This window comes from Cupriavidus ulmosensis, from assembly GCF_977008105.1.
The window spans coordinates 2,371,305-2,594,063 of record NZ_CDRMWP010000002.1; the positions used below are offsets into that span (position 1 = coordinate 2,371,305).

Sequence of the window (222,759 nt, forward strand, 5' to 3'; positions counted from 1 at the left end):
GACCAACGCCGACCGCTTCACCAGCCCGCTGCAGGGCGTGCCCAACGCCATCCTGACGCCGCACATCGGCGGCAGCACGGAAGAGGCGCAGGAAAACATCGGCACCGAGGTCGCCACCAAGCTGATCGCCTTCCTGCGCACCGGCGACACCGTCGGCGCGGTCAACTTCCCCGAGGTGAGCCCGGGCCCGCTGACCTCGCCGGCGCGGCTGCTCAACGTGCACGGCAACGCGCCGGGCGCGCTGGCCGCGCTCAACACGCTGCTCGCGCGCGACGGCGTCAACATCGTGGCGCAGCACCTGCAGACGCGCGGGGAAATGGGCTATGTGGTGACCGATCTCGACAAGGCGCCGTCGGCCGAACTGGTGGCCGCGCTGGACCAGGAAAGCGCGTTCATCCGCTGCCGCGTGCTGCGCAACGAGCAGGGCTGACGCGAACGCCGCGGCGGCAGGCTACCGGCCTGCCGCCGACGCGCGGATCAGCTCACGCGGAAATGCTCGACCGACTGGCCGGCATTGACCGCGCGCACCAGCCATGAGGGCATCGCGCCCTCGCCGTCCCACACCTGGCCTTCGGCGTTGCGGTAGCGGCGCGCGGGGGTGGCGGAAGGTGCGGCTGAGGGCGCGGCGGCCGGCGCCGGTTCGGCCTGCGCCTCGCGCGGCGGCCGGCTGGCCGGCGCGTCTGCCCGCGCACTCATCCGCTCATCCTTCCGCTCGATCTTCCCTCCGGCTTCCGGCTGCGCCGAAACCTCGGCCGGCGCCGCGGCCGGCATAGCCAGCGCCGCCTGGGCGTTGGCCGCGTTCTGCTGGCCCAGCCGTTTCTTGCGCTGCTGCCGCGGCGTCGCCGGCGGCGCGGTGACGGGCGCCGCCGGCAGCAGGCCGGCGGTCGGGCCGAGCGGCTCCACGACCAGCGTTGCGGCCGGCCTGGCCGCCGCAGGCGCCTGCTCCGCTGCCGGCGCATCCACCGCCTCATCCTCCACACCCTCCACACCCGCCGCCGGCGCCGCTGCCGCGAGCGCGGCCTCGATGTCCTCGGCGGTGATGCCCAGCCGCTCCATCTGGACCCGGATCCAGACAATGGCGGCGACTCTCTTCACGTCGGGGGAAACGTCGGCCGAGGCATCGGCGGGAACGGCCGGAGGAAGGTCCGAAGGAAGGTCCGAAGGAAGGTCCGATGAAGGGTCCGGTGAAGCAGCGGGGGCGATAGCGGTAGACACGATTAAAAACCAATAGAAGATGCGGGTAGACGGTTCATCATGCGGCGCTCTGCGCACACCCCTGACCCTGAAGCTCGCACATGATAGCCGAGCGCGGAAGCCGCCTCCCCGGACGGCACGAATGCCCGCCGGGCGGCGGCCGCGAGCGGCCTCTCCCCCTGCGCGAAAGCCACCGCGAAGCTGCTGGAAATCACACAATTCAAATGAGAACGATTATCATATGCGGCTTGCGCGCGGCGGCCGGCCACCGCGCAACGCTGCCGCCTCCATAGGACATATAGCCAATGCCTCGCCTCATTTCCACCGCCTCGCGAACAACTGTCGTGCCCGGCACGGCCGCCCCGGAGGCGCGCGCATGCGCCTGAGCCGCAACGGCCGCTATCGCCTCGGCGTGGCCTCGCGCGTGGTGGCCGCCATCGGCGGCGGCTACGTGCTGGCGGCGCTGGCCACCGGCCTGCTGGCGGTGGTGCTGCCGATGCCGCCGGCCGAGGCGGTGATGACCGCCACGCTGCTGTCGTTCTCGCTGTACGCATGCGCCGTGCTGTGGGTGTTCGCCGTGGGCAGCGCATGGCGCGCGTGGACCGGGCTGGCGGTGGCCGCCGCCGTCCTCGGCACCATCCTCGCGGCCGCGCTGGCCGCCGTGCGGAGCGGCGCATGAGGGCCGGCCTGCGCCAGTCGATGGCGTGGCTGCATGGCTGGTCCGGCCTGCTGGTGTGCTGGGTGCTGCTGCTGGTGTTCTGCGGCGGCACGGCCAGCTACTTCAAGGACGAGATCTCGCTGTGGATGAAACCGGAGCTGCACCGCGCGGCGGCCGCGCCGGTGCCGCCCGCCGAGGCCGCCGCCCGCGCGGTGGCGTTCCTGCAGCGCAACGCGCCGCGCTCGCCGCGCTGGTTCATCAGCCTGCCCGACGAGCGCAGCCCGGTGACGCAGGTGCTGTGGATCCGCGCGCCCGGCGAGCCCGGCTCCGGCATCGGCGGCAGCCGCGGCCGCTTCGAAAGCCGCACGCTGGACCCCGCCACCGGCGCCTTCCTCGGCACCGTGCGCGACACGCGCGGCGGCGAGTTCCTCTACCGGCTGCACTTCGACTTGTACTACATGCAGCCGCTGTGGGCGCGCTGGATCATCGGCGCGTGCGCGATGTGCATGCTGGTGGCCATCCTCAGCGGCGTCATCACGCACCGGCGCATCTTCCAGGACATCTTCACGTTCCGCCCGCGCAAGGGCCAGCGCTCGTGGCTCGACGCGCACAACGCCACCGCCGTGCTGGCCCTGCCGTTCCACCTGATGATCACGTACACCGGGCTGGTGACGCTGATGTTCATGTACATGCCGTGGGGCGTGCAGACGGCCTACCGCGGCGACCTGCAGGCCTTCAACAACGAAGCCTTCGGCCGCGCGCCGCTGGGCAAGCCCAGCGGCCAGGCCGCGCCGCTGGTGCCGGTGGCGCCGCTGGTCGCGCAGGCCATGCGGCACTGGAACGGCGCCGGACCGAGCCGCGTGGCGATCACGCTGGCCGGCGACGCCAACGCCACCGTCACCATCTCGCGCGGCAGCGCCGGCGCGCTGTCCGTCGACGAGCCGTCGATGCGCTTCGACGGCGCCACCGGCAAGCTGGTCGCCACCAACGGCGACGCGCCGGCACCCGCCAGCCAGACGCGCGGCGTGATGGTCGGCCTGCACGAGGCGCATTTCGCTGGGCCGCTGCTGCGCGCGCTGTTCTTCGTCAGCGGGCTGTCGGGCTGCGTGATGGTCGCCACCGGCGCGCTGCTGTGGGGCGTGAAGACGCGCCAGCGGCAGGCCAAGGCGCTGGCCGCCGGCGCCCGCCCCTCGTTCGGACTGCGGCTGGTGGACGCGCTCAACATCGGCGCCATCGCCGGCCTGCCGATCGCGTTCGCGGCCTACTTCTGGGCCAACCGGCTGCTGCCGGTGGCGATGGCCCACCGCCCCGACGCCGAGATCCGCACGTTCTTCGCCGCCTGGGCGGTGGCCGCGGTGCTGGCGCAGCTGCACCCCGCGCGCGCCATGTGGCGCGCGCAACTGTGGACCGGCGCGCTGATGCTCGCCGGCATTCCCGTGCTCAACGCGCTCACCACGGACACGCACCTCGGCGCGACGCTGCTGCGGGGACAGGGGCCGGCCGCGGTGGCCGGCTTCGACCTCACGGTGCTGGCGCTGGGCATCGCGCTGGGCGCGGCGGCGTGGGTGCTCGGCCGCCGCACGGCGGCGCGCAAGGCGGTGCCCGCAGCGCGCCAGCCGCATGGCGCGCGCGACGCCAAGGGGGCGACATGAACGGCCTCGCCTTCCTGGCCGCGCTGGCGCTGGTGTTCAGCGGCTTCAGCACGCTGAGCCAGACACTCGACCGGCACTATGCCGACCGCAACGGCCGCGGCAGCGTGCCCGGCACCGCCGAGCGCGTGCGCCTGCACGGCCTGGGCTGGGCCGCGCTGGCCCTGGCGCTGGCGGCGTGCGTGCTGGAACAGGGCTGGCCGATGGGCACCGTGGCCTGGGTCGGCATGCTGACGCTGGGCGCGCTGCCGGTGGTGGTGCTGCTGTCCTGCGCGCCCGCCCTGGCGCTGCGCGCGGCGGGCTGGAGCGGCGCGCTCGGCGGCTGCGGGCTGCTGGCGCTGCGCGCGCTGCCCTGAGCGCGCGCGGTGCCGAACATTGCCAGGCGGCGGCGCGGACAAACGCGCCACGCTCTCCGGCGGCGAAGCCTGCCTCTCGAGGATATGAAGGCCCGCCCGCCGCCGCCGGCTATCATGACGGCCATGCCAACCGAACGCCCCCCGCTTCAAGCCATGTCCGACCAGACCCCCGCCCAGCCTACCCAAGACACGCCCGCGAGCCCTGCCTGGGCACTGGAGAATCCCTTCCTCGAATCGCTCGACGTGACCATCGTGGCATGGGAGCCCGACCTCGTGCGCATGTCGCTGACGCCGCAGCCGGCGCATCTCAACAATACCGGCGTGGTCCAGGGCGGCATCCTGGCCACGCTGCTCGATGCCGCGGGCGGTTATGCCGGCCTGTTCCCCGAAGGCGGCGTGCGGCGCGCGGCCACCACCATCTCGCTCAACGTCAACTACGTCGCCTCCGGGAAGCTGGAGCTGCTTACCGTAGTGGGCCGCCGCGTGGGCGGCGGGCGCCGCGTGTTCTTCTCCCACGCCGAAGTCACCGACAGCCAGGGCCGCGTGATCGCCACCGCGCAGGCGGCATTCCGCCGCAAGGACCCGGCGGCGCCGGCCTGAAGCGGCGGCGCTATTCCCGTTCGTGCCCGCCATGCGCGGACAGCGGCGGCGCGATGTCCTCCAGCGCCCGCCGCTCGGCGTTGACCGCATAGCGCAGCGCGAACAGGCCCGCGACGATCACCAGCGCCGCGCCGATGCCGTAGCCGGCGGCCACGGCGGCGCGGCTGCCGCTGGCGATCAGCGTGCCGAACAGCAGCGGCCCGACGAAGCCGCCGCTGCCCGTGCCCACGGCGTAGAACACCGAGATCGCCAGCGCGCGCGTCTCCAGCGGAAAGACTTCGCTGACCGTGAGATAGGCCGAGCTGGCCGCGGCCGACGCCAGGAAGAACACGGCGGACCAGCACAGCGCCTGGCTGCGCGCATCGAGCCAGCCCTGCATGAAGGCCCAGCCCGTCAGCGCCAGCCCCACGCCGGAGAGCACGTAGGTCAGCGCGATCATGCGGCGGCGCCCCACGCGGTCGAACAGCGGCCCGAGCAGCAGCGGCCCCAGCACGTTGCCGAGCGCGAACGGGAACATGTACAGCCCCACGCGGTTGTCCGGCACGGCGTAGAAGCGCGTGAGCACCAGCGCGTAGGTGAAGAAGATGGCGTTGTAGAAGAACGCCTGCGAGACCATCAGCGCCAGCGCCACGGCGCTGCGCAGCCGGTAGCGGCGCAGCAGCACGCCGGCCACTTCGCGCAGCGTGGCCGCGCCGCGCCGCGCGAGGGCGATGCTGCCGGCCGCCGCCGGCAGCGCGCCGCACCGGGCCCGCACCTGCGCCTCGATGGCGGCGACGATGCGCTCGGCTTCGTCCGCGCGCCCGTGCAGGAGCAGCCAGCGCGGGCTCTCGGGCACGTCGCGCCGCACCAGCAGGATCGCCACCGCGAGCAGCGCGCCCAGCGCGAAGGCGGCGCGCCAGCCCAGCGCCGGGCCCAGCACGCGCGGGTCCAGCAGCAGCAGGCTCAGGCCCGCGCCGAGCGCCGCGCCCAGCCAGAAGCTGCCGTTGATGGCGAGGTTGACGCGCCCGCGCACGCGCGCCGGAATCAGTTCGTCGATGGCCGAGTTGATGGCCGCGTACTCCCCGCCGATGCCCAGCCCGGTCAGGAAGCGGCACACCGCGAAGAACCCGAAGCCCGGCGCAAACGCCGTGGCGAAGGTGGCCGCCGCGTACACCGCCAGCGTCACCAGGAACAGCGTCTTGCGGCCGAAGCGGTCGGCCAGGCGGCCGAACACGAGCGCGCCGGCCACCGCGCCCGCCACGTACAGCGAGCCGAGCCAACCCACCTGCGCGGCATCCAGCCCGAGCCCCTCGGGCTGCTCGAGCACGCCGCCGAGCGAGCCCACCAGCGTGACCTCCAGCCCGTCCAGCACCCACGCCACGCCCAGCGCGGCCACCACGCGCCAGTGCCAGCGCGACCACGGCAGCCGGTCCAGCCGCGCGGGGATGTCGCTGCGCACCGCGCGCGCGGCCGGTACGTCCGGCATGGTCTGCACAAGCGGCATGGACAGGCTCCGGTGGACGCCACGGCGCCGCGCGCGTCGGCGCGGCGACCCGGCCTTTGCGTGCGGCGCGGCCATCGGCGGCAAGCCTTCATCATAGGCAGAATTCGGGCGGCGTCCGCGTCCCATCGTCCTCGTGGCCGGCGACGGACCCGGCGTGGCCGCCTCGACGCCACTGGCGCCTGCTTCACTTTTTGATCCAAGTCAAGCAAATGGCAGAGCACAAACCCTACGGTGTTGGGGGCGTCAAGCGGGGCCGGGAATGAGACACTGCGTTCGGGCGGGAAAGCCTCTCGCCCATGTCACTTCTTCAATGCCCCCGGAGTCATTTCCCTGCGGGCATTTTTTTTGCCCGCGCCCCGCCGGCCGCTCGTGGCGCGAAGCGCTTTTTTACATCGATCGGAAAATCAGGGATGCCCGGTGCCGGCACCGCCACGCGGGCGAATGCGCGCCGCAGGCGTGCCTCCGCGGCCGGAAATCCCGCCGGGCCGCGGGCGTGTAAGTCGACCGCAAGCGGGCTGTGCCCCGCGCGGCGCGTGGCACGATTCCTGCGCGCCACCGGCATCGCGACATCGCGCGCGGCCCGGCCGGGCGGCGGGCATCGCGCAACAGGGAGGTAGCCTCATGGCTGGGGCTTCGCAGGCCGCGGGCGACGCGCGCGGCCCCGTTTTTCCCGGCCGGCGCGGCGTACCCGGAATGGCCCGGCCGCGTCAATAGTCCTTCGCGCTTACTCCCACGAGAGGGAGCCGCGCCATGCCGCCCGGGCGCACAATGCGCCCGTGGCCGTACCTGTCGGCATGCAACCTTGCCGGTAACGGCAGATCCTGGACCGAGCCCTATGATCCGGAAACCGAAATCCCTGACCGACGCGGCGCCAGCGGGCAACCGCCCGCAGCCCGGCGGCGAACCCACGCGGCAGCAGCTCGCCGAGCGCCGCACGCGCGCGCTGGCCGATGCGCTCGAAGAAGCCATCCGCCGCCCGGCGCCGGCCGCCGGCACGGCAAGCGCGCGGCGCCGCGCGGCAGGCCAGTCGTCCTGAAGGCCGGATATCCGGCCCGCTAATCGGCCAGCGGAAAACCGAACACGTCCCGCGCGAGGTCGCGCTCGAAAGCCTCCGTCCACCTGACCGGGCCGTCCCGGTACTCGCGCGCCTCGCCGCCCGTCACGCGGACCACCGCGATCCGGCGCGGCGGCCGGCCGGCATCGCCGTCCCCCGCCGCCGCCGCGCTGACCTCGAAATCTTCCTGGGCAAATCCGTGCAGCGCGCAGGCCGACGCGAACGCGTCGCGCTCCTGCGCCGGCAGTTCGTGGAACCGCAATTGCGCCATCGCCGTCTCCCGGAAAACCGCCGCGCAGGCCGGCGGGTCATGAGACAGGCAGTATCGCAGCAAGGGGATTGGGCGGGCAACATGGCGCGGCGGCGCCTTGCCCCGGAGCGCCCCGGAAGCGCCTTGGGGACAGGCGGCGGCAGGCAGCTACCGCGGCCGTTCGAACGCCGGCAGCGACGCCTGGTAGGCCTCCAGCAAGGTCCGCGTCAGCGCCTGGCCGTGATGGCTGTCGGCGCGGAAGGCATCGGGAATCTCCCACTCGAAGAAACCGTCCTCGGCAAAGGTGGCGCGCCCTTCCTGCTCGATCAGGATCGCGTGAAACGGCACCAGCCGCTCCTTCAGGTCGTCGCCGAGCAGGAAGCGGGAGAACCGGTACCTGCCCACCAGATGGCCGTCCCACTGCGCGAAGCCGAACTGCGCGTAGAGGCGGCCGACGGCGGTATGCAGCGTGAAGCTTTCTTCCTCGTCGCCGGGCAGTCCCGCGCAGGCCACGATCACGTCGGGCAGGAAACCGTCATGCGCGAGGCACGCGCTGACGAATTTCCGGAAGCGCGCCGCGTGGCCGCGCAGGCGCGCGACACGCCTTGCTCCGTTCGCGGCTGCATTGCCCTGTCCCCTGATTGCCATCATTCCCGTCCCCGGCCGTGAAGTGCCGACAGTCTCCATGCCGCCGCCGGCGGCGGCAATAACACTTCCTGGGGGAAATTTCGCGCCGCGCCCGGCAGCCGCCGGCGCTTCTGCTGCCCGGGCGACGTCTTCAACGATCCCTGCCCGCAGGCGGCGATGATGGTCGCGACCAAGGCCTGGCGCGGCCCCGCCGCTTCATGCTCCGGGTACAGTAGCGGATGCGTCGAATACAAGACCAGCCCGCACGACACGGAGACAAGATGAAGACAATCGGCATGATCGGCATCGGCATGATGGGCCACGGCATCGCCACCAACCTCGCCAGGCACGGCCACCCGCTGGTGCTGCTGGACCACCCCGGCAACCAGCCGCTGGACCGGCTGTTGGCCGCGGGCGCCGTCACCGCCGCCACGCCGGCCGAGGTGGCGCGCGCCGCCGATACCGTGATCCTGTGCGTGACCGGCACCCCGGAAGTGGAGGACGCCCTGTTCCGCGCCGACGGCGTGCTGGCCGGCCTGCGCCCGGGCACGGTGGTGATCGACTGCTCCACCGCGATTCCGTCCTCCACCGTGCGCATCGCCGAGGCCGTGGCGCGCGCCGGCGGCCGCTTTCTCGACACGCCGATGACGCGCACGCCCAGGGAAGCCGCCGAGGGCCGCCTCAACCTGATCGTCGGCGGCGAGCGCGCGCTGTTCGAGCAATGCCGCCCGCTGCTGGCCTGCTTCGCCGAGAACATCGTCTACGCCGGCCCCACCGGCTCCGGCCACCGGCTCAAGCTGCTGCACAACTACGTCTCGCTGGGCTTCTCCGCCGTGCTCGCCGAAGCCGCCGCCTGCGCCGGGCGTGCCGAGGTCGACCCGGCCGTGCTGCTGGAAGTGCTGTCCACGGGCGGCGGCGACAGCGTGGTGCTCGATCGCCTGCGTCCCTACATCGAATCGGGGGACGACTCGGGCTTCCGCTTCACGCTGGCCAACGCGCGCAAGGACATGGGCTACTACACCACGATGGCGCGCGAACTCGGCGCCGCGCGCGCCACCGCCGAGGCCGTGCTGGGCACCTACGAGCAGGCCGCCGGCGGCGAGCGGCCGCAGGCCACGGTGCCCGAGCTGATCGGCATCCTCGGCGGAAAGCTCGCGGGCTGAAAAAAAACGGCCCGGCATGCGCAAGGCATCCGGGCCGCGGTCCAGGCGACAGGCGGGAATCCGGCTTAGATGTCGTCGACCTTCTTCGGTTTTTCCGATGCCGATGCCGGCAGCGCGGCGATCTTGCCGGACTTGGCCAGCTTGAGCAGGCCTTCGCCGATCTTCGCCGTGCTGACCGCCTGCGCGCCGACCGACGTGACCACATCCTTGAGCGCGCCGAGGCGCGGCAGCAGGGTCGGGTTGGAGGTCACGCCCGACACCAGCGCGGTGCTGCCTTCGGCCAGCTGCTTGTCCTTGAGCACGCCCAGCATGAAGGTGAAGGCGGCATTGCCGAACGAGGCCAGTTGCGCCTGGTTCATGGTCTTGAGCTTGTCCTGCACTTCCTGGCTCGCCAGCGACTTCTGCAGCGCGGTGGCTTCGTCGTCGCGGATCTTGTTGATCGCCGCGGCCTTCTCGGCGGGGTCGGCGATGGCGTTGGCGGTGGCCAGCCGGGCTTCCTGCTCGGCGATGTCCTGCTTGCTCGCCACCGCCTTGAAGATGTGGCGGCTGGAGGTGCCGATCATCTGGTCGGCTTCCTGCGCGGTCTGGATGAAGGCATCGATGTCGCCCGCGGACACGGCGGCGCCCGAGGTGCCGCCGCCCACGCCCGGGATGGCCGCGGCGAGGTTGCCCAGGCCGAACGCCATGACCGGCGCGGTGGAGGTCAGCAGGATGCCTGCCATCAGGGCGCCCAGGAGTGCGGATGTTTTTTTCACAGCGTGTTTTCCTTAGTTGGGATTCAGCAATTGCTTCATGACAGCATCGAGACCGGCGCGGGTGTCCTTGTCCAGGTCGATGCGTTGCAGCACGCCGACGTTGTCGGCGTCCGCCGCGGCCGGGTAGCCGTTCGACGTAAAGGCGTGCTCCAGGATGGCCTGGCCGGCGGCGCTGCCGCCCGCCTTCTGCCGGTAGGCCAGGCGGATGCCATAGCCCTGCGCGCACATGCCGTCGTCGCAGGTCCGTTCCTTCGGGTCGATGCGGTACAGCGCTTCCAGGCACTTGTCGTAGGCGCCCGGGCGCAATTCGAGATTGCCGGCAAAGCCGGACTGCCCGCCGACCTTGCCCTTCACCAGCGCGGCCAGCCCCGGGTTCATCATGACCACGGGCGCCTGCGCGGCGCTGGCGTAGGCCAGCCAGTCGAAGCGCTCCAGCGCCACCGAGCCCACCTGGCTCTTCTGCGCCGGGCAATACGCCACGCGCTGGCCGGACGCGCCGGCACTGGCCACGCTGTCGAACAGCACGAGGTCGCCGGCCGCGGGCCGGGGCGGCTTGCCGGCCACCGGCAGGACCGGCGAGGCCGTGACGCGCGCGCCGTCGCGGCCGACCACGCTCGCTTCCCAGGTGGGCACCAGCGCGTCCTCGGCAATGCCGCCGGGCCGGCCCGCGTTGCGATAGGTGCGGATGGTGTCGCCGATCTGCAGGTTCATGCCGGGATCGTCGACCTCGAAGTTGTCGCCGGCCGCCCCGCTCACCTGCAGCGACAGCGGCTTGAAGCGGACCTCCTTGCCGAAGCGCTCGGCCAGCTCGTTGAGCGCGTTCTTCAGCACCACCTCGCGGCGGTCGGCGGCGTTGAAGCCCGACTTGTCCGTCACCGTGTCGTCGATGCGCTGGCTCACGTCGGCCGCGTACAGCACGCGCCCGTCGCGCGAGAGCAGCTCCGCGAAGACCCAGGCCTGGTAGCTCTGCCGGGCCTTGTAGCTGAGGTTGGTCGGCAGCTCGTAGTGGCGCGCCGGCGGCACCACCATGCGGATGAAATAGTCGGGCAGCGCGCGCCTGCCGCTGACCTCGTGCCCGATCCTGGTGTGGCTGTCGATGGACGCCTGGACCTGGCTGAAGTTGGCGTTGAGCGGCAGCGTGGCGAACGGCGCGCCGCTGCCGAGCTTGTCGGTAAACAGCTGGGTGCTGACCGCATCCGACAAGTCCGGGTTGCCGTCGCTGACCAGCGCCAGCACGCGCGGCTTGCGCACGTCCGACAGCGCCATCGTGTTGGCGCGGCTGAACACCGCGCCATCCCTGGGCGCGCCCAGCACCGGCACGGCCACCGCATAGCGCTGGCCGGCGTACTCCACGCGGATCTCGGACTCGCCGTCGTTCAGGACGTCGCCCTTGCCGATGCCGGCCTGGTAGCCCTGGTCCAGGATGACGAAGCCGCGCCAGGTGTCGGCCACCCGGGTCTCGACCACGTACGGGTTGAACTGCGCGGCCGCGGCGGCCAGCGTGCTGTCCAGCAGCGCGGCAAAGCCCGCGCGGTAGGCGGCGGCCACCTTGGCATCGATGCCGGCGGCGCCCTGCGCCTGCGCGACGGTCAGCACGTCGTAGCGGGTCTGGCTGAACGACTGCAGCACCTCGCCGGTCATCGGGTTGCTGAAATACACGCTCAGCGTGATCGGCAGGTAGATGTCGGTGGTGCCGTCGCTCTTGTCGATCCGGTAGCGCGACACGCGCGTGACCTGCACCGACAGCGCCAGCGTGCGCAGGCGGTTCTTGCTGTCCAGGTCCGGCGCCAGCGCCTTGAAGTGGGCCTGCGCGCGCTCCTGCAGCAGCGCGCTCGCCTGCTTCACGTCCAGCGCGGGGCGGAAGGCCGGGTCGACCTTGCTGCTGCCCGCGCCCGCGGCGCCGTCGTCGAAGAAGATGCCCGGGACCACGTACAGGCCCGCCGCCGGCGCGGCCGCGGCGTGGCCGGCCCAGCCGGCGGCCGCGGCGATGGCGGCGCCGAGCGCCGCGATATGCCGGCGCATCTCAGCGTCCCGCCTTGGGCTTGCCGCAGCCATTCATGCACAGGGTGACGATGTTGCCGTCGACCATCGAGTCGAGCCCGGCGAACAGCGGATTGCCGCCGAGGGCCATCGCCACGGCCTGGTCCAGCGGGTCGCTGCCCTTGTAGGTCGCCACCACCTCCAGCTGGCTCGCGCCGGCCTGGCGCTGCACGGCCTTGTCCAGCCCCGGCACGTTCTTGAGCGCCTGGTTGAAGGCGGTGCGGCTCATCAGCGAAAGATTGCCGCCGGTCAGGCGGATGACGTACTCCGCGCCGTACATGGTGCGCTTCTTGGCGAACTCCTGGATGCGCTTGCCCACCTGGTTGCCGAGGCTGCCGGCCAGCTTGACGGCCAGCCGGGCGCGGCAATCGTCGGACGACACGCCGGTCGCGGTTTCCGATTGCGTGGCCGAGCCGATGTCCTCGCCGGTCTTGGTGGAGAAGGTCTTGGTGCTGGCCACGCCCGTGCACGCGGGCTGGCCCGAGTTCCGGTCCACGCCCAGGTCATAGATCACCGACGAGCCGATCATCAGGTAGTCCGCGGTGGCTTCCTGGCGCGCGAAGTCCACGTACCTGGCCAGCTCGGCGCCGTTCTCGAGCTGGTCCAGCGTGATGGCGCGGTTGCCGAAGTACTTGCTCTTGAAGATGGCGTTGTCGAGCACCTTGATGTCGAGGTCGCCCAGCTGGCCCTTGAGCTCGTTGTAGGTGTAGTTCTTCTTGTCCGGGCCGGTGTTCTGCGGCTGGTACTTGACCAGCTTGCGGAAGTAGGTGTTGTTGTGGTCCTCGGCGCTGACGTTGCGCGCGTATGCCGATTGCGACGACGAGGCCGCGGCCACGTTGCTGCTGCTGGCCGCCGCCACCTGGCGCGAGGCCGCGCCCGCGGCCTGGTGGCTGCTGGCGCTGGCGGCGTCGTAGCGCGCGCTGTCGCGGCCCGCTACCGCGGCCTGGCCGCCGTAGCCGTCCTGCGCGGCGCCCGCCACCTGCGTGTCGCGCGCGGCGCTGACGCGGCCGGCGGAGGCATCCTTCACGGCATAGGCGGCCTGCTCCTTGGAGGCATAGGCGGCCTTGCTGCTGGCGGCATAAGCCGATTTGCTCGCGCTGGAAGCGGCTTCCTTCTCGTTGTAGCTGGCGCCCTCCTCGTGGCGGAACTCGGTCAGTTCTTCCAGCGGCGCGCGCAGGTTGGTCGGCGTGGTGAAGAACTCGTCCATCATCACCAGGATCGGCTGGCTGCGCGTGGTGGTGGTGTTCAGGGCCAGGCCCAGGTCGCTGATCTCCGTGCGCAGGGCCTTGTCGTCCATGCGCAGCGTGATGCTGACGCGGTACTCGCCGTCGGCCGAGCTGGGCGTGGCGCCGTAGAACGACTCCTCGCCCACCTGCACCACGAGGTCGTCCAGCCTGGCCTGTACCTCGGGGTTCTTGCTGGTGCCGGCGCCCACCACCTTGTCCAGCGCCGCCAGCACGGCATTGCGCCTGGCCTGGCGCAGCGCCGAGGTGCGCACCGAGTTCAGGTCTTCGGAGATCTTCGCCGTGCCGACGCCGCGCGCCTCGATGTCCATCGCGTACGCGGCCGGCGCGGCCACCACGGCCGCGATTGCCGCGCACAGCAGCGTCTTGTTGAAAGCGTTCATGTTTCTGGGTGCTGGAATCAGTTGGAAATCTTGACCGACACATCGCCGGCGCGCGCCTCGATGCCGGCCGCGGTCTGCTCGATGGCGGTGTCGCCCGCCGCTGCCGCCTGCCTGGTCACGCTGAAGCGCTGCAGCAGCGGCTGGTATTCGCTGGACGAGCGCAGCGGCGCGAGATAGGGGCTGGCGTCGATGCGCGCGCCGTCGCGCATGCCGTTGGCCAGCGCGGTCTCCAGCGCGGCGAGCGCGCCCAGCCGGCTGCCGACGGCCGCCTTGGCTTCGGCCGCCGCCATCCAGGCATCCGCGTTCTTGGGGTCCGCCGCCGTCAGCTGGTCCGCCAGCGCCGCGGCCTGGCCGAAGTTCTTGTCGGCGAGCGTGGCCTGCACCTGCGCCACCGTCGGCGCGGCGCCGCCGCCGTCGATCCCCGGGAAATTGCAGGCGGCAGCGAGCAGCGCCGCCGCCAGCATGGTGGGAGGCAGCAGCCTGTTGATTCGGTTCATGGTCGTCAGTCTCGTATCAAGGATCCGCTCTGCGCGCCGGTGCGCGGAGCACCGTCTGCCCGGATGGGCCGGCGGCGGTTTTTCAACCGGCGCCTTCTCTTGCAGGGCGCCTTGCAAGTCCCCGTTATCGGCCTGACGCCGCGGTTCTTTAATGTCGAAGCGATATCGTGAAGAAAACCCGCAGGCGGCACGAATCAGGCCGCTGCACAATGCGTCTGACGAGGGGTATGGCGGGCAATGCGGGGGACGGTCGATCCCGACCGGCACCACGCGCGGGAGGCGCGCCGGTGCCGGTGCTATGATCGGGCGCTCCCTTCCCCGCACGCGAGCCGATGACGCCAGACTCCGGGCAAGACCAGCCCACGCCACCCGACGCCACGCCCGGTGCCACGCCACGGTCCCGGACCGCCAGGCTCGCCAAGCCCGACATCCGCCGCCTGGGCGCCCGCTTCGTCGCCATCTCGTGGCGCGACCTGGCGGTCTCGTTCGGGCCCGCCGTGGTGTTCTGCATCGCCGCCGCGTGGCTGGCGGTGTGGCTGATCCAGCCGGCGCCGCCGAACACCATGACCATCAGCGCCGGCCCGAAGGACAGCTCGTTCTGGAACGCGGCCGAGCAGTACCGCGCGATCCTCGCGCGCAACGGCATCCGCCTCGACGTGCTGGCCTCCGAGGGCTCGCAGCAGAACGTGAAGCGGCTGGCCGACCGCGGGCAGTCCGTCGACGTGGCGCTGGTCCAGGGCGGCGTCTCCGGCGACGTGGACAAGGACGGGCTGGTCTCGCTCGGCAGCATGTTCTACGCGCCGATCAGCGTGCTGTACCGCGGCCGGGAGAGGCACAAGCTGTCCGACTTCCGCACGGCGCGCATCGCCATCGGCCGCGAGGGCAGCGGCGCCCGCGCGCTGGCGCTGACCCTGCTCAAGGCCAACGGCATCGAGCCCGGCGGCAGCGCCACGCTGATCTCCTATGACGGCGACGAGGCCGCGCAGGCGCTGCTCGACGGCAGGATCGACGTGGCCATGCTCACCGGCGACTCCGCCACCGGGCCGACCATGCGCAAGCTGTTCCGCGAGCCCGGCGTGCGCCTGCTGGACTTCGCCCAGGCCGACGCCTACACGCGGCGTTTTCTCTACCTGCAGCAACTGGTACTGCCCGCCGGCGTGCTGGACCTGGGCAAGAACCTGCCGCCGCGCCCGATCCACCTGATCAGCCCCACGGTGGAGCTGGTGGCGCGCGACACGCTGCACCCGGCCCTGTCCGACCTGCTGATCGAGGCCGCGCGCGAGGTCCACGGCAAGGCCGGGCTGCTGCAGGGCGCGGGGCAGTTCCCCTCGGCCACCGTGCACGAGTTCCCGCTCAGCGACGACGCCACGCGCTACTACGCCTCCGGCAAGGGCTTCCTCTACCGCCACCTGCCGTTCTGGCTGGCCAGCCTGGCCGACCGCGCGCTGCTGGTGGTGCTGCCGATCATCGTGCTGCTGATCCCGGCGTTCAAGGTGGTGCCGTCGCTCTACACCTGGCGCGTCAAGTCGCGCATCTACCGCTGGTACGGCGCCCTGATCGAGATCGAGCGCGTGGCGATAGTCGATCCCACCGAGGAAGAAAAAACCTCGCTGATCGCGCGCCTGGATCACATCGAGGCGGCCGTCAACCGGCTCAAGATGCCGCTGGCCTACGCCGACCAGTTCTACGTGCTGCGCGAGCACATCGCCTTTGTCCGCCGGCGCCTGACCGGAACCTAGTCCACCGCGCCGGTCGGCGGGCACCCCCGCCCGGCCGGCGCAGTGGATTGCCCGGCCCGGATGCTATGATGGCCGACGCCCACCGCAGAGCGGGCGCGGGGTCGGACAAAGCGAGTCATGAGCAAGAGAATCTGGGTATCGAAGCGGGCGGCAGCCAGGGCCGCCGCCGCGAGGGGCGCCGGGGACGGCGCGCCTGCCGGCGGGCTGCTGGCGCTGTCGGCTACCGGCATCCTGGTGATCTGCATCGCGCTCGTGGTCCTGCACTATGGCTTCGGCTGGTTCGCCACCGCCTGCGAGCCGGCCGACGCCGCCTGCCCGGCGGCCAGCACGGCGACCATCAAGGAGCGCGTGGAGGCCCTCTACCGGACCGCCAACGATCCCCGCGCCACGCCGCGCGAGCGCGCGGACGCCGCCGCGGCGCTGCAGCGCCTGCGCGCCGCGGGCCACGTCCCGATGGCCGAGCGCGCCGCCTACGCGCACGAAAAACAGGAAGAGCAGGAAGAGACCGAGCGCCGGCAGCAAAGGGAGCAGCAAAAGGCATTCGAGGAAGAAGCCAGCCACCTGGCCGCGATCCGCGACCGGCTGATGCAGTATCCGTACCTCAGCGAATCCGACCGCCGCTTCCTCGAAGCGTCCGACGCGCTCGACCGCCAGGACCCCAGCCGCGTGCAGCGCCGCGAAAAGCTGGACCTGGCCCGGCAGCGCGGCGGCATCGGCAACGCGCGGGAAAGCCTGCGCCTCTACCAGCAACGGCAGGCCGACGACGCGCCGCGCCGCCAGCGCTATGCCGCCGGCGCGCCGCGCCCGCAAGACCCGCTGGAGCCGGACTTGCCGCCGTCCACATCCGCCACGCCGTCGACGCCGCCCGCGCCGGCCGCCGCGCAGGCGCCGGTGCCCGCGCCGGGAGCGGACCGGAGCATGTACCTGGGCGGATAGCCCGGCGCGCCATAAAGCAGCGCTTCAAGACCTATCCAGCCGCAGCGCCCTTATCGCGCCCGGCGCGGCGGGCTACCCTTGGCGGCAATACGGGCGGACCGGCCACGGGCCGCGGAGCGCCGCCCTTCCCATCACACTGCCGCGCGAGGATTCCCGAATGAGCTACACCATCAAGATCAATGGGTCGCCCCATACCGTCGATGCCGAAGCCGACACCCCGGTGCTGTGGGTGCTGCGCGACCTCGTCGGCATGGCCGGCACCAAGTTCGGCTGCGGCATGGGCCTGTGCGGGGCCTGCACCATCCACGTCGACGGCGCGCCGGCGCGCGCGTGCCTGACGCCGCTGGAGAGCATCGGCACGCGCGAGATCACCACCATCGAGGCGGTGGGCGAGAGCGACGCCGGCAAGCGCGTCCAGGCGGCGTGGCTGGCGCAGCAGGTGGTGCAGTGCGGCTATTGCCAGTCGGGGCAGATCATGTCCGCCACGGCGCTGCTGCAGAGCAACCCGAACCCGAGCGACGAGGAAATCGACTCCGCGATGTCCGGCAACATCTGCCGCTGCGGCACGTACGCGCGCATCCGCACGGCGATCCGCGAAGCCGCCGCCGCCGGCAATGCGCCGAAGGCGGCCTGAAGCCTGAGACGTGAATGACGGGGGACCGGCACGGCCCCCCGCATGCGCTAGGCCAGCCTGGCCGGGTCCACCGGCAGGCTGCGCAGGCGCCGCCCGGTCGCGGCGAAGATCGCGTTCATCAGCGACGGCGCGATCATCACGGTGGACACTTCGCCCACGCCGCCGGGCTCCTCGGTGCTGTCCACGAGGTGCGTCTCCAGCACCGGCGTCTCGTTGATGCGCAGGATGCGGTAGCTGTCGAAGTTGCCCTGCTCCACGCGCCCGTCCTTGATCGAAATCCGGCCGAACAGCGCCGCCGTCAGGCCGAACACCGCGCCGCCCTGCATCTGCGCGATCACGGTATCGGGCGAGATCGCGCGGCCGCAGTCCATCACGGTCACGATGCGCTTGACCTGCACCTGCCCGCTGGCATCCACGGCCACCTCCGTGACCTGGGCCGCGTAGGAGCCGAAGCAGAACGTCACCGCCACGCCCAGCCCGCTGCGCGCCGGCATGCGCCTGCCCCAGCCCGCCTTCTCGGCCGCCATCTGCAGCACGTGGCGCGCGCGCGGATGCTTGTCGAGCAGCGCGAGGCGGTAGGCCACCGGGTCCTGGCCCGCCGTGTGCGCCAGCTCGTCGAGGAAGCTCTCCACCACGAAGGCGTTCTGCGTATGGCCGACACCGCGCCAGAATCCGGTGGTGATGCCCGCGGCCGGCTCGCGCCGCACGTACTGGACCAGGATGTTGGGGAAATCGTAGGGGCCCGCCGCGTCGCGGATCGCATCGCCGTCGACGTTGTTGGTGAAGCGCGCCGGCAGCCAGCGCGCCAGCACCGACGAGGCGGTGACGCGATGCTGCCACGCCACCGGCCGCCCGTCGCGGTCGAGCGCGGCGCTGATGCGGTTGTAGTGATAGGGACGGAAGGTGCTGTGGCGCGTGTCTTCCTCGCGCGACCACACCACCTTGACGGGGCTCTTGACCTGCCGCGCCACGCGCACCGCCTGCGTCACGTAGTCCACGTCCAGCCGCCGCCCGAAGCCGCCGCCGAGAAACTGGTTGTGCACCAGCACCTTCTCCGCGGGCAAGCCCGTGACCTGCGCGGCGGCTTCCTGCGCGCGGCCCGGCACCTGCGTGCCGAGCCACAGCTCGCAGCCGTCGTCGCGCACGTGCACGGTGCAGTTGACCGGCTCCATGCAGGCGTGGGCGAGGAAGGGCTGCTCGTAGACCGCGCGCACCACCCGCGCGGCACCAGCGAGGGCCGCCGGCGCGTCGCCCACCTTGCGGGCGACCGCGCCTTCGCTTTCGGAGGCGCGGGCCAGGTCGGCCACCATTTCCTGCGTGGAATAGGCGGCATTGGCGCCGCCGTCCCAGCGCGGCGCGAGCGCGGCCAGGCCCTTGCGCGCCGCGCCGGTGTGGTCGGCCACCACGGCGACGGCATCGTCCAGGCGCACTACCTGCCGCACGCCGGGCACCGCCAGCGCGGGCGCGTCGTCCACGGCGGACAGCTTGCCGCCCAGCACCGGGCACGGCAGGATCGCCGCCACCTTCATGCCCGGCAGCCGCGTGTCGATGCCGTACACGGCGCGGCCCGTCACCTTGTCGGGCGAGTCCAGCCGGCGCTGCGCGGTGCCGATCAGCTTGAACGCGCCGGCCGGCTTGAGCGGCACCTCCTGCGGCACCGGCTCGCGCGCGGCGCGCGTGGCCAGCTCGCCGTAGCCGAGCCGGCGGCCGGACGCCGCGTGCGTCACCGCGCCGCCGCCGGCCTCGCAGGTGGCCGGATCGACCTGCCAGGCGCGCGCCGCGGCCGCCACCAGCATGATGCGCGCGGCGGCGCCGGCGCGCCGCATCGGCTCCCACGCGCTGCGGATCGAGGTGGAGCCGCCCGTCACCTGGAAGCCCAGCGCCGGATTGTCGTAGTGCTTGTCGGCGGGCGCGTGCTCCAGCACCACGCTGTCCAGCGCGGTGCCGAGCTCCTCGGCCAGCAGCACCGGCAAGGCGGTGTAGGTGCCCTGCCCCATTTCCACGCGCGGCACGACGAAAGTCACCTTGCCGTCGGTGCCGATGCGGATGAACGCATTGGGCTCGAACGGCGGCCCGGCCTCGGGCGCGCCGGCGCCGTCCGCCAGTTCCCGCTGCGCCAGCGGCCACAGGCTGAAGGCCAGCACCAGGGCGCCGCCCGCCGCCACGCCCGCCTTGAGGAAGGTGCGCCGCGACACGGCCGCCGCGCCGGCCTGCTCTCGTTCCAGTACTTCGGGTTCCTTGTCCATTGCCATCGCACACCCCTTCGATCGTGTCAGTTCGCGTTGGCGGTCAGTCTACGGTCCGGCCCGCCGCCGCGGAACGGCGCGCGCCCGCAAGGCCTTTGAAGGGGATTTGCATAGTCGTGCCGCTGCCGTCATGCGTCCGCGCGGCGCGAACGGCTTCATTCCTGCCGGCGCCTTGCCCTCTCCCCCGGCCCCGCTCCCATTGCATGGGAGCGGGGAGACAACGGCCGGCGCGGTTCCATGCCTCGCCGGCCGCCAGATACCGGCGCGCGCCGGCAATGGCGCTAGAATCGCGTCGTCGGCCAGTACGGCACCTGGCACCGCGAGGTGCCGCCCACTTCAAGGAAACCGAGCCGGATGCCTCAAGACCAACTGGATGGCCTTGCCACCTTCGTCTGCGTTGCGGAGTTCAGCAGCTTCTCCGCGGCGGCGGTGCGGCTCGGCGTGTCGCCGTCCGCCGTGAGCCAGTCGGTACGGATGCTGGAAAAGCGCGTGGGCTTCGCGCTGTTCAACCGCACCACGCGCAGCGTGAGCCTGACCGAGGCCGGCGCGCAGTACCTGGCGCGCATCGGCCCGGCCGTGCGCGAGCTGATCGACGCCACCGAGGAACTCGGCGACCAGGGCCGCGAGCCCGGCGGGCTGCTGCGCCTGAACGTGCCGCGCTCGGCCTACATGATCGTGCTGCAGCCCATTCTCGAGCGCTTCCTGGCCGCCTATCCGCAGATCGACATGGAGATCTGCATCGAGAACAGCCTGGTCGACATCGTGGGACGCGGCTTCGACGCGGGCATCCGCTTCGGCAACTTGGTGGAGCGCGACATGGTGGCGGTGCCCGTGGGGCCGAAGATGTCCGCGCACGTGGTGGCCTCGCCGGAGTACCTGCGCCGGCGCGGCACGCCGGCGCAGCCGGACGACCTCACCGCGCACTGCTGCATCGGCTTTCGCCACGTGAGCAGCGGCCAGGTCGAGCGCTGGGACTTCCGCAAGGGCGATGCCGCGGTGCAGCTGGTGGTCAAGGGGCGGCTGGTCGTCAACGACTCGGCCGCGCTGGTGCAGGCGGCGCTCGACGGGCTCGGCATCGCCTACATGATCAACGGCTACATCGATCCGCTGCTCGCGGACGGCCGCCTGGTGCGCGTGCTGGCCGACTGGAGCCCGATCCTGCCGGGACTGACGCTCTATTACCCGGACCGTCGCCGGGTGCCGAACAAGCTGCGCGCGTTCATCGATTTCCTGGCCGCGCAGAAGCTCGGCGGCCAGCAGCCGCCCACGCCGCGCATCGACGGCACCCTGGCACTGCACGAGCGCTAGCGACCGCCAGGCGGCGGCGCGGCGGCGGCGATCCTGCAGTTTTCCTTAAAACCGCCGGAAGGCGTGCTTCAAAGAATAGGCTTGCGCGCCGCGCGGCGCGGCACCGACCATGACGGAACACCGTCACCGCCGTCACCATGCGCAGCAGCCTGCCTCCGCTCAATCCGCTCCGTGCCTTCGAGGCAGCCGCCCGCCTGCGCAGCTTCACGCTGGCCGCGCGCGAAATGCGCGTGAGCCAGGTCGCGGTGAGCAAGCAGGTGCGCGCGCTGGAGGAATATTTCGGCATGACGCTGTTCGAGCGCGGGCACCGCAGCATCCGGCTCACGCAGGACGGCGCGCGCCTGCTGCCGCCGCTCACGCGCGCGCTGGACGACATCGCCGCGGCCACCAGCGGGCTGAAGCATCGCGGCCGGCGCGACATGCTGTCGATCCAGGCCTACACCACCTTCGCGCAGCGCTGGCTGATCCCGCGCCTGGCGCTGTTCTCGCGCGCGCATCCGGAGATCGAGGTGCGCCTCACGGCGTCGCTGCTGCCGGCGAGCTTCGAGCTGGGCGGCGTGGATGCGGCCATCCGCTCGGGCAGCGGCCATTGGCCCGGCCTGATGGCGGACCCGCTCGCGCCGCTGGAGCTGGTGCCGGTGTGCCGGCCGGGCCTGCTGGCCGGCGCGGCAACGCCGGCCGAAGCGCTGCGCGGCGTGACGCTGCTGCACTCCTTGTCGCGGCCCGACGACTGGAGCACGTGGCTGCGCTCGGCGGGCGCGGCGGCGGCCGGCATCAGCGCCCGCAACGGCATGAAGTTCGAGAATTCCGCGATGGCCTACGAGGCGGCCTTGCAGGGCGCCGGCATCGCCATCGGCATCCGCGTGCTGGTGGAGTCCTATCTCGCCTCCGGGGAACTGGTGGCGCCGTTCGGCCACGTCCACCGGCTGCAGGACGGCTACTACCTGCTGTACCCGGCGGGCGCGGCGCAATCGCAGGCGTTCCAGGCGTTCCGCGAATGGCTGCTATGCGCGACCGCCGCCGCGCAGCAGGCCGACGGCGCTCCGCCATGCGCGCCGCTCAGTCCAGGTCGGTCGCCCCGGCCAGCTTTGCCGTCCGGCCCCAGCGCTCGCTCTCCTGCCGGATGAACGCGGCGAACTCGGCCGGCGTCTTGGCCAGCGGCGTGGCGCCCAGCGCGGCCAGCGCGGGCTTCAGGTCCGGCCCCTGCATGACGCCGCGCATGGCCTCGGCCAGCTTGTCCACGCTGGCCCTGGGCGTGCCCTGCGGCGCCACCAGCCCGAACCAGATCGAGACGTCGTAGCCGGGCACGCCGGCCGCGGCGACCGACGGCACGCCCGGGAACGCCGGCGAGCCCGCCGCGCTGGTCACGGCCAGCGCCCGCACCTTGCCGGCCTGCACGTTGGGCGCGTGCGTGGAAGCGGTGTCGAACATCATGTCCACGCGCCCGGCCAGGAAGTCCACCAGCGCCGGCGCGGAGCCGCGGTACGGCACGTGCAGCAGTTGCGTGCCGGTCATCGAGGCGAACAGCGCGCCCGACAGATGGCTGGAACTGCCGATCCCGGCCGAGCCGTAGGTCAGCTTGCCGGGGCTGGCCTTGGCCTGCGCGATCAGCTCGGCCACCGTGCGCGCCTTCACCTGCGGGCTGACCACCAGCACGTTGGAGGCGCTCGCCAGCGTGCCCACCGGGGCGAAGTCCTTCTGCGGGTCGTACTTGAGCTTGCGGTAGATGTGCGGGTTGATCGCCATCGTGCCGGTGGTGGCGAAGAACAGCGTGTAGCCGTCGCGCGGCGCGGCCAGCGCATACTCCGCCGCCACCGAGCCGCCGGCGCCGCCGCGGTTGTCCACGATCACCGGCTGGCCGAGCTGCCGGCCCAGGCGCTCGGCCAGCAGCCGCGCCATCGCGTCGGTGGCGCCGCCGGCGGGGAACGGCACCACCAGGCTCAGCGGCTTGTCGGGGTAAGCGGCGTGCGCGGATGCGGCGCCAAAGGTGGTGCAAAGGGCGAGCGCGCTCGCCAGCAAGGTCTTGTGCATTGCCAGTCTCCAGTCTTTTGCTTGTGTGTTTTGCTGCGGCCCCGCCGGCGCCGCGGCGGGGTCCGCGCGGCAGGTCAGCCTGCCGTGTCGATCTGCGTGTCGATCTGCTTGTAGAGCACCGGGTAGTAGCGGTCGGCGTCGCCCGCGCCGCAACTGCGCGCGAGGACGTCCGCCGTATGCCGGCCCACGGTGGCCGCCACGCCGGCCGCCTCGGCCAGCTCCAGCGCCAGCGAGACGTCCTTGAGCGCATAGCGCGCCGGGAAGCGCCCGCCCGGGAAATCGCCGGGCAGCAGCGCCTGGCGCCCCTGCACGCGCGCCGCGCGGCAGTCGGCGGAGCCGAGCTCGATGGCGTGGAACAGCACGTCGCCGTCCACGCCGTGGCGCCGGGCGATCGCCAGCACTTCCGCCAGCGCGTGCACGGTCTCGAACAGGAAGGTGTTGTGCAGGATCTTCACCACCTGCCCGGCGCCCGCCGGACCGCAGTGCGTGATGTCCGTGCCCATGCAGCGCAGGTAGGGCATCAGCGCGTCCAGCGTGCCGGCGCTGCCGCCCGCCATGATGCTGAGCGTGCCGGCGATGGCCGCCTCCGGCATGCGCGCCACCGGCGCATCGGCGAACGCATGGCCGCCGGCGGCGGCCAGCGCGGCGAGCGACTGCGTGACGCGGACCGAGGTGGTGCCGGTGTCGGCCAGCGTGCCGCGCCGGCCCGCCGCCGTCCAGGTGCGCAGGACCTCGGCGCCGACCGACTCGGTGGCGCGGCCGTCGGCCAGGCACAGGAACACGATGTCGGCGGCCCGCGCCAGCGCCGCCACCGACGGCGCCACCGCCGCGCCGGCCTCGCGCGGGCCGGCCGCGCGGGCCGGGTCGAGGTCGAAGCAAGTCACCGCGGCGCCCGCCTTGCGGGCCAGGTTGGCGCACATCGGCGCGCCCATCACGCCCAGGCCGATGAAGCCCAGGCGCGGCGCGGCGCCGCTCATGCCAGCCCCCACATCACGGTCTTCGGCTCCTGGTAGGTGCGGATGCCGTAGAAGCCCTTCTCGCGCCCGCTGCCGCTTTCCTTGAAGCCGCCGAACGGCACCGAGACCGACAGTTCCTTGTAGGTGTTGATCCACACCGTGCCCGCTTCCAGCGCGCGCGCCACGCGCCACGCGCGGGGCATGCTCGCGGTCCAGATGCCGGCGGCCAGCCCGAACGCGGTGCCGTTGGCCTGGCGCAGCAGGTCGGCCTCGTCGTCGAACGGCAGCACGCACAGCACCGGGCCGAACACTTCCTGCTGGCACAGCCGCGCGTCGTTGGCCAGGCCGGCGACGATGGTCGGCAGGAAGAACGCGCCGCCGGCCAGCGCCGGGTCCGCCGGCCGCGTGCCGCCGGCCAGGATGTGGCCGCCGTCCTGCGTGGCCATCGCCACCATCGACTCGACCTTGTCGCGATGGATGAACGACGACAGCGGCGAGACCTGCGTGGCCGGGTCGTCGGGCAGGCCCACCTTCAGCTCGCGCGCGCGCGCCACCAGCCGCGCCACGAACGCATCGTGGATGCCGCGCTCGACGAACAGGCGCGTGCCGGCGATGCACGATTGCCCGGTGGACGAGAACACGCCGTACAGCACGCCGTCGAGCGCCTTGTCGAGGTCGGCGTCGGCAAACACGATGTGGGGCGACTTGCCGCCCAGCTCCAGCGCCACCGCGGCCATGCGCTGCGCGGCGGCGCGCGCGATGGCCTTGCCGGTGGCGGTGCCGCCGGTAAACGAGATCAGCCGCACGTCCGGATGCGCGACCAGTGCGCCGCCGGTCTCCTGGCCGAGCCCCGTCACCACGTTGAGGATGCCAGGCGGCAAACCCGCCTGCAGCGCCAGCGCGGCCACGCGCAGCGCCGGGCCGGGCGTGAACTCGGACGGCTTGAGCACCACCGCGTTGCCGGCCGCCAGCGCCGCCGCCACCTTCTGCGACTCCAGCGTCAGCGGCGAATTCCACGGCGTGATGGCGGCCACCACGCCGAACGGCTCGTACACCACCAGCGACAGGTGGTTGCCGCGCGCGGGCGCCACCTCGGACGGCATCACCTCGCAGATGCCGGCGAAGTAGCGGTAGGCGTTGGCGCCGGCCAGGGCCTGGTCGCGGCATTCCTGCAGGCGCTTGCCGTTTTCCTGCATCTGGCGCTGCGCCAGCCACTCGGCGTCGGCCTCGATCAGGTCGGCCAGCCGGCGCAGGATGGCCGCGCGCTTGTGCGGCAGCATGTCGCGCCACGCGGGGTCCGCCTGCGCGGCCTTCGCGGTGGCCACGGCGCGCTCCACGTCGGCGGCGCTGGCCGCGCCGATCAGGCCGTTGAGCGCGCCGGTGGCGGGATTGCGGGATGCGAACGGCGTGCCTTCGCCGCGGGTCCATTCGGCGCCGATCAGGAACGGCTGGACGTCTTGGTCTTGCATGGAGTCTCCTTTATTTGGCGGTGCGTGCCGCACCTTTGCGTGAAGCCGACTCTCTCATGCCGGCAGGCGCGGCACAAATGAGAAAAACTGCGCCGTTGCCCAACCTGTGGTTAGGCAACGGCGCGCGTGGCCTGCGCTCGGCCCACATCTGGACCATGTCTGGACCACCCCGCCGGCATGTCGCATTCCGGTTCAGGCGCTGTCGCGTCCTGGTTTGGCCGCGCGCGCGCCGGCCCATAGAGTGGACGCATTCATTCAACGGGGAACGTCATGGCCTCACACATGCAGCTACGCTTGCGGGCTTCGGCCTGCCTCTTCGCCGTCCTGGCCTGCGGGACGGCTTTCGCCGAGAGCTGGCCGGCGCGGCCCATCACGCTGGTGGTGCCGTTTCCGGCCGGCGGCGGCACCGACCTGGTGGTGCGCTCCGTGCAGCAGAAGCTGCAGGGCGAGCTCGGCCAGCCGGTGGTCATCGACAACCGCAGCGGGGCCGGCGGCACCATCGGCTCCACCTTCGTCGCGCGCGCCGCGCCGGACGGCTACGTCATCGGCGTCGCCACCACCAGCACCCACGCGGTGAGCGTGAGCGTCTATCCCAGGCTGCCGTACCGGCCCGCCACGGATTTCGCCTATGCGGGTTTCATCGGCACCTCGCCCTACGTGCTGGCCGTCAACAGCGCGGTGCAGGCCACCAGCGCCCGCGACCTGATCGACAAGCTGCGCAGCGGCAAGGCCCAGCACAGCTTCGGCTCGGTCGGCGTGGGCACGGTCTCGCACCTGATCGGCGAGCAGTTCCGCAAGCTCGCCAACGTGCCGATGACGCACGTGCCCTACCGCGGCGCGGCGCCCGCCTATACCGACCTGATGGGCGGGCAGATCGAGATCATGTTCGACAACCCGGTCGGGCTGGCGCCGTACATCAAGGCGCACAAGCTCACGGCGGTGGCCACCACCGCGCCGACGCCGCTGCTCGCCGGCGTGCCCACCTTCGCCAGCCAGGGCATCGGCGATTTCTCGCAGGAGCTGTGGTACGGCCTGGCGTTTCCCAAGGGCACGCCGGCGGCGATCGTCGCGCGCATGAACGGCGCGCTCAACAAGGTGCTCAACGACAAGGACGTGGTCCGGGACCTGGCCGAGAAAGGCGTCACCGCCCGGCCCGGCACGCCGGCGGAAATGCAGGCCGCCGTGGCGCGCGACATCCCGTACTGGGGCGCCATCGCCAGGTCCGTGGGAGCGACGATTGAATAAGCCGGCCTCGATGCGGGTGCCCGGCCCGGGCGAAGTCGTGGTGATCGACGTGTTCGTCGGCACGCATGACGGCAATGGCAGCAGCGGCGGCAACCCGGTGCCGCTGGTGGCCGACGCGCGGGGCATGAGCGCCGCCGCCATGCAGCAGGTGGCGGCCGCGCACGGCCACGAGTCCGCCTTCGTGCTGCCGGCGAGCGACGCCGGCTGCGACCTGCGCCTGCGCTTCTTCGTGCCGCAGCACGAGATGGAGATGTGCGGCCACGCCACCGTGGGCACGCTGTGGGCGCTGCGCCAATGGGGGCGGTGGAGCACGGACACGGCGCGCGTGGAAACGCTCAGCGGCATCGTGGACGCGCGCTGGGACGCCGCGGCGCGGCGCGTGTGGATCTCGCAACCGGCCGTGCGGGCGCGCCCGCTCGCCGCGCCCGAGCGCCGCCGGGTTGCCGAGGTGCTGGGACTCGGGCCGGATGGCGCAGGCTTTGCCATGACCAATGCCGCGACCAGCCGCGTCAAGACGCTGGTGGCGTTGCCGGATGTCGCCATGCTGCATGCGCTGCGCCCCGACTTCGCGGCGATGGAAGCGGCGTGCGCGGCCATCGGCTCCACCGGGCTCTATCCCTACGCGATCGCGCCCGGCGCCGCCAGCGGCCATGCCGTGGCGCACGCGCGCCAGTTCCCGAAGTCCTCCGGCTACCCGGAGGATGCCGCGACCGGCATCGCCGCCGCGGCGCTGTGGGGGCATCTGGCCGGGTCGGGCGCGCTGGCCGGCGCGCACGGCGAGCCATCGGCCCTCGCGGTGCGCCAGGGAGAAAGCATGGGACGGCCGTCGGAAATCCTGGTCGCGCCGCGCTGGTCGGAAACGGGCGCGCCGCGGGGCTGCTGGCTCAGCGGCAAGGTGGCGTGGGCATGACCGCGCCGCCGGAGACGCCAGAGACGCCAGAGACGCCAGTGACACCGTTGACGCCAATGACGCCCGAGCAGCGGCTGGCCGCCGCCGGCCACGCCCTGCCGCCCGCGCCGACGCCGCGCGGCGCCTATGCGCCGTTCTGCGTGGCGGATGAATGGATCGCCGTCAGCGGGCAAACCTGCCGGCGCGACGGCGCGCCCATCGCCGGCATCTGCCGCGCGGAGGCCGACGTGGCGCCGGCCCGGCAGGCCGCGCAGGTCGCCATGCTGAACGCGCTGGCCGCGCTCAAGGCGGCCTGCGGCGGCGAGTTGCGGGACGTGGCCCAGGTCACGCGCGTGCGCGGCTTCATCCGCTGCGGCCCGGACTTCACGCGCCACACCGCCGTGCTGGACGCCGCATCGGAACTGCTGGCGCTGGCCTTTCCGGGCCATGCGCTGCCCGCGCGCACGGCCGTGGGCGCGGCGAGCCTGCCCGACCGGACCTGGATCGAGATCGAACTGGATGCGCGGCTCGCGCCCGCCGGCGCTCAGCCGCCGCCCGACGCGCGCAACAGCCGGGTCAGATGACCGCTGCTGGCAAAGCCGAGCTGCTCGCTCACGCGCGCCAGCGGGCGGCCTTCCGCCAGCAGCGCGCGCGCATGCGCGGCCAGCACGCGCCGCCGGATGGCGACCGGGCTGGCGCCGAACTCGGCCTGGCACGCGCGCTGGAGCTGCCGCACCGACACGCCCAGCGCCGCCGCGGCCGCGTCGATCGACGGCAGCGCGCCGTCGCGCTCCAGCGCCGCGGTGAAGCACCTCGCCATGCGCAGCGCCAGCGAGGCCGGCGCCACCGGCGCCGCCAGCGGCCGACCCGATATCAGTTGCGCCACGATGGCGCGCACCAGCCAGGCCGAACTGGCCGGCGCGAGCACGGGAGACAGCAGCGCCTCCAGCATGGCGACGGTCGCCCCATCGAGGTGGACCGCGCCGAACACGCTGAACGCGCGCAGGTGCTCGGGCGCGAGGTAGAGCTCGCCATGCTGCTGCCGGCCGGCCTCGGCCACGGTCAGGTGCGTGGTGTGCGCGGGCAGCAGCACCGCGTCGCCGCGCACCAGCCGGGCGGTGACGGCAAGCGTGTCGCCGCCGCCGTGCACGCCGGTACGGCCCGCGTGCGGTTCCCACACGCTCTTGAGCCGCCCCATGCGCGGCCACAGCAGCATGCCGCAGTCGTGCGTGTGCCACTCGCGCCGGAAATCCGCCTGGCGGCTGTCGTGCAGCGCGAAGCCGTGCGTGGCGGTCAGGTGGAGCTTGGGGGAAAGATGCGCGGGAGCGGGCATGGCGTGCGGGGCTCGGACGGGAAAACGGCCTGGATGGATCATACCCCGAGGCCGGCCCGGCGGACTTGCCGCGCCGGTGCCGGCGCAAACCCGGCATGCCGGGGAGTCCGCTTCCCGCCGCCGATGCCGCCGCCGATGCCGGCGGCCACGCGCGTAAACAGAAAAAAGCGCCGCGGCCCACGGGCAACGGCGCATGGCGGCCATGCGGTAATCAGCCGCGCGCGTCGTCGTGGTCGGTGGACATGGCCACGTCTTCCCAGCGCGCCAGCTCGTCCTCGACGAAGCGGTTGGTCTCGCGGATCTTGCTCACGGTGTCGGAGCCCAGCGGCAGCCGCAGCGGCGGCTCGGCGCTGTCGGCCAGTCGCAGGATCGCCGCCGACAGCTTGCGCGGGTCGCCCGGCTGCTTGTGGTTGGCGGCGGCCATCATCGTGCGCATGGCGCCCACCGTGTCGGCATAGGCGTCGATCTGGCGCGCCGTCGGCACCATCGAGGTCGACTCCAGGAAGTCGGTGCGGAAGAAGCCCGGCTCGACCACGGTCGCGTGGATGCCCAGCGGGGCCAGCTCCTGGCGCAGCGCCTCGGTGATGCCTTCCAGCGCGAACTTGGTGGCGCCGTACACGCCCCAGCCGGCATACGAGGCATAACCGCCGATCGACGAGATATTGATGACGTGGCCGCTGCCCTGCGCGCGCATGGCGGGCAGCACCGCGCGCGTGACGCTCAGCAGGCCGAACACGTTGGTGTCGAACTGGCGGCGCGTTTCCACGTCGCTGGCTTCCTCGACCGCGCCGAGCAGGCCATAACCGGCGTTGTTGACCAGCACGTCGATGCGGCCGAAGCGCGCCACGGCCTCCTGCGCGACGGCAATCGCGTCGGCCTCGCTGGTGACGTCGAGCCGTGCCGCCAGCAGGTCGGGATGCTCGCCGAGCACCGCGATGACGGCTTCGGGATTGCGCGCGGTGGCGACCACGCGGTCGCCACGGTCCAGCGCGTCCCGCGCGATCAGCGCGCCGAAGCCGCGCGAGGCGCCGGTGATGAACCAGACCTTGGCGGGCTGGCGGGTGGACTGGGTGTGCGTATGCGTGTGCGTGCGGGACTGCGACATGATCGCTCTCCTTCGGGTTGGGTTCCGGTTGCGGCTGTCTTCGTGACGTACCGCGGCTTTGGAGTCTTCATGGTAGGAGCCAGTCCATTGGCAAACTAGATAGCGCTTGTTTGTCTTTTTAACAACTTCCTGTTGTGAATTGCGCGCGCGGCCCGACAGCCGGAAAAACAGGAAAGGCGGCGTGCGGAGCCGGCCCGCTTCATGCAAAGGATTCTTGATCTTTCACGTTTCCTGGCGCTTCCAGCTCAGTCCGGCGGCCAGTGCCAGCGCCGCGCCCACGGCCAATGAGGCCACGGCAAAGCCGAGCCGCACGTCCCGGGCGCTTGCCCCATCGGGCGCGATCGAGATGAATAGTCCGCCGATCATGGCGACGCTTACCGCGGCGCTGATCTGCAAGGTGGCGGTCACCAGGCCCGAAGCCAGCCCCGCCCAGCGGGTTTCGACATGGTCCACGTTCAATCGCACCAGCGCAGGCAGGGCGATGCCTTGTCCGGCGCCGATCAGAAACAAGGGCAACGCGAGCCAGGATGGCGCGCCGGCGCAAGCCAGCGCCGCGACCATGGCCAGACCGAGCACCTCCAGGATCATGCCGGCCGCGGCGGTGCGGGACCCCATCCGCCGGGCGATGCGCGGGCCGCACAGTGGCCCGAGGAAGAAGCCGATGCCGAGCGGCAGGATGGCCAGGCCGGCTGCCAGTGCATCGTGGCCCAGACCGGCCTGTTCGTACACGGCGAACACCAGGAAGAACGCGGCGAGCGAATAGAAGAAGAATGTCGATGCCAGGCTGCGCCGCAACCCGCTCACGGCCAAGAGCGAGGGCAGCACAAGAGGCGTCCCGCCGGCGAGCTCCTGTGCCTTTTCGTACCGCCAGAAGGCCCACAACAACGGCGTGCTCAGGATCAGCAGCGCCAGGCACCACCACGGCCAGTGGTGCTCCCGCCCTTCGATGAGCGGTACCACAAGGGCCAGCAGGCCAGCCGCCAGCAGCAATGCCCCCGGCACGTCCAGGCGGGCCGAGCGCCCGGCTCTGCTTTCACGCAGAAGCACCAATGCCGCCGGAACGGCAAACACGATGATGGGAAGGTTGATCAGAAAGACGCTGCGCCACCCCAGGCCCCACGGACTGGCCGAAACCAGCACGCCGCCCAGCAGTTGACCGCCCACGGAAGCCAGGCCGAATGTCGCGCCATATAGGCTGAGCGCGCGATTCTTCTCGCTTGCCGGAAAGATGGCGTGTATTGATGCCAACGATTGTGGTGCCATGATCGCCGCGGAGATCCCTTGCAGCAGCCGGCCGACGACGAGCATGCCCGGTGACGGCGCCAGGCCACACCATGCCGAAGCGATGCCAAAGCCGACCATGCCGCCTGCGAATACGCGCTTTCGGCCATACAGATCACCTAAGCGACCGCCCAGGATCAGCGTGACGGCATAGGCCGCGGCATACACCGAGATCACCAGTTGCGAGACATCCGACGATGCTTGCAGGCCCGTCCGCATGGCGGGGAGCGCCACGTTGACGATGAAGAAGTCCAGGGGCGGCAAGAGCGTGCCGGTCAGCAGGACAACCAGGGCGAGCCAGCGGCGGGTGTCAGGGGCCGCTGCCTCAGTGGCCCGGGTCAACGTAGTCATGACGTGCGCGCCTTAAAGTGCAACCGCTCGAACACGCAGCGGGGCGATGGCGGTGAAGCGCGGCACATCGGCCATCACGGCGGAGACTTCGGGTGACGCAAATGCGGCTTCAAGCGCCGCTTCATCCCGGAAGACGCATTCACAGAGGGCAAGCGTTCCTGCCTGCGCGGCCGCGGGAAAGAATGCGTTCAGGCTGAGCAAGCCGTACTGTTTCCACGCCGTCATGACCAGCGGCAGGTGAACCGCAACGTAATGGTCACGATCAAAACGATCTTGCGGTGTGCCCTGATAGGTCACATAGACAACAACATGGGAAGCTTCGGTGTTCATGGCTTGAGGTTCCAGATACGACCGCCCCGGAATAGGCGCGCAGTCGGTCCGTGGGGGGACATTGATGACGGGGCCATGATGGCACCCACAGTATTGTCCGTGGACTGCCATTTCTGTATATTTCACGTACATTTTTGAACGGATGTGCATCACATGGAATGGAACGACGTCCGCATCTTCCTGGCGGTAGCGCGCGGGGGATCCTTTGGCGAGGCCGCCCGGAGGCTGGACGTAAGCCATCCGACGGTGGGCCGCCGCATCAAGGTGCTCGAGGATGAAGCCCAGCAACCGCTCTTCCGCCGGACCAAGGACGGGCTGGTGCTGACGGATGCCGGTGACACCGTGCTGGCGCTGGCGGAATCCATGGAGGATTCCGCGCTGTCCATGGAAAGGCGCCTGGCCGGCAACCACGAGCGCCTCGAAGGCATCCTGCGGATTTCGTCGGCGGACTGGTTTGCCGGCCATGTCCTGGCTCCCGTCCTGGTCGAGTTGACGCGCCGTCATCCCGCTGTCGTGCCGGAGGTCATCGCGAGCTATCGATTGCTCGACCTTTCACGCCGCGAGACCGACGTGGCCTTCCGAATCGTGCCGTTCAGCGAACCGGATATTGTCCAGCGCCGTCTGATGCGAATGTCATACGGTCTCTATGCCTCGGCCGAAACCGCGCGGGCATTGCAGAACGACCCGGCATCCGTCGGGGTCATTCTCATGAATACCGCACAATCGCACTTTCCCGACGTGGCCTGGGTACTGGACCGGTTCCCGCTTTGCCGGCGCGTCTTCACAAGCACGAGCCGGACGGTCCAGGCACAGATGTGCCTGAGAGGCATGGGCATTGCGGTGCTGCCAAGGCCGGTTGGCGATGCCGTCTCCGGATTGCGGCGCATCGAGACACCGGAGCCGCCACCGGCGCGGGATATATGGGTGGGCTATCACCACGACCTGCGGCACATGGAACGCTTGCGGGCGATGCTGGATATCGCCGGCAGGATGCTGTCGGATTCCGCGACCGCAGCGCACTGAGTCGCATCCCTTCAAGGCGATGTCCGCGCCTTCTCCCGCGACAGTTCCGCCACCGCCGCCACGCCCGCCAGATGCAGCAGCGCCTGCTCGGCGCCCCGGCTCGCCGCCGCCACGAAATCGATGAAGCGCCGCACCCGCACCGGCATGTGGCTGCGATGCGGGTAGTACATGTAGAGCCCCACGCGGTTGCTCGTGAGCGCCGGCAGGATCGGCACGAGGCGGCCGGACTTGATGTCGGCGTGCACCGTGTAGGCCGCCAGCTGGCCGATGCCGATGCCCGCGCGCACCGCCTCGACCTCGGCCTCCACGTCGTTGAACGTCACCACCGCCGGCAGCTCCTCGTAGACCAGGTCGCCCTTGAGCGCGATCTCCCACGGCACCAGGCGGCCCGTGACCGGGCGGCGGAATCCGGTGCACTGGTGGCGGCGCAGTTCCTCCAGGCTCTTCGGCTCGCCGTGCCGCGCCAGGTAGTCCGGCGCGGCGCAGATCAGCAGCGGCAGGTCGCACAGGCGGCGCGCCACCAGGTTGGGCCCGGGGCTGGTGCCGGCGCGGAAACCCACGTCGATGCGCGCCTCGACCAGATCGGTGAACAGGTCGCTGAGCACCACGTCGAAGGTCACTTCGGGGTATTCCTCGCGGAAGGCCTTCACCAGCGGCACCAGCACGCGGCTGCCCACCGAGGGCGGCGCGGCCAGGCGGATCAGCCCGTCGCTCTCGCGCTTGCTGGCGCGCACCTGCTCGAGCGCCTCGTCCAGCTGCCGCATGCCCGGGTCGGCCAGCGCGAACAGGCGCGCGCCCTCCGTGGTCAGGCTCAGCTTGCGCGTGGTGCGGTGCAGGAGCCGCACGCCCAGCTCCTGCTCGAGCGTGCGCACCGCCTTGCTCACCGCCTGCGGCGTCACGCCCGCGTCGACGGCGGCCTGGTGAAAGCTCCTGGCTCTTACCACGCCGAGAAACAGGGTCAGTACGCGCGCTTTGTCCATGATCGGCAACGTCGGGTTGGGAAAGCGGCAAGGATAGTACGTCCCGCGCACGTGCGGCGCGCCGGTTGCGCGGCCGACACAGCCCGCGTGCGGGCGGCGCGCGCGCGCCGCGGGCGCTTTGTGCGGCACCCCACAAACACGGGTCCGGCCTGCTTGTAGGCTCACTTCTCGCCGCCAGCGCGCCGGCGCGGCAGGGAGGCCGCGCGCGCGGCCAATCCCCGGAAAACACAAAACCGGACGGGAGCGGGACATGCTGCAGGAAGCGTTGCGGGAGGCGTTGCGAGAGGCGTTGCGGGAGGCGATGGAGCGGGCCAGGCAGATCCGGCGCAGCGAACGGTTCAAGTATGCGCTGGCCACCTTCAGCCGGCTGGCGCTGCACGCCCGGCAGCGCCTGAACCCGGGCGTGTTCGCCATCGACATCCACGAGAACTCCGGTTTCTTCTCCGTGCTGCAGATGGTCCTGTTCATCCTGATGTACTGCGAGGAAAAAGGCCTGGTCCCGCGCATCTCCGCGCACGGCCCGATCTACGGCGACCCGGACGGCAGGATCGACTGGTTCTCGACCTTCTTCGAAACCGTGCGGCCGCCGCCGGACGCCGCGCCGGCGCGCAAGGTCAGGACGTCGCGCGTCCACGACCTCGTGCAACTGGGCCTGCGCGGGCGCTACGAAGCCCGGCTCGAACTCAAGAGCGCCAGCGCCCTGTTCCAGGCGCACTACCGGCCCGCGGCCTTCATCCGCGATGAAGTCGACGCGCTGTGCGCCACGCTCGGCATCGGCGAGACCACGCTCGGCGTGCATTTCCGCGGCACCGACAAGCGCCACGAAGCGGAATCCATGAGCTGGGAGGCGTTCTGCCAGGTGGTGGCGTCGACGCTGACGGAGAACCCGCGCCTGACCAGTCTTTTCGTGTCCAGCGACGAGGCGGCGTTTCTCGATTTCTTCGCCGCGTGGCCGTTCGGCAAGCCCGTGCGCGTGGCGCCGTCGAAACTGCTCGCCGACGGCAGCATGCCGATCCATTTCCGGGGTTACGCCGGCCTGGAAATCGGCCGCGAGGCGCTGGTCTCCAGCCTGCTGCTGTCGCGCTGCGGGTTTCTCGTGAAGACGCCGTCCTACCTGTCGGCGTGGTCCAAGATATTCAACCCGGCGCTGCCGGTCAGGCTGGCATCGCCGCCGCGCCCCGATGCGTTCTGGTTTCCGGACAGTCAGTTGTGGGCCGAGAACGGCATGGCGCCGGCGGCGTGAGCGGCGCGGCGGCGCCCGCCTTCGTCATGGCGGCATCGTGCCGCGCACGGCGCAAAGCAAAACGCCCCGAATGGCATCCGGAGCCATCGGGACGTTTCCGGCCGGCGCCGCCGGGGCAGGCGCCGCGCGCTTACTTGTCGGTGCCGACCGCCGGCGCCTTCTTGTGGCTGCGTGTCTTCCCGTGCGCTTTCGTCGTCTTCGAGTCGGTCAGCGCGGAAGCGGTGCTCTGCCTGGCCCCTTGGGTATAGGGATCGAACTTGTCGTTGGCCCGCGCCGTGTCCGGCACGTAGCCATCCTTGTTCGTCACACGCTGCGGGTCCGGCACGTAGCCGTCCTTGTTGGTGCTGCGCATGTTGTAGTCATAGCGGTCGGCCGGATTCGCCGGGCCGGCGGCATGGACGATACCTGGAACGAGAACGGCAATTGCCAGCGCGATAGCGATTTTCATAGGTCACTCCTTCCAATCGAGGTCCGCGGCCCCTCGCGCTAACCCGGCGCAGTGGCCTCCGTCTGACAGCGTAGCTGCCGGCACGGCAAAGTTCCAGTACGGTTTTTGCTTTCGGCCCGGGCGCCGCGCCCGCGCTACGGATTGGCATGCAGGTAGGCCAGCAGGTCCGCGATCTGCCGCTCGCTGCCGAGCCCCCAGAAACGCATCCTGGTGCCGGGCACGACCTTGCCCGGCGACGAAACGAACGCCGCCAATGTCTTCTCGGACCAGACAATGCCCGACTGCTTCATGGCGGCAGAGTATTGATAATCGCTCGTGCTGCCGGCAACGCGGCCAAAGATGCCGTTGAGCTGCGGACCGAAGCCGCCGCGCGCCGACGGCCCGACGCTGTGGCACGACGCGCATTTCGAGGCGAAGACATTGCTGCCGGCCTGCGCGTCCCCGGCGGCATGTGCCGCGGCGTGAAACGCGAAGGCCAGGATCAATACTGTGGATTTTTTCATTGTGGCCGGGCAGCCGCGCCGGACGGCGCAGAGGCAGCCGGGCGGGGAGAGAAATTGTCGAACAGCACGGATTGTGCAGGATTATTGGACAGCCTATGCCAATCTTCCAGATTGAACCCGCGCGAGCCGCGCACTATTGTGTGGGTTCCCTGAACTACCCGCCCATATCGCCATGTTCGAAGTCCGCGGCTACGCCGTCCATAACGCCGAGTCTCCCCTCGTCCCGTTCCGCTTCCATCGCCGCGACGTGGGCAGCCACGACGTGCGGATCGAGATCCTCTACAGCGGCATCTGCCACTCCGACCTGCACCAGGCCCGCAACCACTGGAGCAACTCGCTCTACCCGATGGTCCCCGGCCACGAGATCGTGGGCCGCGTGGCCGAGGTCGGCAGCGCCGTGACCGGCCTGCGGGTCGGCGACTACGCCGGCGTGGGCTGCATGGTCGATTCCTGCCGCGCCTGCGCGGCCTGCCGTGCCGACCTCGAGCAATACTGCGAGCAAGGCGCCACGCTGACCTACAACGACAAGGAACGCGGCAGCGACCAACTGACCTTCGGCGGCTACGCCGAGCAGATCGTGGTCGAGCAGCGCTTCGTGGTGAAGGTCTCTCCCAAGCTCGACCTCAAGGCCGTGGCGCCGCTGCTGTGCGCCGGCATCACCACCTACTCCCCGCTGCGCCACTGGAAGGTCGGCCCCGGCCAGAAGGTCGGCGTGATCGGCCTCGGCGGCCTCGGCCACATGGGCATCAAGTTCGCCAAGGCGCTCGGCGCGCACGTGACGATGATCACCACGTCCCCCGGGAAAGGCAAGGACGCCACCCGCCTCGGCGCCGACGCGGTGCTGCTCTCGCGCAACGCCGACGACATGGCCCGCCACGCCCGCAGCTTCGACTTCCTGCTCAACACCATCCCGACCGGCCACGACCTCAACCCCTACGCCGCGCTGCTCAAGCTCGACGGCACGATGGTGCTGGTGGGCGTGCTGACCGACATCGAGCCGCTGGCCGGCATCAGCCTGATCGGCGGGCGCAAGTCCATCGCCGGCTCCGCCATCGGCGGCATGGCCGAGACGCAGGAGATGCTGGATTTCTGCGCCGAGCACAACATCGTCAGCGACATCGAGATGGTGCCGATCCAGGCCGTCAACGAGGCTTACGAGCGGCTGGAAAAGAACGACGTGAAATACCGCTTCGTGATCGACATGGCGTCGCTGAAGGAAGAAGCCGCCGCCTGACCCGCGGCGCGGGCGGCGGCATGCGGACAACGCAAGCGTTGCCCCGCATGCCGCCCTCCCCGCCGCGCGGCCTAGCGCACGATCTGCGGATAGATCCGGGTGCTGACCGCCACCATGCCCAGCAGCGTGACCCCGAGCACGGCCCCGTCCACCGCGAGGCCGATGCCGCCGCCGGCAGCGCGCCCGGACAGCAGCAGCGTGCGCAACGCATCCACCTGGTAGGTCAGCGGATTCAGGTGCGAAATGACCTGCAGCGCGCGCGGCATCAGGGAAGTGGGATAGATCGCGTTGCTGGCGAAGAACAGCGGCATGGTCAGCAATTGCCCCACGCCCATGAAACGCTCGCGCGTCTTCACCAGGCAGGCGATGATCAGCGAGAACGTGGAGAATACCGCCGCGCCGAGCAGCACGAACACCACCAGCCCCGCCAGCGACAACGGGTCCCACTGCATCTTGACGCCGAGCAGCGCGGCCAGCGCCATGACCACCACGGCCTGCACCAGCGCGCGCACGCCGCCGCCCAGCGCCTTGCCCAGCACCAGCGCGGCGCGCGGCGTCGGGCTGGCGAGAAACTTGTGCACGATGCCCAGGTCGCGTTCCCAGATGATGGAAATGCCGTTGAAGATGGCGATGAACAGCACGCTCTGCGCCAGGATGCCCGGCACCAGGAAATCCAGGTAAGGCACGCCGCCGGTATCGATCACGCGGCCGTGGCTCATGACCTGCCCGAATATCAGCAGCCACAGCGCGGGCTGCACCGCGCGCGTCACCAGTTCCGTGGGATCGTGCCAGAGCTTGCGCACCTCCATGTCGGCAATGGCGAAGGTCTTGGCAACGAAGGCCACCACCGGCCAGGGCCTGCCCGCGTCGCGTTGCGGCAGCACGTCAGGCAAGGCGGTTGGCGGAGCGGCGGGTCTGAGAGGTTTCATCGTAGGCACCTTGCTGGGCAGCGTCCGCGCTGGTGTAGTGTTCGAAAACGTCTTCAAAGCTGGCATGCGCGCCGACGACAGCCTTGAGTTCCGCGGGCGAGCCGATCGCGGCGATCGCGCCGTGATTCATGATCCCGACCCGGTCGCACAGCCGCTCCGCCTCTTCCAGGTAGTGCGTGGTCAGCAGGATGGCGCTGCCGAACTCCGCCTGCAGCTTCTCCAGCTGCTCCCACACGGAGATGCGCGCCACCGGATCCAGCCCGACGGTGGGCTCGTCGAGGAAAAGCACCCGCGGCCGGTGCAGCGTGGATTGCGCGATCTCCAGGCGCCGGATCATGCCGCCGGAATAGGTCTTGACCAGCTTGTGCCCCACGTCGGCAAGATCCATGAACGCGAGCGCATCCTGGATGCGCTTCTCGCGCTGCGCGCGCGGGATGTCGTAGAGCTTGGCGAACACCAGCAGGTTCTCGAAACCCGACAGGTCGCCATCCGCCGACAAGGCCTGCGGCACATAGCCGATGATGCGCCGCACGGACGCCGCCTCCCGCACGATGTCGAAACCGCCCACCGACGCCGTGCCTCCGCTGGGCGGCAGCAAGGTCGTCAGCATCTTGATCAAGGTCGTCTTGCCCGCCCCGTTGCGGCCCAGCAGGCCGAAGACCTCGCCCGCCTCGATGGACAGCGTCAGGCCGCCGACCGCCGTCATGCTGCCGAAACGGCGGACCAACGCATGGGTTTCGATGATGGGCTGGGACATCGGTCTCCCTCGGGCAGGACTGGCGGGCACGGATGAACGGGCGCGGCCCGCCGTGCTCGCTGGCGTTGGCCGGCCGGCCACTGATCTGCTCAATCTATACGCCGTCCGCCGGGAGCCCTTGATGTGGGTCAAGGTCGCTTCGCGGCCTGCGGTGAACCGTGTCATCCCGCGGCGGCGGGGACATACAGGATGGGCCGGACACTAGCGCGCTTCGCCGCCCGCGGCGGCCATGCCGCTGTCCGTGGGCATGGGCAGGCCGGTGAATTCAACCTTGTGGGTTTCCATGCTGCAACAGGCATGGGGGCAGGCAGCGACGATACTGACATTCACTGCGCGGGCGACTTCCGGCCTGGCAGGGTCGTCCAGAAGGGATTTCCGCGCGCTCGACTCAATCCTTTCCGGATTGAATCCCCGGTCGAGAAAGAAGCGACGAACCGTCTCGGCCCGCGCACTGATAAGTGACACACCTCCTGCTTCACCCCCGACCCGATAAGCATCGACAAGGAAATAGTCGTAGTTCGGGTAGTTGACCCGCTGCTCCGCAAGCCATGTTCCCAGTTTAAGCGCCGCGCCGGCGGTCAGCATGTGTGAATGCTTGGGAAACCGCAGGTATATATCAGGAAAACCCGGACTGCATGCATACGTTGTGCCGGTCGACAAGCACATTGCCAGAATGGCTCGCCTGAGCCATTGCCTATGCCGACACATCGGTCCACTGCTATTTTTCTTGGACATCAGTTCTCCAGTTGATTGATTTCATTTCGATGGTTGCGGCCCGGGACAGCACGGATGCGGACAACGCGGATCGACGGAGATATAGGCGGTGTTCGCCAGCCGCCGCGCTTCGGCGTTCGGGGGGGCGTCGTAGCCGTAGTTCTTGATCTCCGCATCCAAAATGTCCGACTCCTTGACACCAAGATTCAACAGCAACCGCTTCAAGTCCTGCGCCCTGATCTTTGCCAGATGGGCCGATATGCCAACTCGTGGATTTTTCTGAACCGAAATGGAATACGTACCGTCATTGGGGAAGGACCGTCTCGCCATCCCCCTCCAGTCAGCCATGCGGCGAATTTCGCTGGCCGAAAGAGTGATCCGCTGGCCCTCATAGAGAGGCTCGTACTCAACATATGGCGGATGGCAAGCGAAAGCAGACCAAGTTGATATCAACGGGATTAAACCCAGTAAATATTTCATCAAGGCCTCCATACCGGAACGTTGCCGGTCCAGTTAGGAATATTTGCCACATAGTACGAAATATTATCTGCATTGTTTATGCAAAATTCATCTCGTGCGACTGCCTTCTCCATCGATATTCGGATACTTGACCAAGTGTCCCTGCTATCCATCGCCAATGGAAAATGTGATATCTCATGTATCAGAATGGTAAGTTTTGACTCTTTATTGAACGGGACACCATGAATACTGTTTGCTTCGGCATCGGTTCGGCAAAATATATCCCCGATAAAAATCATATATGTTCCATCGGGCTTACAGACGGAGGCCGTTGGTGGCAACTCATCCTCCCTCGCACGCGGCACACACCCCACCCGCGCCAGCCCCGCCACCGTATAGCGCTCATAGTTCCTGTCGGTCAGCCCGCGCATGATCTGCCGCATGCGCGCCATCCCGCCACGCAGCCGCTCCCGCGTATCCTCCCGCGCATTGCCGAACCAGAGCCTGACCTTGTCCTGGTCCGCGGTGTTCCACCGCTCCAGTTCGGCCAGCCGGTCGCCCAGCAGCCGCACGGCCTTGTCGCGCAGCCGGTTCATGGTGGCGTAGAACTCCGCGTTGCTCATGTTCTGGCAGATCAGCGCGGGGTCGTCCGCGGCCGTTTCCCGCGGCGCGCCTTCGGTCAGCTTGTTCGAAGCCGCCACGGGCGCGGCGGCGCTGCCCGCCGGCGGACGGATGCCGCCGCGGTTCACCTCGATGGTGAAATCGTCCTGCGAGGCAATGACGACCGGCTTGTCCGCGCACTTGCAGTTCACGCGCGCGCCTTCGACCAGGACCTGCGTGCCCATCACGCTGAACGACGGCTGGCAGTCGTTGGTGACGACGCCACTGCCCTGGCATGCAGGGCAGGTGGCGATGTCGCCATCGACGCCGAGCCGCACGCCGTGGTGCGTCATCGCGCCGGTGCCGATCAGCGTGCCGTTGCTGCTGGTGCGGTCGCCGTTGCGGAGCGCTCGTCGCATGTCCATCATCAGAAGACCTCTCGCGGTTGGATGGGTTGGCGCAGTGACGGCCGTCGCCGCGCGATGCGGCGCTCAGGCGGTCGCCTTGACACCGGGGCCGCCACGGAACACCGCGATGGGCACGAAATGCCATTGCGCGGCTTCAGGGTCGTAGAGGGCGACCTGGTCGACTTCCGCGCCGACCGGCACGACGCCCGGCATGCGCTGTATGGCCAGCCCCACGGCCTGGTGCCGCTGCTGTTCCGTCCAGGTTTCCAGCAGGCCGTGCGAGTCCGCGTGCGCGAACAGCCCGGCGTGTTCGCGCAGGCGCTCGTACCTGGCCATGCCTTCGGGGCCGATCTCCAGATCGATGGCGTCGAGCCGCGTCTGCGGGATGTCCTCGGTCTGCATCATGCAGACGCTGGCGAGAGCGCCCTTGCGCCGGACCACGATGCGGCCGTCGCTCGCGGCCCAGCCGCAATGCAGGTTGAGATGGAGCTTGCCGCCGCCGTGCCGGATCAGCGGGCGCGGATCGAAGGTGGCCGCGCGCACCACGTGATACGGCTTGCCGGGGCCGGACATGAATGCGGCGTCGAGCAGGGCGTCGAAGGGCGAGATGTGGACGGACAGCGCGTCGCCGGAGTCGGCGTCGCCCTCCTCCACGAATTCGCACAATGCGTTGCACCAGTTCGGCTCGCCCTCCCTGGGCGCGTAGTTGACCAGCAGGAACAGCTCCGGCTTGGTGTGCAGGACATGCCCGCAGGGGCGGGATGGCGGGTTCGGTTGCGCCATTTGAGTACACCTCCTTTGAGTGACATTGGAGTGACTCAACATATACCCAGTATCGGGCGCGAAATAAATGGGAAATTTCTGTTTTTGCGCTCTCCGCCGCGCAAGATTGACCGCGCCGGGGTCCGGCGGGCCGTGTGCCGCCTTCGGGACGGCGCCTTTCCGGGCCGGCTGTGCCGCGCCGGCAGCCAGCGGACGCGGTGCCGCGGCCCCTCGGAAGAGGCAGGCCGAAACGCTCAAGCTTTGCCGGATTTCTCCGATAGCATCTCATCGCGCGCAAGGCCGCCCGCGCCGGGCCATCGACGCAAGGCGAGGCGGTCCACCAACCACCGGGCATCAGGACACCGGCCAAGACACCGAGGACACAAGTGCAAGTGGAACCAACCGATCTGTATGCATTCCTGCGAGACACCAACCTCGTGGAACTGATCGAGCAGAACAAGACGACCGACGACCTCTTCGACGTCATCAAGCTCACCGAGAACCAGCACTCCGACACGCTGGCGTGGTGCATGAACCCGAACGAGGGCCACTCCCAGGGCGATGCCGTCATCAAGGATTTTCTCGAGGCCGGTTATGCCGCCAGCGTGGATCCCATCTGGGACAACAAGCGGTTCTTCGAGAAATGGACACCGGGCAGGATCCGCACGAGCAGTTTCGGCGCCGCGTTCGTTACCCGCGAATTCAGCGTCGAGGTGGACAACGGCACGAAGAAAGGCCGGCTCGACCTGTTCCTGATCGACCCGCAGAACAAGATGCTCATCACGATCGAGAACAAGGCCGGCGCGAACCTGACCGCCGAGCAGTTGGAGAGGTACGTCAAGGCGGTCAAGGCCGAAGTCTCGTCGCGCCCGGTCTTCTCCGACTACGACCAGGCCTTTATCGTGCTCGACCGCGACCTGAAGGACTATCCGGAAGACGCCATCGAATCGCTCGGGAAACGATGGGCGCTGCTCGACTACAGCTGGCTCGAAGCCTCGGCGAAACGCGCGCGGTTCCAACTGGCGCGCGACAAGAACGCCGCGCAGCTGCTGGTTGCGTACTGCCAGAAGCAGACGGAATGGGAGAGCCCGGCGGAGCAGCGCATCTCCGAACTCGCCGCCGACCTCGCGCTCGCCCATCCGCAGGTGGTCGAAGCCATGCGCGAAGTGCGCAAGGAGTCCGTCCTCGACTGGAAACCGAAGTCACTCGAAGGCGCCATCGGCGAACTGCGGCTCTTCCAGGCGCAGTATCCCCAGGTCTGCGAGCAGCTCACCGGCATCCAGGGCGTGGCCACCATCGTCCAGCAACTGGTGAGGAGCATGCCCTCGCTGAACCAGGACCTGATCGAAACCGGCAGGACCTGGTTCAACGCCACGCCCGCGCAGACCGTGGATCTGCTGCGCGACGGCGACGATGCCTTCTGGCCGGTCTACATCAACGTGTATCGCGACGCCAGGGCCTCCCGCCCGGACGCGCCGAAGTTCAACCTTCGCCTGGTCTGGGCACGGGGCGAATTCAATGCCGCGATCTGCGACGAGCCGGAACTGCGCGCCCACTTCCAGACGCTCTTTCCCGGCCTGAAGAAATTCGCCGCCTCCGACATTCGCCGCCTGGTCATCAAGAAACACCTGTCCCAGGCCGATGCGGTCAAGGAGTCGAGGAAGCTGCTGGAATCCATCAGCGACCAGATCAGGAGCCGGCCCGTTCTTGCTGCCGACTGAACGAGGGTTCCCCGCCTGCGCTGCGGCGCCCTTCGACACCCCCTGGCGACGCCCCCTAGCGATGCTCCTGCCGGTGCGACGAAGCGCGGCGCGTCCAGACGGCCCCGCCGGACGCGCTCCTGACCTGATCCGCCCACACGCCGTCGATCAGATCGAGCGCCGGCTCCGGCAGCGGAACGTAGTCGAGGTCGATCGCGAAGCGCTGGCCATCGTGCAGCGCCCAGTCGAAGAATTTCAGGACTTCGAGGCTTCGCGCGGGCTGATCGGCCGCGGTGCGCAGCAGGATGAACGTGCCGCCGGCAATGGGCCAGCTCGCCGCGCCGGCCTGGTCGATCAAAAGCTGATACAAATCCGCGGAGCGCCGCCATTGCGCCGCCCGTGCCGCCGCCTCGAACGAAGCCTCGCCCGGCTGCACGAATGCGCCGTCGCGATTGCGCACCGAGGCGGTGGTGAGGTTGTGCTCCCGGGCGTAGGCGTATTCGACATAGCCGATCGATGACTTCGTGCGCTGCACCGACGACGCCACGCCCTCGTTGCCCGCGCCCGTCACCCCGATCGGCCATGCGAGCACCTTGTCCGCGCCGACCTTTGCGCGCCATTCCGCGCTCGACCGCGACAGGAACTCGGACCAGAGGAAGGTGGTGCCGGACGCATCGGACCGGTGCACGACCGTAATGAAGGTGCTGGGCAGATGCAGCCCGGGATTCAGCGCCGAAATGGCGGGGTCGTTCCATTTCGTGATCTTGCCGAGGTAGATCTCCGCCAGGACCTGCCCGCTCAGCCGCAGCTCCCCGGACTTGATGCCGCCGACGTTCATGACCGGCACCACGCCGCCGATCACGGCGGGAAACTGCATGGCACCCGCCCGCTGCAGTTCCTCCGCGGCAAGCGGCACGTCCGACGCGCCGAAGTCCACCATCCCGTGCCCGACAAGATCGATGCCCGCGCCGGAGCCGACCGCTTCATAGCGGATGTCGACGCCCGTGGCGCGCTTGTACTCCGCGGCCCACTTCGCATAGATGGGATAGGGAAACGTCGCGCCGGCCCCGCGCAGGACCACGTCGGCGGCGAATGACGAGCGGTGCGCCGTCAGTGCCAGGGCGGCCACCAGCAGCAGGATCAGGTGAGCAACACGATTCATGACTTCCCCCGGCGTCGCGCAAGCGTCACAAGCGATGGCTACAGTGATTGCGTGGAATGGGATCATAGATCGAATGCCGCAACGAGCAGATGACAGTCCGCGCCCGACGCAGCGGAGGCAACCGGCCGCCTGGATAGCGGCTGCGGCGCTGGCGGCCGCGCCCCCGGCATTCGGCGCGCACCCACTGGAGGCCGAGGACACGAGCACCCAGGGCAAAGGCAATATCGAACTCGAGAACGGCATGTCGTGGCTGCGCGCCGAGGGCGCGACGGTGTTCACGTATCAGCCGCAGATCTCGTATGGCCTGACCCCGACCCTGGATCTGATCGTCCAGCCGTCCTGGATACGCGGGTTCGATCCGGATGGCGCGCGAACCCGGGGGCTGGGCGACACGAACATCGACGCGAAATGGCGCTTCCATGGCAGCGCCCCCTGGGCGTTCGGGACGAGGCTGGGCGTGGCGGCGCCAACCAGCCAGCATGGCCTCGGGCTGCCTCACGACAAGGTGTCCGCGCACGCGCTGATGCTCGCCACCTACGATGCCGCGCCCTTCACGTTTCACGGCAATGTCGGGCTCGCGCGCAACCCGGAGGAAAGCGGGGCGAGAACGTGGGAAAAGCGAGTGGCCGCGGCAGTCATGTGGGCAGCCAACGAGCACCTGATCCTGACGGCGGAGGCCGTGGCCGTCACCGACCCGAACCCCGCGAGCGGAGCCTGGCCGGTGACACTGCTGGCCGGCGTCATCTATACGGTGTTTCCGGGCCTGGATCTGGACATCGGCTATCAGGCCACCGTGCGGGCGAAGGTGCCATCGCGGGAATGGCTGCTCGGGATTACCTATCGGTTTGCGCCTTAGCGCCTGCCTGCAGATTCCCCGCAGCGAAGATTCCCCGCGAATGGGGTTCAACGCTCCGATATGGAAAAAAGCACCTCGAGAGCGGCAGGCAAACATGGCGGCCAAGACCAGGCGGCATCCGCGCGATCCGGCGGACGCCGGGCAGACCGCTATTGCCCGATCTCGCCATTCGCCCCGGGCCAGCGCCCGCTGCGCGCCAGTTCGCGCGCAACCTCCACAAGCACCACGCGCGCGCCAAGCGCGGCCGTCGACAATTCGTCGTCGGGCAGGCTGGCCAGCAGGCTGGTGCGATGCATCGCGTCGTCGCGCAGGCGAATGGCGCGCAAGCCATCGGCGCCCGACGTGCCGCCATGCGGAATGCCCACGCGGGCCAGCAGCGAGCCGGGTTGAATCGTGGCGCCCACGCCTGCCCGCACCACATCCATCAGCGTGCCGGCGCCATCGACTTCGAGCACGACATTCGGCATGCCGCCAACTTCGCGAAACGCATCGAGCACGAGATTGCGCAGCGTGTGGGTGCCGCTCGGGAGAATCAGCGGCAGATCGCCCAGTTCCGCCACCGAGGCTTCGTCGGCGTCGGGCATGCCCGGAAGACCGGCGCTGCCAAGCAGGAACAGGTGCTCGTCCAGCAGCGGCACCACGGTCCAGCGGCGCGCGGCATCGGCCTGGAATACGATGGCCAGATCGAGCTGGCGCGAATTGAGCAGCGCTTCGAGATTACCGGCCAGGCCCTCCACGATCCGCAGGCGCACGGCGGGATAGCGCGCTCGCATGGCGGTGACGAAGGGCAGCGCCAGCATCGCCGCGGTGGTGCCGGCCAGGCCGATGCTGACCAGCCCCGACAGCCGCCCCTGCTGTGCCGCGCTGGCTGCCGCCTCGACCTGGCGCAGGATCAGTTGCGCATGCCGGAAAAAATCGAGGCCGGCATCGGTGGGAAACACGCCGGTCGAGCGCCGCTGCAGCAGGCGCGTGGACAGCTCACCCTCCAGCCGGCTGATCTGCTGGCTCAGCGTCGAGGTCGCCAGATCGAGTTCGATCGCGGCGCGTCCCATGCTGTTCAACTCGACGACACGCACGAAATAGCGAAGCTGGCGCAGTTCCATCTGGATATAGGGGGCGGCGGGGGGTGTTCAAGTATACCGAACACCCGTTCAGCCAAGGCTCATGCCGGTTCCCGGTGCGCCATATAGACTCGCGCCAATGTCCTGTCCCCAGAAAGATTTCCCGATGAGCCACGGAGTTTCCGCATGACCGCGAGCGCCCAGCCGCGCGCCGCGCAGCCGGCGTCCAGTTCCGCCGATACGCAACGGCGCCGCGTCGATACCCGCTTTCGCGGCATTCTTTCCCTCGACGATTTCGAGCGGGCCGCGCAGCGGCGCCTGCCGCGCCCGATCTTCGGCTATGTCAGCGGCGGCGTGGAAGACGGCCTGTCGCTCGACGACAACCGGCGGGCATTCGCCGAATATGGCCTGCTGCCGCGCTTTCTGGCGGGCGTGGCCGGACGTTCGGCACAGGCCACGCTGTTCGGCCGCACCTATGCGTCGCCGTTCGGCATCGCGCCGATGGGCATCGTGGCGCTGTCCGGGTATCGCGGCGATATCGCATTGGCCAGCGCCGCCGCCGGCGCCGGCATTCCGATGATCATCAGCGGATCGTCGCTGATTCCGCTGGAAACCATTGCCGCCGCGGGCGACCGGCCGTGGTTCCAGATCTACCTGCCGCCCGATCTCGCGCGTACCGATGCGCTGCTCGATCGCGTGGCCCGCGCGAAGATCGAGACGCTGGTCGTCACCGTGGACGTCGCGGTGCCCGGCAACCGCGAGAACAACCTGCGTACCGGCTTCTCCACGCCGCTGCGCCCCACGCCGCGGCTCGCCTGGGACGGGCTGACCCGGCCACGATGGCTGCTTGGCACCTTCGCGCGCACGCTGGTCCGTCACGGCATGCCGCATTTCGAGAACTCGTTCGCCACGCGCGGCGCGCCCATCATGTCCCGCAATGTAGAGCGGGAATTCAGCGGCCGCGCGCATCTGGACTGGAGCGTGATCCGCCATATCCGCGCCCGCTGGCAAGGGCCGCTGGTGATCAAGGGATTGCTCGATCCGGCCGACGTGCGATGCGCGATCGAAGCCGGCGCCGACGGCATCATCGCCTCCAATCACGGCGGACGCCAGCTCGACAGCGCGGTCTCGCCGCTGCGCACGCTGCCGGCGATGGTCGATGCGGCGGGCGGCCGGCCGGTGATGCTCGATGGCGGCATCCGGCGCGGCACCGACGTGATGAAGGCGCTGGCGCTGGGCGCGCGCTTCGTGTTCGTGGGCCGGCCGTTCAACTACGCCACCGCGTTCGGCGGACACGACGGCGTGGCCTACGCGATCCGCATTCTGCACGACGAGGTGGTGCGCACGATGGGCGCGCTCGGCATCAACGCGCTCGCGCAGATGACACCGGACCGGCTGGTACCGGTACCCCCGCGCTGAATTCCGCGACGACATAAAACATAAACACATACGGAGACAAAGATGGATCGACGACGTTTTCTCGCCACGGCCGGCACGCTGCCCTGGGCCGTGCCGCTGCTGCGCCCCGGATTGAGCGAGGCCGCCACCGGCTATCCGAACCGCGCGATTACCTACGTGGCGCCCTACCCGGCCGGCACCACCACCGACTTCGTGGCCCGCGCGGTCGCCCAGGCGCTCGCGGCCGAAGTTGGCCAGCCCGTGGTGGTAGACAACCGCGGCGGAGCCGGCGGCACGATCGGCAGCGGCCTCGTCGCGCATGCCCGGCCCGATGGCTACACGCTGCTGCAGGGCTCGACCAGCACCCACGGCATCAATCCCACGCTGTATTCGAAGCTGCCCTACGATGCCGAGAAAAGCTTCGAGCCGATCGGCCTGATCGCCTCGTCGCCGCTGATCCTGATCGTCAATCCGCAGTTGCCGGCACGCACGGCGCAGGAGTTGATCGCGCTGGCGCGCGCCAGGCCCGGCACGCTGCGCTACGGGTCGGCCGGCAACGGCTCCTCGCAGCACCTGGGCGGCCAGCTGTTCGAATCGAAGGCCAATGTCGACCTGATGCACGTGCCTTACAAGGGCGGCTCGGCGGCCATGACCGACCTGCTCGGCGGACAGATCGACATGATGTTCGAGATCTTCCCCACCGCCCTGCCCCATATGCAAAGCGGCCGCCTGCGCGCGCTCGGCGTGACCTCGCTGAAGCGCATGCCGCAGCTGCCCGAGCTGGCCACGCTGGCGGAGTCCGGCGTGCCGGGGTATGAGATGGCGACCTGGCACGGCATGCTGGCGCCGGCGGGCACGCCGCGCGACATCGTCGTCGCGCTGAACCAGTCGCTGGCCAGGGCGCTGGCCACGCCGGCACTGCAGGCGCGCTTTGCGGCGGCCGGCCTGCAGGCCGCGCCCGCCTCGCCCGAGGACTTCGGGCGCTTCATCCACGCCGAGGTCCGGCGCTGGTCCGGCATCGTGAAGGCATCGGGCGCACGCATCGAGTAAGCGGGCGCGCGCCGCGCACGCGCGCGAACTGGCCGACCGGCGGGCGCCGCGGTGCTCGGCTCGCAAGCGGGCCGGTCAGCCCGCCACGAGCGCTCTCAGCCGCGCCAGCGATTCATTCACGATCTCGCCATAGCCGCGCCGCTCCGACTCGCCGACCCACTGCGCGAACGCGATCCGAAAGACGGCGATGCCCGCCTCGGCCGCGAGGGTCGCGTCCGGCTCGCCGACACCGCGCTCGCGCAGCGCCTGCGCGAGCGCCGCGGACAGCCTCGCCAGCTTGCTCAGCTCGCGCTCGCGCAGGTCCGCGTTGGCCGCGATCACCGTGCTGCGCAGGCGGGCAAACGGGCGGCGCTCCTCATCGAAGAAATCGCCGGCCTTGGTCAAGGCGGCGGCGACCGCATCCAGCGCCGAAGCCTCGGCCGGCGCCTGGGCCAGCGCCTCGGCCATCGACTGCTGAAGACGCTCGGAGCCATTGAAAAGCACTTCGCGCTTGTCGGCGAAGTAGCGAAAAAACGTGCGCGCGGTCAGCCCCGCGCGCTCCGCGATGGCTGCCACGGTCGTCTGCTCGTAGCCGATCTCACCGAACAGTTCGATGGCCGCGGCACGGAAGCGGCTCTCGGCATCGGGCTCCCAGCGACCCATGTCCCCTCTCTTGTGTTGACACAAAGTGACATCATAAGTCTATACTGATGTCACTCAATGACATCAAGGAGCCCTATCATGCGAATTCTCGTCACCGGCGCCTCGGGCTGGATCGGTTCGGCCAGCGTCAAGGAACTCATCTCCGCGGGGCATCACGTCCTCGGCCTCGCCCGCAACGACGAGTCCGCCGCCAGGATCGCCGGGCTGGGTGCCGAGGTGGTGCGCGGCAGCCTGGACGACCTCGCCAGCCTGCGCGGCGCGGCGGCGCTGGCCGAAGGCGTCGTGCACCTCGGCTACAACCACGACTTCTCGCAGATGGCGGCCGCGGCGCAGACCGACCGCGCGGCCATCGACGCGTTCGCCGACGTGCTGCAAGGCACGGGCGGTCCGCTGCTGGTTGCCTCGGGCTCGCTGGGGCTGGCCCCGGGCCGCGTCGGCACCGAGGCAGACATGCCGGACGCCGGAGTCCACCCGCGCATCGCCAACGCGGCCCACGCGCTCGGCCTGGCCGGGCGCGGCATCCGCTCGATGGTCGTGCGCTTCGCGCCAACGGTGCACGGCGCGGGCGGCGACCACGGATTCGTCGCGGTGCTGGCGCGCACCGCCCGCGAAAAGCGCATCTCGGGCTACATCGGCGAAGGGCAAAACCGCTGGCCGGCGGTGAACCGGCTCGATGCCGGCAAGCTCGTGCAACTCGCGATCGACAAGGCAGCGCCGGGCAGCGTGCTGCACGCCGTCGCCGAAGAAGGCGTCGCCACGCGCGACATCGCCACGGCGCTGGGCCAGTTCCTGGACGTGCCGGTGGCATCGATTCCCGCCGAACACGCGCAGCAGCACTTCGGCTGGCTGGGCATGTTCTTCGGCGCCGACGCCCCGGCCTCCAGCGCACGCACGCGGTCGCTGCTGGGCTGGGAGCCGACGCACGCGACGCTGCTGGAAGACATCGCGGCCGGGCACTACCCCGGAAAGTGAGTGAGTGAGTGAGTGAGCGGGCGCGCGCGGCGCCGTCGTCGCCAGCCGGGGCCGGCACCGCTCGCTCCGTTGCCGCCCCTCGATCTCGCCAGCACCGGCCATGCACCGCCTGACGAAGGGGCGCGGCCGTTTGCTCAGTCCTTCTACGGCTTCTGCAAGGGCGCCGCGGCGGCCTGCTCGCGCATGCGACGGGCTTCGTCGCGCAGGAACTGCTGGTAATCGTCCAGATCGCCGTCGAAGGGCTCGACGCCGCCCTTGGTGACCAGCCAGAACTCGTCGCATACGGCGCGCAGCAGGGCACGGTCGTGACTGACCAGCATCACCGTGCCTTCGAATTCGTTGAGCGCCATGCCCAGCGCTTCGCGCGTGGCCAGGTCGAGGTGGTTGGTCGGCTCGTCGAGCAGCAGCAAGTTGGGGCGCTGCCACACGATCATGCACAGCACGAGCCGCGCCTTTTCGCCGCCGCTCATCGTGCTGACCGCCTGGTGGACCATGTCGCCGGTGAAGTTGAAGGTGCCCAGGAAGGTGCGAAGCGATTGCTCGGTGCCGCTCTGGCCGGGCGCGCGCATGTGCGCCGGCGTGTCCCTGGCAAGGCGGATCATGTGTTCCATCGGCGTGTCGAGCGGGCGCAGCACGTCAAGTTCCTGCTGCGCGAAGTAGCCGATGTTCAGGCCCTTGCCTTCGCTGATTTCGCCGGCAATCGGCGCCAGCGCGTGCGCCACCGTCTTCACCAGCGTGGACTTGCCCTGGCCGTTGGCACCGAGAACGCCGATGCGCTGCCCGGCCAGCACGGAACGGTTGATGCCCCGCACGATGACCGTGGGCGGCGTGCCCGGCGGCGCGCCGGCCGGCGCCGGGTAGCCGAAGCTCGCGTCCAGCATCGACAACAGCGGGTTCGGGACGCTGAGCGGCTCCTTGAACTCGAAGCTGAACTCCGCGTCGGCAAGCACCGGCGCGATCTTCTCCATGCGTTCGAGCGCCTTGACCCGGCTCTGCGCCTGCTTCGCCTTCGAGGCCTTGGCCTTGAAGCGGTCGATGAACTTCTGCAGGTGGGCGATCTTGTCCTCCTGCCTGGCTATCGCCGCCTGCTGCAACACGAGCTGCTCGGCGCGCATGTCTTCGAACTTGCTGTAGTTGCCGCCGTAGCGCACAAGCTTGGCGTTGTCGACGTGCACCGTCACCTGCGTCACCGCGTCGAGGAATTCGCGGTCGTGGCTGATCACCACCAGGGTTCCCTGATAGCGCTTGAGCCACGCTTCCAGCCAGACCAGCGCGTCGAGGTCGAGGTGATTGGTCGGTTCGTCGAGCAGCAGCAGGTCGGACGGGCACATCAGCGCGCGCGCCAGCTGCAGCCGCATGCGCCAGCCGCCGGAGAAACTGTTGACCGGCTGGCCAAGCTGCTCGGCGCTGAAGCCCAGGCCCTGGATCAGCGCCTGGGCGCGTGCGGGGGCATCGTGCGCACCGGCATCGTGCAGGGCCATGTAGGCGTGCGCCATGCGCATGCCGTCGTCGCTGGCCTCGGCGGCGGCGACTTCGGCCTGCGCTGCCAGCAGCACGGTGTCACCCTCGACCACGAAGTCGGTCGCGCTCTGCTCGGTCTCCGGCATCTCCTGCGCGACCTGGCCCATCTTCCATGCAGCGGGAATCGAGAACTCGCCGCCGTCTTCGTGCAGCGTGCCGTTGAGAAGAGCGAAAAAAGACGACTTGCCGGCGCCATTGCGGCCGACAAGCCCGATCTTCTCTCCGGGATTGAAGGTGGCGGACGCGCGGTCGAGTACGACATTGACGCCGCGGCGCAGCGTGACATTACGGACGGAGATCATAGGGGGCCACTTCGGAGAAGATCGGCATGATAGCCGACCGGACGCGCGGGGCCGTCTCTTTTCGGGCCGCGCGCGAGCAGACGGCCGATTGCGAACCGCTCGCGGAATCACGAACCGCTCGCGGAGGCAGACAGCGGGCAGACAGCGCTACAGGCTGCCGAGAAAGCCGAGCAACGCGGCATTCACCGCGTCCGGAGCCTCCTGCTGCAGCCAGTGGCCAGCGCCCGCGACGACTTCGCAGCCCCGCAGGTGGGGCGCCAGGGTCGGCATGGCCGCAACAATGCTGTCCATCCCCGGTATCGCGCGGCCTGTGTCGCGCTCGCCCACCAGATAGTACGCGGGCACCTCGACCTTGATCCCCTCGAAGGCACCTTGCAGCGCCCAGTTCCTGTCGAGATTGCGGTAGTAGTTCAGGCCGCCGCGAAAGCCGCTGGTCTTGAAACCATCGACGACCGCGGCCAGGCAGGCGGAATCGAGCCAGGCAGGCACGCTTGCCGGATCGGGGAGCGCGTCCAGCAGGCCGCCGGTGCGCGCCACCATGCCGAACGGGTTGGGTGTAGCGGGATCGTCGCGTGGTCCGGCATCGCCGGAGGCCGCAAAGTAGATCTTGCGCAGGGCTGTCTCCACGTCAAACTCCAGTTCCCGCTCGGCGACGCCCGGCTCCGCGAAGTAGTGGGTGTAGAACATCGCCGCTTCGGTCCGCGGGAACAGCCTGCTGGGCGGCATCGGCGCCCGCCCCATGAGAGGCACGCCCAGCGCCGCCACCGCGCGAAACCGGTCCGGTCGCAACTGGGCAGCCTGCCAGGCAATGGTCGCCCCCCAGTCGCCGCCGACGATGACCGCCTGGCGCTCGCCCAATACATCAAGAAGGGCGACGAGATCGCCGATCACGTCAAACGTGGTGTACGCCGCAATGTCCGCGGGACATTCGCTGCGGCCATAACCCCGCAGATCCGGTGCCACCGCCCGGAAGCCCGCGACGGCGAGCGCGGCGCGCTGGTGACGCCAGGCAAGCGAAGTCTCAGGGAAACCATGCACCAGCAGCACCAAAGGCCCGGCCCCCTGTTCCGTGACGTTCAGGCGAATGCCGTTGACTTCCAGGATGCGTTCGTGGACTGGGTTCATGGATCGAATGAGCGATAGCGTACCGGATCGTATAATACCGTAACTATCAACGTTACGGAAATGCACTCATGGCACAGGACACCCGTCTCGCCCGCTTGTTGCACGTGCTGATCCACATGCATCTTCGCGACGGCACCACCACATCGGAAACCATCGCGCAGATGCTGCACACCAATGCCGTCGTCGTGCGCCGGACCATGGCATCGCTGCGCGATGCCGGGCTGGTCACATCAACCGGCGGCCGAGGCGGTGGATGGGAGTTGGCCTGCGACCTGAACCGCGTGACTGCGCGGCATGTGTATGACGCCATCGCTCATACCACCGCCTTCGCAATCGGGTCGGCAGATGACAATCCGAGCTGTCCTGTCGAAAAGGCGGTGAATCGACTCATCGAAAGCGCACTGCAGGATGCGGAGGCCGCGCTCCTGCGCACGTTAGGCGCCAGGCCATTGACGGCGCTCGTGCATGGGGTGGCGTCGGTGCGGGGGCGGCGGGGGTAGGTTTTCGGCGGGGGGCGGCGGGGGAACTGACATGGAGGGCGGTTGACGACCCGAAGCAGCCTCTCGTCGCGGCGCAAAACGGTCGCTCACTCCTTGCCAGGAGAATAGCCTTTCTGGCGAGTCGTCCAGTGGTAACGCTCCACTAGCTTTGCGGCAGCAGCAAGCGCTCTTTCATTCCACACCTTTTCAGCCACCTGAATACGAACGTCTTCACGTTCGAGTGCGTCGGGCGCCCAATATGCTCGAACTTCACCAACAGGGAGATCGTCGGTCTCTGACGCGATTGCACGAAATAGCAGGAAGTCCGGATCGTTTTTGACCCTAGTCCAGTGGGCTAACGGAAGTATGGCCCTAGCTGTTTCAATGACGCCAAGACGCCCCTCAAGCAAATCCAGAGCTCTGGCGCGAATCTTTCGACAATGCTTGCGCCAAAGGTCCTCGTTCGTGATTCCCAGAGGAATCTCTATCTCTTCATTCATGGCTCACAGGCAAGTGCACGGGAACTGCTTGGGAATTGTCAACGAATAACCGGCTAGTGTCGAATGTCGCAATCTGGCCGGTCTCAGCCCTCGGTCTACCAGCGGGGCGGCTTCATCTTTCCTTACAGCTTCGCGCGCGTGCCTAAGAATGTGAGGTACTTTCTGTCCTCGTTCTCAAAGATCTCGTCGCCGGCGCCCATATACGCGCGCATAAGTTCATCGGCTGCGGCATCAAGTTCGCCAGTGTCGAAGGCCAGTTGCCCGAGTCGCATGTGAATGAACGGATTGCCTAATCCACCTGGGCAGGTCAGTGCAAAGGACAGCGCTTCCCTGCTGAATGTTGCGTAGCCTCCCAAGAAGCAAGCATCGCCGATGGCAGCAAGAATCCAGGTGGATGCGTTCCAATCGGTCTTCGGCTCTGGGACCAACTCCCACGCTTGGTTGTAGGCTGCAACTGCAGCCTCATATTGAGCACCGTCCACCAACGCATCACCCTTGGAGCAATGCATTTTGATCAAGCGGTGAATAGACTCGTCGAGTTCCATTGGCCTTGGCGCTATGAGCGGGCGTTGGTCGGGAGACGCCATTTTAGCCATGTTGTGCTGAGGATCGACTCGCGCGTGGGCGCATCAAGAATGAATCTGGCTGGCCCGACTTACTAATTCGAGATCACGAACGCCTCGACGGTCGGAAATCAAACCGGTGCGATTGTATGAGGATTGTGTGCAATTTAGGCAGGCATGTCGAGCGGCCGCTCCTGGCCGCAAGACGCCCGCTCGAATCGCGCTTAAAACGCAAAATATCCAGTGAAGCTCAGCACACGCCCATCCTCTTCATTACCCCCCAAAAAGCGTCTGTCAGGCAGACCAATAGCCTTTCCATAGATCGGCAGATCTGGAAGCTTAGGTATCCAGGAACGACAAGTGAACGAAGGCCGAATTGAGCTCGCACGTGGTCTATGCAGCAAGAGCAGGCTCCGCACGTGAGAATTCTCGTCCCAGGATGCTGTTTTTGCCCTTTTTGCGCCCTTCAGGCAGCCATCCGGCGAAGACTCTGCGGTGGGTGGCCCGTGACCCGTATGAACGCCCTACGCATCCGCTCGGGATCGGCAAATCCGACCGAGTAGGCGATCCGCTCGATCGGCTCGGCGCCCCGCTCCACTCTCTGGCGTGCTACCTCGACGCGCAGCCGCTCGACGGCCTTTGCGGGCGTCTCGCCAGTTTCGGCCAGGAATGTTCGCCCGAACTGCCGGGGACTGAGGCATGCGACGGAAGCCAGTGTCTCGGTGGAGAGCGGCTCGTTCAGATGCTCGCGCATATACGTCAGTACCTCCCGAATCCTGTCGGACTCCGGCTCCATGTCGGCCAGGGCGGAGAACTGGGACTGGCCGCCCGGCCGGCGGTGGTACACGACCAGCGCCTGGGCTACGGCATGCGAGGCCGCATGGCCAAGGTCTTCTTCGATCAGCGCCAGCGCCAGGTCAATCCCCGCGGTCACGCCGGCCGACGTCCAGATATGCCCGTCTTTCGCGAAGATGCGGTCTGACTGCACCCTGGCTTTCGGAAACATGCGCTGCAACTGGCGCGAGTGCTTCCAGTGCGTGGTTGCGCAACGACCGTCGAGCAAGCCAGCCTTGGCAAGTATGAACGCGCCGGTGCAGACGCTTCCGATGCGCCGTGTGCCGTTTTTCTCGGCGGCGGCAAGGTGCCCGGTGATTGCCGGCAGCCCCGCGGGGTCGTCCGATATCTCGCCACCGACGACCAGCAAGGTATCGAGTGTCGAAGGGATCGAATCGGTAATGACCTTCAGACCGCCGGAGCTTGCGATCTCGCCGCCGGCCTGGGAGACGACGTGACATCGGTATGCTTTGATGCCGGCGTCCAGCTCGGCCAGCTCGAAGGCCGCGAGCGGGCCGCTCAGGTCTTGAATCTGGAAGCCTGGGTACACGAAGAACCCGATGTGCCGAATTGCCAGCGCGGGATCGATGCTCATGCACATGTCGAACGTCGGGAGAGGCGGGAGAGGACAGCCGTGGCGCGGTGCCCGTCGGGCCGGATGCCGTCCTCTCGCACGGGTCAAAATGGCTTCAGCACGGCGAGCATTGCGATGCCGGCGAACCCCGCCAGGAGCAACGGGCTCGCCCGCCAAGGTCTTGCGGCGGCCCCGCCGGCGAGGCGGCGAAGTCTTGCGGACTGCATGCCGTGCGCGGCCGCGAGCAGGAGAGCAAGGGCGAGCTTGACATGCAACCACGGGGCGCCAAACCAGCCCCCGGACCTGGCAAGCAGAAAGCCGAGCACCAAGACCAGGAGCATCGCCGGCGTCGTGACCGCCCTGTCCCATGCGCGCAGGGCCGCCGAGATCCTCGCGACGTCCTGGCCGGATCTGGCCGCTGCCCACAGGAATGCCGCCACGGTCATCACGCCAGCGGCGAAGATCAGCGCGGACGCCACGTGCAGTGCCTTGAGCCAGGGGTATAGCGCAACGAGACTCATCGGGACGGCTCCTTCCCGAGGCCGGCGATCTTGCGCGAGATGAAAGCCGCATTGAAGAATCCGCCGAACGGCAGGACGGCAACCAGAAACACGCGGATCACGTCGCTGCGCGACCAGCCGGCCTCGGCGACGGCTTGCATGGCGATCCACAGATAGATCAGCAACGCGAGGCCATGTAGCGGCCCCAGGACCTGCACACCGACGGGCCAGCCGCCGAGGTGCTTCAATGGAACAGCGACGCCGGCAAGAAGAATGAGCGTGGTGCCCTCGATCACCGATGCGAACTCGAGCCGGCGAAGTTGTGCCCGCCGTTGCGTCACTGCCTCGGCATGATTCGGCTCGCCGGGAAAATCCGGTTCCTGGCCACGTCGAGAGGCGCGGCCTGCCAGGCCGGTGCGCGGGGACTGCGGTTCCATGAGGAATGGCTCCTGGTATCTGGAAGATCGAAACCCTCGTTTTATATCCCGGGCGCGGGTATCGGCGTGAGTGACAGAAACGACGAATTGTGATTGTTTTCTGCCAAACATCGGCTGACAACCTGGCGCGGCCAGAAACGAGGGAAGTTCGTCCTTTCGCCATCAGGAGGCGTTGGCGAAAATGCCGCTCGACTTGACAACCAGCGACCGGTGATCGGATGAACACTCAGACCAAACTCAACGAACGCGCCGCGTCGCGTTCCAGGCCGCGTCCGGCCGTGTTGCGCCCGGCGGCGATCGCGGGCATCGCCGTGGCAATCGTCGGCGTCGGACTCTTTGTCTTCGCTCAAAAAACGCCCGTCGCCAACGCGGCGATGACGCCGCCGACGGTGTCGATATCGGCGCCGCTTTCACGGCAGGTGAACGAATGGGATACCTACGTCGGCCGCTTCGAGCCCAGCCGCACGGTAGAAATCCGGCCGCGCGTATCGGGCCAGATCACCGCCGTCCACTTCGCCGATGGTGCGACCGTTCGCCGGGGCGAGTTGCTGTTTACCATTGACCGCAGGCCATTCGCGGCGGCCCTCGCCGAAGCCGGCGCGAGCCTGGCAAGCGCGCGCAGCGAACTTGCGCTGGCCCGCGCCGACGCGCAGCGGGCAGACAATCTGGTCGGCGAAGACGCTGTCTCGAAAAGCGAGCTGGACCGCCTCCACGCAAGGGTGCAGGCCGGCATTGCCGCCGTGGCGGGTGCGCAGGCCCGGGCCGACGCCAGATCACTGGATCTCGAATTCACCGAAGTCCGCGCTCCGATTGCCGGAAGGGTTTCATACCGGCGCGTCGACCCGGGCAATCTGGTCGCGACCGGAGAGGGCGGAAGCGGGACGCTCCTGACCACCGTCAACGCGCTGGATCCCATCTATTTCGTATTCGATGCGTCGGAGGCGCTCTATCTCAAGGCACTGCGCGCGAAGCAAGGCGGCGCGAAAATGTCCGCGATCGAGGTCCGCCTTCAGGACGAAGCCGACTATCGCTGGCGCGGCGCGCTCGACTTTACCGACAACGGCCTGGATCCGCGGTCGGGCACCATCAGGCTGCGCGCGGTTGTGGACAATCCCGGACTGTTCCTCGCGCCCGGCATGTTCGGCAACATGCGCCTGGCCAGCGGCGGCGCCACGACGGCGCTGCTGGTCCCCGACGCCGCCATACAGACCGATCAGGCGCGCAAGGTTGTGCTGACCGTGTCGAAGGACGGCACCGTCGAAGCGAAGCCGGTCGTGCTGGGCCCGGTGGTCGACGGCCTTCGCATCGTGCGCTCGGGCCTGGCGCCGAACGACAACGTCGTCGTCGGTGGCGTGCAGATGGCGGTCCCCGGCAGCAAGGTGCTGACCAGGCCGGGAAGCATCAAGCCCGCGGCGCCCCTGAATCGCTCGCTCACGCCGGCGACCGCCGGCGAGGCCACCTTTGCCTCCTAGGGCAAGGCCCCGGCGGCATCTCCTCCTTAAGGAAAGCACTCCATGCGCCTGTCGCGCTTCTTCATCACACGGCCGATTTTCGCCGCAGTCCTGGCGGTCGTGATTACCATCGTGGGCGCCATTGCCTACTTCCGACTGCCGGTATCGCAGTACCCCGACATCATTCCGCCGACCGTCGTGGTGTCCGCCACCTATCCCGGCGCGTCGGCCGAGACGGTTGCCGAGACGGTCGCCGCGCCGATCGAACAGGAGATCAACGGCGTCGACAACATGCTGTACATCTCCAGCCAGTCCACCGGCGACGGCAAGGTTGCGATCTCGGTGACGTTCAAGGTCGGGACCAACCTCGATGCGGCGCAGATGCTGGTGCAGAACCGGGTCGCCACCGCGACGCCGCGCTTGCCCGAAGAGGTGCAGCGCCTCGGCGTGACCACCCGCAAGACCGCGCCGAGTGCGCTGATGGCGGTGAACCTGGTCTCTCCGGACGGCACCTTCGATCAGGACTACATTTCGAACTACGCACTCACCCAGGTGCGCGACCGGCTGAGCCGGATCGACGGCGTTGGCGACGCCATCATTTTTGGCAGCCGGGAATTTGCCATGCGGGTATGGATCGACCCGGACCGGGCGGCATCGCTGAACCTGACCGCCGGCGAAGTGGTCGCGGCGCTTCGTGCCCAGAACGTGCAGGTCGCCGCCGGGGCGCTGGGCCAGCCGCCCAACGCATCCACCGATGCCTTCCAGCTGAATGTCCGGACGCAGGGCCGATTCTCCGATCCGGAACAGTTCGCCGACGTGATCGTCCGTACCGACAAGGACGGCCGACAGGTCCGGGTGCGCGATGTGGCGCGCGTCGAACTGGGGGCGGCCGACTACGGCACCAACGCGTACCTGTCCGGCAAGCCGTCGATCATGATCGGCATCTTCCAGCGACCGGGCACCAACGCGCTCGAGACGGGCGAAACCGTCGAGCGCGTCATGCGGGAGACCGCAAAGTCGTTTCCGCACGGGCTGGAGTACCGCATCATGTGGAACTCCACGAAGTTCATCGCCCAGTCCACCGCCGCGGTCCGCCAGACGCTGCTGGAGGCCGCGGTGCTCGTGGTGCTGGTCATCTTCCTGTTCCTGCAGCGCTGGCGGGCGGCGATCATTCCGGTCGTCGCCATTCCGGTTTCGCTGGTCGGCACCTTCGCGCTTCTTGCCGTTGCCGGCTACAGTCTCAACAGCCTGTCGCTATTCGGCCTGGTCCTGGCGATCGGGATCGTGGTGGACGACGCCATCGTGGTCGTCGAGAACGTCGAGCGCAACCTCGGGTTGGGGCTGGGTCCGCTCGACGCGGCACGCAAATCGATGGATGAGGTATCGGCGGCCTTGGTGGCCATCGTGCTGGTCCTGTGCGCGGTGTTCATTCCGACGCTGTTCCTCACCGGACTGTCCGGGGCGTTCTACAAGCAGTTCGCGCTGACGATATCCGGCGCCACCATCATTTCGCTGATTCTCTCGCTCACGCTGTCGCCCGCCCTCGCGGCGCAGCTTCTGCGCGCGCACGACGCGAAGGACGCCGGGCATCCGGTCCTGCGCGCGGCGCACCGGGCGGGCGACGCGTTCAATCGGCGCTTCGATGCGTTCAGCGCCGCCTACGGGAGACTGACGGCGTGGCTGGTAGCCCGGCCCAGGAGGGTGATGCTGTCGTATTGCGGCCTTATTCTGGCGACGGTCGCGCTGTTCTGGGTGACGCCGACAGGCTTCATTCCCGCGCAGGACCAGAGCTATCTGATTACCGTGGTGCAATTGCCGCCGGGCGCGTCTCTTGCACGGACCGACGCCGTGCTTCAGGACGTTTCCAGGCGCCTGCTCGCGATCGAGGGCGTCAGGGGCACGATCATGCTTCCCGGTTATGACGCCGCATCCAATACCAATTCGCCCAACTCGGCCACCGCATTCATCCCCCTCAAGCCGTTCGAGGAGCGCGACCGTTCCGCGAACTCCATTCTGGACGAGGCGCGCAAGGCCACCGCGGATATCGACGGCGCGCGCGTCATGGTCATCCCCCCTCCCCTGATCGATGGCATCGGTTCCGCGGGCGGCTACAGGATGATGGTGCAGGACCGCAGCGGCCACGGGTACCAGGAACTGGGCGGCGAGGCGGGAAAGCTGATTGCCAAGGCCAACGCGGCACCGGGCCTGTCCCAGGTGTACACGTTCTTCAATACGCTGACGCCGCGGATCTTCGCGGACATCGACCGCCGCAAGGCCGAGATACTTGGTGTCCCGGCGGAGCGCGTCTTCGAGGCGCTCCAGGTCTATCTCGGGTCGGCCTACGTCAATGACTTCAACCTGCTGGGCAGGACCTTCCGGGTGACCGCGCAGGCTGACCAGTCTCATCGCGGCAACACGGCCGACATTGCCAACCTGAAGACGCGCTCGTCGAGCGGAGCGATGGTGCCGGTAGGGTCGGTTGCCACCTTCCATGACGAAACGGGGCCGTATCGCGTGGTTCGATACAACCTCTTTCCGGCGGTCGAGGTGGACGGCGATACCGCGCCCGGTTCCTCCACCGGGCACTCGCTGGCGACCATGGAACGCCTTGCCGCCGACACGCTCCCGGCCGGCTATGGCAGTGAATGGACGGGTATCGCGTATCAGCAGAAGATCGCCGGCAACACCGCCGTGCTGGTGTTCGCGCTGGCCGTGGTACTGGTGTTCCTCGTCCTGGCTGCCCAGTACGAGAGCGTCACGCTCCCGCTGGCGATCATCCTCATCGTGCCGATGTGCCTGCTCGCGGCGATGATCGGCATCAATCTCCGGGGCATGGACAACAACGTCCTGACCCAAATCGGACTTGTGGTGCTGATTGCGCTTGCCGCCAAGAATGCGATCCTGGTGGTGGAGTTCGCCAAGCAGGCGGAGGAGCAGGACGGCCTGACGCCCGTCGCGGCGGCAGTGCGCGCCGCGCAGACCCGTTTGCGGCCAATCCTGATGACGAGCTTTGCCTTCATTCTGGGGGCGGTGCCCTTGCTGATCGCCAAGGGCGCGGGCGCCGAACTCCGGCAGGCGCTCGGAACCGCCGTGTTCTTCGGCATGCTGGGGGTGACGGGCTTTGGGCTGCTCTACACGCCTACCTTTTACGTGGTCTGCCGCGCCCTTGGCGCGCGGCTGTCGCGGCGCCGCCGGCCGGCGGCGCCGGCCCGGTTGCAGCATGCTGATTGAGGTGCACCGATGAGAATACTTACGCTGCCGCTTTCCATTCTTGCGCTGGCCTTGAGCGCCTGCGCCGTGGGTCCCGATTATGTGGCGCCCACCCTGACGGATTCCGCCACCGGCACCTTCGCCGCCAGCGCGGAGCCGGCCCTTTACGATGACAGGCCCGCGCATGACGACTGGTGGCGCCTATATCGGGACCCGATACTCGATCGGTTGATTCAGGACGCGCTGGGCGCGAACACCGACGTGCGGGTGGCCGTCGCGCGTCTGGAGCGGGCGCGCGCGATGTTGCGCGACGCCGGCGCGGATCTTTATCCGGGCACCGGACTCGATGCCACGGCGAATCGCCAGAGACAGGCCGCCGTCCAGACGCTTCCCGGACTGGACCGGGAGAACACGCTCGTCGACGCGGGCTTCGGCGTGGCCTATGAAGTCGACCTTTTCGGCAGGGTGAGACGAAGCCTGGAATCGGCCCGCGGCGACTTCGAAGCCGCGCAGGCGGACCGGGATGCCGTCAGGGTGGCGATCGTCGCGGACACCACGCGGGCCTACCTCAATGCCGCCAGCGCAGCCCGGCGGCTCGCCGTCGCCCGTCGCATCGTCGAGTTGCTGGATCGCTCGCTGCGGGTGACGGGCGGCCGCGAACGGGCCGGGCTGGCCACGCCGCTGGATACGGCCAGAATGGCCGCCTTGCGGGAGCAGCGGCGCTCGAGCATCCCGGCGATTGCCGCCGAGCGGCAGGCCGCCCTTTTCCGGCTCGCTGTCCTGACCGGCCGCGCCCCCAGGGATCTGCCCGCCGCCGCGGCCACGGCCGATACGCCGCCGGCCATCGAGGTGCCGATCCTCGTCGGTGACGGGAAGGCGATGCTTGCCCGGCGGCCGGATGTCCGCGCCGCGGAGAGACGGCTCGCTGCCGCTACCGCGCGAATTGGCGTCGCCACGGCCGATCTGTATCCGCGGATCTCGCTCGGCGCGTCGATCGGATCGACCGGATTCGGCTTTGGCGATGTCTTCGGCGCCGGTCCCCTGCGATGGCTGGCGGGGCCGTCGATCTCCTGGTCCTTCCCGAACCAGGAGCGGATCCGCGCGCGCATCGCCGCCGCCAGGGCGGATAGCGATGGCGCGCTTGCCACCTTCGACGGCAGCGTGCTGCAAGCGCTGGCCGAGACGGAAACAGCGCTGTCGAACTACGCCCGCGCGCTTGACCAGCGCGCCGCGCTCGACGCGGCCCGGGAGCAAGCGGACCGGGCCGCGCGCATCGTCCGGGCCCAGCAGCGGGAGGGACGCAGCGACAGCCTTGCCCTGCTCGATGCCGAACGGACCTTTGCCGATGCGCAAGCGCAGCTCGCCGATGCCGAAGGCCGCATTGCCAACGCGCAGGTGGATCTGTTCAGGGCGTTGGGCGGTGGCTGGGCATCTCCCGGTTGAACGCATGACGGCGATGCCGTGCCTGGCAGGAATGACCAGGACCGATTGATTTCCGACACGCGCGCTAGAATGCGGTCTGCGTTGCCCGATTGCCACCATGGATCGCCGCCATGACCAAGGAGATGTGATTGAAAACCGTCGCCGTGCTTGCCCTCCAGGGCGTGGTGCCGTTCGACCTCGGTATTGCCTGCGATGTGTTTTCGCGGGTCGTGCTTGCGAACGGCAAGCCTGGCTATCGTGTGCTGGTGTGCGGCGAGTCGGCGCGCGTGGACGCCGGCGGGCATTTTGATATCCGGGCGCCCGGGCGGCTGGAAGATGCGCTGGACGCGGATCTCGTGATCGTTCCGGGCGTCGACGATATCGAGCGGCGGGTTTCCGCCGGCGCCTGCCGAACGCTGAAGGCCGCGCGCGAAAGCGGCGCGCAACTGGCTTCGATCTGCACCGGCGCCTTTGTGCTTGCCGAAGCGGGACTGCTGGACGGCCATCGCGTGACGACCCATTGGGCGGCCGCGGACGAGCTCTCGCGCCGCTACCCCGCGCTGGAGGTGGACACCGGCGTTCTGTTTGTCGACGAGGGGGACATCGTCACGTCCGCGGGCAGCTCGGCCGGTCTCGACATGTGCCTGCACCTGGTCGGGCGCGACTATGGCCAGGCCGCCGCCGTGCAGGCGGCACGGCTCGCGGTGGCGCCGCTTCACAGGGACGGCGGACAGGCGCCGTTTATCCGGCAGCCCGTTGCCGATACGGCGACAAGCCTTTCCCCCCTCTTCGATTGGATGCTGAAAAATCTCCACAAGCCGATCGACGTGACGGCGCTTGCGGCAAAGGCCAGGATGACACCGAGGACCCTTGCGCGCCGGTTTCGCGACCAGACGGGGACCACGCCCATTCAGTGGCTGATCACACAACGGGTTCGCCGCGCGCAGGAGCTTCTGGAGACCAGCGAAGCCTCGGTCGATCAGGTGGCTTCGGCATCGGGTTTCGATTCCCCGGTCACGTTCCGCGCACGGTTCCAGCGGGTGGTGGGGCTCACGCCGTCCGCCTATCGACGGCGGTTCAGGCAATCGTAGGGTGGCCTGCAAGCGGCGCGCATGGCCATGCCTGCGTCAGTCGCAGATCCCGCAACACATCGAGTACGTATTGCGTGGAACGCGCAACGTACCCCGCGCGATTGCAATACCGAGGAGAACTCCACCCCGGCGTCCGCTCAGTTCAGCGGCCTGACGCGCCGGAACGCGGCCAGGATGGCCAGGTCATAGCCGATCTTCAATACGCCGCAGGCCAGCAACGGGGCGCCGGCCCAGCCCATTGCCATGAGCCCGCCGGCAAGCACCGGGCTGATCGCGGCGGCGAGGCTGCGCGGCACCGCGGTCAGGCTTGCCGCCGCTGCCCGCTCGGCGGGGGTGACCACCGCCATCACAAAGGCGGTGCGCGTTGGCACATCCATTTGAGACAGCGCGCTGCGCGCCAGCAGCAACAGCAACGCCAGCGGCAGCGATGGCGCAAACGCGGCGGCGATCAGGAACGCGCTGGATGGGATGTGCGTAAACACCATCGTGTTCAGCAACCCGATCTTTCGGGCCAGCGGAACGGCGGCGAGCTGTGACGCCGTGGTCAGCAATCCGGCCCAGAAGAAGAACTGGCCCGCCGCGCCGGGCGACATCCCGAAACGCTGCATCAGCCAGAGCGACAGCAAGGCATTGACGACCAGGCCGCTCGCAAACGCATCCACGCTGAACAGCATCGCGAGCCGGATGACGATCCGACGCGATGGTCCCAGCGGCGCGGCCGTCGACGTCGAGTGCGGATGGGGTGCGGGCAGCCTCGCGTAGAGCGCCCAGAGCGCAATGCCGGTCAGGGCGTAGACGACGAACATCAGGCGCATGCCGTCCAGGAACGACAGGCCGGCATGCCTGGCGAGCCAGCCCGGCACGGCCGCGGCCAGCGCCCCGAATGCGGCGGACAGCGAGCCCGCGAGGCCGTAGCGCGCAAACAATGCCGTGCGCGCCTCGGGTTTCGCGGATTCCGCCAGCCGTGCCTGCTCCAGCGGCAGGAACACGCTGACGTCGCCCGAGCTCGGGTTCAGCGTGCCGACGAAGGCAACGATCAACAGCGGCCAGAGCGACGACAGGCCCGCAAAGGCCGCCCCGGTTGCGGCCATCATGACTGCCGCCCCGATCAGCAGGCGACGTTGCGCAAAGCGGTTCCCGATGAGTCCGACCAGAATGGTGGCAGTCGCGGAGCCGATCAGCGTGACGCTGCTGATCAGCCCGACGGCGAGCTGGTCGAAGCCGAGGGCCAGCAGGTACGCCGGCAACAGCACCGCCACGAAGCCGTCGCAGAAACCACGCAGCGCCCGCCCGGCAAGAAGCGGCATGACGCTTGCGTCGGCACCGGACGGCAGCACGAGGCCGGAGAGCATGGTGCGATTCACTGGTCGGCGGCCTCGGTTGTCATGGCGTTCTCATGGATCATGATGATCTCCTGTGGCTCGATGATGCGGCAGCGGACAGGCTGCCAGGCCGGTCCGGTCCTGAGTGGAAAGAAGCCCGGCAATCCGGGAACGGGGAACGGGGAACAAGCAACGGGCTAGCGCTTGCGAGCGCTGGAAAAGTGCGTGTAGAGCGAGTCGAGGACATGACCGGCCTCCGTCAGCAGCGCGTCGTCGTCGGGCAGGCGCTCGCGCGCGCCCGCCACCATCGCTTCGAAACCGCTCGCTTCCGCAACCGGCGTGCCGCCGATGTCCAGCACGTGAACCATCTGGCCGAGGCGTGCCAGTCCCTTGTCCTCGTCCAGCCCGAAGCTGGCGAGCAACACCTCGAAGGAAACCCGGTCGCCGACATGCGCGAATGTCGCGCCATCGAAATCGAACGCCAGCGCCGCCTCCGGGCACTGGCGAACGTCTTCCAGCCAGAGGAAGCTGGCGTGGGGATCGATGAAGCGCCGGATCAGCCAGGCACAGGCAACGCGGTCCACCCAGAGGTGCCGTCGGGTTGCCCAGCATCGCCCCTGGTATCGGGCGGGGTCGCGTCTCGGGATGCTGCCCGCCCTGCCCTGTGGCTCGCCCGGCGACAGCATGATGTCGATGGCCGCGTTGAAATCGCGCCACCGCGCTTCGGCGCGGACCGAGGCCTCATTCGGGAAGAAGTCGATCCTGCGGATCGCGTCGAATCCGCGGCCGTAGCGGCGAGCCATGCGCAGCAGTGCCGCTTCGTCCGTGTTGGCCAGCGTCACGCGCGCGCCGGAGAGCTCGGCCATCCAGTCCGCGTATTCGGGGGTGCGGTCGAACAGCGCGCGATATTCAGCGTCCTGCCGCGTGTCGGTGGCCTGAACGGAGAGCGTCCAGACCTTGCCATCCTCGCCGGCCGCGTCCGACGCAAGCGCCTGCAACGGCTCACGCACGCCGGCCAGATCGGGCAGCAGATAGGCCCCGTCGCGCAGCGCGGCCGCGCCAAGCGCCTTGATGCCGCGCCAGAGGCGCATGCGGGCCGTGGCGGCCGAAGTGGGCAGGCTGGCAACCAGCAGCACCCATTGGGAGGGAAATTGAAGCGCAGTCATGCACCCAGCTTAGCGGGCCATCGCTTGCGCTTCAATGTTGTAGAGATCTCTACGTAGGTAACTGGCCGGCGCCGGACAGGTGACTATCGCGGCGCATGGGGCGCCGCGAGGCTCGCCATCAGGGACGCCATCGGGGACGCGCGGCGGCCCTAGCCGCGCAGCGAGTCCAGCACGGCCTGCAGCGGCAGCCTTTCCAGGTGGAAGCAGGCCTGACCGAGCCGCCCGGCATCGCCAGGCGCCTTGCGGCCGTAGGCGAAGCAATCCGTCGCCTTCTCGATCAGTTCGTCATCGGTGAGCGGCAGCTGCGCACTGCCGCGAAGGGCCTCCACGCGAATCGCCAGCCGGCGGCCGTCGCGCAGGTGAACGACGACTTCGGCCCAGCGCGGAAAGGTCGGCGGTTCGCCCTGGCTCAGGTGCACCCGGTCGAAGAAGGCCTGGATCTCGGGCCGCAGAACCGGCTCGTCGCGAAAGCTCGCCAGATTTACCGCGCCATCGCAAATGGCCGCCGCCATGGCGTACTGCATGCTGAACTTGGCTTCGAGACCCGTGCGCGGGCGGTCGTGGATGAGAGGCACCGTGGCGCGGTAGTTCGTCTTCACGTCCACGCGCTCCACGTCGTCGAGCGTGAACGGCGTTTCGCGCCGGATGTCGAGCATGCCCTGAATCGCCCGGTGGGTGGCATAGCACAGCGGATACTTCTTGATGTCGAGCCCCGAACGTTCGATCTCCAACGGCAGCTCGCCCAGGCGGTCGAGCTCCGCGTGCAGATCCTGGCCGTCGGCATAGAGCACCGCGTAGCCCTGCTTGCCGTCCAGCGCCGCGGGCGATGCATCCAGACCCGCGTCGGCCAGCAGCACGGACCGGAGCGCGATCGCATTCGCCTGTCCCGCCTGGAAGGCCTTGCCCATCGTGCCGAAGTTCTCCCGGGTTCCCGCGATCTGCGACACGAGGATGCCCAGCGCATGAATCGTGCGCTGCTGGTCGAGCCCCAACAGGCGCGCGCAGGCGGCGGTCGTGCCGAAGGCGGCGATCGAGACGGTGGAGTGCCAACCCTTGGCGTACTGGTCGTCCACGATGGCGCGCGCGATGCGGACGGTCACCTCCAGGCCCACCACGCAAGCGTCGAGCACCGCGCGGCCGGCGCTGCCGAGCCCCTCGCCCAGGGCCACCACCGCGGGGAACATCGCAACGCTCGGATGACCGCGCAGCGGGGAGCTGACGTCGTCGAAATCGAGCACGTGGCCCATCGTGCCATTGACCAGCGCGGCCATCTCGACGGGCAGGCGCTCGCCGGTGGCCCAGACCGTGGCCATGCACGCGGCGTTGGTGCCCTGGCCGCGCGCATAGTCCAGCACCCGCTCGGATGCGGGCTCATGCGCGCCGCCCACTGCGACGGCGATGGTGTCGTAGAGCGCGCGTGCGGCGGCGGCGCGGGCCTCGGCGGAAATCGCCGAGGCGTCGAAGCCGACCGCGAAGGCGGCGATCTTCTCGCTGGCTGAAAGGTGCATGAATTCGTACTCCTGGTTTCGTTCGAAAAAAGCCTGCTCGCCGGCAGGTGGATGGATGACGCGCCGCGCGCGTCGATGCCTGAATGCTTATGGGCCCGGGTTGCCCGAGATGCCTTCAATGCCTGAAGCCCGGGACGGAATGCGAGGCGCGCGAATGGAACGCGGCGCTTCGCCTCGCCCGGCATTCAGGTCGAGCGCTCATTCCGGTTCGATGCCGGCGCGCTGGATGACTTCCCGCCACTTGACCGTCTCCTTGCGCATGAAGGCCGACAGCTCCTGCGGCGAGGAGCCGATCGGCTGCACGCCGTCGACCATGAACAGCTTCTGCACCTCGGGATCCTTCAGCGCCGCGACGGCGGCGCGCTGCAACTTGTCGAGAATGGGCTGGGGCGTGCCCTTGGGCGCCAGCAAGGCGTACCAGACATAGGACTGGTACCCCGGCACGCCGGCCTCGGCGATCGTCGGAACTTCGGGATGCGCGGGAGAGCGCTGGGCGGTGGTGACGCCCAGCGCCACCATCTTGCCTGCCTGCAGGAAACTGCCGCCGCTGCCGAAGCCGGCGAACACGGCTTGCAGGCGCCCACCCATCAGGTCGGTATAGGCCGGCGAGGCGCCCTGGTAGGGGATGTGCTCCATGTCCAGCCCGGCCATCGACTTGAGCAGTTCCATCGACAGGTGCAGGCCGCTGCCGGTGCCGGAGGAACCGTAGGAGAACTTGCCGGGATTCTTGCGCACCAGCGCAATGAACTCGGGCAGCGTCTTGACGCCGAGGCTCGGCGAGACGGCCAGAAAGTACGGCGCCTGCGCCAGCAGCGAGATCGGCTCGAAGTCCTTGACCGGATCATAGGAGAGCCGCTTGACGAGTCCCGGGTTGATGGCCGCCTGGGCTGTCAGGGCCAACGCCAGCGTATAGCCGTCCGGCTTGGCGTGGGCCACCAGGGACATGGCGATGCCGCCGCTCGCTCCGCCCCGGTTGTCGACGATGACCGTGGCGCCGAGCTGCTTGGACAGGGCAACGGCCATCGGCCGGCCGACGGTGTCGGCGCCGCCGCCCGAGGCGTACGGGAGGACGAGGCGAATGGGGTGGTCGGGGTACTCCGCGTGCGCGGCGGCGCTGAGCACAAGCGCCGCCACGGCGACCGCGGCGCGGCGCAGGGGACGAAGGTTGAGGACTGGCATGGTCTCCTTTCGTTTTATTTGGTTGGATTGTTCCGATTCCGGATAAGCGGCGCCGCTCAGCCGGCCCGCGCGCGCGTGAGCGCAAGAAGCGCGTCGCCGGCCCGGGCGAGAGCCTGCCGGGCCTGCGCGTTCCAGACGCCGGCGGCTTCGGCTGCCGCGCGCTCCTCGTCCAGCATGCGCATCGCCTCGTCTGGCTGGGGTCCGCCCGCGCCACGGCGCCGCAGGATCATCTGCTCGGCATCCACGCACTGGTTGTACTGCACGGCGTCGATCGGGAGTTCCGCGCCGGCCTGTTCGCGGTAAAGCGCGCAGGCCTGTTCGTAGGAGATCTCCGCCAGGCGCAGCCGCCGTTCGCGGCCGAAATCGGTCAGGAGCGAGGCGAAATGGTGGCCGAGGCGGAAAGGCACGCGGGCCTGCTGCATGAGCACGTCGGCAATCTCCGTGACCGTGGAATAGTCCGCATCCACCTCGCGGCGGGCCTGCTGCGCGTCGACCACGAGGCTGTCGACGATCCGCGTGAAAAGCGCGAACAGATCCACGAAGCGCTTGGAGGACAGCGGGTCGTAGGCGCGGTAGTCGAACATGCCGGTCCGCACGTTGTGGGCGACGAGGAACGGCCCCTGCATCTCGCAGAGCAGCAGGCTGCTCTGCGCCCGCAACTGCTCCAGGGCGGCCGGATTGCGCTTCTGCGGCATCAGGCTGCTGATGCCCATGAGTTCGCCCCCGCGCATCGTGAGCCAGGGATGAGGCGTGAGGTACTGCGAATGCAGGTCCTGCGCAAACTGGCTGATCTGCACGGCGCAGCTGGCAAGCACGGATGCCAGTTCCAGGCTGCTGTCCACCGAGGCAAGATGGTTCGCGTCGTAGGTGTTGCGCACGATGCCGCCAAAGCCCAGCAGGCTGGCCAGGCGTTCGCGGTCGACAGGGAAGCTCGATGCCGCCAGGGCGGCCGCGCCCAGCGGACTGAGGTTGATGCGCGCATAGGCCTGCTCCAGCCGCTGTTGCTGCCGCCCCAGCGCGGCGGCGACGGCCAGCAGGTAGTGCGCCAGCGTCGTGGGCTGGGCCTGCACGCCGTGCGTGTAGGCAGGAATGACCGTACGCACGTGATCCCCCGCCAACTTCAGCAGCCCGCGCCGCATGTCGCCCAGGCCCGCGTGCGCATCGAGCAGGTCGGCTCGCAGGTTCATGCGCGAGAGCGTGGAGGCAATGTCCTGCCGGCTGCGGCCGGCATGCACCAGCGACGCCGACGGGCCGGCCAGCTCGGCCAGCCGGCGCTCGTAGTCGAGATAGTCGCCCGAGGGGCGTGCGGCTGGCGCTTCGTTCTCAAGGGCCAGGATGGCCTGCGCAATCGCGCGGGCATCCTGCGCGCCGATGACGTCGCGCTCGGTGAGCATGACGAGGGAGGCCTGGTTGATCTGGCCGAGGAATGCCGGAACCCGCGCACCACCGCGGAAGGCTTCGTTGACGTCCTTGACGGCGTAGGCGGCGCTGGCGTGGCCGGAAGGTGCGGACGGTGCGGACGGTGCTGACATGGAGGCACATGGAACGGAGTTATGTTGCCGCTAATGTGCGTCCCGCCAGTTCATGCCGTCAAATGAATTAATTGGCATCAATCATTGCCTGCATTGCATAATATGGCCATTGTGCCGAGACTCCCCGTGCCGCCATGTCGATGACCTTCCAGCAACTTCACTGCATCCGCCAGATCGTGGCCAACGGCTTCAGCGTTTCACGCACGGCCGAGGCGCTCTTCACCACCCAGCCAGGCGTGAGCAAGATGGTGCGCGCGCTCGAAGACGAACTGGGCATCGTGGTCTTCGCAAGGCGCGGCAATCGGCTGGTGGGGCTGACCGATGCCGGACGCGAGGCCTATTCGCTTGCGGGCCGCATCCTGCAGGACTCGCAGGCGTTGCGCGGCCTGCGCGACAACGGGCAAGGCGGGCAGGCGCGCGGCACGATCCGCCTGGGCACCACGCATGTTCATGCGCGCTACCGGCTGCTGCCCGTCACCGGGCGCTTCCTGCGCACCTACCCTCACGTCCAGCTGGAGTACTCGGTCGGCACGCCGCCCGAAATCCACGCAGGCGTGCGCGACGGCAGCATCGACATCGGCCTGAGCACCATGCCGTCGAACGCCGCACCCGATATCCTTTCGCTTCGCGCCTACGAGATGGAGCGCTGCCTCGTCGTGCCGCAGGGGCACCCGCTGCTGGCACTGGGTCAGATCAAAATCAGGGATCTGGCCGACTGGCCGTGGATTGTGCACGACGAGAAATTCACGTCCGGCGCCGTGGTGCAGCGGGCGTTCCAGATGCACGGGCTACAGCCCCGCATCGTGATGCGCGCCATGGACGTGGACGTGATGAAAGCCTATGTGGCGCAAGGCGTCGGCATCGCCGCGCTGAACAAGATGGCGATGGAAGACGACCCGGATCCGAGGCTGCGCTGCATCGAAGCCGGGCATATTTTCCCCGCCTCGACGGCTATGGTCATGGTTCGACGGGATCATTTGCTCAAGCCGTTCGCCTTCGACTTTATCCGGATGCTGCTGCCGCGCGTGCGGCGGACGACGCTGGTCGCGGCACTCGGTATTCCGACGTAGCGCGGACTTCGTTCCCACCATCCGCGTGCCGTGCGCGACCTTCGGCGGGACTTCTCTCGTCCGGCCAGCCCTGAAACGGACCGGACCGCGGCACGCCGGCGTGACGACGCCCGCGGTGGCGACTGCCGCTCGATGACGGTTGCGCGAATCCCTTCGTCGCAGAACAGCCTCGCGGCCGGCTGCCGCCTGCTCCGCCCCACGCGATTTCATGGATGGAACGAACCGAAGCGGCAAACAGTAAACAGCCAATGGCAAACGGCAACGCCTACGTCAATCGCAGATCCCACAACACATCGAGTACGTGCTGCGTGGAACGCTCAACGTACCCGGCACGATGCGCGATACCGAGCCGGCGCCACAACGCCGGGCGCAGCGGACGCATGACAATGCGCCCGTCGAGCAATGGCGTGGTGGCCTCATGGGGCAACAGCGCCGCGCCGTAGCCTGCCGCCACCAGGCTCTTGATCGCGTCGTTGTAGTTGAGCTGAATGCGCGGCGCGGGATGCTGCCCTCCGGCCGCGAACCACTCCGCGGTCAGACGCGAGAGGCGCGTGGTCGCGTCATTGAGAATGAGAGGCTGGGCGGCGAGCCATTCCGGCGTGACGCGGGCCGGGCACCGCCAGTGCGCCGGCACAAAGGCCATCACGGGGTCGCGGCGCCAGGGCTTTATCACGAGTCCGGCCACCGGGGGCTGAGGCAGTGCGACCAGCCCGACATCCAGCGTTCCATCCGCCAGTCGGGACAGCGTTTCATGCGAAGTGAGCACCGCAATCTGAATGTCGATGGCGGGATGGTGCTGGCGCAGCGCTTCGAGCGCCTGCGGCAAGAGGTGCGCGATCACGCCGGTCGACGCGCCGAGCCGCACGCGCCCTTCGAGCCCCTGCACCTGGCGTTGAATATCGTCCAACGCCTGCTCCGCATCGGCCAGCAGCCGGCGCGCGCGCGCCACCAGCACCTCGCCAATCGCCGACGGCCTGACATGCCCGCGCTTCCGTGACAGGAGCGGCGCCCCAATGCGATCTTCGAGTTCGGCGATGTGGAGGCTGACCGTGGGCGGCGCCAGGTGCAGTGCACGCGCCGCATCGGCAAATGAGCCACGGTCGGCAATGGCGACCAGCGTGCGCAGACGGTCCAGGCTGATCTCTCGCATGTCGGCATCCAGATTCAGGAAAACTGAATATTAACGTTATCAAATTCAACTTTCCCTATTCTAGCGGTCCGGGGAACATAGGGGCTCGTTTTCCTTGTCACAACCCACAGTCACCGGAGTATTCCCCGTATGCGCTCTCCTGTTGTTTTCATCGACGGCGACCAAGGCACCACCGGGCTGCAAATCCACGAACGGCTGCGCAACCGGACCGACCTCCGGCTGTCCACGCTTGCCGCCGCGGAGCGCAAAGATCCGCGGCGCCGCGCGGAAGCCATCAACGCCTGCGACATCGCCATCCTCTGCTTGCCCGATGCCGCCGCGCGCGAGGCGGTGGACGCCATTGTCAATCCCGCCGTCAGAGTCATCGACGCCAGTTCCGCCCACCGCACGCGGCCGGACTGGACTTACGGATTTCCGGAAATGGCGCCGGGACAGGCCGAGCGCATTGCGAACGCGCGTCGGGTCACCAATCCCGGTTGTTATCCGACCGGCGCCATCGGCTTGCTGCGCCCCCTGTTGCAGGCCGGGCTCATACCGGGCAACTACCCTGTCAGCATTCATGCGGTGTCCGGCTACTCCGGAGGCGGGCGTGCCGGCGTGGAGGAATATGAGGGACCGGGAGCCGTCAACGCGCCTTCATACCAGGTATATGGCCTGGAACTCGCGCACAAGCACACCCCGGAGATCCAGCAGCACGCCGGGCTCGCGCAGCGTCCCATCTTCGTCCCCGCGATTGGGGCGTTCCGCCAGGGCATCGTGCTGACGGTCCCCCTGGCGCTGCGGCTGCTGGCACCCGACGTGGATGGCGCCGCGTTGCACGCATGCCTCGCACGCCACTATGCCGAGGCGGCCCACGTAAGTGTCACGCCGCTGCACGAATCGCGCGCCCTGAAGCACCTGGATCCGCAGGCGCTGAACGGCACCAACGACATGCGCCTGAGCGTATTTCCCAACATGGAACACGGGCACGTCCTGCTGTCCGCGGTTTTCGACAATCTTGGCAAAGGCGCATCCGGCGCAGCGGTGCAGAACCTGAACCTGATGCTCACGCGGCAATAGCGGCCGATGGCTTCAGCTGACGTTCGGCCGCAACCATATGCCGACGATTGTGCCAATGACCGCGCGCCGGCTCCGCCCGAAACGGGGGGAGGGGGCGAGGCCGCGCCGGTCAGGCTGACCGCCAGCCACCCTGCCCGAAGCTGAGACGAGCGATGTCGAGGCACCTCCGGTGTCGGCACCAAGGGTCCAGGAATTCGAAAGCGCCGCTGACGGCATCAAGATGGGTCGCCGAAAGTGCGCCAGCGGTTTCTTGGCTAATTTCAATGTCAGGCGGCCCTTCACCGAAGGCTGAAGGCGGCGTGATGCGTGAAATCCGAGTAAGCCTTCAGGAAATATGGTACTTTCAGCGGATGCTGAAAAAGGCCAATTCAATGAAAAAGGCGGAAGCTCGTGCTGGTGACGCGTTGCGGCGGCTGCTGGAGCACGTCCCGATCCTGCGGATCGAAGACATCGAGGCGGAAGCCGTCTCGGCCGATTGGAGGCCGGACCTGATCGCCCGGCTGCTCGTGGCCGGACGGCGGCACCTGCTCGTCTGCGAGTACAAGCCGAACGGCCAGCCACGCTACGCCCGTTCTGCGCTGCTGGAGCTGCGCAACTACGTATCGCAAAGCGCTCCGGAGGCAACACCGGTCTTCATGGCACCCTATATCTCTCCCGCGGTGCGGCAGATGTGCAAGGAGAAGGAAGTCGGGTATCTCGATCTGGAGGGAAACGCTCGCATTGCCTTCGGCGGTGTGTTCATCGAGCGCATGGTGACCGACAGACCAGTTGCCGAACAGCGCGAACTCAAGTCGCTGTTCCGGCCAAAGTCGGCGCAGGTGCTGCGCGTCATGCTGCGCGAACCGGGCCGCGCGTGGCGCGTCACGGAGCTGTCGGAGATCTCCGGGGTCAGCCTGGGACATGTCAGCAATGTGCGCGCCGCCCTGATCGACCGGGAATGGGCACGCGCCTCGAACGATGGCCTTGTCCTTGCCGAGCCCGGCGCACTGCTTGACGCGTGGCGAGACAGCTACGCCGCGCCGGCAGGCGAGCGGCTGCGGTTCTACACGCCATTGCATGGCAGCTCGCTCGAAGACGCAGCCCGCGACGCACTGCGCACCGAAGGCGGCGCGGGACATGCAGCATTCGCGTCCTTCTCGGCGGCGCAATGGCTCGCCCCTTACGGCCGGACCGGCATGCATTACTTTTTCGCCGACGAGGAAGGTCTGGGGAAGCTGCGGGCAGCGCTGAAGCTCGCGCCAGCCCTGAAGGGCGAGAACGTGGTCGTCACCGTGCCGAAGGACGCGGGACTGCTAGCGGACACGGTTGAGCCTGCTCCGGGCGCGGTCTGCACCAGTCCGGTCCAAACCTACCTCGACCTCTTCATTGCCGGGGAACGCGGTGCCGAGGCTGCGGAACACCTGCGCCAGGAAAGGCTCTCATGGCACGGATGACACCCCAGGAACCACAGTCGGCCGCTGAATATGACGACCGGACGACGGCGGCCGTGAAGTCGGTGCTCATCGAGATCGGCCAGATCCTTGGCAGTTTCAAGGGCAGGTTCGCCATCATCGGCGGCGCGGTTCCCTGGCTGCTGCTCGCCAACGAGGATATGCCCCATGTCGGCACGCTCGACGTGGACGTTGGACTGGATGCGGAAGCGCTCGGCGACGGCGAGTACGTCACCTTGATCGGCGCCCTTCAACGCCACGGCTATGCCCAGCGCGAGGGGCTTCGACGCTTCCAGCTGGTGCGCCGGGTTCCCGCGCGAGATGGCGGACAAGCGATCGACGTCGTGGTCGATTTCCTGATGCCGCGCGACGCCGAGATCGTCAGGAACGATCCCCCGTTGATCAGCGACTTTGCCGTGCAGCGGGCCGACGGCGCCGACCTGGCGATGCGGTTCTACCAGCTGGTGGCCGTGGCAGGTCCGATGCCAGACGGCGGGACCAACCGCGTGGAAATCGCGGTGTGCTCGATCCCCGCTTTGCTGGCGATGAAGGGCCACGCGCTGGCGGGCCGCTACAAGCAGAAGGATGCCTACGACATCTACTACTGCGTGCGGAACTATCCCGGCGGCATCGCGGTGCTGGCGCAGGAATGTCGTCCATTGCTGGGTCATGCCAGCGGCGAGCGCGGCTTCATGCACATCGCGGAAAAGTTCGACACCGTCGAAGGGCATGGCCCCACTTGTGTCAGGCGCTTTGTCGAAGACACGCACGCGCTGGGTGATCGCACTCCCGAACAATGGCAGCAGGACGCATTCGGGCAGATCGACGCGCTGCTGCGCGCCATGGCGCTGCGGGCTTGATTCGAGCGGCCATGTACGACGCCAACTTCGCGATCTGTCGGCGCCCCTGGCCGCAGGGCTGAAGGATGCCGGCACTGCGGGTGCCGGCATCCAACTCAAGCTCGCCGGCTATGAAGTCTTTCGCTTCGGTACCGCGGAGCTGCCGGTGCCCACGGCAAAGGCCGACGTGAACCGCCCCCTACGACATGGAGGCGTGCACCGCGGCACCACCTCACTCATCGCCCGGCACGCCGTAACTGGGCGCGGCGAGCGGATTGAGCGCCCGCGTCACGTAGTCCTGCATCTGCGGCTGATACCTCCGCCACAGCGCGTCCAGCACGGTGACTGGATCGTCATCGGTCCAGTCCACGCGCAGGTCCACCAGCGCCCAGGTTTGCGTACCGGCGATCTTGAGCGCGGCCGAATGAACCGGCCCGGCTTCGCCGCCGGCCTTCACGGCGGCGTGCATGGCGTGCAGCAGGCGGTCGCCCAAGGCGCCCTCGGATTGCTCAAAGGCCGCCACCATGACGTCGGCCACCCGCCGGTCCGCCAGCATGTTGCCGGCGGCGAGGCATTGCTGGCCGGCAACGGCATGGCTCAGCCCCAGTGCTTCCTTGCCGGTGAAGAACGCCGTCCTTCCCTGCTGGTCGATGACGGCGACCTGGCGGTACTCGCTCCACTCACGGGCGGCCAGCGCCTGGTCCAGCGCCTGCGCCGGCGGCAACTTGCCGGTTTCCAGCAGGTCCAGGATCTCCGGGCCCAGCGCGGGCAGCGTGACGTTCTGTGTGGCCACCGCGCCGACGCCCGCGCGTACCCAGGGGCAGCGCGCGCCGACGGAGATGCTCGAGGAGCTGATGGCGATACCGAGTTGCCCGGTCTGCGGGCAGCGGCCGACGATGGAAAATGTCATGTCAGGCTCCTTGCGCCGGCTTCGCCGTCCAGTTCTCGGGAATGACGGCAATCACGTCGATCTCCATCAGCCACTGCGGCTGGCCAAGGGCGCTGATGCACAGGCCCGTCGAAATCGGGAACACGCCCTTGAGCCACTTCCCCACTTCCTGGTAGACCGGCTCGCGATAGCGCGGGTCGGTGATGTAGGTGGTGGTCTTGACGATGTGGCTCAGGTCGCTGCCGGCTTCCTCGAGCAGCTGCTTCACATTCTTCATCGCCTGCTCGGCCTGCGCGCGCGGATCGCCCAGCCCGACCAGATTGCCGTCGAAATCGGTGCCGATCTGCCCGCGGACGTAGACGGTATTGCCGGCCCGCACCGCCTGGCACAGGTCATTGTCAAGCGCCTGATTGGGATAGGTGTCCTTGGTGTTGAACATGCGTATGCGATGGTGCGTCGGCATCATTTCGCTCCTGCGAAGGTGGTTTGCAATGGCGCCTCTGGGGCGATGGTGGTGCTGGCGACCTCGCGCGGGCGCGGCGCCGCCCTGGCGCGCAGGGCGACGTCGTAGGCGAGGTACTTGCGCTGGTTGGCGATGTGATCGCCGACGTGCTTGGCGTCGTGCCACACGCCCCAGATGAAGGATGAGCCGCGCCGGGACAGCCACGGCAGGCCCAGGAAATAGACGCCGGGCTCGCTGGATACGCCGCGCTGGTGTTGCGGCTTGCCTTGCTCGTTGAAGGCATCCACCTTCAGCCAGTCGTAGTCGACCGCATAGCCGGTGGCCCAGATGATGGTCTTCACGCCGGCCTGGGCCAGGTCCAGGCTGGCGATGGGGTTGCGCACGCAATCCGGGTCGGGCGGGATGTAGCGTGCCTGCGGATCCTCCGGCAGGTCCAGGCCGTTGCGCGCCGCATAGGCGTCGGCGGCGTCCAGCATGGCCATCAGGCTCTGGTCGCCACGCGCAAGGTTGGCGGCGAGGTCGCCTTCGAAGCTGGCCACGCCGTTGTCGAAGGCCTTGGTCAGCCCGACCAGTTTCATGCCGCCGTGCGCGAGCCGGCGAAAATCGATGGCCTGGCCGCCATAGGCGCCGCTGACGGCAATGGTCACGTGTTCGCGGCCGGGCACCGCGATTTCCTTGTCCCACTCGCCGAGCACGCCCAGCCACCAGCAAAAGTCGCGGCCGCGATAGGTGCGCGGCGGACGGTCATGCGCGCCGACCGAGAGATAGACCTCGCGTCCCGAGCGATGCAGTTCGTCGGCGATCTGTACCCCCGACGAACCGGCGCCGACCACCAATACCGCCCCGGCGGGCAGCTGCGCGGGATTCTTGTAGTACGCCGAATGCAATTGCGTCAGGCCCGCATCCACGGGCGCGATGGCGGGGATCACCGGGCGCTGGAACGCGCCCGTGGCCACCACGACGCGGAGCGCATGAAAACGCCCGGCGCTCGTATCGACCACGAAACCCGGTTGTCCGTCGCGGCGCTCGACGCCCAGGACCTCGACGCCGGTGCGCACGGGCGCGCCGAACTGCCGCGCGTATCGCTCGAAGTAGTCGGCCACCTGTTCCTTGGCGGCAAAGCCGTCCGGGTCCACGTTGTCGAATTCGAGGTTGGGGAAGCGGTCGTGCCAGGCCGGGCCATTGGCGACCAGCGAATCCCAGCGCCTGCTGCGCCACCGCTCGGCGATACGATCCCGCTCGAGTATCACGTGCGGGACCTTGAGCCGCGTGAGATGCTCGCTCATGGCGATACCTGCCTGGCCGGCGCCGATGATCAGCGTATCGATTGACTCTGTTTGCGCAGACATCGCTGCCTCCTTTGATAAATGACGCATTTCATGAGCATCAGATGTCCCGGTACGGGACGTGGAACCGCCTGTGCCCCCCGCTCGGGGGCAAATTCGTGGGTAGATCAAAAATCTATGTAATATTCGATCTGAATCCGAAAAAGCTATTCAAGACCGGTCAACCGTCTGTTCCGTTCCAGTTCTCCAACCAGATCCGTCATCGAGATGAATCCACTTCGCTATTCGCTGCGCCAGCTACGCTACTTCGTGGTGGCCGCCGAGGAACTCTCCTTCACGGGCGCGGCCAGGCGCCTGCACATCTCCCAACCCTCCATCTCGACCGCGCTGGCCGAGCTCGAGGCGGCGATCGGCGTCCAGCTCTTCATTCGCCATCACGCCAGCGGCCTGTCGCTGACGCAGTCGGGGCGGGATCTGCTGGGCAACGCGCGCAACCTGCTCAAGAACGCCGAAGAACTGCAACTGGCGGCCGCCGAACTGGACGAAGGCATGACCGGCTCGATCGCGCTGGGCTGCATGGTGTCGCTGGCGCCGCCGCTCATGCCCGGCATCATCAGCCGCTTCGTGGCGGAGAACCCGTCGATCTCCATCCAGACCACCGAGGCCCATCAGGACACGCTGTTGAGCGGCCTTCGCGATGGTTCCATCGACATTGCCCTGACCTACAGCCTCGATATCGACGACGACATCCATTTCACGCCGCTGGTCTCGCTGCCGCCCTACGCCATCCTGCCCAGGACCCATCGCTTCGCCAACGCGCGCAAGGTGTCGCTGGCGTCCTTGCTCGATGAACCCTATGTGATGCTCGACTTGCCGCATAGCCGCGAGTATTTCTCTTCCCTCTTCGACACCCTGGGCCGGCGTCCGGTCACTGCCTTTCGCTCGTCCCAGCCTGAAGTCGTGCGCGGCATGGTGGCCTGCGGACTCGGCTTCAGCATTCTCAACTTCCCGCTCAAGTCGACACGCACCGTGGGCGGTGATGAATTCGTCGTCAAGCGCTTCAAGGAAGAGGTCAAGGCGACCACGCTCGGCATTGCCCAGTCGCAGGCGATGAAGCCGCGCAAGATCGTCACCAGGCTGGCGGCATTCTGCGAAAGCCACATCCGCAAGATGCGCATCGACTGACCGCCGCGCGGGATGGCCGCGGCCGCGTGCGCGCGATCAATATCCCAGCGCATGCTGCACCTGGTGTTGCAAGGGCTGGCCATCGGACAGGCGTCGTACGTTGTCCACTATCTGCGTGGCCACCACGCCGGCATCCGATATCGCGGCGACATGCGGCGTGACGATGATCTTTTCATGCCGCCACAAGCCGTCATCGGCCGGCAACGGCTCGACCGGGAACACATCCAGCAAGGCGCCGCCGAGCCGGCCGCCGTCCACCGCCGCCAGCAGGTCGCCCACATGCAGCTGGTCGCCGCGGCCGACGTGGATCACGTAGGCGTCCTCGGCCAGCCGGGCGAACAGATCGCGCGACAGTATCTGCCGCGTGGCCGGCGTCAGTGGCAGCAGACAGACCAGGATCTGGGTGCCTGCCAGGAATTCGTCCAGCTGCCCCTCCGCGTAGCCTTGCACGCCTGCCATCTCGGTGCCCCGGCGCGACCAGCCGCGCACCGTGAAGCCGAGCTGCAGCAGCAGTGTCGCCACGGTCTTTCCCATCAGGCCCATGCCCATGATCCCCACCACCGTGCCGGGGGCGCTCTGCCCGGGCACGCGCTGCCACTGGATGGCGCGCTGATTGGCGCGGATGCCGTCGAACCCGCGATGGCGGTTCAGCACCCCCCAGACCACGTACTGCGCCATGCTCCGCGCCTGGCTTGCATCGACGATGCGGCAGATCGGGACCTGCAGGTTCGACGCCGACGAGATGATGCGATCGGCGCCGGCACCGATGCTGTGGATCAGTCGCAGGCCCGGCAGCCGCGCATAGCTCTCGGCCGGCGGCGCCCAGCTGATGGCCACTTCCGCGCGTGCCGACGCGGGGTCGTCCAGGGTGCAGATGTCCAGCTCCGGGGCAATCCGGCTGATGGCCGGTGCATAGTGCAGCGCGGCCTTGTCGGTGAAAACGAGTGCGGTCATGCGTTGGTTGCTTGCGGTGGATGGGCAGGATGCATGGCGGTCTCGGGCCGCCGCGCCGGTATGGCCAGTCCTCAGCTCGAGAGCGCGTGATATCGGCGCTGGTAGTACAGCAGACAGGTCTCGATATCGCGGTCGTCGATGTGCAGCACCTCGCATAGCAGGACATCGTGCGTACCCACGGTGGAGCTGCCGATGATCTTGCAGTGCAGGGACATTGCCGCGCCGTCCAGCGCCGGCGCATACCCTTCGCAGCGGGTCCAGCTTCCATGCGAGAAGCGCTCGGGCATGGGCGTCTTTCCGGCGAAGGCGGCCGACATCTCCTGCTGGTCGGCGGCCAGGGTGTTGATGCAGACGATGCCGTTGCCCACCGTGGTCGCATAGGCCGACGAGCCGCGGTTGAGGCACACCAGCACCGTCGGCGGGGTATCGGTGATGCTGCATACCGCGGAGGCGGAGAAGCCCGCGTAGCCGTGTTCCCCGTCGGTGGTGACGATGTGCACGGTGGCGGCGATCCGCGCCATCGCGTTGCGGAACTCCTGCTGCGTGGCGGCGGCCCTGTGCGCGGGCGCGTGGCTTGTCGTTTCAGTGAGCATAGGATGGGTCCTCGCGATCCAGGATGCGTTTCATCTCTTCGAAGTGGGCCACCGAGAAATCACGGATGCCCTCCCAGTCTTGCGCGGTCTTTTCAGCCACCTCGTCCGACAGCACCTTCAGGGGCTGGCAGGTGGCGTAGGCGATGGCCAGGATCTGGCAGGCGCGCTCCAGCGTGTACATGTCGTCGAAGGCTTCGCCGATGCTGGCCGCCGTCACCAGCACGCCGTGGTTGCCCATCATCAGGCGCGACTTTCCCTGCAGCTGCGCGATCAGCCGTGCCCCTTCGTCTTCGGTATCGGCCATGCCGCCGAAGTTGCCGTCGACGGCCACCCGGTTGAAGTAGCGCGCCGTGTTCTGCTCGATGGGCTTGATGGCGGGGTCTTCCAGGGTCGAGATGGCGGTGGCGTAGACCGGGTGCAGATGCAGGGCCACCCGGATATGCGGGGCGCGGCGGTGCAGCTGGCCGTGGATTGCCCACGCGGTCGGGTCGACGGCGCCGGCAGTCTGCGGCGGGCTGTCGGCATCCAGCAGCAGCAGGTCGCTGGCGCGGATGGTCGAGAAATGCTGCCACTTGCGGTTCATCAGGAAGCGCTTGCCGTCCGGCGAGACGGCCGCGCTGAAATGGTTGGCTACGGCCTCATGCATGCCCAGGCGGGCAAAGAGCCGAAAGCACGCGGCCAGGTCGATGCGGAGTTGATGTTCGTTCATTGTTGTTGCTTGCCGGTTGCAGTGCGTCTCATGTCGGGGGAGCACCAGATCAAGCAGCCCGCGCCCGCGGCCGCACCAGTTGCAGCACCGCGAACAGCATCACGACCACGAACAGCACGATCGACGATGCCGCCGCGAGCGTGGGATTGGCTTGCAGGAGGATGTCGTCCCACAGCTGCTTGGGCAGGGTCGACTTGACGCCGCCACCCATGAAGAGGGCAATCGTCAGTTCTTCGAAGGAGGTCAGGAAGCCGATCACGAAGGCCGCCGCCAGGCCGTTCTTCACCGAAGGCAGCGTGATGCGCATGAATACCTGGAAGCGGTTGGCGCCCAGCGTGGCCGCCGCCTGATCGATGGACCAGTCGTGCCCCTTGAAGGTCGTCAGCAGGATCACGAACACCATCGGCATGGCGATGACGATATGGCCGATGGCGATGCCGGTATTGGTCGCCACCAGCGAGATCTGGGCGCACAGGTAGAACAGCGCCATCGCGATCACGATCGACGGCACGATCATCGGCAGCAGGAACAGGAAGAAGATGCCGCCGGCCACCCGGCCGCTGGAGCGCGCCATGCCCAGCGCCGCCAGCGAACCCAGAATGCAGGTCGCGATCGCCACCAGGAAGCCGATGCCGAAGGATCGCAGCGTGGCATTGATCCAGAGCGGCGACTCAAGATAGACCTCGTACCACTTCAGACTCAGGCCCTGCGGCGGGAAGGTCAGGAACTGGCCATCCGTGAACGACATCGGCACGATGGCCAGGATGGGAAGCAGCAGGATGGCAATCACCACGCAGGAAAACACCGGGAGCAGCGGAATCTTCACCATGCGGGCGATGTGGCGGTCGTAGGCGGACACGATCCAGCCCGACGCGCGGCCCAGCGCATAGACCAGGCCCAGCCCGAACCTGCGCAGGTGGCGATGCCGCGAGCTGGATTGCTTGCTGTCGCTGCCGGCCAGCGACGACAGGCCAAACACCAGGTCGTAGACCACGCAACTCACCAGCGCGGTGATGACGAGCACCACCGCCAGCGCGCTGCCCATCTGCCAGTTCTGCAGCTCGTTGATCTGCACGATGATCAACTGGCCCAGCATCATTTCCTTGGGGCTGCCCAGGAAGGACGGAGTGACGAAGAAGCCGAGCGCGCTGATGAACACCAGCAGCCCGGCCGCGGCCACGCCACGGATCGACTGCGTGAAGAAGATGCGCCAGAACACATTGGCGCGATCGGCGCCGAGGGTCGACGCGGCCATGGTCAGGCGGCGGTCGATCTGGTTCATCACCGGCAGCATGGTCACCACGGCCAGCGGCAGCAAGGTGTGCGACATCGCGAACACCACCACGTTGCGGTTGAACAGGAACTGCGACCAGTCCAGGCCCGCGGCCTGCGCCATGCGCTCGACGAAGCCGCCCCGCCCCAGCAGGATCAGCCAGGAAAAGTTCTTCACCAGCGTGCTGCTCCAGAACGACAGCAGCACGAACAGCGACAGGATCTGCTGCGAGCGCCTGGACAGGTTGGACAGCCAGTACGCCACCGGGTAGCCGATCAGCAGGCAGATGGCGGTGGTCTCGACGGCCGTGGCAAAGGTGTTGAGCAGGACCTGCCGGTAGACACTGGGGCCGAAGAAACGGGCAAAGGCGGCAAACGACAGTGCCCCCTGGCTGTCGAACAGGCTCAGCGGAAAGATCCGGAACGACGGCAACAGCAGGAAGATCGCCAGGAACAAGCCGCCCGGCAGGGCCAGCCACAACGGCCCCGGACGCCAGGGTCTGGCGCGGGCGGCAGTCCGCTCGAGGACTACGTCGGTCGGCACTTTCATGCGTTGCCCCGGATGCTCGGCAATGGACAAGGCTGCACCTTATGCGGTAACGGCATCGACATGCCGGTTGACGGGACGCGCCAGCCCCAGGTGCTCGCGCAGCGTGGCGCCGCTGTAGGCCTTGCGATAGACGCCGCGGCGCTGCATCTCGGGCACCACCATGCCCACGAAGTTGTGCAGGTCGTCGGGCAGTACGTGGAAGCTCAGCATGAAGCCGTCCGCCGCCCCGCTTTCCATCCACTCCATCATGTGGTCGGTCACTTGCGCGGCGGTGCCGCACAGAGTCACCTTGCCACGTTCATAGCTGGAATAGAGCTGGCGCAGCGTCAGCTTCTGCTCGCGGATCATGCCGGCGATCTGATTGAAATAAGCCTGGTGGAAGTTGGACTTCTGCGGAATCATCTCCACCGGCACCGGCTCATCCAGCGGCAGGCTGGTCAGGTCGGCTTCGAGATCCGCGCCCAGGCGCATGCGGCCCACGTCCGGATGGATCATGCGCTGCAGTTCCTGGTACTTGTCTTCGGCTTCCGCCTGGCTCTCGCCCACCACCACCGAGAGTCCGGCCAGGATCTTCAGGGAATCGGCGCTGCGCCCGAACTGCGGCAGGCGCCCCTTCAGGTCGGCATAGAATTTCCTGGCCTGGGGCAGGGTCGGGTCCGAGGCGAACACGACTTCGGCGGTCTCGGCGGCGAACTGCTTGCCCACCTCCGACGAACCGGCCTGGATGATCACCGGACGCCCCTGCGGCGTGCGGCGGATGTTGAGGCCGCCGTAGACCTTGAAATATTTCCCGGAATGGTCGGTGATGTGGAACTTGTCGGGATCGAAGTTGATGCATTGTTCCTTGTCCTGGACGAAGGCATCGTCTTCCCAGGTATCCCACAGGCTTTCGACCACCTTGTAGAACTCGCGCGCCCGCACGTAGCGGTCGTCGTGCGGCGGCAGCTTGTCCAGCCCGTAGTTGCGCGCCGCATAGTCGTTGGCCGACGTCACCACGTTCCAGCCCGCGCGGCCGTGCGAGATGTGGTCCAGCGAAGCAAACAGGCGGGCGATGTTGTAGGGCTCGTAGAAGCTGGTCGAGGCGGTGGCGCCCAGGCCGATATGCTGCGTCGAGCCGGCCAGGGCCGACAGCAGCGTGATCGGCTCGAAGCGGTTCATGAACTCCGGGTTGCGGCAATGGATATGCAGCTTCTCGGTGCGGGCAGCGGGCGTGTCCGCGATGAAGAAGAGGTCGAACAGCCCCTGCTCGGCCGTGGCGGCGATCCGCCGGTAGTAATCGATGTCGGTGGCCGCGTCGCGCGGCGCGCTGGATTTGAGCCAGGAGGCCGGATGCGCACCGGTAGGATGCGTCAACAGGCCCAGATGTATTTGTCGATCGTTCACGTTACCACTCCTTCAAATCTGCCTTGCTTGTTCGCCGGACCGCCAGGGTCGGGCCCGGATCAACCCTGGATCAGCCACTCCTGGAACCGCTCGTTGGCGATGTCGTAGTTCTTGCCCCACCAGGCGGTGTCGCGACGGCGCAGTCCCTCGAGGTTCTTGGGATAGGTGGTGAGCAGCTCGGCGCGCTTCTGGTCGATCAGCTTGATCGATTCGGTATTGGTGGGGCCGTTGCCGGACAGGGTGCCGTATTCGGCGAGGCGGTCCGCGCGCATGCAGAAACGCACGAACTGCTGTGCCTGCTTGAGCTTCTTGGTGCCGGCCACGATCGACCAGCCGTCGACGTTGTAGGTGCCCTGCCAGACGATCTTCACCGGGGCGCCCGAGGCGATGGCGGCCAGCGCGCGCGAGTTCCAGGTGTCCGAGAGATCGACCTCGCCGCTTTGCAGCAGCTGGGTGTTCTGCGCGCCGTTGGACCACCACACCGAAACCGACTTGCGGATCTTGCTGAGCGACTTCATCGCGCGATCGATGTCGAGCGGGTAGAGGTCCTGGGGCGCCACGCCATCGGCCAGCAGGGCCAGCTCGAGGGTGCCGCTGGGCGAGCGGAAGAGGCCGCGGCGTCCGGGAAAGTGCGCGGTGTCCCAGAAATCGCGCCAGCTCTGCGGACCGCCCTTGGGGAACCTGTCACTGCGGTAGCCCATGACGACGCCGTAGACCGAGAAGCCGAACCAGTTCGCGGTGAGCATGCCGGGCAGGATGTTCTTGCCGTCGCCGGGCGCGTTGTCGAGCGGCGCGACGTAGTTCTTGGCGCTGGTCAGGCGCAGCACGTTGTCGGGGGTGACCATCGCCACGTCCCAGATGCCGGAGCCGGAGTCGACCACCAGCTTGAACTGCGTCACGGGATCGGATTCGTGGGCGACGTTGATGACACGGATGCCGGTTTCCTTCTCGAACGGGTCGTAGAAGGCCTTGCGCATGGCCGGGCCAAGCGCGCCGCCGTTGTCGGCGACGGTCAGGGCTTCGGCCGCGGAGGCTCGCGGCAGCCACAGCATGGGGGCGGCGGCGACGGCGCCCGTGACGGCGGCGGTCTTGATGAATTCGCGGCGACTATTCAATTTCTTGTTCATTTCAGGCCCCAGATAGTTGACGAGCAGGATGGATCAAGGCACTCCCCTTTGAGACGACTTTCATTTTTCGAGCAGGCGCGAATGGCTCTCGCGCCATTGCAGCGAGACGGTCGCGCCGACGTGGCGCGCGCGGCTGCCGGCGGCCTGGCGCACGGTCATCACGGTGCCGCTGCCAAGCTTCACCAGCAGGCGGGTCTCGGAGCCGGCGTAGATCTGCTCGATGACTTCCCCATCGACGTAGCCGCCCTGCTCCACCAGCTCGATGTACTCGGGGCGGATGCTGATGGTCGCCTCGGCCGACAGCGCGCGCGCGCTGTCGGCCGCCGGCACCGGGATCCTGCCGTCGACGCTCGAGAGCCAGCCGTCGCCGGCGACGCGGCCCCGGATCTTGTTGGAGATGCCGATGAAGTCGGCGGCGAAGGTGCTTTGCGGCTGCTCGTAGATTTCGGCGGGCGTGCCGATCTGCTCGATTCGCCCGGCATTCATCAGGCAGACCCGGTCCGACAGCGCCAGCGCCTCTTCCTGGTCGTGCGTCACGAAAATGATGGTGGTGCCGGTCTCGCGGTGGATGCGCTTGATCTCCACCTGCATGCTTTCACGCAGCTTGCGGTCCAGCGCCGACAGCGATTCGTCCATCAGCACCAGCGACGGCTGGTACACCAGACAGCGTGCCAGCGCCACGCGCTGCTGCTGGCCGCCGGAGAGTTCGCGCGGGAAACGCGCCGAGAAACTGCCCAGCCCCACCATCTCGAGCACGCGCATCACCTTGGCACGGATGGCGTCGCGGTCCACCCGGCGCATTTGCAGCGGGAAGGCAATGTTCTCGTACACGGAGAGATGCGGGAACAAGGCATAGTTCTGGAACACCACGCCCACATCGCGCTGGTGCGAAGGCGCATGGGTGCGGTCGACGCCATCGATGAACAACTCGCCCGAGCTGGGTTCGACCAGCCCGCAGATGATCTGCAGCAAGGTGGTCTTCCCCGACCCGGAGGGGCCCAGCAGCGTCAGCAGCTCGCCGGTACGCACATCGAGATCGACGGGGTGCAGGGCCGTGGTGCCGCCGTAACGCTTCGACAGCCGGAGCGCGCGCATCTTGATGTCGCGCGGCATGGCAGAAGTCCTTGCGACGTCATTGATCTTGGTGGCGGTATCTGCCATGAAAAACACTCCTTGAATCGACGGGTGTCCGGATGCGAATTCGGTGATGGACTCGCCTCGGCTTGCAGGCGCCGGTGAAATCTAACACCGCCCAATTAAAGGAAAATAAATATTTTCGAATGCACTACATAGCAAACTCCTATGCATACCGACAGGCGTGTTTCCGCGTCTCCCCGGCATGGAGAAATAAGCGCAAAGAAGGGGCACGGGGCCGCGCCACAGTCGGGAAAAGCGATCGTTTTGGGTGCGCGGGGCGGTACCGTGCACGCATGCCGGGCGCGCCGGCACTGCAGCGGTGCTACAGGAATCGCGTCAACTTTTCCCGATCTTTTTGGCCTGTCCGCCACAGAAGCGCAGCCGGCGCCCGGGAAGACCACGAGCCGCCGTCGATGTGGGGGCCATTGCGCGCCCGGGCGCCCGCGGTCCGCATCCACCGCGATCCCGGTATTCCGGCCGCCTTTCACCTGCCCGGGGGTCGTCGATGCATGGCCTGCGCGGCCTCGCGCCGGGCGTGCTCCGGCCATTTCCGGCATTTCCGGCATTTCCGGCATTTCCGGCGTTTCCGGCCCCGCGTCCGGCATACCCCTTTAGAGGGGGCCACCGGGGAGAAACCCGGAAGCAGGAGGTTCGCGCTTGCCCAACCCCAGTACAATGCCCCCCGGCCCGAACCGGGCCCAGAGCCAGAAAAACAAAAGCATCGAGGGGAATCACAAAATGGCAGTCGCGCTGACCAAGAAACTGTTACTTACCCTGGCACTTGCCGCCGCCGCGCAGGCGGCGCTGGCCGCCAACTGCGCGCCGGATTTCCGGGGCGCGGTCAATTGCCCCGGCAACAGCGCCTGCATGATGACGCGCTCGGGCGAGGTCCGCTGCGCCAGGGATGGCGGCGGGATCGCGCTGGACCGGGAAGGTGACGCGCGCTGCGGCGTGGGCCGCTGCGCGGTGGACATGAAGGGGAACGTGATGTGTTCCAGCACGGCGGGCGGCGGCGCGAGCCTGGACAGTTCGGGCGCGGTGGTGTGCGATGCCGGCTGCCGCCCGGGCTCCGGGACGGCCTGTTCGGCGCCGCGCTGAGGCAGCGCCTTCCGGCGCCGTTGGCGCGGACAAGCCCGTCATCGACAGCGCGCCGCGCCGGCCGCTGGCTCGTGCCGCAGCGCGTCTACGGGGATTGATGCGTCGGGAACGAAGCGCGCCCTGGCACGCAATCAGCCGTCCACCTGCTCTCTTGCGGGCGCCGCCGCCTGGCGGTGCCGCTGGCTGAAGCGGCGCACGAACGCTTCGAAGCCTTCCACCTGCACGGGGTGGCAGAAGAAGTAGCCCTGGTAGGCGTGGCATCCGGCGTCGGCGAGGAAATCGCGCTGGGCGGCGGTCTCGACGCCTTCGGCGATCACCTCCAGGGCCAGGCTCTTGCCGAGCGCGACGATGGTCTTGGCGATGGCGGCATCGTTGGGGTCGACGAGGATGTCGCGCACGAAGGAGCGGTCGATCTTGAGCTGGTCGAGCGGCAGGCGCTTGAGGTAGGAAAGCGAGGAGTAGCCGATGCCGAAATCGTCGAGCGAGAACACCACGCCGGAGTCCTTGAGCGCGTGCATTTTCTCGGCGATGTCTTCCACGTTGTCCACCAGCACGCTTTCGGTGAGTTCGAGCTTGAGCCGGCGCGGGTCGGCGCCGGTCTCGCCGATCACGGCCAGCACGCGCGCGACGAAGTCCGGCTCGCGGAACTGGTGGACGCTGACGTTGACGGCGATGGTGAGATGAGCCAGGTCGGGCTGGACCGACCAGCGCGCCAGCTGCAGGCAGGCGGCGCGCAGCACGCGGTCCCCGAGCGCGTGGATCAGCCCGGCCTCCTCGGCCAGCGGGACGAATTCGGCGGGGAAGATGATGCCGCGCTCGGGATGCTGCCAGCGCACCAGCGCTTCCGCGCCGGTGATGCGGTTGTCGACCGTGACCTGCGCCTGGTAGTGCAGCAGCAGCAGGTCTTCGTCGACGGCCTTGCGCAGGCCGGCTTCGAGCGCGGCGCGCGCCACCACCACGGTCTGCATGGCCGGATCGAAGAAGCGCATGGCGTTGCGCCCGCGCTCCTTCGACTTGTACATGGCGAGGTCGGCCTGCTTGAGCAGCTCGTCGATGGAGGCATGGTGGCCGTTGAACACCGTCACGCCGATGCTGGCGGTGCTGCGGTATTCCACGCCGTCGAGATGGTAGATCTTGCCGAGGATGGTGCGTATCTTCTCGCCGACGGCCTCGGTCTCGCTGGCCGCGAGTTGCCGGTTGCCGCTGAGGTTGCCGAGCACCACGACGAATTCGTCGCCGCCCACGCGCGCCACCGTGTCGCCTTCGCGCACGCTGGCGGACAGGCGCTGCGCGACCTGCTGCAGCAGCAGGTCGCCCTTGTCGTGGCCGAGCGTGTCGTTGAGGGTCTTGAAGTTGTCGACGTCGATGAACAGCAGCGCGCCGGAGGCGCCGCTCTGCGCGCTGACCGCGATGGCCTGCTTGAGGCGGTCGGCCAGCAAGGTGCGGTTGGGCAGGCGCGTGAGCGCGTCGAAGAAGGCCAGCTCGCGGATCTTGTCCTCGGCGATCTTGCGCTCGGCGTCGAGCAGCTTGCGCTCGGTGATGTCGCGCCCGCTGATGCGAAAGCCGGTGAACACGCCGCGCGCGTCGTGGATCGGGCCCCAGGAGACGGACAGCCACAGCACCGAGCCGTCCTTGCGCAGGCAGCGGAATTCCAGGTTGTTGCCGCGCAGGCCGTGCTGGCCCTTGAGCAGCTCGGGCGCCACGCGCGGCATGTCCTCGGGGTGGATCAGCGTGCCGGCGAGGTCGCGCATCGCCATGCATTCTTCCACGGTGTAGCCGGTGTATTCCTTGACGGAGGGATTGATCCAGCGCGGCCGGCCGCCCAGCCCCCACCAGACTTCCAGGTTGACGGTGCAGTCGGCCAGCGCGCGGAACTTCTCTTCGCTTTCGCGCAGTTCGCGGGTCATCAGCGAAGCCAGCCGCATGGCGCGGCTGCGGCCGCTGGCCATTGCCCAGGCCAGCAGCGCGAGCAGCAGGCTCAGGCCCGTGCCGGTCCAGGCGATCACCGCCTGCGAGTTGCGCCCGAAGCGCTCTTCGAAGGCCTTGTGGGCGGTCATGGAGAGCATCCAGTCGTGCCCGCCCACCACCAGGTATTCGTTGGCGGAGAGCACGGCGTCCGTGCTGCTGCCGCCGGCCTCGGGCGAGCGGTAGAGCAGCGCCGTCGCCGACGGCTCCACGCCGTCGTAGAGCGCCAGCGAGATCCCGGGCGGCTGCTCGCCGTAGAGGCTGGCGATGACCTCGCGCATGCGGAACGAGGCGTAGACCCAGCCGACCAGGCTGTCGCGCCGCTGCGCCGCGGTTTCCTGCGGCAGGCCGCGGCGGTACACCGGCAGGTACATGACGAAGCCGGGTTCCTCGTCGCCGCGGGTGTCCACGGCCAGCTGGACCTTGCCGGAGACGATCGCCGAGCCCGAGTCGCGCGAGCGCTGCAGGGCGAGCCGGCGCTCCGGGTTGAACCACGTGTCGAAGCCGAGCACGGGGGGATCGCCGTCGGCGGGCGGCTCGCGCTGGACGATGGGGGCGTAGGCCTCGCGCCGGCCGCCGGGATGGATGCCGTAGCCGGCCACGCCGGTGCCGCCGAGCGCGGCGACGTGGGCGTCCTTGTCTGCGGCCGGCACCCACTTGACCACGCCGACCGCCTGCACGCCGGACAGGTTGGCGTCGAGGTTGATGGCCTTGAGGTAGTCGTGGAACTGGTCGCGGTCCAGCGTGCCGCTCACGGCGAACATGCCGTGCACGCCGCGCAGCATCTGCTCGTAGGTGGCCATGCGCTGCTCGATGCGGCCGACGGCGTCGCCCAGCGCGAAGTTGAACTGGCTGCGCACTTCATGGCGGGAGGCCTGCTGGTCGTGGTCCCACACCGCCCAGGTCACGCCGAGCCCGGCGGCCAGGATCAGCAAGGGCAGCAGGATAAGGCGGACTGCGCTCACAGCGGCGACTTGAATTCGGTCATGGCGTCGACCATGTCGGATTTGAAATACTTGGCGAAGATCCGGCGCACGGTGCCGTCGGCGCGCATGTCGTCGACCAGCGCGCGCCATTTCTCCTGCTCGGCCGGCGGCAGCGCCTTCTTCGACATGATCAGGCCATGCAGCACGGGCGGGTCGTTGAACTCGACCACCGAGGTGACGTCGCGGATGTGCTTGGCGTCGAGCGCCGGATAGTCGAACGGTTCGATGATCATGCCCTGGATGCGCCGGCGCGCCAGCGCCTCGTAGAGCGGCTCGAGGCCGCCGGCCTGGCTGACGCGGTTGGCGGCGGCGAGCCGGTCCACCAGCTGGTTGGCGGACCTGCTGTAGCGGAAGCTGCGGATGACGCCGAGCTGGAAGCGGTCGTTGTAGGCGAAGTCGGACAGCTTCTGGATGCCGGCGTCCTTGCGCACCAGCAGATAGTATTTGTTGCTGAAGTACCAGGCGAAGGCGGCGTACTGGTTGCGCTCGGCGTTGGCGATGCCGGACAGGCTGAAATCGAGCGCGCCGGACTCGATCAGTTTCCAGATGCGCGCGCGCGACATCAGGCTGACCCGGATCTGGCATCCGCTGCGCCGGATCATCTCGTCGGCGAAGTCCTTGTCGATGCCGGTATCGGTGTCGAGCGAATAGAGCAGGCCATGATCGTGCAGCGCGAGCGTAAACGGCCGCGCGCAGTCCGGACCGCTTGCCTGGGCATTGCCCAGGCAGCACAGCGCAAGAAGTAGCCCGCCTAGTCCGTGTCTTGTCACTGTCTGACCCCGCAAAAAAAATCTGGCACCGATCGTTCTTTCTTATGACCGCGGCGGAACCCGGGCGAATCCCCCGGCCCTGCGAACCTCGGTGGTCCTTCAAATGTGCTTCCCGGCATGGCGCCGGGCCGGCCCCGGCGAAACCCCGCCGGGGCCGCATGGACAGCAAAGCCTGCATGCTCTCATGCAGGTGTCCGCGTGGGAAGGGCCGGGCGCGTTCCGGCGCCGCTCTTTGTTGCTGGCTTTCACATGCCGCGCCACTGGATATGCATACAGCACCGCCGCCGCGGGCCGCGCGGGCGCGATGGCGGCGGCGGGCCGCCGCAGCCGCGCCTAGGGCTGGCCCAGGGTGCCGCCGGCGCGCCGCAGCGCCGCCCCGACCTCGCCGTAGAACTCCCGCAGCGCCGCCGCGTCCAGGTCCGGCGGCAGCAGCGCCGGCCACAGCAGCGCGACGAGGTCGCGCGCGGTGCGCTCGATGTCAACTTCCCGCTGGCGGGCGATGGCGTCCCACAGGATATGCTCCATCGGCCCGAGGATGGCCGAGCGCAGCAGGCTCAGGGGCAGGTCGGCGCGGATCTCGCCGCTCTCGCGGGCGCGGGCCAGCAGGTCCATCAGCGGCGCGGTGTAGCGGCGCTGCAGCGGCACGAACACCTCGCCCAGCCCCGGCCCCTTGGCGCGGCCTTCGGAGAGCACCAGCGCGCACAGGCCGGTGCCCTGGATCAGGAACAGCCGCAGATGGGTGCGCACGTAGAACTCGAGCTGGGCCTTGGTGCTCTGGCCGCGCGGCAGGCCCGCCTCCACCACGCCGATGATTTCGTCGTACCAGTCTTCGATCACGCGCGCGCAGAGCTCGCGCTTGCCGTGGAAATAGGTGAAGACCGTGGCTTCGGAGATGCCCAGGCGCTGGGCGATCTCGGTGGTGGTGGCGCGCTCGTAGCCGAGCTCGGCGAAGACTTCGCGGCTCACGCGCAGAATGTCGCGGATACGCTGTTCCGCCTTGGCGCCCGCGGGAAGGCGGCGCCGCACCGTGATGTCGTCCATCGACCTGTTACCTCGCATGCCGGAAGGCGCTGATTATAGTGCGGCGCGCATGTTGCGACGCAACAAGAAACGGCGCCGCCGGGCCGCCCGCGCGGGCCTTGGCGCGTGTCACGGCATTGTAATTGATCTTTACTCAACTCAAGGTTGCATTTTTTGGGCGCAGCGTGTACTTTTCCTGTCAGCGCGGCCGGACCAACATGAAAACAACAGGCCTGGCAGCCCAAAAATATGCGCAGCCCGGAACTTGAGCCGTACTCAACTAAGTTGAGCCCGACTCAGGAAACCGGGATCCGGACAAGATAGCGACAGCGCTTTGGAGACGAGTATGACCATGCAGGGTGCGGCTGGCCCATCGACATTGCCCGTGGCGGGCCTGTCCCACGTACGGGGCGAGACCGACACGCCCTTGTCCGAACTGACGGTGCCGGCGCTGCTGGCCGGGACGGTGGCGCGCTTCCCCGACCGCGAGGCGGTGGTGTTCCGCGAGCAGGGGGTGCGCTGGACCTGGCTGGAGTTCTCGCAGGTGGTCGACGCGATGGCCGGCGGCCTACGCCTGCTGGGACTGGCGCGCGGCGACCGCATCGGCATCTGGGCGCCGAACCGGGTGGAGTGGCTGGTGACGCAGTTCGCCACCGCGCGCCTGGGGCTGGTGCTGGTCAACATCAACCCGGCGTACCGGCTGTCGGAGCTGGAATACGCGCTCAACAAGGTCGGCTGCAAGGCCATCGTCGCGGCGGAGTCGTTCAAGACCTCGCGCTACCTGGAGATGCTGCAGACGCTGGCGCCGGAGCTGGCCACGAGCGAGCCCGGCCACCTGCAGGCCGCGCGCCTGCCGGCGCTGCGCTGGGTGATCCGCATGGGCGCGGAGCGCACGCCGGGCATGCTCAACTACGATGCGCTGCTCGCGCACGGCACGCATGCCATCAAGGGCGAGCTGGACGCCATCAGCGCCTCGCTGGACCGCTACGACCCCATCAACATCCAGTTCACCAGCGGCACCACCGGCGCGCCCAAGGGCGCCACGCTGACGCACCGGAACATCGTCAACAACGCGCGCTTCATCGCGATGGCGATGCGCTTCTCCGAGCAGGACAAGCTGTGCATCCCGGTGCCGTTCTATCACTGCTTCGGCATGGTGCTGGCGGTGCTGGCCTGCGTCTCCACGGGCGCCTGCATGGTGTTCCCGGGCGAGGCGTTCGACCCGGCGGCGACGATGGCCGCGGTGAGCGAGGAACGCTGCACCGCGCTGCACGGCGTGCCGACCATGTTCATCGCGCAGCTCGACCACCCCGACTTTGCCAGGTACGATTTCTCCACGCTGCGCACCGGCATCATGGCGGGCTCGCCCTGCCCCATCGAGACCATGAAGCGCGTGATCGCGCAGATGCACATGGCGGAGGTGACGATCGCCTACGGCATGACGGAGACCAGCCCGGTGTCGTTCCAGAGCGCCACCACGGACCCGCTGGAAAAGCGCGTGACCACGGTGGGCCGCGTGCAGCCGCACCTCGAAGTGAAGATCGTGGACGGCGCCGGCGGCATCGTGCCGGTAGGCGAGACGGGCGAGCTGTGCACGCGCGGCTATTCCGTGATGCAGGGCTACTGGGACGACGAGCCGCGCACGCGCGAGGCGATCCGCGACGGCTGGATGCATACCGGCGACCTCGCCACCATCGACGAGGAAGGCTACTGCAACATCGTCGGCCGCGTGAAGGACATGCTGATCCGCGGCGGCGAGAACATCTACCCGCGCGAGATCGAGGAATTCCTGTTCCGCCACCCCAAGGTGCAGGCCGTGCAGGTGTTCGGCGTGCCGGACCCGAAGTACGGCGAGGAAGTGTGCGCGTGGATCGTGCTCAAGCCGGGCGAGAGCGCCACGGAAGACGACATCCGCGCGTTCTGCCGCGACCAGATCGCGCACTACAAGATCCCGCGCTATATCCGCTTCGTCGCCGAGATGCCGATGACGATCACCGGCAAGGTGCAGAAGTTCGTGATGCGCGAGCGCATGACGCAGGAACTCGGGCTGGCCGTGGTCAGGACCGCCTGATTCCGTCGCCTGATTCCCAGCCCGCATTACCGCTTTCCCCCATTTCCATTCGACGCAAGGCCGCCCGCTGCCGGCGGCCCCTTCCCACAAGACGACGAGCACCGACATGACAGAACTCCCCGGCCTGAACTTCCACCTCGGCGAAGACATCGACATGCTGCGCGCGAGCGTGCGCGACTGGGCGCAGGCCGAGCTGGCCCCGCGCGCCGCCGAGATCGACCGCACCGACCAGTTCCCGATGGACGCCTGGAAGAAGATGGGCGACCTCGGCGTGCTCGGCATCACCGTGGCCGAGGAATACGGCGGCGCCAGCATGGGCTACCTCGCCCACATGGTGGCGATGGAGGAAATCAGCCGCGCCTCGGCCTCGGTCGGCCTGTCCTACGGCGCGCACTCCAACCTGTGCGTGAACCAGATCCACCGCAACGGCAGCGCCGCGCAGAAAGCCAAGTACCTGCCCAAGCTGGTCTCGGGCGACTGGATCGGCGCGCTGGCCATGAGCGAGCCCAATGCCGGCTCCGACGTGGTCAGCATGAAGCTGCGCGCCGAGTTCAAGGGCGACCGCTACGTGCTCAACGGCACCAAGATGTGGATCACCAACGGCCCGGACTGCGACGTGCTGGTGGTCTACGCCAAGACCGAGCCGGACCTGGGCGCGCGCGGCATGACCGCGTTCATCGTCGAGAAGGGCATGAAGGGCTTCTCGGTGGCGCAGAAGCTCGACAAGCTCGGCATGCGCGGCTCGCACACCGGCGAGCTGGTGTTCGAGGACGTGGAGGTGCCGGTGGAGAACATCCTCGGCGCCGAGAACGGCGGCGCGCGCGTGCTGATGAGCGGGCTGGACTACGAACGCGCGGTGCTCTCGGGCGGGCCGGTCGGCATCATGCAGGCGTGCATGGACGTGGTCACGCCCTACATCCACGACCGCAGGCAGTTCGGCCAGAGCATCGGCGAGTTCCAGCTGATCCAGGGCAAGGTGGCGGACATGTACACCACCCTGCAGGCCGCGCGCAGCTACCTGTACACGGTGGGCAAGAACCTCGACGCGCTGGGCCGCGAGCACGTGCGGCAGGTGCGCAAGGACTGCGCGGCGGTGATCCTGTACACGGCGGAGAAGGCCACGTGGATGGCGGGCGAGTCGGTGCAGATCCTGGGCGGCAACGGCTACATCAACGAATACCCGGTGGGCCGGCTGTGGCGCGACGCCAAGCTGTACGAGATCGGCGCGGGCACCTCGGAGATCCGCCGCATGCTGATCGGGCGCGAACTGTACGCCGAGACGATGTAAGGCCGCTCGCCAGCGCGACCCCTGATACGAGATACCCAGACCCATGCCCACGCTCGAAACCAAACTCAATGCGCGCTCGGAATCGTTCCGCGCCAATGCCGACGCCATGCAGGCGCTGGTCGACGACCTCAAGGCCAGGATCGCCAAACTGGCCGAAGGCGGCGGCGAGGACGCGCGCGCCAAGCATCTGTCGCGCGGCAAGATGCTGCCGCGCGAGCGCGTGCAGCAGCTGCTGGACCCGGGCACGCCGTTCCTGGAGCTGTCGCAGCTGGCGGCCTACGACATGTACGACAATGCCGCGCCGGGCGCGGGCATCATCACCGGCATCGGCAGCATCGCCGGGCAGGAATGCGTGATCGTCTGCAACGACGCCACCGTCAAGGGCGGCACCTATTACCCGCTGACCGTGCGCAAGCACCTGCGCGCGCAGGAGATCGCCGAGCAGAACAACCTGCCCTGCATCTACCTGGTGGACTCGGGCGGCGCCAACCTGCCCAACCAGGACGACGTGTTCCCCGACCGCGACCACTTCGGCCGCATCTTCTACAACCAGGCCAACCTGTCCAAGCAGGGCATCCCGCAGATCGCGGTGGTGATGGGCTCGTGCACGGCGGGCGGCGCCTACGTGCCGGCCATGAGCGACGAGTCCATCATCGTCAAGAACCAGGGCACCATCTTCCTGGGCGGCCCGCCGCTGGTGAAGGCGGCCACCGGCGAGGAAGTGAGCGCCGAGGACCTGGGCGGCGCCGACGTGCACACGCGCCTGTCCGGCGTGGCGGACTACTTCGCGCAGAACGACGCGCACGCGCTGTCGCTGGCGCGCAATATCGTGCAGCACCTGAACCGCCGCAAGCCGGACCAGATCCGCCTGCACGAGCCGCTGCCGCCGCGCTACCCGGTGGAGGAGCTGTACGGCGTGATCCCCACCGACACGCGCAAGCCCTACGACGTGCGCGAGGTCATCGCGCGCATCGTGGACGATTCCGACTTCGACGAGTTCAAGGCGCGCTACGGCACCACGCTGGTGTGCGGCTTCGCGCGGATCTGGGGCTACCCGGTCGGCATCATCGCCAACAACGGCATCCTGTTCTCGGAGTCGGCGCTCAAGGGCGCGCACTTCATCGAGCTGTGCTGCCAGCGCAAGATCCCGCTGGTGTTCCTGCAGAACATCACCGGCTTCATGGTGGGCCGCAAGTACGAGAACGAAGGCATCGCGCGCAACGGCGCCAAGATGGTGACGGCGGTGGCCACGGCGCAGGTGCCCAAGTTCACGGTCATCATCGGCGGCTCGTTCGGCGCGGGCAACTACGGCATGTGCGGGCGCGCGTATTCGCCGCGCTTCTTGTGGATGTGGCCGAACGCGCGCATCTCGGTGATGGGCGGCGAGCAGGCCGCCAGCGTGCTGGCCACGGTGCGCCGCGACGGCATCGAGGCGCGCGGCGGTGCCTGGAGCGCCGAGGAAGAAGACAAGTTCAAGCAGCCGATCCGCGACCAGTACGAGCACCAGGGCCATCCCTACTACGCCAGCGCGCGCCTGTGGGACGACGGCGTGATCGACCCCGCGCAGACGCGCACGGTGCTGGGCCTGGGCCTGTCGGCCAGCCTCAACGCGCCGATCGGCGAGATGAAGTTCGGCGTGTTCCGCATGTAACGCCCCCACCCCGCGCCCACGCACCGCCACAGGACACCGAAATGGAATTCACCACCCTCACCGTCACCACCGCGCAGCATGTGGCCACCGTCACGCTGAACCGGCCCGACGTGCGCAACGCCTTCAACGAAACCGTGATCGCCGAGCTGACCGGCGCCTTCCGCGCGCTGGGCAGCGAGCCCTCGGTGCGCGCCATCGTGCTGGCCGGCAACGGCCCGGCCTTCTGCGCCGGCGCCGACCTGAACTGGATGAAGAAGATGGCCGGCTACTCGCACGACGAGAACCGCTCCGACGCGCTGACGCTGGCGCAGATGCTGCACACCATCTGGTCCTGCCCCAAGCCGGTGATCGCGCGCATCCACGGCGACGCCTACGCCGGCGGCGTGGGGCTGGTGGCGGCGTGCGACATCGCGGTGGCGGCCGAGGGCGTGACCTTCTGCCTGTCGGAGGCGCGCCTGGGCCTGCTGCCGGCCACCATCAGCCCCTACGTGATCCGCGCGCTGGGCGAGCAGGCCTCGCGCCGCTACTTCATCACCGCCGAGCGCTTCGGCGCGGCCGAGGCGCTGCGGCTGGGCTTCGTGCACGAGATGGTGGCCGCCGCCGCGCTGGACGCCAAGGTGGCCGAGCTGGCCGCCACGCTGGCGGCCAACAGCCCGAACGCGGTGCGCGAGAGCAAGCGGCTGGTGCAGGAGGTGGCCGGGCGGCCGGTCGACGACGACCTGCTGGCGCAGACGGCGGAGCGCATAGCCGCGATCCGCGCTTCGGACGAAGGGCGGGAAGGCGTGAAGTCCTTCCTGGAGAAGCGCGCGCCCGCCTGGAAGGTCTGAGGCACGCCGCACGCAAGGAAAAGACAAGAGGACCACCAGCATGTTCAACAAAATCCTGATCGCCAACCGCGGCGAAATCGCCTGCCGCGTGGCCGCCACCTGCCGCCGCCTGGGCATCCGCACGGTGGCGGTCTACTCGGACGCCGATGCCGGCGCGCGCCACGTGGCGCTGTGCGACGAAGCCGTGCACATCGGCGGCGCGGCCGCGCGCGACAGCTACCTGCGCGGCGAGCACATCATCGCGGTGGCCCTGGCCACCGGCGCGCAGGCGATCCACCCGGGCTACGGCTTCCTGTCCGAGAACGACGGTTTTGCCGAGGCTTGCGCGGCCGCGGGGCTGGTCTTCATCGGGCCGCCGGCATCGAGCATCCGCGCGATGGGCAGCAAGAGCGCGGCCAAGCAACTGATGGAAAAGGCCGCGGTGCCGCTGGTGCCGGGCTACCACGGCGAGGACCAGGACGCCGCGCTGCTGCGCCGCGAGGCCGACCGCATCGGCTACCCGGTGCTGCTCAAGGCCAGCGCCGGCGGCGGCGGCAAGGGCATGCGCGTGGTCGAGGCCGGCGCTGGCTTCGAGACCGCGCTGGCCTCGGTCAAGCGCGAGGCATCGGCCAGCTTCGGCGACGACAAGGTGCTGGTGGAGAAGTACCTGACGCGCCCGCGCCATATCGAGATCCAGGTGTTCGCCGATACGCACGGCAACTGCGTCTACCTGTTCGAGCGCGACTGCTCGGTGCAGCGGCGCCACCAGAAGGTGCTGGAAGAAGCCCCGGCGCCGGGCATGAGCGAGGAGCGCCGGCGCGCAATGGGCGACGCCGCCGTGGCCGCGGCGCAGGCGGTGGGCTACGTGGGCGCCGGCACCGTGGAGTTCATCGCCAACCAGGACGGCTCGTTCTACTTCATGGAGATGAACACGCGCCTGCAGGTGGAACATCCCGTGACCGAGATGATCACCGGGCAGGACCTGGTGGAGTGGCAGTTGCGCGTGGCCGCCGGCGAGCCGCTGCCGCTGAGGCAGGACCAGTTGCGCATCCACGGCCACGCGCTGGAGGCGCGCGTGTACGCCGAGAACCCGGACAAGGGCTTCCTGCCGTCCACCGGCACGCTGCGCTACCTGCGCACGCCGGCGGCGGTGCAGTTCGAGCTGGGCCAGGACCGCGGCGGCCCGGCCGGCGCGCGCATTGATTCCGGCGTGCGCGAGGGCGACACCATCAGCCCCTTCTACGACCCCATGATCGCCAAGCTGATCGTGTGGGGCCGCGACCGCGAGGAAGCGCTGGCGCGCATGGCGCAGGCGCTGGCGCAGTACCACGTGGTGGGCCTGTCCACCAATATCGCCTTCCTGCAGCGGCTGGTGGCCTCGCCGGCGTTCGCCACGGCGGACCTCGACACCGGCCTGATCGAGCGCAACCACGCGGCGCTGTTCCCGCCCGCCGGGCCGGAGGGCATCGACGCCATCGCGCTGGCGGTGGCGGCGCTGCTCGACGCGCAGGCGCGCGCGCGCCGCGTGGACCCGGCCGACGCGCATTCGCCGTGGCGGCACGGCGGCGCGTGGCGCCTGAACGGCGAGGCCACGCGCCGCTTCCGCCTGCGCACGGCCGAGGGCGAAACCGAGGCCAGCCTGCGCGACGACGGCGCGCGGCAGTGGCTGAGCGTGAACGGGCAGACCGTGCCCTTCCGCGCAGCCAGCGCCAGCGACGGCCATGCGCTCGACCTTGGCGAGCGCACGGTCAAGGGCAGCACCCATCTCGACGGCGATGCCATCCATGTGTTCAGCGGCAGCCGGCAAACCCGGCTGGAGGTGATCGACCCGCTCGCGCACGCGGCCGGCGCCGATGCCGAGGGCGGCAAGCTGGTGGCGCCGATGCCGGGCCGCATCATCGCGGTGATGGTCAAGGCCGGCGCCGTGATCGGCAAGGGCGACCCGCTCATCGTGATGGAAGCCATGAAGATGGAGCACACGCTGACCGCGCCCGCCGACGGCGTGGTGCAGGAAGTGCTGTACGCGGTGGGCGACCAGGTGCAGGACGGCGCGCAGCTGGTCACGCTGGAAGACGCGCCGGCCTGACGCCTTGCCCGGCATGGCCTGTGCCTTGCCGCGCCGCGGGCATCCACGGAGTGCCTGCGGCGCGGCTTTTGCGCGCATTTGACGGCAAATTCCGGCCCGCGGCGGGGTATTTCGGGCATACTGCCCGCTCCCTCCCTCTAGCGGGGCCGGTTCCCGGCCTCCCCCCTCTCCCCATGCCCGGGTATCAAACCAAGCAAGAGCGCGTTGCCATCGCGGGCGCGCCCGATTTGGTCATTCGCTGCCTGCTGGACCAGCAGCAGTTCCACGATCCCCACGGCGACGCCGAACGCATGGGCATTTCCTCCGCCGCGTGGCCGCTGTTCGGCATGCTGTGGCCGTCCGGCGCGCTGCTGGCCGAACGCATCGCCGCGCGGCCGGTGGACCCGGCCGAGCGCATCCTCGAGATCGGCTGCGGCACGGCGCTGGCCAGCCTGGTCGCGCACCGCCGCGGCGCCGACGTGACTGCCAGCGACTGCCACCCGATGGCCGGCCCCTTCCTGGCGGAGAACGCGCGCATCAACGGCCTCGCGCCGATGAAATACCGGCACGGCCACTGGGGCGCGGCCGACGGCAGCGACCCGAGCCTGGCCGGCGTGCAGAACGTGGCGGGCGACTTCGACCTGATCATCGGCAGCGACCTGCTCTACGAGCGCGACACCGACGGCAGGCTCGCGCGCTACATCGACAGCCACGCCAGCGCGGCCGCGGAAGTCTGGATCGTCGACCCCGACCGCGGCAACCGCCCGGCCTTCAACCGGTGGATGGCGGCGCTCGGTTTCTCGCTGGCGGAGCAGCGGCTGGACCGTCCCGCCGGCACCGACCAGAATGCCTACAAGGGACGCCTGCTGGTGTACACGCGGATGGCGCGGCCGGGCATCGTGGCGCAGTAGGCGGTGCGATGGTCTGGCGGGGGCTTGTGGTGGTGGCAGGCACCTGCCCTCACCCCCGCGCCGCACGCGCCCGCGCCAGCAGCAGTTCGCGCTCGCGCGCGTTGCGGGTCATGCCGGCGGCGCGTTCGAACTCGGCGCGCGCTTGCGCGAAGCGGCCCAGCTTCGACAGCAGGTCGCCGCGCACGCTGGGCAGCAGGTGATAGTTCTCCAGCGCGGCCCCCGCGGCCAGCGCATCGACAATCTCCAGCCCGGCCGCCGGGCCGAAGGCCATGCCCACCGCCACCGCGCGGTTCAGCTCCACCACCGGCGACGGCATGACCCGCGCGAGCGCGTCATACAGCGCGGCGATCTGCGCCCAGTCGGTCTCGGCCGCGCTCGGCGCGCGCGCGTGGCAGGCGGCCAGCGCGGCCTGCAGCGCGTAGGGGCCGAGCGCGCCGCCAAGCGCCTGCGCGCGCGCCAGCGCGTGCAGGCCGCGCCGGATCAGCAGCGGGTCCCAGCGGCCGCGGTCCTGGTCGGGCAGCAGCACCGGCTGGCCCTGCGCGTCGACGCGCGCGTGCGTGCGCGAGGCCTGTATCTCCATCAGCGCCACCAGTCCGTGCACCTCGCTTTCGTCCGGCATCAGGCCGGCCAGCGTGCGGCCCAGGCGCAGCGCTTCCTCGCACAGCGCGGGGCGCATCCAGTCGCTGCCGGCGGTGGCGGCATACCCTTCGTTGAAGATCAGGTAGATCACCTCCAGCACCGACGCCAGGCGCGCCGCGCGCGCCTGCGGCCCCGGCACCTCGAACGGCACGCGCGCCGCGCCCAGCGCGCGCTTGGCGCGCACGATGCGCTGGGCGATGGTGGGCTCCGGCGTGAGGAACGCGCGCGCGATCTCGGCGGTGGTCAGGCCACCGAGCAGGCGCAGGGTCATGGCCACGCGCGCCTCGCGCGACAGCACCGGATGGCAGGCGGTGAAGACCAGGCGCAGCAGGTCGTCGCCGATGTCGTCCTCGCGGGCCGCGTCGAGCCCATCGACGAAGTCGGGCACTATGCGGGCCTCCAGCGCGTCGAGCTCGTGGCCGATCTGCTCGTGCTTGCGCGCGTGCAGCGCCTGCCGGCGCAGGTGGTCCAGCGCGCGGCGCCGGGCCGTGGTCATCAGCCACGCACCGGGGTTGTCCGGCACGCCGTTTTCCGGCCAGCGCTCCAGCGCGGCCAGCAAGGCGTCCTGCGCCAGTTCCTCGGCCAGGCCCACGTCGCGCACCACGCGCGCCACGTGGGCGATGACCCTGGCGGATTCGATGCGCCATACGGCCTCGATCGCGCGGTGCGCCGGGGGAATCGCCGTCATCCTGCCGCCCCGGGACATTCAGGCCGGGTCCGCGGCCTGCGGCTCCATGTACACCAGCTCCCAGATATGGCCGTCCAGGTCCTCGAAGCCGTGGCCGTACATGAAACCGTGGTCCTGCGGCGCGCGCGGCGCGCGGGCGCCGGCGGCCAGCGCCTTGGCGACCAGCGCATCGACCTCGGCGCGGCTCTCGCACGACAGGCAGATCAGCACCTCGGTGCTGTGCGCGGTGTCGCACAGCGCGCGCGTGGTGAAGCTCTTGAAGAAGGCCTCGGTCAGCAGCATGGCGTGGATGTTCTCGCCGATGACCATGCAGGCCGCGTTGCCGTCGGTGAAGCGCGGGTTGAAGGCAAAGCCCAGGCCCTTGAAAAAATCCATCGCGCGCGGCAGGTCGGCCACGGCGAGGTTGACGTAGACTTGCTTGTGCATGATGTCCTCGTGGTGCTCGTGATGTGCGTTGCGCTCGTTGCGCTCGCGTCCGCTTCGGCGCCTTCAGCGCTGGCCCATGCCGAGCGCGCGGAAGCGGTCCACGGCGGGGCCGGGCGCGAAGTCCTCCAGTTCATAGAGCGGACGCACCTCGATCTCGCCGTCGGCCGTCTCGCCGTGCGGCGCGGGAAAGCGGCGCGCCCATTCCATCGCTTCCTCGCGGCTGCGCACCTGGATCAGGGTGTAGCCGGCCACGAGTTCGTTGGTCTGCGCGAACGGGCCGTCCGTCACCGTGCGCCGGCCGCCGGCATGGCGGATGCGCCAGCCGGCCGCGCTGGGCTTGAGCCCGGCGCCGTCGAGCAGCACGCCGGCCCTGGCCAGTTGCTCGTGATAGGCCGCCATCGCGGCAATGAGGCTTTCCTCGGGCATCTGGCCGGCTTCGCTGGCCTGGGTGGCTTTCACCAGGATCATGAATCGCATTGCATCGCTCCTCGGGTTGACGGTCGGTCGGGAGCCGGCGGCACTGGCATTGCGGTCGGTCCTGCGACCGGCCCGGTGCCGCGGCGCATGCCGGCACGACGCGCCGCGCGCGGCAGGATCGACATCGCGCGCGCGAAAATCCCGCGAACCCAGGGTAATTACCTAGAAGCATCCACCTCCGCCCATGCCGCCCATGCAGCCGCGCGGAGCTTCACGTAAAGCACGGCCCCACTTCGCGCACTTCCACCGTGCACCAGCTTGCGGCCGGACATTCGGCGGCGATGGCGATGGCCTCGTCCTGGCTCGCGCAGTCGAGCAGGAAATAGCCGCCGACCATCTCCTTGGCCTCCGCGAACGGACCGTCGAGCAGGTCGCGGCGGCCTTCGCGCACCTGCACGCGCACGCCCCGGGCGTCCGAGGTGAGCGAATTGCAGCCCAGCAGCACGCCGCGCTCGGTCAGGCGGCCGGCGAACTGCGTCATGCTCGCGTAGGCCTGCCGGCCCGCCTCCTCGGTGCGCGCGGCGCGCTGGCCGACAGGTTCCACGATCAGCAGCATGTACGGCATACGGGTCTCCAGCGCATGTCGGGATTGGACAGGCCCCCATCCTGCGCGCCCCCGGTGCCGGCCGCAAGCGGCCGGCCACCTGCGCGGCCACCCTCGCTTCCTGGCCGTTAATTGCAGTGAGGATGCCGGCGGCAGGACGCGACACGACGCGGCGGGCCGGCGTGCCGGTTTTCCCTTGCGGTCCGGCGCAGGCCGCCAATAATCCTATTCGCACGTCCGGCGCAGGCTGCCCCGGGCGACTGCATCGAATCTCGAACGGGAGCACGACGATGGGCGAAATGGTGAAGATAAGCACGGCGGACGGGACCTTTGCCGCCTACCTGGCGCGGCCGGCGGCGGCGAAGGCGCCGGCGATCGTGGTGATCCAGGAGATCTTTGGCATCAACGCGGACATGCGCAAGACCTGCGACGACTTCGCCGCGCAGGGCTACGTGGCCATCTGCCCCGATCTCTACTGGCGCCAGGAGCCCGGCGTGGAACTGACCGACGCCACCCAGGCCGAGTGGGACAAGGCATTCAAGCTCTACAACGGCTTCGACGTGCCGGCGGGCGTGCGCGACATCGACGCCACCATCCGCTACACGCGCGCGCTGGACGGCGCCGGCGGCAAGGTCGGCGCGGTGGGCTTCTGCCTGGGCGGGCTGCTCGCCTTCCTCACCGCGGCGCGCACGGACGCCGATGCCGTGACGGTGTACTACGGCGTCGGCATCGACCAGTACCTCGGCGAGGCCGGCAACATCCGCCAGCCGCTGCTGATGCATATCGCGGAAGCCGACGAATTCGTGCCGCGCGAAACCTGGACGCGGATCATCGCCGCGCTGTCGCCGCGGTCCCATATCGAGATACACACCTACCCCGGCTGCTCGCATGCGTTCGCGCGCAACAACGGCGTGCATTTCGACGCAGCCTCCGCGCAGGCCGCCAACGACCGCACCGCGGCCTTCTTCCGCGCCAACCTGTCCTGAGGGCATCCGGCCGGCGGCGGCGCTGTTGGCCGGCCACCGTCACCGCGGCGGCGCCTGTCGGGCGCGGCCCGCCTGTTCCGCGGCACAAACGCGCGGCCCCCGCGCGCCAGGGCGGGCATGCGCCACAAATGCCGGCGCCGCGCCACCGGCACGGACCATGCGTTGTCATGGACAGGCGGACCACGCCGTTGGCCCGCCGCCAACATGACCCGTCACGGAGAACCATCATGGACACCCTCGAAATCAAGGACCTTCCCGCCGCGGAAGCGCTCGACCGCGAAGCAATGCAAGCCGTGAAAGGCGGCATCGGCAGGACCCCGGTGCAGATCGCGGCCTGGGAATTGTCGGGCAAGCCCGCCACGTGGCAGGGGCTGGTGCTCGGCGACGATGGCCAGCTGCACATGCCCACGCCGAAGTGATGCGCGCTGCGCGGCACGGGCGCGGGCGGGAAGAACGCCCGCCGCGTCCGGCTGCGTGGCCGGATACGTGGCCGGCTGCGTGGCCGGCTGCGGCGCGCCGGCAGGCAGGACCGACATCCCGCCGCGGTTCATCAGCGTGACCGGCCACGAACGATTGGAAGACCGCAACGCGCGCACGCATCGGCGATGCCCTGCACCGCTGCGTCTGCCAGCGCATCGACACCCGCGACGATGCCTGCGACCACTTCGACCGCTTCGACCTCGACAACCCGCCGCACGGCAAGCTGCGCGCGGCGCCGGCAAAACACCTGTTGGAAATTCGCGCGCGACTGCTAGCATGAGAGGAAGCCGATTGCCCCGCGGCGCATCGCCGCCGCGCAGCGGATAGCACGGCGGCCCGCGCAGACATCTGCTCCGCCCGCATACGAAGGAGGCCGCCGACATGACCTGCTCCCGATCTTGGCAAAAGGCATGGCAACGGGCCACCCTGGCATGCGTGCTCGCCGGCGGCGCGCTGCTGGCGCAGGCGGGCGACATCACCGGCGCCGGCTCGACCTTCGTCTACCCGCTGCTGCTGAAATGGGCCTCGACCTACTACGCCAGGACCGGGCAGGAGGTGAACTACCAGGCCATCGGCTCGGGCAACGGCATCCGCCAGATCAAGGCCGCCAACGTTGCCTTCGGCGCCTCGGACATGCCGCTCAAGCCGGACGAGCTGCGCGCCTCGGGGCTGGTCCAGTTCCCGCTGGTGGCCGGCGGCGTGGTGCCCATCGTCAATCTCGACGGCGTGGTCCCGGGCCAGGTCCGGCTGACCGGGCAGGTGCTGGCCGACATCTACCTCGGCAAGATCGCCAGGTGGAACGATCCCGCCATCGGCGCGCTCAATCCCGGCCTCGCGCTGCCGGACCAGAAGATCCTGGTGGTACATCGCAGCGACAGTTCCGGCACCACCTTCAACTGGGCCAACTACCTGTCCGAGGTCAGCGGCGAATGGAAGCGCGGCGTGGGCGCCGGCACCACCATCAAGTGGCCGACCGGCGTGGGCGCGGTCGGCAACGAGGGCGTGGCCGCCTACATCAAGAGCGTCAAGGGCGCGATCGGCTATGCCGAGCTGACCTACGCGCTCCAGCGCAAGCTGCCCTACACGGCGCTGCGCAACAAGGACGGCGCCTACGTCGTGCCCTCGCGCGAGACGTTCAGCGCCGCGGTGGCGTCGGCGGACTGGAGCCAGCAGCCGGACTTCTACCAGGTCATCACCGATCCGCCCGGCGGGCAGGCGTGGCCCATCACCGGCGTGGTGTTCGTCATCATGCCGAAGGCGCCCAGGGATGCCACCGGCGCGAAGAACGCGCTGTCGTTCTTCCGCTGGGCGCTCAACGACGGCCAGGCCGACGCCACCGCCGAGCACTACGTGGCCCTGCCGCCGGTGCTGGTCAAGCAGATCGAGGCCTACTGGAGCGAGAACATGAAATGAGCCGGCGGGCTGCCGGCAAGACCGCGCGAAGGCGTCCGGCCCGCGCGGCTCAAGAAGGCACGGAAACGGCCGATACCGGTAAAATCAGACGCCGCCGATTCACGACGGCGCGCAGACCTGATCCCGGAGTTGGCATGGAATCCCTCTCGTTCGAGTTCGTCTCAATCGAGGAAGCAAAACAGATACTGGACGGCGCGGTCCCCACGCAGGCCGAACCCGACTGGCCGACCATGCGGCGCCCCGAAAGCACCGGGACGCAGGTCCTCACCGACACCGCGCTCAAATGGCTGGCCTCGCTGCCGCCCGACGCGCGGCCGCTGGAACTGTGCCGCGGCTACGCCCGCATCGGCAACCAGATGGCCGCGCTCGCGGCCAGCCCCGCCGTGCTGTCGGCCTACCTCACCGACCTGCTGATCGACCGGCGCGGCGGCCGCCAGGGCTTTCCCGGCGGCATCGCGCTCGAACTGAGCCGCCTGCAGGAACACCTGCTGCGCACCATACAGCCCTGAACCAGCGCCGCCCGCGGTACCGCCAGCGCGGCGGCACCGGCACGGCAGCGCTAGCGCGTCTTCGCCGGCGCGCAGTCCTCGACCATGCCGCGCACGCGGCCGCCACTGAGCAGCGGATGCCATTCGTCCGCGCTGCGGATCTCCACTTCCGTGCCTTCCCCGCCCCGGCGCAGGCTGACCAGGTGGTAATACCTGTACTCGGAATTGTCGGTACTGCCGATGCGGATATCCACCCTGCCCGGCTCGGGATACGACACCACGTTGGCGTCATCGCCCAGCCGGCCCTTCAGGCACGCCACCAGCGCGGCCGGGCTGGCCGCCGAGTGCACGCGCACCGGCTCCCTCGCCTGGATGGACTCCGGACTGACGCCGCTGGCGCATCCCGCGAGCCATGAAACCGCCAGCGCCAGCGCGGCGGACAGCAATACGCGTCGGTGGGACATTTTCTCTCCTTTGGCAAAAAACGGTGGCCGCATGTTACCGCAATCGGCTTGGGAGGCTGTCGGTGCAGCACATTGTCCGAGCCACACCATACGCATGAACAAGCAGGAAGGCGCGCGCCATCCGCCGGCTTCATTTGGAATTCGTCAGATTTACGCTGCGCGCCGATTCCGGTCAAATAGCCAGCCGTGCCAATCCGGCACGCCATGCAACCCTGGCATTGCGCCTATGTCTTCTAAGTGGAATTGGAAGTTCGCTCTCAGGATAGCGGCGGCGATCACGCCCGGCCTGATCGCCGCGCTGATGCCAATCGACTTCTGGCATGCCTGGACCGCACCGGAAGCGTATCCGTTTGACGCCGCCGGACCCGCCGCCGCCATGTGGGCATACCAATCGCAGGCGCATTATCTGGTCTCGGTCGCCGCGCTGTGGGCGAGCAGCGTGCTGGCACTCTGCGCGTTGTTTGCCACAAGACATGGGTGGCGTCTTCGCTGGCTGTGCGCCATGCCCTTTCTTGCCGTCTGGGCGTTCTGGGTGCTGGACGGGTCTCGGCTGGCCTGACGCCAACGAAGCGGGTCGCGCAAAAAAAAACGGCCCGGAGAGCGACAACTCTCCGGGCCATTGCTTGCATCGTCACTGTAATGGATGGTGCGGCTGGCAGGATTCGAACCCACGACCCCTTGGTTCGTAGCCAAGTACTCTATCCAACTGAGCTACAGCCGCACGCGAGGCCGCGACTATATCGCAGCCGTGGAAAAATGCAAGCTTTTTCCGCGGATGGGGCGCCCGGCGGGGCGTTGCGCCCCACGCCGGGCCGGACGGCTTACGCGGCCAGCCTGAACGATGCCACCGCTTCCTTCAGGCGCTGGGCCTGCTCTTCCATCGAGCCGGCGGCTGCCGCGGCCTGTTCCACCAGTGCCGCGTTCTGCTGCGTCACGGTGTCCATCTGCGTGACGGCCTGGTTGACCTGCTCGATGCCGGCGCTCTGCTCGGCCGAGGCCGCGCTGATCTCGCCCATGATGTCGGTCACGCGCTTGACCGCGCCGACGATGCGCTCCATCGTCTGGCCGGCGTGCGCCACCAGTTGGGAGCCCTTTTCCACGCGGTCCACGGAGTCGCCGATCAGGGCCTTGATTTCCTTGGCGGCGGTGGCGCTGCGCTGGGCCAGGCTGCGCACTTCGCCGGCCACCACGGCGAAGCCGCGGCCTTGCTCGCCGGCGCGCGCGGCTTCCACCGCGGCGTTGAGCGCGAGGATGTTGGTCTGGAAGGCAATGCCTTCGATCACGGCGATGATGTCCACCACCTTGCGCGAGGCGCCGTTGATGTCTTCCATCGTGGTGACGACCTGGCCCACCACTTCGCCGCCTTCGACGGCGATCTCCGACGCGTTGACGGCCAGCGTGCTGGCCTGCTTGGCGTTGTCGGCGTTCTGGCGCACGATGCTGGTCAGCTCTTCCATGCTGGAGGCGGTTTCCTGCAGCGACGATGCCTGTTCCTCGGTGCGCTGGGAGAGGTCGGTGTTGCCCGCGGCGATCTGGCTGGTGCCGGTGGCGATGGCGTCGGTGCCGTTGCGCACCTGGCTGATGATGCGCAGCAGGTTGGCGTTCATGTCGGACAGGGCCTGCATCAGCTGGCCGGTCTCGTCCTTGCTGTCCACCTCGATGCGGCTGCCCAGGTTGCCGGCCGCGACCGTGCGCGCGATGGCGACGGCGCGGTGCAGGGGCCCGGTGATGCCGCGCGTCAGCCACACCGAGAACGCCACGCCGATGGCAAGCACCAGCGCGCCGATCACGATCATGCCGTTGCGCGCGTTCAGGTAGATGCCGTGGATCTCCAGCGCGGTGGCGTCGATGCTGGCGCGCTGGATGTCGAGCAACTTCTGGATCTCGGCGAGGTAGGCGTCGCCGGCCGGCACGAATTCCTTCTCGAGCACCTGGTTGGCTTCGTCCGCGTTGCCGGCCTCCTTGAGCTTGGAGATTTTCTCGCGCGAATCGTTGTAGGGATTGCGCACGGTCAGGATTTTCTTGAACGCGGCCTTTTCCTCGTCGCTGGTCAGCATCGGCTCGATCTTGTCGCGCAGCGCGCCGATGGCGGCGAACGACCCCTTGGTCTCCGCCGCGAAGAACGCGCCCAGCGACGGGTCGGAGCTCTTGGCCACCGCGGTGGTGCGGCGCACGCTGGTATGCATCAGGCGGTACCAGTCGCTGACCATGCGTTCCTTGGCCAGCGGCTGCCGCATCATGTCGTTCGTGCGGTCGGCGACCTGTTGCAGGCGCACGATACCCAACACGGTCATGAAGGTGGACAACAATATCACTACGCCGAAGCCAATGCCGAGGCGCACGCCAATTCCCAAGCTTTTCATTTCTTCTACCTGATTTGCGATTGAATGGTGGCGAAGTGCCGGTGCGTCGGGAGGAAAATGGACACCGGTCCGCCCTTTTTGCCTGCCGCCTGCCGGATGGAGGCCCATCTGGGACGATGATCCCTTATCGGCAAATCAGGGAAAACCTTTAGTTGGCCGCCGTCCGTCGCTTGCGCGGAGCACCAGCGGGAAGACGGCGGGAAGGCAGCGGCACCGTGCTCGCCGGGAACGCGCGCATGCCATGCGCGCCCATTGGAGCCGATCTCGATAATCGATACGACGCGCCGCCCCGGAAAAACGAAATAACGGCATCGGGCGGCATCGGCACGTGACATTCGGATAAACAATAAAGAAAAAACCGAATAATCCCGGATCGTTTTTTTCATGACATGAAAACCATGAACTCCATACACTAGCAAGCAAGAACAAAAACGGCGCGACCCATGCGCGATTCCGTCCAGGAGGATCGCCAGCGCCGGACGACGAACGTCAGACGCCCCCATGCATCCAGCACGCCTCGAATGACGACGACCGGGTGGAATCCGTGCCCGGTCGAGCCATAGCCCCTCGGAAAACCACCCGCCGGAGCGCCGCGGATAACCGTCCCGCGCTTTCGCGCAGCATATTTCGTTTAGCCGCCGGCTAAATGTTCTTTGTTGTTTTCCACATAAAGGGAGAGGATTTTGAAACCCGGCATTATTCCGCTTGCAGGTTTATCTTTAATTTCCTGCAGCGCAGTTGCCCAATCGAGCGTCACCCTGTACGGCGTCATCGATACGAGCATTCGCTACACCACCCACCAGGCCACCGGCAACGGGCCCCGCAGCCAGATCGCCCTGACCGAGGGCGCCTTCAACAACTCCAGGTGGGGGATCCGCGGCGCCGAGGATCTGGGCATGGGCAGCAAGGCACTGTTTACGCTGGAAAGCGGCTTCGGCCCGGACACCGGACGAGCGGGACAGCAGGGCCAGCTGTTCGGGCGCCAGGCGTGGGTCGGCCTGGGCAACGACGCCTTCGGGACGATCAAGCTGGGCCGGCAGATGGGTGCGGCCTATCTCTTCGTCATCGGCGTGGACCCCATCACCATCGGCAACTACACGGAACTGAGCTGGCAGACGGCGCTGACGGGACTGCGCTACGACAACACCGTCGACTACAGCAAGCAATGGGGCGGCCTGGGCGTGGAGGCACAGTACTCGTTCGGCGAGCGCGCGGGGCAGATGGCCAGCGGCAGCACCGTGCAGCTGGCCATCACCTATGACGTCGACGCGCTTCACGCGGGGGCCGTCGGCCAGCAATCGAAGGACGCCAACGGGAATGCGATGCGCCTGTGGACGGCCGGCGCCCGCTACGCGCTCGGCAGTTTCACGCTGCATGGCTATTACCTCGACTCCTGGCGCGAGCCCGGCTTCGTGATCGGCGCCAGCGGCAGCGGCACGCCGCTCGCCAACACCAGCATCGGCGGCAATGCCAATACCGTCCTCGGCACCGGCACGCAGACGTCCGAGCGGCGCGACAAGTACGCGGCAGTGGGCGTTTCCTATCAATCGCCGGGGGCGGTCAAGGTGACTTTGGCCTATATGCGCGACAACGTGACGGGGGTCCGCCCCGGCGTATCGGGCCTGGTGCAGTCCGTGTACGCGATCGCCGTGTACAGCTTGTCCAAGCGCACCGATGCCTACCTGGAGGCCGACTACAGCAAGCTGTCGGGCGGCTCCATCACGGATCCGAACAACCCGGCCGGCTCGTTCGGTGGCGCGCGCTCCCGGACCGGCGCCGGCGTGGGCCTGCGCACGCGTTTCTGACCTCGGGGGGCTATGCCCCCCCGACCCGCCCAGGATGGGCGGCCGGCATGAAAAAGCCCGCACGACGAGAAGAATCGTGCGGGCGTGAAGGCGCCGGCAGGCGCACTATGAAGAAGCGGGCTGGCCGAGCCGAGGTTCAGCCAGCGTGCTCGCAGACGGGCCGCCGCTCAGGCAAGGGCGCCGTCGGTGAACGGGTCGCGCTTGTCGATACGCGCGCCATCGGTGAACGGGTCACGCCTGTCGATGCGCGCGCCGTCGGTGTAGGGGTCGCGGGTACCGGCACGCGCCGGCGTGGCCGATACGCCGGTGAGGTCCATGCCGGCGACCAGGTCGCCACGCGGCACCACCTTGCCGGCCCTGGCGCCGTCGGTGAAGGGGCTGCGTTGCTCGATGCGCGCGCCGTCGGTAAAAGCATCCCGCCTGGCACTGGAAGCCTGGGCGCTACCTGCGGCGAAGGCCGCCGCAAGTGCGGCGGCAATGGCAACGGAGACAAAACGCTGGGTGTTCATGATGATTCCTTTCCTCGGAGGGGTACGGCTCCATCCGATCCGTCGTGGGTCGCGATGCCGTATCCGATGCACACAGCTTATGCCTCCGCGGACGATTCTAAAAAGGAATAAAAATCATCATAACCAGTCTGCATTTTCATATGCAAGTCCCGGCGCGCCCGGTCGGCCGTGCTCAGTCCACGGTGATATGGCGCTTGTGGATGACCTCGGCCCAGCGCGCGCTTTCCTTCTGGATGGCCGTGGCCAGTTCGGCGGGCGTGCCGCCGGCGGCGTCCATGCCGACCACGGCGAGCTTGTCCTTGAGCGCGGGACTGGCCAGCACCTGGCCGGCCTGGTGGCTGAGCTGCTGGATCACGTCGCGGGGCGTGCCGGCGGGCGCCATCAGCGCGTACCACGAGACCGCCTCGAACTTGGGAAAGCCCTGCTCGGCGATGGTGGGCACGTCGGGCAGCACGGCGGAGCGCCGCGCGCTGGCCACGCCGAGCGCGCGCAGCTTGCCGGCCTTGATGTAGGGCAGCGCCGAGGAAAGCTGCGCGAACATCATCGTGACCTGGCCGCCCACCAGGTCGGTGATGGCGGGGCTGACGCCCTTGTACGGCACGTGGATCAGCTTGATGCCGGCGTCGAGCTGCAGCAGCTCGCCCGCCAGGTGCGCCTGGCTGCCGGCGCCGGGCGAGGCGAAGGTGAGTTCGCCGGGCTTCTGGCCGGCGAGCCTGAGCAGTTCGGGCAGCGTCCTGGCCGGCACGCCCGCGCTGACCACCAGCACGTTCTCGGCGGTGGCGAGCATGGCCACGGGCGCGAGGTCCGCCTGCTTGTAGGGCAGGTTCGGCATCAGCGTGGGATTCACCGCGATGTTGCCGACCGGCACCACGGCCAGCGTGTAGCCGTCCGGCGGCGCCTTGGCGACCTGGTCCACGCCGATGTTGCCGGCCGCGCCGGCGCGGTTGTCGACCAGCACGTTCTGGCCCCAGGCCTTCGACAGCCCTTCGCCGACGACGCGGCCGAGCACGTCGGCGGGACCGCCCGCGGGGAACGGCACCACCAGCCGCACGGGCTTGGCGGGATAACCTTGCGCGCCTGCCAGCAGCGGCAGGCAGGCCGCCATGAGGGTGAAAAGGAAACGCTTCATCGCAGATACTCGGTTGGTCGGGAAAACGGGGCGGCGCGCGCCGGCAGGCCGCCGGCGCGCGCGCGATGGTCAGGGAACGCCAGTGCCGGTCAGCGCGAAGTCGGCGGCGTCGGCCTCGCGCGCGTAGCCGGCGAGCACGGCGTAGTCGGCCTCCTCCACCAGCGCGAAGCGCGCCAGGCACAGGCTGGCCAGCAGCGCCGCGTTGCCGGCGTCGCGGTGCAGGTCGAGCAGCGCCATGCGGATGCGCGCGGCGGCGGTGTCGCCCAGCGCGGGCGAGGCCACCAGCGCCGGCACCGGCGACGCCGGCGTCACCGCCAGCGTCCTGAGCCGCGCCATGCGCGCGGGCGCGTGCAGGCGCAGCAGGTCCAGCACGTAGCTGTCCACCACGCCCACGTCCGCGCGGCCGGCGAGCACGGCGTCGATCACTTCGTTGGGCGTCGGCGTGGGCGTGTCGGCCGGGCGGTACGGCGCGCGCGTGCCGGGCGCGGCCTGGCGCAGCAGAAAATGGCGCGGCGCGTTGTAGCCCGAGTTGGACTCCGGCAGCATGTGCGCGAGCCGCATGCCGAAGGTGTCCGCCAGCGCCGCGGCCGGCGCGTCGGCCCGCACGATGAACTCGGTGAAATACACCGGGCACTGCCCGTAGCGTTCGGGCGAGGGCACCGGCGCGGCCAGCAGGCGCGGCCGCACCGCGGCATTCACGTAGGGGAAGCCGCACATGAACACGCAGCCGCAGTCGGGCCGCGCCCACAGGGCGCTGACCGGCGCCGGCGCGGCATGCTCCAGGTACGGCAGGTCCACGCCGGCGCGTTGCGCCACGCGCGCGAACAGCTCCCGCCACGCCTGCGCCACCGGCGCGGCCACCGAGTACATGCGTGCGTTGGCGATCATGCGTAGACCAGCCTCTGGCCCAGCCCCATGCGCTCGGCCTTCTTCAGGATGGCGTGGCCCAGCGCGATGTCGCTCAGCGACAGGCCGCGGTGCCAGAACAGGTTGGTCTCGGCGTCGCTCTGCCGGCCCGGCTTGCGGCCGGCGACGATCTCGCCGAGCTCGCCGTACAGGGTCTGCTCGGACAGCTTGCCGGCTTCCACGTGCGCGCGCAGCGAGCCGAGCACGCCGCCCTTGCACTGGCCCCAGTCGTCCACCACCAGCTTGTCCATGATGTCGGTCAGCGACAGCTCGACCGCGCTCATGGTGCCGTAGGGCACCACGAACGCGCCGGGCTTGATCCATTCGGTCTTGAGCATCGGCGTGGGGCGCTCCAGGCGCGAGGCTTCCACCACGATGTCGGCGCCGCGCACGCACGACTCCCAGTCCTGCGTGACCACGATCTTCTTGCCCAGGTCGCGCGCCAGGCGCTCGGCGAAGGCGTTACGGCTTTCCGGGCGGCGCGAGTGCACGCGGATCTCGTCGAAGTCATAGAGGCTGTCGAGCAGGCGCACGTTCCAGTACGCGGTGCCGCGCGCGCCGATGTGGCCCAGCACCTTGCTGTCGCGGCGGGCCAGGTGGCGCGCGCCGAGCGCGGTGACGGCGCCGGTGCGCGCGTCGGTGATGAAGGTGGCGTCGATCATCGCCACCGGCATGCCGGTGCGCGGGTCGAACAGGTTGAGCATGGCCATCTCGGACGGCAGCCCCAGCTTGTAGTTGTCGACGTAGTCGCCGACGATCTTCACGCCGGCCAGCCCCAGCGGCGCCACGTAGCCGCGCAGCACGTTGAAGTGCCCGTTGAACGCCGGGTCCGGCGTCAGGTGCACGCGCGGCTCGATCACGGTCTGCCCGTTGCCCTGCGCCAGCAGGCCCTGCTCGACCGCATCGAGGATCTCCGCGTCGGTCATCGCCAGTCTGGCGATGTCGGGACCGTTGATGTAGGTCAGATGAATGTCGCTCATGCCGTCTCCTGTCTTCAGGTTTCAAGTAAGTGAATGCACGCGCCCGGTGCGTCGCGCGCGGCGCCCGGTGCATCGGCGCCCCATCGGCGTGCCCGGCGGAACCACTGTGGTGCGCGTTTGCCGCCGCGGCGGAAATGCCCGGCGTGGGGCGCCTTCGAGAGCAAGTTTAGGTATCGCGGCCATGAATGTCGTATGCTTATTTGTCCATCTGACTTAACACCATGTTATGGACTGGCGGGGCCCGCCGCGGGCCTTCGCCGGCCGCCCCGCGACCACGATGAAACTCAATCTCCGGCAGATCGAAGTCTTCCGCGCCGTCATGCTCACCGGCTCGATCAGCGCCGCCTCCAAGCTGCTCTACGTGTCGCAGCCGGCCATCAGCCGCCTCATGTCGCACACCGAGCAGCGCCTGGGGCTGGCGCTGTTCGAGCGCATCAAGGGCCGCCTCTACCCGACGCCCGAGGCGCGCCGCCTGCTCGGCGAGGTCAATGCCGTGTACGAGGGCATCGAGCGCGTCAACGAGATCGCCGAGGACCTCGCCGCCAAGCGCACCGGCAGCCTGCGCGTGTCGTGCAACCCCAACCTCGGCCAGACCGTGCTGCCGCGCGCGATCGCCGCGTTCCGCGCGGCGCACCCCGACATCCGCATCGTGGTGCGCACGCAGATCCCCGCCAACATGCTGCGCGCGCTGCTGTCCGGCCAGGTCGAGCTGGCGATCTCCAACATGCCGCTGGCGCACCCCAACCTGGCCGCGCGGCTGCTGGTGCGCAACCCCATCGTGGCGCTGGTGCCGGCCGGCCACCGGCTCGCCGCGCGCGCCTCGGTGCGGCCCGCCGAGCTGGCCGGCGAGCCGCTGATCGGCTACGGCGCCGACGTGCCGTTCGGGCTGCTGGTGCGCGAGATGTTCGGCGGCGAGGACGACCAGCCCGACATGCGCGTGCAGGTGGAACAGGCCCACGTGGCGCGCGCGCTGGCGCAGGCGGGCGCCGGCATCGCGCTGGTGGACGCCATGACCGTGTTCGGCCAGGACTGGCCGGGCATCGTGGCGGTGCCGGTCCGGACCAAGGTCAGCGGCTCGGTGCAGATCTTCCATGTGCAGACCGAGCCGCTGTCGCGGCTGGCGCAGGATTTCGTGGAGACGCTCAGGCGGCTGATGAAGAAGTGAGTGAAGACAAATGAGTGAGGACGCGAGGCCGGCCGCGCGCCGGCTGCATCCACCTGATATTCATAGTTGAAAGCCTTCGTTGGTGGCGCGCCCGCGCTGGCCGATACTCCGGGCTGATCCCCGTCCGCCATCGACGCGCAGGATGCATGCGCTCCCGCGCCGGCAGGACATTCCGACAGGACAACTTCGAATGCCAGCGCCCTCCTCCGCCCCCGGCTCCCGCCGCCTCGTTCTCAAGCAACTGGCCTCGCTGGCCGCCGCCGGCGGCTTCGGCTCCCTGCTGGCGGCCTGCTCGCGCGAAGGCGCGCCGCAGGCGGCCGGCGGCGCGGCAAATGGCGCGGCCGGCGGCGCGCCGGCGGTGGTGGCCAAGGTGGGCGACAAGGTGCGCTTCCGCTACCCGGACAACCCGACCTTCGACTTGGTCTACCTGGCCGAGCAGCTCGGCTATTTCGAGGGCACCAACACGCGCCCGCAGTACATCGGCAAGGTCGCCGCGCCGCAGATCATTCCGCTGACCGGCACCGGCGAGATCGACTTCGGCTCGCGCATGGTGCCGCTGGTGATTTCCGCGGTGGCCAGCGGCGCCGACATCAAGGTGGTGGCGGCCGGCAACAAGACGCTGCAGGACGCGCCGCACATGAAGTACTTCGTGCGCAAGGCCTCCGGCATCCGCCAGCCCAAGGACCTCGAAGGCAAGACCATCGGCATCAACAGCTTCGGCGCGTGCGCGGAGTTCGTCACCAAGACCTACCTGCGCCAGAAGGGCGTGGACGTCACCAAGATCAACTTCGTGGTGATCCCCGACGACCAGGCCGAGCAGACGCTGGCCACCGGCAATACCGACCTGGCCATCATCCACGCGCCGTTCTCGGGCCGCGCCGACCATGCCGACAAGCTGGTGCGCCTGTGGAGCGACTTCGACCTCGACGGCGGCCTGGGCGGCATGCAGCCGTACAGCGCGCACGGCAAGTTCATCCGCGAGCATCCCGAGTCGGTGCGCGACGTGGTGACGGCGCTGGCCAAGGCGGCCAACTGGGTCAACGCCAACCCGGAGGACGCGCGCAAGCTGGTGTCCGAGCGCATCAAGCTGCAACTGGACTACGTGGACCGCTATGCCTACGTGGACAACCTGGTGGTGACCGAGCCGCCGATCCAGTACTACATCGACGTGCTGGAAGCCGAGGGCAAGCTGGCCAAGGGCAAGGTGACGGCCGCCAGCATCTACACCAACGAGTTCAACCCGTTCGCGGCCAAGGCCCAGGCGAAAGCCTGAGAGGCAGCGCATCATGACCGACAAGATTCTCGCGCGCGGCGTGCAGATGGACTACGCCGTGCGCGGCGAGAACGGGCGGCCCGAGAACGTGGCCGTGCTGCAGGACTTCAACCTCGCCATCCGCAACGGCGAGTTCCTTTCCGTGCTGGGCCCGTCGGGCTGCGGCAAGTCCACCTTCCTGAGCATCCTGGCCGGGCTGACCGAGCGCACCGGCGGCCACATCGCCATCGACGGCAAGCCGCTGGCCGGCATCAGCCGCGACCAGGGCGTGGTGTTCCAGGGCTATGCGCTGTTCCCGTGGCGCACGGTGCTGCAGAACATCGAGGTCGGGCTGGAGATCCGCGGCGTCAAGCGCGCCGAGCGGCGCCGCATCGCGCAGGCGCATCTGGAGCTGGTCGGGCTGGAAGGCTTCGGCGAGCGCTACCCGCACGAGATCTCGGGCGGCATGAAGCAGCGCGTGGCGATCGCGCGCTCGCTGGCCTACAAGCCCGAGGTGCTGCTGATGGACGAGCCGTTCGCCGCGCTCGACGCGCAGACGCGCGAGATCCTGCAGGGCGAGCTGCTGCGGATCTGGGAGCAGTACCGCAAGACCATCGTCTTCATCACGCACAGCCTGGACGAGGCCATCTTCCTGTCCGACCGCATCGCCGTGATGACGCGCCGGCCCGGCGCGGTCAAGGCCATCATCGACGTGCCGCTGCCGCGCCCGCGCCAGCCCGAGCTGCGCAACTCCGAGGCATTCGTGCGGCTGCGCCAGCAGGCCTGGGACATCCTGAAGGACGAGGTCCAGTTCAGCGCCGCGGTGCCGCGCCCGCTCGGCGCCACCGCGAACCCGGGCGAGCGCGTGGCGGGCGAGCCTGCCGCAGCCCTTGCGCCCGCTACGTCCGCCGCGTCCACCACATCCGCCGCGCGCGCCGCCACCCCGGCGCCGCTGGCGGCCACCACCGAAGCCAAGGCCGTCCTGTGAGCGATCCCGCCGTCAGCACTTCCGCAGCGCGCCATCCGGCCGCCGCCATCCGCCGGCTTGCCGGCCCTTCGCTGGCCGCCCGCCTGGGCGACCGCGCGCTGGGCCTGGTCGGCATCGTCGGCTTCCTGCTGCTGTGGGAGCTGGTGCCGCGCGCCGGCATCGTCAGCGAGGCCTACCTGAGCCCGCCGTCGCAGATCCTGCCGGCCATCTGGCAGATGGCGCAGAGCGGCGAGCTGCTCAAGCACGTGGGCGCGAGCCTGCAGCGCTCGCTGTGGGGGCTGCTGCTGGCGATCGGCCTGGGCGTGGCGCTGGGCCTGCTGATGGGCTGGTTCAGCCGGCTCGAAGCCATCGCCGACCCCATCCTGCAGCTGTTCCGGCAGACCTCGGCGTTCGCGCTGTTCCCGGTCTTCATCCTGTTCCTCGGCATCGGCGAGCTGTCCAAGGTAGCGATCATCTTCTGGGCCTCGTTCTGGCCGGTGCTGCTGAGCACCATCAGCGGCGTCAAGCAGGTGGACCAGCTGCTGATCAACTCGGCGCGCTCGATGGGCGCGTCGCGCCTGTTCGTGTTCGGCAAGGTGGTGCTGCCGGCGGCGTCGCCGTCCATCTTCACCGGCATCCGCCTGGCCGGCACCTACTGCATCACGGCGCTGGTCGCCGCCGAGATGATCGGCGCGCATTCCGGGCTGGGTTTCCTCACGCTGAATTCGCAGGAGGTGTTCCAGATCCCGGCCATGTATGCCGGCATCCTGCTGCTGGCGCTGCTGGGGCTGGCGCTGAACTTCATCCTGGCCCGCATCGAGCGCCGCCTCACGCGCTGGCGCCGGGGGCTGACCCTCAATGCCTGACGTGTCTTCCACCATGCCGCCGCTCCCGCGCGCGGCGTCACGCGGCGGTCATCCGCGGCTGCCTATACTGGCTGCCGCGCTGGCCGCTGCCGTGACGGTGCTGGCGCTGGCCTGGCTCGGCCTTCCCGCCGTGCTCGGCCGCCTGCCGCTGCGGCTGCCGGTGGAGAGCCTGCCCGCGCCGGCCCTCGACCTGCTGCAGCGGCTGCAGCCCGAGCCGCGCTGGGACGCGCTGCCGCAGGGCCCGGTGCTGGCCGGCGCGCGCCGCCGCGGCGTGCTGGTCGTCGGCGTGCGCGAGTACGCCCGGCCGGCGCCGCCCGGCGCGCCCAACCCGCCCGGGCCGGACGATTTCGACGCCGGCCTGGCCCGTTTCCTGGGCGAGCGCCTGCGGGTGCCGGTGAAGCTGGTCGGGCTGGACGCGGACGGCCGCGCGCATGGCGCCGGCGCGGCGGCGCCGGACCTGGTCATCGCCGGCGCCCGCCCCGGCACCGCCGGCGAGCCGCGCGTGGCAAGCGCCTACGCGGGCGGCAGCGGCCGGCTGATCGCGCTGCGCGGCAGCCCCTACCGGCGCGCCGGGGACCTGGCGCGGCGGCCGGTGTGCGTGGCGCAGGGCAGCCCGTATGCGCGGGAACTGGCCAGCCGCTATCATGCGGCCCCGGTGGTCTATGCGTCGGCGATCCGCGCGGTCGCCGCCTTCATGGCCGGCGAATGCCAGGCGCTGGCCGAGGACAAGCTGGCGCTGGCGCGGCTGGCGGGCCTGCCGGAATGGCGCTTCTACCGGGTGCTGGACCAGGACCTGGACGGCGACGGCGGCGCGCAGATCGGCCTGCGCCAGCCCGACCCGGACTCCGCGGCCTACCTGGACCGCGCGGTGCGCTACTGGGTCGGCGGCGGCGGCCTGGCGCGGGCGCGCGAGCAGCGCGCCGGCGACCTCGCCTACCAGGCCGGCGAGCTGCAAAGCGGCCTGGTCTGCCACGCCTGAACGGCCGCGCTGCCGGCGGCGGCCGGCGCGCGCTCGCGCCATTCGCGAAAGATACCCCCCTTAATCCCCTCTTTTCTTGAAACTGTCACATAGAAGACATACGCCACTTCTAGAATCAGCGACTTCGAAATAATCCGGATACCTTGGCGATGTCTGACGCTCCGGCCGATACCAGCAGGGTCGAATCCCGCGCGGCGCGTTCCCGCTTCCGCCAGCCTTGCGCGGAAGACTTGTGCGTTGCCACGCCGTCGGTGACAACGGAACAGACCAACCAGGACGTGCTGGACGTCTTCGGCAGGCACCGCGACCTCGACAGCCTGCCGGTGACCGAGGACGACCGGCCGATCGGGCTCATCAACCGCGCGATCTTCATGTCGCAGATGAGCAAGCCCTACCACCGCGAGCTGTACAACCGCAAGAGCTGCATCGCCTTCATGGACAAGGAGCCGCTGGTGGTGGACGCGGCCATGAGCATCGAGGCGCTGACCTTCAAGGCGGTGGAATACGGCGAGAAGGCGCTGGCGGACGGCTTCATCGTCGCGCGCGAGGGCCGTTTCCTCGGCCTGGGGCGCGGCCTGCAGCTGATGCGGGTGGTGGCCGACATGCAGGCCGAGAAGAACCGCCAGATCATGCACAGCATCGACTACGCCAGCATCATCCAGCGCTCGATGCTGCGGCCCTCGCGCGAGGCGATGGCCCGCACGCTCGGCGACGCCGGGCTGGTGTGGGAGCCGCGCGACGTGGTCGGCGGCGATTTCTATCACTTCGCGGCGTTCGAGGACGGCTGGTTCGCCGCGCTGGCCGACTGCACCGGGCACGGCGTGCCGGGCGCCTTCATGACGCTGATCGCCTCCTCCATCCTGACCCAGGCCATCGAGCAGCGCGGCCCGCGCGACCCCGGCGCGCTGCTCATGGCGCTCAACCGCGGCATCAAGCAGATGCTCGGCCAGGAAGAGCGCTACGGCGACACCGCGGAATCCAACGACGGCCTGGACGCGGCCTTCTTCTGGTTCGACAACGCCAGCCGGCACCTGTCCTTCGCCGGGGCGAAGAGCGCGCTGTTCGTGCTGCACCCCGGCGACGAGGACGGCGAGATGGTGGAAGGCGAGCGCATGGGCGCCGGCTATCTCGACACGGGCATGGATTTCGCTTGGCGGAACCGCGTGGTGCCGACCGTGCCCGGCAGCGTGGTGTTCGTCACCACCGACGGGCTGGTCGACCAGATCGGCGGCCCCAAGGAGATCGCCTTCGGCAAGCGGCGCATCCGCGAAGCGGTGCGCGCCAGCCGGCATGAGCCGGCCGCGCGCATCAATCAGGCCGTGCTGGAGCAATACAGCGCCTGGCAAGGGCAGCAGAACCGCCGGGACGACCTGACCTTCTTCTGCTTTCGCGTTCAGTAAGCGGGCAGCAAGTCCTGACAACAACGCCAACGACACCACGCCGATGAACGGTACTTCGATTGACAACGAATATGGGGCCTTCTTCAAAATGGCCCGGGAACGCAACGTGATCTTCTACTACGTCGGCTATTTTTCCCAGAACATCATCGCCGCCATGTCGGACGCGGTGCGGCTGCAGCTCGCCGTCAGCGGCGTGGACAACTCGACGCGGCGCAAGCTGTTTTCCTCGTTCGTGGAAATGGCGCAGAATATCGTCCATTACTCCTCGGACGCGCTGACGCCGCCCACCCAGGACACCGACCAGCTCCGCCACGGCTCCGTATGCATCAGCATGATCGACGACCGCTACCGCCTGATGTGCTCCAACCCCGTGGCGATCTCGCGCGTGGCGCAGCTGCGCGCCGCGCTCGAGCCGCTGCGCACGATGACGCTGGACCAGATCAAGCAGGCCTACCGGGAGACCATGCGGTCGGAGTCGCCCGAGGGCAGCAAGGGTGCCGGCCTGGGCTTCCTGACCGTGGCGCGCGACGCCAGCGCTCCCCTGGAGTTCAACTTCCAGCCGATCGATGCGGACCCGGCGTCGACCATGTTCCACCTGGTCGCCACGATCTGAGCAGGACGAGAAAAACAACGTCATGGAAAACCTGTTCATCGCCGCAACCCCGTCCTCGCCCGAGGTGAATTTCGACTTCGCGCAGCATACGCTGTCGCTCAGGGGCGAGTCCTACCCCGAGAACGCCGCCGTGTTCTACGGCGACGTGATCGTGCGCATGCGCAAGTACCTGGCCGCGTGCGAAGACACCGAGGTCACCGTCCACGTGGCGCTGACCTACTTCAACAGCTCCAGCACCAAGGTGCTGTTCAGCATGTTCGATGCCATGAACGACGCCGCCGAGAAAGGCAACCGCGTGATCGTGAACTGGTACCACGACGTCGACGACGACACCATCCTGGAATTCGGGCAGGAGCTGCACGCCGACTTCCCGGCCATCGAGTTCATCGACCACGCCACCACCGCCACCTGAACCGCGCCGATCCGCCGAATGTCCGAGCCCGATCTTTTCGAGTTGGAGAACAGCGCCGTGGCCGGGGCCCGCGCGGTCTTCTGCAATCCGGATGCCGGCGCGCAGGCGTATCGCCGCACGCTCGGCGAGCTGATCGGCCACTACGAGCGGCTGATGCGCGAGACGCGGCGCCTGATCCGGCGCAGCGACCGCGAAGAGCTGGAAATGAACCGGCTCAACCAGCGCCTGCAGGAACTGGCGCGCGAGCTCGAGTTCCGCGCCACGCGCGACACCCTGACCGGCGCGCTCAACCGCGGCGCGGTGATCGAGCAGGCCGGTCTGATCCTGGCCGGCGGCAGCCTGGCGCTGATCGTGCTGGACATCGACCACTTCAAGCGCGTCAACGACACGCTGGGCCACCCGGTGGGCGACGCGGTGATCCGCGGCGTCACCGAATGCCTGACGCAGACCGTGCTGGACGCCGGCATGGTCGGCCGCGTGGGCGGCGAGGAATTCGCCGCGCTGCTGCCGGCGCGCCCGCTCGGCGCCGCGATGGAACTGGCCAACCGCATCCGCGTGCGCATCGCCGACCACACCTTCTCCGAGGCGCCCGACCTGCAGGTGACGGCGAGCTTCGGCGTGAGCTGGAACCCGCGCGGCACCAGCTTCGAATATGCCTACGGGCGCGCCGACGAGGCCCTCTACGAGGCCAAGCGCAGCGGCCGCAACCGGGTGGTCAGCGCCCAGGCGTCCGAGGCGGCGCTGCCTTAAGCGCAGCCGCGGGGGCTGCCTCAGGCACCACCTTCAAGCGCCACCCTCAAGCGCCACTCGGGCGCTGCCCGATGGCCGGGCACGCGCCCCGCCGCGTCAGCCGAGCGCCGCCGTGACGATGAATTCCACCAGCACCCTGGGGTCCGCCATCTCCGCCTGGCAGGTGGCCCGCGCCGGCGCGTGGCCGGCCGGCACCCACGCTTCCCACACCGCGTTCATCGCGGCGAAATCGCGCGGCAGGTCCTTCAGCCAGATCTGCGCCGTCAGCAGGCTGGACTTGTCGCTGCCGGCCAGCGCCAGCACGCGCTCGATCTCCGCCAGCGCCTCGGCGGACTGGGCGGCGATGTCGCCGTCGAGGTCGGCGGCGATCGCGCCGGCCAGGTAGACGGTATCGCCGTGCACCACCGCGTGGGACATCCGGGCGCTGGTTTCGAACCGTTGAATGCGAGTCATGCGTTTTTGCTCCGTGGTTGGTATCAGTGACATTATCCGCGCGGCGCCGCGCTCAGCTGCTGGTAGGCCAGCCGCGCGGCGGCCAGGTCCTCCAGCGCCGTCCCGACGGCCTTGAACACCGTGCGCTCGCGCGCCGCGCCGCGTCCGGCGGCGGTGCCGCGGGCCAGGCCCGCGAGGTCGCCGCGGATCGCTTCCGGCGCGAGGCAGCCCGCCGCGAAAGCGTTGATCAGGTCGCCGGACTTCGCCGTTGCCTCCGCCGTGTCGACCCATACGCCCGCGCCGGCGAAGCAGGCCGGCTCGGCCTCGGTCATGCGCGGCGTGAAGCTGCCGATCAGGTCCAGGTGGCTGCCCGGCGCCAGCCAGTCCGCGCGGATCAGCGGCGCGGTGGCCAGCGTGGCGCAGCTGACGATGTCCGCGGCGCGCGCGGCCGGCTCCAGGTCAGCGGCCGCCACGGCCGGATAGCCCTGTTCGCGCAGGCCGTGCGCGCAGCGCTGCGCGGCCTCGGCATCGACGTCCCACACCGCGATGCGCTCCAGCGGGCGCACGCAGGCCATCGCGGGCGCCACCAGGCTGCCCACGCGGCCGGCGCCGACCACCAGCAGCGCCTGCGCGTCGGGCCGCGCGAGGAAGTCGGCGCCGAGCGCCGCCGCCGCCGCGGTGCGCCGCGAGGTGATCTCGTTGCCGTCGAACATGGCCAGCGGCACGCCGGTGCGCGCGTCGTAGAGCATGTACGTCGAGTGCAGGCCCGGCAGGCCGCGCGCGGCGTTGCCCTCGTAGATGTTGACGATCTTGACGCCGTAGAAGCCTTCGGCGTCCCACGCCGGCATCAGCAGCGAGATGCCGGCGTCGGGCGCGCCGGCCTCGCCGATGGCGTGCGTGTGCCGCAGCGGCACCGTGGCGCCGGCGACGAATGCCTCGCGCAGGGCCCGGATCAGCAGCGGAAACGGTAGCAGGGATTTGAGCAGGGCGGCATCGGGTTGCAGCAACGGGGACTCCTGGCGGCGAGGGGTGAAAGCAGGGGGTGAAAACCGGGGATGAAAGCCGGGGCGAGGCGCTGCGCGCGCCCCACGCCGGACCGGGACTCATCGTAATCACCGCCGCGCCGGCCTGCCATCGTCATTCGCGTTGGCAGCCTCGCGAATCGGCAATATACGAAGCCGGAGCCGCTATGCATGATGCTGGCCATACACATGTCCCACGAGCCCTCCGATTCGCCCCATGCCGCTCCCCTCCCCTGCCGCGCAGCCGCTGTCGCTGTTCGAGAAGATCTGGCAAGCCCATGTGGTCCTCGAGCAGGCGTCCGGCCAGACCCTGCTCTATGTCGACCGCCACTATCTCAGCGACGACCTGCCCGCCGAGTCGTACCACACGCTGAGCCGGCGCGGCATCCCGATCCGCCGGCCGGCGGCCACCGTCGCCATCCCGGACCACTACGCGCCGTCGCACAGCACCCGGCTCGCCGACGTGATCGATGACGACCGCCGCGACATGGTGGCGGGGCTGGCGGCGCAGGCCGCGCGCAACGGCATCGTCCACTTCGGCCTCGGCGACCGGCGCCAGGGCATCATCCACGTGGTGGGCCCCGAGCAGGGCATGACGCTGCCGGGCATGACCGTGGTCTGCGGCGACAGCCATACCTCCACCCACGGCGCGTTCGGCGCGTTCGGCTTCGGCATCGGCGCCAGCGAGGTCAGCCACGTGCTGGCCACGCAGACGCTGTGGCAGGCCAGGCCGAAGACGCTGCTGGCGCGCTTCACCGGCATGCCCGCGCCGGGCGTGACCGCCAAGGACCTGGCGCTCGCGTTCATCCGCCAGGTCGGCGTGGGCGGCGCGGCCGGGCACGTCGTCGAGTATGGCGGCGCGGCGGTCGAGGCGCTGTCGGTCGAGGGCCGCATGACGCTGTGCAACCTCTCGATCGAGGCCGGCGCGCGCGCCGGCATGGTCGCGCCCGACGCCACCACCCTCGCCTATCTGCGCGGCCGGCCCTTCGCCCCCGCGGGCGCCGAGTGGGCGGCCCGCAGCGCGGCCTGGCTGGCGCTGCGCGGCGACCCCGGCGCGGTCTTCGACCGCACCGTGACGATCGCCGCCGACGCCATCGTGCCCCTGGTGTCCTGGGGCACCGACCCGTCGCAGTGCTGCGGCATCGACGAGCGCATTCCCGAGCTCGCGCAGATCGCCGACGCGGACCGCCGCGCCGCGGTGGACCGCGCGCTGGCCTACATGGGGCTGGAAGCCGGCAGCGCCCTGCTCGGGCTGCCGGTCGACCGGGTCTTCATCGGCTCGTGCACCAACGGCCGCATCGAGGACATCCGGCTCGCGGCCAGCGTCGTCCGCGGGCGCCGCGCGAAGGTGCCGGCGCTGGTGGTGCCCGGCTCCGGCCTCGTCAAGGCGCAGGCGGAGGCCGAGGGCCTGGACCGCGTGTTCACCGCGGCCGGCATGCAGTGGGGCACGCCGGGCTGCTCGATGTGCCTCGGCGTGAACGGCGACATCGGCCGCCCGGGCGAGCGCTGCGTCTCCACCACCAACCGCAACTTCGTCGGCAGGCAGGGGCCGGGCGTGCGCACCCATCTGGTCAATCCCGGCATGGCCGCCGCCGCGGCCGTGCACGGCTGCCTGGCCGACTATCGCGAGGAGCTGATCCATGCAGCCGTTTGAGCACGTCCACGGCATCGCCGCGCCGATGCGCGAGGCCGACATCAACACCGACCAGATCGTGCCGGGCCGCTTCATGCACAAGGTGCGCGAAGACTACGGCCGCTACTGCTTCCACGACCTGCGCTTCGATCCGCAGGGCCGGCCGCGCGCCGGCTTCGTGCTCAACCAGCCCGCGTTCGCCGGCGCCTCGGTGCTGGTGGCCGGCGCCAACTTCGGCTGCGGCTCGTCGCGCGAGCATGCGGTGTTCACGCTGGCCGACTATGGCTTCCGCGCCATCCTGGCGCCGGGCTTCGGCGACATCTTCTTCAACAACTGCTTCCAGAACGGCGTGCTGCCGGTGGTGTTGCCGGCGGACTTCGTCGAGCACCTGTTCGCGTGCATCGAGGCCATCCCGCGCGCGCGCATCGCCGTGGACCTGCCGCGCCAGCAGGTGACGGCGCCCGACGGCCGCGCGTGCGGCTTCGACATCGACGCCTTCCGCAAGCACTGCCTGCTCGAAGGCCTCGACGACATCGACGTGACGCTGTCGATGGCCGGCGCGATCGACCGCTTCGAGCAGACCCGGCAGACCCGCTTTCCCTGACCTCTCAAATCCACAGCGAGCCTTTTGACATGAAAATTGCAGTACTTGGCGGCGACGGCATCGGACCCGAAGTGACCGCGCAGGCGGTGAAGGTCCTGCGCGCGCTGGCATCCCGCGGCCTTTCCTTCGAACTGACCGAATGCCTGGTCGGCGGCGCGGCGTACGACCAGAGCGGGCATCCGCTGCCCGCGCAGACGCTGGCGGCGGTGCAGCGCGCCGACGCGGTGCTGTTCGGCGCCGAAGGCGGCTTCCAGTACGAGACGCTGCCGCGCGGCCTGCGCCCCGGCGACGCGCTGCTGACGCTGCGCAAGGCGCTGGACCTGTTCGCCAACTACCGGCCCGTGGTGGCCTTCCGCGAGCTGGCGGGCGCGTCGTCGTTCAAGCGCGAGGTCGTCGAGGGCCTCGACCTGCTGATCGTGCGCGAGCTGACCTCCGACCTGTATTTCGGCGAGCCGCGCGGCATCGTGACGGAAAACGGCCGCCGCGTGGGCATCAACACCATGCGCTACACCGAGGACGAGATCGCGCGCGTGGTGCGCGCGGGCTTCGAGGCGGCGCGCCGGCGGCGGCGCAAGCTGTGCTCGGTGGACAAGGCCAACGTGCTGGAAAGCATGGAGCTGTGGCGCGCGGTGACGGAAGAGGTGGCGCGCGACTACCCGGACGTCGCGCTGACGCATCTCTACGTGGACGCGGCGGCGATGGCGCTGGCGCGCAACCCGGGCCAGTTCGACGTGATCGTCACCGGCAACCTGTTCGGCGACATCCTGTCCGACGAGGCCTCGATGCTGACGGGCTCGATCGGCATGCTGCCGTCGGCCTCGGTCAACGCGCAGGGCAAGGGCCTGTACGAGCCCGTGCACGGCTGCGCGCCCGACATCGCGGGCAAGGACATCGCCAACCCGCTCGGCTCGATCCTGTCGGCCGCCATGATGCTGCGCGACAGCGCCGGCCAGCCCGAAGCCGCCGCGCGCGTGGAAGACGCGGTGCGGCGGGTGCTGGCCGACGGCCTGCGCACCGCCGACATCCACGAGCCCGGCTGCACGCTGGCCGGCACCGCGGCGATGGGAGACGCCGTGGTGGCCGCGCTGCTCGACCACTGACACGGCCAACGACGCCGGCGGCCCGCCCGGCCGCGACCACGATCCCTTCCTGCCAACGCCGTACAAAACCAGAGGATCCACTGCCATGCACATGCTGAACCCGACCCCCGAACGGCGCCCCGCGCGCCCGGCCTTGCGCTTGACTTCGCGCTTGGCTTCGCACCTCACGCCGCGCTTCACGTCGCGACTGGCCTCGCGCCTGCTGCTGGCCGCCTCGGTCCTCGCCGCCGCCGCGGGCGCCGCCCACGCGCCGGCCGCGCTGGCCCAGGCCAGGACCACGCTGACCGTGTACACGACGCTGGAAAAAGAGCAGCTCGCGCCCTACAAGGCCGCCTTCGAGAAGGCGCACCCCGAGATCCAGATCGCGTGGCTGCGCGACAGCCCCGGCATCATCCTCGCGCGCCTGATCGCGGAGAAGGACGCGCCCAAGGCGGACCTGCTGTGGGGCGTGCCGTCGATGCACATCCTGGCGCTGAACAAGCTCGGCCTGATCCAGCCCTACGAGCCCAAGGGCTACGCGCAGCTCAAGCCGCGCTTTCGCGACACCGCCAACAAGCCGCCCGTCTACACCGGCAACGAAGCGTGGATGACCATGATCTGCTTCAACACCGTGGAGGCCAAGAAGCGCAACCTGCCGGCCCCGGTCACGTGGTCGGACCTGGCCAAGCCGATCTACCGCGGCCAGATCACCATGCCCAACCCGGTCTCGAGCCAGACCGGCTATCTCGGCGTCAACCACTGGGTGCAGAGCATGGGCGAGGACGCGGCGTGGAAGTACATGGACGGCCTGCACGCCAACATCGCGCTCTACACGCACAGCGGCTCCAAGCCGTGCAAGCTGGCGGCCACGGGCGAATACGTGATCGGCATCTCGACCGACATCACCGCGCCGCAGCTCAAGAGCAAGGGCGCGCCGATCGACATCATCGTGCCGGCGGACAAGCTCGGCTGGGACATCGAGTCGACCGCCATCATGAAGGGCACGCCCAGGCTGGCGGCGGCCAAGGTGGTGGCGGACTGGATGACCACCCGGGAGGCCAACGAGCAGTTCAACAAGTTCATGGCCGTGGTCTCGCACCCGGACGTGCGCCAGGTGCCGCCCAACTATCCGCCGAACGCCGAGGCGATGATGGCCGACGACAACGTCGCCAGGGCCGTGGAGAACCAGACCCGGCTGACCAACGAATGGACCCGGCGCTACGACGGCAAGTCCGAGCCGAAGCCCAACTGAAGCGGGAGCGCATCATGAACCCAGCCTCCGCCGGACCGATGCTCTCGCTGGAGCGCATCGCCAAGCGCTTCGGCAGGACCGACGTCCTGCACGACATCAACCTGGCCGTCGCCGAAGGCGAGTTTCTCTGCTTCCTCGGGCCGTCCGGCTGCGGCAAGTCCACCCTGCTGCGCATCATCGCCGGGCTGGAGGCGCACAGCGGCGGGCGGCTGTTCAAGCGCGGCGTGGACATCTCGCGCCTGCCAGCCGCCGCGCGCGACGTCGGCATCCTGTTCCAGTCCTACGCGCTGTTCCCGAACCTGACGGTGGCCGAGAACGTCGCCTACGGCCTGGTCAACCGGCGCATGGCGCGCGCCGACATCGCGCGGCGCGTGGAGGAGCTGCTGGCGCTGGTCGGCCTGCCCGGCATCGGCGGCAAGCACCCGGGCCAGCTGTCGGGCGGGCAGCAGCAGCGCATCGCGCTGGCGCGGGCGCTGGCGCCTTCGCCGGGCATCCTGCTGCTCGACGAGCCGCTGTCCGCGCTCGACGCCAAGGTGCGGGTGCACCTGCGCCAGCAGATCAAGCAGCTGCAGGCCGCGCTGCGCCTGACCACCATCATGGTCACGCACGACTAGGAAGAGGCGCTGACGATGGCCGACCGCATCGTGGTCATGAACCACGGCGCGATCGAGCAGATCGGCACCCCGGCGGAAATCTACCGCCACCCGGCCTCGCGCTTCGTCGCGGATTTCGTCGGCAAGATGAACTTCCTGCCGGCGCGGCGCACCGGCGACGCGCAGGCGCTGGCCGGGCAGACCGTGCTGCGCCTGCCGCCGCAGCCGGGCGCGCGCGAGGGCGAGCCGGTCACGCTCGGCTTCCGCCCCGAGGAGGTGTGTTTCCGCGGCCTGGGCGAGGACGCGCCCAACAGCTGCGGCGCGCGCGTCGCGCAGGTGGAGTTCCTCGGCGCGACGTGGCGCGCCACGCTGGCATGCCCGCAGCTCGGCGACGTGCCGGTGATGGCCGATTTCTCCAGCGACGACGCCCGCACGCTGGGCCTGCACGCCGGCCAGCACCTGCGCGTGGCGATCCGGCCCGAGCACCTGCACCTGTTTCCCGCGGGAGAGCCGGCATGACGTTCGCCTCACGACTCGACGGCGCGGCGCCGGCCGCGCGCGCCCGGCCGCGCCCGCGCGGCCTCCCGGAGCGGGCCGTCGCCGGGCTGCTGCTGGCGCTGCTGTGCGCGGTCGCGCTGGTGCTGATCGGCATGCCGCTCTACGCGGTGTTGTCGAAGAGCCTGCAGGATGCCGCCGGACGCTTCGCCGGGCTGGCGAACTTTGCCGCCTACGTCTCCAACCCGGGGCTGGTGGCCTCGCTCGGCAACACGCTGATCGTGTGCGCGCTGACCACCGCCATCACGCTGCCGCTCGCGTTCCTGTACGCGCTGGCGCTGGTGCGCAGCCGGCTGCCGTGCAAGGCGCTGTTCAAGGGCATCTCGCTGCTGCCGCTGCTGGCGCCGTCGCTGCTGCCGGCGATCGCGCTGACCTACATGTTCGGCAACCAGGGCTATCTCAAGTCCTGGCTGGGCGGCCATCCGGTGTACGGGCTCATCGGCATCGTCGCCGCGCAGGTGTTCTACTGCTTCCCGCACGCGGTGCTGATCCTCGCCACCGCGCTGGGCCTGTCCGACGCGCGCATGTACGAGGTCGCGCGCTCGCTGAACACCCGGCCGCTGCGCGCGTTCCTCACCATCACGCTGCCGTCGGCGCGCTACGGCCTGATCAGCGCGGCGTTCGTGATCGTGACGCTCTCGGTCACGGACTTCGGCATCGCCAAGGTCATCGGCGGGCAGTTCAACGTGCTGGCAATCGACATCTACAAGCAGATCATCGGGCAGCAGAACTTCCAGATGGGCGCGGTGGTGGGCGTGGTGCTGCTGGTGCCGGCCGTGCTCTCGTTCGTGATCGACGCCGTCGTGCGCCGCCGCCAGCGCGCGCTGCTGAACGCGCGCTCGGTGCTGTACCGGCCCGAGGCGCGCCCGCTGTTCGACGGCGTCATGGGCGCGTTCGCGGTGGTGGTGGCGCTGGCGATCCTGTCCATCGTCGGCACCGCGGTGTTCGCCTCGCTGGTCAAGCTCTGGCCCTACGACCTGAGCCTGGCGCTGGGCAGCTACGATTTCGCCGCCTACGACAGCCTGGGCTGGGGCGCCTACTACAACAGCCTGGCGGTCGCGGCCTGGACCGCGGTGGCGGGCACGGTGCTGGCCTTCGGCGGCGCGTACCTGGTCGGCAAGATCAAGGCCTTCCGCGCGCTGCGCCAGCTGCTGCATTTCCTGGCGATGCTGCCGCTGGCGGTGCCCGGGCTGGTGCTGGGGCTGGGCTTCGTGTTCTTCTTCAACGACCCCGCCAATCCGCTGTCGGCCATCAAGAGCAGCCTGTGGCTCATGACGATGTGCTGCGTGGCCCATTACTACACGGTGCCGCATCTCACCGCGCTGACCGCGCTGCAGCAGATCGACGGCGAGTTCGAGGCGGCCTCGGCCTCGCTCGGCGTGCCGTTCTGGACCACCTTCCGCCGCGTCACGGTGCCGATCTGCCTGCCGGCCATCCTCGACATCGCCACCTATTTCTTCGTCAATGCCATGACGACGGTGGCGGCGGTGATCTTCCTCTACGAGCCGCTCAGCATGGTCGCCTCGGTGGCGGCGGTGGCGATGGACGATACCGGCGACACCGCAGCGGCGTGCGCGATGGCGGTGATGGTGCTGCTGACCTCGGCGCTGGTCAAGTTCGCGCAGTCGATGCTGGCGATGCTGCTGGGGCGCCGCGCCCAGGCCTGGCGCCACGCGGGCCGGGACTGACGCGCGGCGCGCCGGCCTTGCGGCGGGTCAGGTGCCGCCGGTCAGGTGCTGGAACATCAGCCGCGTCGCCACCGGCTGCTGTTCCAGGTCGCGCACGCACACCTTGTAGTGCCGGTCCACCCAGTTCTCCAGCAGGCCGAGCGCGACCACGCCGGCCTGCGGCGACAGCCGCACCGCGTAGCTGTGCGGCACGATGCCGACGCCGAGCCCCGCCTGCACCATGCGGCACACCGCGTCGTAGCCCTCCACGCGCACGTGCGTGCGCGGGGTGATGCCGAGCTCGGCCGCCTGGCGCAGCAGCAGCGCCTGCAGCGCGCTGGTGGCCTCCTGCTCGACCATCTCGTGGTCGAGCACGTCGACGTAGCGCACCGCCTCGTGCGCGGCCAGCGGATGGCCGGCCGGGACCACGGCGACGAGCCGGTCCGAATAGCACGGCACCACCTTGAGATGCGGTGCCGGCACGTCGCCCCAGAAGATCCCGATGTCCGTCGCGCCGTCCGTGACGGCCTGCACCGACGCCGCGCTGGTGGCCGCGGCCAGGTCGATGCGGATCTCCGGATACAGCCCGGTGAAGGTCTTCAGCGCGTCGGGGAAATAACCGAACAGCGCCGACTCGCTCGCCAGCATGCGCACGTTGCCGCGCACGCCGTCGGCGTAGTCGAACATCTCGCTCTCGAGCTCGGCGAGATTGCGCAGCATGGTGCGCGCGTGGTTGAGCATGGCCAGCCCCGCCACGGTCGGCTCCACGCCCTTGCGATGGCGGATGAGCAGCTGCGTCTGCGTGGCATGCTCCAGGTCGGCGATGCGCTTGCTGACGGCCGAGGGCGCGATGAATTCCCGCTCGGCGGCGCGGTTGATGCTCTGCTCCTCGACGATCGCCACGAACAGCTTCAGCGTGACGAGGTCGAGGCGCGACACCAGACCGCCGTGATGCCGGCCGCGCGCGGCCGGCCGGCATTGGCCCGGCGGCCTGGCGGCATCGGTCTGGGTATAGGTGGGCTTGACTGGCAGGTTCATGTTGGGCAAACACGGAGCAAGGTCCGTGCCCGGGCTCCGTGGGAGGTGACGCCGTGCGAATGGCTGCACGATCCGACGATGTGCGGGCCGCCGTCAATCCGGGTTCCTACCAAGCGCCACAGGACACGCCACTGCGCGCGTCATCGAGTGCGCCACCGCGCGCGTCACCATTGCGGTGCACTCGCGGTTGACGATGCCACGCTCGCGAAACACGTATTTGCGCCGGCCACCGATGCGACGATCATTGATCACCGACCGCGCGCCACGGAGCGCGCGGCGCGCATCGTCCCGTCATGTCCTCTGCCATAGGAGCCAAGCCAATGCACCACGCCGTGTCCGAATCCTGCCCCACCCGCCTCGCCCGCAGGCGGCGAGCGCTGCGCCGCATCGGCGCGGGCGCGCTGCTGGCCGCGGGGCTGGGCGCGGCGCCCGCCGGCACGGCATGGGCACAGAGCGACAACACCGGGCCGCTGCGCCTGATCGTGGCCTATCCGCCCGGCGGCTCGGCCGACATCCTCGCGCGCATGCTGGGGCAGAAGCTCGGCCAGATCCTGAACCGCACCATCGTCGTCGACAACCGCGCCGGCGCGGGCGGCATGATCGGCCTCAACGCGGCGGCGCAGGCCGCGCCCGACGGCAACACGATCTACCTGTGCGCGCTGACCACGCAGATCATCGGCACGCTGCTCAACAAGAACGCGCGCTACGACGTGGTGCGCGACCTCGAGCCGGTCGCGCTGATGGCGAGCGCCCCGCACGTGCTGGTGGTGCACCCGTCGGTGCCGGCCAGGGACTTCAAGGAATTCGCCGCGTGGCTGAACAGCCGCAGCGGCAAGGTGGACTATGCCTCGGGCTTCGGCACGCTGTCGCACCTCGAAGGCATCCTGCTCGGGCAGAAGCTCAACGTGAAGCTCAACAACATCCCCTACAAGGGTTCGTCGCAGGCGGTCACGGACCTGCTCTCGGGCACGGTGTCGTTCATGTTCGACAGCATTCCGTCGTCGCTGCCGCTCATCAACAGCGGCAAGGTGCGCGCGATGGCGGTGGCGTCGACGCAGCGCATGCCCGCGCTGGAACAGCTGCCGACGCTGGTCGAGGCCGGCATTCCGGGCTACGACGTCAACAACTGGTTCGGCCTGTTCGCGCCGAAGGGCACCGCGAAGCCGATGATCGACGCGGTCGACCGCGCCGTCGCCGAGGTGCTGAAGGACAAGGACTTCACCGCGAAGATGGCGCAGAACGGCTACACGCCGAAGTACGGCTCGAGCGCGGAGCTGGCGCGCGTGGGCGCCAGCGACGTGAAGCGCTGGGGCGGCGTCATCCGCGCGGCCAACCTGTCCTTGTGACCAGGCCCCGGCCCGCGCCGCCTACGCCGCCTACGCCGCCAGCGGGAAGCCGGTGTCGAACGTGGTGCGCACGTCCAGCCGCTGCTTGAGCAGGCCGGCCTTGAGATAGAAGTCGGCGGTGCGCTGCTGCTCGGCGATCAGCGCGGCGTCGATGTTGCGCCACTGCGTGCGGCGCCGCTCGAACTGCAGCCGCGCGGCCTCGGGCGGGATGCCGATGATGCGCGCCAGCGCCGCGGAATAGCTGTCCACGTGCTGGTACGACCATACCTGCGCGCGCGCCGCGCGCTGCAGGAAGTCGCGCAGCACCTCGCGCTTGGTGGCCAGCGCGCTGTCGGTGGCGGCCAGGTAGCTCAGGCCCGACCACAGGCCGCGGCCGCTGACCAGCACGCGCGCGTGGCCGCTGGTCTCGGCCAGCGCGGTGTAGGGTTCCCAGGTCGCCCAGGCGTCGATCGAGCCGTTGACCAGCGCGAGCTTGGCGTCGGCCGGCGGCAGGAAGCGGATGTTGGCGTCCTCCGGCTTCAGCCCGGCCGACTCCAGCGCCTTGAGCGTGACGAAGTGGCCGATGGAGCCGCGGTTGGTGCCGATGTTCTTGCCGCGCAGGTCGGCCGCGCTTTTCCACGGCGAATCCGCGCGCACCAGCACCGCGGTGCCGAACGGGTCCGAGCGGTTGGCGCCGATGATCTTGATGGGCGTGCCGGCGGCCAGCGCGAAGATGGCCGGCGCGTCGCCGATCGGGCCGGAGTCCACCGCGCCCGCGTTGAGCGCCTCGGCCAGCGGCGCGGCGGCCGGGAACTCGGTCCACTGGATGTCGTAGGACAGGTTCTTGAGCTCGCCGGCGTTCTCCAGCAGGGCGCGCAGCCCGCCCTTCTGGTCGCCGGCCTTGAGCACCGGGCGCGCCTGCGCGCGCGCCGCGAACGGCAGCGCGCCGCTGGCCGCCGCCGCGCCCGCGGCCACGCCGTAGCGCAGGAATCGCCGCCTGGATGCCGTCATGTCCTGCTTCGCCGTCTCCGTCTGCCGTGCCATCTGCTGTGCCATCCTCCGCGTCATCATGCTCATGCCGCCTTGCGGCCGGCTTCGCGCTGCGCCACCAGTGCGCGCACGCGCGGGATCAGTTCGCGGCCGTAGTCCACCGCGTCTTCCAGCGGATCGAAGCCGCGGATCAGGAAGGTGGTGACGCCGAGGTCGTAGTAGTCCAGCAGCGCGTCGGCCACCTGCTCCGGCGTGCCGACCAGCGCGGTGGAGTTGGAGCGCGCGCCGGTCAGCTTCGCGATCTCGGTCCACAGGCGCTTGTCCACGCGCGCGCCCTGGTCGGCCGCGGCCAGCAGGCGGCGCGCGCCTTCGCTCTGCTGCGGGCCGCCCGGCGCCAGGCCGGCCACCTCGCGCAGGTGGCGCGTCCGCGCCAGGATGCGCTCGGCGCGCGCCCAGGCCTGCGCCTCGGTGGCCGCCAGGATCGGGCGGAACGACACCGAGAAGCGCACCTGCCGCCCGTTCTTCGCCGCCTCGGCGCGCACGCGCGCGGTGAGCTCGCGCACCTGGTCGAGCGATTCGCCCCACAGCGCGTACACGTCGGCATGGCGCCCGGCGACCTCGATGGCGACCTGCGACGCGCCGCCGAAGAAGACCGGCACGTGCGGGCGCTGGGCCGGCTTGACCTCGGAGAAGCCCTGCGTGAAGCGGTAGTACTTGCCCTCGTGGTCGAACGGCTTGTCCTCGGTCCAGATGCGCCGCAGGATGCCGAGGTACTCGTCGGTGCGCGCGTAGCGCTCGTCGTGGTTGAGGAAATCGCCGTCGCGCTGCTGCTCCGCATCCGAGCCGCCCGAGATGAAGTGCACGCCGAGCCGGCCGCCGCTGAACTGGTCGAGCGTGGCGATCTGCCGCGCGGCCAGCGTCGGCGCGGTGAAGCCGGGGCGGTGCGCCAGCATGAAATGCACGCGCTCGGTCACGGCCGCCGCGTAGGAGATGGCGAGCGTGGCCGAGGGGCCGGTGGAATGGTGCGGCACCAGCACGCGGTCGAAGCCGCCCTGCTCGTGCGCCTGCGCGAACGCGCGCACGTAATCGCGATCCACCGCCGGCCCGCTGGCCGGATGGATCTCCGACTGCTTCTGGGTCTGGATCATGCCAATGATTTCCACGCTCATCGAAGACTCCCCTGTTGCTGGTTTGCGGATGCGGCGGCGGCGCGCAACGCGCCCGCGCCGCGCGGACAAGCCATGAACATACGCCGCGCGGGCGCGGTTCTTAACGAATAAGAACGACGGTGAATATGCGGTTCACGCCGTGGCGGCCGATGGCGCCGGCCGCATGCCGACCGCATCCCTGGCCGCATCCCTGGCCGCATATCCACAAGCGGTTTTCTTCTTTGCGCGCCCGCGCGCCCGCGCGTTAGCCTGCGCGGGCGCGGGGCATGGCGGCCCCGCCGGCACGGCGGGAGTCACGATGGAACGAGTCAGGGAGCCGGCGCGCGCGCGGGCGGACCGGCAGGCCGGGACGCGGCGCGGCGAATGGCATGAAGGATGGCGCGGACGCGCGGGCGCCGCCGCCACGGTGGCGGGGCTGGGCCTGGCGCTGGGAACGGAGGCGGGCTGGCTGCAACTGGCGGGTGTCTTCCTGACCACCCTGGGCGTGCATTTCTGGGTGATGTCCCGCCAGCAGGGCGGCTAGGGCCGCCGGCAGGAACGCGCCGCGAACGGGCGAGTCAGGCTGGCAAGCGGTGGCGGCATCGCGCCGCCGCCGGCGCAAGCCTCAGTCGACGAAGGCCTTTTCCAGCACAAAGTGGCCGGGATGGCTCATGTTGCCTTCGGTGAACTGGCGCTCGATCAGGATGTTGCGCACGTCCTTGAGCATGTCGGGGCTGCCGCACAGCATGATGCGGTCGTTCTCGAGCGAGAACGGGGGCACGTCCAGGCGCTCGAACAGCTCGCCGGAGGCGATCAGGTCGGTGATGCGGCCCTTGTTGTCGAACTCTTCGCGCGTCACGGTGGGGAAATACACCAGTTTCTCGCGCACCAGCTCGCCCAGGTACTCGTGCTGGGGCAGGTGTTCCTGGATCAGCTCGCGGTAGGCCAGCTCCTCGACGAAGCGGCAGGTATGGGTCAGCACGATCTTGTCGTAGCGGTCATACACTTCCGGGTCGCGGATGATCGACAGGAACGGCGCCAGGCCGGTGCCGGTGGCCAGCAGCCACAGGGTCTTGCCGGGCAGCAGGTTGTCGACCAGCAGCGTGCCGGTGGGCTTCTTGCCGACGAAGATCTGGTCGCCTTCGCGCAGGTGCTGCAGGCGGGAGGTCAGCGGGCCGTCGGGCACCTTGATGCTGAAGAACTCCAGCGTTTCCTCGTAGTTGGCGCTGGCGATGCTGTAGGCGCGCAGCAGCGGGCGGCCGTTGACTTCCAGGCCGACCATCGCGAACTGGCCGTTCTCGAAGCGGAAACCGGGGTCGCGGGTGCAGGTGAAGCTAAAGAGCGTGTCGGTCCAGTGATGGACGGAAAGGATGCTTTGCTGGTTCAGATTGCTCATGAAAAAAGCGCTGGAAAGCGCTGTATTGCGCCGGCGTCGGGGGGCCTGGTGCCAGTGGCGGGCGGGAAGCGTGCCGGTTGCGTTCAACAAGGCGGCTCCGGTCCGAAGGCAGGAAGGCGCGCCGATTCAAGGTGAGAAGATAGCGGATTTTAGGAGAAAACGCAGGCCGCGTGCCAATTCATGCCCGATGTCATGGTTTTATGCGGGTTTCGCGGCCGTTGTGCCTGCGTTTTCAGCGGCTGGTCTCCACTTGCGCCGGCTTCAGCGCCGCCCGGACAGGCGCCTGACCACCGAAATCAGCCGGTCGACCTCCTCCGTGGTGTTGTAGAAGGCCAGCGAAGGCCGCACCGTGGCCTCCAGCCCGAAGCGCCGCAGGATCGGCTGCGCGCAGTGATGCCCGGAGCGCACCGCGATGCCTTCCTCGTTGAGTGCCTGCCCCACCTCTTCGGTCTCGTAGCCCTTGAGCACGAACGACAGCACGCTGGCCTTGTCGCGCGCCGTGCCCACCAGCCGCACGCCCGGAATGGGCTGCAGCAGATGGGTGGCGTACTCCAGCAGGTCGTGCTCGTAGCGGGCGATGTTCTCGATGCCGACCCGCTCCACGTAGTCCAGCGCGGCGCCCAGCCCCACCGCGTCGGCGATGTTGCCGGTGCCGGCCTCGAAGCGGTTGGGCGGCGGCTGGAACACCGTGCGCTCGAAGGTCACGTCGGCAATCATGTTGCCGCCGCCCTGCCAGGGCGGCATGTCCTCGAGCAGCGCGCGCTTGCCGTAGACCACGCCGATGCCGGTCGGGCCGAACACCTTGTGGCCCGAGAACACGAAGAAATCGGCGTCGATGGCCTGCACGTCCACGCGCATGTGCGAGACCGACTGCGCGCCGTCGACCAGCGCGCAGGCGCCGGCGCGGTGCGCCATCTCGACGATCTCCGCGACCGGCACCACGGTGCCGAGCGCGTTCGAGACCTGCGTCACCGAGACGATGCGGGTGCGGTCGTTGAGCAGCTTGCGGTATTCGTCCAGCAGCACCTGGCCCGAATCGTCCACCGGGATCACCCGCAGCCGCGCGCCGGTCTGCGCGGCAAGCTGCTGCCACGGCACGATGTTGGCGTGGTGCTCCAGGTGCGAGACGACGATCTCGTCGCCCTCGCCCACGTGCTTCGCGCCCCAGGTCTTGGCGATCAGGTTGATGGCCTCGGTGGTGCCGCGCACGAAGACGATCTCCTCCGGCGAGGCCGCGCCGATGAAGCGCTGCACCTTGCTGCGCGCGGCCTCGTAGGCGTCGGTGGCGCGCCCGGCCAGCGCATGCGCGGCGCGGTGGATGTTGGAGTTCTCGTGCGCGTAGAAGTACGCGAGGCGGTCGATCACCGACTGCGGCTTGTGAGTGGTGGCGGCGTTGTCGAACCACACCAGCTGGCGGCCGTTGACGCGCTCCTGCAGGATCGGGAAGTCGCGGCGGATGGCGTTGACGTCGAACGGCACGCGCGCCGACGGCGCGGCCCACGGCAGCGCTTCCTTGCCGGCGCGGTCCTGTCCGTAGCCCTGCGCGCCCGGCCCCTGCTGCGGTAGGTGCAGCGAGAGCGGATCGCCGAACGTGGCGATCTCGCGCAGCTCCGCCGCGCCGCCGTGCGGGGCGCGGCCCGCGCCTTCCAGGAAGTAGTAGGCGGGCGCGGCCGAAGCATGGGGCGACGGCGCGGCCGCGTGCGGCACGCCCAGCGCCTGGCCGCCGAAGCGGCTTTCCAGCGCGGGCGCCACCGTCACCACCGTGTCCGGCAGGCCGTTCTGCGCCGCCGCGGTGGGCGTCAGGGACGGCGCGCGGTTGGGCAGCGACAGCACGTGCGTGGGCGCGGCCGGCAGCAGGTTGGCGCCCGGCACGTGGCCTTGCGGGATGGCCGCGCCGGGCACGCCGGTGCCGGTGCCGCCGGGGCCGGCCACGGGCGAGCCCGGCGGCGCGGGGTTGTTCACCAGCGGCGGCGACTGCACGGCGGCCGGCGAGGTGCCCGGCAGCGCCGAGAAGAACGCGCCCGCCAGCCGCGCCAGCGCGGCGGGATCGGGCAGGCCCGGCGGCACCGACGGCGCGCCCGGCAGGCCCGCGGGAGAACCCGCCGCCGGATTACTTGTAGGTGTCAGGGTAGTCATGGTACTTGCCGATCTCCACGTCATCGAGAACCGCCAGCGCGTCCGGCGAATGCACCGCCAGCGAGCAGTACAGCGAGATCAGGTACGAGGCGATCGCCTGGTCGTTGATGCCCATGAAGCGCACCGACAGGCCCGGCCCCTGCTCGCCGGCCACGCCGGGCTGATACAGGCCGACCACGCCCTGGCGCTTGTCGCCCACGCGCAGCAGCAGGATCTTGCTCTTGCCGTCGGCCACCGGCACCTTGTCCGACGGGATCAGCGGGATGCCGCGCCAGGTGATGAACTGCGAGCCGAACAGGCTCACGGTCGGCGGCGGCACGCCGCGGCGCGTGCACTCGCGCCCGAACGCGGCGATCGCCAGCGGGTGGGTCAGGAAGAAGGCCGGTTCCTTCCACACCTTGGCGAGCAGCTCGTCGAGGTCGTCCGGCGTGGGCGCGCCGGTCAGCGGGAACACGCGCTGCTCCTCGGCCACGTTGGCCAGCAGGCCGTAGTCGGGGTTGTTGATCAGTTCGCCTTCCTGGTGCTCCTTGATGGTCTCGATGGTCAGGCGCAACTGTTCCTTGATCTGGTCGTGCGGGCTGCTGTAGAGATCCGACACCCGGGTATGCACGTCCAGCACGGTGCTCACCGCGTTGAGGAAATACTCGCGCGGATGCTCGTCGTAGTTGACGAAGGTGCGCGGCAGCTTGCCCTCGTCGTCGCGCTGGGTGCAGGCCACCTTGACCGACTCGGGGTCCAGCACCTGGTTCAGGCGGTAGATGCCGGCTTCCACCGGCACCCACTGCAGGAAGTGCGTCAGCCAGCGCGGCGTGATGGTCGCAAGCTGGGGGATGGTCTTGGTGGCATTGGCTAGTTGCCGTGCTGCGTTATCGCCGAGCGCCGTGTGGCTGCTCCCGTGTACCGACATGTGCTGCTCCGTGGCTGATGGACAAAAGTGGGTGGGGGCTTATGACAAAAACGAGAATGCTTATTACCGCAGCGATTATCTGGAGCCGGCACGGGCCGTTCAACATGCTATAGACGGCAATCCGCCAACGGCCATCGCGGGCCGCGCCGCGGCGGCTTTCGCGGCGGCGCGCGCTCAGCGCTCGGCCGCCGCCGTGCCGGACTGCGCGGCGGCGCCGGGCGGGCGCAGCAGCCAGGAGATCGGCACGCCCAGCGCCGCGGCCAGCTTCTCCACGGTGACGATGGAGGCGACGGCGCTGCCGCGCTCGATCTCGCCGATGTAGGAGCGGTTCAGGCCCGCATGCTCGGCCAGTTCCTCCTGCGACCACGCATGCGCCTCGCGCAACTGGCGCACCGCCGTGCCCAGGCTCCGCACCAGGTCCGTCATGGCAGGCTGCCCTCGGCGGCAAGCGGCGCGCCGCCGCGCGCGCTCTCGCCGGGCGCGCCGCCGCTGCGGGCCGTCTCGTTGCGGGACACGGCCTGCGTCACGTGCGCGCCCGCCGGCACGTCCTGCGTGACCCAGACGTTGCCGCCGATCACCGCGCCGCGCCCCAGCGTGACGCGCCCGAGGATGGTGGCGCCGGCATAGATGACCACGTCGTCCTCGACGATGGGATGGCGCAGCAGGCCCTTCTCGAGCTTGCCGGTGGCGTCGCGCGGAAAGCGCTTGGCGCCGAGCGTGACCGCCTGGTACAGGCGCACGCGCTCGCCGATGATGGTGGTCTCGCCCACCACCACGCCGGTGCCGTGGTCGATGAAGAAACCGCCGCCGATCCGCGCGCCGGGATGGATGTCGATGCCGGTCTCGGCATGCGCCAGCTCGGCCACGATGCGGGCCAGCAGCGGCAGCCCCAGCCCGTACAGCGCATGGGCGATGCGGTGGTGGATCATGGCGAGGATGCCGGGATAGCACAGCAGCACCTCGTCCACGCTGCCGGCGGCGGGGTCGCCGTGGAAGGCGGCCAGCACGTCGCTGTCGAGCAGCTCGCGGATGCGCGGCAGGCGGTCCGCGAACTCGCGCACCGCGGCCAGCGCCCGCGCCCGCTCGCCGGCCTCGTCGCGCTCGCCGTGGCGCGCGGCGTAGTGCAGCTCGAGCCGGGCCTGGGCCAGCAGGCCGTGCAGCGCGGCGTCGAGCGAGTGCGCCACGTACAGGTTCTCGCTTTCCTGGCGCAGGTCCGGCGGCCCCAGCCGCATCGGGAACAGCACGCCCTTGAGCGCGGCCACCACCTGCGCCAGCGCATCGCGCGAAGGCAGGTCGCGCCCGCCCGGCTCCAGCAGCCGCTGCTGGCCCTCGCGCCAATGCTGGCGCACCTGCTGCAAGGCGAGCACGATCCCGCCGATCTCGAAGTCAGCCACTGTGATGCTCCCCGTTCTGCGTTGTGTTGTTCTGTCGCTCTGTCGCTCTGTCGCTCTAACGTTCTGGCGCTCTGTCGCTGCGCCGCCGTCCCGCGCGGCGTGGCCGGGCATGCCCGGCCCCTGCCCGCCCCGGCTAGTCCTGCACCCAGGGCAGGTCGTGGAAGCGCCAGCCGCCGCTGCGGCCGCGCCGCTGCCGCTCGTCGAGGTCGCCCTCGAAGCCTTCCAGCACGTTGAACACATTGGCCAGCCCCGCCTTGGCGGCGGCCTCGGCGGCCAGCGCGGAGCGGTTGCCGCTGCGGCACAGCAGCAGCACCACGGCGTCCTTGCCGGTCTTGGCTTCCAGCTCGCGCACGAAGCGCGGATTGCGGGTCAGGCTGGTGCCGGTGGCCCAGGGCACGTGCACGCTGTCCGGCACGTAGCCGACGAACTTGCGCTCCTCGGCCGTGCGCACGTCCACCAGCACGGCGTCGCCCGCGCTGAACAGCGCCCAGGCCTGCTGCGGCGTCACGCGGCCCGCGTAGGGCAGGCCGGACGAACGTGCCACGCCGCGCGCGGCTTCCAGCACGGCATGGCTGGTCTGGTTTTCCAATGCAGTCGTCATGTGTCGTGTTCTCCTTGTGGCGCGCGGGCCGTGCGTTGCGCCGGCACGCTGCTCGCCTGTCATCCGCGCCCGTGGCACGGTTTCCGGTGGCCGGCAACCGCCTATAGCCATCACGTCTGCACTATGAAAGCGGGCGCGGAGATTGAAAACGAATAAAAACGCATTTCCAAAGACGGCGGCGGCACGCCGGCGCGCCGGCTTGACAGGCGGCGGCGCCGAGTCCAGATTCGAGTCCGGCCCGCGGCGGCGCGCGATGTGCCGCCACCGCCCCCTCACACCGGCAAAGGACGCCATGACCCCGAAGTCTTCACCGCACCGCCTCGCGCGGCGCGCCCTGCTGCTGGCCTGCGCCGGCACGCTCGCCCTGGCCGCCACCGCGGCGGGCGCCCAGGCCGGCAACGACGAGGCCGCGCTGGCCGCGGCCATCGCCGGCCCGCAGCGCAGCGCCGCCAACAAGGCGCGCGACGCCTACCGCCACCCGCTGCAGACGCTGCGCTTCTTCGGCCTCGCGCCGGGCCAGACCGTGGTGGAGATCGCGCCCGGCGGCGGCTGGTACACGGAGATCCTGGCGCCGCTGCTGCGCGAGCGCGGCAAGCTCTACGCCGCGCACTACGACGCGGGCGCGGCCGGCGAGGAAAGCGCGAAGGCGCGCGCCAACTACGCGCAGAAGCTGGCACGCGACCCGGCCAGCTACGGCAAGGTGGTGGTCGGCACGCTGCCACTGCGCCAGCCCGCCGATTTCGCCCCGCCCGGCAGCGCCGACCTCGTGCTGACCTTCCGCAACATCCACAACTGGATCCAGGACGGCCACCTGGACGACAGCCTGCGCGCCTTCTACGCGGTGCTCAAGCCGGGCGGCGTGCTCGGCGTGGAAGAACACCGCGCCACGCCGGGCACCTCGCTGGACCAGATGATCGCCACCGGCTACGTCACCGAGGACTACGTGATCGACCACGCGCGCGCGGCCGGCTTCGCGCTGGCCGGCCGCAGCGAGATCAACGCCAACCCGCGCGACGGCCACGACCACCCGGACGGCGTGTGGTCGCTGCCGCCCACGCTGCGCGGCGGCGAGCGCGACCGCGCCGCCTTCCTCGCCATCGGCGAGTCCGACCGCATGACGCTGAAGTTCGTCAAGCCGCCGGCGAGCCAGCCGTAGCCGCAGGCGCCGCGCGAACATGCCGGGACGCGGGCATCTGGACCGCGCCACCGGCTGCCCGTATATTCGGCAGGTTCCGCCGCGCCACGCGGCGCCCGCGCACGACAGACCACAACGGCAAACCCGGAGACCCCCATGCCCGCAAACAATCCCTTCAAGGCCGCGCTGTCGGCCGGCAAGCCGCAGATCGGCCTCTGGGTCTCGATGGCCTCGCCCTACCTGGCGGAAGTCTCGGCCACCGCCGGCTTCGACTGGCTGCTGATCGACGGCGAGCACGCGCCCAACGAGCTCGGCGGCATCCTGCACGCGCTCCAGGCCGTCGCGCCCTACCCGTCGCAGCCGGTGGTGCGCGCGGTGGCCGGCGAAGCGCCGCTGATCAAGCAGTTGCTGGACATCGGCGCCAGGAGCCTGCTGGTGCCGATGGTGGACACCGCCGCACAGGCCGCCGCGCTGGTGGCCGCCACGCGCTATCCGCCGCACGGCATCCGCGGCGTGGGCAGCGCGATTGCGCGCGCCTCGCGCTGGAACGCGCGCGCCGACTACCTGGCGGTGGCCGACGACGAAATCTGCCTGCTGGTGCAGGCCGAGACGGCGACGGCGCTGCAGAACCTGGAAGCGATCTGCGCGGTGGACGGCGTGGACGGCGTGTTCATCGGCCCGGCGGACCTGGCCGCGTCGATGGGCCACCGCGGCAACCCCGGCCACCCCGAGGTGCAGGCCGCCATCGAGGGCGCCATGCGCACCATCGTCGCCAGCGGCAAGGCGGCCGGCACGCTGACCTCCGACAACGGCCTCGCGCGCCGCTACCTGGAACTGGGCTGCACCTTCGTCGCCACCGGGGTGGACGTGCTGGTCTATGCCAACGCCGCGCGCAGGCTGGCCGCGGAATTCACCGGCGCCGCCGCGCCGGCCGGCGGGCCCTCGGCGGCGTACTGAAGCACTGCCACCGCCCTCGCGCCCGCGCCTAGGCCGGCTCGGGCAGCCGCAGCATGTTCCACGTCAGCCCGAGCTGCGCATCGGTCCTGAGCGACAGCAGCTGGCGCGACAGCCGCGCCAGATGGGCCTGCTCGGCCAGGTTCTTGCCGATCACGCCCTTCTCCCCGGCCGCGTTGGCGAGCACGCCTTCGAGGTCGCCGTACTGCCCCAGCAGCCGCGCGGCGGTCTTGGCGCCGATCTTCTCGACGCCGGGAATGTCGTCCGAGCTGTCCCCCAGCAGGGCCAGGTAGTCCGCCAGCTGGTGGCTGGCCACGCCGAACTTGTCCATCACGTAGGACTCGTCGAACCACGCGCGCTCGCCGTTCTTCGCGGTGGCGAAGTGGTTGCGCACCACGGCGCCGTCGGCGATCAGCTGGAGCACGTCCTTGTCGGTGCTCACCGGGATCGCCGCGCCGTCCTTGGCGGCGGTCCAGCGGTAATAGGCGGTGCCGATGATGTCGTCGGCCTCGAAGCCATCGATGGCGACGGTCTGCAGACCCAGCACCTCGGTCAGCGTCAGGCGGAAATCCGGGATCACCTCGGCCAGCTCCGGGTCCATCGGCTTGCGGTGCTGGCGGTACGGCGGATAAAGCTCGTGGCGCCAGGTCTTGCCGCCGGTGTCGAACGCCGCCAGCGCATGCGTGGTGCGGCACTCGGCGAGCGCGCGCCGGAACGAGGCCAGCGCCGAGATCACCGCGCCCTCGACCTTGGCCGGGATGTCTTGCGCCGGGTTGGCCTCGTAGACGCGGCGCAGGATGTTCAGGCCGTCGATCAGCAGGAGTGTTTGCGTCATGGTGCGTGCGGTGCGACTTCTCGTCAGACCCTCTATTCTGACGTGCCGGGCCGCCGGCGCAACCGTGGCGCAACCGCGGCGCGGCGCCGGCGGCCGGCCGCGCGCGGCAAAGTGGGCAAGACGGCGGGCGCGAAAGGCAACGGCGGCGATGGCCGCGGCGCTTCAAGCGGCGCGATTGGCGAGAACCCGGGGTTGCGCGCGCGCCCCACTCCGTCTAGTCTGACCACATCCAACCCGCGCCCGGAAATGAACAACAATCACGACACCCGCCAGGCAGTACTCGACGCCCTGCAGAAAGCGGGCACCCCGATGGATGCATACCAGGTCGCCAAAGCCGCGGGCGTCAGCCCGATCCAGGCCGCGCGCACCCTGACCAAGCTCAGCGCCAAGGGCATCGTGCAGCCCCAGGACCCGCTGAGCGACGAAGCCGACCTGTCCGCGCGCTTCACGCTGGCACCGGCGCAGAAGGCGGACGGCAGCACCGGCTGACGACTTCCCGGGCCGTTCCGCGCGCCCATGCCTCCCGGCACGCCGCCGGGCCGCCGGCATTATTGCGCCGGCAGGAACGATGCGAAGCCCCGCCGGCGCCGCTCCGATCACGTCGGATGATGGCCGTGAATACGGTTTTTCCCACTTCATAGCACGAAGATGCGCAAACTTGCGCGATCTTTCCACCACCCAGCCCCGTATCGAGCACCCGGCTCCCACCGACAATGGAAAAAGAAAATCCAATCAGGACTTTCCATTACGCATCAATCCGGGTATATTTCGTTTCGCGGGGTGGAGCAGTTGGCAGCTCGTCGGGCTCATAACCCGAAGGTCGCAGGTTCAAGTCCTGCCCCCGCAACCAGGATTCCAGCAAAGCCCGCACGGTTCACGCCGCGCGGGCTTTGTGCTTTCCGGCGGCCGCCGCGCGCCCGCGCATGCCCGGCCCGCCGGCCAGGCATGCGCGGGCGTGGCCGTTCAGACCGGCAGGCCCTTGGCCCGCAGCACGGCGTCGAAGCGCTCGCGGTCGGCGGTGCCGGTGCGGTTGGATTCGCGGATCTGCGCTTCCTTCTCCAGGTGGGCGCGGGTCCTGCGCAGTACGTCGGCCGCCTCGGCCGCCGGCACCGCGATCACGCCGTCGGCGTCGCCGATCACGAGGTCGCCCGGCATCACCACCAGCCCGGCGCACGACACCGGCACGTTGATCTCGCCCGGGCCGTCCTTGCTCGGGCCGCGGTGGGTGTGGCCCCTGGCGAAGATCGGCATGCCCTCCTCGGCCCACTCGCACAGGTCGCGCACGGCGCCGTCGATCACCAGGCCGCCGAGCTTGCGGGCCACGCAGGTGGTGCGCATCAGGCCGCCGACCAGCGCCTGCGTCACGTCGCCGCCGCCGTCGATGACCAGCACGTCGCCGGCCTCCACCATCATCAGCGCCTTGTGGATCATCAGGTTGTCGCCGGGCCGCACGCGCACCGTGACGGCCGGGCCGCACAGCACGGTATCGAGCCGCGCGTGGTACTGGCGCAGGCCGATGGCGCCCACGTTGCGGCTCATGGCGTCGCCCACAGCGGCCACCGGCATGTCGCGGAAGGCCGCCACGAGGTCGGCCGCGGGGCCGGCCGCGCGCGGGTTGATGCGGTAGCCGGCGGGCCACTGGACGGGTTGGGATTCGGTGCTCATGGGCGTCTCCAGGTTCGGTTTTCGGTTGGGCCGGGGCGGATCAGCGCAGCGCCTCGCAGGCCGCGCGCAGGCGGCGCATGCCTTCGCGCAGCTGCGCCTCGGAGGTGGCGAACGAGATGCGGAAGAACGGCGACATGCCATACGCGGCGCCCTGCAGCACGGCCAGGTTCTGCGACTCCAGCAGGTAGAGCACGAAATCGTTGTCGGTCTCGATGACCTTGCCCTCCGGCGTGCGCTTGCCGATCACGCCCGCGCACGACGGATAGACGTAGAACGCGCCTTCGGGCGAGTGGCAGGTGATGCCCGGCATGCTGGACAGCTCGGCCACCACCATGTCGCGCCGCGACTGGAAGATGCGCGTGCGCTCGGCGATGAAGTCCTGCGGGCCGTTCAGCGCCTCGAGCGCGGCGGCCTGGCTGATCGAAGACGGGTTCGACGTGCTCTGCGACTGCAGCTTGACCATCGCCTTGACCAGCTCGGCCGGCGCGCCGCCGTAGCCGATGCGCCAGCCGGTCATCGCATACGCCTTGGAGACGCCGTTGATGGTCAGCGTGCGCGCCTTCAGGGCCGGCTCGACCTCGGCGATGGTGCAGAACTTGCGGCCGTCGTAGAGGATGTGCTCGTAGATGTCGTCGGTCATCACCCACACGTGCGGATGGCGCATCAGCACCTCGGCCAGCGCCTTGAGCTCGGCATGGGTGTAGGCCGCGCCGCTGGGGTTGTTGGGCGCGTTGAGCACCAGCCAGCGCGTGCGCGGCGTGATGGCGCGCTCCAGGTCCTCCGGGCGCAGCTTGAAACCGTTCTCGGGCGGGCACGGCACGAACACCGGCGTGCCGTCGGCCAGCAGCACAATGTCCGGGTACGACACCCAGTACGGCGCCGGAACGATGACCTCCACGCCCGTGTCCACCGTGCACATCAGCGCGTTGAAGATGATCTGCTTGCCGCCGGTGCCGACGATGATCTCGCTGGCGGCGTAGTCGAGGTTGTTGTCGCGGCGGAACTTGGCGGCGATGGCCGCCTTCAGCTCGGGCGTGCCGCCCACGTCGGTGTACTTGGTGCGCGAGGCGGCCATCGCGCGCGTGGCGGCTTCGCAGACATGCTGGGGCGTGTCGAAGTCAGGCTCGCCGGAGGTCAGGCCGACGATGTCGCGGCCGGCGGCGCGCAGTTCGCGCGCGCGTTGTCCGGCCATCGAGCTCGGCGACGGTTTGATGCGGTTGAGGCGGGCGGCAATGAAAGTCATGATGCGGGCGGTTCCAGGTTGAGAGGGCGATCGAGGTTCGGGATTCGGGGTTCGGGGTTCGGGGCGGGCTCAGGCCAGCTTGCGGTGGTGGCGCAGGTACGGCACCAGCCCGCCGGCCGCGCGGATGGTCAGCACGATGTCAGGCACGGGCTCGCACGCGATGCGCCGCGCCGGCGCTGCGTGCGCTGCATGCGCCGGAGAGCCGACCAGCAGCTCGGCGCTGGCGCCGTCCAGGCGCAGCGCCAGGGCATCGCCTTCGGCAATGCCCGCGGTATCGGCGGTGATCAGCAGCAGGCCGTTGTTGATGGCGTTGCGCCAATAGGTGCGCGCGAAGCTGCGCGCCACCACCACGCGGATGCCCGCGGCCAGCACCACCGTGACCGCGACTTCCATCGCGGAGCCGCAGCCGAAGTTGTGGCCGGCCACCAGGATGTCGCCATCGGCGACGCTGGCGGCGAAGGCGGGATCGAGGTCTTCCAGCAGGTAGCGGCGCAGCACCCGCGGATCGAGGCTGTCCTTCTTGCGGCTGGAGGCGATCAGGTAGTCGGTGTTGATGTCGTCGCCGAGCAGGCGCGCGCGGCCGTGGATGCGCTCGGCGCCGTCCGGCGACCGCCGCGATTGCTGCTGTTCTTGCTGCTGCTGTTGTTGCGCTATCTGCTGCATCGTCTGCTGCTCGGTTTGCTGCTCGGTTTGCTGCTGCGTTCACTGCATGGCTGGCATCGGCCGCACCTAGGCCTCACGGCGCGAGGTCGCGCGGGTCCACCAGGTGGCCGGTGACGGCCGCGCCCGCGCACGCGCGCGGCGACGCCAGGAAGATCTCCGACTGCCGGTTGCCCATGCGCCCCTTGAAATTGCGGTTGGCGGTGGAGATCACGCGCATGCCGTCGGCGGGAATGCTGCCGCAGGTGCCGCAGCACGCGCCGCAGCCGGGCGGCTGGATCTCCGCGCCGAGCGCCTCGAACTCGGCCAGCATGCCGCTGCCCGCCAGCTCGGCGCGCACCGTCTCGGAGGCCGGCGTCACCACCAGCCGCACGCCGGGCGCCACGCCGCCGCCGGCGCGCAGCACGTCCAGCGCCTCGCGGTAGTCCTTGCTGCGCCCGCCCGTGCAGGTGCCGAGGTAGACCATGTCGACGCGGGTCGCCGGCGCCTGGGCGAGGTCGATCACGCCGTCCACGCGGTGCGGCAGCGCCACCTGCGGGACGACGGCGCCGAGGTCGAAGTCGAGCGTGCCGGCATAGGCCGCGTCCGGGTCCGCCGCGGCCGGCTCGTAGGGCTCGCGCGCGCGGCCCGACAGCCAGGCCGCGGTGCGCGCGTCGAACGGGAACAGGCCCGCCTTGGCGCCCATCTCCACCGACATGTTGGCCAGCACGATGCGGTCGTCCATGTCGAGCGCGGCCACGCCGGGCCCGGCGAATTCCAGCGCCAGGTAGTTGGCGCCGCCCGCGCCGATGCGCCGCGCCATCGCCAGCGCGAGGTCCTTGGCCGAGGCATGGGCCGGCAGCGCGCCATGCAGGCGGATGCGCAGCGAGCCCGGCACCTTCAGCCACAGCTGGTTGCATTGCAGGATGCCGGCCAGGTCGGAAGAGCCGATGCCGGAGCCGAAGGCATTGAGCGCGCCGTAGCTCACGGCGTGCGAGTCGGCGCCCACCGCCAGCGTGCCCGGCCGCACCCGACCGCGCTCCAGCATCAACTGGTGGCCGATGCCCTCGCCCGCTTCGAACAGGCCCACGCCGTGCGCCAGCGCATAGGCCCGCGCCACTTCCTGCAAGGCCAGCGCGCGCGCGCCGGAGGTGGCGCCGTAGTGGTCCAGCGCGAACACCAGCCGCTCGGGCGCCGCCGGCGGCGGCAGCGGCTCGCCCTCGGGCTGCATCTGGCGGAAGTAGTCCAGCGCCATCGGGATCGAGCCGTCGGTGCCCATGACGGCATGCGGCGCGCAGATGGCGAGGTCGCCGGCACGCACGTCGCGGCCGGAGGCGCGCGACAGCAGCTTCTCGGCCAGCGTGCGGCCCGGGGATTGGTCGGTGTTCGCCATCGTGTCGGTCGGGAGGAAGGGGCGGCGGCGCGGGGTCAGTTGAGCTTGATGTTGGCGGTCTTGACCACCTTGCCCCACTTCTCGTGCTCGGACTGGATCAGCCGCGCGAACGCCTCGGGCGGGCCGCCGACCGGCTCCACGCCCAGCTGCACCAGCTTCTCCCTGACCTCGTCGGTGGCCAGGATGCGGTCGATGGCGCGGTTGAGCTTGAGCACGATCGCGCGCGGGGTGCCGGCCGGCGCCACGATGCCGCACCACGACAGCGACTCGTAGCCCTTGAAGCCGGCCTCGTCCACGGTCGGCACGTTGGGCAGGCCGGGCAGGCGCTTGCGGCTGGTCACGGCCAGCGCGCGCAGCTTGCCCTGCTGCACGAAGCCGATGGAGGACGGCGCGTTGTCGAACAGCATCGTCACCTGTCCGCCCAGCAGGTCGGTCAGCGCGGCGGAACTGCCCTTGTAGGGCACGTGCAGGATGTCCACGCCCGACATCGCCTTGAACAGCTCGCCCGACAGGTGGGTGGAGCTGCCCGGGCCCGACGAGGCGAAGCTCAGCGTGCCCGGCTTGCTCTTGGCCAGCGCCACCAGCTCCGACACGGTGGTGGCCGGCAGGCTCGGCGAGACCACCAGGATGTTGGCGTTCTGCGTGACGTAGCTCACCGGCACGAAATCCCGGGCCACGTCGTAGTTCATGCGGCTGTAGAGATGGTCGTTGATCGAGAGCACGCCGGTGGCGCCCATCAGCAGCGTGTAGCCGTCCGCGGGCGCCTTGGCCACCAGCTCGGCGCCGATGTTGCCGCTGGCGCCGGCGCGATTGTCCACCAGGAACGGCTGCTTGAACTGCTGCGCCAGCTTCTCGGCGACGATGCGCGCCACCACGTCGGTCGAGCCGCCCGGGGCGAACGGCACCACGATGCGCACCGCCTTGTTGGGATAAGCGTCGTCGGCGGCGCCGTCGGCCGCGGCGGCCAGGCATGGCAAACAGGCAAGCAGTACTGCGCTAAGGCGGATCAGGCGCTTCATCGGGGGTCCTTGGTGGGGGAAAGAAGGTGTCGCTGTGCTGGCTTCGGGCTTTCTTGTCTTTTTGTCGTTCGCCACGCAGTACCGCCGCCGTGGATGAAGAACGATTCTAGGGACGCCGATTAATCCAGACAAACGAATTTATCTTGCCGATTTTTCTGAAAAGCTGAAAAATAGGCTGGCGCGCCGTCCCCGCGCCGCCACCTACGCTCCGGACCCGCCCCATGCGCCACAACGTCACCCTCAAGCAACTGCGCTGCTTCCTCGCCGTGGCCGATACCGGCTCGTTCACCGCGGCGGCGCTGCGCCTGTGCATGACCCAGTCCGCGCTCACCGCCACCATCCAGCAGCTCGAAGAAGCGGTGGACCTGAAGATGTTCGACCGCACCACGCGGCGCGTGGCGCTGACCCAGCACGCCGAGCGCTTCCGCCCCGAGGCGGAGAGGGTCGTCAACGGCTTCGACAGCTCGGTCTACGACCTGATGGCGCTGGCGCAGGGCAACCGCGGCCACCTGCGCATCGGCGCGGCCACCTCGGTCATCAACCTGTTCCTGGTCAGCGCCATCCCGCGCTTTCGCGAGACCTACCCCGAGATCACCATCTCGCTGCGCAACCCCGCCGCGCGCCAGGCCGAGCGGCTGGTGCTCGAAGGCGAGGTGGACTTCGCCATCGACAGCAAGTACCAGGGCCACGAAGGCCTGCACTACACCCCGCTGCTGTCCGACTGCTACGGCGTGGCCTGCCACCGCGACCTGCCGCTCGCGCACCTGGGCCGGCCGCTGCGCTGGGCCGACCTGCCGCCCGCCCAGTACATCGGCTTCAACGCGGACACCGGCATCGGCCACTTCCTGCGCAGCCACGCCACGCACTGGCCCGTGCTCGGCGGCGCGCACGACGAGGTGGAAAGCACGGGCGCGCTGTTCGCCATGCTCGGCACCGGCAAGCAATACTCGGTGCTGCCCGCGCTGGCCTACCAGGGCCACGCCTATCCGGGACTGGTCTTCCTCGAACTGCACGAGCCGCGCCTGTCGCGCGAGATCTGCGTGATCACCCGGCCGCTGCGCTCGCTGTCGCCGAGCGCGCAGCGCCTGCTCGGCGTGCTGCTCGACGACATCCGCCGCCAGCCGCTGCCGCCCGGCGTGACGCTGGCGGCGCCGGCGGCGCAGGAGTGAGGTGATTGCAGTTGTTGCCAACCTTTCGGGGTGCTGGGAGCGACGTCGCGTGCTGTGGAGTTGCAGCATCGCTGCCCAGCGCAGTCAGTACGCATCAATCGCCTTTGTAGTCATAGCCTCCAGCGAACGGATCGATCCATTTGTTGTTTCCGTGGAAAACCGTCAACATGTCGCCCCGGTTGAACTCGAGGTCCGCAACCCCGCCCGAGAATAATCTCCACTTTCCGAAATGACCATCGGAAAAGAAAACCATGCCAGTCGCATAACATGACGAATATCTGGAGTGCATGAGAACATAGCGCTCCACCGGGTATGCCTTGGCAAAAAAATGCCTTACCTGATTTTCCGTCGGCTGGAATTTCCGGCATTCTTGCGGTATCGTCGGATCATTGCTGCTTTCGTGAAGTCCGGTCGCCTGGATAACGACCCGGTCGACACCGCGCGACGAAGCCGGCATCGCAACCGAGCCCAGCAACAGCGCTGCGAGCCATACGCTGATCTTGTGCCCTACCATTGCGCCGTACTCGCTTCTGTCTGGTTTTTGTGTGACAGATCAGGATGACGATAAATCTCGGACATTGACACACCGAGCGTTTCGATGAGCTCCCCTATCAGCCATTTCAGGGACTCCCCTTGCTTCTGATTTACCGGCTCATAAATCTTGTTCTTGTCGTACATCCCCACGATCTCGATCCCGATCGAGTCGGTATTCCACGGGTAGCGATTCGGCCATGTCTTCCGGATTTCGTAACTCGAGCGCGGAATGATTTTCATCTTTGTCACTTTCTTTATCTCGGTCGGCGAGCACTTCCTTTCCACCAGACATCGGGACTTCAAAATACCTACATGGGCAGTAACCTTGAACAATGAGGCAGTCTGGTAGACTTTGCCATCGCGATCTATCAGAAAGTGAGCCCCATTTGCCCCTGGAGTCCTATAGCTTTCAAACGCACTATTCGCTGTAGACCCTCCGGTTTGATGGACGACAATGCCATTGACCTTCTCCATTGGCCCGTTCTCGATTGCCGGAAAGATCTTCACGATGACGCGCTCCGCGTCCACATGGCCCTGCTTCGATATGAACAGCATGAAGTCTCCTATTCCATGATTCCTTCTATGTTGATCCGATCTGCGTCGTGAACGCATGCCCCATGCGCGATCCCGACGGCCAAACCTATCAAACATCAGAAATTGGATATATTGGACCCGTCTGATTTTCAATCGCGGCTTGCTTTTGCCATTTCCACGCGGTGAAACCGCTGCGACAAAATCGAAGATGCCGGTCCGCTGTTCGCGATAGCGCGCGGAAGAGGCCAGTCTCCGCCGCGCGCGCCGCCTGCAGCCGCGCGGGGATTGGCCTACCATGCAACGCTCACCAACCACCGATCACCAAGGAGCGGCAAGATGGATTACGTGCGGTTTGGCTCGACAGGACTGAAGGTTTCGCGGCTGTGCCTGGGTTGCATGACCTACGGCGTGCCCGAGCGCGGCAACCACCCGTGGACGCTGGGCGAGGAAGCCAGCCGTCCGCTGCTCCGCCAGGCGCTGGACGCCGGCATCAACTTCTTCGACACCGCCAACGTCTACTCGGACGGCACCTCGGAGGAAATCGTCGGGCGCGCGCTCAAGGATTTCGCGCACCGCGACGACGTGGTGATCGCTACCAAGGTGCACGGACGCATGCGGCCTGGCCCCAACGGCGCGGGGCTGTCGCGCCGGGCCATCCTGGCGGAGATCGACCACAGCCTGCGCCGGCTCGGCACCGACTACGTGGACCTGTACCAGATCCACCGCTGGGACCCGGCCACGCCGATCGAGGAAACGCTGGAAGCGCTGCACGACGTGGTCAAGGCCGGCAAGGCGCGCTATATCGGCGCCTCGTCGATGTTCGCGTGGCAGTTCTCGCGCGCCATCCACACCTCGCGCCAGCGCGGCTGGACGCAGTTCGCCAGCATGCAGGACCACGTGAACCTGCTCAACCGGGAAGAGGAGCGCGAGATGCTGCCGCTGTGCGCGGCCGAGGGCATCGCGGTGATGCCGTGGAGCCCGCTGGCGCGCGGCCGGCTGACGCGGCCGTGGCATGCCGGCAGCGCGCGCGAGGCCAGCGACGAGTTCGGCAAGACGCTGTACCGCGGCGCCGAGGATGCGGACCGCGCCGTGGTGGAGCAGGTGCACGCCATCGCGCAGGCGCGCGGCGTGCCGGCGGCGCAGGTCGCGCTGGCGTGGCTGCTGCAGAAGCCGGGCATCACCTCGCCCATCGTGGGCGCGTCCAAGCCGCATCATCTCGAGGATGCGGTGGCCGCGCTGTCGCTCGGGCTAAGCGCCGAGGAAATCCAGGCGCTGGAAGCGCCCTACGTGCCGCACGAGCCGGTCGGGTTCTAGCCCCGGAGCAGCCCGCGGCGGCAGATCAAGGCATCAGGGCTTGCCGGCCGCCGCCGGCTCGCGCGCGACCAGCCGCAGCCCGCTGGCGATGCTGGCCACGCCGGCGAAGCCCGCGCCCAGCGCCAGCGCCAGCGTCGGCCCGTGGTGCCCGGCGATGCTGAAGCACAGCGCCACCAGCGCGGCGCCGGTGGCCTGGCCCAGCAGGCGCACGGTGGCGATGGTGCCGCTGGCACCGCCGGCGCGCTCGCGCGGCGCGCTGGACATCAGCGCCTTGAGGTTGGGCGACTGGAAGAAGCCGAAGCCGGCGCCGCAGATCGCCATGCGGATGCCGATGTCGAGCGCGCTCGGTTGCGCCGGCATCAGCGCCAGCGAGGCCATGCCCGCGCTCAGCACCGCCAGCCCCACGCCGCCCAGCAGGCCCGGCGGATAGCGGTCCGACAGCCGCCCGGCGATGGGCGCCATCAGCGCCACCACCGCCGACCACGGCGTCATCAGGAAGCCGGTCTCGATCGGGCTGCGGCCCAGCACGCTCTCGAAGAAGAACGGCAGCGACACGAAGGCCAGCCCCTGCGCGGCGAACGAGCACACCGCGGTCATCGCCGACAGCGCGAACATCGGCCGCTTCATCAGGTCCACCGGCAGCATCGGCGCGGGATGGCCGCGCTCGCGGCGCAGCAGCAGCACGAAGGCCACCGCGAACACCGCCAGCGCCGTGAGCGACTGCGCCGCCGGCGCGCGCTGCGCGCCCTCGCCCAGCGCGAAGATCAGCGAGGCGAAGGTAAGCACGTTGAGCCCGGCCGCCACGCGGTCGAAGCGGTGCGTGCTGCGCGCGGTCTGCGGCAGCGTGGGCCACGCCGCGGCCAGCGCGAGCAGGCCGATCGGCAGGTTGACGGCGAACAGCCAGGGCCACGGCCCCAGCGAGAGGATCAGTGACGCCACCGTGGGCCCGACCGCGAACGACACGCCCACCACCAGCGCGTTCAGCCCCACGCCGCGCCCGAGCCGGTGCGGCGGGAAGATCGCGCTGACCAGCGCCGCGTTCACGCTCATGATGGCGCTCGCGCCCACGCCCTGCAGCAGGCGCGCGGCCGCCAGCGAGGGCAGCGACCACGACAGCGCGCACACCACCGAGGACACGATGAACAGCATCAGCCCGCCCAGGTAGACGCGCCGGTGCCCGATGATGCCGCCCAGCGCCGCGAACGGCAGCACCGTGGCGACCATCGCCAGCTGGTAGGCATTGATGATCCAGACGGAGGCCGCCGGCGTGGCGTGCAGGTCGGCCGCGATGGCCGGCAGCGCGGTATTGGCGATGGCCGTGTCCAGCGTGGCGAGCGATACCGCCAGCAGCATGGCGGCCATGCCGCGGCGTTCGATGGATGTCATGGGCGCGTCTGCGGCGCGCGCTGCCAGGTTGGAGTCCGCTGTGTTCGACACTGTCTTTACCGGTAACCGCTTCGGGCGTGCCGCGCGTGCGTCGCGTGCCATGCGCCCGCCATGTCTGATACATGGACCGCGGCTCGGCGCTGGGGGCCGGCCGAAAGCCGCGGCAAGCCGACACGATAAGGGAAAACGCGAATATCTGCTGGCCTGCCGGCCGCGCCGGCGCCGCGAGGCGGTCCGCGCGGCCGCGGCGCGCGCGCCGGCCGGCCCGGGAACCCGCGCTCCGCCCGCAGCCCCGCGCCGCGGAGCCAGTCCGTCGCCACGCCCGGCGGGAGCAGCGCGAGCCGCACCGGCCATCCGGCGCCGCCTGGGATTTTCCCTTGGTTTGCGGCCGCAAGCGCAGTCCCCTGCCTTTTCCGGCCCGCGCCGCGCCGCGCGCGCTTCGCCGGTGCCACCTTTGTCTGCTAATGTCTGACCCGCAGGAAAACCGGGGGAGGAGAGACCGCCGGCCCCGCGCCGCCCGGGCCGGCCAAGCACCGGCCCCTGGCCTGCGGCAATGCCCAAAGACAGGAGACAAGACAATGCGGCCCAAGGCTCTAGAACCGACCGAATCCGTGCTGCTCGCCCTCATGGCAAGCGTGCGCGAATGGCAGCGCGCGCTCGACCAGACCCTTTCGGAGGTCGGCCTCGACTATCCCGGCTGGCTGCTGCTGCGCGCCATCCGCCAGGAGGAGTTCGTGCGCCACGCACCCTATGCCGGCCTGATGCCGATCCCGGTGGCGCAGTCCGAGTCCATGCTCGGCCCGCTGCAGGCGGAAGGCTGGATCGCGCTCGACGCGGCCGGCACGCCCTTCATCCCCGACACGGCGCTGCCGCGCATCGACCGCGTGTACAGCGCGCTGAAGGCGCTGCACTCGGTTTCGCTGGCGCCGTTCAGCAGCGAGGAGCGCGCCGTGCTCACCGCGTCGCTGCTGCGCATGAAGGCCACCCTGCACGACCACTGCGTGCGCCGCGGCCGCCAGGCCGTGCGCCAGGTCGAGATGCAGTTCTGACCGCGGCGGGAAATACGATAACGGCTGGAGGATCGGCGCGACAGGATCCGCGCCGCAACGTGACCGGCGTGACCGGCGTGCGGAACGATGTCCGCGTGGCGCGAAATGGCGGCCCGGGTGATCCGGCAACCGCGCCGGCAACCGCGCCGGCAGCGAACGGCACCGTCGGCGGCACCGTCGGCGAGGTGGCGGCACCAGCCGCCACGCCCGCGAAAACCGTGAAAGCGGCCGGCCCGAAGACCCGGAAACCGGATCGGGCAGGCCGTCGCGGCGGCGGCGGGAATGCCCCGCCGGCGGCGCCGCGCCCAGGCACACTCAGGCGCACTCAGGCGCGCCGCATCCGGCCTTCCTCAGGCCTTCTTCACCCATGCGCTGCACCAGCCCTTGCTGGCGACCTGCTTGCCGGCGAACAGCGGGCAGGCGCCGCTGGCGTCGGTCGCCTTGCCCTGGAACAACTGGCAGTTGCCGCAGTGCTGGGTGGCGTCGTGCTTGGGGTACTTGGCCTTGTCGACCTTGCTGGAGTCGGCCTTGTAGCCGAGTCCGACCGCTTGCGGGTCCTTCTCGTCCACCAGCGGCCCGCTGCCCTGCGCGCGCGCGGGGAGGGACAGCACCAGCGCACCGGCGGCGACGATCGGGATGCCTTTCAAGAAATGACGGCGTGATGACATCTTTTAATCCTTTTTTCTGTGGGGGAACAACCTGGGCAGGCCACGCGCGCAAGACGCGGCAAGGCCGGCAGCCATCGGCGCGCCATGCGGCACGCCCGATACCGGCTCGGCCGCGCGGCAGGCCGCCGCGGGCGCCAGACACACCCGCCACGGACCCACGCCGGCGCCTGAAGCCGGTACCCGATAGATTCTAGGCCAACGCGGCCGCGCGGCGCCGCGCGCGTGATGCGCGCGGCGGCCGCGCTTGACGCAGGGCAACATAACGCCGGGAAACCGCACGCCGGCGGCAAAAAACGGGTAGAGGAAAGAAAACGGCCGGCGCGCGGCAACACCGCGCGCCGGCCGCGCGCCCATCCGCGCGTGGCGCGTGGGCAGCAGAGAAAGACGGCGGGATGACCGGGTCGCCGCCTAGCGGCCCGGCCCCATGTCCACGATCGCGCCGTTGGGCGCCACCAGGTAGAAGTCCGCGCCCACGCCGACCCAGTGGCGTCCCTTGGGCGGCGCCGGCAGGTTGTACCCGCGCCAGTCGTCCACCACGTACTGGCGGTCGCGGTATTCGGCCGGAAGCCGGTCGCCCTTGTGCCAGCGCGGCGGCGTCATGCGGTCGTTGTTGCGGTCGTCGCCCGGCCCCGGGCCACCCGCCTGGGGCTGGTACTGATAGCCGCGCCCGCGGTCGGGCCCGGGCTGCGCGCTGCCCTGCGCCGAGGCCAGCAACCCGGCGGCGAGCAACAGGCCCGCCAGCAATCTGCTTTTCACGGTTTTTGTCATCGAGCACTCCTTTGGTCGGCCACGATAGCCGCGGTGGCCGCGCGGTGGCGGCACGTCGACACGTCGATCCGGGCACGCGCCATGCCACGAGCCGGCCACGCGCGCGGCAATCCGTCGCAATGGCGTGGTTCGCAACTTCGATGCCCGCTTCAAGGATAGTGGCTGCGGCGCATGGCGCCGGCGCCATGCGCCCGGACCGCCGCGCGCGGGCCACGGAAAGGCCACGGCAAGGATGGGCGGGGAGGTCGGTAAGAATTGCAACGGGCGCACAAACTGCACGGGCGGCCGGGGAGGCGCCGTGAAATCCGGGACGCTTGTGTTCTCCCCTCTCCCGCGCGTGGGAGAGCAACCGGAGGAGGGCCGGCGCATCGGCGAAGTGGCGGCCTGCGCCGTTCGCGGGCGCTTGTCCTCTCCCCCGCCCGGCCGCCTCAGTCCAGCTTGAACTCGCCGACCGCGCCCTGCAGTTGCTGCGCCTGCTCGGCCAGCGCGGTGGACGCGGAGGCGGCCTGCTCCACCAGCGCCGCGTTCTGCTGCGTGACGGTGTCCATCTGCATCACCGCCTGGCTGACCTGATCGATGCCGCTGCTCTGCTGCGCCGAGGCCACCGAGATTTCCTTGAGGATGACCGTCACCTGGCGCGAGGCCTCGACGATCTCGCGCATGGTCTCGCCGGCGTGCTCCACCCGCACGGAGCCGGTGCGCACCTGCTCGGCCGAATCGCCGATCAGGCCGCGGATTTCCTTGGCCGCCGCCGCGCTGCGCTGCGCCAGCGTGCGCACCTCGCCCGCCACCACGGCAAAGCCGCGGCCCTGCTCGCCGGCGCGCGCCGCTTCCACGGCGGCGTTGAGCGCCAGGATATTGGTCTGGAAGGCGATGCCCTCGATCACGTCGATGATGTCGACCACCTTCTTCGAGCTGGCGCTGATCGCGTGCATGGTCTCCACCACCTCGCCGACCACGGCGCCGCCGCGCTCGGCGATCTGCGAAGCATTGGCCGCGAGGTCGTTGGCGGCATGCGCGCGCTCGGTGTTCTGGCGCACCATCGTGGTCAGCTCGCCCATGCTGGAGGCGGTTTCCTGCAGCGCCGCGGCCTGCTCCTCGGTGCGCTGCGAGAGGTCGGTGTTGCCCACCGCGATCTGCCGGGAGGCATCGGTGATGGAATCGGTCGATCCCTTGATGCGGCTGACCAGGTCGGTCAGCATGTCTTCCATCTCGCCCATGCCGCGCAGCAGGCGGCCGAACTCGCCGCCGCGCTCGGTCTCGAATTCCTGGCTCAGGTCGCCGGAGGCCACGGTCTCGGCGATATAGACCGCCTCGCCAAGCGGCTGCTCCACCCCGCGCGCGATGACGAAGGTGAAGACCACGGCGGCCAGCAGCGCGGCCCCCCACAAGCCGTACATCCACGCGCGGGCGGAAGACACGGCCTGCTCCAGGTCGCCCCCGGCGGCGTCCGGCAGGCTGCCCAGCCCCGCCACGATCCCCGCCGCCGCCAGTACCAGCACCACCGCGAAACCGGCGCCCAGGCGCGCGCGGATGCTCAGGTTGCCAAAGAACGCCATCGTTTCATCTCCCCGTTATCATGGACTTCGCCCGTTTCGTCACCTGGTTAACGACCGGGCCGGAGAAGAACTTTAGGAAAATATTCGCGCGCCGCGGTGACAGGCCATTGCCACGGGACCCGCGCGGGGCGCGGGATGATAGCGGACGATCGCCACGCCGGGAATCTCCACCGGCAGAACAGTGAAATCCACTGGTGAACATAATGGCCGCGGCGCGGTGCCATGTGCTTCGCGCCGACCCCGGATTCGCGCCGCCGCGACACCCGTAAAATCGGAATCTCCCGATGCATTCCGGTTAATGTATCGACATTGTAAAATCCAATGTAGCAAGACATTATCGCAATGAGAATTGCCGCCCCGCTTATTGCCGCATTCACCAATCGATCGCACCGGAATCGCGGCAGATGACATGAAATGGCGCCAGCGCGCCTCACGGAAAACCGGCGCACGGCAGCCATGCCGACGCACGGATTCCGGCGCGCATCCGCCATCGCGCGGCACCCGATACGATGTGCGATTCCGCCCGGAACGCCCGCGCCGGCGCGCTCCGCGCCCGCCTCCCACACCGCGCCGCGGCACCCCGGAAAAACCTCGCGGCCCGTCTTCCGATTTGCGTGGTGGTACGCATGTTGCATATGCCAGCACTTCGATATGAGGCCAGAGCATATTGGCCACTGCTTTATTGCCACCCGCTGGCTTGAACAACTTGTCGGATTTAAAGACCGCGGCGCAGGGCCATGAATCACGCAGCCGTTCCTGATTTAAAGGGAAAGGGAACGGATTGCGGGCATCCTGCACCACCGGAAAAACATGATTCCCTCTTGTGGTGCCCCCCCAGGCTCCCCATGAGGGCCATCTTTATAGTCCCCCAGGGAGAAATCACGATGTACAAGAACAAACCGGCGCTTACAGCGTTGGCCGCGGCCGTCCTGGCCGCCGTCATGCTGGCTTCGTGCGGCGGAGATGATCCGAGCCCGCCCGTTGCCGTCACGCCCGCGCCCCCCTCCCAGCCCGTCGTGCCGGACACCAGCTGCCAGATCCTCTCCAGCGACGGCAACGCCGTGGTGGTGGGTTCCGACCAGCCGGGCGACCCCGCGCTGCCCGAGCCGGCCTCCGGCTACCGCACCGGGCTCAAGCCCGTGTACGCGAAGAAGTTCATGGTCTCCAGCTCGAACGCGCTGGCCAGCGTGGCCGGCTGCACGGTGCTCAAGCAAGGCGGCACCGCGGCCGACGCGGCGGTGGCCGTGCAGGCCGTGCTGGGCCTGACGGTGCCGGAAGCCACCGGCCTCGGCTCGGGCGGCTTCATGATCTATTACGATGCCGCCGCCAAGACAGTGCAGGCCTACGACGGCCGCGAGTCCGCGCCCGCCGCGGCCACCGCCAACTACCTGCGCTACGTCGACGACGTCGCCGACCAGACCGCGCCCAAGCCCAGCGCCCGCGCCAGCGGCCGCTCGATCGGCACCATCGGCGTGCCGCGCCTGATCGAACGGGTGCAGAAGGAACACGGCACGCTGGCCTGGAAGGACCTGTTCGGCAACGCCATCTCGCTGTCCACCAACGGCTTCAAGATCGGCGGCCGCCTGGCCCAGGCGATCTCGTCGAACGCCGCCGCGCTCAAGCGCGACCCCGAGGCGCTGGCCTACTTCTTCGAGGCCGACGGCACGCCCAAGGCACTCGGCACGGTGCTGAAGAACCCCGCCTACGCGCGCACCCTGACGGCGATGGCCGCCGGCGGCGCCGACGTGCTCTACACCGGCCAGATCGCCGCCGACATCATCGCCAAGATCGGCTCGACGCAAGGCGCCGACGGCAACCCCACCACCCCGGGCAAGACCACGCTGGCCGACCTCGCCGCCTACCAGGCCAAGCTGCGCGACCCGGTCTGCACCACCTACCGCGCCTACTGGGTGTGCGGCACGCCGCCGCCGTCGTCGGGCGGCATCACCGTGGCCTCGGCGCTCGGCATCCTGGAGAACTTCGACCTGGCACCGCTCAAGCCGACCGCCATCGACCTCGAAGGCGGCAAGCCGACCGTGCAGGGCGTGCACCTGATCTCCGAGGCGGAACGCCTGGCCTATGCCGACCGCGACAAGTACGTGGCCGACACCGACTTCGTGCCGCTGCCGGGCGGCACCTGGGACACCATGCTGAACAAGCCCTACCTGCAAAGCCGCGCCGCCCTGATCAGCCCGACGCTGAGCATGGGCGTGACCACGGCGGGCAATCTCGGCGCGGTGCCGCTGGGCGTGGACGCCAACCTCATCGAGCACGGCACCAACCAGTTCACCATCGTCGACGGCAAGGGCAACGTGCTGACCGCCACCACCACGGTGGAGTCGAGCATGGGGTCGTTCCACATGACCAACGGCTTCCTGCTGAACAACCAGTTGACCGACTTCTCGGCCAATCCGCTCGACGGCGGCGGCAACCCGATCGCCAACCGCGTGGCGCCGGGCAAGCGCCCGCGCAGCTCGATGGCGCCGACGCTGGTGTTCAAGAAGGCGGCCGATGGCTCCATCGGCGAGTTCTTCATGGCGACCGGCTCGCCGGGCGGCGGCACCATTCCGCAATACGTGGTGAAGACGCTGGTGGGCGTGCTGGACTGGGGCCTCGACGCGCAGCAGTCGTCCGGGCTGGTGGACTTCGGCGCCAGCAACAGCGCCACCACCACGGTCGGCGGCGAGCATCCCAACGTCAACACCGCCAACAGCGGCAACGACGACCCGCTGATCGCGGGCCTGCGGGCGCTCGGCCACACCGTCTCGACCAGTTCGCAGGCGAGCGGCATCAACTCCATCATCCGCACCCAGCTCAACGGCGCGGCGGTACTGATGGGCGGCACCGACCCGCGCCGCGAAGGCGTGGTGCTGGGCGACACCTTCAACCCGTAAGCGGGAGCGGCAAGCGGTGGAACGCCGGGCGTTCCACCGCGGCGCCGGGGCACGGCGACGCCCCGGCGCCGCACCATGCCCGCGCCATGTATTCAGGACATCGACAGCCACTGCGCCAGCTGGCCGGCCAGCCAGCCGCAGCCGACGCACGCCGCCAGCCATCCGCCCACGATGGCCGCGCAACTCTTCAGATCCATTTCCTCGCTCCGGTAAACCGGCCGCCGTCGCGGCGGCCCTGGGAATCTCCGCGGCGCCTAGTCGGCGCGGCTGGCCACGGCGCCGTCCGGCGCCGGCGCCGCGGCGGCCAGCGCCGGCGCCTCGTCCTCTTCCTCGTAGGCCGGCAGCGGGTCCGCGCCGTCGCGCAGCAGGTAGTGGCGGCGCTGCAGGTAGGCGTCGCGCACGAAGGTGTACTTGTCGAGCGCCGCCAGCGACAGCAGGTCGGTGGCGCCCAGCAGGTTGGCGCGCCCGTTGACGATGCCCGCGCCGGTCATCGCGTTGCGCCAGGCGGGATCGAGATATGTGACCGGCGCCAGCCAGTGGTCGGCCAGCAGGCCCACGCCGTCGCGCGCGGTGCTGGGGCCGAACAGCGGCAGCACCACGTAGGGGCCGGCGGGCACGCCCCAGGTGCCGAGCGTCAGGCCGAAGTCCTGCGAGTGCTTCTGCAGCCCGGCCGGCGTGGCGATGTCGATCAGCCCGCCGATGCCGAGCACCGAATTGATGGCCACGCGCATCAGGCTCTCAGCGGCCTCCACGCCCTTGCCCTGCAGCAGGTTGTTGGCGAAGTTGCCGACGTCGGAGAGATTGCCGTAGACATTGCTGACCGCGGTGCGCACCGGGCTGGGCGTCACGGCCTCGTAGCCCTTGGCGACCGGCTCGGCCACGTATTTGTCGACCTGCTCGTTGACGGCGAAGACCGCGCGGTTGACGGACTCCAGCGGATCGGCCGGGCTGGCCACCGGGCTGCTCGCGCAGCCGGCCAGCGCCGCCGCCGCAAGCAGGGAGACGGCGTGCGGCGAGAACCGCCGGAAGGAGGGGAAGCTGGAGAACATGGGAACTCTTCGGGTCGGGTTGGAAAGCCGTCCCGCGCGGCGGCAGCGGTGAAACCGTCCGCGCGAGCGTCTTCCGTTTGTTCTTGAGCCGGTGCCGCGGCAACGGCGCGGCACCGGCGCGATGGCGCAGCCGGCCCCTCTGCGGGGGCCCTCGGCAGGCCGGTGACGCGATTATCGTTGTCGACGCGCCGCCGATAAATGGCGAAAGCAGGGATTCTTTATCTACGTATCGCCAACAATCGCCGCAATCAGCGGCGGCGGCGTGGCGGGGGCCGGCGCGGTTGTCGCCGCCGGTTGTTGTCGCCGGTTGTCGTCACCCGTTGTTGTCGCCACGTGAAGAGTGTGTTCGCGCAAACCCCATTTATCCGCGCGCCGCGGCTTGCTATTGTTCGTCGCGGGACCCGGATACCTCCTCCCGGGGCCCTGGCGCCTGACACAGGCGCCCTGTTCTGTCTTTCAGGAAGCAGCCAGCTTGTTGTTCGCCTCCTCTCCGTGGCAACATTGCGGTTCTGCTTCGAGCGCAGCGTTTGCTGCGCTTTTTTTTGCGCGCGGGGTGCCGGGCCGACGGTGGAGGCCCGGCCAGCGCCTATGCGTTCGGCCGCACCGCAGCGCCGCCGGCATCCGCGTCCCGCCGCGGCGGGCGCGACAGGAAACCGAACACCGCCACGGCGGACAGCACCGTGACCGCGGTCAGCACGTGCAGCAGCATGCGGAACGCCTCGCCATAGCCGGCCACCAGCAGCTGGCGGCTGACCTGCGGCAGCGCCTGCGCGGCATGGGCGAGGTCGCCGGTGGCCAGGCGCTGCGCCGCCTCGGCCAGCCTGCCGGCGGCGCCGGCGCCGGATTCGGCCAGCACCGCGCCCAGGCTGACGTTGGCGATGGCGGCCAGGATGGCGCCGACGATGGCCAGCGCGATGCCCTCGCCCGCCACGCGCGTGGTGTTGAAGATGCCGGTCGCCATGCCGGCGCGCTCCTTCGGCACCACGCTCACCGCGAGTCCGTCCATCAGGCCCCACGGCATGCCCGCGCCGATGCCGATCAGCAGCATCGGCGGCACCACGGCAAAACCGGCGCTGCCGACCTCGACCAGGCTGAACCAGTGCAGGCCCGCCGCCGCGACCAGGAAGCCGATGCCGGACAGCACGCCGGCCGGGACCCAGCGCGTGAGCGACGCCACCACCACCGGCACCACCAGCATCGGCGCCGACAAGGCGATCATCAGGATGCCGGCGTCGATCTCGCTCAGCCCTTCGATGCCGATGAAGCGCAGCGGCAGCATCACCACCAGCACGATGTAGCTGTAGCAGGTGCCGATCGGCAGCATCTGCACGCCGACGAAGCGCGGGATGCGGAACAGGCTCAGGTCCAGCATCGGGCGCGCCACGCGCGACTCCACCGCGACGAAGACCGCCAGCATCAGCGCCGCGCCGGCCAGCGAGCCGGCCACCGCGGCGCTCGACCAGCCGCGCTCGGGCGCCGCGATCACGCCGAAGGTAAACAGCGCCAGCGTGGCGGTGAAGGCGACGGTGCCGGGCCAGTCCAGCCCCCGCGCGCCGGGGTCGCGGGTCTCGCGCATGCGCGGCAGGCCGAACAGCATGGCCGCCGCGCCGATGAGGCCGGTGGACAGGAACACCGAGCGCCAGCCGAAGACATCGATCAGCACGCCGGCCAGCAGCGGGCCGAACGCCAGGCCGATGCCGAAGCTGGTGCCCAGCATGCTGAACGCGCGCGTGCGGGCGTGGCCCTCGAACTCCTGCGCCAGCGCGGCCGAGCCGCCCGCCAGCGCGGCGGCGGCGGCGATGCCCTGCACCGCGCGCAGGATGTCGATCCACGCCACCGTCGGCGCCGCGGCCAGCGCGAACGAGGTCAGGATGAAGAAGCCGATACCGATGCCGAACAGGCGCTTGCGCCCGTACACGTCGGCCAGCGCGCCGGCGGCCATCAGCAGGCTGCCGAAGGTCAGCATGAAGGCATTGGTGATCCAGGTCAGCGACACGGCGCTGCCGCCGAGCTCGCGGCCGATGGCGGGCGTGGATACCGCGCCGCCGGAAAAGCTCAGCGGCAGGACCACGGCGGCCAGGCATACCGCGAGCAGGATCAGTGGCTTGCCACGCTCGGGGGCGTGGGGGTCGGGTTGGGTCATGGAAAAGGCCGGTGATGAAAAGAAGAGAAAGAGAAAAGGCTGACTGCCGGGATGCGCGGCGCCGGAGCATCGGGGATTCGCCTCTGGTGCCAGCGGAAAAGCGCCGACGGGTTGCTCCCCTCTCCCGCTTGCGGGAGAGGGGTTGGGGGAGAGGGCCAGCGCATCCGCGAAGTGCATGTCTTCGCCATGACGAGCGCCCGCCCTCTCCCCCGGCCCCTCTCCCATTTCATGGGAGAGGGGAGCAAACCCGCGGCGCAACAGGCGGCATCGGCAGGCCTCGACAGGGAACCGCCGACGCCTGCCGCACGGGCTTCAATTGCTCGCCACGCTGCCCGCCACCACGTCGCCCCAGCCGCCGCCGAGCGCGCGGATCAGGTTGACCGTGGCGGCGGCCTGCACGCTTTGCAGCTGCACCGCGGCGCGCCGGGTCTGCAACGCGGTGCGCTCGGCGTCGATCACGTCGAGGAAGTTGATCGCGCCTTCGCGGTACTGCGTGCGCGAGATGTCGGCGGCGCGCGCGGCGGACTGCACGGCGTCGGCCTGCGTCTGCGTCTGGGCTTCCAGGATGCGCAGGTCGGACAGGCCGTCCTCCACCTCGCGGAAGGCGGTCAGCACCTGCTGGCGGTACCTGGCGACGTCCTCTTCGTAGACCGCGCGCGCATTGGCCAGGCTGGCGCTGCGCCGGCCGCCGTCGAAAAGCGGGATGTTCAGCGCGGTGCCGGCCAGCGGCCCCAGCAGGAACGCGCGGCTGCTCCACTTGAACAGGTCGCCCAGCGTGGCCGACTCGAAGCCGCCGGTGCCGGTCAGCGTGAGCGACGGGAAGAAGGCCGCGCGGGCGATGCCGATGCGCGCATTGGCCGCGGCCATCGCGCGCTCGGCCGCCGCGATGTCCGGGCGGCGCTCCAGCAGCGACGACGGCAGCCCGGCCGGGATGCGCAGGCTGACCGCCTTGAGCGGCGCGGGCGGCATCGAGAACTCGGCCGGCGCCTTGCCCAGCAGCACGGCCAGGCCGTGCTCCGAGGCCGCGCGCAGGCGCTGCACGCTCATCGCGTCGGCGCGCGCCGTGGCCAGTTCGGCGCGGGCGCGGGCCACGTCGAGCTCGCTGATGTCGCCTTCGTCGAAGCGGCTCTGCACCAGCTTGAGCGCCTGCTCGCGCAGGCTCACCGTGTTGGCGAACACCTCGGCCTCGGCGTCGAGCCCGCGCAGCGTGAAATAGGCCTGCGCCACGTCGGCCTGCAGCGCGAGCTGCACCGAGCGGAACAGCGCCTCGCCGCGCTGGGTGTCGGCGCGCGCGGCATCCACCGAGGACGCCACGCGGCCGAACAGGTCGACCTCGTAGGAGGCGCTGGCCTGCGCGCGCCACAGCGTCTGCTGCGGGATACTGGTGCCGTCCGGCTGCAGCTGCGACGCCGCCGAGAGCTTCTCGCGGGTCGGGCCGAAGCCCGCGTCCAGCGTGGGGAACAGCCCGGCGCGCGCGGCCTGGTTGAGCGCGCGCGCTTCCTTCAGGCGCGCGGCGGCGGCCGCCAGGTCCTGGTTGGCTTCGAGCGCCTGCCGTTCCAGCGCGTCGAGCTTGTCGTCGCCGAACACGGTCCACCATGCGCCGCGCGCCACCTCTTCCGACGGCCTGGCGGGCTGCCAGGTGCCGGCTTCGGCGGGCTTGAGCTGCGTCTGGGTCCAATCGGCCGAGGCTTCCTTGAACGCGGCCGTGGGCACCACCGGCTTTTCGTAGGTCGGGGCCAGCGAGCAGCCGGCCAGCACCAGCAGCGACGCCAGCAGCACCGAGCCCTTGGCGAGCCACCGGCTCGACGGCTTGAATGAAGATGCTTTCATGATGATCTCCGTGGTCCTTACTCGGCCGAAGCCAGGGGCGCGGCCGGCACCGCCGGCGCGTGCCCGGCGTGCAGCGGCTGCGTGTGGGCGTGGTGCTTGTCCACCAGCGGCCTGCCGCCGGCCATCTTGCGCAGCGCCACGTAGAACACCGGCGTGAGCATCAGCCCGAACAGCGTCACGCCGAGCATGCCGAAGAACACCGCGATGCCCATCGCCCGGCGCATTTCCGAACCCGCGCCGGTCGACGTCACCAGGGGAATCACGCCCATGATGAAGGCGAACGAGGTCATCAGGATCGGGCGCAGGCGCAGGCGGCTGGCTTCGATCGCGGCCTGCACGATGGTGCGGCCCTGCATCTCCAGCTCGCGCGCGAACTCCACGATCAGGATCGCGTTCTTGGCCGACAGCCCCACCAGCACCATCAGGCCGATCTGCGTGAAGATGTTGTTGTCGCCCCTGGTCAGCCACACGCCCAGCAGCGCCGACAGGATGCTCATCGGCACGATCAGCAGGATCGCCAGCGGCAGCGTCAGGCTTTCGTACATCGCGGCCAGCACCAGGAACACCAGCAGCACGCTGATCGGGAACACCCACAGCGCGGCGTTGCCGGTCAGGATCTGCTGGTAGGTCAGGTCGGTCCATTCCAGCTTGATGCCGCGCGGCAGCACCTCGGCCGCGATGCGCTCGACCGCCGCCTTGGCCTGCCCCGACGAGTAGCCGGGCGCGGGACCGCCGTTGATGTCGGCGGCGGTGAAGCCGTTGTAGCGCACCACCATTTCCGGGCCGTAGGTGGGCGTCACCTTGACCAGCGACGACAGCGGCACCATCTCGCCGGCGGCGTTGCGGGTCTTGAGCTGCAGCACGTCCGCCGCGGTGGCGCGGAACTGCTGGTCGGCCTGGGCGCGCACCTGGTAGACGCGGCCGAACTTGTTGAAGTCGTTCACGTACAGCGAGCCGAGGTAGATCTGCATGGTGTCGAACACGTCGGTGATCGACACGCCGAGCTGCTTGGCCTTGACCCGGTCCAGGTCCACGTCCAGCTGCGGCACGTTGATCTGGAAGCTGGTGAAGGCCGGGCCCAGCTCGGGCGCCCTGGCGGCGGCGGCCAGGAACTTCTGCGTGGCGTCGTTGAGCGCTTCGTAGCCGAGCGCGCCGCGGTCCTCGAGCTGGAACTTGAAGCCGCCCAGCGTGCCGAGGCCCTGCACCGGCGGCGGCGGGAAGGTGCCGATCTGCGCGCCCTTGATATGGGCGTACCTGGCGTTCAGCGCGGCGGCGATGTCCGCCGCGGATTCGCCCTTGCCGCGCTCCTTCGACGGCTTGAGCACCGGGAACACCAGCCCGCTGCTCGACGAGTTGGTCAGGCCATTGACCGACAGGCCCGGGAACTGCGGGAGGTGGACCACGCCGGGCTGCTTGAGGGCGATGTCGCCCATCTGGCGCACCACCGCGTCGGTGCGGTCGAGCGAAGCGCCCGGCGGCAGTTGCGCGATGCTGACCAGGTAGTCCTTGTCCTGCGCCGGGATGAAGCCGCCGGGCACGACCTTGCCCATCAGCACGGCGCCGCCGAGCAGCAGGCCGTAGACCACGAACATCATCATCTTGCGGTTGATGACGCCGCCCACGCCGCGGCCATACGATGCCGAGCCGCGCTGGAAGACCTTGTTGAAGGCGGCGAAGAACTTGCCGAATGCCGCGTCCATGATGCGCGTCAGGCGGTCCTTGGGCGCGTGGTGGTCCTTGAGCAGCAGCGCGGCCAGCGCCGGGCTCAGCGTCAGCGAGTTGAAGGCCGAGATCACCGTCGAGATGGCGATGGTCATGGCGAACTGCTGGTAGAACTGGCCGGTCAGGCCGCTCATGAAGGCCAGCGGCACGAACACCGCGATCAGCGTCAGCGCGATGGCGATGATGGGGCCGCTCACCTCCTGCATGGCCTTGTAGGTCGCGTCGCGCGGCGACAGCCCCTCGGCGATGTTGCGCTCGACGTTCTCCACCACCACGATGGCGTCGTCCACCACGATGCCGATCGCCAGCACCATGCCGAACAGCGACAGCGCGTTGATGGTGTAGCCGAACGCCAGCATCAGCGAGAACGTGCCGACGATCGACACCGGCACCGCCAGCAGCGGGATCAGCGAGGCGCGCCAGGTCTGCAGGAACAGGATCACCACCAGCACCACCAGGGCGATGGCCTCGAACAGCGTGTGCACCACCGCGTCGATGCTCTCGCGCACGAAGCGGGTCGGGTCGTAGACGATCTCGGACCTGACGCCGTCGGGCATGTCCTTCTGCAGCTCGTCCATGATCTTGCGCACGTCGTCGGAGATCTGCAGCGAGTTGGCGCCGGGCTGCTGGAAGATGATGAGCTGCACCGCCTGCTGGTTGTCCATCAGCCCGCGCAGCGCGAACTCGGAGGCGGACAGCTCGACGCGCGCCACGTCCGACAGGCGCGTGACGGCGCCGTCGGCCGAGGTCTTGAGGATGATGTCGCGGAACTCTTCTTCCGTCTTCAGGCGGCCGCGCGCGTTGATGCTCAGCTGCGTCGGCACGCCCGCGTCCATCGGCGAGGCGCCGACGATGCCGGCGGCGACCTGCACGTTCTGCTCGCGGATGGCCTTGACCACGTCGGTGGCGGTCATGTTCTGGCGCGCCACCTTCTGCGGGTCCAGCCAGACCCGCATCGAGTAGTCGCCCGAGCCCCACATCACCACCTCGCCCACGCCGGGCACCTGCGCCAGGCGGTCCTTGACGTTGATCAGCGCGTAGTTGCGCAGGTAGGTCAGGTCATAGCGACCGTTGGGCGAGGCGATGTTCACGCCCATCGTCAGCGTCGGCGAGGACTTGACCGTGGTCACGCCCAGGCGCTGCACGTCCTCGGGCAGGCGCGGCAGCGCCTGCGCCACGCGCGTCTGCACGAACTGCTGCGCCTTGTCCGGGTCGGTGCCCAGCTTGAACGTGACCGTGGTGGTCATCTTGCCGTCGCTGTTCGCCTGCGACTGCATGTACAGCATGCTTTCCACGCCGTTGATCTGCTCCTCGATCGGCGCCGCCACGGTTTCGGCGATCACCTTCGGGTTGGCGCCGGGATACTGCGCCCGCACCACCACCGACGGCGGCACCACCTCGGGATATTCGGCCGTGGGCAGCTTGGTCAGGGCGATCAGCCCCGCCAGCAGGATGACCATCGACAGCACGCCCGCGAAGATGGGGCGGTCGATGAAGAATTTGGAGATGTTCATGATGCGCTCTCGACGTAGGCCGACGGATCAGGCCGCCGGCCCGGTGGCGCGCGTGGCGTCGACCATCCTGACCGGATTGGCCTTGACGGGGTCGTTGGGGCGCACGCGCTGCACCCCGTTGACGACGATCTTCTCGTCGGGCTTCAGGCCCGAGGCCACCACGCGCAGGCCGTCGTGCATGGCGCCGAGCCGGATCTCGCGGTACTGCGCGCGGCTGTCCTTGTCGACCACCAGCACGAACTTGCGGGCCTGGTCGGTGCCGACCGCGCCGTCGTCGATCATCACCGCCGGGTGCGGCTCGCCGCCGCCGACCCTGACGCGCGCATAGAGGCCCGGCACCAGCGAGCCGTCCTCGTTGTCGATGCGGGCGCGCACGCGGATGGTGCCGGACGAGGTGTCCAGGCGGTTGTCCACCGAGACCACGGTGCCGCGGCGCGAGTAGCCGCTCTCGTCGGCCAGGCCCAGTTCCACCGGCACGGCCTGCCTGCCGGTGTTGCGCATGTAGCGCAGGTAGGTCTGCTCGTCGACGTCGAAGGCGGCGTAGATCGGCGCCACCGAGACCAGCGTGGTCAGCAGCGGCGCGCTCGCGCCGGTGGAGACGATATTGCCCACGGTCAGCTCGGCGCGCGACACGCGGCCCGCCACCGGCGCGGTGACTTCGGTGTACGACAGGTTGACGCGGGCGGCTTCGAGCGCGGCGCGCGCCGCCTTGAGCGTGGCGCCGGCCTCGCGCGCGGCGTTCTGCTTCTCGTCGTAGTCGCGCCGCGCGATGGCGTTGCTGCCGATCAGGCGGTCGGCGCGCGCCGCGTCGCTGCCGGCGTAGCTGGCGCGCGCCTCGGCGGCGGCCACCTGCGCGGCGGCGCGGTCGACCTCGGCCACGTAGGGACGCGGGTCGATGGTGAAAAGCGCGTCGCCCTTCTTCACCAGCTGGCCGTCCCTGAAATGCACGGCCACGATCTTGCCCGGCACCAGCGGGCGGATGTCCACCTTGTCGATGGCCTCGAGGCGGCCCGAGTAGTTTTGCCACTCGACGATCGAGTCGCTGACGACGGTGGCCACGTCGACCTCGGCGGCCGGCGCGGGCGCGTCCGCCTGGGCGGAGGCGACGGGCTCGAAGCCCCGGGTGGCGGCCAGGCCGGCGACGCCGAGCGCGAACATCGTGCCCAGCGCGACGGACAGCCTCTTGCGGTTGGCGGTCATGGTTGAAACTCCTTTTCCTTTGGAATCGAGCGATCAGTTGGGTCCGAGCGGGTCCTGGCGAATCCGGCGCTGCCTGTGGGCATGCCCCCGGGGCGGACCGATGGAACCCAGTATGGCTACCGCCAGCGGGCGGATAAAGATGGCTTTCTTGCGAACTTTGTATCCATCAAGGAGACAATTTGCGCGTGCGAAGCCACGGTTTTCGTGCGTGTCGCCACCCCGGCGTCAGCCGACGCAGCCGGCGTCAGCGCGCGGCGGCCGGCGCCTCACGCCGCAGGGCCGCGGCGAGGGCCTCGATGTAGCCGTCCGCCAGCGCGCACTCGGACAGCGCGCATTCGAGCGCGAGCACGTAGTCCGCGTTGGAGCCGAACGCCCCCGAGGCGGCGGCGATGATCGAGGCCACGGTGGCGACGCTAGCGTCCGGCTCGTACTGCGGCCGCGCGGGGTTGGCGACGAAGGCGATGGCGGCGGCGCCGGTGCCGTCGGCCAGCGTCAGCGGCGCCCAGGTCGGCAGGTAGGAACCCGTGACCATCTCGCGGATCCACAGCACGCGCAGTTCTTCCTCGAGCGTGGCGGCGGCCAGCCGCAGGGCCACGCCGTGCGTGCTGCCGCCGGCTTCCAGCGCCAGCATGCGGCCCGGCACCTCGGGCGAGCCGCGCCCGGCGGTCATGCGCAGGCAGAAGCTGCGGCGCCAGCCGTGCAAGGTGGCGATCTCGCGCCGGTCGAAATCCAGCAGCGGGTTCCACATCAGCGAGCCATAGGCGAAGACCCAGACGTCCGCGCCGGCGGGCCGCGCCCGCATGGTTTCGGCCAGCGAGGCCTCGATCTGGTCCTGGGTCCAGGCGACCTCCCGCGGCAGGCCGAAGCTGCCGAGGTAGGCGCCGGAATTGATGGTTTCTCTGGTGAGCATGCGTTTTTCCTGTACTGCCGTGCCATGCGCGGGCGCCGGCAATCCGGCCGCGAATTCATGGCGAATTCGCCACGAATTCGCAGCGAGCCCGCCGCGGGACAGGCAGGCAGACCCGCCCGTTTCGCGGCGTCCGGCAGCGCGCAGGCATGCATCGGCGAAGGCATTGTGGCTGTCCGCCCACGCTCGATAAACATGCTAGAGTGCGACTCTTTGTCTCCGGAGCGGAAACAATGTCCGAGCGCATCGATGCCTCCGTCGCCGACATAGAAGCGTTCGTCGCGGTCGCGCACAGCGGCAGCTTCACGCGCGCCGCCGAGGGTCTGGGAACCAGCAAGTCGAATGTCGGCAAGTCCGTGCAGCGGCTGGAGGCCACGCTTGGCACGCGCCTGTTCCAGCGCACCACGCGCGCGGTGCGGCTGACCGAGGACGGCGAGACCTACCTGATGGCCGCCGAGTCCGCGCTGGAGGGACTGCGCGAAGCCGGACAGGCGCTGGCGGCGCGCCGCGCCGAGCCGATCGGCAAGGTCCGCCTGGACCTGCCGGCGGGCTTCGGCCGGCTGCTGTTCCCGGCGCTGGCGGCACTGCGCCGGCACCATCCCAGGCTCACCTTCGAGCTGGCGCTCAACGACCGCATGTCAGACCCGGTGGCCGAAGGCTGGGACATCGTGGTGCGCATCGGCGAGCTGCCCGCCGACAGCGAGATGACGGTGCGCAAGCTATGCGACCTGCGCCAGGGCCTGTACGCCTCGCCCGACTACCTCGCGCGGCACGGCGAGATCCGCTCGGTGGCGGACCTGTCGGGGCACGATGCCATCGTCTTCCGCGGCCCGTCGGGCCGGCTGCGGCCGTGGCGCGTGGCGGACGGCGCGCACGTGCGCGAGATTTCCCCCAACCCGGTGCTGGCGCTGGCGGATGGCCAGGCGCTGGTGGACGCGGCAATCAACGGCTTCGGCCTGACCCAGATCCACGACCGCGTGGCCCGACCCCATGTCGACGCGGGCCGGCTGCGCCACGTGCTGCCGGACGCGGACGTGCCCGGCCCGCCCGTGCACGCGATGATCCCGCTCGGCCTGCGCATGCCGGCCAAGACGCGCGCGGTGCTCAACCATCTCGTGGACTACCTGCGGCAGCCGCAATAGGCCGCGCCGGCGCGCGGCACTCCCGGTCGCGGCGGTGGCAATCAGGAAGCGGCCTGCGAATCCTGCGCGCGCCACTCCTTGCGCCGCTGCCGCATCAGGTCCAGCGCGCGGCGCGCGACCTTCCACCACGCGAACGGCCGCGGGTCGGCCAGCATGCTGAGCGCGCGCGCGTAGTCGAGCGTGAGCCCCGGCGTCCACGCCATCGTGACCGCGCGCTTGCGGATCTGCGCGGCCACCCACAGCTCGGGCGTGGCCAGGATGCGGAAGAAGCTCGCCCAGCCGGCGCGGCCGCCGCGCAGGCGGGCCGCGGCGCCTTCGAGCGCGGCCTCGAGCGCGTTCGACACCGTGCTGGAGCAGTTGCGGTGCGTGAGGTTGTAGGTGGTGTCGGCGCGGTAGCGCTCCCAGAACGCGCTCAGCTTGCCCGGGTCGTAGTTGCGGATGCGCACGCGCACCGTCGACGGGCACCAGGCGCGCGACTCGGTGGCGTAGTCGGGCTGGAACTCGCCCGGCACGTCGTTCTCTTGCGTGGCCCGCAGGATGCGGCCGAACTCGTCCGGCGAGCGGTCGATCTCCACGCCCGGATAAAGGCTGATGTAGATGCCCTCGGGCGACTCCAGCGCGGCGTGGCCGGTCGAGATGACGCCGTTCACGTCGACCGCCGCGATGTAGCGGCCGATGATCGGGTGGCGCAGCACCGGCGCCTTGGACGAGCCGGCCGGCGTCCAGACATGGACCGTCAGCGCGTGCTCCTCGTCGCCGGGCGGGCCGTCCCAGCCGGCCTCGGCGAACACCGGCCCGGCGCCGGGCTCGGCCCGGTCGGGCTCGACGGCGGGATGCCTGGCGCGGTTCAGCGCCGGGTTGCGCGCCAGCCGGCGCACGCGCGTGGCCAGCGTGACCAGGTTCAGCCCGCCGAAGAACAGGAACAGCCCGAGGCAGTACGGCAGCGTGCCGACGTAGTGGGTCGGGAACGGCTGGTAGAAGAAGATCGCCAGCAGGATCTCCGCGCAGCCCCACGAGAACGCGGCCTTCCAGCGCCGGTAGCGCACCACCCACGCCGAGATGCACTGGAGCAGGCCGTCGACCAGGAACAGCGTGCCGAAGATCATCGACAGCAGGAAGTTGCCGTGGTGATGGCCGGCCAGGATCAGGATCGCCGCGCCGACCACGGCGAAGCCCTTGACGTAGCGCAGCACGCGCTGGCCACCCACGCCGGTCCACGCCACCGCCAGCGTGGCCAGCCCCTCGGCGAGGAACAGCCAGGCGAAGACATCGATCGGGAAATAGGCGGCGCCGTCGAGCGCGTCGATGAACACCACGATGCCCGCGACCAGCCACAGAATGCCGATCGCCAGGATCGCGCGGGCGCGCTTGCGCAGATAATCGACGCCAAGCAGCAGCAGCATCAGCCGGACCATGATTCCCCTTTTCTGTGTTTGTCGTTTTTCGTATCTGTCGCCGTCCCGGCGCCGTTGCCATTGCCGCGCGCCGCGCAGCCTCGAAAATACCATCAATCGGCATGCCCGCGGCGCGGCCCGATTGGGCGGATATTCTGGATAATCCATCCAGGCCGGGACGGTTTATCCGCCGCCGCCGGGCGCTTAAGCTGGATGCCCTGTCAACCCATGAAGGAGACGTGCATGGCAGACCATTCCATCAAGGGCAAGGTCGCGCTGATCGCCGGCGGCGCCAAGAACCTCGGCGGCCTGATTGCCCGCGACCTCGCCGCGCAGGGCGCCAGGGCGGTGGCCATCCACTACAACAGCGCCGCCTCGAAGGCCGACGCCGACCAGACCGTGGCCGCCATCCGGGCCGCCGGCGCGCAGGCCGTGGCGCTGCAGGCCGACCTGACCACCGCCGCGGCCACGGGCAAGCTGTTCGCCGACGCCATTGCCGCCGTGGGCAGGCCGGACATCGCCATCAACACGGTCGGCAAGGTGCTCAAGAAACCGCTGGTGGAGATCACCGAGGCCGAGTACGACGAGATGGCGGCGGTCAACGCCAAGGCCGCCTTCCTGTTCCTGCAGGAAGCGGGCCGGCACCTCAACGACAACGGCAAGATCGTGACGCTGGTGACTTCGCTGCTGGGCGCGTTCACGCCGTACTATGCTTCCTATGCCGGCACCAAGGCGCCGGTGGAGCATTTCACGCGCGCGGCGGCCAAGGAATTCGGCGCGCGCGGGATCTCGGTCACGGCGGTGGGGCCCGGCCCGATGGATACGCCGTTCTTCTATCCGGCCGAGGGCGAGGACGCGGTGGCCTACCACAAGACGGCCGCGGCGCTGTCGCCGTTCTCCAGAACCGGCCTGACCGACATCGCGGACGTGGTGCCGTTCATCCGCCATCTGGTCAGCGACGGCTGGTGGATCACCGGACAGACCATCCTGATCAACGGCGGCTACACGACCAAGTAAGCCACCAAGTAAGCCGCCAGGCGGACGCGCCCGCCGCCGGGCCGGCACGGCGGCGGTTGCAACAGATGGCAGGGAGAGGCAGTCGATGGCAGCGAGCCGGCCACATGGATAGATTCGACCAGTACCGCGTGTTCGCCCAGGTGGCGGAGATGGGCAGCTTCATCAAGGCCGCGCATGCGCTGGAGCTGCCGCGCGCGTCGGTATCCGCGGCGATCCAGCAACTGGAGGCGCAGGTCGGCGTGCGGCTGCTGCACCGGACCACGCGCCACGTGCGGCTGACCACCGACGGCGAGCAACTGCTCGAGCGCCTGCGCCCGCTGATGGCCGAGGTGGAGAGCATCGACCAGTTGTTCCACGCCGGCGGGCGGCAATTGTCGGGCCGGCTCAGCATCGACGCGCCCAGCCGCATCGCCCGCCGCCTGATCGCGCCCGCGCTGCCCGGCCTGCTGCGCCGCCATCCCCGGCTGCAACTGTCGCTGGGCTCGAGCGACCGCGCCATCGACCTGGCGCAGGAAGGCGTGGACTGCGCGGTGCGCTTCGGCACGCCGCACGACAGCAGCCTGGTGGTGCGGCCGCTCGGCCACGTCGCCCTGGTCAATTGCGCCAGCCCGGCCTACCTGCGCGAGCACGGCGAGCCCGCCCAGCCCGGCGACCTCGCGCACGGCCACTGGGCGGTGGGCTACGCCTCGCCGCGGACCGGGCGCGAGCTGCCGTGGGAATACGCCGCGCGCGACGGCGCCACCCACACCATCGAGGTGCCCAGCCGCGTGATCGCGAACAACGTCGAGAGCTATATCGCCTGCTGCCTGGCCGGGCTGGGCCTGATCCAGATCCCGCGCTTCGACGTGCAGTACCTGCTCGACGCCGGCGAACTGGCCGAGGTCATGCCCGGCCACCGCGCCGCCGCCATGCCGGTGTCGCTGCTCTATCCGCACCGGCGCCAGCGCTCGCGGCGGCTGGACATGTTCGCGCAGTGGTTCGAGGAACTGATCCGCCCGCACCTGGACGACTGAATCGGGCGCCGCACGCGCCTATGCCGTCAGCGGCGCCTCGTATTCCTCGCGGAACTGATGCAGCGAACTCTCCACGACCGTCACGGCGCCGTCGATCAGGCCGCAGCGCCCGCTGCCCGGCAGGATGCTGCACAGGTTCTCCAGCGCCTCCAGGTCGGCATGCACGCCCCGGCCGGTATCGATCCGGTTGAGCAGCCGCATCAGCTGGAAGGTGCCGCCCTTGCATGGCGGGCACTGGCCGCACGAGCCCTGGGCGAAGAAGCTCACGTACTCGGCCACCTTGCGCACGATGCTGGTGCCTTCCGACACCACGATCATGGCGCCGGTGCCCAGCCGCGAGCGCCGCAGCCTGACCGAGTCGAAATCGAGCGCGACGTCGAGATCGCGTTTCGTCAGCAGCGTGTTCGAGGGGCCGCCGGTGAACACCGCCTTGAACTCCTTGCCCTGCAGCATGCCGCCGCCATGCTCGAACACGAGCGACTCGAGGCTCGTGCCCATCGGCAGCTCGTACAGGCCGGGGCGCAGCACGTCCCCCGAGAGCGAAAAGAGCTTGGTTCCCGCGGCATTGCCGACGCCGAGGTCCCGGTACCACTGCGCGCCGTGGCGCAGGATGCCGGGAACGTGCGCCAGCGTTTCCGCGTTGTTGACCACGGTCGGCGCGCCGCGCACGCCGTGCTCGGCCGGAAAGGGCGGCTTGCGGCGCGGGAACGGGAAGCCCCCCTCGACGCTGGCGATCACCGCGGTCTCCTCGCCCCCGATGTAGAGCCCCGAGCTGGGCACCACCTCCAGGGACACGGGCCCGCCCACCAGCCGCTCCAGTTCCGCGAAGCGGGGATGCCGCAGCCATTGCCCGACCGCCGCGCGCGTCGCCGCGAGGGATGCCGGCTGGTGCGGGTTGACGTACAGCACGACATGGTTGGCGCGGCACGCCGCGGCGGCGATGAGCGCGCCCTCGATGACCTGGTGCGGCGTGTGCTCCAGAAGGAAGCGGTCCTTGAACGTGCCCGGCTCGTCTTCGTTGCCGTTGCAGATGATGTACTTGTCGCCGTCCGGCGCGGCGGCGACCGGCGCCCACTTGCGATGCGTCGCGAAGCCGGCGCCGCCCATGCCGCGCAGGTCGGCCTGCCCGATCTCGCCGATGATGGCCGCCGGCTCGCGCAGCGCCCGCGCGAGCCCCTCCGCGCCGCCGACCGCGAGCCATGCGTCCAGGTCGGCGCCGACCCGGTTGTCTTCCTTCAGGAGAACCTGGTTCGGTTGTGTCATCGCGCTCCCCCCGCCCCGCTCACCGGACCCCGCGGACCACGCGGCCCCGCGCGCCGGAATGCAGCCCCGCATCGACGCGCAGGTCGAAATTCGCGTAGCCCGGAAACAGCATCGGCGCCTTGACGTGAAGCGGCAGCCCGGCGAGCGTCAGTTCGCGCTGCCAGGCATGCACGTGGACGATGCCCGCGCGGCTGGCCATCGCGCCGTGCCACGACCCAGCCGCGCTGGCGCCCGCGCGCCGCCCCATGCTCAGGATGTCGAGCAGCGCGTTGCCCATCAGCCGGTTGCGCCCGTGGATGCCGCCCGCCACCTCGCCGACGCAGTACAGGCCGCCCACGTTCGTGGCGCCGTCCTTGCCGACCGCCACGCCGCCGTTCTGGTAATGGAGCGTCGGATAAACCAGGAAGGGCTCCCTGGCCGCGTCCTGGCCGCACCGGCGCGCGAGGTGGCTCAGCGTGACGAGGCGCTCGGCCAGGATGCCGGGATGCGCCATTTCCAGCGTCGGCGTGTCGAGGAAAACGCCCACCTGCTGGCCGCGCACGATGCCGCGCCCCTGCGCGCACTCGCGCAGGATCGACGAGGCCACGACGTCGCGCGGCTTGAGCTCGTCGACAAAGCGCTCGCCCTCGCCGTTGATCAGCTTCGCCCCGGCGGAACGCGCCGCCTCCGAGATGAGCCCGCCGGCGAGATGCTCGGGGTAGGCGATGCCGGTGGGATGGTACTGGAACGAATCGAGTTCGCGCAGCCGCGCGCCCATGCGGTAGGCCAGCACCAGGCCATCGGCCGTGGCGCCGTAGTGGTTCGACGTCGGGAACGCATTCAGGTGCAGGCGTCCCGCGCCGCCGGTGGCAACGATCACGGCGCGCGCGCGCACCAGCACGAAGGTGCGCCATTCGAGGTTGTAGATCACCGCGCCGGCACAGTTGCCGTGCTCGTCGGACAGCAGCTCGACCGCCGGGCACCGGTTCCACACCTCGATGCCGGGGTCCAGGTCCACCGCCTCGCGCAGCACCCGCATCAGTTCGAGCCCGGTGTAGTCGCGGTAGGAGAGGATGCGCGCGGCCGACGCCCCGCCCGGCTTCTTGCGCAGCAGGTTGCCGATGGGCCGGTCGTCCTCCTGGTCGAACGTCATGCCGAGCCGGATCAGCCAGCGGATGACGTCGGGGCCGTCCATCACCATCTGCGCGACGAGTTCGGGATCGCCGCGGAAGTGGCCGGCGCGCAGCGTGTCCTCGAAATGCAGCTGGGGGCTGTCGTCCTCGCCGACGGCCGCCTGGATGCCGCCTTCGGCCATCACGGTATTGCTGTCGCCGAGGCGCAGCTTGGTGGCGAGGATGACGCGCGCGCCCTCCTTCGCCGCCGTGAGCGCCACCGCGCATCCACCGCCGCCGCCGCCGATCACCAGCACGTCGGTGGTCACGAGCTGGGCCCCCGCGATGTCCACGTCGTCGATCAGCGCGTTGGCCTGCAGTTGGCGCGCCAGATCTGGCTGGCATGGCTCTCCCCGGTTCACGCCGATGGCGAGCGGCACGCGCGCGTCCGGGCCGTGGTCGGGATGAAAGCCTTTCAGGAGGGCGTCGGTGGGGTCGTTGCCGGGATCGTCATCGGGCGCCGCATTGGAGCCGCCGGCACCGCGCACCGCCGGCGTCATGCCGGGCCGGTAGCGCTGGCGGGCCTCGTCGTAGGGAATGCCTGCAAGCATGGTATTTGTTGGTCCGGTCAGCGTGGCGGGCGCGCGCCCGGCGCGTCGAAATCGATCCGCATCTCGCCGCTTTCGATCTGCTGCAGCCGGTGCATCAGGTTCGCCGGGCGCAGCCACAGCGCCGCGGTCATGCGCCGCACGAACAGGCCGAGGTGGTTGGGCCGGATCAGCTCGGGACAGGCCAGCGTGCAGAGATTGCACATGACGCATTCGTCGAAGACGCGGCCGGACTCCGCCAGCTTGCCCTCGACGGCGAGGTTCACCCCGCGCTGCACGTCGAGCCCCTTCGGGCACGCGCGGTCGCAGCCGCCGCAGTGGCGGCAATGCGCGGCTTCGGGGAAGGTCTCGCCGATCGATTGCAGCAGATGCCAGCTGTCGCCCGCTTCTTCGGGGCGATAGACGTGGCGCACCGGCGCGGTGAAATACTCGAGCGAGGCCACCTGCATGCCTTCCTCGATCAGGGTCTCGCAGGCAAGCGCGGTGTTGACCTCGCGCTCGCCGCCGCGCCGCACCAGCACGCGGCAGGAGCCGCACACGCCCTGGCCCATGCAGCCGACGCCCTCCACGAGCGTCTGCCCCGCGTGCAGGAACGCCTGCAGGATGGAGCAGTTCGGCGGGGCATCGATCTGGTGGCCTTCGATGGTCAGACGTACCATCCTTCGCACCTTGTCATTTTGTCTGGCGGCTCCGGCGCCACGCTGGCGCACTTGCCTAAAAGATCATATAAACCATAGCACATGGCGGTTATGGCAAAGAGGCAAGCAAGAGGGGAATCGCGATGGCGCCATTCCGGGGGGCCGCTGCCACACGCGCGGCACTGATTTTCACCATCCTCACCCGCGCCGCGGAGCGCCCTGTCCGGCACATATGGCATCATTCCATCATTTTCGTCGGCCTGATCGTCCACATGATGCCGAAAGCCACCCAGGAAAAACGCACCAGACCGGTGCCATTGCCGCGGGCATCGCGGCGCGATTTCTTATTCTTTCCGTCGAAAAGATTCACTTCCGCTTGCGAAGTCCATCGATCAGGATTGCCTGAGCCTCGAACGCGCGCCATGCCGCCGGCAGGCACGGTTCGCGTCGACCGGCACGGGGACTTCGGCTGTCTTCATTCACTGTGTATCCCTCGAGGAGTTCGAAGATGCTCGCCAGGATAGTCGCGCTGTATCGCTACTTCATGTCCGTGGTGCCCTTCCGGCTGACGCCGGCCATCATCACCACGGTCGTGCTCATCACGCTGCTGCTCATCCCCACGCCAGCCGGCCTGAACGACAACGCGTGGGACCTGGTGGCCATCTTCCTGACCACCATCGTCGCCATCATTCTCAAGGTGATGCCGATCGGCGTGATGGCGATGATGGCCATCGTGATCGTGTCGCTGGCGCAAGTGACCTCGAACTCGTCCAAGGGCGCCATCGCCGATGCCCTGAGCAGCTTCTCCAATCCGCTGATCTGGCTGATCGTCGTGGCCGTGCTGATCTCGCGCGGGCTGAAGAAGACCGGGCTTGGCAACCGCATCGGCCTGATGTTCATCGCGCTGCTGGGCAAGCGCACCATCGGCATCGGCTACGGGCTGGCGATCTGCGAGCTGGTGCTGGCGCCGTTCACGCCCAGCAACACCGCGCGCGGCGGCGGCATCGTGCACCCGATCATGCGCTCCATCGCCGGCGCCTTCGACTCCGATCCGGCCAAGGGAACCCAGGGCAAGGTCGGCACCTATCTCGCGCTGGTCAACTACCACGCCAACCCGATCACCTCGGCCATGTTCGTGACGGCGACCGCGCCCAACCCGCTGGTGGTCGACTACGTGGCCAGGGCCACCGGCCAGGCGCTGCACCTGACCTGGACCACCTGGGCGCTGTGCATGCTGGTGCCCGGCCTGCTGTGCCTGCTGCTGATGCCGCTCATCATCTTCGTGCTCAACCCGCCCGAGCTGAAGGCGACCCCCAACGCCATCGACTACGCCAAGGGCGAGCTCGCGCGCATGGGCCCGCTCAGCGGCAAGGAGCGGGTCATGATGGGCGTCTTCGCCGTGATGCTGTTCCTGTGGGCCAACGTGCCGGCGATGATCTTCGGCCCGGCCTTCACCCTCGACCCGACCGTGGTCGCCTTCCTCGGCCTGTTCACGCTGATCATCACCGGCACGATCGACTGGGACGACGTGCTCTCGGAAAAGAGCGCCTGGGACACCCTGATCTGGTTCGGCGCGCTGGTCATGCTCGCGGAGCAGCTCAACAAGCTCGGCGTGATCGCGTGGTTCTCGGCGGACATGCGCGACGCCATCGCCGCCAGCGGCATGGGCTGGCTCGCGGTGGCCTCGGTGCTGGTGCTGGTGTTCGTGTTTTCCCACTACCTGTTCGCCAGCACCACCGCGCACGTCAGCGCGATGATGCTGGCCTTCCTCACCGTGGGCGCGCACCTGATCCCGCCGCCCTACGTGCCGCCCTTCATGCTGATGATGACGGCCGGCTCGGCGATCATGATGACGCTGACCCACTACGCCACCGGCACCTCGCCGATCATCTTCGGCAGCGGCTACGTGACGATGGGACAGTGGTGGCGGGCCGGCGCGGTGATGTGCGTGTTCGAGCTGATCGTCTTCGCCGTGATCGGCGGCGTCTGGTGGAAGATCCTCGGATTCTGGTGATCCGGCCAGCGGCCGGCCGGCGGCCGCCTACAGCAGCCGCAGTTCGGCCAGCGCCAGCGCGAAGGCGTCGTTGGGGCGCGGCTTGCGCGACATCTTGACCAGCGTATAGCGCGCCAGCGGCGGCAGCCGCCGCCACGCCTCGGCCGGGGCCGGCGCGAGGCCGGCCCATGCGTACTGCGCCAGCACGGCGGCGGGCAGCGCGTCGAGCGCGCGCCACGACGCATCGGGCGCGGCGTCGAGCACGGCCGGCGCGCGGCCGATGTGCTGCCGCATGGCGGCGTCGAGCAATGCCCCGAAGCCGCCACCGTCATCGTCACCGTCATCTCCACCACCATCCTCGTCCCGCGCGCTGTCCAGGCTCGCCGCCACCAGCTGCCGGCGCGCGGGCAGCGGCAGCGCCTGCCACTCCGACAGCGCGATGGTCACGCCCGCGCGGTCGAGCGCGAAGCGCACGCTCATGGGAATGTAGCGCCAGGACTGCATGGCTTCGGCATCGGCCGGAAAGCCGAAGCAGGTGACGCCGGGTTGCGGTGCCGTGGGCATGGTGGTGGTCTCCTGGAGGCGCGTCAGCCGGCCGCGCGCGGCGCGGCGGTACGGTGCAGCAGCACCGGGATGGATTTCGAGGTCGGCGTGTTGCAGAGGTCGGCCACGCTGTCCAGCGGCACCAGCGGGTTGGTCTCGGGATAATACGCGCCGATGCAGCCGCGCGGGATATCGTACTCGACCAGCAGGAAACCGTCGGCGCGGCGCGCGATGCCGTCGTCCCAGACCGTGGTCATGTCCACCCAGTCGCCGGCCGCGAAGCCGAGCAGCGCCAGGTCGTCGCGGTTGATGAAGACCACGCGGCGCTGGCCGAACACGCCGCGGTAGCGGTCGTCCAGCGCGTAGACGGTGGTGTTGTACTGGTCGTGCGAGCGCGTGGTCATCAGCGTCATCAGGCGCTCGCCGTGCTGCGCGCGCGCCCGCGCGATGGGGGTGTCGGCGCTGAGCGGGTTGACCAGGAACACCGCCTTGCCCGAGGGCGTGTGCCATTCGCGCTCGCGCGCGGCCACGCGCAGGTGGAAGCCGCCCGGGTGGGCGATGCGCGCGTTGTAGTCCTCGAAGCCGTCCACCACCGCCGCGATCTTGTCGCGGATGCGCGCGTAGTCCTCGGCGTACCACAGCCACGGCACCAGCGCGTCGCCGAGCGTGGCGCGCGCCATGCGCGCGACGATGGCGGTCTCGGACATCAGGTTGGGCGAGGCCGGGCGGTTCATGCCGTAGGAGACGTGCACCATCGCCACCGAGTCCTCCACGGTGACGCCCTGCGCCACGCCGTTCTGCATGTCGATCTCGGTGCGGCCCAGCGTGGGCAGGATCAGCGCGGCCTTGCCGTGCACCAGGTGGCTGCGGTTGAGCTTGGTGGCGATGTGCACGGTGAGGTCGCACGAGCGCAGCGCGTCCCAGGTGCGCGGCGTGTCCGGCGTGGCCGCGGCGAAGTTGCCGCCCAGCCCGACGAACACCTTGACCTTGCCCGCGAGCATGGCCGCGATGGTCTCCACCACGTCGTAGCCGTGATGGCGCGGCGGCGAGAACGCGAACACCTCGCCGAGCTTGTCGAGGAACGCCGCGGCCGGCTTTTCCTCGATGCCCACGGTGCGGTTGCCCTGCACGTTGGAGTGGCCGCGCACCGGGCACAGGCCCGCGCCCTCGCGGCCGATGTTCCCGCGCAGCATCATCAGGTTGGTGAGCATCTGGATGGTCTGCACCGAATGCTTGTGCTGGGTCAGGCCCATGCCCCAGGTGCAGATCACACGCTGGCCGCGCGCGTAGATCAGCGCCAGGCCCTCGATGTCCTCGCGCGGCACGCCGGACTCGCGCTCGATCACGCCCCACGGCTCGGCGCGCAGGTCGGCCGCGAACGCCTCGAAGCCGGTGGTGTGGGCGGCGATGAAGCCGGTGTCGAGCACGCGCGGCCGGCCGGCGGCCACGGCCTCGTCGTCGAGCTCCACCACGCGCTTGGCCACGCCCTTGATGAGCGCGTAGTCGCCGCCGATGCGCGGCTGCACGAACACCGAGCAGATCTGCGTGCTCGACATGGTCAGCATTTCCATCGGGTGCTGCGGGCTGGTGAAGCGCTCCAGGCCGCGCTCGCGCAGCGGGTTGATCGAAACCAGGGTAGCGCCGCGCCTGGCGCATTCGCGCAGCTCGCCGAGCATGCGCGGATGGTTCGTCGCCGGGTTCTGGCCGAAGATCAGGATGGTGTCGGCATGCTCGAAATCGTCCAGCGTGACGGTGCCCTTGCCCACGCCCACGGTCAGCGGCATGCCGCGGCTGGTGGCCTCGTGGCACATGTTGGAGCAGTCGGGGAAATTGTTGGTGCCGTAGACGCGCGCGAACAGCTGGTACAGGAAGGCGGCTTCGTTGCTGGCCCGCCCGGAGGTGTAGAACGCGGCCCGGTCGGCGTCGGGCAGCGCGCGCAGGTGGCTGCCGATCAGCGCGAAGGCCTCGTCCCAGGCGATTGCCCGGTAGGTGTCGCTCGACGGGTCGTAGACCACCGGATCGGTCAGGCGGCCGTGCTGCTCCAGCTCGTAGTCGGTCTGCTGCATCAGCGCCTCGACCGTGTGGCGCGCCAGGAACGCCGGCGTCGCGCGCTTGGAGGTGGCCTCGGCGGCCACCGCCTTGACGCCGTTCTCGCAGAACTCGAAGGTCGAGGCGTGCTCGCGGTCGGGCCACGCGCAACCCGGGCAGTCGAAGCCGTCCGGCTGGTTCTGGCGGAACAGCGTGCGGTAGTTGCCGCCGGCCACCCGCTCCTTGAGCAGGTTGATCGCCACGTACTTGAGCGCGCCCCAGCCGGCGGCGGGGTGCGTATAGGGTTCGATGCGTGCTTTCGACTTGCTGCTCATGGCGAGGCTCCGGGTTTCCGTACAGCGCGGTTGCGTCAGTGGCGGCAGGTTAGTGCGCGCGGCGGCGGGCGGCTTTCGCCGCGGCCCGCCGATGTCGGATTCGCACGGCACCGCGCGGACGGCGGGCCGCCATCACGCGGCCACCACGCCGCCACCGTGCGAATCGGAAGAACGCGCGGGCGGCGCGAATACAGCCCCGGCGCGGCGCGCTACGCTGCGGCCCTGTTCCGTCGCACCCGCCATTCCACCGTCCCCAAGGCCCGCACCGTGATCGTCCGCCCCCCGCAGAACTGGTTTCGCATGCTGTTCGTCTGGAACGGCTCGGTGCTCCAGAACATCATTCCGCAGCTGGTCTTCATGGCGCTGGTGAGCGGGCTCGCGGTGGCCACCGGCGGGCGCGTGCTGGGCGAGAAGATCCCGCTCAATGCCGTTCCCTTCACCCTGTGCGGCGTGGCGCTGACCATCTTCCTGGCGTTCCGCAACAACGCCAGCTACGACCGCTACTGGGAAGCGCGCAAGCTGTGGGGCCACCTGTTCATCGCCTCGCGCACGCTGGCGTCGCAGGCGCTGTGCTACGCCGCGCCGGTGGACGGCGCGTTCGACGGCGCGGCCTTCGCGCGCGGCATCGTCGCCTTCGCCTGCGCGCTGAAGCACCAGTTGCGCGGCACCAGCCCCGCCGCCGACCTGTGGCGCCTGCTGCCCGCGCACGCGGCGGCGGCGCTGGCCGCCAAGCAGTACAAGCCGGTGGCGCAGCTCAACGCGCTGCGCGCGGCGCTGGCGGCCTCGCACCGGCGCCTGGGCATCACCGGCACCCAGCTGTGGATGCTGGACCGCCAGCTCGACCGCCTCGGCGAGGTGGTGGGCGGCTGCGAGCGCATCGCCTCCACGCCGATCCCGTTCGCCTACGGCGTGCTGCTCCATCGCACGGTGTACGCCTACTGCATGCTGCTGCCGTTCGGGCTGGTCGACTCCATCGGCATGGCCACGCCGCTGATCGCCATCTTCGTGTCGTACACGCTGATCGCGCTGGAGGCGATCGCCAGCGACATCGCCGAGCCGTTCGGCCTGGCGCCGAACAACCTCGCGCTGGACGCCATCACGAACGGCATCGAACGCTCGCTGCTGGAACTGTGCGAGCTCGAACTGCCGCCCGCGGCCACGCCCGTGCGCGCCTACCACCTGACCTGAGGAAGCCCGCCATGCCCGAGACGACCAACCCGCCCGCCGCGCGCCGCGGCCCCGGCGGCCAGAACGACGAAGGCGGCGAGCGCGCCGGCAGCATCGCCTGCGCGGTGGTGCGCCACGGCCCCGGCTTCTCCCGCCCCGGCCGCGACCGCGTGGCCGAGGAATTCCCGGTGGCGCTGGTCTTCAACGGCATCTCGCACGCGGTGATGATGACCACCCCGCGCGACCTCGAGGCGTTCGCGGTGGGCTTCGCGCTGACCGAGGGCATCGTCGGGGCCGCCTCGGACATCTTCGACATCGAGCTCGCCATGCATGAGAACGGCGCCGAGGTGCGGCTCCGCATCGCGCAGGAAGCCTTCCTGCTGCTCAAGCAGCGCCGCCGCAGCCTGGCCGGGCGCACCGGCTGCGGCGTGTGCGGGCTGGAAAGCCTGGCGCTGCTCGATCTCGCGCCGGCGCCGCTGGCGCCGGTGCCGGGCCGCGCCGAGATCCTGCCCGAGGCGGTCTGGCGCGCCGCGCGCGACCTGCCGGCGCGCCAGCCGCTGATGCGCGAGACCGGCGGCATCCACGCCGCGGCGTGGTGCGCGCCGGACGGCGGCGTGCTGCGCGTGATGGAAGACGTGGGCCGCCACAACGCGCTGGACAAGCTGATCGGCCAGCTCGCGCTGGCGCGCGCCGACCTGCGCCAGGGTTTCGTCTTCATGTCCAGCCGCGCCAGCTACGAACTGGTGCGCAAGGCCGCGCGCATGCAGATCCCGGCGCTGGCCACGATCTCGGCGCCGACCTCGCTGGCGATCGGCATCGCGCGGCAGGCCGGCATGCGGCTGCTGAGCTTCTGCCGGCGCGACAGCCTCTCCGAGTTCGCCGGCGAGGCGCTCGCGCACTGCTGAGCACCCCCACGCAACGACCGGGGTGGCGGGCGGCGGCGCTCACGCCGCGCCGAACAGCTCCCTGCACAGCGCCGTGCCGCCCTCGGTCAGCCAGACCGTGCCGGTGGCGCCGTCCGGCTCCATGCGCACGGCCAGCAGGTTTCCTTCCTCGAGATCCACCAGCGTGCGCCGCAGCTCGCTCATCGGCAGGCCGGCGCGCTTGCGCAGGCGCGCCAGCGACATGGCGCGGCCGTCGCCGGCCTGGCCGGCCTCCCAGCACACCGCGAGGATGCTCAGCAGCGCGGTGTGCGCCTGGGGGTCCCAGTCCGGGTCCGGGTTGGCGTGCGGGTCCTGGCCAGTCATGGCGTCTCCGTGTGCGTGCGGGGTCGGTGGTCGATGCAAAGGCCGGTTCAGCGGTCGGGCATGGCGGGCACCGGCGTCTCGCGGCTGCGCGAGCGCGCTCTGCGCCTCGCGGTTCAGCAGCGCGTAGCTGAGCCGGCTTTCCCACGCCAGCGTGGCCGCGCCGGTCACCAGACAGCATACGCCCGTGTCAGCAGCACAGGCGCCCGCCGCGCCGCAAGCTAAACCTAGGTATGAATCGCGCAAACCATCCGACGCCGCCCGCAACCGTTCGTAGGGCTGGTGGCCCGCCCGGCGCTGCGATACCTTGAATCCATCGCGGACCGACGTCCCGCCCCCATCCAGAACCCACATCGAGGTCCATCATGTTCCATGCCCCGCTCGCGTGCCACCCCGCCTCGGAAGACCTCGCGCCGGCGCCGTCCCGCTGCCCCATCGACCAGGAAAGCGCCTGGCGCTCGCCCGGCGGCGCGGCGCATGGCGTGGTGCCGGTGTCGCGTTGGACGCGCCGCGCCGGCGCGCCGTGCGCGGTGGCCCATCCCGGCAACGACGCGCACCACTGCATCGCCATGAGCCTGAAATGCACCTCGCTGACGTTCACGCACGCCAGCCGCGTGGTGGTGTCCGGCCGCGTCACTGCGGGCGTGGTGCAAGTCACCGCGCCGCGCGTGGCGGTGCGCGCCACCTTCGACGCGCCCAGCGACGTGCTCCACCTGTACGCCTCGCAGGCGGTGCTGGCCGAGTGCTACCAGGACCTGTTTGGCCACGCGCATGCCGGCGACATCGTGCTCGGCGATCCGCGCCTGGTGCAGGACGGCGCGCTCGAGCGGCTGGGGCAGGCGCTGGCGGTGGCGCAGACGCGGGACGGCGGCGCGGGCCGCATCTTCACCGACAGCGTGAGCCTGGCCATCGTCTCGCGGCTGGTGGCGCGCCACTTCCAGCAGGCCGCGCCCAGGGGACGCAACATGACCGCGCTGCCCGCGTGGCGCCTGCGCCGCGCCACCGACTATATCGACGCCCATCTGTCGGAAGCCATCGGCCTGGCCGACATCGCCGACAGCGCCGGCCTCACGCGCATGCATTTCGCCGCGCAGTTCCGCCTCGCCACCGGGCTGCGCCCGCACGAATACCTGCTGCGCCGGCGCATCGAGCGGGCCCAGGTGCTGCTCGGCGCCAGCGGCCAGACCATGCTCGACGTGGCGCTGGGCTGCGGCTTCCGCTCGCAGTCGCACTTCACCACGGTGTTCAAGCGCTTCGTGGGCGAGACGCCCTACAACTGGAAGGTCAAGAGCGGCCTCGAACGCAAGGCCGCCTGATCCGCATGATGCGCATTAGGCGCCGCCGCCGCGCGGCGCGCGCCAGGCCATCCCGAACCGGAGGTGTCGACATGCCAGCCGACAGCAACGTCATCGACCGCGGCGCCCCCGCCCCGCGCGCCGCCGATCCCTGGCAGCAGGCCCTGCGCCTGCTGTCGGCCCGCGCGGAGGGCCTCGCGCCGCCGTGCGCGAACGCCGCGCCGCGCGCCGCGCGCGGCTACTACGGCGCGCTGATCAGCGTGATCGACCGGCCCGGCCCCGGCACCGCCACGCTGGCCTGGCGCGACGCCACCCACTGCCGCTACGGCGACCAGGAATGGGACGCCGCCACCGCGCGCGCGGCCGGCGTGTGCGCCATGAGCGGGCAGGCCATCGCGCCGGGCGACGCCATCTACAAGCCGCGCCCGTGCCGCCCGCGCCCGCGCAATGCCGATGCCATGATCCTGGCAACCGTGCTCGATGCCGCCGCGCAGTGACAGCGGCGGCGGCGCGGCGCGTGCCGCCGGCCTGCTGCGCTGGCCGCTCGCGCTGCTGGCCACCGGCGTGGCCGGCGGCGTGGTCGGCCTCGCCGTGGCCACCCTGCTCCACTTCGTGCAGCACCTCGCCTACGGCTACGGCGCGCTGGCTTCCGAGAGCTTCCTGCAAGGCGTGACGCAATCCTCCCCGCCGCGGCGCGTGGCGGTGCTGTGCCTGTGCGGCATCGTCGCCGGCGCGGGCTGGTGGGCCGTGTACCGCTGGTGCCAGCCGCTGCGCGGCATCGCGCGCGCGGTGCGGGCCGAAGCCTGGCTGCCGCCGTTCGCCACCACCTGCCACGCGCTGCTGCAGGTCATCACCGTGGCGCTGGGCTCGCCGCTCGGCCGCGAGGTGGCGCCGCGCGAGCTGGCCGCGATGCTGGCCGGCGTGCTGGCGCGCCGCCTCGCCCTGCCCGCCGCGCACGCGCGCCTGCTGGTGGCATGCGGCGCGGGCGCCGGCCTGGCGGCGGTGTACAACGTGCCGCTGGCCGGCGCGGTGTTCGTGCTCGAAGCGCTGCTCGCCACGGCGGGCTGGCGCGCGGTGCTGGCCGCGCTCACTACCTCGTGCCTGGCCGCGCTGGTGGCGCGCGCGGGGCTCGGCAATCATCCGCAATACCTGGTGCCGCACTATCCGGTGACGCCCGCGCTGCTGGCGTGGGCCGCGCTGGCCGGGCCGCTGCTGGGCGCGCTCGGCACCGTGTTCGCGCGCTGGACCGCGGCGGCGCGGCGGCGGGCCGCGGCCGGCTGGTGGCTGCCGCTGCTGTGCGTGCTCAACTTCGCCTGCATCGGGCTGGTCGCCACGCGCTTTCCCGCGCTGCTGGGCAACGGCAAGGGGCCGGCGCAGGTCGGCTTCGACGGCGCCTTCGGCGCCACGGCCGCGCTGGCCCTGCTGGGCCTGCGCGCGCTCTTCACGCTGACCAGCCTGCGCGCGGGCGCGCAGGGCGGCCTGCTCACGCCGGCGCTGGCCATCGGCGCGCTGCTCTCCATCGTGCTGGGCGAGGGCTGGTCCCTCGTCTGGCCCGGCACCGCGCCCGGCGCCTTCGCGCTGGTCGGCGGCGCGGCCTTCCTCGGCGCCACGATGCGCGCGCCGCTCACCGCGGCGGTGCTGATCGCCGAGTTCACGCGGTCCGGCGGCGCCTTGCTGCTGCCGGTGGCGCTGGGCGTGTGCGGCGCGTGGCTCGGCGCCGCGGGCATGCGCCGCCTGCAGGCGGCCGCGGCCTAGCCGCGCGCAGCTTCGCGCGCATCTCCGGCTAAACCAAAGGATAGGGTGGCGCTACCAATGCGCTAGCCCGGCGCACCTCGCGTACGAAGGCGCCGGCGCAACGCGGCTTCTATGCTTTCCAGCAAGGAGCCGGCATCGTGCGGTTCCCCTCGACGGCACACCTGCCGACACCACGCCTCGACCCACCGGAGAACCACCATGACCATCCTGACCCGACGCCTGCTCGCCACCGCCCTGCTCGCCGCCAGCGCGCTCGGCGCCACGCTTGCCCACGCCGCCGACCCGCGCGCCAGCGCGCAGGCCGGCGACAGCTACGGCTACCGCTTCAGCGTCGACAAGCCGCGCGACGTCTATACCGACGGCGCGCGCAACGACAAGCGCGACGTCTACCTGGACGGCGCGCACGGCCGCAAGTACGACGCCTTCACCGAAGGCGCGCGCGCCGGGCAGCCGCCGCGGCCGTTCGCGGGCCTGCAACTGGCCGGCCGCGACCAGAGCGGCGTGTCGGCATCGCCCGCCGACGAGCAGAACTCGCACACCTGAACACCGCGACGGCACCGGCGGCGCCCGCAATGCCGGGCGCCATCCACTCTCAACACGCATGCCGCACGAAACCGTGCCCAGGCGCATCGGCTCGCACCGATGACCGGCATGCCTTGCAGGGAACGGGAAAGAAGAAGAAGAACCGGGACGGATCGTCGAATCCCGCGCGCCGGGATCCATGAGGGATGTTCACGTACTTCGATACCGCCGATGCCTCGGGCACCAGCACGCTACAACGCCGCCGCGCGCGAAATGCGCGCGCCAGGCACAACCAAAGCAAAGCAGCCCGCCCCGGCTGCTCCGGGGCGGGCTGCTGCCGGCGTGGTCTGCATTCAGGCCCCGGCGTAGAACGGGTTGCGCGGCAGGTCGATGCGCGGCACCGTGTTCATCGACGCCTGCATCGGCATGCCGGCCGTCTGCGCGGCGGCCGGCGCGGCTGCCTTGTCGTTGCTGGCCATCTGTTCCTGCGCGGCGACCTTGGCTTCGGCGGCCTGGATGTCGGCCGGATAGGTCGCGTTGTCGATGTGCGGATCGTAGCCGGCCTTCTCGAGGCGGATCAGGTCGGCGCGCACTTCGGCGCGGGTCACGGGGCCTTGCGCGCTCTGTGCGCTCTGCGCGAACGACACCACGGGAGCGGCCATGACGCAGGCGACGAGTACGGTCTGGATCAGCGATTTCATGATGATTACCTCTTTCGGTTGGGTGGCCCGCCGGAGTGCGGTGCCTTGGTTCTTGCGTCAGGATGTGAGCAAGTTGTGATCATTGTTGGTCAGACGTGGTGACTCGCGGCTGACCATCTGATTACAAGGTTGTCACGTTGGCGCTGCGCCGGTCTCGCCCCTCCCGCAAGCCGCTCTTTCCTCTCTTTCCGGGCCGCTCCTGCGCCCCCCGCGCAACATGACGACTTGGTCATGCGCCGGTCAGCGCCCGGTAAGTCCGCCGCGCCACACTGCATCCATGACCCGGCGCCGCGCGGAACCGGCCCCGCGGCGCCCCGCCACCCCTTGCCTGGAGGCTTCGATATGGATCGTCGGACCCACCCCGCGGCGCCCCTGTGCCTTCAGCCGGCGCGCGCTCAGGAACAGCACCGGCGTGGCGTGGCTCGCGCGCAGCGCCTTGAGCACCGACCAGCCGTCCATCGCCGGCAGCGTCACGTCCAGCACGATCACGTCGTAGGGATATTCCTGCGCCAGGAACAGGCCGTCGGCGCCGTCGGCGGCCACGTCCACCTGGCAGCCGGATTCCTGCACGCCTTTCTTGAGATAGGCGCCCGTCTTGGGCTCGTCCTCGATCACCAGTACGCGCATGTGCTTGTCCTCCGCGGCATTGGCGGCGGCCGGGAGCGGCCGCCGCGTCAGCTTGAAGGTAGTGCACGCGCGGCGGCGCGGACAGCCCTACGATCGGTTGCGCGGCGCGCCCGTCGGGGTGAGGCGGCTATACCGGGGTATGGGCGGCGCGCGGCGCCGTCACGACAGCGCGCCGGACGTCATGCCGAGCGCCTCGGCCTTGAGCACAAAGTCCGCCAGCGAGCGCGAGCCCATCTTCTTCATGGCCTGGCCGCGGTGGATCTTCACGGTGATCTCGCTCAGGCCCATCTCGCCGGCGATCTGCTTGTTCATCAGGCCGCGCACCACCAGCGCCATCACTTCGCGCTCGCGCGGCGTGAGAGTGTCGTAGCGCCGGCGCAGGTCGGCGCTGGACTGGTCGGCCGCGCGCCGCGCGGCGTCGCGCTCGAGCGCGCTGGTCACGGCGTCGAGCATGTCCTGGTCGCGGAACGGCTTGGCGAGGAAGTCGGTGGCGCCCGCCTTCATGGCCTTGACCGACATGGCGATGTCGCCGTGCGCGGTCATGAAGACGATCGGGATCGGGATGCGCCCGGCCGCGATCTGCTCCTGCACGGCCAGGCCGCTCTGGCCCTTGAGGCGCACGTCCAGGATCAGGCAGCTCGGCGCGTCGCCGAGCTCATGCGCGAGGAATTCCTGCGCCGAGGCGAACGCCTCGACGCGCAGCCCCACCGAGCGCAGCAGCATGCCGACGGCGACGCGCATCGACTCGTCGTCGTCCACCACGTAGACGACCCCCGTACCCCCGCTTGCGCCGGGCTCATTGCTCATGGCTGGCTCCCTTGGTGTTGCCTTCGGCCACGCCGGCGGCATCGCCGTCGTCCGGCTCGTGCAGGGGCAGCAGCACCTGCAGCAGCGCGCCGCCCTCCGGCGGCGACTCGGCCCAGATGCGCCCGCCGTGCGCCTCGATGATGGAGCGGCAGATCGACAGCCCCATGCCCATGCCGTCGGCCTTGGTGGTGAAGAAGGCATTGAACAGGCGCCCGGCGTCCTCGGGCGCGATGCCCTTGCCGGAGTCGCGCACCTCGACCCGCACGTGCCGCTCGTCGGCCGCGCGCGTGGCGACCCGCAGGCAGCGCCGTCCGCCGACCGAATCCATCGCCTGCACCGCGTTCATCAGCAGGTTGATGAGCACCTGCTGGAGCTGGATGCGGTCGCCGCAGATCAGCGCGGGCGGCTCGCCCAGGCGCAGCTCGGCCTCCACGTGATGGTCCTGCAGCTCGCGCCGCACCAGCGCCAGCGATTCGTCGACCAGCGCGTTGAGGTCCATCTCCGCGTAGCTGGGATCGCGCTTCTGCGCCATCGAGCGGATCTGGCGGATGATCTCGCTGGAGCGCCGGGCGTCGCGGATCATCTGCCGGATCGACTCGGTGGCCTCGCCGACCTCGGGCTGCGGGCGGTTGAGCCAGCGCAGCGCGGAGTCGCCGCAGGTGACGATGGCGGCGATCGGCTGCGTCACCTCGTGCGCGATCGACGCCGCCAGCTCGCCCAGCGTGGTGACGCGCATCACGTGCGCCAGCTCGGACAAGGTGCGCTGCAGCGCCTGCTGCGTCAGCGTGGTGTCGGTGACGTCCATGAGCGCGCCCACGTACTCGTAGCGGCCGGCCGCGGCCACGGTCCGCCGCGCCACCAGGTGCACGTGCTTGACGGTGCCGTCCGGCAGCAGCAGGCGGTGCGCCACGTCGATCTGCGGCACGCCGGCACGCGCCTGCTCGCGCGCGGCCTGCACCAGCGCGAGGTCTTCCGGATGGGTGCGCTCGATCACCCGCTCCGCGCTCGGCTGCACGTCCCGGCCGTAGCCGAAGATGGAGTAGGCCTCGTCCGACCACGTCATGGCGCCCTCGGGCAGCCGCATGGCGATGCTGCCGGTCTTGCTCAGCTGCTGCGCCTCCGCCAGGAAGGCCTCGCTCTGCGCCAGCGCCGCCTCGGCGCGCTGGCGCTCGGTGATGTCGTTGTTGGTGGCGATGATGGCGACCGGCTTGCCGGCGCCGTCGCGCCACAGGGCCCAGCGGCTGGAGATGACCACGCGCGCGCCGTCGCGGCGGACGCGCTCCAGCTCGCCGTCCCAGCGCCCGTTGCGCAGCAGTTCCTCGTGGATGCGCTCCGGCGGGATCGGGAAACGCGTCTGCGTCAGGGTGTGCATGGGCTGCCCGATGGCCTGCGCGGCGGTCCAGCCGTACACTTCCTCGGCGCCGTGGTTCCAGAAGGTGATGATGTCGTTGAGGTCGTAGACGACGATGGCGTCGTGCGTCATGTCGAGCATCTGCACCTGCTCGCGCAGGCGCGCGTTGCTGGCCAGGTTGCGCACCGCCAGCAGCGAGGTGATGCCGATCGCCAGCAGGCTGAACACGCAGCGCGCCAGCGAGCCGCCGCCCATGTGCGCGCCCTTGGACAGCAGGAAGCCGATCACGGTGAGGACGGCGCAGACCACCGCCACCGCCAGCGTGGCGCGGCGCGAGCCGGTCAGCGCGACCAGCAGCACCACCACCACGTAGAGGACCGCGATGGCGATGTCCAGCGGCGTCAGCGCGTCGATCAGGAAGACCGCGACGGCCAGCAGCGCGGCCGCGCCCAGCAGGATGCGCGAGTCCGACAGCGCGGGGTCGCCCGCCCGGAACGACTCATTCATCGCGGGGCTGCCGGCGCGCGGCGGGCGCGAAGGGAATGGGGGCGGCGCATCTGGGGGGCGGCTCATTTCGGACAAACCGATTCGATGGCATGGTTCCTCGGCGCTTCGTTTTCTGCGGTGGCCGGCGGCGGCCCGGCGCACGCGGCGAACGCGGCACGCCGGGCATGGCGCGGAAAATTATACCGTTGCGCGGCCTTTGTCCCCGTGCCGGAAACGACGAACCCGGCGGCCAATCCGGCGGCAAACCCATCGACAAATCCACCGGCGCCGCTCAACGGCCCGGCGCCGCGTCGCCGCGCGCGATCCGGTCCAGGCATTCCTGCACGGAGGCGCCGTCGACCGGCTTGCAGAGAAACGACAGCGCCCCGCTCTCCATCGCCTGCCGGCGGATCGCCTCGGTGCAGAACGCGGTGATGAAGATCACCGGAATGCGGCAGCCGGCCTCCACCAGCTTGCGCTGCATCTCCAGGCCGGTCATGCCCGGCATCTGGATGTCGGAGATCACCCCGGCCACCTCGGCGGCGCGGCCCGAATCGAGAAAGGCGTGGGCCGAAGCGAACAAAAGCACCTTCCAGCCCAGCGAGCGCACCAGGCTTGACGTGGCGAGGCGAACGGAATCGTCGTCGTCAACGATGGCGATTATCTGGTTGTTATGCAAAGCGACTACCTCGACCAAGCTGAGCAATGGGTCCGGTGCGCCAGCGGCGGCGGCGGCAGTCCGGCTACCCTCGACTGCATGATACGGGCGGCGTTTTGCGCGCGGAATCATATATAGGTATATGCGCCGGCGCGCCGGCGCGCGGAAACTGGTGGCCGTGCCGTCCTGGCGTCACTTCCGGCGGGAGGCAGGAAAAGAGGGAGAGCGGCGGCGCGCGCCACGCCGCCGCCTCGTGCCGCCTAGGAAGGCACCCACCAGCGGTGCAGCCAGCGCGCCAGCGTATCGAGCGCGAAGCCCAGCACGCCGATCACCAGCACGGTGGCGAGCAGCTCGGAGTAGGCCAGGCGGTCGCGCGTGTCGAGGATGAAGTAGCCCAGCCCGGCGTTGACGCCGAGCATTTCCGCCGGCACCAGCACGATCCAGACGATGCCGATCGACAGCCGCAGCCCGGTCAGCATGCTGCTGACCGCGCCGGGCAGCACCACGCGCGTGAGCATCTCGGCGCGCGTGGCGGCCAGGCTGCGCGCCAGCAGGATCCAGCGCGCGTCGAGCTGGCGCACGCCGGCGGCGGTGCTGAGCAGGATCGGCCAGACGCCGGCGAAGGCCAGCAGGAACACCACCGAGCGGTCGCCCACGCCGAGCGCCATCACCACCACGGGCATCCACGACAGCGGCGAGATCATGCGCAGGAACTGGAAAGCCGGCGAGACCGCGGCATCGACGGCGCGGGCGCCGCCGACCAGCAGGCCCAGCGGCACGCCCGCCAGCAGCGCGATGGCCAGCCCGAGCAGCACGCGCTTCAGGCTCGCGGCGACGTGCATGGGCAGGTCCGGCTGGCGCAGCAGCTCCGCCAGGCTGGCCAGCGTGGCCGCCGGCGTGAAGCGCGCCGCCAGGCCCTCGGCCCGGCCCGCGCCGGTGGCAAGCCACCACAGCAGCACCAGGACCGCCAGCCCGGCCAGGCCGCGCCACAGGTCGGCGTGGAACGTGCGCTTTGCGGCGCCCTTTGCCGTGCCCGTTCCCGCGCCCTTCGCCGGCGCGTTCGCGGTTGCGTTCGCGGGCGCGACGATGGCTCCGCTCGTCAGCCCATTCACCGAACCATCTCCCGGCCCCCGCGCCGGCACGTTCTCCCGCTGCGTCACGCCGCGATCTCCTCCTGCCGCGTGAAGCCCTCGGGGAAGCCGAAGGCCTTGAGGCCGCCGGCGTCGGCCAGCGCGCGCCGCACGAAGCGGTCGTCGACCAGCTCGCGCGCCGCGCGCTGCGGGTCGAGCGTGGCGAGGAACGCGCTGTTGCCTTCGATCAGCGTGCCCTTCAGGCGCCGCACCAGTTCCTCGGTGTAGCTCGGATACGGATAGGGCTGGAAGTCGATGCGGTTGTCCTTCCAGTCGGGATGGTGGATGGCGCCGCTGGCGAGATAGCGGCCGTGGTCGCCGGCATCGGGGGCGAGCACCTTGCGCAGCGCGTCGAGCGTGTGCGGCGTGTAGCGGTTGGCGCCGTCCTTGGACAGCAGCGCCGCGGCCTCGGCGCGGTGGTCCTGGGTCCAGCGCTGCGCCCTGACCACGGCGTTGACCACCTTCTGCGACCACTCGGGGCGGCGGTCCAGGTCCTGCTGGTGCATGAACACCACGCAGCAGGCGTGGTTGCGCCAGACGTCGCCGGTGAAGCGCAGCACCTTGCCGATCTTGAGCGTCTCGGCGGCGGCGTTGAACGGCTCGGCGACGATGTAGCCTTCGATCTGGCGCGAGGCCAGCGCCGGCGGCATGTCGGACGGCGCCATCACCGCCAGGTTGACCTCGTTCGGCGCCAGCGCGCCGGTCTTCTTCGTCACCGGCACCAGGCCGTCCTTCCTCAGTAGCGTCTGCAGCACCACGTTGTGGATGGAGTACCAGAACGGGATCGCCACGGTCTTGCCGCCGAGGTCGCGCACCGACGACACCTGCGGCGCCACCGTCAGCGCGGAGCCGCCGACGTGGTTCCACGCCACCACCCTGGCCGGCACCTGGCTGCCGAAGCGCGCCCACACCGTCATCGGCGACAGCAGGTGGACCACGTTGACCTGGCCGGAGATGAACGCCTCCACCAGCTGGGCCCAGCTGCGCAGCAGGGTCGGCTTCTCGGCCTTGATGCCTTCCTGCTCGAAATAGCCGTTGTTGTGCGCCACCAGCAGCGGCGTGGCGTCGGTGATGGGCAGGTAGCCGATGCGCACCGGCGCATCGGGCTCCGCGGCCGCGCGCGCGTTCAGGGCATTGAGCAGCGGCAGCGCCCCGCCGGCGGTAAACAGCGTGGCGAGCTTGAGCAGCTCACGCCGGGACATCGGTACCTGGCACATCGTTCACCTCGTCGGTTGGGTTCGTGATTGGTCAAACGGAAGCCGGCCGCAGCAGCCGGCGCAGGTGCAGCACGATCTCGATGCGCAGCGCGCCGAGCGCCTCGACCTGCGACTCGCGCGGGTGCGGCAGGCCGATGCGCCATTCGTGCGCGACCGAGGCCGGCGCGCCGGGCGGGCCGCCGAGCAGCACGATGCGGTCGGACAGCAGCAGCGCTTCGTCGATGTCGTGCGTGATCAGCAAGGTGGCGGGCCGGTAGGCGCGCACGATGCCGAGCAGCAGCGCCTGCATGTCGACGCGCGTGATTTCGTCGAGCGCGCCGAACGGCTCGTCGAGCAGCAGCGCCTGCGGCTGGCGCGCCAAGCAGCGGGCCAGCGCCACGCGCTGCGCCATGCCGCCGGACAACTGCGCCGGGAACAGGTGGCGCGCGTCCAGCAGGCCGACCGCCGCCAGCGTCTGCGCCACGCGCCCGGCGCGCTCGCCGCGGCCGATGGCGGGCTGGCGGCGAAAGCCCAGACCAAACCCGACGTTGTGCTCCACCGACAGCCACGGCAGCAGGCAGGCGTCCTGGAACGCCACCGCGATGCGCGGATGCGGCGCGGCCAGCGTCTCGCCCAGCATGCGCACGCTGCCGCGGGTCGGCTGCTGCAGGCCGGCGAGCAGGCGCAGCAGGCTGGACTTGCCGGCGCCGCTGGGGCCGATCACGGAGACGATCTCGCCCGGCGCCAGGTGCAGGTCGAGCCGGTCCAGCACGGTGCGCGCGCCGCCGCCGGCGCCATACGCCAGCGCGACGCCCGCGGCTTCGAGCAGCGCGCCGCTCATGCCGCCTCGCGCGGCGCCTGCCCGGGCTGCGGGCGCGCCAGCTCGGCTTTCAGCTGCACCAGGCTGGGCGTGACCACCGGCAGGAAGGCCGCCTCGCGCCAGCGCCGCGCGAAGCCGTCGTTGCGCGAGCGCAGGTAGGCCGCGCCGCCGCGCGCCTGCAGCTCGAGCTGCATCGCGGCCAGCGCCAGCTCGACCAGGCGGATGCGGATGGCGAACAGCGCGCGCGGCGCGGCGAGGAAATCGTCGCGGTCCGCGCTGCCGTCCACGTTACCGTCCGCGTTGCCGTCCACCCCGCCGGCCAGCCGCGCGGCCAGCGCTTCCAGCTCGCCGGCCAGCGCGTCGAGCTCGTCGTCGAGCACCGAGCGGCCGGCGCCGCTGCGCCCGCGCGCCGCCGCCAGGGCGCGCCGCGCCAGCCCGATCGACAGGCCGCATTGCAGGCCGAGAAAGGCCGGGCGCACGCGCGGCAGGAAATGGTGCGCGTCCTCGTGCAGCAGCCAGCCGGCATCCAGCGCCACGGCGTCGAAGCGCAGCGTCGCGGTGTGGCTGCTGCGCAGGCCGATCAGGTCGAGGTCGTCGCCGCGCGCCACGCCGGCCAGCGGATACGGGATGGCGTAGACGCCGGCGCGGCCGGTGGCGAGGTCGTCGGCCGCCACCGCGACCGCGAAGCCGTCCGGGTTCAGGTTGGTGACCCACGGCAGCGCGCCGTCGATCTGCCAGCCGGTGTCGGTGGCGCGCGCGCTGACCTGCAGCGCCTCGATGCCGCCGAGGAACTTCATGGCGTTGGACAGCCCGGTGGCGCCGGCCAGCGTGCCTTCCAGCAGCGGCCCCAGCCAGCGCCCGGCCAGCGCGCGGTTGGGCGTCTGCAGCAGGTATTCGATGAAGGTGCGCTGCCCCCACAGCACGAACGCGGCGGTCTGCGAATGCCCGGCCACCGCGGCGATGGCGGCGATGGCGTCCGAGGTCCTGCCGCCGTCGCCGCCGGCCGCGCGCGGCACGCCGACGCGGAACAGGCCGGCCTGCGCCAGCCGCGCGAGCAGCGCGGCCGGATCGGCGGCGCCGCTGTCGAGCGCGTCGGCGTGGTCGTCAAGCCATTGCGCGAGGGTCGGGTCGAGCGTGGTCATCGGGCACTCCTGTGCTTGGCTTCGGTGGCGGGCCGCATCAGGCCGCGCCGCGCGTCCAGCGGTAGCTTTCCAGTTCGGGGTTGAGCGGCGTCTGCGACAGGTTGTTGCCGAAGTTGCACAGCGTGGCCAGGGCCACGCCGAGCACCACGTCGAGCGCCTGGGCCGCCTCGAAGCCGGCCGCCACGAAGGCGTCGAAATCGGCCTGCGGCACCGCGCCGCGGTCGCGGATCACGGCGCGGGTGAACGCCGCCAGCGCTTCGAGGCGGGCGTCCGGCACCGTGGTCTGGGCGCGCAGCGCGCCCACGGTGTCGGCGTCGAACTTCACCTTCTTGAGCGCGACCGCGGTGTGGCCGGCCACGCAGAAGCCGCAGCCGTGCGTGGCCGCCGCGGTGATCTGCACCACCTCGCGCTCGGCCAGCGTCAGCGAGCCGCGGCCGTTGATCTCCGACAGCGTCAGGTAGGCTTCCAGCGCGGCCGGCGCGTTGGACAGCGCGGCGATCAGGTTGGGCAGGTAGCCGTTGCTGGCGATGGCGCGCGCGACGAAGGGCCGGCTGGCCTCGGGGGCGGTGTCTGCGGTGTTGAGGGGAAAGCGGCTCATGGCGTCGGGGGAAAGGTGTTGGACACAGGCCGATTGTGCGATCCGCCGGTGCGCCCCGCCATGCGCGAGTGTCGCGATTTCCTGCTGTTTCGTCTGCGAATGCGCGCGCGGCTTATTCCAGCGCCGTCGCCGCGTGCGGCAGCGCCGACGGCGCGCCCTGCTGGCCCGACTGGCCCGGCTGGCCCTGCCGGCGCACCGCGCCCGGCTGCTCGCCGGTGGCCTTCTTGAACGCCCGCGCGAACGCGGCTTCGGAGCGGTAGCCCACCTGCTCGGCCACCTGCGCGACGCTGCAGCGGCTGGCCAGCAGCTGCGACGCGATCTTCATGCGCAGCAGCAGCAGGAACGCCGCCGGCGACTGCCCGCAGGTTTCCATGAAGCGCTTGCAGAACGTGGCGCGCGACATGTGGACCAGCTCCGCCATCGACTCCAGCGTCCAGGGCCGCCCGGGATGCCGGATCAGCGCCAGCATCAGGCTGGAGAATTCCGCGCTGCGCAGCAGCGGCCACAGGCCGCGCGCCACGTCCTCGCGCGTGGCGAGATGCCGCACCACGTAGAACAGCAGCAGGTCGACCAGCCGCGCGATCAGCGGCGACGGCTCGGCGTCGCCGCGGCGCGCCTCGGCCAGGATCAGGTCGAACAGCGGGCGCGCGCCGGCCAGCGCCTGGTCCCGCGCGGGCAGCACGAGGTAGTCGGGAAACGGCGCCAGCAGGACTTCGCTCAGGCCGGGGCGGAAATCGAAGAAGCCGCAGGCCAGCCCGGTGCCGTCCGGCGCGGGCGGCTCGAGCGGCTGCATGGCCGCGGCCGGCGCGCAGGCCTGACCGTCGGCATGCGGGCCGAGATGGTGGGGCACGTCGCGCAGGAAGAACACCGCGTCGCCGGCCTGCAGCGGCACGCCGGACTCGCCGGGCAGGTGCAGCCAGCACTCGCCGTGCAGCACGAGGTGGAAGCCCGCGCGCATGCGGCCGGCGACCGAGGCGCGCCAGCTGCCGCAATACTGCCCGATGTGAAAGAGGGTGGTCTCGAGTTCCAGGCTGCTCAGAACCCAGTGGACCAGGCGATCCGTGTGATGCATAGCGTGCGAGGACGAGCGCCGCACGGAAAGCGCGGCCCGACTGGCCACGATAGCCCACCAGCCGGGCACGGCTAAGGATTTTTTCCGCATGTGCATATGCGCATGCGGCGGGGCCGGCGATGCGCCGGCCCGGACGCGGCGCACGCGGCTATTGCAGCAGCGCGTCCTCGAACGCCTTCTGCGACGGCGCGCCGAACAGCGCGTCGAAGCCGCGCGCGCCGCGCGCCGCCAGCTCGCCGCCGGCGTCGACGGGCGGCTCCATGCCGCCTTCCAGCAGCCGGCGCAGCGCGTCCAGCCCATCGGCCATCCCCTGCGCGGCGGCGCCGGGCAGCAGCGTGGTCAGGCTGACGCGGCGCACGCCGAGTTCGCGGATGCGCCGCAGCGGCAGGCTGGCCGACGACGGGCTCGGCGCCAGCCCGGTGCCGATGCTCAGCGTGACGGGAATCTCCAGCGCCCCGACCAGCCGCTCCACGTTCGACGCGGTGCGCGGCGCGATCGGCAGCAGCAGGTCCGCGCCGGCCGCCTCATACGCCCGCGCGCGCGCGATCACCTGCTCGGGCGGCTCGCAGGCGAAGGCGTCGGTGCGGGCGATGATGAGGAAATCCGGGTCCCGCCGCGCGGCCCGCGCCGCGCGGATCTTGCCCACCATCTCCGCCACCGGCACCACTTCCTTGGCCGCGCCGGCGCCCCAGCGCCGCGGCACCACCTGGTCTTCGAGGTTGAGCCCGGCGGCGCCGGCTTCCTCGAACAGCTCCACCGCGTAGTGGACGCCGCGCGCGTTGCCGAAGCCGGCGTCGCCGTCCGCGGTGATCGGGATGGCCGAAGCCCGGACCAGCCGGCGGCAGTGCTCGACGGTCTCGGTCAGCGTCAGCAAGCCGATGTCCGGCACGCCCAGCAGCGCGTACGAGAGCATCGCGCCGCTGATGCAGGCGCTGCGGTAGCCGGCCTGCTCGACCAGCCGCAGGCTGAAGACGTCGTGCACGGCCGGCGCGACGACGAAGGCTTCCTCGCGCAGCAGCGCGCGCAGCGCGGCCCTGGCCGCGGCCGGCGTGGGGCGCGGCGTGGGAGGCGTTGAGGTGTTGGTTTCCATGCGAGTCTGCGCGCGCGCCGTCATGACGGCATGCACGCGGCCATGCGTCCGCGCGCCAGCAACAGCGCGGCGCGGCGCCGCGCGCTTTCGGTCTCGTGCGGCAGCGCGCCGTCGTCCTCGCGCAGCGCGCCGGCATCGCGCACGGCCAGCGCCGCGCGCGCGGCGTCCAGCTCGCGCGCGGTGGGCGCGTAGGCCGCGTTCACCACCGCGACCTGCTCCGCGTTGACGCAGGTGGCGGCCTGGAAGCCGAACGCCCGCGAGCGCCGCACCATCGCCGCGAACTCGTCCGCGTTGCGGTAGTCGACCACGCTGGCGAGATAACCGAGCGGCACGATGCCGGCCGCGACCGCGGCGAAGATCATCTGCTGCTTGGGCAGGCGCAAGGTGTCCTCGGACGACACCATCGCGCATTCGCGGGCAACGTCCTCGCCGCCCAGCCCGATCGCCACCAGGCGGCGGCTGGCGCGGCAGATCTCTTCCATGCGGCCGATGGCCGCGGCGGTCTCCACCAGCGCGATCAGCCGGATGCCGCCGGCGGCCAGCCCGCGGCGGCGCTCCCACGCGCCGACCAGCTCGTCGACCAGCATCAGGTGCTGCGCGCCCATCGCCTTGGTCATCATGATGGCGTCGGCGCCGGCGGCGACCGCGTGCTCGATGTCGGCGGCGGCCAGGTCCATGCGCCGGTTGATGCGCACCGCCACGCCCATGCCGGCGGCGCGGCACGCGGCGGCGGCGCGCGGCAGCGCCTGCCGGGCCTGCGCCTTGTGCGGATAGGGCACGAAATCCTCGAGGTCCAGGATGGCGGCATGCGCGCCGCTGCGCAGCGCGTCCTCGAGCCGCCGCGCGTCGTGCGCGGGAACGTACAGCAGCGATAGCCAGGGCAGCGGCGTGGCGTCTTGGGTCATGGGGTCGGTCAGTCGGCGGTGATGTGCTGCGAGACCACGATCTTCTGGCGCAGCTTGTATTCGCGGTGGATCAGGTCGGTGAACTGCTCGGCGGTGGTGGACTGCGGCAGCGCGCCGTTGCGCTGCAGGACCGCGACCAGCTCCGGGCTGCGCAGCGCGCCCGCGCTGGCGTCGCCCAGCACCTTCCGGACCGCGGGCGGCAGGCCGGCGGGGCCGGCCAGGCCGAACCACGCCATGTTGTTCATCTCCGGCAGGCCGGCCTCGGCGTAGGTCGGCACGTCCGGCAGCTCCGGAATCCGCTTCGCCGACGCCACCGCCAGCGCGCGCAGCTTGCCGGACTTGATGAAGGCCAGCGAGGACGACACGTTGTCGAACTGCGCGGCGACCTGCCCCGCCACCGTGTCGGCCAGCGCCGGGCCGGAGCCGCGGTAGGGCACGTGCGCGATCTCGGTGCGGGTCAGGCGCTTGAACAGCTCGCCGTCGAGATGGGCGATGCTGCCCACGCCCGAGGTCGCATACGAATACTTGCCCGGGTTCGCCTTGAGCAGCGCGATGAATTCCTGCAGCGTGCGGGCCGGGATGTTCGGGTTGACCGTCACCACGTTGGGCACGAAGGCGATCAGCGAGACCGGCGTGAAGTCGGCCATCGGGTCGTAGGCCGGCTTGCGCGAGGTCAGCGGCGCCGTGGCCAGCGTGCTCACGGTGGCGATGCCGAGCGTGTAGCCGTCCGCCTCGGCGCGCGCCACCGCGGCCGCGCCGATCATGCCGCCGGCGCCGGCGCGGTTGTCGACCACCACCGGCTGCCCCAGGCGCTTGCCCAGTTCCAGCGCGAAGGCGCGGCCGACGATGTCGGTGGTGCCGCCGGCGGCGTAGGGCACGATCAGGTGGATCGGCCTGGACGGATAGGCCTCGGCTGCCGGCGCCGTGCCGGACCAGGCCGCGGCGGCGATCAGGAGCAGGCCGGCAGCGCGGCGAAGCGGTGCGTGGCGAAGCGGTGCGTGGCGAAGCGGAGTCGGCTTGGACATGGAGGACATGGCGGGCGCGTTGGCGAGAGGGGTCGGCATGGTGACCGTGGAGGAAAAGGAAAAGGCGGCGGCCGCGGCCAGCCGCGGCGCGATGTCGCGCGGGCCGGCCATCGTCATTCCTTCGGCATGCTGGCCGCGAGCTTGCGCATGACCGCCTGGCGGCCCGCGATGTCCCTGGCCCAGGCGTCGCCGTCGAGATACGCCAGCACCGGCGCGTCGTTGCCGGCCTGGCGCAGGTAGTCGGGGTCCTTGAGCGTGGCCTGGATGGCCTGCCGCAGCCGCGCCACCAGCGCCGCCGGCACGCCGGCGGGCACGGCGATGCCGCGCTCGGCCGGCATCACGTCGTCGATGCCCTGCTCGCGCGCGGTGGGCACGTTCGGCACCGAGGCCGCGCGCCGCTCGCCCATCTGCGCGAGGATCTTCAGCGGCACGGCTTCCTTGCCCACGTCCTGCATCTCGCCGGTGGTCACGGCGGCGAAGTCGATATGGCCGCCGAACAGCGCGGTCTTGGACTGCGAGGTGCCGTTGAAGGGGATGTCGTTGAGCTTCACGCCGCCGGCGTTCTGCAGTTGCAGCAGCGCGAGGTGGCCGTTGGTGCCCACGCCGTTGTGGCCGAACGAGAGCGAGCCGGGGCGCTGCCTGAGCGCCGCCACCACCTCGCCCAGCGTGTTGTACGGGCTGTCCTTGCGCGCCACCAGGATGGTGGGGTCGCTCAGCACGCGCGCCACCAGCCGCAGCGCGGCGGGATCGAACTGGGTCTTGCGGTACAGCGGCACGAACGCCATCGCCGGCAGGTTCACCACGCCGATGGTGTAGCCGTCGGCCGGCGCGCGCATCAGCCCGATGTTGGCGATCTCCCCGGCCGCGCCGGGCTTGTTCTGCACCACCAGCGTGGCGTGGCCGCCCAGGTGCTTCTGGATGAACGGCGCCATGGTGCGCGCCATCGTGTCGGTGCCGCCGCCGGCGGCGAAGCCGACCAGCACCTGGATCGGCTTGTCGTCGGGCCATTGCGCCAGCGCGCCGGCGGCAGCGCTGGCCAGCAGACAAAAGCACAAGGCGCGCAGGCCGCGTTTGCTCATGATTCTTCACCGGGGCGTAGTTGGACAATGCGACAAAGATACGCAGCCCCCTCTGATGAAGAAAGCGACAAATATTCAATCCGTCACGTGAAGAAAAGGAATATGATCCGTCCCCATCGATCCGGGGGCCGCCGATGACGCTCAAGCAATTGGAAGCATTCTTCTGGGCCGCGAAGCTCAACAGCTTCGCGGTGGCGGCCAGGCGCCTGCATGTGACGCAGTCGACCCTGTCCAAGCGCATCGCCGAGCTGGAAAGCGACCTCGGCAAGCCGCTGTTCGACCGCACCGGCCAGCGCGCCGTGCTCACCGACGCCGGCGAGCAGCTGGTGGCGCACGCCACGCAGATGCTGGACATCGAGAGCCGCATCCGCGCCGACCTCGACGTGGCGGCGTCGCTGCGCGGCACCACGCGCTTCGGCATCAGCGAGCTGGTGGCCTCGACGTGGTTCCCGCGCTTCGTGGCGCGCGTGCGCCACCTGCATCCCAACCTCGCGCTGGAGCCGCAGGTGGACCTGACGCGCAACCTCGAGCGGCGCCTGGAGCGCGGCGAGCTGGACTTCGCCATCGTGCCGGGCCCGGTGCCGTCGACGGCGCTGTCGTCCGACCTGCTCGGCGAGCTGGAATACCGCTGGATGGCCGCGCCGCAGCGCCTCGCCGCCGGCACCCGGCTCACGCCCGCGCACTTCGCCGACAACCCGGTCATCATGCTCAGCGCCGAGGCCGGCCTGTCGCGCGCGCTGGAGAACTGGGCGGACAGCCAGCAGATCGTGATCTCGCGCGCGGTGGTGTGCAACAGCCTGTCGGCGGTGATCGCGCTGGTGATCGCCGGCGTGGGCATCAGCCTGTTCCCGCGCGCCTACGTCGCGCCGCTGATCCGCGCGGGCAAGCTGGCCGAGCTGTCGAGCACGCCCACGCCGCACAACCTGCGCTACTGCTTCCACTGGCGCAGCGGCGACGCGCGCTCGCTGGTGTCCACGCTGCGCGCGATCGCCGGCGAGGAGGCCGACTTCGCGGCGGCGTCGGCGCTGTGGCCGCTCATCGGCTAAGAAGTCGTTTCAAAAAGATCCTGGCGTCGTTGCGGGGCACGGCAAGTACCACTTGTACTGTCTGCGGCCCCGCGCCTGGCCAGGACCGCTTCGCTTCATTTTGAAACAACGTCTTGGGCACTGGTTAAAGCCCCTCCGGGGCCGCGCCGGCGTTCGGCGTCCGCTCATTTGCGTCCACTCACCTGCGCCAGCGCCTGCCTGACCGCCGCGACCGCGCGCGCCACGTCGTCGCCGGTGGTGCGCCAGTTGCAGACCGAGACCCGCATGCAGCTCTGGCCGCGCCACGTGGTGCCGCCGAAGTAGGCCTCGCCGCCGGCGGCGACGGCGGCGATCACCGCGTCGGTGTGGCGCTCGTGGTCGGCGGCGCGCGCGCCGGCGCCCGGCGCCGGGAAGCGCACCAGCCCCTGGTTGACCTCGGAGCGCCACACCACCTCGGCGCCGTCGAGCGCGCCGATACCGTCCACCAGCGCGCCGGCCAGCGCGCTGGTGCGCTCCAGCAGTTCGGCCACGCCCTGCCGGCCCAGCTGGCGCAGCGCCGCGTAGGTGGCCACGGCGCGGCCGCGGCGCGACCATTCGGGGTTCCAGTCGAGCGCGTCGCGCGCGCCGTCCACCTGCAGCAGATAACTCTCGCGGTGCGACATCGCGGCGAAATGCGCGGCCGGGTCGGCCACGAAGGCGTAGCCGCAGTCATACGGCACGTTGAGCCACTTGTGGCCGTCGGCCACCCAGGAATCCGCCGTGCCGGCCGCCGCCACCAGGTGGCGCAGGCGCGGGCTGGCCGCCGCCCACAGGCCGAACGCGCCGTCCACGTGCACCCAGGCGCCGCGCGCGCGCGCCAGCGGCACCAGCGCGGCGAAGTCGTCGTAGGCGCCGGTGTTGAGGTCGCCGGCCTGGAGCACCACGATGGCCGGCACGCCGGGCTCGCTGTCCAGCGCGAACTGCAGCGTGGCGGGCGCCAGCCGGCCGCGCGCGTCGGTCGGCAGGCTCACCAGCGCGCGGCGGCCCAGGCCCAGCAGCCGCAGCGCGCGCTGCAGCGAGCCGTGGTGCTGGTCGCTGGTCAGCACGCGCACGCGCGGCGCGCCCCACAGGCCGTCTTCCTCCACGTTCCAGCCAGCGCGCGCCAGCAGCGCGTGCCGCGCCGCGGCCAGCGCCACCGTGTGCGCCGTCTGCGAGCCCGTGACCAGCGCGAAGCTGGCCGCCGCCGGCAGTTGCAGCAGGTCCTTGAGCCAGGCGCCGCAGGTTTCCTCGATCACCGCCTCGGCCGGGCTGCAGGCGTGGATGGCGGCGTTCTGGTCCCACACCGAGGTCAGCCAGTCGGCCGCCAGCGCCGCCGGCAGGCTGCCGCCGATCACCCAGGCGAAGAAGCGGCCGCTGGCGCTGCGCATGAGGCCGTCGCCGGTGTTCTCGACCAGCTCGCCGATCACGCGCGCGGGATCGAGCGAGCCTTCCTGCAATGCGGCGGCAAAGCGCGCGCGCAGCGTCTGCAGCGAGGCCGTGGCGGCCACCGGGCCGTCGGCCAGGCTGGCCAGGTAGTCGCGGGCGTGCGCCAGCGTCTGTTCGAGCAGGGGGATTTCGGTGGACTGGCCGGGGTCGTGCATCGTGTCTGCCTGGGGGCTGGGTGGTGTTGAGCGAAATGATCCTGCGCGCAAGACTAGCGGGCCGATGCGCGCCGCGCTATCGACATTTCGCGGCGCTTCGTTTAGTTTTCCTCAACATGAAGACATCGCTCCCACCCCTGAACGCCCTGCTCGCGTTCGACGCCGCCGCCCGCTGCCTGAACCTGGGCGCCGCCGCCGACCTGCTGTGCGTGACCAAGGGCGCGGTCAGCCTGCAGCTCAAGCGGCTGGAACAGAGCCTGGGCGTGGCGCTGTTCGCGCGCTCGCCGCGCGGCCTGGCGCTGACGCCGGCCGGCGAGGCGTATTTCCAGGCCGTGAGCGGCGCGCTCGGGCTGATCGCACAGGCCACCGCGGCGGCGCGCACGGCCGCCGCGCCCCGGCTCGCCATCAGTTGCACGCCGGGTTTCGCCGCGCAGTGGCTGGTGCCGCGGCTGGGCGCGTTCGAGGCGCGCCACCCGCAGGTCGACCTGCGCATCAAGGCCTCCAACCAGGTGGCCGACTTCGCCCGCGACGGCATCGCCTTCGCGGTGCGCCACGGCCGCGGCCGCTATCCCGGCCTGCGCGCGCACAAGCTGTTCGACGACGACCTGAGCGTGGTGTCGGCCCCGGCGCTGCTGCGCGGGCGCCGCGCGAAACCGGCGCGGCGCGACGTGGCGGCGCAGGTGCTGCTGCACGACGAGCACCGCGGCGACTGGTCGCTGTGGCTGGCCGATGCCGGCCTGCCCGCCGCGCTGGCGCGCAAGGGGCCGGTCTTCACCGACTCCAACGGCGTGATGGAAGCCGCGCGCGCCGGCCACGGCGTGGCGCTGGTGCCGCGCGCGCTGGCGCAGCCGGACCTGGCCACGCGCCGCCTGGTGGACTGGTTCGGCGCTGCCGCGCCGAGCGGGCTGGCCTATTACCTGGTGTATCCCGAGGCCACGCTGCACGGCGCCGGCGCGCCGGCCTTGCGCGACTGGCTGCTGGAGCAGGCCGGGCAGCCGGCGGCCGCCGTCATTCGAGACGGATGTTCGCCTTCTGGATGACGTCGCGCATCAGCGCGTCATCGCGGCCGATCTGGGCCTTGAACGCGGCCGGGTCCTGGTAGTCCGCCTTCATGCTCATCTTGCCGAGCTGGTCCTTGTCGAGCCCGGCCACGATCTCGCGCGACAGCGCGCCGAACCGGTCCACCACGGCCTGCGGCGTGCCCCTGGGCACGAACAGCCCGTACCAGTTGGGCACGTCGATGTCGGTGCCGAGCTCCTTCAGGGTCGGCACCGAGGGCAGGTCCGGGTTGCGCAGCGCCACCATGCTGGCCACGGCCTGCACCTGCCCGGCCTTGACCTGCGGCACCAGCACGCTGTCGTAGGCGATGTCGATGCGCCCGGACACCACCTCGGAGATCAGGTCGGCCGAGCCCTTGTAGGGCACGTGCACGGTGTTCATGCCGAGCTTCTGGTTCATCAGCTCGCCCATCAGGTGGGTCATGGTGGCCGGCCCGGCCGAGCCGAAGGTGTACTTGCCCGGGTGCCGCTTCACCTCGGCCACCACCTCGGCCAGCGTGTGGCCGGGAAAGTCCTTGCGCGTGACCATCACCGGAATCCACGAGGTGATCTTGGCCACCGGGATGAAGTCCTTCTGCGCGTCGTAGGGCGTGGCGCGCAGGTGCGGCGTCACCACGAACACGGCGGTCGGCGCCATGAACAGCACGCTGCCGTCGCCGGGGCTGCGCGCGGCGGCCTGCGCGCCGATCATGGCGCCGCCGCCGGGCTTGTTCTCGATGATGACCGGCTGGCCGAGCTTCTTGGCCAGCGCGTCGCCGTACAGGCGCGCGATGTTGTCGGCGTTGCCGCCGGCCGGATAGGGCACGATGATGCGCACGGTCTTGTCCTGCGCGCGCGCGGGCGCGGCGGCAAGCACGGGCAGCGCGAGGCCGAGCAGCGCGGCGGCGAGCTGGCGGAGGGAACGGCGGCGGTTCATGAGGTGTCTCCTGCGTTGGCGCTCTGGACGGCGCTCGGCGGTACTCGGCGGTACTCGGTGGGGCTGCACGCGGCGCTAGCGCCCCTGGAAGTTGGGCGGGCGCTTCTCGCGGAACGCCTGCTGCCCCTCCCTGGCATCCTCGGACAGGCGCATGGCGTCGAGCTGCTGCAGCGTGCGCGCATACGACTCGGCCGGGCTGGCCGGCAGCAGCTCGTGCACGAAGCGCTTGATCGCGCGCACCACCAGCGGCGCGTGGCCGGCGATCTCGTGCGCCATCTCCAGCGCCACGCCGAGCTGCTGCCCGGCGGGCACCACCTGGTTGACGAGGCCGACCTCGTAGGCGCGCGCGGCGTCGATGGTGCGCCCGAGCAGCATGATCTCCATCGCCACCTTCTGCGGGATGCGCGCGGCGATGCCGGTGATGAAGCCCTGCGTGAAGCCAAGCTTCGCCTCCGGATACATGAACTTGGTGTTGTCGGCCGCCACGGCAAGGTCGCACATGCCCAGCAGCGTGATGCCGCCGCCGATGCACCAGCCCGCCGCGGCGGCGATGATGGGCTTGTCGGTGGCGATGCCGGCGCCCGGCGTGCAGCGCCAGAACTCGGGGATGTCGTTCAGGTCCGCGCCGGCGGTGAAGGCCTCGTTGCCGGCGCCGGTGACGATGGCCACGCGCTGCGCCGAGCGGTCGAACTCGGCGAACGCGCGCTGCAGGTCCAGCGCCGTGGCCTGCGAGATGACGTTGCGCTTGGCCGCGTTGTCGATGGTGAAGACGGTGACCGGGCCATGCTCTTCGATTTTCAGGCAACTCATTGTGGTTCCTCCCCGAACCGCGCGCGGGCATCGACGGCGACGCAGCCGTCTGCGCCCAGCCTGAGCGGATTCACTTCGATCTCGAAATCGCGCTCGCCCATCTGCGCGGCGAGCGCACCGAAACGCACCAGCACGTCGACGGCGGCCTCCAGGTCCACCGGCGCCGCGCCGCGGTAGCCGGCGAACAGCGGCGCCAGCCTGAGCGAGGCCAGCGCCGCGCGCGCCGCCGCGGCGCCGACCGGCGCCGGCAGCAGCACCACGTCGCGCAGCAGCTCCACCAGCACGCCGCCGCTGCCCACCACCACCATCGGCCCGAACTGCGGGTCGCGGCGCGCGCCCACCAGCAGTTCCACCTCGCCGCCGGCCATGCGCTGCAGGAACCAGCCTTCGATGCGCGCATCGGGCCGCGCGGCGGCGATGCGCGCCGCCATCGCGCCGACCGCGTCGGCCACCTCCTGCGCGCTGCGCAGGTTCAGCGCCACGCCGCCCACCTCCGACTTGTGCACGATGTCCGGCGAGACCACCTTGAGCGCGAGCGGAAAGCCCACCGACGGCGCGGCCTGCCGCGCCGCCTCGGCGTGCGCCACCACCGTGCCGGCGTTGACCGGGATGCCGGCCAGCGCGAGCAGCGCCTTGGCCGCCGCCTCGTCGAGCACGGCGGCGCCGGCCGGCAGGCTCACGGCCAGCCGCGGCCCGCCGTGCGCGGCGGCCGGCACCGGCCGCCACGCCGACCACGCGGCCCACGCGCGCACCGCCTCGACCGCCTCGCCGAGCCCATCCGTGAACGGCTGGCCGGCCTGCGCCAGCACCGCGCGCGCGCCGTCGGCCAGCCGCGCGGGCTGCATCACGTGGATGACCGGCTTGCCGGCTTCGTCGGCGGCGCGCGCGATCCCGGCGGCCATGCCGGCCAGGTCGGGCGCGGTGGTGATGACCGCCAGGCACAGGTCGGCGCGCGGGTCGGCCATCGCCAGGCGCGTGCTCTGGTAGGCGAAGTCGGGTACCTCGGCCACCTTGGCGCCGAACAGGTCGACCGGGTTGTCGGCCTGGCCGGGCACGTAGAGCGTGGCCAGCCGCGCGCGCGTGTCGGCGTCGAAGCGCGTCATCGGCAATTGCGCGGCGGCCAGCTTGTCGGCACCAAGCGCGGCGCTGCCGCCGGAGGTGGACAGCAGCACCGTGTCGCGCACGCGGTGGCCCGGGTGGCGCGCCATCGCCGCGGCCAGCAGCAGCATGGCGAACACGTCGTCGAGCAGCACCACGTTCTCGGCGCGGCACACCGCCTCCAGCGCAGCGAAGTCGCCGGCCAGGCTGGCCGTGTGCGAGAACGCCGCCTGCCGGCCGGCGGCGGTGCGGCCGGCCTTGACCACCAGCCACGGCTTACCGGCGGCGCGGGCGCGCGCGGCCAGCGCGCGGAAGCGCGCCGGCGACTTGATGCCTTCGATGTAGGCGCAGATCACCGCGGTGTCGGGGTCGTCGATCAGGAACTCGATGAAATCGCACAGTTCCAGGTCGGCCTGGTTGCCGACCGACACGCAATGGGTGAAGCCCACGCCCATCGCCACCGCGCGGTCGAACAGCGTGCCCATCAGCGCGCCGCTCTGCGTGACGAAGCCGATCGGGCTGCGCGGCAGCCGCTCGATCTCCAGCGCCGGCGACGAGCACAGCACCAGCTGGTTGCGCGGGCTGATGACGCCGAGGCAGTTGGGGCCGATCAGCCGCATGCCGGCCGCGCGCGCGATGGCCACGATCTCCTCCTCCAGCGCGCGCCCGGCGGCGTCCGCGTCGGAAAAGCGCGCCGTGATGACGATGGCGCAGCGCACGCCGCGCGCGGCGCACTCGGCCACGCGCGCCTTCACCTGCGGCTGCGGCACCGCCATGATGGCCATGTCGGGCACGTCCGGCGTATCGGCCACCGAGGCGTAGGCGCGCAGGCCGAACAGCGTGTCGCGGTTGGGGTTGATCGGATACAGCGTGCCGCCGAAGCGATGCCGCAGCAGCATCGCCAGCACGCGCCCGCCGAACTTGCCCTGGTCCTCCGACGCGCCGATCACCGCGACCGAGCGCGGCCTGAGCAAATCGGCCACCGGCAGCGGCGTTCTGGTCTCCTCCGGGGCGCGCATCTCAGGCCGCCATCTCGGCTTGCGCGGCCGCGCTGACCGGGCCGGTGTACTCGCCGCGCGCGGGGTAGTTACGCGTGATGGCGAAATCCACCGAGGTCAGCAGCTCGGCAAACTGCGGCCGCGCGAACGGCATGGTCTGCACCGCGCCGTAGTACAGCGTCTGGTCGGGCCGCACCAGGAACACGCCGGGCTCGGAGAACATCGGCGGCTCGTCGATGCCGATCGAGGTCTTGCCGTGGCCCTCGGTCACGTACAGGCCCCACTGGCGCGCCACCGCCAGCGGCAGGCCGTAGCCCATGCGCAGCGCCGGCATGCCGATCTTGTCGGCCATCTTGCGCGCGCGCGGCGCGGCGTCCGAGCTGATCGCCACCACGGACACGCCGCGGGCATCGAACTCGGGCAGCAGCCGGCCCAGCTCCATCAGGTACTTGGCGCACACCGGGCAGTGGTAGCCGCGGTAGAACACCACGAGGGAAAACTGCGCCGGCGACTCGTGCTGCAACACGTAGTCGCCGTGGTCGAGCGTGGGGACGGCGAGGGCCGGGACGGCCTGGCGGGGAATCAGCATGCGGAGCACTCCGTTCTGGGGCATGGGCGGGACCGGCGCGCGCTGTCCTGCGCGCCGGAGCGGGTCGAAGCGAGGTTGGGATTCATGCTGCAGTGCACGCGGGCAAGGGCGTGGCGGGTAGCGCCACGGCGCGTGTTGCAGGCTTGAGCGGCATCGGTCATCCAGGTCTCCCTGTCGATGAAGCTACAGTAGGTGTTTCCCAAATACGGCACAACAGTTCCGTATTTGAGAACGGGCGGGGAGACGAAGCGAGGTGACGTGGGGTGGCGCGAGATGGCGCGCAACCGCGCAAGCGGGAACCGGAAGCCGCGCGGAAAAGGCGGACAGCCGCGCTCAGTGCGCCCGCAGCGCGTCGACGATGCTCAGGCGCGCGGCGCGCAGCGCCGGGAGGAAGCCGCCGAACAGGCCCATCGCCACCGCGAACGCGAGCGTCTTCGCCACCACGGACGGCGTGAGGATGAAGCGGAACGACAGGTCGGCGAAGGTCTGGAAGTTGGTGGTGGAGAACGACGCGAACTGCATCAGCGCCGCGCAGGCAAGGCCGGCGACACCGCCGGCCAGCCCCAGCAGCATGGCCTCGATGAGAAACGCGCCGAGCACGTTGCTGCGCTTGAAGCCGAGCGCGCGCAGCGTGCCGATCTCGGCGACGCGGTTGGCCACCGAGGCGTACATGGTGATCATGGCGCCGATCATCGCCGCGACCGAGAAGATCACCGACAGCGTGAAGCCCAGGATGTTGATGAACGCGGACAGCGCCTTCGACTGGTCGCTGTAGAACACCTGCTCGCGCTTGGCCTCGCTGGCCAGGCGCGGGTCGACGTCGATGTCGGCGCGGAAGCCGTCGAGCCGGCCGGCCTGCGCCAGGCGGAACACCATCGCCGAATAGCTGGTGCGCCGGAACGACTGCATGAGCTGGTCGACGTCGCCCCAGATCTCGGAGTCGAAGCCGCTGCCGCCGGCGTCGAAATGCCCCACCACGGTCCAGTCGCGCTGGGCGAAGCGCAGGTGCTCGCCGATCTGCACGCCGTCGAATCCTTTGGCGATGCTGCTGCCGACCACGATCTCGGACGAGCCGGGCCGGAACAGGCGCCCGGCCACCAGCCGGACCTGCGGGCGCAGCGCCAGCCCCGCCGGCGAGACCCCGCGGATCACCACGTTGGAGGGCCGCGCCGAGCTGGCCTTGGTCAGCGAGATCAGCACCACCGCCTCCTTGGACACCCACGGGCGCCCGTCGGCACCCGTCGCCACGGCCGGGTGCATCTCCATGATGCTGGCCTGCTCGCGCGAGATCGCGCTCTGTATCTCGGTCTCGGCGCCCTTGCGGATCACCACCACGTTGTCCTGCTCGCCGGTCGTCACCAGGGTCTGCTTGAGGCCGGCATCGAGCATCAGCATGGTGGCGAACACGAACACCACCAGCGCCAGCCCGCCGGCCGTGAGCGCCGTGGTCAGGCGGCGTGCCCACAGGTTGCGCGCGATGTAGGAGAGCGGAATCGCCACGTCGGTCCCTTGCGCCTAGCCGATGGCCCGCAGGCCCTCGACGATGCGCACGCGCGCGGCCTGCACGGCCGGCACGATGCCGGCCGCCAGCCCCACCACGAGCGCGCAGGCCGCCTGCAGCTGCGCGGTCTCGCGCGACACGCTGAAGACCGGGAACACGCCGCCCACGGACTGCTTGAACAGGGTCGCCATCGGTGGCGTGGCGAGCATGCCGAGCGCGCCGCCGGCCACGGCGATGGCGACCGACTCGCCGAACACCAGCAGCGCCAGGAAGCCCGGCCCGAAGCCGAGCGCCTTGAGCGTGGCGTACTCCACCGTGCGCTCGCGCGCGCTCATCGCCATCGAGTTGGCCATCACCGCCATGATGATGACGATCACCACGTAGGACACCACGCGGATCGCCGCGATGATCTGGTTGGACATGGCCACGAAGCCGAGCTGGAAGGCCTGCTCGGTCTCGGTCAGGGTCTCGGCCAGGGAGTTCCTGAACACGCCGTCCACCGCGCGCGCGACCGCCGCGCCGTTGTCTGGACTGGCCACGCCGACCACGTAGACGCCCACCTGGTCGGCCTGCCGCGGCGTGCGCTTGCGCACGGTCTCGTTGAGGTATTCCCAGTGGAACACCATCTGGCGCGTGATGGTGCTCTCGTCGCGCCCGTCGAGGATGCCGCGCACGACGAAATCCCAGGTGCCGGGGTAGATGGTGCCCTTGAGCGGGACCACGTCGCCCACCTTGAAGCCGAACTGGTCGGCGAGCTGGCGCCCGACCAGCGCGCCGCGGCGGTCGCGCTGGTAGTCGGCGCGCTGCTGCGCCGGCAGGATGAACTCGGGATAAAGGTCCAGATAGTTGTCGGAGACGGCGAACTGCGCGAAGAAGTTCTTGGGGTCGCGGTAGATGCCGCCGAACCAGTTGGAGCGCGCCACCAGCGTGACGCCGTCGACGCCGCGGATGCGGTTCTCGTAGCTCAGCGGCAGCGGGAACACCAGCGAGATGGCGTTGCGCGTCACCAGCCGCGCGCTCGACGCCGCCGAGGCGCCCGCGTACCACGCGTCCACCACGGTGCGCAGCAGCCCGAACGCCAGCACCGCCACCACCAGCCCGGCGACGGTCAGCGTGGTGCGCAGCTTGTGGCGCAGCGCGTTCCTCACGATCAGCTTCAGCGCGAACATGGCATCCGTCCGCGGCGCCGCTCAGCCGGCACTGGCATGGATCAGCTCCCCTTTCTCCAGGTGCACCAGCGACTTCGCCGCGGCGGCCGCGTGCGCGTCGTGCGTGACCATGACGATGGTCTTGCCGAGCTCCGCGTTGAGCCGCTGCAGCATGGCCAGGATCTCCGCAGCCGAGGTACGGTCGAGGTCGCCGGTGGGCTCGTCGGCCACGATCAGCATCGGGTCGGTGATGAGCGCGCGGGCGATCGCCACGCGCTGCTGCTGGCCGCCGGACAGCTCGGACGGATAGTGGCTCATGCGGTCGGCCAGGTTCACCATCTCCAGCACCATGCCGACGCGCTCGCGCCGCTGGGCGCGGCTCAGGCGGGTCAGCATCAGCGGCAGCTCCACGTTCTCGAACGCGGTCAGCACCGGCATCAGGTTGTAGAACTGGAAGATGAAGCCGACGTGGGCCGCGCGCCATTCGGCCAGCGTGGCCTCGGCCAGCCGCGTGATGTCGAGCCCGGCCACCAGCAGCTCGCCGCTGTCGGGCCGGTCGATGCCGGCGATCAGGTTCAGCAGCGTGCTCTTGCCCGAGCCGGACGGCCCCATCAGCGCGATGAAGTCGCCCCCGGCGATGTCGAGCGTGATGTCGGTCAGCACCGGCACGGTCTGCGCGCCGCGCCGGTACGACTTGGCGACGTGGCGGATGGCGATGAGCGGGGCGGCGGCGGAATGCATGCTACTTCTTCGCCACGGTGACGCTGGCGCCGTCGCGCAGCTTGTCGCCGGGCGCCAGCACCACCACGTCGCCCGGCGCCAGGCCGCCGACCGCGACCAGCTCGCCGAGCGCGGCGCCGGCCGTGACCGGGGTTTCTCGCACGGTGCCGTCCTTGCCGAGCACGTAGGCCACCTTGCGCCCGCCGCGCTCGACCAGCGCGGCGGGTTGCACCGCGACCACCGGCTTGCGGTCCTGCGCCGGCACCGGCTTGTCCAGGAAGGCGATCTTGGCGCTCATGTCGGGCAGCACGCGCGCGTCGCGGTCCACGAAGCGCACCTTGACCAGCACCGTGGCCTTGGAGCGGTCCACCGTGGGCACGATGCGCGACACGCGGCCTTCCATGCGCAGCGCCGGCAGCGCGTCGAGCTGCAGTTCGCAGGGCTGGTCCACGCTGATCTTGCCGATATTGGATTCCGCCACGTCCGCCTCGACCTCCAGCGTCTCCATGTCGGCGATGGTCACGACGGCGCCCTTGGTGTCGGAGGCCGACGAGAACGGCGTGATGTTGTCGCCCACGTTGGCGTGCCGGATCAGCACCACGCCGTCGAACGGCGCGCGGATCACGGTCTGGTCCACCGCCACCTGCGCGGCGCGCGCGTTGGCCTGCGCCGAGACGATGGCGGCGCGCGCGCTGCTGACCGACGCCTTCGCCTTGTTGTAGCGCGCGAAGTCGGCGTCGTACTGCGCCGTGGAGATGGCCTTCGGCACCAGCAGCGTCTCGGAGCGGCGCAGGCTG

General features: G+C 69.8%; 206 protein-coding genes, 2 tRNA genes and 3 pseudogenes (2 of these 211 running past the window's edge). 83 read left to right on the forward strand and 128 right to left on the reverse strand.

Translation table 11 applies throughout. The features are described from left to right. Positions 1-430, forward strand: the 3' portion of a protein-coding gene (gene serA / locus ACWTPI_RS30185; RefSeq protein WP_020203382.1) for a phosphoglycerate dehydrogenase. The gene continues 782 nt to the left of window position 1, outside the view; 430 of the gene's 1,212 nt are visible here — the last part of the coding sequence; the start codon falls outside the window, past its left edge; its stop codon occupies positions 428-430. A gap of 47 nt (positions 431-477) precedes the next feature. On the opposite strand, the pseudogene ACWTPI_RS30190 reads toward serA, so the two are convergent. After that, a pseudogene (locus ACWTPI_RS30190) lies at positions 478-642 on the reverse strand (H-NS family nucleoid-associated regulatory protein); the annotation flags it as partial. A 928-nt stretch (positions 643-1,570) separates the two neighbouring features. Between ACWTPI_RS30190 and ACWTPI_RS30195 the strand changes: the two are divergent. The 4 genes from ACWTPI_RS30195 to ACWTPI_RS30210 all read left to right on the forward strand — a co-directional run bounded on the left by ACWTPI_RS30195 (position 1,571) and on the right by ACWTPI_RS30210 (position 4,457). After that, positions 1,571-1,873, forward strand: a complete 303-nt coding sequence (locus tag ACWTPI_RS30195; protein ID WP_059412552.1) for a DUF3649 domain-containing protein — start codon at positions 1,571-1,573, stop codon at positions 1,871-1,873. Next, complete coding sequence (locus tag ACWTPI_RS30200; RefSeq protein ID WP_454733584.1) at positions 1,870-3,504, forward strand: PepSY-associated TM helix domain-containing protein; 1,635 nt, start codon at positions 1,870-1,872, stop codon at positions 3,502-3,504. Before ACWTPI_RS30195 ends, ACWTPI_RS30200 begins: the two co-directional genes overlap by 4 nt. Next, positions 3,501-3,857 carry a DUF3325 domain-containing protein gene (locus ACWTPI_RS30205; RefSeq protein ID WP_454733585.1) on the forward strand — a complete coding sequence of 119 codons (357 nt, stop codon included), beginning with the start codon at positions 3,501-3,503 and terminating at the stop codon, positions 3,855-3,857. The genes ACWTPI_RS30200 and ACWTPI_RS30205 overlap by 4 nt, the downstream gene beginning before the upstream one ends. 153 nt (positions 3,858-4,010) lie before the next feature. After that, a complete protein-coding gene (locus tag ACWTPI_RS30210; RefSeq protein WP_020203387.1) occupies positions 4,011-4,457 on the forward strand; it encodes a PaaI family thioesterase in 447 nt (148 codons plus the stop codon). Between the two features lie 10 nt (positions 4,458-4,467). Here the strand turns inward: ACWTPI_RS30210 and ACWTPI_RS30215 are convergent, their stop codons facing one another. Next, positions 4,468-5,940, reverse strand: a complete 1,473-nt coding sequence (locus tag ACWTPI_RS30215; RefSeq protein WP_454733586.1) for an MFS transporter — start codon at positions 5,938-5,940, stop codon at positions 4,468-4,470. An 835-nt stretch (positions 5,941-6,775) separates the two neighbouring features. On the opposite strand from ACWTPI_RS30215, the gene ACWTPI_RS30220 reads away from it, so the two are divergent. Continuing rightward, a complete protein-coding gene (locus ACWTPI_RS30220; protein WP_020203389.1) occupies positions 6,776-6,976 on the forward strand; it encodes a hypothetical protein in 201 nt (66 codons plus the stop codon). Positions 6,977-6,995: 19 nt separating this feature from the next. On the opposite strand, the gene ACWTPI_RS30225 is transcribed toward ACWTPI_RS30220, so the two are convergent. Together ACWTPI_RS30225 and ACWTPI_RS30230 are read right to left on the reverse strand one after the other, a co-directional pair. Continuing rightward, the gene (locus ACWTPI_RS30225; protein WP_020203390.1) at positions 6,996-7,265 is read right to left on the reverse strand and encodes a hypothetical protein; all 270 of its coding nucleotides are present in this window, start codon (positions 7,263-7,265) and stop codon (positions 6,996-6,998) included. Positions 7,266-7,412: 147 nt separating this feature from the next. Then, a complete protein-coding gene (locus ACWTPI_RS30230; protein WP_020203391.1) occupies positions 7,413-7,895 on the reverse strand; it encodes a hypothetical protein in 483 nt (160 codons plus the stop codon). 257 nt (positions 7,896-8,152) lie between these two features. On the opposite strand from ACWTPI_RS30230, the gene ACWTPI_RS30235 reads away from it, so the two are divergent. After that, complete coding sequence (locus ACWTPI_RS30235; RefSeq protein ID WP_454733587.1) at positions 8,153-9,034, forward strand: NAD(P)-dependent oxidoreductase; 882 nt, start codon at positions 8,153-8,155, stop codon at positions 9,032-9,034. A gap of 65 nt (positions 9,035-9,099) precedes the next feature. Here ACWTPI_RS30235 and ACWTPI_RS30240 read toward each other — a convergent pair whose 3' ends face one another. Genes ACWTPI_RS30240 through ACWTPI_RS30255 form a run of 4 tightly spaced genes read right to left on the reverse strand, consistent with a single transcriptional unit; the run spans position 9,100 to position 13,953 of the window. Then, on the reverse strand, positions 9,100-9,789 hold the full coding sequence (locus ACWTPI_RS30240) for a hypothetical protein (protein WP_020203393.1): 690 nt from the start codon (positions 9,787-9,789) through the stop codon (positions 9,100-9,102). Positions 9,790-9,801: 12 nt separating this feature from the next. Continuing rightward, positions 9,802-11,811: a hypothetical protein gene (locus ACWTPI_RS30245; RefSeq protein ID WP_454733588.1), complete on the reverse strand. Its 2,010-nt coding sequence runs from the start codon at positions 11,809-11,811 to the stop codon at positions 9,802-9,804. Position 11,812: 1 nt separating this feature from the next. Then, positions 11,813-13,456 (reverse strand): hypothetical protein, encoded by a 1,644-nt coding sequence (locus ACWTPI_RS30250; RefSeq protein ID WP_020423802.1) that lies wholly within the window; start codon positions 13,454-13,456, stop codon positions 11,813-11,815. Between the two features lie 17 nt (positions 13,457-13,473). After that, the gene (locus tag ACWTPI_RS30255; RefSeq protein ID WP_020423803.1) at positions 13,474-13,953 is read right to left on the reverse strand and encodes a hypothetical protein; all 480 of its coding nucleotides are present in this window, start codon (positions 13,951-13,953) and stop codon (positions 13,474-13,476) included. 332 nt (positions 13,954-14,285) lie between these two features. Here ACWTPI_RS30255 and ACWTPI_RS30260 point away from each other — a divergent pair, with 332 nt between their 5' ends. The 3 genes from ACWTPI_RS30260 to ACWTPI_RS30270 all read left to right on the forward strand — a co-directional run bounded on the left by ACWTPI_RS30260 (position 14,286) and on the right by ACWTPI_RS30270 (position 17,262). Continuing rightward, positions 14,286-15,692: a TAXI family TRAP transporter solute-binding subunit gene (locus ACWTPI_RS30260; protein ID WP_454733589.1), complete on the forward strand. Its 1,407-nt coding sequence runs from the start codon at positions 14,286-14,288 to the stop codon at positions 15,690-15,692. 117 nt (positions 15,693-15,809) lie between these two features. After that, positions 15,810-16,628 (forward strand): hypothetical protein, encoded by an 819-nt coding sequence (locus tag ACWTPI_RS30265; RefSeq protein ID WP_454733590.1) that lies wholly within the window; start codon positions 15,810-15,812, stop codon positions 16,626-16,628. 157 nt (positions 16,629-16,785) lie between these two features. Further along, entirely contained in the window at positions 16,786-17,262 is a 477-nt protein-coding gene (locus ACWTPI_RS30270; RefSeq protein WP_454733591.1) for a (2Fe-2S)-binding protein, read from the forward strand. Positions 17,263-17,309: 47 nt separating this feature from the next. Here the strand turns inward: ACWTPI_RS30270 and ACWTPI_RS30275 are convergent, their stop codons facing one another. Further along, positions 17,310-19,508 (reverse strand): molybdopterin cofactor-binding domain-containing protein, encoded by a 2,199-nt coding sequence (locus tag ACWTPI_RS30275; protein ID WP_454733592.1) that lies wholly within the window; start codon positions 19,506-19,508, stop codon positions 17,310-17,312. A gap of 354 nt (positions 19,509-19,862) precedes the next feature. On the opposite strand from ACWTPI_RS30275, the gene ACWTPI_RS30280 reads away from it, so the two are divergent. Both ACWTPI_RS30280 and gcvA (ACWTPI_RS30285) read left to right on the forward strand, forming a co-directional pair. Beyond that, the gene (locus tag ACWTPI_RS30280; RefSeq protein ID WP_454733593.1) at positions 19,863-20,816 is read left to right on the forward strand and encodes a LysR family transcriptional regulator; all 954 of its coding nucleotides are present in this window, start codon (positions 19,863-19,865) and stop codon (positions 20,814-20,816) included. A gap of 137 nt (positions 20,817-20,953) precedes the next feature. Beyond that, on the forward strand, positions 20,954-21,943 hold the full coding sequence (gcvA, locus tag ACWTPI_RS30285; RefSeq protein WP_454733594.1) for a transcriptional regulator GcvA: 990 nt from the start codon (positions 20,954-20,956) through the stop codon (positions 21,941-21,943). On the opposite strand, the gene ACWTPI_RS30290 is transcribed toward gcvA (ACWTPI_RS30285), so the two are convergent. The 3 genes from ACWTPI_RS30290 to ACWTPI_RS30300 all read right to left on the reverse strand — a co-directional run bounded on the left by ACWTPI_RS30290 (position 21,876) and on the right by ACWTPI_RS30300 (position 25,272). Continuing rightward, positions 21,876-22,847, reverse strand: coding sequence for a Bug family tripartite tricarboxylate transporter substrate binding protein (locus ACWTPI_RS30290; RefSeq protein ID WP_454733595.1), 972 nt, complete (start codon positions 22,845-22,847; stop codon positions 21,876-21,878). The two genes, gcvA (ACWTPI_RS30285) and ACWTPI_RS30290, sit on opposite strands and share 68 nt — an antisense overlap. Positions 22,848-22,921: 74 nt before the next feature. Further along, a complete protein-coding gene (locus tag ACWTPI_RS30295) occupies positions 22,922-23,824 on the reverse strand; it encodes an NAD(P)-dependent oxidoreductase (protein WP_454733596.1) in 903 nt (300 codons plus the stop codon). Further along, positions 23,821-25,272: an aldehyde dehydrogenase family protein gene (locus ACWTPI_RS30300; RefSeq protein ID WP_454733597.1), complete on the reverse strand. Its 1,452-nt coding sequence runs from the start codon at positions 25,270-25,272 to the stop codon at positions 23,821-23,823. Before ACWTPI_RS30300 ends, ACWTPI_RS30295 begins: the two co-directional genes overlap by 4 nt. A 282-nt stretch (positions 25,273-25,554) precedes the next feature. Here ACWTPI_RS30300 and ACWTPI_RS30305 point away from each other — a divergent pair, with 282 nt between their 5' ends. Genes ACWTPI_RS30305 through ACWTPI_RS30315 form a run of 3 tightly spaced genes read left to right on the forward strand, consistent with a single transcriptional unit; the run spans position 25,555 to position 27,990 of the window. Next, positions 25,555-26,517: a Bug family tripartite tricarboxylate transporter substrate binding protein gene (locus ACWTPI_RS30305; protein ID WP_454733598.1), complete on the forward strand. Its 963-nt coding sequence runs from the start codon at positions 25,555-25,557 to the stop codon at positions 26,515-26,517. A gap of 10 nt (positions 26,518-26,527) precedes the next feature. Further along, a complete protein-coding gene (locus ACWTPI_RS30310; protein WP_454734040.1) occupies positions 26,528-27,427 on the forward strand; it encodes a PhzF family phenazine biosynthesis protein in 900 nt (299 codons plus the stop codon). Positions 27,428-27,465: 38 nt separating this feature from the next. Then, positions 27,466-27,990: a RidA family protein gene (locus ACWTPI_RS30315; protein WP_231586494.1), complete on the forward strand. Its 525-nt coding sequence runs from the start codon at positions 27,466-27,468 to the stop codon at positions 27,988-27,990. Here ACWTPI_RS30315 and ACWTPI_RS30320 read toward each other — a convergent pair. The 4 genes from ACWTPI_RS30320 to ACWTPI_RS30335 all read right to left on the reverse strand — a co-directional run bounded on the left by ACWTPI_RS30320 (position 27,951) and on the right by ACWTPI_RS30335 (position 31,806). After that, positions 27,951-28,739: a helix-turn-helix domain-containing protein gene (locus tag ACWTPI_RS30320; protein ID WP_454733599.1), complete on the reverse strand. Its 789-nt coding sequence runs from the start codon at positions 28,737-28,739 to the stop codon at positions 27,951-27,953. The two genes, ACWTPI_RS30315 and ACWTPI_RS30320, sit on opposite strands and share 40 nt — an antisense overlap. Positions 28,740-28,950: 211 nt before the next feature. Continuing rightward, positions 28,951-29,844 (reverse strand): oxidoreductase, encoded by an 894-nt coding sequence (locus ACWTPI_RS30325; RefSeq protein WP_454733600.1) that lies wholly within the window; start codon positions 29,842-29,844, stop codon positions 28,951-28,953. 222 nt (positions 29,845-30,066) lie between these two features. Continuing rightward, positions 30,067-31,476 carry an MFS transporter gene (locus tag ACWTPI_RS30330; RefSeq protein WP_454733601.1) on the reverse strand — a complete coding sequence of 470 codons (1,410 nt, stop codon included), beginning with the start codon at positions 31,474-31,476 and terminating at the stop codon, positions 30,067-30,069. A 12-nt stretch (positions 31,477-31,488) separates the two neighbouring features. Then, positions 31,489-31,806, reverse strand: a complete 318-nt coding sequence (locus ACWTPI_RS30335; RefSeq protein WP_020203411.1) for an EthD family reductase — start codon at positions 31,804-31,806, stop codon at positions 31,489-31,491. Positions 31,807-31,959: 153 nt separating this feature from the next. On the opposite strand from ACWTPI_RS30335, the gene ACWTPI_RS30340 reads away from it, so the two are divergent. Then, entirely contained in the window at positions 31,960-32,829 is an 870-nt protein-coding gene (locus tag ACWTPI_RS30340) for a LysR family transcriptional regulator (protein ID WP_020203412.1), read from the forward strand. A gap of 11 nt (positions 32,830-32,840) precedes the next feature. Here ACWTPI_RS30340 and ACWTPI_RS30345 read toward each other — a convergent pair whose 3' ends face one another. Beyond that, positions 32,841-33,809 carry a LysR family transcriptional regulator gene (locus tag ACWTPI_RS30345; protein ID WP_454733602.1) on the reverse strand — a complete coding sequence of 323 codons (969 nt, stop codon included), beginning with the start codon at positions 33,807-33,809 and terminating at the stop codon, positions 32,841-32,843. 250 nt (positions 33,810-34,059) lie between these two features. Between ACWTPI_RS30345 and ACWTPI_RS30350 the strand changes: the two genes are divergently transcribed. Further along, positions 34,060-35,052, forward strand: a complete 993-nt coding sequence (locus tag ACWTPI_RS30350) for a hypothetical protein (RefSeq protein ID WP_454733603.1) — start codon at positions 34,060-34,062, stop codon at positions 35,050-35,052. Positions 35,053-35,182: 130 nt separating this feature from the next. Here ACWTPI_RS30350 and ACWTPI_RS30355 read toward each other — a convergent pair whose 3' ends face one another. After that, positions 35,183-35,500 (reverse strand): hypothetical protein, encoded by a 318-nt coding sequence (locus tag ACWTPI_RS30355; RefSeq protein ID WP_454733604.1) that lies wholly within the window; start codon positions 35,498-35,500, stop codon positions 35,183-35,185. A gap of 134 nt (positions 35,501-35,634) precedes the next feature. Continuing rightward, positions 35,635-36,003 (reverse strand): c-type cytochrome, encoded by a 369-nt coding sequence (locus ACWTPI_RS30360; RefSeq protein WP_454733605.1) that lies wholly within the window; start codon positions 36,001-36,003, stop codon positions 35,635-35,637. 172 nt (positions 36,004-36,175) lie between these two features. Here ACWTPI_RS30360 and ACWTPI_RS30365 point away from each other — a divergent pair, with 172 nt between their 5' ends. Beyond that, positions 36,176-37,237: an NAD(P)-dependent alcohol dehydrogenase gene (locus ACWTPI_RS30365; RefSeq protein WP_454733606.1), complete on the forward strand. Its 1,062-nt coding sequence runs from the start codon at positions 36,176-36,178 to the stop codon at positions 37,235-37,237. A gap of 71 nt (positions 37,238-37,308) precedes the next feature. Here the strand turns inward: ACWTPI_RS30365 and ACWTPI_RS30370 are convergent, their stop codons facing one another. From ACWTPI_RS30370 to ACWTPI_RS30395, 6 genes are all read right to left on the reverse strand, one after another. After that, positions 37,309-38,166 (reverse strand): ABC transporter permease, encoded by an 858-nt coding sequence (locus tag ACWTPI_RS30370; RefSeq protein WP_454740577.1) that lies wholly within the window; start codon positions 38,164-38,166, stop codon positions 37,309-37,311. Beyond that, positions 38,123-38,923 (reverse strand): ATP-binding cassette domain-containing protein, encoded by an 801-nt coding sequence (locus ACWTPI_RS30375; RefSeq protein WP_454733607.1) that lies wholly within the window; start codon positions 38,921-38,923, stop codon positions 38,123-38,125. Before ACWTPI_RS30375 ends, ACWTPI_RS30370 begins: the two co-directional genes overlap by 44 nt. 201 nt (positions 38,924-39,124) lie before the next feature. Next, positions 39,125-39,508: a hypothetical protein gene (locus ACWTPI_RS30380; protein WP_454733608.1), complete on the reverse strand. Its 384-nt coding sequence runs from the start codon at positions 39,506-39,508 to the stop codon at positions 39,125-39,127. 171 nt (positions 39,509-39,679) lie between these two features. Continuing rightward, a complete protein-coding gene (locus ACWTPI_RS30385; RefSeq protein ID WP_454733609.1) occupies positions 39,680-40,117 on the reverse strand; it encodes a hypothetical protein in 438 nt (145 codons plus the stop codon). Next, on the reverse strand, positions 40,117-41,124 hold the full coding sequence (locus tag ACWTPI_RS30390) for a M35 family metallo-endopeptidase (RefSeq protein WP_454733610.1): 1,008 nt from the start codon (positions 41,122-41,124) through the stop codon (positions 40,117-40,119). Before ACWTPI_RS30390 ends, ACWTPI_RS30385 begins: the two co-directional genes overlap by 1 nt. Before the next feature lie 63 nt (positions 41,125-41,187). Beyond that, complete coding sequence (locus ACWTPI_RS30395; RefSeq protein ID WP_454733611.1) at positions 41,188-41,886, reverse strand: hypothetical protein; 699 nt, start codon at positions 41,884-41,886, stop codon at positions 41,188-41,190. 371 nt (positions 41,887-42,257) lie between these two features. Between ACWTPI_RS30395 and ACWTPI_RS30400 the strand changes: the two genes are divergently transcribed. Then, entirely contained in the window at positions 42,258-43,586 is a 1,329-nt protein-coding gene (locus ACWTPI_RS30400; RefSeq protein WP_454733612.1) for a PDDEXK-like family protein, read from the forward strand. A 55-nt stretch (positions 43,587-43,641) separates the two neighbouring features. Here ACWTPI_RS30400 and pstS (ACWTPI_RS30405) read toward each other — a convergent pair whose 3' ends face one another. Then, complete coding sequence (gene pstS / locus ACWTPI_RS30405) at positions 43,642-44,727, reverse strand: phosphate ABC transporter substrate-binding protein PstS (RefSeq protein ID WP_454733613.1); 1,086 nt, start codon at positions 44,725-44,727, stop codon at positions 43,642-43,644. A gap of 73 nt (positions 44,728-44,800) precedes the next feature. Between pstS (ACWTPI_RS30405) and ACWTPI_RS30410 the strand changes: the two genes are divergently transcribed. Further along, a complete protein-coding gene (locus ACWTPI_RS30410; protein WP_454733614.1) occupies positions 44,801-45,583 on the forward strand; it encodes a transporter in 783 nt (260 codons plus the stop codon). A gap of 149 nt (positions 45,584-45,732) precedes the next feature. Here ACWTPI_RS30410 and ACWTPI_RS30415 read toward each other — a convergent pair whose 3' ends face one another. After that, positions 45,733-46,686 carry a LysR substrate-binding domain-containing protein gene (locus tag ACWTPI_RS30415; RefSeq protein ID WP_020203426.1) on the reverse strand — a complete coding sequence of 318 codons (954 nt, stop codon included), beginning with the start codon at positions 46,684-46,686 and terminating at the stop codon, positions 45,733-45,735. A 144-nt stretch (positions 46,687-46,830) separates the two neighbouring features. On the opposite strand from ACWTPI_RS30415, the gene ACWTPI_RS30420 reads away from it, so the two are divergent. Continuing rightward, positions 46,831-48,063: an alpha-hydroxy acid oxidase gene (locus tag ACWTPI_RS30420; RefSeq protein WP_059412519.1), complete on the forward strand. Its 1,233-nt coding sequence runs from the start codon at positions 46,831-46,833 to the stop codon at positions 48,061-48,063. Between the two features lie 42 nt (positions 48,064-48,105). Next, positions 48,106-49,092, forward strand: coding sequence for a Bug family tripartite tricarboxylate transporter substrate binding protein (locus ACWTPI_RS30425; RefSeq protein ID WP_059412518.1), 987 nt, complete (start codon positions 48,106-48,108; stop codon positions 49,090-49,092). Between the two features lie 75 nt (positions 49,093-49,167). Here ACWTPI_RS30425 and ACWTPI_RS30430 read toward each other — a convergent pair whose 3' ends face one another. Continuing rightward, positions 49,168-49,734 carry a TetR family transcriptional regulator gene (locus tag ACWTPI_RS30430; RefSeq protein WP_454733615.1) on the reverse strand — a complete coding sequence of 189 codons (567 nt, stop codon included), beginning with the start codon at positions 49,732-49,734 and terminating at the stop codon, positions 49,168-49,170. Positions 49,735-49,812: 78 nt separating this feature from the next. Here ACWTPI_RS30430 and ACWTPI_RS30435 point away from each other — a divergent pair, with 78 nt between their 5' ends. Next, entirely contained in the window at positions 49,813-50,706 is an 894-nt protein-coding gene (locus tag ACWTPI_RS30435; RefSeq protein WP_454733616.1) for an SDR family oxidoreductase, read from the forward strand. Positions 50,707-50,849: 143 nt separating this feature from the next. On the opposite strand, the gene ACWTPI_RS30440 is transcribed toward ACWTPI_RS30435, so the two are convergent. Both ACWTPI_RS30440 and ACWTPI_RS30445 read right to left on the reverse strand, forming a co-directional pair. After that, entirely contained in the window at positions 50,850-52,529 is a 1,680-nt protein-coding gene (locus ACWTPI_RS30440) for an ABC-F family ATP-binding cassette domain-containing protein (RefSeq protein ID WP_454733617.1), read from the reverse strand. Between the two features lie 147 nt (positions 52,530-52,676). After that, positions 52,677-53,654, reverse strand: coding sequence for an alpha/beta fold hydrolase (locus tag ACWTPI_RS30445; RefSeq protein ID WP_454733618.1), 978 nt, complete (start codon positions 53,652-53,654; stop codon positions 52,677-52,679). A 68-nt stretch (positions 53,655-53,722) separates the two neighbouring features. Between ACWTPI_RS30445 and ACWTPI_RS30450 the strand changes: the two genes are divergently transcribed. After that, positions 53,723-54,154, forward strand: coding sequence for an RrF2 family transcriptional regulator (locus ACWTPI_RS30450; protein WP_020203433.1), 432 nt, complete (start codon positions 53,723-53,725; stop codon positions 54,152-54,154). Positions 54,155-54,240: 86 nt separating this feature from the next. Here ACWTPI_RS30450 and ACWTPI_RS30455 read toward each other — a convergent pair whose 3' ends face one another. The 5 genes from ACWTPI_RS30455 to ACWTPI_RS30475 form a co-directional block, all read right to left on the reverse strand. Continuing rightward, entirely contained in the window at positions 54,241-54,633 is a 393-nt protein-coding gene (locus tag ACWTPI_RS30455) for a hypothetical protein (RefSeq protein WP_454733619.1), read from the reverse strand. A gap of 122 nt (positions 54,634-54,755) precedes the next feature. Beyond that, positions 54,756-55,178: a hypothetical protein gene (locus ACWTPI_RS30460; protein WP_454733620.1), complete on the reverse strand. Its 423-nt coding sequence runs from the start codon at positions 55,176-55,178 to the stop codon at positions 54,756-54,758. Between the two features lie 484 nt (positions 55,179-55,662). After that, the gene (locus ACWTPI_RS30465) at positions 55,663-56,625 is read right to left on the reverse strand and encodes a GlxA family transcriptional regulator (protein ID WP_454733621.1); all 963 of its coding nucleotides are present in this window, start codon (positions 56,623-56,625) and stop codon (positions 55,663-55,665) included. A gap of 83 nt (positions 56,626-56,708) precedes the next feature. Continuing rightward, positions 56,709-57,125 (reverse strand): DUF2269 family protein, encoded by a 417-nt coding sequence (locus ACWTPI_RS30470; RefSeq protein ID WP_454733622.1) that lies wholly within the window; start codon positions 57,123-57,125, stop codon positions 56,709-56,711. Further along, the gene (locus ACWTPI_RS30475) at positions 57,122-57,541 is read right to left on the reverse strand and encodes a DUF3817 domain-containing protein (RefSeq protein WP_454733623.1); all 420 of its coding nucleotides are present in this window, start codon (positions 57,539-57,541) and stop codon (positions 57,122-57,124) included. The genes ACWTPI_RS30470 and ACWTPI_RS30475 overlap by 4 nt, the downstream gene beginning before the upstream one ends. 218 nt (positions 57,542-57,759) lie before the next feature. Between ACWTPI_RS30475 and ACWTPI_RS30480 the strand changes: the two genes are divergently transcribed. The 4 genes from ACWTPI_RS30480 (at position 57,760) to ACWTPI_RS30495 (ending at position 64,715) form a co-directional block, all read left to right on the forward strand. Continuing rightward, the gene (locus ACWTPI_RS30480) at positions 57,760-59,013 is read left to right on the forward strand and encodes an efflux RND transporter periplasmic adaptor subunit (RefSeq protein ID WP_454733624.1); all 1,254 of its coding nucleotides are present in this window, start codon (positions 57,760-57,762) and stop codon (positions 59,011-59,013) included. Positions 59,014-59,055: 42 nt separating this feature from the next. Then, positions 59,056-62,223 carry an efflux RND transporter permease subunit gene (locus ACWTPI_RS30485; protein WP_454733625.1) on the forward strand — a complete coding sequence of 1,056 codons (3,168 nt, stop codon included), beginning with the start codon at positions 59,056-59,058 and terminating at the stop codon, positions 62,221-62,223. A 9-nt stretch (positions 62,224-62,232) separates the two neighbouring features. Next, entirely contained in the window at positions 62,233-63,645 is a 1,413-nt protein-coding gene (locus ACWTPI_RS30490; RefSeq protein WP_454733626.1) for an efflux transporter outer membrane subunit, read from the forward strand. Positions 63,646-63,773: 128 nt separating this feature from the next. Continuing rightward, on the forward strand, positions 63,774-64,715 hold the full coding sequence (locus ACWTPI_RS30495) for a GlxA family transcriptional regulator (protein WP_454733627.1): 942 nt from the start codon (positions 63,774-63,776) through the stop codon (positions 64,713-64,715). A 137-nt stretch (positions 64,716-64,852) separates the two neighbouring features. Here ACWTPI_RS30495 and ACWTPI_RS30500 read toward each other — a convergent pair whose 3' ends face one another. The 5 genes from ACWTPI_RS30500 to ACWTPI_RS30520 form a co-directional block, all read right to left on the reverse strand. After that, the gene (locus ACWTPI_RS30500; RefSeq protein ID WP_454733628.1) at positions 64,853-66,067 is read right to left on the reverse strand and encodes an MFS transporter; all 1,215 of its coding nucleotides are present in this window, start codon (positions 66,065-66,067) and stop codon (positions 64,853-64,855) included. A 167-nt stretch (positions 66,068-66,234) separates the two neighbouring features. Then, positions 66,235-67,203, reverse strand: a complete 969-nt coding sequence (locus tag ACWTPI_RS30505) for a chromate resistance protein ChrB domain-containing protein (protein ID WP_454733629.1) — start codon at positions 67,201-67,203, stop codon at positions 66,235-66,237. A 149-nt stretch (positions 67,204-67,352) separates the two neighbouring features. Continuing rightward, complete coding sequence (locus ACWTPI_RS30510; protein WP_454733630.1) at positions 67,353-68,711, reverse strand: MmgE/PrpD family protein; 1,359 nt, start codon at positions 68,709-68,711, stop codon at positions 67,353-67,355. A 198-nt stretch (positions 68,712-68,909) separates the two neighbouring features. Continuing rightward, positions 68,910-69,890, reverse strand: coding sequence for a Bug family tripartite tricarboxylate transporter substrate binding protein (locus ACWTPI_RS30515; protein ID WP_454733631.1), 981 nt, complete (start codon positions 69,888-69,890; stop codon positions 68,910-68,912). 56 nt (positions 69,891-69,946) lie between these two features. Beyond that, on the reverse strand, positions 69,947-71,422 hold the full coding sequence (locus tag ACWTPI_RS30520) for a lyase family protein (RefSeq protein ID WP_454733632.1): 1,476 nt from the start codon (positions 71,420-71,422) through the stop codon (positions 69,947-69,949). A 134-nt stretch (positions 71,423-71,556) separates the two neighbouring features. On the opposite strand from ACWTPI_RS30520, the gene ACWTPI_RS30525 reads away from it, so the two are divergent. After that, positions 71,557-72,492, forward strand: a complete 936-nt coding sequence (locus ACWTPI_RS30525) for a LysR substrate-binding domain-containing protein (RefSeq protein WP_454733633.1) — start codon at positions 71,557-71,559, stop codon at positions 72,490-72,492. Positions 72,493-72,757: 265 nt separating this feature from the next. Here the strand turns inward: ACWTPI_RS30525 and ACWTPI_RS30530 are convergent, their stop codons facing one another. Next, entirely contained in the window at positions 72,758-73,642 is an 885-nt protein-coding gene (locus tag ACWTPI_RS30530) for a LysR family transcriptional regulator (RefSeq protein WP_454733634.1), read from the reverse strand. Positions 73,643-73,771: 129 nt separating this feature from the next. Between ACWTPI_RS30530 and argC the strand changes: the two genes are divergently transcribed. The 3 genes from argC (at position 73,772) to ACWTPI_RS30545 (ending at position 76,991) form a co-directional block, all read left to right on the forward strand. After that, complete coding sequence (gene argC, locus ACWTPI_RS30535) at positions 73,772-74,701, forward strand: N-acetyl-gamma-glutamyl-phosphate reductase (protein ID WP_020205209.1); 930 nt, start codon at positions 73,772-73,774, stop codon at positions 74,699-74,701. 350 nt (positions 74,702-75,051) lie between these two features. Continuing rightward, positions 75,052-76,134 (forward strand): hypothetical protein, encoded by a 1,083-nt coding sequence (locus tag ACWTPI_RS30540; protein WP_454734042.1) that lies wholly within the window; start codon positions 75,052-75,054, stop codon positions 76,132-76,134. Continuing rightward, entirely contained in the window at positions 76,122-76,991 is an 870-nt protein-coding gene (locus ACWTPI_RS30545) for a hypothetical protein (RefSeq protein ID WP_454733635.1), read from the forward strand. The genes ACWTPI_RS30540 and ACWTPI_RS30545 overlap by 13 nt, the downstream gene beginning before the upstream one ends. Positions 76,992-77,202: 211 nt before the next feature. Here ACWTPI_RS30545 and ACWTPI_RS30550 read toward each other — a convergent pair whose 3' ends face one another. Genes ACWTPI_RS30550 through ACWTPI_RS30560 form a run of 3 tightly spaced genes read right to left on the reverse strand, consistent with a single transcriptional unit; the run spans position 77,203 to position 79,671 of the window. Further along, complete coding sequence (locus ACWTPI_RS30550) at positions 77,203-77,880, reverse strand: DUF1028 domain-containing protein (protein WP_059412500.1); 678 nt, start codon at positions 77,878-77,880, stop codon at positions 77,203-77,205. A gap of 1 nt (position 77,881) precedes the next feature. Then, positions 77,882-78,322: a RidA family protein gene (locus ACWTPI_RS30555; RefSeq protein ID WP_059412499.1), complete on the reverse strand. Its 441-nt coding sequence runs from the start codon at positions 78,320-78,322 to the stop codon at positions 77,882-77,884. After that, complete coding sequence (locus ACWTPI_RS30560) at positions 78,322-79,671, reverse strand: flavin-containing monooxygenase (RefSeq protein ID WP_020205214.1); 1,350 nt, start codon at positions 79,669-79,671, stop codon at positions 78,322-78,324. Before ACWTPI_RS30560 ends, ACWTPI_RS30555 begins: the two co-directional genes overlap by 1 nt. Before the next feature lie 204 nt (positions 79,672-79,875). Here ACWTPI_RS30560 and ACWTPI_RS30565 point away from each other — a divergent pair, with 204 nt between their 5' ends. Then, positions 79,876-80,793: a LysR family transcriptional regulator gene (locus tag ACWTPI_RS30565; protein ID WP_020205215.1), complete on the forward strand. Its 918-nt coding sequence runs from the start codon at positions 79,876-79,878 to the stop codon at positions 80,791-80,793. 36 nt (positions 80,794-80,829) lie between these two features. On the opposite strand, the gene ACWTPI_RS30570 is transcribed toward ACWTPI_RS30565, so the two are convergent. The 7 genes from ACWTPI_RS30570 to ACWTPI_RS30600 all read right to left on the reverse strand — a co-directional run bounded on the left by ACWTPI_RS30570 (position 80,830) and on the right by ACWTPI_RS30600 (position 88,542). Beyond that, positions 80,830-81,747, reverse strand: coding sequence for a 2-hydroxyacid dehydrogenase (locus tag ACWTPI_RS30570; protein ID WP_020205216.1), 918 nt, complete (start codon positions 81,745-81,747; stop codon positions 80,830-80,832). A gap of 71 nt (positions 81,748-81,818) precedes the next feature. After that, positions 81,819-82,340: a flavin reductase gene (locus tag ACWTPI_RS30575; RefSeq protein ID WP_020423900.1), complete on the reverse strand. Its 522-nt coding sequence runs from the start codon at positions 82,338-82,340 to the stop codon at positions 81,819-81,821. Next, a complete protein-coding gene (locus tag ACWTPI_RS30580; RefSeq protein ID WP_454733636.1) occupies positions 82,330-83,049 on the reverse strand; it encodes a class II aldolase and adducin N-terminal domain-containing protein in 720 nt (239 codons plus the stop codon). Before ACWTPI_RS30580 ends, ACWTPI_RS30575 begins: the two co-directional genes overlap by 11 nt. 49 nt (positions 83,050-83,098) lie before the next feature. Continuing rightward, positions 83,099-84,871, reverse strand: coding sequence for an ABC transporter permease subunit (locus ACWTPI_RS30585; RefSeq protein WP_454733637.1), 1,773 nt, complete (start codon positions 84,869-84,871; stop codon positions 83,099-83,101). A gap of 39 nt (positions 84,872-84,910) precedes the next feature. After that, positions 84,911-86,254: an LLM class flavin-dependent oxidoreductase gene (locus tag ACWTPI_RS30590; RefSeq protein ID WP_454733638.1), complete on the reverse strand. Its 1,344-nt coding sequence runs from the start codon at positions 86,252-86,254 to the stop codon at positions 84,911-84,913. Positions 86,255-86,313: 59 nt separating this feature from the next. Then, on the reverse strand, positions 86,314-87,381 hold the full coding sequence (locus ACWTPI_RS30595; RefSeq protein WP_029044081.1) for an ABC transporter substrate-binding protein: 1,068 nt from the start codon (positions 87,379-87,381) through the stop codon (positions 86,314-86,316). A gap of 60 nt (positions 87,382-87,441) precedes the next feature. After that, positions 87,442-88,542, reverse strand: a complete 1,101-nt coding sequence (locus ACWTPI_RS30600; protein ID WP_059412493.1) for an ABC transporter ATP-binding protein — start codon at positions 88,540-88,542, stop codon at positions 87,442-87,444. A gap of 714 nt (positions 88,543-89,256) precedes the next feature. Between ACWTPI_RS30600 and ACWTPI_RS30605 the strand changes: the two genes are divergently transcribed. Beyond that, positions 89,257-89,616 (forward strand): hypothetical protein, encoded by a 360-nt coding sequence (locus tag ACWTPI_RS30605; protein WP_020205223.1) that lies wholly within the window; start codon positions 89,257-89,259, stop codon positions 89,614-89,616. A gap of 131 nt (positions 89,617-89,747) precedes the next feature. Here ACWTPI_RS30605 and ACWTPI_RS30610 read toward each other — a convergent pair whose 3' ends face one another. The 3 genes from ACWTPI_RS30610 to ACWTPI_RS30620 form a co-directional block, all read right to left on the reverse strand. Then, on the reverse strand, positions 89,748-92,546 hold the full coding sequence (locus ACWTPI_RS30610; protein WP_059412492.1) for a bifunctional diguanylate cyclase/phosphodiesterase: 2,799 nt from the start codon (positions 92,544-92,546) through the stop codon (positions 89,748-89,750). After that, positions 92,543-93,337, reverse strand: a complete 795-nt coding sequence (locus tag ACWTPI_RS30615) for a substrate-binding periplasmic protein (RefSeq protein WP_020205225.1) — start codon at positions 93,335-93,337, stop codon at positions 92,543-92,545. The genes ACWTPI_RS30610 and ACWTPI_RS30615 overlap by 4 nt, the downstream gene beginning before the upstream one ends. Positions 93,338-93,670: 333 nt before the next feature. After that, positions 93,671-94,378 carry a TetR/AcrR family transcriptional regulator gene (locus ACWTPI_RS30620; protein ID WP_454733639.1) on the reverse strand — a complete coding sequence of 236 codons (708 nt, stop codon included), beginning with the start codon at positions 94,376-94,378 and terminating at the stop codon, positions 93,671-93,673. 325 nt (positions 94,379-94,703) lie between these two features. Between ACWTPI_RS30620 and ACWTPI_RS30625 the strand changes: the two genes are divergently transcribed. The 6 genes from ACWTPI_RS30625 (at position 94,704) to ACWTPI_RS30650 (ending at position 103,149) form a co-directional block, all read left to right on the forward strand. Further along, a complete protein-coding gene (locus tag ACWTPI_RS30625) occupies positions 94,704-96,428 on the forward strand; it encodes an AMP-binding protein (protein WP_454733640.1) in 1,725 nt (574 codons plus the stop codon). Between the two features lie 106 nt (positions 96,429-96,534). Continuing rightward, a complete protein-coding gene (locus ACWTPI_RS30630; protein WP_059412489.1) occupies positions 96,535-97,716 on the forward strand; it encodes an isovaleryl-CoA dehydrogenase in 1,182 nt (393 codons plus the stop codon). A gap of 43 nt (positions 97,717-97,759) precedes the next feature. Further along, a complete protein-coding gene (locus ACWTPI_RS30635) occupies positions 97,760-99,367 on the forward strand; it encodes a carboxyl transferase domain-containing protein (RefSeq protein WP_454733641.1) in 1,608 nt (535 codons plus the stop codon). A 41-nt stretch (positions 99,368-99,408) separates the two neighbouring features. After that, on the forward strand, positions 99,409-100,194 hold the full coding sequence (locus ACWTPI_RS30640) for an enoyl-CoA hydratase/isomerase family protein (RefSeq protein ID WP_454733642.1): 786 nt from the start codon (positions 99,409-99,411) through the stop codon (positions 100,192-100,194). 40 nt (positions 100,195-100,234) lie between these two features. After that, positions 100,235-102,259 carry an acetyl/propionyl/methylcrotonyl-CoA carboxylase subunit alpha gene (locus ACWTPI_RS30645; protein ID WP_454733643.1) on the forward strand — a complete coding sequence of 675 codons (2,025 nt, stop codon included), beginning with the start codon at positions 100,235-100,237 and terminating at the stop codon, positions 102,257-102,259. Positions 102,260-102,432: 173 nt separating this feature from the next. Then, positions 102,433-103,149 carry a class I SAM-dependent methyltransferase gene (locus ACWTPI_RS30650; RefSeq protein WP_454733644.1) on the forward strand — a complete coding sequence of 239 codons (717 nt, stop codon included), beginning with the start codon at positions 102,433-102,435 and terminating at the stop codon, positions 103,147-103,149. A gap of 49 nt (positions 103,150-103,198) precedes the next feature. On the opposite strand, the gene ACWTPI_RS30655 is transcribed toward ACWTPI_RS30650, so the two are convergent. From ACWTPI_RS30655 to ACWTPI_RS30670, 4 genes are all read right to left on the reverse strand, one after another. Beyond that, positions 103,199-104,476, reverse strand: coding sequence for an RNA polymerase sigma factor (locus tag ACWTPI_RS30655; protein WP_454733645.1), 1,278 nt, complete (start codon positions 104,474-104,476; stop codon positions 103,199-103,201). Between the two features lie 18 nt (positions 104,477-104,494). Next, positions 104,495-104,902, reverse strand: a complete 408-nt coding sequence (locus tag ACWTPI_RS30660) for a VOC family protein (protein ID WP_454733646.1) — start codon at positions 104,900-104,902, stop codon at positions 104,495-104,497. Positions 104,903-104,965: 63 nt separating this feature from the next. Further along, a complete protein-coding gene (locus ACWTPI_RS30665) occupies positions 104,966-105,379 on the reverse strand; it encodes a YciI family protein (RefSeq protein WP_020201845.1) in 414 nt (137 codons plus the stop codon). A 211-nt stretch (positions 105,380-105,590) separates the two neighbouring features. Next, entirely contained in the window at positions 105,591-105,944 is a 354-nt protein-coding gene (locus tag ACWTPI_RS30670) for a YciI family protein (protein ID WP_020201846.1), read from the reverse strand. Between the two features lie 269 nt (positions 105,945-106,213). On the opposite strand from ACWTPI_RS30670, the gene ACWTPI_RS30675 reads away from it, so the two are divergent. From ACWTPI_RS30675 to ACWTPI_RS30690, 4 genes are all read left to right on the forward strand, one after another. Further along, positions 106,214-106,909, forward strand: a complete 696-nt coding sequence (locus ACWTPI_RS30675) for a dienelactone hydrolase family protein (protein WP_059412484.1) — start codon at positions 106,214-106,216, stop codon at positions 106,907-106,909. A 227-nt stretch (positions 106,910-107,136) separates the two neighbouring features. Continuing rightward, positions 107,137-107,328: a hypothetical protein gene (locus tag ACWTPI_RS30680; protein ID WP_020201848.1), complete on the forward strand. Its 192-nt coding sequence runs from the start codon at positions 107,137-107,139 to the stop codon at positions 107,326-107,328. Positions 107,329-107,770: 442 nt separating this feature from the next. Then, positions 107,771-108,802: a phosphate ABC transporter substrate-binding protein PstS gene (gene pstS, locus ACWTPI_RS30685; protein WP_454733647.1), complete on the forward strand. Its 1,032-nt coding sequence runs from the start codon at positions 107,771-107,773 to the stop codon at positions 108,800-108,802. A gap of 134 nt (positions 108,803-108,936) precedes the next feature. Continuing rightward, positions 108,937-109,311, forward strand: coding sequence for a hypothetical protein (locus tag ACWTPI_RS30690; protein ID WP_020201850.1), 375 nt, complete (start codon positions 108,937-108,939; stop codon positions 109,309-109,311). A gap of 50 nt (positions 109,312-109,361) precedes the next feature. Here ACWTPI_RS30690 and ACWTPI_RS30695 read toward each other — a convergent pair whose 3' ends face one another. Next, positions 109,362-109,754, reverse strand: coding sequence for a hypothetical protein (locus ACWTPI_RS30695; protein ID WP_043365824.1), 393 nt, complete (start codon positions 109,752-109,754; stop codon positions 109,362-109,364). A gap of 94 nt (positions 109,755-109,848) precedes the next feature. On the opposite strand from ACWTPI_RS30695, the gene ACWTPI_RS30700 reads away from it, so the two are divergent. Beyond that, positions 109,849-110,313: a hypothetical protein gene (locus ACWTPI_RS30700; RefSeq protein ID WP_454733648.1), complete on the forward strand. Its 465-nt coding sequence runs from the start codon at positions 109,849-109,851 to the stop codon at positions 110,311-110,313. 85 nt (positions 110,314-110,398) lie between these two features. On the opposite strand, the gene ACWTPI_RS30705 is transcribed toward ACWTPI_RS30700, so the two are convergent. The 4 genes from ACWTPI_RS30705 to ACWTPI_RS30720 form a co-directional block, all read right to left on the reverse strand. Beyond that, positions 110,399-110,475 (reverse strand) — tRNA-Arg (locus tag ACWTPI_RS30705). 100 nt (positions 110,476-110,575) lie between these two features. After that, positions 110,576-112,117 carry a methyl-accepting chemotaxis protein gene (locus ACWTPI_RS30710; RefSeq protein WP_059412480.1) on the reverse strand — a complete coding sequence of 514 codons (1,542 nt, stop codon included), beginning with the start codon at positions 112,115-112,117 and terminating at the stop codon, positions 110,576-110,578. Between the two features lie 5 nt (positions 112,118-112,122). Further along, positions 112,123-112,503 carry a hypothetical protein gene (locus tag ACWTPI_RS30715; protein ID WP_454733649.1) on the reverse strand — a complete coding sequence of 127 codons (381 nt, stop codon included), beginning with the start codon at positions 112,501-112,503 and terminating at the stop codon, positions 112,123-112,125. Between the two features lie 245 nt (positions 112,504-112,748). Beyond that, the gene (locus tag ACWTPI_RS30720; protein WP_231586514.1) at positions 112,749-112,901 is read right to left on the reverse strand and encodes a hypothetical protein; all 153 of its coding nucleotides are present in this window, start codon (positions 112,899-112,901) and stop codon (positions 112,749-112,751) included. Here ACWTPI_RS30720 and ACWTPI_RS30725 point away from each other — a divergent pair. Then, on the forward strand, positions 112,888-113,922 hold the full coding sequence (locus ACWTPI_RS30725) for a porin (RefSeq protein ID WP_454734043.1): 1,035 nt from the start codon (positions 112,888-112,890) through the stop codon (positions 113,920-113,922). The genes ACWTPI_RS30720 and ACWTPI_RS30725 overlap by 14 nt on opposite strands. A gap of 167 nt (positions 113,923-114,089) precedes the next feature. On the opposite strand, the gene ACWTPI_RS30730 is transcribed toward ACWTPI_RS30725, so the two are convergent. The 4 genes from ACWTPI_RS30730 to ACWTPI_RS30745 all read right to left on the reverse strand — a co-directional run bounded on the left by ACWTPI_RS30730 (position 114,090) and on the right by ACWTPI_RS30745 (position 117,446). Continuing rightward, a complete protein-coding gene (locus tag ACWTPI_RS30730) occupies positions 114,090-114,431 on the reverse strand; it encodes a hypothetical protein (RefSeq protein ID WP_020201906.1) in 342 nt (113 codons plus the stop codon). Positions 114,432-114,603: 172 nt separating this feature from the next. After that, positions 114,604-115,560, reverse strand: a complete 957-nt coding sequence (locus tag ACWTPI_RS30735) for a Bug family tripartite tricarboxylate transporter substrate binding protein (protein ID WP_454733650.1) — start codon at positions 115,558-115,560, stop codon at positions 114,604-114,606. Between the two features lie 69 nt (positions 115,561-115,629). After that, positions 115,630-116,448: a phosphate/phosphite/phosphonate ABC transporter substrate-binding protein gene (locus ACWTPI_RS30740; protein ID WP_454733651.1), complete on the reverse strand. Its 819-nt coding sequence runs from the start codon at positions 116,446-116,448 to the stop codon at positions 115,630-115,632. Then, positions 116,445-117,446, reverse strand: a complete 1,002-nt coding sequence (locus tag ACWTPI_RS30745; protein ID WP_454733652.1) for an ornithine cyclodeaminase family protein — start codon at positions 117,444-117,446, stop codon at positions 116,445-116,447. Before ACWTPI_RS30745 ends, ACWTPI_RS30740 begins: the two co-directional genes overlap by 4 nt. A gap of 277 nt (positions 117,447-117,723) precedes the next feature. On the opposite strand from ACWTPI_RS30745, the gene ACWTPI_RS30750 reads away from it, so the two are divergent. The 9 genes from ACWTPI_RS30750 to ACWTPI_RS30790 all read left to right on the forward strand — a co-directional run bounded on the left by ACWTPI_RS30750 (position 117,724) and on the right by ACWTPI_RS30790 (position 125,850). Continuing rightward, positions 117,724-118,611, forward strand: coding sequence for a LysR substrate-binding domain-containing protein (locus tag ACWTPI_RS30750; RefSeq protein WP_059412614.1), 888 nt, complete (start codon positions 117,724-117,726; stop codon positions 118,609-118,611). Between the two features lie 190 nt (positions 118,612-118,801). Continuing rightward, on the forward strand, positions 118,802-119,884 hold the full coding sequence (locus ACWTPI_RS30755) for an ABC transporter substrate-binding protein (protein WP_082079579.1): 1,083 nt from the start codon (positions 118,802-118,804) through the stop codon (positions 119,882-119,884). 13 nt (positions 119,885-119,897) lie between these two features. Beyond that, the gene (locus ACWTPI_RS30760) at positions 119,898-120,851 is read left to right on the forward strand and encodes an ABC transporter ATP-binding protein (protein ID WP_454733653.1); all 954 of its coding nucleotides are present in this window, start codon (positions 119,898-119,900) and stop codon (positions 120,849-120,851) included. 71 nt (positions 120,852-120,922) lie between these two features. Further along, positions 120,923-121,696, forward strand: coding sequence for an ABC transporter permease (locus ACWTPI_RS30765; RefSeq protein ID WP_454734044.1), 774 nt, complete (start codon positions 120,923-120,925; stop codon positions 121,694-121,696). 13 nt (positions 121,697-121,709) lie between these two features. Further along, positions 121,710-122,675 (forward strand): ABC transporter substrate-binding protein, encoded by a 966-nt coding sequence (locus ACWTPI_RS30770; RefSeq protein WP_454733654.1) that lies wholly within the window; start codon positions 121,710-121,712, stop codon positions 122,673-122,675. Positions 122,676-122,824: 149 nt separating this feature from the next. After that, a complete protein-coding gene (locus tag ACWTPI_RS30775) occupies positions 122,825-124,075 on the forward strand; it encodes a SpoIIE family protein phosphatase (RefSeq protein WP_029043365.1) in 1,251 nt (416 codons plus the stop codon). 43 nt (positions 124,076-124,118) lie between these two features. Further along, positions 124,119-124,688, forward strand: coding sequence for a SiaB family protein kinase (locus tag ACWTPI_RS30780; RefSeq protein WP_020201916.1), 570 nt, complete (start codon positions 124,119-124,121; stop codon positions 124,686-124,688). Positions 124,689-124,710: 22 nt separating this feature from the next. After that, on the forward strand, positions 124,711-125,100 hold the full coding sequence (locus ACWTPI_RS30785) for a DUF1987 domain-containing protein (protein ID WP_020201917.1): 390 nt from the start codon (positions 124,711-124,713) through the stop codon (positions 125,098-125,100). A gap of 18 nt (positions 125,101-125,118) precedes the next feature. Then, on the forward strand, positions 125,119-125,850 hold the full coding sequence (locus ACWTPI_RS30790; protein ID WP_020201918.1) for a GGDEF domain-containing protein: 732 nt from the start codon (positions 125,119-125,121) through the stop codon (positions 125,848-125,850). 96 nt (positions 125,851-125,946) lie between these two features. Here ACWTPI_RS30790 and ACWTPI_RS30795 read toward each other — a convergent pair whose 3' ends face one another. Continuing rightward, positions 125,947-126,303: a RidA family protein gene (locus ACWTPI_RS30795; protein ID WP_029043366.1), complete on the reverse strand. Its 357-nt coding sequence runs from the start codon at positions 126,301-126,303 to the stop codon at positions 125,947-125,949. 32 nt (positions 126,304-126,335) lie between these two features. Next, positions 126,336-127,289, reverse strand: a complete 954-nt coding sequence (locus ACWTPI_RS30800) for an ornithine cyclodeaminase family protein (RefSeq protein ID WP_020201920.1) — start codon at positions 127,287-127,289, stop codon at positions 126,336-126,338. A 232-nt stretch (positions 127,290-127,521) separates the two neighbouring features. Between ACWTPI_RS30800 and leuC the strand changes: the two genes are divergently transcribed. The 6 genes and pseudogenes from leuC to ACWTPI_RS30830 all read left to right on the forward strand — a co-directional run bounded on the left by leuC (position 127,522) and on the right by ACWTPI_RS30830 (position 134,708). Then, positions 127,522-128,958, forward strand: coding sequence for a 3-isopropylmalate dehydratase large subunit (gene leuC / locus ACWTPI_RS30805; RefSeq protein WP_020201921.1), 1,437 nt, complete (start codon positions 127,522-127,524; stop codon positions 128,956-128,958). After that, positions 128,945-129,541: a 3-isopropylmalate dehydratase small subunit gene (gene leuD, locus ACWTPI_RS30810; RefSeq protein ID WP_059412470.1), complete on the forward strand. Its 597-nt coding sequence runs from the start codon at positions 128,945-128,947 to the stop codon at positions 129,539-129,541. The genes leuC and leuD overlap by 14 nt, the downstream gene beginning before the upstream one ends. A gap of 29 nt (positions 129,542-129,570) precedes the next feature. Then, positions 129,571-130,641: a 3-isopropylmalate dehydrogenase gene (leuB, locus tag ACWTPI_RS30815; RefSeq protein WP_454733655.1), complete on the forward strand. Its 1,071-nt coding sequence runs from the start codon at positions 129,571-129,573 to the stop codon at positions 130,639-130,641. A gap of 91 nt (positions 130,642-130,732) precedes the next feature. Next, the gene (locus ACWTPI_RS30820) at positions 130,733-131,872 is read left to right on the forward strand and encodes a putative 2-aminoethylphosphonate ABC transporter substrate-binding protein (RefSeq protein ID WP_454734045.1); all 1,140 of its coding nucleotides are present in this window, start codon (positions 130,733-130,735) and stop codon (positions 131,870-131,872) included. A 38-nt stretch (positions 131,873-131,910) separates the two neighbouring features. After that, a pseudogene (locus tag ACWTPI_RS30825) lies at positions 131,911-132,984 on the forward strand (putative 2-aminoethylphosphonate ABC transporter ATP-binding protein). Next, positions 132,981-134,708 carry a putative 2-aminoethylphosphonate ABC transporter permease subunit gene (locus ACWTPI_RS30830; RefSeq protein ID WP_454733656.1) on the forward strand — a complete coding sequence of 576 codons (1,728 nt, stop codon included), beginning with the start codon at positions 132,981-132,983 and terminating at the stop codon, positions 134,706-134,708. Before ACWTPI_RS30825 ends, ACWTPI_RS30830 begins: the two are co-directional and overlap by 4 nt. A 27-nt stretch (positions 134,709-134,735) precedes the next feature. On the opposite strand, the gene ACWTPI_RS30835 is transcribed toward ACWTPI_RS30830, so the two are convergent. Then, complete coding sequence (locus ACWTPI_RS30835; RefSeq protein ID WP_454733657.1) at positions 134,736-135,725, reverse strand: LysR family transcriptional regulator; 990 nt, start codon at positions 135,723-135,725, stop codon at positions 134,736-134,738. Positions 135,726-136,045: 320 nt separating this feature from the next. Between ACWTPI_RS30835 and ACWTPI_RS30840 the strand changes: the two genes are divergently transcribed. Continuing rightward, positions 136,046-137,071 carry a Bug family tripartite tricarboxylate transporter substrate binding protein gene (locus ACWTPI_RS30840; protein WP_454733658.1) on the forward strand — a complete coding sequence of 342 codons (1,026 nt, stop codon included), beginning with the start codon at positions 136,046-136,048 and terminating at the stop codon, positions 137,069-137,071. Positions 137,072-137,101: 30 nt separating this feature from the next. Here ACWTPI_RS30840 and ACWTPI_RS30845 read toward each other — a convergent pair whose 3' ends face one another. Then, positions 137,102-138,061, reverse strand: a complete 960-nt coding sequence (locus tag ACWTPI_RS30845; protein WP_029043371.1) for an ABC transporter substrate-binding protein — start codon at positions 138,059-138,061, stop codon at positions 137,102-137,104. Positions 138,062-138,123: 62 nt separating this feature from the next. Continuing rightward, positions 138,124-139,209, reverse strand: coding sequence for an LLM class flavin-dependent oxidoreductase (locus tag ACWTPI_RS30850; RefSeq protein ID WP_020201930.1), 1,086 nt, complete (start codon positions 139,207-139,209; stop codon positions 138,124-138,126). A 298-nt stretch (positions 139,210-139,507) separates the two neighbouring features. On the opposite strand from ACWTPI_RS30850, the gene ACWTPI_RS30855 reads away from it, so the two are divergent. Further along, positions 139,508-139,732: a hypothetical protein gene (locus ACWTPI_RS30855; RefSeq protein ID WP_059412464.1), complete on the forward strand. Its 225-nt coding sequence runs from the start codon at positions 139,508-139,510 to the stop codon at positions 139,730-139,732. A gap of 81 nt (positions 139,733-139,813) precedes the next feature. Here the strand turns inward: ACWTPI_RS30855 and ACWTPI_RS30860 are convergent, their stop codons facing one another. The 6 genes from ACWTPI_RS30860 to ACWTPI_RS30885 form a co-directional block, all read right to left on the reverse strand. Then, a complete protein-coding gene (locus ACWTPI_RS30860; protein ID WP_020201932.1) occupies positions 139,814-140,584 on the reverse strand; it encodes a ferredoxin--NADP reductase in 771 nt (256 codons plus the stop codon). 261 nt (positions 140,585-140,845) lie between these two features. Next, positions 140,846-142,720, reverse strand: coding sequence for a family 2A encapsulin nanocompartment cargo protein cysteine desulfurase (locus ACWTPI_RS30865; RefSeq protein WP_454733659.1), 1,875 nt, complete (start codon positions 142,718-142,720; stop codon positions 140,846-140,848). Continuing rightward, positions 142,695-143,627, reverse strand: coding sequence for a family 2A encapsulin nanocompartment shell protein (locus ACWTPI_RS30870; RefSeq protein ID WP_020201934.1), 933 nt, complete (start codon positions 143,625-143,627; stop codon positions 142,695-142,697). The genes ACWTPI_RS30865 and ACWTPI_RS30870 overlap by 26 nt, the downstream gene beginning before the upstream one ends. Before the next feature lie 174 nt (positions 143,628-143,801). Then, positions 143,802-144,053 carry a helix-turn-helix domain-containing protein gene (locus tag ACWTPI_RS30875; protein WP_454733660.1) on the reverse strand — a complete coding sequence of 84 codons (252 nt, stop codon included), beginning with the start codon at positions 144,051-144,053 and terminating at the stop codon, positions 143,802-143,804. Next, positions 144,050-145,021 carry a serine O-acetyltransferase EpsC gene (epsC, locus tag ACWTPI_RS30880; RefSeq protein WP_059412462.1) on the reverse strand — a complete coding sequence of 324 codons (972 nt, stop codon included), beginning with the start codon at positions 145,019-145,021 and terminating at the stop codon, positions 144,050-144,052. Before epsC ends, ACWTPI_RS30875 begins: the two co-directional genes overlap by 4 nt. Positions 145,022-145,154: 133 nt before the next feature. Next, on the reverse strand, positions 145,155-145,622 hold the full coding sequence (locus ACWTPI_RS30885) for a rhodanese-like domain-containing protein (RefSeq protein ID WP_029043373.1): 468 nt from the start codon (positions 145,620-145,622) through the stop codon (positions 145,155-145,157). Positions 145,623-145,914: 292 nt separating this feature from the next. Here ACWTPI_RS30885 and ACWTPI_RS30890 point away from each other — a divergent pair, with 292 nt between their 5' ends. Both ACWTPI_RS30890 and hpaI read left to right on the forward strand, forming a co-directional pair. Continuing rightward, positions 145,915-146,778: a class I SAM-dependent methyltransferase gene (locus tag ACWTPI_RS30890; protein ID WP_020201938.1), complete on the forward strand. Its 864-nt coding sequence runs from the start codon at positions 145,915-145,917 to the stop codon at positions 146,776-146,778. Between the two features lie 135 nt (positions 146,779-146,913). Then, positions 146,914-147,714 carry a 4-hydroxy-2-oxoheptanedioate aldolase gene (gene hpaI / locus ACWTPI_RS30895; RefSeq protein WP_454733661.1) on the forward strand — a complete coding sequence of 267 codons (801 nt, stop codon included), beginning with the start codon at positions 146,914-146,916 and terminating at the stop codon, positions 147,712-147,714. Between the two features lie 28 nt (positions 147,715-147,742). Here the strand turns inward: hpaI and ACWTPI_RS30900 are convergent, their stop codons facing one another. Next, complete coding sequence (locus tag ACWTPI_RS30900) at positions 147,743-148,546, reverse strand: 5'-3' exonuclease (protein ID WP_020201940.1); 804 nt, start codon at positions 148,544-148,546, stop codon at positions 147,743-147,745. A 246-nt stretch (positions 148,547-148,792) separates the two neighbouring features. Here ACWTPI_RS30900 and ACWTPI_RS30905 point away from each other — a divergent pair, with 246 nt between their 5' ends. Together ACWTPI_RS30905 and ACWTPI_RS30910 are read left to right on the forward strand one after the other, a co-directional pair. Further along, positions 148,793-149,035: a hypothetical protein gene (locus ACWTPI_RS30905; protein WP_020201941.1), complete on the forward strand. Its 243-nt coding sequence runs from the start codon at positions 148,793-148,795 to the stop codon at positions 149,033-149,035. Between the two features lie 285 nt (positions 149,036-149,320). Next, positions 149,321-149,396, forward strand: a tRNA-Met gene (locus ACWTPI_RS30910). 113 nt (positions 149,397-149,509) lie between these two features. On the opposite strand, the gene ACWTPI_RS30915 is transcribed toward ACWTPI_RS30910, so the two are convergent. The 5 genes from ACWTPI_RS30915 to ACWTPI_RS30935 all read right to left on the reverse strand — a co-directional run bounded on the left by ACWTPI_RS30915 (position 149,510) and on the right by ACWTPI_RS30935 (position 154,505). Then, a complete protein-coding gene (locus tag ACWTPI_RS30915; RefSeq protein ID WP_454733662.1) occupies positions 149,510-150,211 on the reverse strand; it encodes an RraA family protein in 702 nt (233 codons plus the stop codon). Positions 150,212-150,251: 40 nt separating this feature from the next. Then, on the reverse strand, positions 150,252-151,454 hold the full coding sequence (locus ACWTPI_RS30920; RefSeq protein ID WP_020201943.1) for an aspartate transaminase: 1,203 nt from the start codon (positions 151,452-151,454) through the stop codon (positions 150,252-150,254). A gap of 69 nt (positions 151,455-151,523) precedes the next feature. Continuing rightward, a complete protein-coding gene (locus ACWTPI_RS30925) occupies positions 151,524-152,117 on the reverse strand; it encodes a LeuD/DmdB family oxidoreductase small subunit (RefSeq protein WP_082079573.1) in 594 nt (197 codons plus the stop codon). A gap of 73 nt (positions 152,118-152,190) precedes the next feature. Beyond that, positions 152,191-153,486: a 3-isopropylmalate dehydratase large subunit gene (locus ACWTPI_RS30930; RefSeq protein ID WP_454733663.1), complete on the reverse strand. Its 1,296-nt coding sequence runs from the start codon at positions 153,484-153,486 to the stop codon at positions 152,191-152,193. Positions 153,487-153,521: 35 nt separating this feature from the next. Next, positions 153,522-154,505: a Bug family tripartite tricarboxylate transporter substrate binding protein gene (locus ACWTPI_RS30935; protein WP_454733664.1), complete on the reverse strand. Its 984-nt coding sequence runs from the start codon at positions 154,503-154,505 to the stop codon at positions 153,522-153,524. A gap of 221 nt (positions 154,506-154,726) precedes the next feature. Here ACWTPI_RS30935 and ACWTPI_RS30940 point away from each other — a divergent pair, with 221 nt between their 5' ends. Continuing rightward, positions 154,727-155,674: a LysR family transcriptional regulator gene (locus ACWTPI_RS30940; protein WP_059412458.1), complete on the forward strand. Its 948-nt coding sequence runs from the start codon at positions 154,727-154,729 to the stop codon at positions 155,672-155,674. Between the two features lie 94 nt (positions 155,675-155,768). On the opposite strand, the gene ACWTPI_RS30945 is transcribed toward ACWTPI_RS30940, so the two are convergent. Next, complete coding sequence (locus ACWTPI_RS30945) at positions 155,769-156,188, reverse strand: hypothetical protein (RefSeq protein ID WP_454733665.1); 420 nt, start codon at positions 156,186-156,188, stop codon at positions 155,769-155,771. Next, a complete protein-coding gene (locus ACWTPI_RS30950) occupies positions 156,182-156,763 on the reverse strand; it encodes a peptidoglycan recognition protein family protein (RefSeq protein WP_454733666.1) in 582 nt (193 codons plus the stop codon). The genes ACWTPI_RS30945 and ACWTPI_RS30950 overlap by 7 nt, the downstream gene beginning before the upstream one ends. Before the next feature lie 315 nt (positions 156,764-157,078). Here ACWTPI_RS30950 and ACWTPI_RS30955 point away from each other — a divergent pair, with 315 nt between their 5' ends. After that, positions 157,079-158,056 (forward strand): aldo/keto reductase, encoded by a 978-nt coding sequence (locus ACWTPI_RS30955; protein WP_454733667.1) that lies wholly within the window; start codon positions 157,079-157,081, stop codon positions 158,054-158,056. 33 nt (positions 158,057-158,089) lie between these two features. Here the strand turns inward: ACWTPI_RS30955 and ACWTPI_RS30960 are convergent, their stop codons facing one another. Beyond that, a complete protein-coding gene (locus ACWTPI_RS30960; protein WP_454733668.1) occupies positions 158,090-159,442 on the reverse strand; it encodes an MFS transporter in 1,353 nt (450 codons plus the stop codon). A gap of 578 nt (positions 159,443-160,020) precedes the next feature. Here ACWTPI_RS30960 and ACWTPI_RS30965 point away from each other — a divergent pair. Beyond that, positions 160,021-160,491 (forward strand): hypothetical protein, encoded by a 471-nt coding sequence (locus ACWTPI_RS30965; protein WP_059412456.1) that lies wholly within the window; start codon positions 160,021-160,023, stop codon positions 160,489-160,491. 350 nt (positions 160,492-160,841) lie between these two features. Here ACWTPI_RS30965 and ACWTPI_RS30970 read toward each other — a convergent pair whose 3' ends face one another. From ACWTPI_RS30970 to ACWTPI_RS30980, 3 genes are all read right to left on the reverse strand, one after another. Next, positions 160,842-161,159, reverse strand: coding sequence for a high-potential iron-sulfur protein (locus ACWTPI_RS30970; protein WP_029043453.1), 318 nt, complete (start codon positions 161,157-161,159; stop codon positions 160,842-160,844). Between the two features lie 408 nt (positions 161,160-161,567). After that, positions 161,568-161,927 carry an RcnB family protein gene (locus ACWTPI_RS30975; protein WP_043366126.1) on the reverse strand — a complete coding sequence of 120 codons (360 nt, stop codon included), beginning with the start codon at positions 161,925-161,927 and terminating at the stop codon, positions 161,568-161,570. Positions 161,928-162,355: 428 nt separating this feature from the next. Beyond that, positions 162,356-163,486, reverse strand: coding sequence for a methyl-accepting chemotaxis protein (locus ACWTPI_RS30980; protein WP_454733669.1), 1,131 nt, complete (start codon positions 163,484-163,486; stop codon positions 162,356-162,358). 884 nt (positions 163,487-164,370) lie between these two features. Here ACWTPI_RS30980 and ACWTPI_RS30985 point away from each other — a divergent pair. Further along, positions 164,371-166,380 (forward strand): gamma-glutamyltransferase family protein, encoded by a 2,010-nt coding sequence (locus tag ACWTPI_RS30985; protein ID WP_454733670.1) that lies wholly within the window; start codon positions 164,371-164,373, stop codon positions 166,378-166,380. Positions 166,381-166,634: 254 nt separating this feature from the next. On the opposite strand, the gene ACWTPI_RS30990 is transcribed toward ACWTPI_RS30985, so the two are convergent. From ACWTPI_RS30990 to ACWTPI_RS31015, 6 genes are all read right to left on the reverse strand, one after another. Continuing rightward, positions 166,635-167,429: an MlaA family lipoprotein gene (locus ACWTPI_RS30990; RefSeq protein WP_454733671.1), complete on the reverse strand. Its 795-nt coding sequence runs from the start codon at positions 167,427-167,429 to the stop codon at positions 166,635-166,637. A gap of 586 nt (positions 167,430-168,015) precedes the next feature. Further along, positions 168,016-169,572, reverse strand: coding sequence for an MFS transporter (locus ACWTPI_RS30995; RefSeq protein WP_454733672.1), 1,557 nt, complete (start codon positions 169,570-169,572; stop codon positions 168,016-168,018). A gap of 312 nt (positions 169,573-169,884) precedes the next feature. Continuing rightward, on the reverse strand, positions 169,885-171,402 hold the full coding sequence (locus ACWTPI_RS31000) for an efflux transporter outer membrane subunit (protein WP_454733673.1): 1,518 nt from the start codon (positions 171,400-171,402) through the stop codon (positions 169,885-169,887). Positions 171,403-171,419: 17 nt separating this feature from the next. Continuing rightward, a complete protein-coding gene (locus tag ACWTPI_RS31005; RefSeq protein ID WP_454733674.1) occupies positions 171,420-174,638 on the reverse strand; it encodes an efflux RND transporter permease subunit in 3,219 nt (1,072 codons plus the stop codon). 27 nt (positions 174,639-174,665) lie between these two features. Then, on the reverse strand, positions 174,666-175,838 hold the full coding sequence (locus ACWTPI_RS31010; RefSeq protein WP_454733675.1) for an efflux RND transporter periplasmic adaptor subunit: 1,173 nt from the start codon (positions 175,836-175,838) through the stop codon (positions 174,666-174,668). A gap of 244 nt (positions 175,839-176,082) precedes the next feature. Beyond that, on the reverse strand, positions 176,083-176,748 hold the full coding sequence (locus ACWTPI_RS31015) for a gamma-glutamylcyclotransferase (protein WP_454733676.1): 666 nt from the start codon (positions 176,746-176,748) through the stop codon (positions 176,083-176,085). 230 nt (positions 176,749-176,978) lie between these two features. Here ACWTPI_RS31015 and ACWTPI_RS31020 point away from each other — a divergent pair, with 230 nt between their 5' ends. Further along, the gene (locus ACWTPI_RS31020; protein ID WP_020202351.1) at positions 176,979-177,887 is read left to right on the forward strand and encodes a LysR family transcriptional regulator; all 909 of its coding nucleotides are present in this window, start codon (positions 176,979-176,981) and stop codon (positions 177,885-177,887) included. Positions 177,888-177,928: 41 nt separating this feature from the next. Here ACWTPI_RS31020 and ACWTPI_RS31025 read toward each other — a convergent pair whose 3' ends face one another. Further along, positions 177,929-179,302, reverse strand: a complete 1,374-nt coding sequence (locus tag ACWTPI_RS31025; RefSeq protein WP_020202352.1) for an HdeD family acid-resistance protein — start codon at positions 179,300-179,302, stop codon at positions 177,929-177,931. A 222-nt stretch (positions 179,303-179,524) separates the two neighbouring features. Here ACWTPI_RS31025 and ACWTPI_RS31030 point away from each other — a divergent pair, with 222 nt between their 5' ends. Both ACWTPI_RS31030 and ACWTPI_RS31035 read left to right on the forward strand, forming a co-directional pair. Next, positions 179,525-180,298 carry an SDR family oxidoreductase gene (locus tag ACWTPI_RS31030; RefSeq protein ID WP_454733677.1) on the forward strand — a complete coding sequence of 258 codons (774 nt, stop codon included), beginning with the start codon at positions 179,525-179,527 and terminating at the stop codon, positions 180,296-180,298. 104 nt (positions 180,299-180,402) lie between these two features. Next, positions 180,403-181,311 (forward strand): LysR substrate-binding domain-containing protein, encoded by a 909-nt coding sequence (locus ACWTPI_RS31035; RefSeq protein WP_454733678.1) that lies wholly within the window; start codon positions 180,403-180,405, stop codon positions 181,309-181,311. An 18-nt stretch (positions 181,312-181,329) separates the two neighbouring features. On the opposite strand, the gene ACWTPI_RS31040 is transcribed toward ACWTPI_RS31035, so the two are convergent. The 4 genes from ACWTPI_RS31040 to ACWTPI_RS31055 form a co-directional block, all read right to left on the reverse strand. After that, a complete protein-coding gene (locus tag ACWTPI_RS31040) occupies positions 181,330-182,574 on the reverse strand; it encodes a complex I 51 kDa subunit family protein (RefSeq protein WP_020202355.1) in 1,245 nt (414 codons plus the stop codon). Between the two features lie 19 nt (positions 182,575-182,593). Further along, positions 182,594-184,276, reverse strand: coding sequence for an FAD-binding protein (locus ACWTPI_RS31045; protein WP_454733679.1), 1,683 nt, complete (start codon positions 184,274-184,276; stop codon positions 182,594-182,596). A gap of 17 nt (positions 184,277-184,293) precedes the next feature. Next, positions 184,294-184,932, reverse strand: a complete 639-nt coding sequence (locus tag ACWTPI_RS31050) for a 2Fe-2S iron-sulfur cluster-binding protein (RefSeq protein ID WP_020202357.1) — start codon at positions 184,930-184,932, stop codon at positions 184,294-184,296. Between the two features lie 217 nt (positions 184,933-185,149). After that, positions 185,150-185,281 (reverse strand): hypothetical protein, encoded by a 132-nt coding sequence (locus tag ACWTPI_RS31055; protein WP_255359638.1) that lies wholly within the window; start codon positions 185,279-185,281, stop codon positions 185,150-185,152. 138 nt (positions 185,282-185,419) lie between these two features. On the opposite strand from ACWTPI_RS31055, the gene ACWTPI_RS31060 reads away from it, so the two are divergent. Beyond that, positions 185,420-186,925: a DASS family sodium-coupled anion symporter gene (locus ACWTPI_RS31060; RefSeq protein WP_020202358.1), complete on the forward strand. Its 1,506-nt coding sequence runs from the start codon at positions 185,420-185,422 to the stop codon at positions 186,923-186,925. 27 nt (positions 186,926-186,952) lie between these two features. Here the strand turns inward: ACWTPI_RS31060 and ACWTPI_RS31065 are convergent, their stop codons facing one another. Further along, positions 186,953-187,468: a nitrate reductase associated protein gene (locus ACWTPI_RS31065; RefSeq protein ID WP_020202359.1), complete on the reverse strand. Its 516-nt coding sequence runs from the start codon at positions 187,466-187,468 to the stop codon at positions 186,953-186,955. A gap of 23 nt (positions 187,469-187,491) precedes the next feature. After that, the gene (locus ACWTPI_RS31070; RefSeq protein ID WP_454733680.1) at positions 187,492-189,810 is read right to left on the reverse strand and encodes an FdhF/YdeP family oxidoreductase; all 2,319 of its coding nucleotides are present in this window, start codon (positions 189,808-189,810) and stop codon (positions 187,492-187,494) included. A 267-nt stretch (positions 189,811-190,077) separates the two neighbouring features. On the opposite strand from ACWTPI_RS31070, the gene ACWTPI_RS31075 reads away from it, so the two are divergent. Together ACWTPI_RS31075 and fdhD are read left to right on the forward strand one after the other, a co-directional pair. Next, entirely contained in the window at positions 190,078-190,998 is a 921-nt protein-coding gene (locus tag ACWTPI_RS31075) for a bestrophin family protein (RefSeq protein ID WP_454733681.1), read from the forward strand. Between the two features lie 11 nt (positions 190,999-191,009). Beyond that, positions 191,010-191,882 (forward strand): formate dehydrogenase accessory sulfurtransferase FdhD, encoded by an 873-nt coding sequence (fdhD, locus tag ACWTPI_RS31080; protein WP_454733682.1) that lies wholly within the window; start codon positions 191,010-191,012, stop codon positions 191,880-191,882. Positions 191,883-191,921: 39 nt separating this feature from the next. Here the strand turns inward: fdhD and ACWTPI_RS31085 are convergent, their stop codons facing one another. Next, complete coding sequence (locus ACWTPI_RS31085; RefSeq protein WP_020202363.1) at positions 191,922-192,224, reverse strand: hypothetical protein; 303 nt, start codon at positions 192,222-192,224, stop codon at positions 191,922-191,924. Positions 192,225-192,586: 362 nt separating this feature from the next. Here ACWTPI_RS31085 and ACWTPI_RS31090 point away from each other — a divergent pair, with 362 nt between their 5' ends. The 4 genes from ACWTPI_RS31090 to ACWTPI_RS31105 all read left to right on the forward strand — a co-directional run bounded on the left by ACWTPI_RS31090 (position 192,587) and on the right by ACWTPI_RS31105 (position 195,814). Further along, complete coding sequence (locus tag ACWTPI_RS31090; protein WP_454733683.1) at positions 192,587-193,537, forward strand: helix-turn-helix domain-containing protein; 951 nt, start codon at positions 192,587-192,589, stop codon at positions 193,535-193,537. 71 nt (positions 193,538-193,608) lie between these two features. Further along, positions 193,609-194,013: a DUF3331 domain-containing protein gene (locus ACWTPI_RS31095; RefSeq protein ID WP_454733684.1), complete on the forward strand. Its 405-nt coding sequence runs from the start codon at positions 193,609-193,611 to the stop codon at positions 194,011-194,013. Next, positions 193,997-195,271: a chloride channel protein gene (locus tag ACWTPI_RS31100; RefSeq protein ID WP_454733685.1), complete on the forward strand. Its 1,275-nt coding sequence runs from the start codon at positions 193,997-193,999 to the stop codon at positions 195,269-195,271. Before ACWTPI_RS31095 ends, ACWTPI_RS31100 begins: the two co-directional genes overlap by 17 nt. Before the next feature lie 198 nt (positions 195,272-195,469). Further along, positions 195,470-195,814 (forward strand): hypothetical protein, encoded by a 345-nt coding sequence (locus tag ACWTPI_RS31105; RefSeq protein WP_454733686.1) that lies wholly within the window; start codon positions 195,470-195,472, stop codon positions 195,812-195,814. A 332-nt stretch (positions 195,815-196,146) separates the two neighbouring features. On the opposite strand, the gene ACWTPI_RS31110 is transcribed toward ACWTPI_RS31105, so the two are convergent. The 15 genes and pseudogenes from ACWTPI_RS31110 to ACWTPI_RS31180 all read right to left on the reverse strand — a co-directional run bounded on the left by ACWTPI_RS31110 (position 196,147) and on the right by ACWTPI_RS31180 (position 210,480). Continuing rightward, a complete protein-coding gene (locus tag ACWTPI_RS31110) occupies positions 196,147-196,494 on the reverse strand; it encodes a DUF4148 domain-containing protein (protein ID WP_454733687.1) in 348 nt (115 codons plus the stop codon). Between the two features lie 387 nt (positions 196,495-196,881). Beyond that, positions 196,882-197,121, reverse strand: a pseudogene (locus tag ACWTPI_RS31115) (response regulator); the annotation flags it as partial. 159 nt (positions 197,122-197,280) lie between these two features. Further along, on the reverse strand, positions 197,281-197,928 hold the full coding sequence (locus ACWTPI_RS31120; RefSeq protein ID WP_029043456.1) for a response regulator transcription factor: 648 nt from the start codon (positions 197,926-197,928) through the stop codon (positions 197,281-197,283). After that, complete coding sequence (locus ACWTPI_RS31125; RefSeq protein WP_454733688.1) at positions 197,918-199,786, reverse strand: PAS domain-containing sensor histidine kinase; 1,869 nt, start codon at positions 199,784-199,786, stop codon at positions 197,918-197,920. The genes ACWTPI_RS31120 and ACWTPI_RS31125 overlap by 11 nt, the downstream gene beginning before the upstream one ends. Positions 199,787-200,057: 271 nt before the next feature. Beyond that, the gene (locus ACWTPI_RS31130; protein WP_454733689.1) at positions 200,058-200,555 is read right to left on the reverse strand and encodes a response regulator transcription factor; all 498 of its coding nucleotides are present in this window, start codon (positions 200,553-200,555) and stop codon (positions 200,058-200,060) included. A 128-nt stretch (positions 200,556-200,683) separates the two neighbouring features. Beyond that, positions 200,684-201,535, reverse strand: a complete 852-nt coding sequence (locus tag ACWTPI_RS31135) for an ABC transporter permease (RefSeq protein ID WP_454733690.1) — start codon at positions 201,533-201,535, stop codon at positions 200,684-200,686. A 44-nt stretch (positions 201,536-201,579) separates the two neighbouring features. Continuing rightward, the gene (locus ACWTPI_RS31140; RefSeq protein ID WP_029043458.1) at positions 201,580-202,770 is read right to left on the reverse strand and encodes an ABC transporter substrate-binding protein; all 1,191 of its coding nucleotides are present in this window, start codon (positions 202,768-202,770) and stop codon (positions 201,580-201,582) included. Between the two features lie 31 nt (positions 202,771-202,801). Then, positions 202,802-203,590 (reverse strand): ABC transporter ATP-binding protein, encoded by a 789-nt coding sequence (locus tag ACWTPI_RS31145; RefSeq protein ID WP_454733691.1) that lies wholly within the window; start codon positions 203,588-203,590, stop codon positions 202,802-202,804. Next, positions 203,587-204,711 (reverse strand): acyl-CoA dehydrogenase family protein, encoded by a 1,125-nt coding sequence (locus ACWTPI_RS31150; protein WP_454733692.1) that lies wholly within the window; start codon positions 204,709-204,711, stop codon positions 203,587-203,589. The genes ACWTPI_RS31145 and ACWTPI_RS31150 overlap by 4 nt, the downstream gene beginning before the upstream one ends. A gap of 37 nt (positions 204,712-204,748) precedes the next feature. Further along, positions 204,749-205,309 carry a carboxymuconolactone decarboxylase family protein gene (locus tag ACWTPI_RS31155; RefSeq protein WP_454733693.1) on the reverse strand — a complete coding sequence of 187 codons (561 nt, stop codon included), beginning with the start codon at positions 205,307-205,309 and terminating at the stop codon, positions 204,749-204,751. Positions 205,310-205,421: 112 nt separating this feature from the next. Further along, positions 205,422-206,381 carry an AraC family transcriptional regulator gene (locus ACWTPI_RS31160; RefSeq protein ID WP_454733694.1) on the reverse strand — a complete coding sequence of 320 codons (960 nt, stop codon included), beginning with the start codon at positions 206,379-206,381 and terminating at the stop codon, positions 205,422-205,424. A gap of 148 nt (positions 206,382-206,529) precedes the next feature. After that, entirely contained in the window at positions 206,530-207,471 is a 942-nt protein-coding gene (locus ACWTPI_RS31165; protein WP_454733695.1) for an isocitrate lyase/PEP mutase family protein, read from the reverse strand. Positions 207,472-207,491: 20 nt separating this feature from the next. Next, the gene (locus tag ACWTPI_RS31170) at positions 207,492-208,376 is read right to left on the reverse strand and encodes an HpcH/HpaI aldolase/citrate lyase family protein (protein ID WP_020202381.1); all 885 of its coding nucleotides are present in this window, start codon (positions 208,374-208,376) and stop codon (positions 207,492-207,494) included. 8 nt (positions 208,377-208,384) lie between these two features. Further along, a complete protein-coding gene (locus ACWTPI_RS31175) occupies positions 208,385-209,512 on the reverse strand; it encodes a Bug family tripartite tricarboxylate transporter substrate binding protein (protein WP_454733696.1) in 1,128 nt (375 codons plus the stop codon). A 2-nt stretch (positions 209,513-209,514) separates the two neighbouring features. Continuing rightward, positions 209,515-210,480, reverse strand: coding sequence for a tripartite tricarboxylate transporter substrate binding protein (locus tag ACWTPI_RS31180; RefSeq protein WP_059412428.1), 966 nt, complete (start codon positions 210,478-210,480; stop codon positions 209,515-209,517). Positions 210,481-210,614: 134 nt separating this feature from the next. On the opposite strand from ACWTPI_RS31180, the gene ACWTPI_RS31185 reads away from it, so the two are divergent. After that, positions 210,615-211,526, forward strand: a complete 912-nt coding sequence (locus ACWTPI_RS31185) for a LysR family transcriptional regulator (RefSeq protein ID WP_020202384.1) — start codon at positions 210,615-210,617, stop codon at positions 211,524-211,526. Between the two features lie 164 nt (positions 211,527-211,690). Here ACWTPI_RS31185 and ACWTPI_RS31190 read toward each other — a convergent pair whose 3' ends face one another. After that, positions 211,691-213,124, reverse strand: coding sequence for a pyridoxal phosphate-dependent decarboxylase family protein (locus ACWTPI_RS31190; RefSeq protein ID WP_454733697.1), 1,434 nt, complete (start codon positions 213,122-213,124; stop codon positions 211,691-211,693). A gap of 116 nt (positions 213,125-213,240) precedes the next feature. On the opposite strand from ACWTPI_RS31190, the gene gcvA (ACWTPI_RS31195) reads away from it, so the two are divergent. Beyond that, complete coding sequence (gcvA, locus tag ACWTPI_RS31195) at positions 213,241-214,164, forward strand: transcriptional regulator GcvA (protein ID WP_454733698.1); 924 nt, start codon at positions 213,241-213,243, stop codon at positions 214,162-214,164. Here the strand turns inward: gcvA (ACWTPI_RS31195) and ACWTPI_RS31200 are convergent. The 8 genes from ACWTPI_RS31200 to ACWTPI_RS31235 all read right to left on the reverse strand — a co-directional run. After that, on the reverse strand, positions 214,133-215,098 hold the full coding sequence (locus ACWTPI_RS31200; RefSeq protein WP_454733699.1) for a Bug family tripartite tricarboxylate transporter substrate binding protein: 966 nt from the start codon (positions 215,096-215,098) through the stop codon (positions 214,133-214,135). The genes gcvA (ACWTPI_RS31195) and ACWTPI_RS31200 overlap by 32 nt on opposite strands. A gap of 75 nt (positions 215,099-215,173) precedes the next feature. After that, positions 215,174-215,908, reverse strand: coding sequence for an enoyl-CoA hydratase/isomerase family protein (locus ACWTPI_RS31205; protein ID WP_454733700.1), 735 nt, complete (start codon positions 215,906-215,908; stop codon positions 215,174-215,176). After that, entirely contained in the window at positions 215,905-218,025 is a 2,121-nt protein-coding gene (locus ACWTPI_RS31210; RefSeq protein ID WP_454733701.1) for an acetate--CoA ligase family protein, read from the reverse strand. Before ACWTPI_RS31210 ends, ACWTPI_RS31205 begins: the two co-directional genes overlap by 4 nt. 1 nt (position 218,026) lies before the next feature. Beyond that, positions 218,027-218,593, reverse strand: a complete 567-nt coding sequence (locus tag ACWTPI_RS31215) for a peroxiredoxin-like family protein (protein WP_020202391.1) — start codon at positions 218,591-218,593, stop codon at positions 218,027-218,029. A 333-nt stretch (positions 218,594-218,926) separates the two neighbouring features. Then, entirely contained in the window at positions 218,927-220,093 is a 1,167-nt protein-coding gene (locus ACWTPI_RS31220; protein WP_020202392.1) for an ABC transporter permease, read from the reverse strand. A 15-nt stretch (positions 220,094-220,108) separates the two neighbouring features. After that, entirely contained in the window at positions 220,109-221,263 is a 1,155-nt protein-coding gene (locus ACWTPI_RS31225) for an ABC transporter permease (protein ID WP_020202393.1), read from the reverse strand. Between the two features lie 21 nt (positions 221,264-221,284). Beyond that, positions 221,285-221,983: an ABC transporter ATP-binding protein gene (locus tag ACWTPI_RS31230; protein WP_059412421.1), complete on the reverse strand. Its 699-nt coding sequence runs from the start codon at positions 221,981-221,983 to the stop codon at positions 221,285-221,287. Between the two features lies 1 nt (position 221,984). Next, positions 221,985-222,759: the 3' portion of an efflux RND transporter periplasmic adaptor subunit gene (locus ACWTPI_RS31235; protein WP_454733702.1), read on the reverse strand. The gene runs 434 nt beyond the window's last position; 775 of the gene's 1,209 nt are visible here — the last part of the coding sequence; its start codon lies beyond the right edge, outside the window; its stop codon occupies positions 221,985-221,987.

Bases quoted from the DNA above. Each gene is read 5' to 3' on its own strand.
- ACWTPI_RS30195 (WP_059412552.1), top strand. From the start codon at position 1,571: ATGCGCCTGAGCCGCAACGGCCGCTATCGCCTCGGCGTGGCCTCGCGC.
- ACWTPI_RS30200 (WP_454733584.1), top strand. From the start codon at position 1,870: ATGAGGGCCGGCCTGCGCCAGTCGATGGCGTGGCTGCATGGCTGGTCC.
- ACWTPI_RS30205 (WP_454733585.1), top strand. From the start codon at position 3,501: ATGAACGGCCTCGCCTTCCTGGCCGCGCTGGCGCTGGTGTTCAGCGGC.
- ACWTPI_RS30210 (WP_020203387.1), top strand. From the start codon at position 4,011: ATGTCCGACCAGACCCCCGCCCAGCCTACCCAAGACACGCCCGCGAGC.
- ACWTPI_RS30215 (WP_454733586.1), bottom strand. From the start codon at position 5,940: ATGCCGCTTGTGCAGACCATGCCGGACGTACCGGCCGCGCGCGCGGTG.
- ACWTPI_RS30220 (WP_020203389.1), top strand. From the start codon at position 6,776: ATGATCCGGAAACCGAAATCCCTGACCGACGCGGCGCCAGCGGGCAAC.
- ACWTPI_RS30225 (WP_020203390.1), bottom strand. From the start codon at position 7,265: ATGGCGCAATTGCGGTTCCACGAACTGCCGGCGCAGGAGCGCGACGCG.
- ACWTPI_RS30230 (WP_020203391.1), bottom strand. From the start codon at position 7,895: ATGATGGCAATCAGGGGACAGGGCAATGCAGCCGCGAACGGAGCAAGG.
- ACWTPI_RS30235 (WP_454733587.1), top strand. From the start codon at position 8,153: ATGAAGACAATCGGCATGATCGGCATCGGCATGATGGGCCACGGCATC.
- ACWTPI_RS30245 (WP_454733588.1), bottom strand. From the start codon at position 11,811: ATGCGCCGGCATATCGCGGCGCTCGGCGCCGCCATCGCCGCGGCCGCC.
- ACWTPI_RS30250 (WP_020423802.1), bottom strand. From the start codon at position 13,456: ATGAACGCTTTCAACAAGACGCTGCTGTGCGCGGCAATCGCGGCCGTG.
- ACWTPI_RS30255 (WP_020423803.1), bottom strand. From the start codon at position 13,953: ATGAACCGAATCAACAGGCTGCTGCCTCCCACCATGCTGGCGGCGGCG.
- ACWTPI_RS30260 (WP_454733589.1), top strand. From the start codon at position 14,286: ATGACGCCAGACTCCGGGCAAGACCAGCCCACGCCACCCGACGCCACG.
- ACWTPI_RS30265 (WP_454733590.1), top strand. From the start codon at position 15,810: ATGAGCAAGAGAATCTGGGTATCGAAGCGGGCGGCAGCCAGGGCCGCC.
- ACWTPI_RS30270 (WP_454733591.1), top strand. From the start codon at position 16,786: ATGAGCTACACCATCAAGATCAATGGGTCGCCCCATACCGTCGATGCC.
- ACWTPI_RS30275 (WP_454733592.1), bottom strand. From the start codon at position 19,508: ATGGACAAGGAACCCGAAGTACTGGAACGAGAGCAGGCCGGCGCGGCG.
- ACWTPI_RS30280 (WP_454733593.1), top strand. From the start codon at position 19,863: ATGCCTCAAGACCAACTGGATGGCCTTGCCACCTTCGTCTGCGTTGCG.
- gcvA (WP_454733594.1), top strand. From the start codon at position 20,954: ATGCGCAGCAGCCTGCCTCCGCTCAATCCGCTCCGTGCCTTCGAGGCA.
- ACWTPI_RS30290 (WP_454733595.1), bottom strand. From the start codon at position 22,847: ATGCACAAGACCTTGCTGGCGAGCGCGCTCGCCCTTTGCACCACCTTT.
- ACWTPI_RS30295 (WP_454733596.1), bottom strand. From the start codon at position 23,824: ATGAGCGGCGCCGCGCCGCGCCTGGGCTTCATCGGCCTGGGCGTGATG.
- ACWTPI_RS30300 (WP_454733597.1), bottom strand. From the start codon at position 25,272: ATGCAAGACCAAGACGTCCAGCCGTTCCTGATCGGCGCCGAATGGACC.
- ACWTPI_RS30305 (WP_454733598.1), top strand. From the start codon at position 25,555: ATGCAGCTACGCTTGCGGGCTTCGGCCTGCCTCTTCGCCGTCCTGGCC.
- ACWTPI_RS30310 (WP_454734040.1), top strand. From the start codon at position 26,528: ATGCGGGTGCCCGGCCCGGGCGAAGTCGTGGTGATCGACGTGTTCGTC.
- ACWTPI_RS30320 (WP_454733599.1), bottom strand. From the start codon at position 28,739: ATGCCCGCTCCCGCGCATCTTTCCCCCAAGCTCCACCTGACCGCCACG.
- ACWTPI_RS30325 (WP_454733600.1), bottom strand. From the start codon at position 29,844: ATGTCGCAGTCCCGCACGCACACGCATACGCACACCCAGTCCACCCGC.
- ACWTPI_RS30330 (WP_454733601.1), bottom strand. From the start codon at position 31,476: ATGACTACGTTGACCCGGGCCACTGAGGCAGCGGCCCCTGACACCCGC.
- ACWTPI_RS30335 (WP_020203411.1), bottom strand. From the start codon at position 31,806: ATGAACACCGAAGCTTCCCATGTTGTTGTCTATGTGACCTATCAGGGC.
- ACWTPI_RS30340 (WP_020203412.1), top strand. From the start codon at position 31,960: ATGGAATGGAACGACGTCCGCATCTTCCTGGCGGTAGCGCGCGGGGGA.
- ACWTPI_RS30345 (WP_454733602.1), bottom strand. From the start codon at position 33,809: ATGGACAAAGCGCGCGTACTGACCCTGTTTCTCGGCGTGGTAAGAGCC.
- ACWTPI_RS30350 (WP_454733603.1), top strand. From the start codon at position 34,060: ATGCTGCAGGAAGCGTTGCGGGAGGCGTTGCGAGAGGCGTTGCGGGAG.
- ACWTPI_RS30355 (WP_454733604.1), bottom strand. From the start codon at position 35,500: ATGAAAATCGCTATCGCGCTGGCAATTGCCGTTCTCGTTCCAGGTATC.
- ACWTPI_RS30360 (WP_454733605.1), bottom strand. From the start codon at position 36,003: ATGAAAAAATCCACAGTATTGATCCTGGCCTTCGCGTTTCACGCCGCG.
- ACWTPI_RS30365 (WP_454733606.1), top strand. From the start codon at position 36,176: ATGTTCGAAGTCCGCGGCTACGCCGTCCATAACGCCGAGTCTCCCCTC.
- ACWTPI_RS30370 (WP_454740577.1), bottom strand. From the start codon at position 38,166: ATGAAACCTCTCAGACCCGCCGCTCCGCCAACCGCCTTGCCTGACGTG.
- ACWTPI_RS30375 (WP_454733607.1), bottom strand. From the start codon at position 38,923: ATGTCCCAGCCCATCATCGAAACCCATGCGTTGGTCCGCCGTTTCGGC.
- ACWTPI_RS30380 (WP_454733608.1), bottom strand. From the start codon at position 39,508: ATGCTGACCGCCGGCGCGGCGCTTAAACTGGGAACATGGCTTGCGGAG.
- ACWTPI_RS30385 (WP_454733609.1), bottom strand. From the start codon at position 40,117: ATGAAATATTTACTGGGTTTAATCCCGTTGATATCAACTTGGTCTGCT.
- ACWTPI_RS30390 (WP_454733610.1), bottom strand. From the start codon at position 41,124: ATGATGGACATGCGACGAGCGCTCCGCAACGGCGACCGCACCAGCAGC.
- ACWTPI_RS30395 (WP_454733611.1), bottom strand. From the start codon at position 41,886: ATGGCGCAACCGAACCCGCCATCCCGCCCCTGCGGGCATGTCCTGCAC.
- pstS (WP_454733613.1), bottom strand. From the start codon at position 44,727: ATGAATCGTGTTGCTCACCTGATCCTGCTGCTGGTGGCCGCCCTGGCA.
- ACWTPI_RS30410 (WP_454733614.1), top strand. From the start codon at position 44,801: ATGCCGCAACGAGCAGATGACAGTCCGCGCCCGACGCAGCGGAGGCAA.
- ACWTPI_RS30415 (WP_020203426.1), bottom strand. From the start codon at position 46,686: ATGGAACTGCGCCAGCTTCGCTATTTCGTGCGTGTCGTCGAGTTGAAC.
- ACWTPI_RS30420 (WP_059412519.1), top strand. From the start codon at position 46,831: ATGACCGCGAGCGCCCAGCCGCGCGCCGCGCAGCCGGCGTCCAGTTCC.
- ACWTPI_RS30425 (WP_059412518.1), top strand. From the start codon at position 48,106: ATGGATCGACGACGTTTTCTCGCCACGGCCGGCACGCTGCCCTGGGCC.
- ACWTPI_RS30430 (WP_454733615.1), bottom strand. From the start codon at position 49,734: ATGGGTCGCTGGGAGCCCGATGCCGAGAGCCGCTTCCGTGCCGCGGCC.
- ACWTPI_RS30435 (WP_454733616.1), top strand. From the start codon at position 49,813: ATGCGAATTCTCGTCACCGGCGCCTCGGGCTGGATCGGTTCGGCCAGC.
- ACWTPI_RS30440 (WP_454733617.1), bottom strand. From the start codon at position 52,529: ATGATCTCCGTCCGTAATGTCACGCTGCGCCGCGGCGTCAATGTCGTA.
- ACWTPI_RS30445 (WP_454733618.1), bottom strand. From the start codon at position 53,654: ATGAACCCAGTCCACGAACGCATCCTGGAAGTCAACGGCATTCGCCTG.
- ACWTPI_RS30450 (WP_020203433.1), top strand. From the start codon at position 53,723: ATGGCACAGGACACCCGTCTCGCCCGCTTGTTGCACGTGCTGATCCAC.
- ACWTPI_RS30455 (WP_454733619.1), bottom strand. From the start codon at position 54,633: ATGAATGAAGAGATAGAGATTCCTCTGGGAATCACGAACGAGGACCTT.
- ACWTPI_RS30460 (WP_454733620.1), bottom strand. From the start codon at position 55,178: ATGGAACTCGACGAGTCTATTCACCGCTTGATCAAAATGCATTGCTCC.
- ACWTPI_RS30465 (WP_454733621.1), bottom strand. From the start codon at position 56,625: ATGAGCATCGATCCCGCGCTGGCAATTCGGCACATCGGGTTCTTCGTG.
- ACWTPI_RS30470 (WP_454733622.1), bottom strand. From the start codon at position 57,125: ATGAGTCTCGTTGCGCTATACCCCTGGCTCAAGGCACTGCACGTGGCG.
- ACWTPI_RS30475 (WP_454733623.1), bottom strand. From the start codon at position 57,541: ATGGAACCGCAGTCCCCGCGCACCGGCCTGGCAGGCCGCGCCTCTCGA.
- ACWTPI_RS30480 (WP_454733624.1), top strand. From the start codon at position 57,760: ATGAACACTCAGACCAAACTCAACGAACGCGCCGCGTCGCGTTCCAGG.
- ACWTPI_RS30485 (WP_454733625.1), top strand. From the start codon at position 59,056: ATGCGCCTGTCGCGCTTCTTCATCACACGGCCGATTTTCGCCGCAGTC.
- ACWTPI_RS30490 (WP_454733626.1), top strand. From the start codon at position 62,233: ATGAGAATACTTACGCTGCCGCTTTCCATTCTTGCGCTGGCCTTGAGC.
- ACWTPI_RS30500 (WP_454733628.1), bottom strand. From the start codon at position 66,067: ATGCTCTCCGGCCTCGTGCTGCCGTCCGGTGCCGACGCAAGCGTCATG.
- ACWTPI_RS30505 (WP_454733629.1), bottom strand. From the start codon at position 67,203: ATGACTGCGCTTCAATTTCCCTCCCAATGGGTGCTGCTGGTTGCCAGC.
- ACWTPI_RS30510 (WP_454733630.1), bottom strand. From the start codon at position 68,711: ATGCACCTTTCAGCCAGCGAGAAGATCGCCGCCTTCGCGGTCGGCTTC.
- ACWTPI_RS30515 (WP_454733631.1), bottom strand. From the start codon at position 69,890: ATGCCAGTCCTCAACCTTCGTCCCCTGCGCCGCGCCGCGGTCGCCGTG.
- ACWTPI_RS30520 (WP_454733632.1), bottom strand. From the start codon at position 71,422: ATGTCAGCACCGTCCGCACCGTCCGCACCTTCCGGCCACGCCAGCGCC.
- ACWTPI_RS30525 (WP_454733633.1), top strand. From the start codon at position 71,557: ATGTCGATGACCTTCCAGCAACTTCACTGCATCCGCCAGATCGTGGCC.
- ACWTPI_RS30530 (WP_454733634.1), bottom strand. From the start codon at position 73,642: ATGCGAGAGATCAGCCTGGACCGTCTGCGCACGCTGGTCGCCATTGCC.
- argC (WP_020205209.1), top strand. From the start codon at position 73,772: ATGCGCTCTCCTGTTGTTTTCATCGACGGCGACCAAGGCACCACCGGG.
- ACWTPI_RS30540 (WP_454734042.1), top strand. From the start codon at position 75,052: ATGCTGAAAAAGGCCAATTCAATGAAAAAGGCGGAAGCTCGTGCTGGT.
- ACWTPI_RS30545 (WP_454733635.1), top strand. From the start codon at position 76,122: ATGGCACGGATGACACCCCAGGAACCACAGTCGGCCGCTGAATATGAC.
- ACWTPI_RS30550 (WP_059412500.1), bottom strand. From the start codon at position 77,880: ATGACATTTTCCATCGTCGGCCGCTGCCCGCAGACCGGGCAACTCGGT.
- ACWTPI_RS30555 (WP_059412499.1), bottom strand. From the start codon at position 78,322: ATGCCGACGCACCATCGCATACGCATGTTCAACACCAAGGACACCTAT.
- ACWTPI_RS30560 (WP_020205214.1), bottom strand. From the start codon at position 79,671: ATGTCTGCGCAAACAGAGTCAATCGATACGCTGATCATCGGCGCCGGC.
- ACWTPI_RS30565 (WP_020205215.1), top strand. From the start codon at position 79,876: ATGAATCCACTTCGCTATTCGCTGCGCCAGCTACGCTACTTCGTGGTG.
- ACWTPI_RS30570 (WP_020205216.1), bottom strand. From the start codon at position 81,747: ATGACCGCACTCGTTTTCACCGACAAGGCCGCGCTGCACTATGCACCG.
- ACWTPI_RS30575 (WP_020423900.1), bottom strand. From the start codon at position 82,340: ATGCTCACTGAAACGACAAGCCACGCGCCCGCGCACAGGGCCGCCGCC.
- ACWTPI_RS30580 (WP_454733636.1), bottom strand. From the start codon at position 83,049: ATGAACGAACATCAACTCCGCATCGACCTGGCCGCGTGCTTTCGGCTC.
- ACWTPI_RS30585 (WP_454733637.1), bottom strand. From the start codon at position 84,871: ATGAAAGTGCCGACCGACGTAGTCCTCGAGCGGACTGCCGCCCGCGCC.
- ACWTPI_RS30595 (WP_029044081.1), bottom strand. From the start codon at position 87,381: ATGAACAAGAAATTGAATAGTCGCCGCGAATTCATCAAGACCGCCGCC.
- ACWTPI_RS30600 (WP_059412493.1), bottom strand. From the start codon at position 88,542: ATGGCAGATACCGCCACCAAGATCAATGACGTCGCAAGGACTTCTGCC.
- ACWTPI_RS30605 (WP_020205223.1), top strand. From the start codon at position 89,257: ATGGCAGTCGCGCTGACCAAGAAACTGTTACTTACCCTGGCACTTGCC.
- ACWTPI_RS30620 (WP_454733639.1), bottom strand. From the start codon at position 94,378: ATGGACGACATCACGGTGCGGCGCCGCCTTCCCGCGGGCGCCAAGGCG.
- ACWTPI_RS30625 (WP_454733640.1), top strand. From the start codon at position 94,704: ATGACCATGCAGGGTGCGGCTGGCCCATCGACATTGCCCGTGGCGGGC.
- ACWTPI_RS30630 (WP_059412489.1), top strand. From the start codon at position 96,535: ATGACAGAACTCCCCGGCCTGAACTTCCACCTCGGCGAAGACATCGAC.
- ACWTPI_RS30635 (WP_454733641.1), top strand. From the start codon at position 97,760: ATGCCCACGCTCGAAACCAAACTCAATGCGCGCTCGGAATCGTTCCGC.
- ACWTPI_RS30640 (WP_454733642.1), top strand. From the start codon at position 99,409: ATGGAATTCACCACCCTCACCGTCACCACCGCGCAGCATGTGGCCACC.
- ACWTPI_RS30645 (WP_454733643.1), top strand. From the start codon at position 100,235: ATGTTCAACAAAATCCTGATCGCCAACCGCGGCGAAATCGCCTGCCGC.
- ACWTPI_RS30650 (WP_454733644.1), top strand. From the start codon at position 102,433: ATGCCCGGGTATCAAACCAAGCAAGAGCGCGTTGCCATCGCGGGCGCG.
- ACWTPI_RS30655 (WP_454733645.1), bottom strand. From the start codon at position 104,476: ATGACGGCGATTCCCCCGGCGCACCGCGCGATCGAGGCCGTATGGCGC.
- ACWTPI_RS30660 (WP_454733646.1), bottom strand. From the start codon at position 104,902: ATGCACAAGCAAGTCTACGTCAACCTCGCCGTGGCCGACCTGCCGCGC.
- ACWTPI_RS30665 (WP_020201845.1), bottom strand. From the start codon at position 105,379: ATGCGATTCATGATCCTGGTGAAAGCCACCCAGGCCAGCGAAGCCGGC.
- ACWTPI_RS30670 (WP_020201846.1), bottom strand. From the start codon at position 105,944: ATGCCGTACATGCTGCTGATCGTGGAACCTGTCGGCCAGCGCGCCGCG.
- ACWTPI_RS30675 (WP_059412484.1), top strand. From the start codon at position 106,214: ATGGGCGAAATGGTGAAGATAAGCACGGCGGACGGGACCTTTGCCGCC.
- ACWTPI_RS30680 (WP_020201848.1), top strand. From the start codon at position 107,137: ATGGACACCCTCGAAATCAAGGACCTTCCCGCCGCGGAAGCGCTCGAC.
- pstS (WP_454733647.1), top strand. From the start codon at position 107,771: ATGACCTGCTCCCGATCTTGGCAAAAGGCATGGCAACGGGCCACCCTG.
- ACWTPI_RS30690 (WP_020201850.1), top strand. From the start codon at position 108,937: ATGGAATCCCTCTCGTTCGAGTTCGTCTCAATCGAGGAAGCAAAACAG.
- ACWTPI_RS30695 (WP_043365824.1), bottom strand. From the start codon at position 109,754: ATGTCCCACCGACGCGTATTGCTGTCCGCCGCGCTGGCGCTGGCGGTT.
- ACWTPI_RS30700 (WP_454733648.1), top strand. From the start codon at position 109,849: ATGAACAAGCAGGAAGGCGCGCGCCATCCGCCGGCTTCATTTGGAATT.
- ACWTPI_RS30710 (WP_059412480.1), bottom strand. From the start codon at position 112,117: ATGAAAAGCTTGGGAATTGGCGTGCGCCTCGGCATTGGCTTCGGCGTA.
- ACWTPI_RS30715 (WP_454733649.1), bottom strand. From the start codon at position 112,503: ATGAAAAAAACGATCCGGGATTATTCGGTTTTTTCTTTATTGTTTATC.
- ACWTPI_RS30720 (WP_231586514.1), bottom strand. From the start codon at position 112,901: ATGCTCGTATCGATGACGCCGTACAGGGTGACGCTCGATTGGGCAACT.
- ACWTPI_RS30730 (WP_020201906.1), bottom strand. From the start codon at position 114,431: ATGAACACCCAGCGTTTTGTCTCCGTTGCCATTGCCGCCGCACTTGCG.
- ACWTPI_RS30735 (WP_454733650.1), bottom strand. From the start codon at position 115,560: ATGAAGCGTTTCCTTTTCACCCTCATGGCGGCCTGCCTGCCGCTGCTG.
- ACWTPI_RS30740 (WP_454733651.1), bottom strand. From the start codon at position 116,448: ATGATCGCCAACGCACGCATGTACTCGGTGGCCGCGCCGGTGGCGCAG.
- ACWTPI_RS30745 (WP_454733652.1), bottom strand. From the start codon at position 117,446: ATGAGCGACATTCATCTGACCTACATCAACGGTCCCGACATCGCCAGA.
- ACWTPI_RS30750 (WP_059412614.1), top strand. From the start codon at position 117,724: ATGAAACTCAATCTCCGGCAGATCGAAGTCTTCCGCGCCGTCATGCTC.
- ACWTPI_RS30755 (WP_082079579.1), top strand. From the start codon at position 118,802: ATGCCAGCGCCCTCCTCCGCCCCCGGCTCCCGCCGCCTCGTTCTCAAG.
- ACWTPI_RS30760 (WP_454733653.1), top strand. From the start codon at position 119,898: ATGACCGACAAGATTCTCGCGCGCGGCGTGCAGATGGACTACGCCGTG.
- ACWTPI_RS30770 (WP_454733654.1), top strand. From the start codon at position 121,710: ATGCCGCCGCTCCCGCGCGCGGCGTCACGCGGCGGTCATCCGCGGCTG.
- ACWTPI_RS30775 (WP_029043365.1), top strand. From the start codon at position 122,825: ATGTCTGACGCTCCGGCCGATACCAGCAGGGTCGAATCCCGCGCGGCG.
- ACWTPI_RS30780 (WP_020201916.1), top strand. From the start codon at position 124,119: ATGAACGGTACTTCGATTGACAACGAATATGGGGCCTTCTTCAAAATG.
- ACWTPI_RS30785 (WP_020201917.1), top strand. From the start codon at position 124,711: ATGGAAAACCTGTTCATCGCCGCAACCCCGTCCTCGCCCGAGGTGAAT.
- ACWTPI_RS30790 (WP_020201918.1), top strand. From the start codon at position 125,119: ATGTCCGAGCCCGATCTTTTCGAGTTGGAGAACAGCGCCGTGGCCGGG.
- ACWTPI_RS30795 (WP_029043366.1), bottom strand. From the start codon at position 126,303: ATGACTCGCATTCAACGGTTCGAAACCAGCGCCCGGATGTCCCACGCG.
- leuC (WP_020201921.1), top strand. From the start codon at position 127,522: ATGCCGCTCCCCTCCCCTGCCGCGCAGCCGCTGTCGCTGTTCGAGAAG.
- leuD (WP_059412470.1), top strand. From the start codon at position 128,945: ATGCAGCCGTTTGAGCACGTCCACGGCATCGCCGCGCCGATGCGCGAG.
- leuB (WP_454733655.1), top strand. From the start codon at position 129,571: ATGAAAATTGCAGTACTTGGCGGCGACGGCATCGGACCCGAAGTGACC.
- ACWTPI_RS30820 (WP_454734045.1), top strand. From the start codon at position 130,733: ATGCTGAACCCGACCCCCGAACGGCGCCCCGCGCGCCCGGCCTTGCGC.
- ACWTPI_RS30830 (WP_454733656.1), top strand. From the start codon at position 132,981: ATGACGTTCGCCTCACGACTCGACGGCGCGGCGCCGGCCGCGCGCGCC.
- ACWTPI_RS30835 (WP_454733657.1), bottom strand. From the start codon at position 135,725: ATGAACCTGCCAGTCAAGCCCACCTATACCCAGACCGATGCCGCCAGG.
- ACWTPI_RS30840 (WP_454733658.1), top strand. From the start codon at position 136,046: ATGCACCACGCCGTGTCCGAATCCTGCCCCACCCGCCTCGCCCGCAGG.
- ACWTPI_RS30845 (WP_029043371.1), bottom strand. From the start codon at position 138,061: ATGACGGCATCCAGGCGGCGATTCCTGCGCTACGGCGTGGCCGCGGGC.
- ACWTPI_RS30850 (WP_020201930.1), bottom strand. From the start codon at position 139,209: ATGAGCGTGGAAATCATTGGCATGATCCAGACCCAGAAGCAGTCGGAG.
- ACWTPI_RS30855 (WP_059412464.1), top strand. From the start codon at position 139,508: ATGGAACGAGTCAGGGAGCCGGCGCGCGCGCGGGCGGACCGGCAGGCC.
- ACWTPI_RS30860 (WP_020201932.1), bottom strand. From the start codon at position 140,584: ATGAGCAATCTGAACCAGCAAAGCATCCTTTCCGTCCATCACTGGACC.
- ACWTPI_RS30865 (WP_454733659.1), bottom strand. From the start codon at position 142,720: ATGACTACCCTGACACCTACAAGTAATCCGGCGGCGGGTTCTCCCGCG.
- ACWTPI_RS30870 (WP_020201934.1), bottom strand. From the start codon at position 143,627: ATGTCGGTACACGGGAGCAGCCACACGGCGCTCGGCGATAACGCAGCA.
- ACWTPI_RS30875 (WP_454733660.1), bottom strand. From the start codon at position 144,053: ATGACGGACCTGGTGCGGAGCCTGGGCACGGCGGTGCGCCAGTTGCGC.
- ACWTPI_RS30885 (WP_029043373.1), bottom strand. From the start codon at position 145,622: ATGACGACTGCATTGGAAAACCAGACCAGCCATGCCGTGCTGGAAGCC.
- ACWTPI_RS30890 (WP_020201938.1), top strand. From the start codon at position 145,915: ATGACCCCGAAGTCTTCACCGCACCGCCTCGCGCGGCGCGCCCTGCTG.
- hpaI (WP_454733661.1), top strand. From the start codon at position 146,914: ATGCCCGCAAACAATCCCTTCAAGGCCGCGCTGTCGGCCGGCAAGCCG.
- ACWTPI_RS30900 (WP_020201940.1), bottom strand. From the start codon at position 148,546: ATGACGCAAACACTCCTGCTGATCGACGGCCTGAACATCCTGCGCCGC.
- ACWTPI_RS30905 (WP_020201941.1), top strand. From the start codon at position 148,793: ATGAACAACAATCACGACACCCGCCAGGCAGTACTCGACGCCCTGCAG.
- ACWTPI_RS30915 (WP_454733662.1), bottom strand. From the start codon at position 150,211: ATGAGCACCGAATCCCAACCCGTCCAGTGGCCCGCCGGCTACCGCATC.
- ACWTPI_RS30920 (WP_020201943.1), bottom strand. From the start codon at position 151,454: ATGACTTTCATTGCCGCCCGCCTCAACCGCATCAAACCGTCGCCGAGC.
- ACWTPI_RS30925 (WP_082079573.1), bottom strand. From the start codon at position 152,117: ATGCAGCAGATAGCGCAACAACAGCAGCAGCAAGAACAGCAGCAATCG.
- ACWTPI_RS30930 (WP_454733663.1), bottom strand. From the start codon at position 153,486: ATGGCGAACACCGACCAATCCCCGGGCCGCACGCTGGCCGAGAAGCTG.
- ACWTPI_RS30935 (WP_454733664.1), bottom strand. From the start codon at position 154,505: ATGAAGCGCCTGATCCGCCTTAGCGCAGTACTGCTTGCCTGTTTGCCA.
- ACWTPI_RS30940 (WP_059412458.1), top strand. From the start codon at position 154,727: ATGCGCCACAACGTCACCCTCAAGCAACTGCGCTGCTTCCTCGCCGTG.
- ACWTPI_RS30945 (WP_454733665.1), bottom strand. From the start codon at position 156,188: ATGGTAGGGCACAAGATCAGCGTATGGCTCGCAGCGCTGTTGCTGGGC.
- ACWTPI_RS30950 (WP_454733666.1), bottom strand. From the start codon at position 156,763: ATGCTGTTCATATCGAAGCAGGGCCATGTGGACGCGGAGCGCGTCATC.
- ACWTPI_RS30955 (WP_454733667.1), top strand. From the start codon at position 157,079: ATGGATTACGTGCGGTTTGGCTCGACAGGACTGAAGGTTTCGCGGCTG.
- ACWTPI_RS30960 (WP_454733668.1), bottom strand. From the start codon at position 159,442: ATGACATCCATCGAACGCCGCGGCATGGCCGCCATGCTGCTGGCGGTA.
- ACWTPI_RS30965 (WP_059412456.1), top strand. From the start codon at position 160,021: ATGCGGCCCAAGGCTCTAGAACCGACCGAATCCGTGCTGCTCGCCCTC.
- ACWTPI_RS30970 (WP_029043453.1), bottom strand. From the start codon at position 161,159: ATGTCATCACGCCGTCATTTCTTGAAAGGCATCCCGATCGTCGCCGCC.
- ACWTPI_RS30975 (WP_043366126.1), bottom strand. From the start codon at position 161,927: ATGACAAAAACCGTGAAAAGCAGATTGCTGGCGGGCCTGTTGCTCGCC.
- ACWTPI_RS30980 (WP_454733669.1), bottom strand. From the start codon at position 163,486: ATGGCGTTCTTTGGCAACCTGAGCATCCGCGCGCGCCTGGGCGCCGGT.
- ACWTPI_RS30985 (WP_454733670.1), top strand. From the start codon at position 164,371: ATGTACAAGAACAAACCGGCGCTTACAGCGTTGGCCGCGGCCGTCCTG.
- ACWTPI_RS30990 (WP_454733671.1), bottom strand. From the start codon at position 167,429: ATGTTCTCCAGCTTCCCCTCCTTCCGGCGGTTCTCGCCGCACGCCGTC.
- ACWTPI_RS30995 (WP_454733672.1), bottom strand. From the start codon at position 169,572: ATGACCCAACCCGACCCCCACGCCCCCGAGCGTGGCAAGCCACTGATC.
- ACWTPI_RS31000 (WP_454733673.1), bottom strand. From the start codon at position 171,402: ATGAAAGCATCTTCATTCAAGCCGTCGAGCCGGTGGCTCGCCAAGGGC.
- ACWTPI_RS31005 (WP_454733674.1), bottom strand. From the start codon at position 174,638: ATGAACATCTCCAAATTCTTCATCGACCGCCCCATCTTCGCGGGCGTG.
- ACWTPI_RS31010 (WP_454733675.1), bottom strand. From the start codon at position 175,838: ATGACCGCCAACCGCAAGAGGCTGTCCGTCGCGCTGGGCACGATGTTC.
- ACWTPI_RS31015 (WP_454733676.1), bottom strand. From the start codon at position 176,748: ATGCTCACCAGAGAAACCATCAATTCCGGCGCCTACCTCGGCAGCTTC.
- ACWTPI_RS31020 (WP_020202351.1), top strand. From the start codon at position 176,979: ATGTCCGAGCGCATCGATGCCTCCGTCGCCGACATAGAAGCGTTCGTC.
- ACWTPI_RS31025 (WP_020202352.1), bottom strand. From the start codon at position 179,302: ATGGTCCGGCTGATGCTGCTGCTGCTTGGCGTCGATTATCTGCGCAAG.
- ACWTPI_RS31030 (WP_454733677.1), top strand. From the start codon at position 179,525: ATGGCAGACCATTCCATCAAGGGCAAGGTCGCGCTGATCGCCGGCGGC.
- ACWTPI_RS31035 (WP_454733678.1), top strand. From the start codon at position 180,403: ATGGATAGATTCGACCAGTACCGCGTGTTCGCCCAGGTGGCGGAGATG.
- ACWTPI_RS31040 (WP_020202355.1), bottom strand. From the start codon at position 182,574: ATGACACAACCGAACCAGGTTCTCCTGAAGGAAGACAACCGGGTCGGC.
- ACWTPI_RS31045 (WP_454733679.1), bottom strand. From the start codon at position 184,276: ATGCTTGCAGGCATTCCCTACGACGAGGCCCGCCAGCGCTACCGGCCC.
- ACWTPI_RS31050 (WP_020202357.1), bottom strand. From the start codon at position 184,932: ATGGTACGTCTGACCATCGAAGGCCACCAGATCGATGCCCCGCCGAAC.
- ACWTPI_RS31060 (WP_020202358.1), top strand. From the start codon at position 185,420: ATGCTCGCCAGGATAGTCGCGCTGTATCGCTACTTCATGTCCGTGGTG.
- ACWTPI_RS31065 (WP_020202359.1), bottom strand. From the start codon at position 187,468: ATGCCCACGGCACCGCAACCCGGCGTCACCTGCTTCGGCTTTCCGGCC.
- ACWTPI_RS31070 (WP_454733680.1), bottom strand. From the start codon at position 189,810: ATGAGCAGCAAGTCGAAAGCACGCATCGAACCCTATACGCACCCCGCC.
- fdhD (WP_454733682.1), top strand. From the start codon at position 191,010: ATGCCCGAGACGACCAACCCGCCCGCCGCGCGCCGCGGCCCCGGCGGC.
- ACWTPI_RS31085 (WP_020202363.1), bottom strand. From the start codon at position 192,224: ATGACTGGCCAGGACCCGCACGCCAACCCGGACCCGGACTGGGACCCC.
- ACWTPI_RS31090 (WP_454733683.1), top strand. From the start codon at position 192,587: ATGTTCCATGCCCCGCTCGCGTGCCACCCCGCCTCGGAAGACCTCGCG.
- ACWTPI_RS31095 (WP_454733684.1), top strand. From the start codon at position 193,609: ATGCCAGCCGACAGCAACGTCATCGACCGCGGCGCCCCCGCCCCGCGC.
- ACWTPI_RS31100 (WP_454733685.1), top strand. From the start codon at position 193,997: ATGCCGCCGCGCAGTGACAGCGGCGGCGGCGCGGCGCGTGCCGCCGGC.
- ACWTPI_RS31105 (WP_454733686.1), top strand. From the start codon at position 195,470: ATGACCATCCTGACCCGACGCCTGCTCGCCACCGCCCTGCTCGCCGCC.
- ACWTPI_RS31110 (WP_454733687.1), bottom strand. From the start codon at position 196,494: ATGAAATCGCTGATCCAGACCGTACTCGTCGCCTGCGTCATGGCCGCT.
- ACWTPI_RS31120 (WP_029043456.1), bottom strand. From the start codon at position 197,928: ATGAGCAATGAGCCCGGCGCAAGCGGGGGTACGGGGGTCGTCTACGTG.
- ACWTPI_RS31125 (WP_454733688.1), bottom strand. From the start codon at position 199,786: ATGAATGAGTCGTTCCGGGCGGGCGACCCCGCGCTGTCGGACTCGCGC.
- ACWTPI_RS31130 (WP_454733689.1), bottom strand. From the start codon at position 200,555: ATGATTCCGCGCGCAAAACGCCGCCCGTATCATGCAGTCGAGGGTAGC.
- ACWTPI_RS31140 (WP_029043458.1), bottom strand. From the start codon at position 202,770: ATGTGCCAGGTACCGATGTCCCGGCGTGAGCTGCTCAAGCTCGCCACG.
- ACWTPI_RS31145 (WP_454733691.1), bottom strand. From the start codon at position 203,590: ATGAGCGGCGCGCTGCTCGAAGCCGCGGGCGTCGCGCTGGCGTATGGC.
- ACWTPI_RS31150 (WP_454733692.1), bottom strand. From the start codon at position 204,711: ATGACCACGCTCGACCCGACCCTCGCGCAATGGCTTGACGACCACGCC.
- ACWTPI_RS31155 (WP_454733693.1), bottom strand. From the start codon at position 205,309: ATGAGCCGCTTTCCCCTCAACACCGCAGACACCGCCCCCGAGGCCAGC.
- ACWTPI_RS31160 (WP_454733694.1), bottom strand. From the start codon at position 206,381: ATGCATCACACGGATCGCCTGGTCCACTGGGTTCTGAGCAGCCTGGAA.
- ACWTPI_RS31165 (WP_454733695.1), bottom strand. From the start codon at position 207,471: ATGGAAACCAACACCTCAACGCCTCCCACGCCGCGCCCCACGCCGGCC.
- ACWTPI_RS31170 (WP_020202381.1), bottom strand. From the start codon at position 208,376: ATGACCCAAGACGCCACGCCGCTGCCCTGGCTATCGCTGCTGTACGTT.
- ACWTPI_RS31175 (WP_454733696.1), bottom strand. From the start codon at position 209,512: ATGGCCGGCCCGCGCGACATCGCGCCGCGGCTGGCCGCGGCCGCCGCC.
- ACWTPI_RS31180 (WP_059412428.1), bottom strand. From the start codon at position 210,480: ATGAGCAAACGCGGCCTGCGCGCCTTGTGCTTTTGTCTGCTGGCCAGC.
- ACWTPI_RS31185 (WP_020202384.1), top strand. From the start codon at position 210,615: ATGACGCTCAAGCAATTGGAAGCATTCTTCTGGGCCGCGAAGCTCAAC.
- ACWTPI_RS31190 (WP_454733697.1), bottom strand. From the start codon at position 213,124: ATGCACGACCCCGGCCAGTCCACCGAAATCCCCCTGCTCGAACAGACG.
- gcvA (WP_454733698.1), top strand. From the start codon at position 213,241: ATGAAGACATCGCTCCCACCCCTGAACGCCCTGCTCGCGTTCGACGCC.
- ACWTPI_RS31200 (WP_454733699.1), bottom strand. From the start codon at position 215,098: ATGAACCGCCGCCGTTCCCTCCGCCAGCTCGCCGCCGCGCTGCTCGGC.
- ACWTPI_RS31205 (WP_454733700.1), bottom strand. From the start codon at position 215,908: ATGAGTTGCCTGAAAATCGAAGAGCATGGCCCGGTCACCGTCTTCACC.
- ACWTPI_RS31210 (WP_454733701.1), bottom strand. From the start codon at position 218,025: ATGCGCGCCCCGGAGGAGACCAGAACGCCGCTGCCGGTGGCCGATTTG.
- ACWTPI_RS31215 (WP_020202391.1), bottom strand. From the start codon at position 218,593: ATGCTGATTCCCCGCCAGGCCGTCCCGGCCCTCGCCGTCCCCACGCTC.
- ACWTPI_RS31225 (WP_020202393.1), bottom strand. From the start codon at position 221,263: ATGTTCGCGCTGAAGCTGATCGTGAGGAACGCGCTGCGCCACAAGCTG.
- ACWTPI_RS31230 (WP_059412421.1), bottom strand. From the start codon at position 221,983: ATGCATTCCGCCGCCGCCCCGCTCATCGCCATCCGCCACGTCGCCAAG.